Source organism: Bacillus taeanensis (assembly GCF_003318295.1).
Lineage (GTDB): Bacteria > Bacillota > Bacilli > Bacillales > UBA6769 > Maribacillus > Maribacillus taeanensis.
Genome location: NZ_QOCW01000008.1, coordinates 1 through 176,559, shown reverse-complemented (window position 1 = coordinate 176,559; position 176,559 = coordinate 1). Strand labels below are relative to the sequence as shown.

At 35.7% G+C, this 176,559-nt stretch carries 165 protein-coding genes and 5 pseudogenes; 123 read left to right on the top strand and 47 right to left on the bottom strand.

Annotated elements, in window-relative coordinates; genetic code table 11:
• Positions 1 to 104: 104 nt before the first annotated feature.
• The 5 genes from DS031_RS10035 to DS031_RS10015 form a co-directional block, all read right to left on the bottom strand.
• Positions 105 to 1,256, bottom strand: coding sequence for a M20 peptidase aminoacylase family protein (locus DS031_RS10035; RefSeq protein WP_113805937.1), 1,152 nt, complete (start codon positions 1,254 to 1,256; stop codon positions 105 to 107).
• A gap of 54 nt (positions 1,257 to 1,310) precedes the next feature.
• The gene (locus DS031_RS10030) at positions 1,311 to 1,868 is read right to left on the bottom strand and encodes a YpiB family protein (protein WP_113805936.1); all 558 of its coding nucleotides are present in this window, start codon (positions 1,866 to 1,868) and stop codon (positions 1,311 to 1,313) included.
• 110 nt (positions 1,869 to 1,978) lie between these two features.
• On the bottom strand, positions 1,979 to 2,929 hold the full coding sequence (gene rarD / locus DS031_RS10025) for an EamA family transporter RarD (protein ID WP_113805935.1): 951 nt from the start codon (positions 2,927 to 2,929) through the stop codon (positions 1,979 to 1,981).
• A 164-nt stretch (positions 2,930 to 3,093) separates the two neighbouring features.
• Positions 3,094 to 3,363 carry a hypothetical protein gene (locus DS031_RS10020; RefSeq protein WP_113805934.1) on the bottom strand — a complete coding sequence of 90 codons (270 nt, stop codon included), beginning with the start codon at positions 3,361 to 3,363 and terminating at the stop codon, positions 3,094 to 3,096.
• Between the two features lie 96 nt (positions 3,364 to 3,459).
• Positions 3,460 to 3,921 (bottom strand): DUF4362 domain-containing protein, encoded by a 462-nt coding sequence (locus DS031_RS10015; RefSeq protein WP_113805933.1) that lies wholly within the window; start codon positions 3,919 to 3,921, stop codon positions 3,460 to 3,462.
• Between the two features lie 216 nt (positions 3,922 to 4,137).
• On the opposite strand from DS031_RS10015, the gene DS031_RS10010 reads away from it, so the two are divergent.
• From DS031_RS10010 to DS031_RS09955, 13 genes are all read left to right on the top strand, one after another.
• The gene (locus DS031_RS10010; protein WP_113805932.1) at positions 4,138 to 5,298 is read left to right on the top strand and encodes a Gfo/Idh/MocA family protein; all 1,161 of its coding nucleotides are present in this window, start codon (positions 4,138 to 4,140) and stop codon (positions 5,296 to 5,298) included.
• Between the two features lie 21 nt (positions 5,299 to 5,319).
• Complete coding sequence (locus DS031_RS10005; protein ID WP_113805931.1) at positions 5,320 to 6,069, top strand: ThuA domain-containing protein; 750 nt, start codon at positions 5,320 to 5,322, stop codon at positions 6,067 to 6,069.
• Positions 6,070 to 6,098: 29 nt separating this feature from the next.
• Complete coding sequence (locus DS031_RS10000) at positions 6,099 to 7,202, top strand: Gfo/Idh/MocA family protein (RefSeq protein ID WP_113805930.1); 1,104 nt, start codon at positions 6,099 to 6,101, stop codon at positions 7,200 to 7,202.
• A 479-nt stretch (positions 7,203 to 7,681) separates the two neighbouring features.
• Entirely contained in the window at positions 7,682 to 8,977 is a 1,296-nt protein-coding gene (locus tag DS031_RS09995; RefSeq protein WP_245947317.1) for an extracellular solute-binding protein, read from the top strand.
• Positions 8,978 to 9,079: 102 nt separating this feature from the next.
• The gene (locus DS031_RS09990) at positions 9,080 to 10,045 is read left to right on the top strand and encodes a carbohydrate ABC transporter permease (protein ID WP_245947315.1); all 966 of its coding nucleotides are present in this window, start codon (positions 9,080 to 9,082) and stop codon (positions 10,043 to 10,045) included.
• Complete coding sequence (locus tag DS031_RS09985; RefSeq protein ID WP_113805929.1) at positions 10,042 to 10,863, top strand: carbohydrate ABC transporter permease; 822 nt, start codon at positions 10,042 to 10,044, stop codon at positions 10,861 to 10,863. Before DS031_RS09990 ends, DS031_RS09985 begins: the two co-directional genes overlap by 4 nt.
• 215 nt (positions 10,864 to 11,078) lie before the next feature.
• Positions 11,079 to 11,255, top strand: coding sequence for a hypothetical protein (locus DS031_RS23605; protein ID WP_181833093.1), 177 nt, complete (start codon positions 11,079 to 11,081; stop codon positions 11,253 to 11,255).
• 453 nt (positions 11,256 to 11,708) lie between these two features.
• The gene (gene iscB, locus DS031_RS09980; protein WP_113805928.1) at positions 11,709 to 12,956 is read left to right on the top strand and encodes an RNA-guided endonuclease IscB; all 1,248 of its coding nucleotides are present in this window, start codon (positions 11,709 to 11,711) and stop codon (positions 12,954 to 12,956) included.
• 110 nt (positions 12,957 to 13,066) lie between these two features.
• On the top strand, positions 13,067 to 13,612 hold the full coding sequence (locus tag DS031_RS09975; RefSeq protein ID WP_113805927.1) for a 1,2-dihydroxy-3-keto-5-methylthiopentene dioxygenase: 546 nt from the start codon (positions 13,067 to 13,069) through the stop codon (positions 13,610 to 13,612).
• Between the two features lie 91 nt (positions 13,613 to 13,703).
• Positions 13,704 to 14,303: a GDSL-type esterase/lipase family protein gene (locus tag DS031_RS09970; protein WP_113805926.1), complete on the top strand. Its 600-nt coding sequence runs from the start codon at positions 13,704 to 13,706 to the stop codon at positions 14,301 to 14,303.
• A gap of 18 nt (positions 14,304 to 14,321) precedes the next feature.
• A complete protein-coding gene (locus DS031_RS09965) occupies positions 14,322 to 15,611 on the top strand; it encodes a M26 family metallopeptidase (RefSeq protein WP_113805925.1) in 1,290 nt (429 codons plus the stop codon).
• Between the two features lie 2 nt (positions 15,612 to 15,613).
• Entirely contained in the window at positions 15,614 to 16,189 is a 576-nt protein-coding gene (locus tag DS031_RS09960; RefSeq protein WP_113805924.1) for an LPXTG cell wall anchor domain-containing protein, read from the top strand.
• 141 nt (positions 16,190 to 16,330) lie between these two features.
• A complete protein-coding gene (locus tag DS031_RS09955) occupies positions 16,331 to 16,810 on the top strand; it encodes a hypothetical protein (RefSeq protein WP_113805923.1) in 480 nt (159 codons plus the stop codon).
• Positions 16,811 to 16,894: 84 nt separating this feature from the next.
• Here DS031_RS09955 and DS031_RS09950 read toward each other — a convergent pair whose 3' ends face one another.
• The 4 genes and pseudogenes from DS031_RS09950 to DS031_RS09935 all read right to left on the bottom strand — a co-directional run bounded on the left by DS031_RS09950 (position 16,895) and on the right by DS031_RS09935 (position 19,096).
• Positions 16,895 to 17,572, bottom strand: a complete 678-nt coding sequence (locus DS031_RS09950) for a TerC family protein (RefSeq protein ID WP_113805922.1) — start codon at positions 17,570 to 17,572, stop codon at positions 16,895 to 16,897.
• Between the two features lie 365 nt (positions 17,573 to 17,937).
• Positions 17,938 to 18,264 (bottom strand): DUF3243 domain-containing protein, encoded by a 327-nt coding sequence (locus tag DS031_RS09945; RefSeq protein ID WP_113805921.1) that lies wholly within the window; start codon positions 18,262 to 18,264, stop codon positions 17,938 to 17,940.
• Between the two features lie 135 nt (positions 18,265 to 18,399).
• Positions 18,400 to 18,666 (bottom strand): annotated as a pseudogene (locus DS031_RS09940) (KGG domain-containing protein); the annotation flags it as partial.
• 190 nt (positions 18,667 to 18,856) lie between these two features.
• On the bottom strand, positions 18,857 to 19,096 hold the full coding sequence (locus DS031_RS09935) for a hypothetical protein (protein ID WP_113805919.1): 240 nt from the start codon (positions 19,094 to 19,096) through the stop codon (positions 18,857 to 18,859).
• A gap of 375 nt (positions 19,097 to 19,471) precedes the next feature.
• On the opposite strand from DS031_RS09935, the gene wrbA reads away from it, so the two are divergent.
• Together wrbA and DS031_RS09925 are read left to right on the top strand one after the other, a co-directional pair.
• On the top strand, positions 19,472 to 20,083 hold the full coding sequence (gene wrbA, locus DS031_RS09930; protein ID WP_113805918.1) for an NAD(P)H:quinone oxidoreductase: 612 nt from the start codon (positions 19,472 to 19,474) through the stop codon (positions 20,081 to 20,083).
• Between the two features lie 175 nt (positions 20,084 to 20,258).
• A complete protein-coding gene (locus DS031_RS09925; protein ID WP_113805917.1) occupies positions 20,259 to 21,098 on the top strand; it encodes a chemotaxis protein in 840 nt (279 codons plus the stop codon).
• Positions 21,099 to 21,130: 32 nt separating this feature from the next.
• Here the strand turns inward: DS031_RS09925 and DS031_RS09920 are convergent, their stop codons facing one another.
• Positions 21,131 to 22,258 (bottom strand): sensor domain-containing diguanylate cyclase, encoded by a 1,128-nt coding sequence (locus DS031_RS09920; protein ID WP_113805916.1) that lies wholly within the window; start codon positions 22,256 to 22,258, stop codon positions 21,131 to 21,133.
• Positions 22,259 to 22,865: 607 nt separating this feature from the next.
• On the opposite strand from DS031_RS09920, the gene DS031_RS09915 reads away from it, so the two are divergent.
• A complete protein-coding gene (locus DS031_RS09915; protein WP_113805915.1) occupies positions 22,866 to 24,446 on the top strand; it encodes a bifunctional metallophosphatase/5'-nucleotidase in 1,581 nt (526 codons plus the stop codon).
• Positions 24,447 to 24,628: 182 nt separating this feature from the next.
• Here the strand turns inward: DS031_RS09915 and DS031_RS09910 are convergent, their stop codons facing one another.
• On the bottom strand, positions 24,629 to 25,414 hold the full coding sequence (locus tag DS031_RS09910) for an SDR family oxidoreductase (RefSeq protein ID WP_113805914.1): 786 nt from the start codon (positions 25,412 to 25,414) through the stop codon (positions 24,629 to 24,631).
• 296 nt (positions 25,415 to 25,710) lie between these two features.
• Between DS031_RS09910 and DS031_RS09905 the strand changes: the two genes are divergently transcribed.
• The 10 genes from DS031_RS09905 (at position 25,711) to DS031_RS09860 (ending at position 39,295) form a co-directional block, all read left to right on the top strand.
• Positions 25,711 to 26,718, top strand: coding sequence for a LacI family DNA-binding transcriptional regulator (locus DS031_RS09905; RefSeq protein WP_113805913.1), 1,008 nt, complete (start codon positions 25,711 to 25,713; stop codon positions 26,716 to 26,718).
• A gap of 164 nt (positions 26,719 to 26,882) precedes the next feature.
• Entirely contained in the window at positions 26,883 to 28,562 is a 1,680-nt protein-coding gene (locus tag DS031_RS09900; protein WP_113805912.1) for a glycoside hydrolase family 13 protein, read from the top strand.
• 28 nt (positions 28,563 to 28,590) lie between these two features.
• Complete coding sequence (locus DS031_RS09895; RefSeq protein WP_113805911.1) at positions 28,591 to 29,829, top strand: ABC transporter substrate-binding protein; 1,239 nt, start codon at positions 28,591 to 28,593, stop codon at positions 29,827 to 29,829.
• A 92-nt stretch (positions 29,830 to 29,921) separates the two neighbouring features.
• Positions 29,922 to 30,755 (top strand): carbohydrate ABC transporter permease, encoded by an 834-nt coding sequence (locus tag DS031_RS09890; RefSeq protein WP_113805943.1) that lies wholly within the window; start codon positions 29,922 to 29,924, stop codon positions 30,753 to 30,755.
• Positions 30,755 to 31,576 carry a carbohydrate ABC transporter permease gene (locus DS031_RS09885; RefSeq protein WP_113805910.1) on the top strand — a complete coding sequence of 274 codons (822 nt, stop codon included), beginning with the start codon at positions 30,755 to 30,757 and terminating at the stop codon, positions 31,574 to 31,576. Before DS031_RS09890 ends, DS031_RS09885 begins: the two co-directional genes overlap by 1 nt.
• A gap of 155 nt (positions 31,577 to 31,731) precedes the next feature.
• A complete protein-coding gene (locus DS031_RS09880; protein WP_113805909.1) occupies positions 31,732 to 32,793 on the top strand; it encodes a LacI family DNA-binding transcriptional regulator in 1,062 nt (353 codons plus the stop codon).
• A gap of 811 nt (positions 32,794 to 33,604) precedes the next feature.
• Positions 33,605 to 34,903, top strand: a complete 1,299-nt coding sequence (locus DS031_RS09875) for a sugar ABC transporter substrate-binding protein (protein WP_113805908.1) — start codon at positions 33,605 to 33,607, stop codon at positions 34,901 to 34,903.
• Between the two features lie 174 nt (positions 34,904 to 35,077).
• Positions 35,078 to 36,415, top strand: coding sequence for a carbohydrate ABC transporter permease (locus DS031_RS09870; RefSeq protein WP_113805907.1), 1,338 nt, complete (start codon positions 35,078 to 35,080; stop codon positions 36,413 to 36,415).
• Positions 36,416 to 36,418: 3 nt separating this feature from the next.
• On the top strand, positions 36,419 to 37,264 hold the full coding sequence (locus DS031_RS09865) for a sugar ABC transporter permease (protein ID WP_113805906.1): 846 nt from the start codon (positions 36,419 to 36,421) through the stop codon (positions 37,262 to 37,264).
• Positions 37,265 to 37,627: 363 nt separating this feature from the next.
• Positions 37,628 to 39,295: a glycoside hydrolase family 13 protein gene (locus DS031_RS09860; RefSeq protein ID WP_113805905.1), complete on the top strand. Its 1,668-nt coding sequence runs from the start codon at positions 37,628 to 37,630 to the stop codon at positions 39,293 to 39,295.
• 105 nt (positions 39,296 to 39,400) lie between these two features.
• Here DS031_RS09860 and DS031_RS09855 read toward each other — a convergent pair whose 3' ends face one another.
• Positions 39,401 to 41,155, bottom strand: a complete 1,755-nt coding sequence (locus tag DS031_RS09855; protein WP_113805904.1) for an alpha-glycosidase — start codon at positions 41,153 to 41,155, stop codon at positions 39,401 to 39,403.
• Positions 41,156 to 41,490: 335 nt separating this feature from the next.
• Between DS031_RS09855 and DS031_RS09850 the strand changes: the two genes are divergently transcribed.
• Positions 41,491 to 42,486 carry a Gfo/Idh/MocA family protein gene (locus DS031_RS09850; protein WP_342767237.1) on the top strand — a complete coding sequence of 332 codons (996 nt, stop codon included), beginning with the start codon at positions 41,491 to 41,493 and terminating at the stop codon, positions 42,484 to 42,486.
• Positions 42,487 to 42,672: 186 nt separating this feature from the next.
• Here DS031_RS09850 and DS031_RS09845 read toward each other — a convergent pair whose 3' ends face one another.
• Together DS031_RS09845 and DS031_RS09840 are read right to left on the bottom strand one after the other, a co-directional pair.
• On the bottom strand, positions 42,673 to 44,379 hold the full coding sequence (locus DS031_RS09845) for a sensor histidine kinase (RefSeq protein WP_113805902.1): 1,707 nt from the start codon (positions 44,377 to 44,379) through the stop codon (positions 42,673 to 42,675).
• 16 nt (positions 44,380 to 44,395) lie between these two features.
• Positions 44,396 to 45,937: a response regulator transcription factor gene (locus DS031_RS09840; protein ID WP_113805901.1), complete on the bottom strand. Its 1,542-nt coding sequence runs from the start codon at positions 45,935 to 45,937 to the stop codon at positions 44,396 to 44,398.
• A 286-nt stretch (positions 45,938 to 46,223) separates the two neighbouring features.
• Here DS031_RS09840 and DS031_RS09835 point away from each other — a divergent pair, with 286 nt between their 5' ends.
• The 14 genes and pseudogenes from DS031_RS09835 to DS031_RS09765 form a co-directional block, all read left to right on the top strand.
• Positions 46,224 to 47,843: an extracellular solute-binding protein gene (locus DS031_RS09835; protein ID WP_245947312.1), complete on the top strand. Its 1,620-nt coding sequence runs from the start codon at positions 46,224 to 46,226 to the stop codon at positions 47,841 to 47,843.
• 144 nt (positions 47,844 to 47,987) lie between these two features.
• Positions 47,988 to 48,854 (top strand): ABC transporter permease, encoded by an 867-nt coding sequence (locus DS031_RS09830; RefSeq protein ID WP_245947326.1) that lies wholly within the window; start codon positions 47,988 to 47,990, stop codon positions 48,852 to 48,854.
• 15 nt (positions 48,855 to 48,869) lie between these two features.
• A complete protein-coding gene (locus tag DS031_RS09825; protein WP_113805898.1) occupies positions 48,870 to 49,763 on the top strand; it encodes a carbohydrate ABC transporter permease in 894 nt (297 codons plus the stop codon).
• A gap of 199 nt (positions 49,764 to 49,962) precedes the next feature.
• Positions 49,963 to 50,586 (top strand): YesL family protein, encoded by a 624-nt coding sequence (locus DS031_RS24650; protein ID WP_113805897.1) that lies wholly within the window; start codon positions 49,963 to 49,965, stop codon positions 50,584 to 50,586.
• A 239-nt stretch (positions 50,587 to 50,825) separates the two neighbouring features.
• Positions 50,826 to 51,890 carry a Gfo/Idh/MocA family protein gene (locus DS031_RS09815; RefSeq protein ID WP_113805896.1) on the top strand — a complete coding sequence of 355 codons (1,065 nt, stop codon included), beginning with the start codon at positions 50,826 to 50,828 and terminating at the stop codon, positions 51,888 to 51,890.
• Between the two features lie 25 nt (positions 51,891 to 51,915).
• Positions 51,916 to 53,061: a Gfo/Idh/MocA family protein gene (locus DS031_RS09810; RefSeq protein ID WP_113805895.1), complete on the top strand. Its 1,146-nt coding sequence runs from the start codon at positions 51,916 to 51,918 to the stop codon at positions 53,059 to 53,061.
• Positions 53,062 to 53,226: 165 nt separating this feature from the next.
• On the top strand, positions 53,227 to 54,318 hold the full coding sequence (locus DS031_RS09805) for an MATE family efflux transporter (protein ID WP_181833092.1): 1,092 nt from the start codon (positions 53,227 to 53,229) through the stop codon (positions 54,316 to 54,318).
• A gap of 123 nt (positions 54,319 to 54,441) precedes the next feature.
• Positions 54,442 to 55,635, top strand: coding sequence for an IS200/IS605 family element RNA-guided endonuclease TnpB (gene tnpB / locus DS031_RS09800; RefSeq protein WP_113805893.1), 1,194 nt, complete (start codon positions 54,442 to 54,444; stop codon positions 55,633 to 55,635).
• 93 nt (positions 55,636 to 55,728) lie between these two features.
• Positions 55,729 to 56,316, top strand: coding sequence for a glycoside hydrolase family 66 protein (locus tag DS031_RS09795; protein ID WP_113805892.1), 588 nt, complete (start codon positions 55,729 to 55,731; stop codon positions 56,314 to 56,316).
• A gap of 492 nt (positions 56,317 to 56,808) precedes the next feature.
• Positions 56,809 to 56,991: a hypothetical protein gene (locus DS031_RS09785; RefSeq protein WP_113805890.1), complete on the top strand. Its 183-nt coding sequence runs from the start codon at positions 56,809 to 56,811 to the stop codon at positions 56,989 to 56,991.
• Between the two features lie 288 nt (positions 56,992 to 57,279).
• Positions 57,280 to 58,008: an MOSC domain-containing protein gene (locus tag DS031_RS09780; protein ID WP_113805889.1), complete on the top strand. Its 729-nt coding sequence runs from the start codon at positions 57,280 to 57,282 to the stop codon at positions 58,006 to 58,008.
• Positions 58,009 to 58,406: 398 nt separating this feature from the next.
• Positions 58,407 to 59,159, top strand: a complete 753-nt coding sequence (locus DS031_RS09775) for an IclR family transcriptional regulator (protein ID WP_113805888.1) — start codon at positions 58,407 to 58,409, stop codon at positions 59,157 to 59,159.
• Positions 59,160 to 59,464: 305 nt separating this feature from the next.
• On the top strand, positions 59,465 to 61,654 hold the full coding sequence (locus DS031_RS09770; protein WP_113805887.1) for a malate synthase G: 2,190 nt from the start codon (positions 59,465 to 59,467) through the stop codon (positions 61,652 to 61,654).
• Between the two features lie 24 nt (positions 61,655 to 61,678).
• Positions 61,679 to 61,831: pseudogene (locus DS031_RS09765) on the top strand (BMP family ABC transporter substrate-binding protein); the annotation flags it as partial.
• Between the two features lie 59 nt (positions 61,832 to 61,890).
• On the opposite strand, the pseudogene DS031_RS09760 reads toward DS031_RS09765, so the two are convergent.
• Positions 61,891 to 62,583: pseudogene (locus DS031_RS09760) on the bottom strand (DUF421 domain-containing protein).
• Positions 62,584 to 62,786: 203 nt separating this feature from the next.
• On the opposite strand from DS031_RS09760, the gene DS031_RS09755 reads away from it, so the two are divergent.
• Complete coding sequence (locus tag DS031_RS09755; RefSeq protein ID WP_113805886.1) at positions 62,787 to 64,628, top strand: monovalent cation:proton antiporter family protein; 1,842 nt, start codon at positions 62,787 to 62,789, stop codon at positions 64,626 to 64,628.
• A gap of 73 nt (positions 64,629 to 64,701) precedes the next feature.
• On the opposite strand, the gene DS031_RS09750 is transcribed toward DS031_RS09755, so the two are convergent.
• From DS031_RS09750 to DS031_RS09725, 7 genes are all read right to left on the bottom strand, one after another.
• Positions 64,702 to 65,454, bottom strand: a complete 753-nt coding sequence (locus DS031_RS09750; RefSeq protein WP_342767236.1) for an STAS domain-containing protein — start codon at positions 65,452 to 65,454, stop codon at positions 64,702 to 64,704.
• Positions 65,447 to 65,794: a cobalamin B12-binding domain-containing protein gene (locus DS031_RS24110; protein WP_245947311.1), complete on the bottom strand. Its 348-nt coding sequence runs from the start codon at positions 65,792 to 65,794 to the stop codon at positions 65,447 to 65,449. Before DS031_RS24110 ends, DS031_RS09750 begins: the two co-directional genes overlap by 8 nt.
• Before the next feature lie 50 nt (positions 65,795 to 65,844).
• Positions 65,845 to 66,108, bottom strand: coding sequence for a cobalamin B12-binding domain-containing protein (locus DS031_RS24105; protein ID WP_245947309.1), 264 nt, complete (start codon positions 66,106 to 66,108; stop codon positions 65,845 to 65,847).
• 31 nt (positions 66,109 to 66,139) lie between these two features.
• Positions 66,140 to 66,502, bottom strand: coding sequence for a hypothetical protein (locus DS031_RS09740; protein WP_113805884.1), 363 nt, complete (start codon positions 66,500 to 66,502; stop codon positions 66,140 to 66,142).
• Positions 66,503 to 66,636: 134 nt separating this feature from the next.
• Positions 66,637 to 66,804 (bottom strand): antibiotic biosynthesis monooxygenase family protein, encoded by a 168-nt coding sequence (locus tag DS031_RS24645; protein WP_425451954.1) that lies wholly within the window; start codon positions 66,802 to 66,804, stop codon positions 66,637 to 66,639.
• Between the two features lie 259 nt (positions 66,805 to 67,063).
• Positions 67,064 to 67,378 (bottom strand): YbjQ family protein, encoded by a 315-nt coding sequence (locus tag DS031_RS09730; protein ID WP_113805883.1) that lies wholly within the window; start codon positions 67,376 to 67,378, stop codon positions 67,064 to 67,066.
• Between the two features lie 294 nt (positions 67,379 to 67,672).
• Positions 67,673 to 67,918: an HPr family phosphocarrier protein gene (locus DS031_RS09725; RefSeq protein ID WP_181833091.1), complete on the bottom strand. Its 246-nt coding sequence runs from the start codon at positions 67,916 to 67,918 to the stop codon at positions 67,673 to 67,675.
• A 258-nt stretch (positions 67,919 to 68,176) separates the two neighbouring features.
• Between DS031_RS09725 and DS031_RS23600 the strand changes: the two genes are divergently transcribed.
• The 4 genes from DS031_RS23600 (at position 68,177) to DS031_RS09710 (ending at position 71,113) form a co-directional block, all read left to right on the top strand.
• Positions 68,177 to 68,320 carry a hypothetical protein gene (locus DS031_RS23600; protein WP_181833090.1) on the top strand — a complete coding sequence of 48 codons (144 nt, stop codon included), beginning with the start codon at positions 68,177 to 68,179 and terminating at the stop codon, positions 68,318 to 68,320.
• A gap of 190 nt (positions 68,321 to 68,510) precedes the next feature.
• Positions 68,511 to 69,422, top strand: a complete 912-nt coding sequence (locus DS031_RS09720) for a VanW family protein (RefSeq protein ID WP_113805881.1) — start codon at positions 68,511 to 68,513, stop codon at positions 69,420 to 69,422.
• 257 nt (positions 69,423 to 69,679) lie between these two features.
• Positions 69,680 to 69,874, top strand: coding sequence for a hypothetical protein (locus DS031_RS09715; RefSeq protein WP_113805880.1), 195 nt, complete (start codon positions 69,680 to 69,682; stop codon positions 69,872 to 69,874).
• Between the two features lie 318 nt (positions 69,875 to 70,192).
• A complete protein-coding gene (locus tag DS031_RS09710; protein WP_181833089.1) occupies positions 70,193 to 71,113 on the top strand; it encodes an ATP-binding protein in 921 nt (306 codons plus the stop codon).
• A gap of 80 nt (positions 71,114 to 71,193) precedes the next feature.
• Here DS031_RS09710 and DS031_RS09705 read toward each other — a convergent pair.
• Positions 71,194 to 72,486 (bottom strand): annotated as a pseudogene (locus DS031_RS09705) (lipopolysaccharide biosynthesis protein).
• Between the two features lie 519 nt (positions 72,487 to 73,005).
• On the opposite strand from DS031_RS09705, the gene DS031_RS23595 reads away from it, so the two are divergent.
• From DS031_RS23595 to DS031_RS09685, 3 genes are all read left to right on the top strand, one after another.
• A complete protein-coding gene (locus tag DS031_RS23595) occupies positions 73,006 to 73,143 on the top strand; it encodes a hypothetical protein (RefSeq protein ID WP_181833087.1) in 138 nt (45 codons plus the stop codon).
• A 175-nt stretch (positions 73,144 to 73,318) separates the two neighbouring features.
• Positions 73,319 to 74,971, top strand: a complete 1,653-nt coding sequence (locus DS031_RS09690; RefSeq protein WP_113805875.1) for a PAS domain-containing sensor histidine kinase — start codon at positions 73,319 to 73,321, stop codon at positions 74,969 to 74,971.
• A gap of 572 nt (positions 74,972 to 75,543) precedes the next feature.
• Complete coding sequence (locus DS031_RS09685) at positions 75,544 to 76,254, top strand: SDR family NAD(P)-dependent oxidoreductase (RefSeq protein ID WP_113805874.1); 711 nt, start codon at positions 75,544 to 75,546, stop codon at positions 76,252 to 76,254.
• A gap of 347 nt (positions 76,255 to 76,601) precedes the next feature.
• On the opposite strand, the gene DS031_RS09680 is transcribed toward DS031_RS09685, so the two are convergent.
• Together DS031_RS09680 and DS031_RS09675 are read right to left on the bottom strand one after the other, a co-directional pair.
• Positions 76,602 to 77,129: a hypothetical protein gene (locus DS031_RS09680; RefSeq protein WP_113805873.1), complete on the bottom strand. Its 528-nt coding sequence runs from the start codon at positions 77,127 to 77,129 to the stop codon at positions 76,602 to 76,604.
• 184 nt (positions 77,130 to 77,313) lie between these two features.
• On the bottom strand, positions 77,314 to 77,670 hold the full coding sequence (locus DS031_RS09675; RefSeq protein ID WP_181833086.1) for a hypothetical protein: 357 nt from the start codon (positions 77,668 to 77,670) through the stop codon (positions 77,314 to 77,316).
• Between the two features lie 223 nt (positions 77,671 to 77,893).
• On the opposite strand from DS031_RS09675, the gene DS031_RS23590 reads away from it, so the two are divergent.
• The 3 genes from DS031_RS23590 to DS031_RS09665 all read left to right on the top strand — a co-directional run bounded on the left by DS031_RS23590 (position 77,894) and on the right by DS031_RS09665 (position 84,397).
• A complete protein-coding gene (locus DS031_RS23590; protein ID WP_181833085.1) occupies positions 77,894 to 78,061 on the top strand; it encodes a hypothetical protein in 168 nt (55 codons plus the stop codon).
• Between the two features lie 257 nt (positions 78,062 to 78,318).
• On the top strand, positions 78,319 to 82,899 hold the full coding sequence (gene gltB, locus DS031_RS09670) for a glutamate synthase large subunit (protein ID WP_113805872.1): 4,581 nt from the start codon (positions 78,319 to 78,321) through the stop codon (positions 82,897 to 82,899).
• Between the two features lie 13 nt (positions 82,900 to 82,912).
• On the top strand, positions 82,913 to 84,397 hold the full coding sequence (locus DS031_RS09665; RefSeq protein ID WP_113805871.1) for a glutamate synthase subunit beta: 1,485 nt from the start codon (positions 82,913 to 82,915) through the stop codon (positions 84,395 to 84,397).
• Between the two features lie 75 nt (positions 84,398 to 84,472).
• Here DS031_RS09665 and DS031_RS09660 read toward each other — a convergent pair whose 3' ends face one another.
• Together DS031_RS09660 and DS031_RS09655 are read right to left on the bottom strand one after the other, a co-directional pair.
• The gene (locus tag DS031_RS09660; protein ID WP_113805870.1) at positions 84,473 to 85,756 is read right to left on the bottom strand and encodes an ammonium transporter; all 1,284 of its coding nucleotides are present in this window, start codon (positions 85,754 to 85,756) and stop codon (positions 84,473 to 84,475) included.
• The gene (locus DS031_RS09655; protein WP_113805869.1) at positions 85,753 to 86,166 is read right to left on the bottom strand and encodes a hypothetical protein; all 414 of its coding nucleotides are present in this window, start codon (positions 86,164 to 86,166) and stop codon (positions 85,753 to 85,755) included. Before DS031_RS09655 ends, DS031_RS09660 begins: the two co-directional genes overlap by 4 nt.
• Positions 86,167 to 86,657: 491 nt before the next feature.
• On the opposite strand from DS031_RS09655, the gene DS031_RS09650 reads away from it, so the two are divergent.
• The 10 genes and pseudogenes from DS031_RS09650 to DS031_RS09605 all read left to right on the top strand — a co-directional run bounded on the left by DS031_RS09650 (position 86,658) and on the right by DS031_RS09605 (position 94,409).
• The gene (locus DS031_RS09650) at positions 86,658 to 86,999 is read left to right on the top strand and encodes a glycosyltransferase family protein (protein WP_113805868.1); all 342 of its coding nucleotides are present in this window, start codon (positions 86,658 to 86,660) and stop codon (positions 86,997 to 86,999) included.
• The gene (locus DS031_RS09645) at positions 86,972 to 87,877 is read left to right on the top strand and encodes an FAD binding domain-containing protein (protein ID WP_113805867.1); all 906 of its coding nucleotides are present in this window, start codon (positions 86,972 to 86,974) and stop codon (positions 87,875 to 87,877) included. The genes DS031_RS09650 and DS031_RS09645 overlap by 28 nt, the downstream gene beginning before the upstream one ends.
• A gap of 81 nt (positions 87,878 to 87,958) precedes the next feature.
• Positions 87,959 to 88,093, top strand: a pseudogene (locus DS031_RS24100) (molybdopterin cofactor-binding domain-containing protein); the annotation flags it as partial.
• Between the two features lie 197 nt (positions 88,094 to 88,290).
• On the top strand, positions 88,291 to 88,788 hold the full coding sequence (uraD, locus tag DS031_RS24560) for a 2-oxo-4-hydroxy-4-carboxy-5-ureidoimidazoline decarboxylase (RefSeq protein WP_113805865.1): 498 nt from the start codon (positions 88,291 to 88,293) through the stop codon (positions 88,786 to 88,788).
• A gap of 13 nt (positions 88,789 to 88,801) precedes the next feature.
• A complete protein-coding gene (gene pucL, locus DS031_RS09630; protein WP_113805864.1) occupies positions 88,802 to 89,755 on the top strand; it encodes a factor-independent urate hydroxylase in 954 nt (317 codons plus the stop codon).
• A complete protein-coding gene (gene uraH, locus DS031_RS09625; protein WP_113805863.1) occupies positions 89,752 to 90,111 on the top strand; it encodes a hydroxyisourate hydrolase in 360 nt (119 codons plus the stop codon). The genes pucL and uraH overlap by 4 nt, the downstream gene beginning before the upstream one ends.
• Before the next feature lie 11 nt (positions 90,112 to 90,122).
• Complete coding sequence (allB, locus tag DS031_RS09620; protein WP_113805862.1) at positions 90,123 to 91,487, top strand: allantoinase AllB; 1,365 nt, start codon at positions 90,123 to 90,125, stop codon at positions 91,485 to 91,487.
• Positions 91,488 to 91,502: 15 nt separating this feature from the next.
• Positions 91,503 to 92,729, top strand: a complete 1,227-nt coding sequence (locus DS031_RS09615; RefSeq protein ID WP_113805861.1) for a Zn-dependent hydrolase — start codon at positions 91,503 to 91,505, stop codon at positions 92,727 to 92,729.
• Between the two features lie 19 nt (positions 92,730 to 92,748).
• Positions 92,749 to 94,005: an ArgE/DapE family deacylase gene (locus tag DS031_RS09610; protein ID WP_113805860.1), complete on the top strand. Its 1,257-nt coding sequence runs from the start codon at positions 92,749 to 92,751 to the stop codon at positions 94,003 to 94,005.
• Positions 94,006 to 94,136: 131 nt separating this feature from the next.
• Positions 94,137 to 94,409 carry an HU family DNA-binding protein gene (locus DS031_RS09605; protein WP_113805859.1) on the top strand — a complete coding sequence of 91 codons (273 nt, stop codon included), beginning with the start codon at positions 94,137 to 94,139 and terminating at the stop codon, positions 94,407 to 94,409.
• Positions 94,410 to 94,425: 16 nt separating this feature from the next.
• On the opposite strand, the gene DS031_RS09600 is transcribed toward DS031_RS09605, so the two are convergent.
• Complete coding sequence (locus DS031_RS09600; RefSeq protein WP_113805858.1) at positions 94,426 to 94,602, bottom strand: aspartyl-phosphate phosphatase Spo0E family protein; 177 nt, start codon at positions 94,600 to 94,602, stop codon at positions 94,426 to 94,428.
• Positions 94,603 to 94,814: 212 nt separating this feature from the next.
• On the opposite strand from DS031_RS09600, the gene DS031_RS09595 reads away from it, so the two are divergent.
• Together DS031_RS09595 and DS031_RS09590 are read left to right on the top strand one after the other, a co-directional pair.
• A complete protein-coding gene (locus DS031_RS09595) occupies positions 94,815 to 95,024 on the top strand; it encodes a hypothetical protein (protein ID WP_113805857.1) in 210 nt (69 codons plus the stop codon).
• 194 nt (positions 95,025 to 95,218) lie between these two features.
• Positions 95,219 to 96,352: an NAD(P)/FAD-dependent oxidoreductase gene (locus tag DS031_RS09590; RefSeq protein WP_113805856.1), complete on the top strand. Its 1,134-nt coding sequence runs from the start codon at positions 95,219 to 95,221 to the stop codon at positions 96,350 to 96,352.
• Between the two features lie 56 nt (positions 96,353 to 96,408).
• On the opposite strand, the gene DS031_RS09585 is transcribed toward DS031_RS09590, so the two are convergent.
• The 4 genes from DS031_RS09585 to DS031_RS09575 form a co-directional block, all read right to left on the bottom strand.
• Positions 96,409 to 97,128 carry a YebC/PmpR family DNA-binding transcriptional regulator gene (locus tag DS031_RS09585; protein WP_113805855.1) on the bottom strand — a complete coding sequence of 240 codons (720 nt, stop codon included), beginning with the start codon at positions 97,126 to 97,128 and terminating at the stop codon, positions 96,409 to 96,411.
• Positions 97,129 to 97,265: 137 nt separating this feature from the next.
• Positions 97,266 to 97,403, bottom strand: a complete 138-nt coding sequence (locus DS031_RS23585) for a hypothetical protein (protein WP_181833084.1) — start codon at positions 97,401 to 97,403, stop codon at positions 97,266 to 97,268.
• Positions 97,387 to 97,626 carry a hypothetical protein gene (locus tag DS031_RS09580; protein WP_113805854.1) on the bottom strand — a complete coding sequence of 80 codons (240 nt, stop codon included), beginning with the start codon at positions 97,624 to 97,626 and terminating at the stop codon, positions 97,387 to 97,389. Before DS031_RS09580 ends, DS031_RS23585 begins: the two co-directional genes overlap by 17 nt.
• Positions 97,627 to 97,754: 128 nt before the next feature.
• The gene (locus DS031_RS09575) at positions 97,755 to 99,131 is read right to left on the bottom strand and encodes a hypothetical protein (protein WP_113805853.1); all 1,377 of its coding nucleotides are present in this window, start codon (positions 99,129 to 99,131) and stop codon (positions 97,755 to 97,757) included.
• A gap of 233 nt (positions 99,132 to 99,364) precedes the next feature.
• Here DS031_RS09575 and DS031_RS09570 point away from each other — a divergent pair, with 233 nt between their 5' ends.
• Entirely contained in the window at positions 99,365 to 99,625 is a 261-nt protein-coding gene (locus DS031_RS09570) for a hypothetical protein (protein ID WP_113805852.1), read from the top strand.
• A gap of 53 nt (positions 99,626 to 99,678) precedes the next feature.
• On the opposite strand, the gene DS031_RS09565 is transcribed toward DS031_RS09570, so the two are convergent.
• Together DS031_RS09565 and DS031_RS09560 are read right to left on the bottom strand one after the other, a co-directional pair.
• Positions 99,679 to 100,248 carry a TetR/AcrR family transcriptional regulator gene (locus DS031_RS09565; RefSeq protein WP_113805851.1) on the bottom strand — a complete coding sequence of 190 codons (570 nt, stop codon included), beginning with the start codon at positions 100,246 to 100,248 and terminating at the stop codon, positions 99,679 to 99,681.
• Positions 100,232 to 100,966, bottom strand: a complete 735-nt coding sequence (locus tag DS031_RS09560; RefSeq protein WP_113805850.1) for an MBL fold metallo-hydrolase — start codon at positions 100,964 to 100,966, stop codon at positions 100,232 to 100,234. Before DS031_RS09560 ends, DS031_RS09565 begins: the two co-directional genes overlap by 17 nt.
• A gap of 150 nt (positions 100,967 to 101,116) precedes the next feature.
• Between DS031_RS09560 and DS031_RS09555 the strand changes: the two genes are divergently transcribed.
• Together DS031_RS09555 and DS031_RS23580 are read left to right on the top strand one after the other, a co-directional pair.
• Positions 101,117 to 102,034 (top strand): superoxide dismutase, encoded by a 918-nt coding sequence (locus tag DS031_RS09555; protein WP_113805849.1) that lies wholly within the window; start codon positions 101,117 to 101,119, stop codon positions 102,032 to 102,034.
• A gap of 184 nt (positions 102,035 to 102,218) precedes the next feature.
• Entirely contained in the window at positions 102,219 to 102,362 is a 144-nt protein-coding gene (locus tag DS031_RS23580; protein ID WP_181833083.1) for a hypothetical protein, read from the top strand.
• A gap of 120 nt (positions 102,363 to 102,482) precedes the next feature.
• On the opposite strand, the gene DS031_RS09550 is transcribed toward DS031_RS23580, so the two are convergent.
• On the bottom strand, positions 102,483 to 102,698 hold the full coding sequence (locus DS031_RS09550; RefSeq protein ID WP_113805848.1) for a spore germination protein: 216 nt from the start codon (positions 102,696 to 102,698) through the stop codon (positions 102,483 to 102,485).
• Between the two features lie 196 nt (positions 102,699 to 102,894).
• On the opposite strand from DS031_RS09550, the gene DS031_RS09545 reads away from it, so the two are divergent.
• From DS031_RS09545 to DS031_RS09525, 5 genes are all read left to right on the top strand, one after another.
• On the top strand, positions 102,895 to 102,984 hold the full coding sequence (locus DS031_RS09545) for a YjcZ family sporulation protein (RefSeq protein ID WP_113805847.1): 90 nt from the start codon (positions 102,895 to 102,897) through the stop codon (positions 102,982 to 102,984).
• A gap of 125 nt (positions 102,985 to 103,109) precedes the next feature.
• A complete protein-coding gene (locus DS031_RS09540) occupies positions 103,110 to 103,499 on the top strand; it encodes a YmaF family protein (protein WP_181833082.1) in 390 nt (129 codons plus the stop codon).
• 175 nt (positions 103,500 to 103,674) lie between these two features.
• Entirely contained in the window at positions 103,675 to 104,577 is a 903-nt protein-coding gene (locus DS031_RS09535; protein ID WP_113805845.1) for a TetR/AcrR family transcriptional regulator, read from the top strand.
• Between the two features lie 23 nt (positions 104,578 to 104,600).
• Positions 104,601 to 106,214: an MDR family MFS transporter gene (locus DS031_RS09530; protein ID WP_113805844.1), complete on the top strand. Its 1,614-nt coding sequence runs from the start codon at positions 104,601 to 104,603 to the stop codon at positions 106,212 to 106,214.
• Positions 106,215 to 106,354: 140 nt separating this feature from the next.
• Positions 106,355 to 106,825 carry a hypothetical protein gene (locus DS031_RS09525; RefSeq protein ID WP_113805843.1) on the top strand — a complete coding sequence of 157 codons (471 nt, stop codon included), beginning with the start codon at positions 106,355 to 106,357 and terminating at the stop codon, positions 106,823 to 106,825.
• A 61-nt stretch (positions 106,826 to 106,886) separates the two neighbouring features.
• Here DS031_RS09525 and DS031_RS09520 read toward each other — a convergent pair whose 3' ends face one another.
• On the bottom strand, positions 106,887 to 107,075 hold the full coding sequence (locus tag DS031_RS09520) for a hypothetical protein (RefSeq protein WP_113805842.1): 189 nt from the start codon (positions 107,073 to 107,075) through the stop codon (positions 106,887 to 106,889).
• Positions 107,076 to 107,426: 351 nt separating this feature from the next.
• Between DS031_RS09520 and DS031_RS09515 the strand changes: the two genes are divergently transcribed.
• Positions 107,427 to 108,590, top strand: coding sequence for an iron-containing alcohol dehydrogenase (locus tag DS031_RS09515; RefSeq protein ID WP_113805841.1), 1,164 nt, complete (start codon positions 107,427 to 107,429; stop codon positions 108,588 to 108,590).
• Between the two features lie 172 nt (positions 108,591 to 108,762).
• Here the strand turns inward: DS031_RS09515 and DS031_RS24640 are convergent, their stop codons facing one another.
• The gene (locus DS031_RS24640; RefSeq protein WP_113805942.1) at positions 108,763 to 108,975 is read right to left on the bottom strand and encodes an ROK family protein; all 213 of its coding nucleotides are present in this window, start codon (positions 108,973 to 108,975) and stop codon (positions 108,763 to 108,765) included.
• 217 nt (positions 108,976 to 109,192) lie between these two features.
• On the opposite strand from DS031_RS24640, the gene xylA reads away from it, so the two are divergent.
• From xylA to xylE, 14 genes are all read left to right on the top strand, one after another.
• On the top strand, positions 109,193 to 110,524 hold the full coding sequence (gene xylA / locus DS031_RS09505; RefSeq protein ID WP_113805840.1) for a xylose isomerase: 1,332 nt from the start codon (positions 109,193 to 109,195) through the stop codon (positions 110,522 to 110,524).
• Positions 110,525 to 110,589: 65 nt separating this feature from the next.
• On the top strand, positions 110,590 to 112,089 hold the full coding sequence (xylB, locus tag DS031_RS09500; protein WP_113805839.1) for a xylulokinase: 1,500 nt from the start codon (positions 110,590 to 110,592) through the stop codon (positions 112,087 to 112,089).
• 323 nt (positions 112,090 to 112,412) lie between these two features.
• Complete coding sequence (locus tag DS031_RS09495) at positions 112,413 to 113,300, top strand: carbohydrate ABC transporter permease (protein WP_113805838.1); 888 nt, start codon at positions 112,413 to 112,415, stop codon at positions 113,298 to 113,300.
• A gap of 16 nt (positions 113,301 to 113,316) precedes the next feature.
• Positions 113,317 to 114,213, top strand: coding sequence for a carbohydrate ABC transporter permease (locus DS031_RS09490; RefSeq protein ID WP_113805837.1), 897 nt, complete (start codon positions 113,317 to 113,319; stop codon positions 114,211 to 114,213).
• Between the two features lie 40 nt (positions 114,214 to 114,253).
• Positions 114,254 to 115,513 (top strand): ABC transporter substrate-binding protein, encoded by a 1,260-nt coding sequence (locus tag DS031_RS09485; protein WP_181833081.1) that lies wholly within the window; start codon positions 114,254 to 114,256, stop codon positions 115,511 to 115,513.
• Positions 115,514 to 115,669: 156 nt separating this feature from the next.
• Positions 115,670 to 115,771 (top strand): sporulation histidine kinase inhibitor Sda, encoded by a 102-nt coding sequence (gene sda / locus DS031_RS24635; RefSeq protein WP_113805835.1) that lies wholly within the window; start codon positions 115,670 to 115,672, stop codon positions 115,769 to 115,771.
• 72 nt (positions 115,772 to 115,843) lie between these two features.
• Positions 115,844 to 117,175 carry a glycoside hydrolase family 30 protein gene (locus DS031_RS09475; protein ID WP_113805834.1) on the top strand — a complete coding sequence of 444 codons (1,332 nt, stop codon included), beginning with the start codon at positions 115,844 to 115,846 and terminating at the stop codon, positions 117,173 to 117,175.
• 247 nt (positions 117,176 to 117,422) lie between these two features.
• On the top strand, positions 117,423 to 119,147 hold the full coding sequence (locus DS031_RS09470) for a sensor histidine kinase (RefSeq protein ID WP_113805833.1): 1,725 nt from the start codon (positions 117,423 to 117,425) through the stop codon (positions 119,145 to 119,147).
• A 7-nt stretch (positions 119,148 to 119,154) separates the two neighbouring features.
• Entirely contained in the window at positions 119,155 to 119,964 is an 810-nt protein-coding gene (locus DS031_RS09465; RefSeq protein WP_113805832.1) for a response regulator transcription factor, read from the top strand.
• 460 nt (positions 119,965 to 120,424) lie between these two features.
• Entirely contained in the window at positions 120,425 to 121,408 is a 984-nt protein-coding gene (locus DS031_RS09460; RefSeq protein ID WP_113805831.1) for an aldo/keto reductase, read from the top strand.
• Between the two features lie 229 nt (positions 121,409 to 121,637).
• On the top strand, positions 121,638 to 121,841 hold the full coding sequence (locus DS031_RS09455) for a hypothetical protein (RefSeq protein WP_113805830.1): 204 nt from the start codon (positions 121,638 to 121,640) through the stop codon (positions 121,839 to 121,841).
• A gap of 68 nt (positions 121,842 to 121,909) precedes the next feature.
• Complete coding sequence (locus DS031_RS23360) at positions 121,910 to 122,047, top strand: hypothetical protein (RefSeq protein WP_181833080.1); 138 nt, start codon at positions 121,910 to 121,912, stop codon at positions 122,045 to 122,047.
• Between the two features lie 426 nt (positions 122,048 to 122,473).
• Positions 122,474 to 122,620 carry a sporulation histidine kinase inhibitor Sda gene (gene sda, locus DS031_RS24630; RefSeq protein WP_113805829.1) on the top strand — a complete coding sequence of 49 codons (147 nt, stop codon included), beginning with the start codon at positions 122,474 to 122,476 and terminating at the stop codon, positions 122,618 to 122,620.
• 317 nt (positions 122,621 to 122,937) lie between these two features.
• Positions 122,938 to 124,341, top strand: a complete 1,404-nt coding sequence (xylE, locus tag DS031_RS09445; protein ID WP_113805941.1) for a D-xylose transporter XylE — start codon at positions 122,938 to 122,940, stop codon at positions 124,339 to 124,341.
• A gap of 173 nt (positions 124,342 to 124,514) precedes the next feature.
• On the opposite strand, the gene DS031_RS09440 is transcribed toward xylE, so the two are convergent.
• Positions 124,515 to 124,751 carry a hypothetical protein gene (locus DS031_RS09440; RefSeq protein ID WP_181833079.1) on the bottom strand — a complete coding sequence of 79 codons (237 nt, stop codon included), beginning with the start codon at positions 124,749 to 124,751 and terminating at the stop codon, positions 124,515 to 124,517.
• Between the two features lie 326 nt (positions 124,752 to 125,077).
• On the opposite strand from DS031_RS09440, the gene DS031_RS24095 reads away from it, so the two are divergent.
• Positions 125,078 to 125,422: a hypothetical protein gene (locus DS031_RS24095; protein WP_245947308.1), complete on the top strand. Its 345-nt coding sequence runs from the start codon at positions 125,078 to 125,080 to the stop codon at positions 125,420 to 125,422.
• 132 nt (positions 125,423 to 125,554) lie between these two features.
• On the top strand, positions 125,555 to 126,529 hold the full coding sequence (locus DS031_RS09435; RefSeq protein ID WP_245947306.1) for a GMC oxidoreductase: 975 nt from the start codon (positions 125,555 to 125,557) through the stop codon (positions 126,527 to 126,529).
• Between the two features lie 394 nt (positions 126,530 to 126,923).
• On the opposite strand, the gene DS031_RS09430 is transcribed toward DS031_RS09435, so the two are convergent.
• Positions 126,924 to 128,132: an ROK family transcriptional regulator gene (locus DS031_RS09430; protein ID WP_113805827.1), complete on the bottom strand. Its 1,209-nt coding sequence runs from the start codon at positions 128,130 to 128,132 to the stop codon at positions 126,924 to 126,926.
• A gap of 151 nt (positions 128,133 to 128,283) precedes the next feature.
• On the opposite strand from DS031_RS09430, the gene DS031_RS09425 reads away from it, so the two are divergent.
• The 7 genes from DS031_RS09425 to DS031_RS09395 all read left to right on the top strand — a co-directional run bounded on the left by DS031_RS09425 (position 128,284) and on the right by DS031_RS09395 (position 137,611).
• Entirely contained in the window at positions 128,284 to 130,041 is a 1,758-nt protein-coding gene (locus DS031_RS09425) for a cache domain-containing sensor histidine kinase (protein WP_113805826.1), read from the top strand.
• Positions 130,013 to 130,792, top strand: coding sequence for a response regulator transcription factor (locus tag DS031_RS09420; protein WP_113805825.1), 780 nt, complete (start codon positions 130,013 to 130,015; stop codon positions 130,790 to 130,792). Before DS031_RS09425 ends, DS031_RS09420 begins: the two co-directional genes overlap by 29 nt.
• Before the next feature lie 123 nt (positions 130,793 to 130,915).
• Positions 130,916 to 132,229 carry an extracellular solute-binding protein gene (locus tag DS031_RS09415; RefSeq protein ID WP_113805824.1) on the top strand — a complete coding sequence of 438 codons (1,314 nt, stop codon included), beginning with the start codon at positions 130,916 to 130,918 and terminating at the stop codon, positions 132,227 to 132,229.
• Positions 132,230 to 132,336: 107 nt separating this feature from the next.
• Positions 132,337 to 133,215, top strand: a complete 879-nt coding sequence (locus DS031_RS09410) for a carbohydrate ABC transporter permease (protein ID WP_113805823.1) — start codon at positions 132,337 to 132,339, stop codon at positions 133,213 to 133,215.
• Positions 133,216 to 133,293: 78 nt separating this feature from the next.
• Positions 133,294 to 134,130: a carbohydrate ABC transporter permease gene (locus DS031_RS09405; protein ID WP_245947323.1), complete on the top strand. Its 837-nt coding sequence runs from the start codon at positions 133,294 to 133,296 to the stop codon at positions 134,128 to 134,130.
• Between the two features lie 173 nt (positions 134,131 to 134,303).
• Entirely contained in the window at positions 134,304 to 136,460 is a 2,157-nt protein-coding gene (locus tag DS031_RS09400; RefSeq protein WP_113805822.1) for a glycoside hydrolase family 52 protein, read from the top strand.
• A 176-nt stretch (positions 136,461 to 136,636) separates the two neighbouring features.
• The gene (locus tag DS031_RS09395; protein ID WP_113805821.1) at positions 136,637 to 137,611 is read left to right on the top strand and encodes an aldose 1-epimerase; all 975 of its coding nucleotides are present in this window, start codon (positions 136,637 to 136,639) and stop codon (positions 137,609 to 137,611) included.
• 157 nt (positions 137,612 to 137,768) lie between these two features.
• Here DS031_RS09395 and DS031_RS09390 read toward each other — a convergent pair whose 3' ends face one another.
• Positions 137,769 to 138,371, bottom strand: coding sequence for a YesL family protein (locus DS031_RS09390; RefSeq protein ID WP_113805820.1), 603 nt, complete (start codon positions 138,369 to 138,371; stop codon positions 137,769 to 137,771).
• Positions 138,372 to 139,142: 771 nt separating this feature from the next.
• Here DS031_RS09390 and DS031_RS09385 point away from each other — a divergent pair.
• A complete protein-coding gene (locus tag DS031_RS09385; protein WP_181833078.1) occupies positions 139,143 to 139,850 on the top strand; it encodes a spore germination protein in 708 nt (235 codons plus the stop codon).
• Positions 139,844 to 140,443, top strand: a complete 600-nt coding sequence (locus DS031_RS09380; RefSeq protein WP_113805818.1) for a LutC/YkgG family protein — start codon at positions 139,844 to 139,846, stop codon at positions 140,441 to 140,443. The genes DS031_RS09385 and DS031_RS09380 overlap by 7 nt, the downstream gene beginning before the upstream one ends.
• A 100-nt stretch (positions 140,444 to 140,543) precedes the next feature.
• Here DS031_RS09380 and DS031_RS09375 read toward each other — a convergent pair whose 3' ends face one another.
• Positions 140,544 to 141,335 carry an HAD family hydrolase gene (locus DS031_RS09375; RefSeq protein ID WP_113805817.1) on the bottom strand — a complete coding sequence of 264 codons (792 nt, stop codon included), beginning with the start codon at positions 141,333 to 141,335 and terminating at the stop codon, positions 140,544 to 140,546.
• A gap of 396 nt (positions 141,336 to 141,731) precedes the next feature.
• On the opposite strand from DS031_RS09375, the gene iolB reads away from it, so the two are divergent.
• Together iolB and DS031_RS09365 are read left to right on the top strand one after the other, a co-directional pair.
• The gene (gene iolB / locus DS031_RS09370) at positions 141,732 to 142,532 is read left to right on the top strand and encodes a 5-deoxy-glucuronate isomerase (RefSeq protein ID WP_113805816.1); all 801 of its coding nucleotides are present in this window, start codon (positions 141,732 to 141,734) and stop codon (positions 142,530 to 142,532) included.
• Between the two features lie 125 nt (positions 142,533 to 142,657).
• Positions 142,658 to 143,725, top strand: coding sequence for a M24 family metallopeptidase (locus tag DS031_RS09365; protein ID WP_113805815.1), 1,068 nt, complete (start codon positions 142,658 to 142,660; stop codon positions 143,723 to 143,725).
• A gap of 58 nt (positions 143,726 to 143,783) precedes the next feature.
• On the opposite strand, the gene DS031_RS09360 is transcribed toward DS031_RS09365, so the two are convergent.
• Positions 143,784 to 144,779 (bottom strand): LacI family DNA-binding transcriptional regulator, encoded by a 996-nt coding sequence (locus DS031_RS09360; RefSeq protein WP_113805814.1) that lies wholly within the window; start codon positions 144,777 to 144,779, stop codon positions 143,784 to 143,786.
• A gap of 409 nt (positions 144,780 to 145,188) precedes the next feature.
• Here DS031_RS09360 and DS031_RS09355 point away from each other — a divergent pair, with 409 nt between their 5' ends.
• The 15 genes from DS031_RS09355 (at position 145,189) to DS031_RS09285 (ending at position 163,811) form a co-directional block, all read left to right on the top strand.
• Positions 145,189 to 146,688, top strand: coding sequence for a UxaA family hydrolase (locus DS031_RS09355; protein WP_113805813.1), 1,500 nt, complete (start codon positions 145,189 to 145,191; stop codon positions 146,686 to 146,688).
• 27 nt (positions 146,689 to 146,715) lie between these two features.
• Positions 146,716 to 148,254, top strand: coding sequence for a tagaturonate reductase (locus DS031_RS09350; RefSeq protein WP_113805812.1), 1,539 nt, complete (start codon positions 146,716 to 146,718; stop codon positions 148,252 to 148,254).
• 166 nt (positions 148,255 to 148,420) lie between these two features.
• Positions 148,421 to 149,716: a Gfo/Idh/MocA family protein gene (locus DS031_RS09345; RefSeq protein ID WP_113805811.1), complete on the top strand. Its 1,296-nt coding sequence runs from the start codon at positions 148,421 to 148,423 to the stop codon at positions 149,714 to 149,716.
• Between the two features lie 214 nt (positions 149,717 to 149,930).
• Entirely contained in the window at positions 149,931 to 150,869 is a 939-nt protein-coding gene (locus DS031_RS09340; RefSeq protein WP_245947304.1) for a carbohydrate ABC transporter permease, read from the top strand.
• A 3-nt stretch (positions 150,870 to 150,872) separates the two neighbouring features.
• Complete coding sequence (locus DS031_RS09335) at positions 150,873 to 151,706, top strand: carbohydrate ABC transporter permease (protein ID WP_113805810.1); 834 nt, start codon at positions 150,873 to 150,875, stop codon at positions 151,704 to 151,706.
• Between the two features lie 122 nt (positions 151,707 to 151,828).
• Entirely contained in the window at positions 151,829 to 153,172 is a 1,344-nt protein-coding gene (locus DS031_RS09330; RefSeq protein ID WP_113805809.1) for an ABC transporter substrate-binding protein, read from the top strand.
• A 195-nt stretch (positions 153,173 to 153,367) separates the two neighbouring features.
• A complete protein-coding gene (locus tag DS031_RS09325) occupies positions 153,368 to 154,525 on the top strand; it encodes an oligogalacturonate lyase family protein (RefSeq protein ID WP_113805808.1) in 1,158 nt (385 codons plus the stop codon).
• 21 nt (positions 154,526 to 154,546) lie between these two features.
• Entirely contained in the window at positions 154,547 to 154,870 is a 324-nt protein-coding gene (locus tag DS031_RS09320) for a cupin domain-containing protein (RefSeq protein ID WP_245947302.1), read from the top strand.
• Positions 154,871 to 154,942: 72 nt separating this feature from the next.
• The gene (locus DS031_RS09315) at positions 154,943 to 156,040 is read left to right on the top strand and encodes a glycoside hydrolase family 88/105 protein (RefSeq protein WP_113805807.1); all 1,098 of its coding nucleotides are present in this window, start codon (positions 154,943 to 154,945) and stop codon (positions 156,038 to 156,040) included.
• 45 nt (positions 156,041 to 156,085) lie between these two features.
• Positions 156,086 to 157,399, top strand: coding sequence for a pectate lyase family protein (locus tag DS031_RS09310; RefSeq protein WP_113805806.1), 1,314 nt, complete (start codon positions 156,086 to 156,088; stop codon positions 157,397 to 157,399).
• Between the two features lie 185 nt (positions 157,400 to 157,584).
• Positions 157,585 to 159,378: a sensor histidine kinase gene (locus DS031_RS09305; RefSeq protein WP_220182081.1), complete on the top strand. Its 1,794-nt coding sequence runs from the start codon at positions 157,585 to 157,587 to the stop codon at positions 159,376 to 159,378.
• 9 nt (positions 159,379 to 159,387) lie between these two features.
• Positions 159,388 to 160,959, top strand: coding sequence for a response regulator (locus DS031_RS09300; protein WP_113805804.1), 1,572 nt, complete (start codon positions 159,388 to 159,390; stop codon positions 160,957 to 160,959).
• Between the two features lie 183 nt (positions 160,960 to 161,142).
• On the top strand, positions 161,143 to 161,976 hold the full coding sequence (gene kduI, locus DS031_RS09295) for a 5-dehydro-4-deoxy-D-glucuronate isomerase (RefSeq protein ID WP_113805803.1): 834 nt from the start codon (positions 161,143 to 161,145) through the stop codon (positions 161,974 to 161,976).
• A 134-nt stretch (positions 161,977 to 162,110) separates the two neighbouring features.
• The gene (gene kduD / locus DS031_RS09290; protein WP_113805802.1) at positions 162,111 to 162,866 is read left to right on the top strand and encodes a 2-dehydro-3-deoxy-D-gluconate 5-dehydrogenase KduD; all 756 of its coding nucleotides are present in this window, start codon (positions 162,111 to 162,113) and stop codon (positions 162,864 to 162,866) included.
• 105 nt (positions 162,867 to 162,971) lie between these two features.
• The gene (locus DS031_RS09285) at positions 162,972 to 163,811 is read left to right on the top strand and encodes a sugar phosphate isomerase/epimerase family protein (RefSeq protein WP_113805801.1); all 840 of its coding nucleotides are present in this window, start codon (positions 162,972 to 162,974) and stop codon (positions 163,809 to 163,811) included.
• Positions 163,812 to 163,905: 94 nt separating this feature from the next.
• On the opposite strand, the gene DS031_RS23575 is transcribed toward DS031_RS09285, so the two are convergent.
• Complete coding sequence (locus DS031_RS23575) at positions 163,906 to 164,076, bottom strand: hypothetical protein (protein WP_181833076.1); 171 nt, start codon at positions 164,074 to 164,076, stop codon at positions 163,906 to 163,908.
• 375 nt (positions 164,077 to 164,451) lie between these two features.
• Here DS031_RS23575 and cyoE point away from each other — a divergent pair, with 375 nt between their 5' ends.
• Both cyoE and DS031_RS09275 read left to right on the top strand, forming a co-directional pair.
• A complete protein-coding gene (gene cyoE / locus DS031_RS09280) occupies positions 164,452 to 165,366 on the top strand; it encodes a heme o synthase (RefSeq protein ID WP_113805800.1) in 915 nt (304 codons plus the stop codon).
• 204 nt (positions 165,367 to 165,570) lie between these two features.
• Positions 165,571 to 165,921 (top strand): YppG family protein, encoded by a 351-nt coding sequence (locus DS031_RS09275; RefSeq protein ID WP_113805799.1) that lies wholly within the window; start codon positions 165,571 to 165,573, stop codon positions 165,919 to 165,921.
• A 113-nt stretch (positions 165,922 to 166,034) separates the two neighbouring features.
• Here DS031_RS09275 and DS031_RS09270 read toward each other — a convergent pair whose 3' ends face one another.
• A complete protein-coding gene (locus DS031_RS09270; RefSeq protein ID WP_342767234.1) occupies positions 166,035 to 166,766 on the bottom strand; it encodes a hypothetical protein in 732 nt (243 codons plus the stop codon).
• A 191-nt stretch (positions 166,767 to 166,957) separates the two neighbouring features.
• On the opposite strand from DS031_RS09270, the gene DS031_RS09265 reads away from it, so the two are divergent.
• From DS031_RS09265 to DS031_RS09250, 4 genes are all read left to right on the top strand, one after another.
• On the top strand, positions 166,958 to 167,245 hold the full coding sequence (locus DS031_RS09265; RefSeq protein WP_113805797.1) for a hypothetical protein: 288 nt from the start codon (positions 166,958 to 166,960) through the stop codon (positions 167,243 to 167,245).
• Positions 167,246 to 167,450: 205 nt separating this feature from the next.
• Positions 167,451 to 169,352, top strand: coding sequence for a helicase-related protein (locus DS031_RS09260; RefSeq protein ID WP_181833075.1), 1,902 nt, complete (start codon positions 167,451 to 167,453; stop codon positions 169,350 to 169,352).
• Positions 169,353 to 169,543: 191 nt separating this feature from the next.
• Positions 169,544 to 170,173, top strand: coding sequence for a LysE family translocator (locus tag DS031_RS09255; RefSeq protein WP_113805795.1), 630 nt, complete (start codon positions 169,544 to 169,546; stop codon positions 170,171 to 170,173).
• Between the two features lie 157 nt (positions 170,174 to 170,330).
• Positions 170,331 to 171,119 (top strand): SDR family oxidoreductase, encoded by a 789-nt coding sequence (locus tag DS031_RS09250; RefSeq protein ID WP_113805794.1) that lies wholly within the window; start codon positions 170,331 to 170,333, stop codon positions 171,117 to 171,119.
• A 164-nt stretch (positions 171,120 to 171,283) separates the two neighbouring features.
• Here DS031_RS09250 and DS031_RS09245 read toward each other — a convergent pair whose 3' ends face one another.
• On the bottom strand, positions 171,284 to 171,775 hold the full coding sequence (locus tag DS031_RS09245) for a CarD family transcriptional regulator (RefSeq protein WP_342767235.1): 492 nt from the start codon (positions 171,773 to 171,775) through the stop codon (positions 171,284 to 171,286).
• Between the two features lie 381 nt (positions 171,776 to 172,156).
• On the opposite strand from DS031_RS09245, the gene cspD reads away from it, so the two are divergent.
• A complete protein-coding gene (gene cspD / locus DS031_RS09240; RefSeq protein WP_113805792.1) occupies positions 172,157 to 172,357 on the top strand; it encodes a cold-shock protein CspD in 201 nt (66 codons plus the stop codon).
• Positions 172,358 to 172,829: 472 nt separating this feature from the next.
• On the top strand, positions 172,830 to 173,867 hold the full coding sequence (locus DS031_RS09235; protein WP_181833074.1) for an HD domain-containing protein: 1,038 nt from the start codon (positions 172,830 to 172,832) through the stop codon (positions 173,865 to 173,867).
• Between the two features lie 58 nt (positions 173,868 to 173,925).
• On the opposite strand, the gene DS031_RS09230 is transcribed toward DS031_RS09235, so the two are convergent.
• Positions 173,926 to 174,834 (bottom strand): EamA family transporter, encoded by a 909-nt coding sequence (locus DS031_RS09230; RefSeq protein WP_113805790.1) that lies wholly within the window; start codon positions 174,832 to 174,834, stop codon positions 173,926 to 173,928.
• Between the two features lie 937 nt (positions 174,835 to 175,771).
• Positions 175,772 to 176,559: response regulator (locus tag DS031_RS09225; protein ID WP_113805789.1), on the bottom strand; the 788-nt coding region annotated here is incomplete at its 5' end.

Here is a 176,559-nt window from a genome sequence, read left to right as displayed (position 1 = left end):
GGTACTTAAATTTTATCAGAAGATGTCCTTTTTATTATGAAAAAAATAAAAGCATGTGAAATTTTACTGAGCGTAAAATTTCACATGCTTTTTAGGTTTTCAGACTAGGGTTTTGTCCCAGCCTCTTCTTTTTTATATTCATCAAATGTATGTATTATTGTTTTAGCTAAGATTTCAATCCCAATAAAAAGCGCTTCTCTATTAAAGGTCATGTTTGGATGATGAAGCCCTGGTTTTAAATCACAACCAAGCCCAAGCATAACTGCTTTTAAATGAGGACGTTTTAATGTGTAAAAATGAAAATCTTCTCCGCCTGATGTTACGACGGAAGGAGAAAGGTAATTGGGTCCGATCGTATCAACGATTGCTTTTTCCATAAAAGATTGTGCTGTCGGATCGATTATTGCTGCGGCTGTCCCATCTGCGCCTCTTAAAGTAATTTCAACATTGTATAGTTCAGAGAGCTTATTTACAATTTGATAAACTTGAGCTTGTAAATTTTTCATAGTTTCATTTCTTTGAGCACGAAGATCCAGCTTAAAAGAAGCACTTCCTGGAATAATATTACCGCTTTCACCTCCTGCATGAAAAGCAGTCATTTTAACAGAGTGGGGAATCATCGGATCTAAATGAATGGTACTGAGATGATGAACAAGAGCGGCACCAACTTCAATCGCATTTGTTCCTAAATGCGAACGAGCGGCATGAGCATCTTCTCCTTTAATCGTTCCGGAAAGAAATGCAGCTGCTCCGTGCTGAATCCCAGCACAAGCTTCGCCATCTCGTAACTCTTGAATTGGACGAAGATGAACACCGTATAAATAGTTCACATCATCGACAACACCTTTTTCAATAAGCTTTAAAGCACCCGTTCCTTTTTCTTCTGCAGGCTGAAAGATAACTTTTATTTTACCGTTTGGTTTAAACTTTAGCTCTTTTAAAAGAAGCATAGTTCCGATGATCATTGTCATATGAGCATCATGGCCGCATGAATGATTCGCTTGAAATTCTCCGTTTATTTCCTGCCACAGGGCATCAATATCTGTACGAAGTCCAACACAAAAATCTCCCTCACCAACTTCAACAGTAAACCCTGTACTGTCCTCAAAGGGCTTTGGTTCGAATTCATACTTTTTTAAAAAGTTCATGAGATAGCTCGTTGTATTAACTTCCTTCCAACTAACTTCAGGATGTGTGTGAAGATGCTGAAAAAGTGTTCCAAGTATAGGTTTTAATTTTTCTACAGCTGCTTTCATTGTGTTCAGCTCCATTATATTTATAAAATGATAAGAAAAATGCATAGTTGCTAACTATGCATTGGTTGCTTTTTCGTATTGTTTTAATTCTTCGACAAGCTTTTGAAACAGTTCTTTATCGCCTTTATCGAGCGCTTCATCGATTTGCTTTTTCAATAGATGTTTTCGCTGTTCTTTAAATGAGGCATCCAATACTTTTTTTGCTTCGTTTAAATCTTTATTGGATTGCTCATTACGTTTAATATTTTCAACAGCTGGATTTTCAATCAAGTTTAAATATTTATAGTTCATCATTTTCCCTTGAAAATGAATCGTAATATAAGTTTTTTCCGTTGGATTAAGCGTCATATCTTCCACAGCTTTTGAAGTTTGTTCTGTTCGTTTGTTATGTTTATAAAAAATAAACCCAGGCTGATCAGAGGTCGTGCTTGACACAATAATCATTCGTTCGCTTTTTCTGATTTTATCAGTAAAGTGAACATTCTCTAAAATGTGAGTATGGTTAATTAAATAATCAAGTACATATTTTGCTTCAATCGTTTTTAAGCGATGATTTTGTAAAAACCACTTTAAAAAACTGCGCTTTTCATTTGTCGATACCCATCTATTCATACTGCGCTCACACCTTAGTTTAGTTATTACTTCTATTCTATCATTTAAAAAATTCTTTGCACAAGGAAAATGGAAGTCTGTGCAAAAAAGTGTACCAGCCAAATCAGCTGCTACACTTTTTTTTCTGCTAATCTTCTTTTGTAAAATAGCTTTTGTTCAAGAAAAATAAATTGTTTTGTTCGTGATAGTGAAAAAATAACAAGTGAAATCCATATAAAGATAAACGAGACAAGGTGAACATCATTAAACGGTTCCTTATAGAAAACTGTCCCAATAATAAGCATAATTGTTGGGGCGATGTACTGTAAGAAACCAATCAATGAAAGTGGGATGCGATTGGCGCCGCTCGCAAAAAGAAGCAGCGGAATTGCAGTTGCACCACCGGCTCCGATTAATAAAAGGGCAGTGAGTGGTTCTTCAACTGTAAACGCACTTGTACCGCTTGTTTGAAGATTTCCTAAATAGAGCAGTGCAAATGGTGTAATAATGAGTGTTTCAATCGTTAACCCTGTCATCGCTCCTAAACTTGCAAGTTTTTTTAGTAAACCATAGACGGCAAAGCTAATCGCGAGTGAAAGAGCAACCCAAGGCATAGAACCGAAATGAACTGTCATATTTAACACACCAATTAACGCTAGAAAAAATGAAATCATCTGCCAAAAGGAAAGGCGTTCTTTTAAGAAAATCATCGCTAATAAAACGCTGACGAGAGGATTCATGTAATAACCAAGACTTGCTTCAACAACATGGTTATTATTAACAGCCCAAATGTATGCAAACCAATTAATGCTGATGACAAAAGAAGCAAGCGTAATCCCAAGTAACTTTTTCGGTGTCTTCATTAACCCTCGAAAATCAGCCCAAAATGAGGAAAGCTTTTTCGTTAGTAATAAAATAAAAATCATAAATACGAAAGACCATATAATGCGGTGCGCAAGAATTTCTTCTGGTACAGCACCGTGAATCAGCTTCCAGTAAATCGGTAAAAATCCCCACAGTACATAAGCACCAATTGTCGCAAGAATGCCAATCAGCTGTTCGTTAGATTGTTCTAGTTTCATAGGCTAAACCTCGGTTCTAATATTATTTCAATAAAATTAAGTGTAAGGGGATTAATGGAAAAAAGCAATAAAAAGGTTTTGAACAACTTGAGTTTAAAAATAATTGATGCTATATAACGATAAAGAAGAGGAGTAGGAGTTAAATCCAACTCCTTTTAGTAATGTTAGGTTAAACCAATAATAAGAGTAAGAAGTAACGATGTACCTCCAGCAATCAATATGCTGTAAAGCCAATACTGCTTTTTCTGCCTTCTTAATACGATTCCATTAAAGATTGCAAAAAGCAGTAAATCAAGGGGAATACTTAACCATGGGTGAATTGAAGCGCCTTCTCCAAACTGAACGGTAAGCCAAAAAAACATATACAAATAGAAAGAAAAAATTCCGATTACAATATTGCCAACAATAAATAGCGTTTTTCTTAATGGCTGCACGAGATCACTCCTCTGTTCATTATTTTCCCGTTTGATAGAGTGATAATCATATTCTTCTAATAAAGTTAAGAAACTTGGCAAACACCGAGTTTTTTTCTATTTTTCAACATCGTATGGTACATAAAGCAGTTCAAAATTATTCCATTCCCCGGTGCAATTTTTTAGTGTATAAATTAACTCTTTTTTTGTTTGCGTTCGAATAAGGTCCTTACATGTTTCTGTAGTAACTTCTTGAGGTCCATAGCCATCTTTTGTTGTGTCAAGTTGAAATTGAATTTTTTCCTTTTCATAAGTTAGCTCATGATAAATCGGATCACCTTCAATTGTATATTTTACAATTCGGATGCTTGATGGGTGATTATTGTTTACTTCTTCAATAAATTCATCAAGTGCTTCTAAATTTTCAACATTACCATGCATCGAAATAATATCGTTAGTTGATGGTTCTTTTTTGTTTGTAGTTTTTGTTCTGCTGTTTATCTCTTTTTCAGTCCCACAGCCAGCTGCAGAAAGTAAAATCAATAAACAAAATACAAAGAGTTGAACTTTGTTTAACATGAAAATTCTCCGTTCATCATTGGGTTTCTATATAAAAGACCAGCTAATAAAGCTAATAGTTTCATAAAAGCAGCGGTTATTTACCACCAACTTAATTTATACAATAGACAAACTAAGTTGGTGGTGATATAATATTTTGTAATTAAGTGTTATTATTCAGATTATTTAAATTATTTTCTTTGAACCAACGAAAAAATCGTAAAGGAGAATAGAAACATGGAAACAATTAATATCGGCATGGTTGGCTACAAATTTATGGGAAAAGCACACAGCCATGCATATCGAGATCTTCCAATGTTTTTTCCTAAAAGTCTTCGTCCAGAGATGAAAGTCATTTGCGGACGTAATCTTGAAGGGGTAGCTGAAGCGGCCGCTCAGTTTGGATGGCAGGAATATACAACGGACTGGAAAGAGCTGTTGAAACGAGATGACATTGATTTAATTGATATTAATGCCCCGAGTGATGTACATAAGGAAATTACGATCGCCGCTGCTGAAGCGGGTAAGCATGTTTTTTGCGAAAAACCGTTAGCGCTTACATTAAAGGATTCTAGGGAAATGCTTGATGTAGTAGAAAAAGCAGGGGTCAAACATATGGTTGGCTTTAATTATCGTTTTACACCTGCTGTTATGTTAGCGAAAAAACTAATTGAGGAAGGTCGATTAGGGGATATTTATCATTTTCGCGGGTGGTTTTTACAGGATTGGATTGTAGATCCAGAGTTTCCGCTCGTGTGGAGACTTCAAAAAGAAGTGGCAGGTTCCGGTTCGCACGGAGATTTAGGAGCACATCTCATCGATATGGCACATTATCTTATCGGTGACATAAAAGAAGTGATTGGAATGAATGAAACGTTTATTAAAGAGAGACCGCTTCCTGCAGAAATGAGCGGATTATCAGCGAAAGGAAGTAAAGAATCTGCAAAAGGACCAGTTACGGTTGATGATGCAACACTATTTTTAGCTCGTTTTGAAAATGGGGCGTTAGGAAGCTTCGAAGCGACTCGATTTGCTTCAGGACACCGCAGTACAAATTCATTTGAAATTAACGGAAGTAAAGGCAGTGTTATTTTTGATTTTGAACGAATGAATGAGCTCCAAGTTTATTTTGTTGACGACAAAGAGGACGTGCAGGGTTTCCGCCGCGTATTAGCAACTGATGCCCCACACGCTTATGCTGAAGTATGGTGGCCATCAGGACATACAATTGGCTATGAGCACACATTTATTCATTCAATTGTTGAGCTTATGGACGCATTCAATGAAGACCGTCAGCCTGTTCCGAATTTTCGCGATGGTGTGAAATGTCAGCAGGTTTTAGAGGCGGTCGATTTATCGATTGATAAGCGGCGGTGGGTTACAGTGTCTGAACTTTAATTTATAAGGAGTGTTTACAAGATGAAGAGAAAAGCATTAATCGTTTGGGGCGGCTGGGACGGTCATGAGCCAGAGCAAGTAGCCCATATTTATAAAGGGATTTTACAAGAAGAAAACTTTGAGGTGGAAGTTTCCGATACACTAGAGTCATATAGTGATCCTGAAAAACTGAAATCATTAGATTTAATCGTTCCGCATTGGACGATGGGGGAAATTAATAAAAAATATGTTCATAATATTTCCGCAGCTGTCATGAGTGGTGTAGGACTAGCTGGCTGTCATGGCGGAATGTGCGATTCATTTCGAAATAATGTTGACTGGCAGTTTATGACGGGTGGCAACTGGGTCGCCCATCCTGGAAATGACGGTGTTGAATATATGGTCAATATTAAACATTCCTCAAGTCCGTTATTAGAAGGAATGTCTGATTTTAAAGTTGTTAGTGAACAGTATTATCTGCATGTCGATCCTGCTGTAGAAGTGCTGGCAACGACGCGCTTTCCAGTTATTCAAGGACCGCACTCTTTAAATAAGGCAGTTGATATGCCTGTTGTTTGGACAAAACGCTGGGGACTTGGCCGTGTTTTTTATAGTTCATTAGGACATTTAGCGAATATTGTAGCGATGCCAGAGGTTTCAAAAATGATGAGGCGGGGCTTTTTATGGGCGGCAGAAGGAAAAGAATTATACGGTGATATGGAAGCTTCCTATTTTGGTACGTCAGGAAATGGAAAAGCTGGCATTTATACTGGGATGGGAGATAGTCAATAAAAACTATTAATCAATAGGGGGAAGTGCGTATGGATAAAGTAAAAGTAGGTATTATTGGATGCGGAAATATTAGTTCTATTTACCTCGAAAACTGCCCAAAGTTTGATCATCTTGAACTTGCCGCTTGTGCTGACTTGGATGTCGACCGGGCGAAAAGTCAAGCTGAAAAATACGGTGTTCCTAAAGCATGTACGGTAAAAGAGTTGCTTCAAGATCCTGAAATTGAACTGGTAATTAATTTAACGATCCCAAAAGCACATGCTGCAGTATGTATTGAAGCGCTTGAAGCAGGGAAACACGTTTATACGGAAAAACCATTAGCCGTAACACGGGAAGAAGGAAGAGGAATTCTAGAAACTGCTGAGAAAAAAGGACTCCTCGTCGGCAGCGCACCTGATACGTTTTTAGGAGCGGGTATTCAAACAGCCCTTCACCTTATCGAAAGGGGAGAGATTGGAACTCCAATTGGTGCTTCTGCTTTTATGATTGGACGAGGACATGAACATTGGCATCCTGATCCAGCTTTTTATTATGACGTCGGCGGTGGACCGATGTTTGATATGGGACCTTATTATTTAACTGCCTTAATCGCTTTAATGGGACCTATTAAACGAATTTCTGGTTCTGCTCGAATTAGCTACCCTGAACGAATGATAACGAGTGAACCAAAAGTAGGAACTAAGGTTCAAGTGGCAACACCAACACATATTTCTGGTGTAGTAGATTTTGCTTCTGGAGCGGTGGCCACAATCACAACGAGCTTTGATGCCTTTGGCGGAACAAGTTTGCCGCCAATTGAAATTTATGGAAGTGAAGGTACACTGCTCGTTCCAGATCCAAATACATTTGGTGGACCGGTTCGCTTACGAAAGCGGGATGAAAAAAATTTTATAGAAGTACCGCTTTCGCATGGATACGATCAAAACAGCCGTGGAATCGGTGTGGCAGACATGGCTCAGGCAATTCGGAGTGGGGAAAGTCACCGTGCAAACGGTGAAATGGCCTATCATGTATTAGAAGCAATGCATGGTTTTCATGATGCCTCTCATAGCGGCATGTATTATAATATGAAAAGCTCCTGCGCTAGACCTAAATCATTCCCACTGGCATACGAGTTCTCTAATGCAAATTAATATGATATATAAGATTTAAAGCTGTAAAGGAAAGGATATGAACACTTTTCTAGATAGAGAGATTAGTAAGGATTATAAACTAGATAAGTATTCATTTCTTTCTAATCATAAAGTTCATTTAATCAATAGACAAACTAAGTTAAGGGTGATAAAATATTTTTAAGAATAGTTTGAATATTTAAAATAAAGAACCTTGTTTTATCAACTTAATTCATATTTTATACAAACTAAGTTAAGTAATCCTTAATAACTTAGCTGAATATTAAAAGTTTAAATGAAAGCGCAGACAATTTGAGTGTATCCAGATTAAAATTATTTAATATTTATATTGCCGCCGTTATTAAAGAACTATGTTTTATAATATAGAACATTTTTAGGTTAAGGAGGTGATGTCCAAAAAAATTGATAAAATGAACAACCTTAAAATGAAAGCGATTCCATTTAATTTGAAGATTCTACATATGAAGGGGGAAAAGAAAGTGTTAAAAAAGTTATTAACATTCGTACTTCTTTTAGCTTTCGTATTATTAGCAGCTTGTGGAGGTAAGACAGCGACAGAGACTTCTTCAGAAAGTGGTGAAAGTTCCGGCGAGAAAAAGAAGTTAACATTTTGGCACATTGAAACAGGGTCAAATCAGGAAGTACTAAACGCCGCAGTCGAAAGGTTTGAGAAAAATCATCCTGATGTAGAAGTGGAAGTCATCCAGCAAGAAAATGATCCATATAAAACAAAGTTAAGTGTAGCGATGGGAGGAGGCACTCCGCCTGACGTCTTTACTTCTTGGGGTGGTGGATGGCTGAAAGAATTTGTAAAAGCAGGACAAGTAAAAGATTTAACAGAGGAACTTGACAAAGAAAACTTCGTACCTGTTGCACTTACTAATTCAACGTTTGATGAAAAATTATATGGTGCACCGTTAAGAATCGCATTTGTTCCAGTTTGGTACAATAAAGAAATTTTTGAAAAGCTTAATCTTTCAACTCCTGAAACATATGAAGAACTGCTTGGAGTCATTGAAACATTAAAAGACAATAATATTATTCCTTTTGCATTAGCGAACCAATCAAAGTGGCCAGGGGCATTTTATTTAATGTATTTTGCAGATCGTATTGGTGGTTCATCACTCTTTAATGAAGCATATGAGCGTACAGGAAGAGCATTTGATAATGAAGCATATATAAAAGCAGGAGAAAAAATCCAAGAGTTAGTAAAAGCTGAAGCATTTCCTAAAGGATTTAATGGATTAAACTATGATACAGGGCAATCAAGGCAGTTATTTTACTCAGGAAAAGCAGGAATGATTATTCAAGGAACATGGTTATTAAGCAATATTCGAAATGAACTACCAGAGTTTGAAGAGAAAATTGATATTTTCCCATTTCCAGCTGTTGAAGGTGGAAAAGGCAGTAAAAACAATGTGGTTGGCGGTGTAAACCCAACATTTTCAGTTTCAACAAAATCAGAGAACCCTGATCTAGCTGTAGAACTTGTAAAAGAATTAACAAGTCAAGAAACAGCTCAAGAGCTTACTGATAAGTCAGGAGCGATTCCTGCTGTAAATGGCGTAGAAATTACGGATGAATTTGCGAAACGCACGTATGAGCTTCTAGAAAAATCAGAAGTTTTACAACCGTACTATGACCAAACTCTTCCGCCGGAGTTGGCTGAACTTCATAAAGATACAACACAGGCAATCTTTGGTTTATCAATGACACCAGAAGAAGCAGCAAAGAAAATGGAAGAAAAAGCGCAGGAGATATTAACAGAGAAATAAAGAAAGACAATGATTCTAAAAATGGGATCAGACCCTTCTCAATTCGAGAGGGGAAGATCCTCTTGAGTTATTATAAAAATGAAAAGAGGAGGTAGAAAAATTGTGGCACAAAGTAAGACAGACCTCATGTTAGAAAAATATAAAGTAATGACTAATGTAAAAACAAATCAAGCATATAAGAATAAATTGAAGAAAGCTTTAGTTATTACATCGTTTATAGGGCCGGCGTTTATGATTTATGCTTTATATGTTTTATATTCGATTGGTGTTACGTTTTACTACAGTTTGTTTCAATGGACTGGGATTGATGCGAATAAAGTATTTATAGGATTAGGCAATTATTTTCAGTTAATCGCCGATCGTGTTTTTTGGTTATCTCTTGAAAACAATCTCATTTTGATACTTGCTTCTTTGCTCACGCAAATTCCATTTGGACTCATCATGGCTTTAATGCTTTTTGCTCCTATTCATGGAATTCGAATCTTCCGAACAGTATATTTTTTACCTTTATTAATGTCCACTGTTGCAATAGGAATTTTGTTCACATTTATTTTTGATGCAAATTTTGGCGTAGTCAATCAAGCTTTAGCTGCTGTTGGACTCGATTCTTGGCAAAGAGGCTGGCTTGGAGATGAACAAACGGCTATGTGGACAGTGACGGCGACAATTTGCTGGCAGTTTGCTCCTTTCTACATGATTTTATTCCGAGCAGCTATTGTTGGCATACCAGAGGAACTCTATGAAGCTGCTAAAATTGATGGCGCAAGTGCAGTACAAAGATTTAAATCGATTACACTACCGCTTCTTCTTCCGACAATTGTAACGTCCTCTATTTTAGCGATTATCGGTTCACTTAAATATTTTGATTTAATTTATGTGATGACGAACGGAGGACCTAACAATTCTACAGAACTAATGGCTACATATATGTATAAACAAGCATTTACGACATTTAATATGGGATATGGAAGCAGTATTTCATTTGGAATGTTTGTCATTGCATTGTTAATTACGACATTTGTGCTTGGGTTTGATCATTATAAGAAAAAGAAGGGAGATCTTGTATGATTAAGACAGCTGCAAAACTTCCATTATATGTACTAGCTCTTTTAATTCTAGTATTTACTGGTTTTCCATTTTTCTTTATGATAAACACGGCCCTTAAAGGGCAGTTTGAATTTATGACAAATCCATGGTCATTTCCACAGCAGCTTCAGTTGGAAAATTTTACTTCATTATTTGAAAGTGAATTTATGAGCTACTTTTTCAATAGTATGATCGTTTCTACTATTTCAGTTGTGTTAGTCATTATCCTTTCTGCCATGGCAAGTTATCCGCTGGCTCGGATGAAATTTAAATTAAATCGACCGATATTTTTCCTGTTTATTATGGGGATGATGATTCCAATTCATACCACATTAATTCCTATCTTTATTTTAACGAAAAATTTAGGTCTTTATGATACAATTTGGGCATTAATTGGCCCGTATATTGCGTTTGCTATTCCTATTTCAATTTTTATTTTCACACAATTTATGCAGGAAATTCCAAAAGAATTAGAAGAGGCGGCAAGTATTGATGGATGTGGACATTATCGAGTCTTTTGGAAGGTTTTGTTTCCAATGCTGACTCCAGCCATATCAACAGTAGCCATTTATAACTTTATTCATATTTGGAACGAATTTGTTTTTGCGCTTATTTTAACATCAAGTAAGGAAAATGCTACATTGCCGCTCGGTTTAAGAGAATTTTACGGGGAATTTTCAATCAATGTTCCGGCGATGATGGCGGCGCTTGCACTAGGAAGCTTACCGCTTATTTTTGTTTACTTAGTTGCACAAGAAAAAGTAGTAAAAGGCTTATCTGCTGGGTCTGTCAAAGGATAAAATTAAAACCATTATTAAGAAAAATTGAATACTAGCGACCGCATTTCTGCTGCTTTAGTAATAGATGGGGTCGTCTTTTTATTTTCTGTTTCTCTTAAACTATTTATCCTTTTTTGTCGAAATAATCTTCTGAAAATATTGACTTTTAATCGTAATCATGGATAATAGTTTGTAAGCCCTTTCCTTAAAAATTATGGGACAGAAAGGAGAACGTGATGGCAGTAACAAGTGAAATTTTAGATTTAGCTAATTTTGCACAAAATCGATACATAGAAATGATAAAAGAATTTGAAGATAAATTAGGAAGACAGTTAACAGATAAGGAAAGACATTTTATTGATTGGATGATCGAGCAAGAATTAAAAGATAAATTAGAGGCTTATGAGAGATAATTCTCATAAGTCTTTGCTTTTGATATTTAATGCTTGTTTTTTTCTGGAATTCAATAAAATCCCTTTTCAATTCGCATATTTTTGCTAAAATAAATAAGAGTAAAAATAATCAGAACTCCTTTGTCAGTTTACTATAGGAGCTCGGAACAGTTGGTTTTATTCCGTATAAAACCGTAAAAAATCATATAAAATCGAGAGGAATTGGTTTTCTATGAACTGTTTTGTGTTCTCAAACCTCAGTGAGTGTAGTCTTTTGAAAGAAAGACAGCATGATGAACTACGTTGTCAGGGAGCGGTCAAGACATACCCTTGGATGTTTCTCCAGTCCGAGGCTCTATGAGTGCTAAGTAAGACTGTTTCCTACCTCTTGGAAACGAAACAGCAAACGCACACATCCCGTCTGATGACTTTGGCAAGGAGAACAATCCCCTTTTCGAAGGAGGCTGACCAGAGATGGTCTCATACTGTTTTGTGTTAGATAGAAAAAGAAGGAAACTCTCTCCGACAAATGAAAATCGCGGTTGGGTTCTCATTCGAAAAAACAAAGCAGCACTCATCAACAAGTTTCCAATGGTCATTCAGCTTTTTAAGGAAGTGGCAGACGAAGAAATCGATCAAACACCGATTCATTTTAATATCGATGATGGCTCTAAATTTACAGGCATTGCCCTTGTGCAGGAATGCCAAACAAAAAACAAACCGGTCTTTAAAGGAACGATCGAACACCGCACTGATGTAAAGGAAAAAATGGACAAAAGAAGAGGGTATAGAAGATATAAACGCTCTCACAAAAAATATCGTCCAAAGCGGTTTCATAACCGTTCATCATCAACAAGAAAAGGTCGTATCCCACCAAGTATCAAACAAAAAAAAGAAGCAACATTACGCGTGTTAAACAACCTAATGAAATGGATTCGTGTGAACCACATTCATTTAGAAAATGTGATGATTGATATTCACAAGCTTGAAAAAGGTAGTCAACCTTACCGATGGGACTATCAAAAATCCAATCGATTAGATGAAAACTTACGAAAAGCAGCGTTAATGAGAGACCATTTTACGTGTCAAGATTGCGGAAAGAAACATTGCCGTTTAGAAGTTCATCATATTATTCCTAGACGTTTGCAAGGTTCGAATTCAATTCACAATCTCATCACGCTCTGTTCTTCCTGTCATGAAAACGTAACAGGAGAAGAGTCCAATCATGCGAAACGTTTTTTCGATAAGATTCAAGGAAAAAAGATCATTTTCCTTGATGCGATGCACGTGATGCAGGGGAAAACTTATCTTCAACAGGAAGTGAAAAAAATTGCACCTCTTACGCTCACAACAGGAGGAGATACTGCGAATCGACGGATCGACTGGGACATTGAAAAATCCCATTCAAACGATGCGATTGTTCTTTCCCAGTTACACGTTTCTTCTAAGCAGTGTGATATGAAAGACTGGATCATTAAACCGATGAGGCGGCGTTCTAAAAAGAAAGTAGAGGAAGTAAATGGCTTTCAACACCGAGATTTTGTCCGTTATACGAAACGAAATGGAGACGTCTATGAAGGATATATTACGGCTCTTTATCCTAAAAAGAAGCAGTGTAACCTCACTACAACAGAGGGAAAGGTTTTAAAAAGATATGGAGTAAACCGCCTTAAGCTTTTATGGCGGTTTAACCACATTTATTTTTTGAATAAACATGAATAAAAAAGGAGGTGAACTTGGTTAGATCTATTTTTTCTATAATAAACCATCATTTTAGTTATTTTATATGAATTTAGATGGTTTTATATAGTTAGACTTAACCAGGAAACAAAATGGCTGTTATTAAAGTTAGAAATACAGACGAGCGTATCGAAGGATTAGAAGCAGTTGGTGCTTTTTTAGAAAAACAAGGTGTGCTTTATGAGCATTGGGATACAACAAAACTACCTGCATCTTTACAAGAAAAATTTGATTTAACTGATGAAGATAAAAATGAAATTTTAAGTGTTTATGATGATGAAATTAAGTCACTTGCAGAGCGCAACGGCTATGTGAAATGGGATATTGTTGCATTATCTGAAGCAACTCCAAATTTAGACGAGCTTTTAAAGAAATTCGAGCAGGTTCATACTCATACAGAAGATGAAGTACGTGCAATTACGGCAGGAAGCGGAACGTTCATCATCAAAGGTGAAGGCGAAACAGGTTATTTTGATGTTGAGCTTGAAGCTGGTGATGTGATTTCTGTACCTGTTAATACACCTCATTTCTTTACACTAACAGAAGAGCGCAAAGTAGTAGCGGTTCGTCTTTTTATTGATCCATCAGGTTGGGTTGCAAATCCATTTAATGATCCAGAATTTGAAGAAGCAAAATAAATATGTAAGACAGGCCTCTTTTTATTATAGGAGAAGAGGCTTTTTATAATTGGAAAAATTAGGGGGAAATAGCTGTTAAGGAGAATGAGGAATGAAATCTAGAAAACTAGTAACTTTATTAACTTTATTGTTAATAATAAACACTTTTTTTTCCTCCTTTGCGTTTGCAAGCGAACACAATCATAAACTTTCACTTGTAGCGCTCGGTGATTCAATAACCTTTGGATATGGTCTTGAACAAAATATGACTAGCCCTTCATTAAAAGCTTTTCCTAATTTAATAAAAGGAAATGGGTCCATTGAGGTAACAAATCTAGGTGCCCCTGGCTGGACATCGACAGACTTATTAAACACATTGAATACTAACCCCAACTTTGATGAGGCATTACGAAGTGCAAATATTGTTACGTTAAACATTGGAAGTAATGATTTGCTAAAAGCTATTCAGTTTTATGACATGATAGACACAACTTCACCAATCAAACTTACCCCAGATCTTGAATTAAAAGTGAAACTAGCCGCACTTCGTTTAGGTGAACAATTAAAAACAATTGTCGGACACATTCGTGAGCAAACTTCAGCGCCAATTATTCTTTATACACTCTATAATCCGTTTGATGAAAGCAGTGACCCAATGATGTCTTCCCTACATAATCTTGGCGAACAAATTGTACCTGCTGTAAATGATTAATTTATTAAGCCTGTAGGAGTGCAGTTTGATCTTTTATTAGCGGATGCTTACTTAGCTTTTAACGGTAATCAAGCTGACTATATTCTTCCAAAAGAGATTCATCCAACTGAACAAGGACATCAGGCTCTTGCACTATTAGCAGACAATGCTTTAAAAACAATAAAACCTGACCCAACTGAATTTACAGGAGGAGAGGGGACGATGGATAATCCTTATCTTATTAAAACAGCCCAACAATTAGATAATGTAAGAAACTATTTAGATCAACATTTTAAATTGGCTGCCAATATTGATCTCTCGAGTTTTGCTGCTGAAGATAATAAAGGCTGGAGACCGATTGGTAATGAAGAACAAGCTTTTACAGGATCTTTTGATGGAAATAGACATCTTATCTCAGGATTAACGATTAAGCGTCCAGATGAGAACTTTATAGGATTGTTTGGTGCTGTAAGTAATGGAGTTATTGAAAATGTTTCATTAGAAAATGTACAAGTAAGCGGTCATTCCAAAGTTGGGGGGCTTGTTGGCTCCTTAAACGGTAAGGTCGGAAAATCCTATACAACTGGCAGCGTTACTGGTGTAGACATGATTGGAGGACTTGTTGGGAATTTGGCAGGTTCTGTTCATCAATCATACAGCACTTCAAATGTTAATGGAAATGGTTTGACTGGTGGATTAATAGGAAAAGCTGTTGGAGCAAGTGAAGTTGTTCATTCCTATGCAGCTGGGCGTGTAACTGGCACTAGTCTGACAGGTGGTTTAATCGGAAGTATAGAAGATGATAACGCTGTGACAAATTCATATTGGGATATAGAAGCAGCAGAACAAGCAAATTCTGCAGCTGGAATTGGAAAAACTACAGTGGAGATGAAAGAAAAGAATACGTTTATAGAGTGGGATTTTCAAACTGTATGGGGAATTAAAGAAGGGGAAAGTTATCCTTTTTTAATCACATATGAACCTTTAACAATTGGTTTAACGGCTGCCCCACATAAAGCAGGAGTAAGTGAAGTTACAATTGAAGTAGAGATGAACCGGCTTGAAAACAATCTCGTGACAAAAAAGTATGCATTAGGTAATGTTACACTAGAGGAATTTGCAAATGCTGAAAAGGGACAGGTATTTAATGGTTCATCCTTTCAAGTAATTGAAAATGGCATTTATACTGTTTATATAAAAGATGATGAAGGAAATGAAGCAATTGCTACTATTGAAATTAGTACAATTAATCCATATAAATTCACTATTATTTCTAATGGTTATACAGAAGAAAAAATGCTTCACTCTTTATTAAAAACAATGAGTTAGAGGTGACGATTCCTATTTCTAACTTTGAAACGTCTCCAACACAGTTTATTTTTAATAAGAAGGAAAGCAGTAAGGGAGTATTAAGTGCCGTTTATGAATTGAAGGTGAAGCAAAATAAGCAAGAAAAATCAAACTTTTCAAAGCCAATTACTTTATCACTTAAAGTAGATCCTAATTTTATAAATAACGAAAGTAAGGTGAAGCTGTACGCTTTAAACAAAGAAAGCATGCAATGGAAAGAAATTGGCGGTATTTATAAAGAAGGTATACTCACTGCTGAAGTAACGAATGCTGCAGTGTTTGCGGTTTTTGAAAAAGAAGAGGAGCCGCTAGATGACATTGTGAAGGAACCTGTAAAGGAAGAACCGGTAAAAGAGGATCCTCAAACGGACAAGCAACCTGAAAAAGAAGAAGATAAACAGCCAACTTCTCCTGCTGCAGATAATAAGCACAAAAAGCTGCCAAATACTGCAACATCGATGTATAATATGTTAACAGCCGGTTTAACATTCATTGTGATTGGATTAATGCTTGCATTTTTACAGCATCGTCGCTTCAAAAAAAGCTTTGAAGTGTAATTTATTAATCAGAAGCAAAAAGGTATTTGTATATTTAAAAAGGCCTCTTATAAAAAGAGGTCTTTTTTACTCCGTCATGTTTTGTTTTCAGTTAAAGTGGAACTAACTTATTAAGAATAGCTGTAATAATGGAGGGTTTAGATGTTTGGCTGGCATGATATGTGGACGTTTTTTTGGTCGTTGTTTATTGTTTTACCATTGGTCTCGTTTCTTCATCAAGCAGGACATGTTTTTTTCGCAAAGTTGTTTGGCGCAGAGATTAAGTTTGCGTTAGGAAGAGGCAAGGTTCTTTTTAAATTCGGTGCTTTTGAGATTAGAAGAATTTATTTTCTTGATTCTACTTGTCATTACGAAGGAGTAAGAGTGAACAGTTGTTGGGCGCACATTCTTATTTATGCGGGGGGCACTCTTTTTAATGCGCTTTCAGTTCTTATTGTAAATTCTTTAATTGTTTATGAGATATTACCATCTCATTTATTCTTTTATCAGTTTGCCTATTTTTCAATTTATTTTACATTTTTTGCGCTGTTGCCGGTGCAATATGGCGAAAATCATCCAAGTGATGCAAAAGCGATTTATGATGTGATTCGATATAATAAGCCGTGTGATCCAATTGATTAATAAAAGGCAGAAAAAAGCCAAAGAAAGTCAGTGTATTATTGAAGAGGGTATTCATTGTTCCTCAATAATAGCTGACTTTTCTTATTAATTAGCTTCTATGCTTTTTGGTTGCTTTCCTTTTTTTCTAAGGCCAAAGAATAAAACAGCTGCAACGATAATGAATTCAAATCCATATTTAATAACTGGATTTATGAAAAAGTCATGGATGAAAGGCTCTTTTACAATCATTTTTGATGCTGTCCAGGCTAAAATAGCAGCACCAATTGTAATAATAACGGGGAATCGCTCAATCCATTTTAATATAATTGTACTTCCCCATACAACAATTGGAATAGAGATAAGTAAGCCTAAGATCACTAATAGGAAACTTCCGTGAGCAGCGCCGGCAACTGCAAGTACGTTATCTAATCCCATTAACGCATCAGCGATAATAATGGTACGAATGGCTGCCCAAAAGTTTTCACCCGCTGATACGTCATGCCCTTTTTCTTCTACTAAAAGCTTATAAGCAACCCAAACTAATAACACTCCTCCGATAAGCAGTAAGCCTGGAATTTGCAGCAGCCATACAACCGCTAACGTTGCAACAGCGCGTATACCAATTGCACCGACAGTTCCCCAAATGATTACTTTTTTTTGCATTTCTTTCGGTAAATTTCTTGCTGCTAGTCCAATTACAATAGCGTTATCGCCAGCTAATACAAGATCAATAACGACAATGGCCAGGAGTGCAGATAAAAACTCCATAGAAAACAGATCCATTACAATTCCTCCTTAATTAACTGTTGTAAATTTAAAAATATAATTTGCTGTATCTGCCTACAATTCTTTTTATTAGTATGAACATAATGAAAAAGAGTATGTTCTTGTTAGCCGAAAGAGTATTTATGTAAACAAAAATGACCTTTACCTGTGTAGGTAAAGGTCATTAAACAGAGAAAAGTCCTTCACCTAACAGGCAAAGGTCTTGCTAACAACGACCCGCTGCTAATTAAGCCGGCGAAAGTATCACGTGATGACAACCTAACTGTGGAAATGCTTCCCTTTGACAATAACAATTATTGAATAATAGATTCTTAAAAAATAGAGAAGATTGACTGTCAACCTTCTCTACGTAAGTTTATTAGTTATTTCTCCTCATCAACAAGTTTAACAAGCATATGAGCAAGTTTATGTTGTTCTTCTTCTGTTCCAACTTTCCATAATTCACGTAATAAATTCTCTTCGCGGTTGCGTGGTTCCTCATGCTCTGCTAAATAATTTGCTGCTTTTTCTGCACCTTTTGCTAATGTTTCTTCACTTAATTTTAATTTTTTGCCCCATTCTACTTTATCTCCTAGATAACTTTTAAATTCTTCAAAGTTACTTAAAATTTCATCTTTCTTCTCATTACTCATTTGGTCAATTGTTTGATCAATATTTTTTGCTTCATTCTTTGGCTGTTCAATAGACATTAAACGATCTCCTTTCTTACATTAAAATAAATGATAACATAATAAGAATCTCAAATAGGGAAGAAAAGAACGAGCGGTGCTCGTTCTTTTAATAAATTAATTGTTGTTATTATTATTTTTACTGCTATTAGAAGAGTTATTGTTATTACGGCTTCGTTCTCCGCCTTTTTGCCCAATTTCTTGATAGAATTCTTTGTCGTGATTTTTGCTTGTTTGTTCTCCACCTTTTTCACCGATGTCTTCATAAAAAGATTGATTATGGTTTTGTTTTGTTGTTTCTCCGCCCTTTTGCCCAATTTCTTGGTAAAATTCCTTGTCATGATTTTTGCTTGTTTGTTCTCCGCCTTTTCTTCCAGCTTCCTCATAACTCATTTTGCTGTTAGTGTTATTATTGTTTGCCATGTGTAACTCCTCCTTAAAGTGAATTTTTATGTGTACGTTCATTGTCTTTCCACGGTTATTAAAGCTTGAAACATTTTAATAAACATTTAAGGAAATCTTCCTATCGCTGATTAGTTCATAAGTAATATATTTTATTAAAATAGTTTTTTGGGTTTAGAATTAGTTTCAATATGGCTATTAAACAAAGTTATTATGTTTTTTCGACGACATATACTCTTTTGTTACGAAACTGTTTTTCTCCATTCGTAGATGAATGCTCAAAGCAGCCATCTAATTCCATTGTTACTTTATATTCGCGATCTGGATCAGAGAAAAGTTCAGAAGTATTACTAGAAACGAGAATAACATCTGTTGTGGAAACAAAACTATCGAGCTCTTTTGCTGAATAGTTTTCACCTGGTTTTAATGTGTTTAGTTGATATTCTCTCATCATAATCCCTCCAATAAAATAGTTGCGCTATTATCCACATTTCCACCATTAAAAATTAATAAACAACGATTAGAAGGAAAGTGCTAGAATGTAAAATGTTAAATAAATTAATTTCAATATATAAATAATTTAAAGATTATTAAATTATTTATGATTGACAAAACAAATAGTTAAACTTTATAATTATCTTGAAATCGAGATAAATTACTTGTTAATAGTATGCATATTGCGATTTTTATTACTTATATATCTCGAATTAAAGATATAAGAATTAATAGTATAAGGCTTAACTAGTTTGAATTCAGGGTAAGGGGTATATGAACTCAAAATTTAAGGGAAAATAATTTTTGTGAAATGGAAAGGGGAAGATGAACGATGTCAAATGTAAACTTAGCGATTGTTTATTACAGTTCAACAGGAACAAACTATAAGATGGCAAAATGGGCGGAAGAAGGTGCAAAAGAAGCAGGAGCTGCAGTAAAAGTATTAAAGGTGCCAGAGCTTGCACCACAAGAGGCTATTGAATCAAACCCAGCATGGAAAGCCCATCTTGAAGAAACAAGCGATGTACCTGAAGTATCATTAGATGACCTGGAGTGGGCGGATGCAATTATCTTCAGTATGCCAACGCGATTTGGAAATGTACCGGCTCAAATGAAGCAGTTTCTTGATACAACAGGTGGACTTTGGTTTAATGGAAAGCTCGCAAACAAAGCCGTAAGTGCAATGACATCTGCGCAAAACCCTCATGGCGGTCAAGAACAAACAATTCTTGCTCTGTATATTACAATGTATCACTGGGGAGCAATTGTTGCTGCACCGGGCTATACGGATGGATCTATTTTTGCAGCAGGTGGTAATCCGTACGGCACAAGTGTAAGTGTTGATCAAGACGGTAATATGAAAGAAGATGTAGAAGCTGCGATTAAATATCAAGCAAAACGTACAATATCAGTTGCTGAGTGGATTAAAAATGGAAACCAATAAATATGAAAAGAAACACGCGAATCCAAGTAGTAGGATTGGCGTGTTTTCCTTTTATAATTCAAATTTGAGTTTTTTCCTATCTTATAGTAAGAACCTTTTAGATATGTAGGTGAATAAAATACAATATTATGATGTTACTTATCAGCTTGCATATAGTTTAAAAGGGGAGACAAATATGACACAAAAAGTTGCCGCAGCAATTATTCATGGAATGGGAAACCAAAAAGAAAATTTTGCTGAAAAGGTTATACAGCTTATTCAAGAAGAGGCAAAAAAACAGCTAAAGCTCTTTACGAATGATCCAGATTCACAAATTGTAATTGAATCAGTTTGTTGGGCGGACGTATTTGAAGAACAAGAAGAGGAGCTGTTTCAAAAACTTGTCGTAAACGAACAGCTTCGTTGGATGCAGCTAAGGCGCTTTGTAATCCATTTTCTTGCTGATACAATTGCCTATCAACCTGTTAAAGTAGGAAAGCAAAACTATGAACGTGTTCATGATAAAGTGAAAGAATCCCTTTATCAGCTCTCAAAAAAAGCTGGTGAAACTGCACCACTATGTATAATTTCTCACAGTTTAGGGTCAGTTATTGCAAGTGACTATTTTTATGATTTACAAGCTAAATTATCTGTTAGTGATTTATCTCCTTTAGAAGCGGGTGACACGTTAAATTTATTTTATACACTAGGAACTACTTTACCGTTATGGAGTCTTCGCTATCACGACTTCGATAGCCCCATCCATATTCCCTCGAAAAAACTTAATGACTATTATCCAGAGCTTAAAGGTGAATGGATTAATTTTTATGATAAAGATGATATTTTAGGATATCCTTTGAAAAATGTAAACGCGGAGTATTATAAAGCTGTTACGGAGGATAGAGCAGTAAATATAGGAAATGTGTTGGAAAGCTGGAATCCGCTTTCGCATCGTGCATACTTAACAGATAAGGATGTCATTCGACCGATCGCTCAAGGATTGATTCATACGTGGCGAACAATAAATGATAAATAAGTGTTGCTGAAAGTAAAAAAGAAAGCACTACATCATACAGTGCTTTCTTTTTTACTATTCTGATCAAAACTTTCATCATAAATAAAAAAGTTATTTTTTCCGTGCTGTTTTACGTAATACATTGCACTGTCTGCCTGCTTTATTAACGTTTGACATGTCTTATGCTTTGTTTTATTGGAATCACACCATGAAATTCCGATGCTCGGTGAAACTTGAACCGATTTCCCTTCAATTAAAACAGGATTTTCCAATGCTTTAATAATCCTTTGCGCAATTTGAAGCACAAACTTCTTGTCGGTATTAGGTAATAATATTGTAAATTCATCTCCTCCTAGACGAGAGACTGTATCACTTTTTCGCACACATTTTACAAGTCGTTTCGCCATGTCTTTTAACAATAAATCGCCGCTGTGATGACCCAACGTATCATTAACTTGTTTGAATCCATCGAGGTCAATAAAGAGTACAGCTAACATACTTTGTGTATATTTGGCATCTGTTAAAGTTTGTGTTAATGTTTCTTCAAAAAATCTACGATTGGGCAGGTTAGTTAGTGGATCATGATAAGCAATAAATTGAATAAGTTCTTCCTTCACTTTCTTATCCGTAATGTTTCTGATGACTATTTCTCTTGCAGTTTGCCCTTTATACTGCATAGGAATGGAAGTAAGTTCAACATCAATCACATTGTTAGTCAGTGTTTTAAACTTCATTTCTGAACGAATGACGCTGTCAAAACCCTCTTCATTAGTATATTTTTTGAAGAAATCACACAATGTTAAAAGTGAGGAAGGATGAACAAAATATAAAAGCGACTTTCCAATAAGCTCTCTATCATTTTCAGCCTCAAGCAAATCAACGGTTGTCGAATTGGCATAAAGAAGTTTATGTTTCTTCACAATAATAATAGCTTCTGGAGAAAAGTCAACGAGTGATTGCTGCTGTTCATTTCCTTGGGCATCTTTCTTTAGTTTATGTGTGCTGCGGCTTAAGAAAGTAAGTAAAAGTATTCCGGTAACCCAAATTCCTTCATCAAGAAAAGTTTTCAAACTATGATGTTGAGAAAGATTAAACAAATGAAGAACAGCTTCCTCATTGTAATCAAGTAGTAAAACAGAAAAAAGAACAATATAGACAGTTTTACTGTTTTTAAATAACATGAATATTTCTACTCCTACTCTATAGGTAACTATATAATAAAAAATTTATACAAAAACCACCTTTACAGCAACCAAGGGAAAAATTAGTTAAAGAAGTTGAAAGAAAGAGGATATCTAATATTAAATAAACGGTGATTAAAGAAATATTATAAATATATTAATACCTATATGATAGCGTTTTCTTTGAGGGTCTGCAATTTATTTTTAATAAAAAAATTATTTGCAAATAGAAAACTGTGGGAAACTCATATTTCAACTTTTTCTAAAAAGGGATCTTTTTTTGCTTTAGCTATTACTGTTTAATTGTATAAGTTTTTCTTGGGTATTTGTCTATATCCATCCTTAAAATAAATCGTTCACAATAGGTATCTAGTAGCGAATAGGTGTTTTATAAAGGATTGATTTTGTATGGAGGTAAATTCAAACCGGCGATTGCATCAACTATCATTTGATGCAATCGCTGATCAAGATATATTAGATTAGTTAAATCAAATTCCAAATTGAAGAAGATCAGAAGCAATCAGACAGGCAATACGCTGCTTATGAACAGAAGTAAAGTTATTAATAAGACGTTTCTTTGGATTATGAACGGAAAGAAGGGAAGAAAGTGCGGTTTAGTGAACAACTTTTAATAACAGTTTTAGTAACAAGTGATATTCACGGAAATATTTATCCTATTAACTATGGAGATAACAGTGAAGTGCAGCACGGTTTAGCAAAGCTTTCATCACTTATAAAAAAGGAAAGAAAAATAAATGAGCATATTTTATTATTAGATAATGGTGATTTGATTCAGGGAACACCTTTAACTTATTATTATGTAAAATATCAAAGAGAGAAAGGTAATCCAATGATAAACGTGCTGAATGTTCTGAATTATGATGCTGCTGTTATTGGAAATCATGAATTTAATTACGGAATCGATACTTTGAATCAAGCAGTAAAAGAATCGAGTTTTCCTTGGCTTTCGGCAAATATTATTGATAAACATAAGAAAAAGCCGATATTTGGAAATCCGTATATTATAAAAGAAATACAAGGTATTAAGGCGGCAGTATTAGGAGTTACAACACATTACATACCAAATTGGGAAAACCCTCATCATATTGAGGGACTTATTTTTAAAGATGCGTTTCAAACAGTAAAAGAATGGGTGTATTATATTCGTAAACATGAAAAGCCAGATGTTCTTATTGTTTCTTATCACGGCGGTTTTGAAAGAGAGTTAGCTACGGGAAAAGCAATAGAAAGCTTAACAACTGAAAATCAAGCATACGACATGTGCAAAGATATTGATGGCATTGACATTTTAGTAACAGGGCATCAACATCGTTCGATAGCATCTGAATTAAACGGAGTGACAATTATTCAGCCGAGCTTTAACGGTCAAGCGCTTGGAAAAGTGACTCTTATACTAGAAAAAGAGCAGGATCATTGGATTATAAAAAATAAATCAGCAGAATTAATAGAAGTAACAGAAGAAGTTGAAACAGATCGTGAAATTTCAGAGCTTGCTTGCGAGTGTGAGGAGCAAACGCAAACATGGTTAGATCAACCGATTGGTATAGTTAGTGGAGATATGACGGTAAAGGATATACTGGATATTCGCCTTAAGGACAATCCATTAATTGAATTTATTAATGCTGTGCAAATGGATGCCGCTGGGGTGAGTATATCCAATACAGCTCTTTTTCATAATCAGTCACCAGGTTTTAAAAATCACATTACAATGCGCGATATTGTTTCAAATTACGTTTATCCGAACACATTGAAGGTCATTCGGATTTCAGGTCAAGATATAAAAGATGCGTTAGAAAAATCGGCAACATATTTTATCATCAATGAAAAGAAAGAAATTGCTGTTAACCCGGAGTTTGTTGAGCCAAAGCCGCAGCATTATAACTATGATATGTGGGAAGGAATTGAGTACGAATTAAAAATATCAAATCCAATTGGAGAGCGTGTTGTTAAACTACATGTGAATGGGAGACCGATTGATTTAACGGCAGAATTTGATGTAGTGATGAATAACTATCGTGCTGGTGGCGGTGGCGATTATGAAATGTATAAAGACAAGAAAGTCATAAAAGAAATTACAATTGATATGTCGGAATTAATTGCGAACTATATTTTAGAACGAAAAGTGATTCATGCAAACTGTAATGAAAATTGGAAAGTTGTAATATGAAAAACTCCCTTATAAACTTTGGAGAAATTAGAAATAAATCTTATCAAGAAGAGGCTGTCTCAAAAGCACAGGGTCAGACCCTCCTCACGCAATATATCGGTTACTCTTTGTGAAGAACCGCTATATATTGTATAGATTTGAGGGGGTCAGACTCTATTGAGACAACCTCTTCTTTTTTGATGTTAGACAGATTTAATCATACCGCCGTCAATTAAAAGCGTTTGACCTGTCATATAAGTGTTTAGGTCAGAAAGAAGGAAGAGTGAGTAGTTTGCAAATTCTTCTGGCTGTCCGTAACGCTCAAGCGGGATTACGGCTTTCATTTTTGCTTCGATTTCCTCTACTGAAACTCCTTGTTTCTCGGCATTTGTTTTATCCAACTGAGCGAGGCGATCGGTGGCAATTCGACCGGGAGCAACTGTGTTAATTAATATTTCGTACGGCGCAAGTTCACTGGCTAATGTTTTAGTAAGACCAACGATCCCTAAACGAAACGTATTTGATAAAATAAGTCCTGGAATCGGCTCTTTTACAGAAGAGGAAGCAACATTAATAATTTTGCCGCCTTTTTCTTTCATATGAGGAAGTACTTCGCGGATAATACGAATATAGCTTAATAGATTTAACTCAAAGGCATTTTGCCAGTCTTCATCTGACATTTGTTCAAATGATCCAGTCGGAGGTCCGCCAGCATTGTTAATAAGAATATCAATTGAACCAAACTCTTCAGCAGTTTCATTTACTAATGCTTTAATGTCTTCAATTGAGGTAATGTCAGCTTTTTTGAAAAGAATCTTTCCACTGCCTAAATATTGTAGTTCGTCTTTAACTGTTTGCAGCTTCTTCTCGCTGCGGCTTGTAAGCATAACGTTTGCCCCTGCTTCGGCAAGTTTTGTGGCAATGGCTTTTCCAATTCCTTGGCTTGATGCAATGACTAAGGCATTTTTATTTTTAAGTCCAAGCTTCATCAGCTTTTCATCGTCCTTTCATTAGTAGATTCATCGTTTATTAATCATTTTTCTCTTATTCAATTATAAATTAATACCACGATAACTGAAAGAAATTGCAATTGAGTAAAGGCAGAAACAGTGAACTTGTAAATAAATCTTCTCTATTAGCAAATACTAAGGATAAGGGAACAACTTCATATAAGAAAAAAATCAGAAAAATTATTAATGAAAACGCTTGACATTTTACAACAAACTTATTAATATAAACGTATAAGTTACGTAAACGTTTACTAAAAATTAATTTAGGTGAAAACATGAATCCGACAATTAAAGATGTAGCAAAAAAAGCAAATGTATCAATCGCAACGGTATCCCGCATCTTAAATAAACAACCGGGATATTCCGTAAAAACGAAGGAGCGCGTGCTTGAAGCAATTAAGGAGCTTGGCTATCAGCCAAATGCTGTTGCAAGAGGATTAATTAATAAGCGAACACAAACAATAGGGGTATTGTTTCCCGATGTTTCAAGCATGTTTTCATCCGATCTTCTCAAAGGAATTGAAGATATTGCTCATGAACGCGGACACAGTGTAATCGTTTGTCATACTACATTAAGCGGTCAACGAACGATGAAGTATTTACAGCTGTTAAATGAAAAGCGTGTGGATGGTATTATTTTTACAAGTGAAGCGATGACAGAAGAATATTATAACGTATTAAAGGAAATGAATATTCCTGTTGTTCTCTTAGCGACACAATCTTATCGCTATCCGCTTCCATACGTAAAAGTTGATGATAAACATGCGGCATATAGTGCAGTAAGCTATTTAATCCAAAAAGGACATCATAATATTGGAATGATTAGCGGCGATATAAATGATCAGCTTGCAGGTCTTCCGAGAATAGAAGGATATAAGCAGGCACTTTTAGATCGAGGAATCCCCTTTGATGAAAAGAAAGTTGTTGTTTCACGAGGCTTTAGATATGAAGATGGTATTGCACAACTGCCAAAGCTTTTAAAGCAGGCAAAAGATCTTACAGCAGTGTTTGCAGCAAGTGATGAAATAGCTGTTGGTGCGCTGTCAGCTGCGTATGAGTTAGGAATTCGTGTACCAGAAGACCTATCAATTATCGGTTATGATAATCTGAAAATTGCGGAAATGGCGATCCCGCCACTTACAACATTAGCACAGCCCCTGTATGAAATGGGGAAAGCAGGAACAGAAATGCTTTTAGATATGCTTGAAACAGGACAAGCTGTTGAAAGTCGGGTAATGCCGCACAGCATTGTTGAACGGAGAACTGTTAAACCGCTCAGCTAATGCCTTTCTTTTTAACAATTAACGTAAACGTTTTCGTTAAAAAAGAAAAATTTTTAGTTGATAAGAAAAAAAATTACAATAAGTTCTCTATAAATTAACCATTTTTTTATATCATTTTACGTAAACGTTTAATCTATTTTGGAAAGTTGAAAGGTGTGGAAGTAATGGAAAAAGCATGGTGGAAAGAAAGTGTTGTATATCAAATTTATCCAAGAAGCTTTATGGATTCAAATGGAGATGGAATTGGTGATTTACGAGGAATCATCTCAAAGCTTGATTATTTAAAGGAACTTGGTATTGATGTGATTTGGCTTTCGCCGGTATATAAATCGCCAAATGATGATAACGGTTACGATATTAGTGATTATCAAAATATTATGGATGAATTCGGTACGATGGAAGATTTCGATGAACTTCTGCAGGGTGCACATGATCGCGGACTTAAAATTGTTATGGATCTTGTTGTGAACCATTCATCTGATGAGCATGCTTGGTTTGCAGAATCAAGAAAATCAAAAGATAACCCATATCGTGACTATTATATTTGGAAGCCTGGAAAAGACGGTGAACTGCCAACAAACTGGGGATCTGTATTTGGAGGATCAGCATGGCAGTACGATGAGGCGACTGATGAGTATTATTTACACCTTTTTAGTAAAAAGCAGCCGGATTTAAATTGGGAAAACAAAAAAGTGCGTCAAGAAGTATACGAGATGATGACATGGTGGCTTGACAAGGGAATCGACGGCTTCCGCATGGACGTTATTAACTTTATTTCAAAAGATAACAGTTATCCTGACGGTGAGGTTCATGGCGATAATAAATATGGTGACGGTTCTAAGTATTTTATGAACGGTCCGCGTATTCATGAGTTTTTACAAGAAATGAATAAAGAAGTGCTGTCAAAATATGATGTGATGACTGTTGGTGAAATGCCTGGTGTAAATGCAGAACAAGGAAAGCTTTATACAGGAACAGAGCGTAACGAATTAAACATGGTGTTTCAATTCGAACACGTTGATGTCGGCAATGGGCCTGGCGGAAAGTGGACACCACAGCCATGGAATCTGACAGAGCTGAAAGGAATTTTGGCAAAATGGCAGTATGGTTTAGCTGAAGATGGCTGGAACAGTTTGTATTGGAATAATCATGATCAGCCGCGTGCTGTCTCGCGTTTTGGAAATGACAAAGAATATTACGAGAAGTCAGCAAAAATGCTTGCGACATGTCTTCATATGATGAAGGGTACACCATATATTTATCAGGGCGAAGAGATCGGCATGACAAACGTAGCCTTCGAATCAATTGATGATTATCGTGATCTTGAAATATTAAATATGTACAATGAAGCTGTTAATGAATTAGGAAAAGATCCAAATGAAGTGATGCAGGCCATTTATAAACGCGGGCGTGATAATGCGAGAACACCAGTACAGTGGGATGATACAGAAAATGCCGGCTTTACGACAGGAACACCATGGATTAATGTAAACCCGAACTATAAAGAAATTAATGCGGAAAAAGTACTGCAGGATTCAAATTCCATTTTCCATTATTATAAAAAACTTATTCAACTACGTAAAGAAAACGAAATTGTTGTATATGGAAAGTTTGATTTAATTTATGAAGATTCTGAACAAGTTTTTGCTTATACAAGAACACTTGGAGATGAAAAGTGGTTAGTTGTTTGTAGTTTCGCAGATGAATCAGTAAATTTTGAACTTCCAGATCATCTTTCATATAAGGAAGCAGAGTGTGTAATTGGCAACTATGAAGACGCACCGCAAAAAATTGATTCATTTGAATTAAAACCTTATCAAGCACTCGTTTATAAACTTAACTAAGTTTCAAAGATATGAGGAGGAAAAAAGGATGAAAAGAGCAACAAAGAAAATCGTATCAGGCTTATTAACACTTTCACTTGGAGCTTCATTGCTCACAGGTTGTGCTGGAGGAGAAGAAGACGGCAAAGTAACGCTTGAACTCTTCTCAAACAAATCAGAGAATGTTGAAACATACAAATCATTAATTGAAAAGTTTGAAGAACAAAACCCAGATATTGATGTGGAAGTAAATGCGCCTCCTGAAGCCGAAACTGTTTTAAAAACACGTTTAACAAAAAATGATCTGCCTGACATCATGGCAATTGGCGGTAATGCAACATATGGTGATTTGGCAGAAGCTGGTGTACTAAAAAATTTTTCAGGTAAAGAAGTGGTTGAGAACATTCAACCTGCTTACTTAGAAATGATTGCAAAGTTAGTTGGTGGAGAAAAAGAAGGCACATATGGTCTCCCTTATGCAACAAACGCGAATACAGTTATTTACAATAAAGCAAAATTTGAAGAGTTAGGTCTTGAAGTTCCAAAAACATGGGATGAGTTTATTGAAGCGTTAGAAAAAGTGAAAGCTGCTGGTGAGACACCAATTTACTTTACACTTAAAGACGCATGGACAGGCTTGATTCCATGGAACTCAATTGCTTCTAACTTACAAGGTGAAAACTTTGCTGCGAAGAAAAACGCAGGCGAAGCTTCATTCCAAGAGAATTACGATGAAGTGGCAGATAAAATGTTGAAGCTTCTTGAATATGGTCATAAAGACAACTTTGGTATAGGCTACAATGATGGGAACACAGCGTTTGCAAATGGTAAAAGTGTCTTTTATCTGCAGGGAAATTGGTCAATTCCAGAAATTCAAAAAGCAAACCCAGATATTGAGCTTGGTGTGTTTCCTTTGCCTGTGACAAATAATCCTGAAGAAAATAAACTTGTTTCTGGTGTTGACGTATTATTTGCAGTAACGGAAAGTACAGAACATCCGGAAGAAGCAATGAAATTTGTAAAATTTATGCTCGATCCTGAACAATCAAAAACATACATTGATGAGCAAAAAGCGTTCTCAGCTGTTGAAGGGGTAATTCAAGAAGATCCTGTTATGGAAGGCATTGTTGCGAACTTTGAAGAAGGACGCTTAACAAGTTTTGCTGATCACTATTATCCAGCTGGTATGGGTCCTGATGCTTTGATTCAAGATTTCTTAATTAAAAAAGAGAAAGATCAATTCTTAAATAGGATGGATGCAGAATGGGAAAAAGTACAGAATCGTTAACCAAAAATCATAGAGGGGCTTCTAATTCAAGCTCCTCTCTTCTTAAAAAAGTCGGCGAAAAAACAGGAAAACGGGATACAGCTTTTTTATTAATGACGATTCCAGCAGTGCTTCTTTTCTTTGTATTTCATACGTATCCGGCACTGCAGGGACTGTTTTACAGTTTTACTGATTGGAAAGGTTACGGTGATTGGAGCTTTGTTGGTTTAAAAAACTATTTAAATGTTTTTCAAGATAGTCGAGCACTTCACGCTTATGGCTTTACATTTAAATTTGCGATTGTATCAACAATTCTTGTAAATATATTTAGCTTACTTGTTGCCATTGGACTTAACTCAAAAATTAAGTTTCAAAAAACATTGCGTGCGGTTTACTTTATGCCAAACATTTTAGGTATTTTAATTGTCGGGTTTATTTTTAACTTTATCTTTACACATTTTATTCCAGATCTTGCTGAGAATCTTGGAATTAATGCTCTTGCAACAAATATTTTAGGAAATCCAGATCTTGCGTGGGTTGGGATCGTAATTATGGCAGTATGGCAGGCAGTTGCCTTTAATACGATTTTATATTTAGCAGGACTTGTTACCATTTCAAATGATTTATATGAAGCAGCAAGCATTGATGGTGCAGGTGTATGGCGTAAGTTTTGGAGCATCACGTTCCCGATGATTGCACCGTTTTTTACGATTAATATGGTGCTTGCCATGAAAAACTTTTTAATGGTGTTTGATCACATTATCGCACTTACTGGCGGTGGACCTGGTCAATCAACAGAAGCCATTTCAATTTTAATTTACCGCGGCGGCTTCCAAGGCGGGGAATTTGCTTATCAATCTGCCAATGCGATTATTTACTTTATCATTATTGTGGCGATTTCCGTGTTCCAAATCCGCGTACTTCAGAAGAGGGAGGTTGAAATGTAATGAATCAAAACAAAATAAATTGGCCTGTTACACTTCTCCTAGTGCTCGGTACGATTTTGATTCTATTTCCTCTTTATTTAACGGTCACAATTGCTTTAAAAACACCGCAAGAAATGGCGGATTCTCTTTTAGCTCTGCCAAAATCGTTTAATTTAGATAATTTTGCAAAAGCGATTGAAATGACAAATTTTTTTAACGCCTTAACGAATAGTACGCTTATTACCGTATCTGTTGTTGTATTAACGTTGTTAACAAACTCGATGGTGGCATATGCGATTGCAAGAAATTTCCATAAAAAGTTTTATAAAATTTTATTTTACTATTTTGTTAGTGCGATGTTTGTGCCATTTCCAATCATTATGCTGCCGATTGTGAAACAAACGAGTGCATGGGGACTGGATAACCTTGGCGGCCTTATTGTCCTGTATGTTGTATATGGTTTAGCATTTAATGTCTTCCTTTATGTTGGCTATATTAAATCAATTCCTAAAGAACTAGAAGAAGCAGCGATTATGGACGGAGCGAGCACATGGGGTGTTTTTTGGAGAGTGATTTTCCCGCTGCTTGCCCCGATGAATGCGACAGTTGCGATCTTTACAACACTTTGGGCATGGAATGACTTTATGCTTCCGCTCGTGATTATAAGTGACCGCGATTTAGCAACACTGCCGCTTGTACAGTACATTTTCCAAGGGCAGTTCAGTACAAATTATAACTTGGCATTTGCTTCTTATTTAATGGCACTATTACCAATGATTGTTGTGTACATTTTTGCACAAAAATGGATCATTAGCGGAGTAACAAAAGGAGCAATTAAATAAAAAGAAAATTAGAGATCGAAAGGAGTGACAGCTCTTTTCGATCTCTTCTAATATTAGCAAAGCGTTGATATTACAAAATAAATGTGTTTCAATATGATTAAAGCTTTAATCAGTTGAATTTTAAAATTTACTTTATACATTGTTGGGTGAAGAATATGAAACAAAGAACTAGTATTACAAATGTCGCAGAAAAAGCGAATGTTTCCATTGCAACAGTTTCTAATGTCATCAATGGAAAAGGAAGAGTTTCTAAAAAAACGGTGGATCGTGTTAATAAAGTCATTAAAGAGCTTGGCTTTTCACCGAGCATGGCGGCGCGTAATTTAAAGGCAATAAGTTCGCACATGATTGGAGTAGTTGTTCCTACGTTAGGGCATAAGGGCAGACTGCATGCGAATCCTTTCTACTGGGATTTAGTTTCTGGTATAGAGGAAGGGGCGCGAGACAGAGAGTTTCATGTTATGTTAACAAGTGTTGTAGAGGGAGAAGAAACCTTTTCATTTGTGAAGGAACGTCATTTAGACGGTCTTATCGTAGTCGGAGGATATGAGGGAATGAAATCAGTGGAACATCTGTTAAGTTTAGATGTACCGTGTGTGTTTGTAGACAGCTACTTATCTAATCCTGATTTATATCAAGTTTTTCTCGATGATAAAGCTGGCGGATACATGGCAGCAGAGCATTTAACGAAACTAGGGCATAAAAGAATTGCTGTTATTACGGAAGACCGGGGACATCGTGGTAGTGAAGGTGTCAATTATAACCGGTACTTAGGTTATAAGAAAGCGTTAGAAGAAGAAGGTATTCCTGTTGAGGAAGAATTAATCTTTGAAAAAGATGTTACTACAAGTGCGGGTTCAGGATACAAAGTAGGCCGCGAAGTTCTTGCAAAATTGGATGATGTGACAGCGGTTATTACTTTTTCAGATATTATGGCTATGGGCTTAATGAAATATTTAAACGAACACCATATTAATATTCCGCATGATATATCTGTTGTAGGATTTGATGGTCTCTTTTTTACAGAATATATGTCACCATCTTTAACAACGATCTATCAAGATACCGTAAGAAAAGGACAAGAGGCTATGCAGCTTTTATTAGATCAAATTGATGGTAAAAATTCAGTTGTAAAAAGAAAGATTGTATTATCTCCTGAATTAAGAGTAGGGGGTAGTACTGCGCCATTAACTAAAAAAAATTTGCCTAACCTTTAATTTTTTCAGTTGAGTGAAATCGCTTAATTTTATATGAATGAATAACTAGTCCTGTTTAGATAGGGTACGTATAATAAAAGATTCATTGGTTATACAAATTGATCGATGAGTCTTTTAGTGTACGTTATGAGGCTTAAGTTGTTTTATTAATAAAGACAATCGATTGCACTAAAAGAGTGTAATTTTAAAGAAAAAGGTAGACTAATTATGTAGACTAATTATGTAGACTGACTTCTTTATTTGGCATTTATTCTATTTTTTTACTTTTAAAAGGTGTAGAAATTTATCGAAAACATGTTGACAAGCTAATATGAACAAAGTACAATGTGAATATATCAAAAGAAAGCGATTGCTTAACCTTTGATTAAACGTTTAATCTTTTTAAACGAAATTTTATAGCAGCTATTTTTAAAAACTTTCTTTTAAACTCATTCATGCAAACGATTTCTTTAGTATGAAAACAAGCAAGTAGGTTTGGATGAAGAACTGAATGTAGAGGTTAGATGCATCCATGTCTTTCTTTTAAACTAGTAATGACGATGATGACAACTCTACAAGAAATGTTTTAAAGAGTTGGTGCCTTCTAAGGTTAGGTAGAGAAGGTATCACAATTCACTTATTATGCTGTTTGATTAAACGTTTAATCAGTTGAGGGCAGGATGCTTACTTAATAGTTGAGTTGATGTGTCAATGGGAGGTTTATCGGATTTTTTAAGTGATTCATGCAAACGATTTCTCATAATTGGAAGCATGAATTAACAGCAGTTGTTTTTATGAAACATTTAAAAATATAAAGGGGGATTATCTTATCATGTTTAAAAAGTCATCATTTTTAGCATTCATTCTATTGTTAACGTTCTCAATGCTGTTAGCAGCATGCGGTGGAGGAGATAAAGAAGCAGCTGAAGGTAATGGTTCAGAAGGAGAAGGAACAGATCCATTAGCTGAAGACTATGAAGTTGTGCCTGAAGAAGGAGCAGAATTATTACTTTGGAGTGATGGCGATCAACAGCTTAAATGGGCTGAGAAAATGGCTGAAAAGTTTGAAGCTGAGTATGGTGTTCCTGTACAAGTAGAGGAAGTTAGTCAGGAAGAAGCGCCTGAGCGTTTAGCAACTGATGGTCCGACTGGACTAGCAGGGGACGTGTTTGCTTCTACTCATGACCGTATTGGCCGCGCGATTTCTGCCGGATTAGTTATCGAAAACTTCTGGCCAGAAGAGTATAAAGAAGAATTTATGGATGGTGCCATTGAGGCTACTTCTTTTGACGGAACGCTTTACGGCTATCCAACTGGAATTGAAACATATGCTTTATACTATAATAAAGACTTAGTAGAAAAAGCACCTGAGACGATGGATGAGCTGCTTAAAGTAGCGGGAGAATTAACGGAAGGCGATCGCTACGGCTTTATGATGGAGCCACCTAATCTTTACTTCCACTATGGATTCTTTGGAGGATACGGTGGTTATGTATTCGGAGATAACAACACAGATGTAAGTGATATTGGTTTAAACAATGAAGGTTCTGTAAAGGCTGTTGAACTATTAACTCGCATTCGTGATGAATTAACTCCTGGAATGAAAGCTGAAGATATTACTTATGATGTTCGAACAGCACTATTTAGTGAAGGAAAACTAGCTTTTGATATTAACGGTCCATGGGCTGTTCCGGCGTATAAAGAAGCGGGAGTAAACTTTGGAGTGGCACCGCTCCCGATGCTTGATAACGGCAAAAATCAACCAAGCTTTTCTGGTACACGTGCTTTCTATGTAAACGCATATACAGAATATCCTGATGCAGCTTCACTGCTTGCTCAATTCCTTTCTAACGAAGAAAACTTATTAGAAAGCTATGAAATGACTGGTGCATTACCTCCGCGTTTATCATTAGTAGAAGCTGATGCTATTAAAAGCAATCCGATTTCAGCTGCTTTCTTAGAACAAGCTTCACATGCTGTTCCGATGCCAAACGTTGCTGAAATGCCGCTTGTTTGGGATCCAATAGGTGCGGCACTAACAGATGTTTGGAACAATAAGGCCGACATTCAAAAATCGTTAGATGGAGCAGTAAATACAATTGAAACAGCGATTAAAGAACAGCAGCAGTAAGCGTGACAATTAGAAGCGTTTAATGTGCTCTTGAAGAAATAAAAACGAAAAAGCTTCAAAATTAGTGAGGATCGTCTATAGGAGAAATTCCTTAACCATCCTCACTAATCTTTATACGTAACGATGTATATACAAGGTTGCGGTTGCTTATTTTAGCTGAAGGAGGCGTTTTACATGTCATCAGAAGTACAATCTCAAACATTAAATGGCCCGAATAAGAATTATAGTAAAACATCTGCACTGTTGTCTTTTCTTTTTATGGGACTCGGACAAATTTATAATAAACAATATGTAAAGGGAATTCTTTGGGCACTTGTTGAACTTTATGTGTTAATATTCCTTTTAAATCCTATTATTAACGGGTTATACGGATTATTTACGTTAGGTGACACACCACAGGTAAGACAAAGAGGACGAATTGTTGAACAAGGTGATCACTCGATTTTGTTAATGGCAGAAGGACTTTTAATGCTAATTGTTCTTATAGCAGTTTTCGGTATTTATTATTTAAGCGTTCGCGATGCTTATCTGATCGGGAAAATGCGTGAACAAGGGCAAAAAGCAATGAGCTTTAAGGAAACACTTAAAAATGTTGGTGAGAAAGGTTTTGCCTACATTCTAATTACGCCAACAGCTTTATGCATGACGTTCTTAACGGTTTTTCCGCTTATTTTTACTGCTCTCATTGCATTTACAAATTTCTCTTCACCAAATTATTTACCGCCAAAGTCTTTAGTTGACTGGGTTGGTTTTGAACAATTTGCTCGATTATTTACAATGGAATCATGGAGAGGAACATTTATCGGTGTTTTCTCTTGGACTTTCGCTTGGGCTATTCTTTCTACATTACTTGTTGTAGCTGCTGGTCTTTTTGTTGCTGTGGTTTTATCACAAAAAGTAGTTAAATACAGAAAGTTTTGGAGAAATGTATTTATTATTCCTTGGGCTGTTCCTGGATTTGTAAGTATTTTGATCTTTAGAAATATGTACAATGGCCAGTTTGGAGTGATTAATCAAATGCTGGAGTCGGTTGGATTGAAGGGAATTGATTGGCTTTCAGATCCGATGTGGGCAAAAGCAGCAGTATTATTAACGAATCTTTGGTTAGGTTTTCCATTCTGGATGGCATTATTTACTGCGATACTAACAACAATTAGTAAAGAGCTATATGAAGCTGCTGAAGTAGACGGCGCAACAATTGTACAGCAGTTTCGCAATATTACCTTACCGATTGTTATGGTAGCTGCTATTCCTTTAATGGTGTTCACTTTTGCGTTTAACTTTAACCAGTTAACATTTATTTACTTAATGACAGAAGGTGGACCAGTGAACGCCGATTATAACTATGCAGGGCATACGGATATTTTATTATCATGGATTTTCAAAATGACATTAGATAACGGTCAATATGCGATTGCTTCTGCTGTTGCCTTACTGGTATTCCTAATTATTGCAGGGTTTGCGTATTTCAATTTACGAAATACAAAATCAATGAAAGGAGAGGCGAGATAAAACATGTATAATCCTAAATTACAACGATTCGTTAACCAGTTTATTGTATATAGTATTTTAGTCGCGCTCGTGCTTATTTGTTTGTTTCCTGTTTATTTTGTATTCATTGGTTCAGTAAACCCTGGTCAATCGCTTCATTCATCTAAAATTTTTCCAAGTATTGCTGATTGGAATTGGGGTCATTACCGCGCCTTATTTGAAGAGCATGATTATGTTACTTGGTACAAAAATACAATAATTATTGCAGTTTCTAACATGGTGATTTCTACTGTGTTTGGCGTTTTGTCTGGCTATGCCTTTTCTAGACTAAACTTTAAAGGGAAAAGACAAGGATTGATGGCGATTATTATTCTACAGATGTTTCCAACGATTATGGGGATGACTGCCATCTATACTCTATTAGGGGCATTAAACCTTTTAGATACTCATCTCGGTTATATTTTAGTATTATCTGCTGGAAGTGTTGCTTTTAACACATGGATTGTAAAAGGATTCTTTGATGGTATTCCAGGAAGTTTAGAAGAAGCGGCCCGTATTGACGGCGCATCAAATGCGAAAATTTTCCTTAAAATCATGCTTCCGCTGGCGACGCCTATCATTGCATTTGTATCTTTTAATAGTTTTATCGGTGCAAGTATGGATTTCATTATGGCGGAAGTTATCCTTCGTTCAAGCAGTAACTGGACACTTGCTCAAGGGTTGTTTACGTTAGTATCAGGACAAGCAAATAACAATTTCACCGTGTTTGCTGCTGGAGCTGTTCTTATTTCCATACCGCTGATGGTATTGTTCTTTGTATTCCAACGCTATATTGTTGAAGGCATGACTGCCGGAGCTGAGAAAGGATAAAATTAGCAAAGTAGGTGGTTTCCTTGTTTAAGAGTTTTAAAGTATTATCAATTATATTGTGTGTCCTTGCTGTTGGTATGTTTCTATACTCTTCGTTATTATTATTGATGGCAACAACTTCATAGAAATAAAAGAAACCATCAGTACCCGAAAGAAGTTGACTCATTAGGGTCTGAACCCCTCAAATTTATACAATATATAACATATTTTTATAAATAGTAACTTATATATTGGTTGAGGAGTGTCTGACCCTATGCTTTTGAGTTAGTTTCTTTCAAATTTTAAAGAAACTAAAGCAAACGATTGCACAAAAAATAAAAATTATAGATAATTAATAGGTGATAGAGAAGATGGAGGATCATGATGAAAAGAAAATGGTGGAAAGAAGCGGTAGCATACCAAATTTACCCGCGTAGTTTTATGGATTCAAATGGTGATGGAATTGGCGATATTCAAGGAGTGATTTCAAAGCTTGATTACTTACAAGATTTAGGGATAGATGTTATTTGGATTTGTCCGATTTATAGTTCGCCAAATGATGATAACGGTTATGATATTAGTGATTATAAAGGTATTATGGAAGAATTCGGGACGATGGCTGATTTTGATCAGCTTTTAGAAGAAGTTCATAATCGCGGCATGAAATTAATTATGGATCTTGTCATTAATCATACATCTGACGAACATCCTTGGTTTATCGAGTCACGTGCTTCAAAAGATAACCCATATAGAGATTATTATATTTGGCATCCAGGTAAAGACGGTAAAGAACCGAATAACTGGGAATCAATCTTCAGTGGATCTGCTTGGGAATATGATGAAAATACAGGGGAATACTTCATGCATGTATTCTCACGCAAACAGCCTGACTTAAATTGGGAAAATCCAAAGGTTCGCAAAGAGCTATATGAAATGGTTAATTGGTGGCTTGATAAAGGTATTGATGGTTTCCGTGTTGATGCGATTTCCCATATTAAAAAGGTTCCTGGATTTCCTGACTTACCTAACCCAGACAAAAAGAAATATGTGCCTTCGTTAGACGGACATATGAACCGCGATGGCATTCAAGTTTTTCTTGAAGAGCTGAAGAAAGAGACGTTTGATAACTATGATATTATGACAGTCGGTGAAGCTAATGGCGTTAAAGTAGATGGAGCAGATGAATGGGTAGGTGAGGAAAATGGAAAGTTTAATATGATTTTCCAATTTGAACATTTAGATTTATGGGGGAAAAGTGTAACAGGCGGTCTCGATATCCATACTTTGAAGCAAACACTTACGAAATGGCAAAAGGGACTTCATAGCAGGGGATGGAACGCCTTATTCCTTGAAAATCATGATCAGCCTCGTTCCGTTTCGACTTGGGCAAACAGTGAAGAATATTGGGATGAATCGGCTAAGTGTCTTGCAACAATGTATTTCTTAATGCAGGGAACACCATTTATTTATCAAGGACAAGAAATTGGCATGACAAATGTAAAATTTGATTTGATTGATGATTATAATGATGTTGCGATTAAAAACTTGTATCGTACAGAACTAGAAGATGGAAAATCACACCAAGAAATAATGGAAGTTATTTGGAAAAATGGCCGTGATAATTCTAGAACACCGATGCAGTGGAATAATGAAGAAAATGCAGGTTTTACTAAAGGGAAGCCTTGGCTAAAACTAAATCCAAATTATACAGAAATTAATGTTGAACAAGCAATGAAGGATGAGCAGTCTATTTATCATTATTATAAGAAACTTATTCAACTTCGCAAAGAAAATGAAGTATTGATTTACGGAGATTATGATCTTATTTTAGAAGACCATGAAAAAATCTATGCTTATACGAGAAATTTAGATAATGAAGTTGTATTAGTGATGACAAATCTCTTTGCAGATGAGGCTGAATTTACTTTACCGAAGAGTTTGAAAGAGAAGTCAAAAGAGTTAGTTTTAAGCAACTATGAAGTAAATCGAGAAGAGAACATTAACGAGGTTACATTAAAGCCATATGAAGCAAGGGTTTATAAATTGAAGTAAGCTGTTTATTAAAGCTTTCTTTACTACTGAATGTCAATAATGATAACAGGGCTAGTTCGTATCTAGATACGAACTAGCCCTGAAAGCTTTTGTGCAGCTGTAAAATTATTTTTCTAATTGAATAATTGAAAAGCCATACGGCGATAGTTCAATTTTTGATGTTTCTTTAAGAGGTTCAGTGTTCCATAAATCAACAGGGTTTTTGTCTGTAAAATCATATGGAATTGTAACATTTATTTTATCACTTGAGTTATTGATCGCAATAATAATTGTTTCATTAGCTGTCTTCTTGGAATAAACAACATGGTTTGTTTCATTATTTGTTTCTAAAAACTTAAATTCCCCTTCATTTCCAAAGGCAGCATGTTCTTTTCGAAGCGTGATGAGCTTTTTCACCATGTTAAAAAGTTCACGGTCTTGCTCATTTTCATTCCAAACCATGCATTTGCGGCAGCCCGGGTCATTTTCTCCTGTTAGACCAATTTCATCTCCATAATAAATACACGGTGTACCGATAAAAGAAAGCTGGAATAAGAATAATAGTTTTAATTTGTTTTTATCTTCATTACAAATCGTTAAAATTCTTGCTGTATCATGACTGCCTAATAAATTAAAGGCGGCTTTGTTTACATTTTTCGGATAAGATACTAAAACGTTTGTTAGCTGTTGTGAAAACTGTTCTGCATTAATAGTACCTTTTGCGATATAATCTAAGGCTGCACTTGTAAATGGATAGTTCATCACAGCATCAAATTGATCGCCGCGAAGCCAAGGCATTGAATCATGCCAAATTTCGCCGAGGATGTATGCCTCTGGTTTAACAGCTTTTACTGTTTTTCGAAACTCACGCCAAAACTCATGATCGACTTCGTTTGCAACATCAAGACGCCAGCCGTCAATATCAAATTCTTCAATCCAATATTTTGCAACATGAAGAAGATATTCTTTTACTTCAGGGTGTTCTGTATTTAGTTTTGGCATCATATGTGTAAATGCAAATGTATCATAATTTGGTTCAGGGAAAGCTTGAACAGGAAATTCTCTTAAATGGAACCAACCTTTATAGGAAGACTTTTCTTGTTTTTCAAGCACATCTTGAAACGCATCAAAATAAAAGCCGCTGTGATTGAAAACAGCATCAAGCATTACGCGAATACCCTTTTCATGACACGTTTCAACGAGCTTTTTAAACGTTTTTTTATCGCCAAACTGGGGGTCAATTTCCATATAATCAATTGTGTCATATTTATGATTTGTATTTGCTTTAAAAATGGGTGTGAAATAGATGCCTGTAATGCCAAGTTCTACTAAATGATCTATGTTTTCAATAATGCCCTCAAAGTCACCGCCGAAATAAGTACCTGGTTTAGGATCAACACTTCCCCAAGGCAGGGTACCTTCAGGGTTTAATTGAGGATTCCCATTAGCAAACCGTTCAGGAAAGATTTGATACCATACCGTATCTTTTACCCAATCAGGTGCTTCGAACACATCGACTGCATTTAAAAATGGAAAACAAAAATAAAAACCAATATCTTCTGACTTACTTTTAGCAAAGCCCCTCTCACCGTATACAGCTGATTCCGTATTTGAATAGATCTCAAATCCATAGCGTAAACGCCGGAATTCTGGTTTTACTTCAGCAAACCAATAATTAAATAATTCATCTGAGCCTTCTAGTGTCATTGGTTTAGAAGCATTAGTCCAACCATTTTCTGTCCATTGATAAGGATCACCATAAATTAAAAAGGCTTTTGTTAAGTCACCTTTCTTAGCCCGCAGGCGAATATGCAATGTTTCGTTATCATACGCATAGGAAAAATTGTCTTTTGGTCTGTGATAAATCGCTTCTTTAAGCAAAGTCATTCCCCTTTCAGTCTTTTATTCAAAATAAAGCAAGCGTTTGCACTCATTATGAATTCTACTGTTAATATACAAAAGAATAAAGAGACAGATGCGACTAAAGTTGTAAAATTTCGACCTTTCACTTAAAAACGGAAATAATGGTTTTTGAAAGAGAAGTAAAAGTATTGTGAAAATATTGACAGTTTAATTTTATCAAAATAAAATAAAAATGTGTTAATGAAATCGATTTCAAATAGTAACAAAATGATTGAAGAAGAATTTTAGTTAATCTCTAAACAGATGATTAATAAAAATCAATTAATAGAAGAAGGTGTTTTCTCTTGATTAATGTGGCTTTATTAAGCAGATGGCATGTGCATGCTGAAGATTATGCACAGCAAGCGGAAGAAAATGAACAGATTTCAATTCAATTAGTATGGGATGAAAATAGTGAACGAGGAAAGAAATGGGCTGAAGAGCTTGGCGTCCCGTTTGAAGCAGATTTAACAGCCGTACTCTCAAATCCATCCATTGATGCTGTCATTGTTTCTGGACCTACAAAAATGCACAAAGAAATTATTATGGCTGCTGCAAGCTATCAAAAACATATTTTCACGGAAAAAGTGTTGGCATTTACCGTTCAAGATTGTGATGACATTTTTTCTGCAGTTGAGAAAGCAAATGTACAATTAATGATTTCGCTGCCGAGATTAATAGAAGATTATTATTTGTATGCTCAAAAAGTTGTAGATAAAGGTTGGCTCGGTAAGTTATCAATGGTTCGCTGCCGTGTTGCTCATAATGGTGCAGTTTCTACTGAAGAACATCCAGATGGTTGGCTTCCAAAAAGTTTCTTTAATCGAGAAAATTGCGGTGGCGGTGCCTTCATTGATCTTGGTGCTCACCCTATTTATCTTGCCAATCGTTTAGCAGGAACTTCAAAAGCAGTAACAGCTCGCTTGCAATCTATGTTAAATCATGATGTCGATGATCATGCAGCTGCTCTTGTGGAATATGAATCTGGTACGCTTGCAGTAATTGAAACGAGTTTTTTATCAAGTGGAAGTCCATTTCAATTAGAGGTATATGGAACAGAAGGGACATTATTAATTGAAGAAAATCATATTCGTTTAAAGAGCTCTAAATTTGATATAAATGAATGGATTGTTCCAGAACAATTACCGGACCCACTGCCTATGCCAATGGAGCAGTGGATTAGTGCAATTACGGAAGGGACCACACCGACCATTACAAAAGAAGATGCAAGAAATTTAACTCTTATCAATCAAGCAGCAGCGTTGTCTCATAAAGAAGAACGAAGAGTTGATCTTAACGAATTAATTTGAGGAAGATGAATCCATTATGTGCTTTGATTTTTGAAGAAAAACTATCGCCAAATTAGGATTATAAAGGCAAGACTGTCAGCAGCAGCTGACAGTCTTGCCTTTAACTATGCTTGTAATGAAAGGTGTTGAACTACTCATTTTTTAATTTGTATTATTTGGAATTAATATGAAATTAGCATCGTTATATTAACTTTTTGGAATGATGAGGGTTACAGTTGTTCCTTCCATTAAAGTACTTTCATAAGCTAAGCCATATTCAGAATCATAATAGAGTTGTACACGATGGTGAACATTTTGTACCCCATAGCCCTTCGTTTTAGTTGTTAGAATTGTTTTTAAAGTTTCTGGATCTATTCCACAACCATTATCAGAAACCGTGAAGATCAGATTATCATCTGTTTGTTTACCCGATATAGTTAATACACCTTTTCCAGGACTTTCTTTGTGGTCAATCCCATGATTGATTGCATTTTCTACTAATGGCTGTAAAAGAAGATTTAGCATAGAGTAACACAAGATTTCCTCCTCAATCTCGTAATGAACATCAAATGAATCTGAATGCATCATACGTTGAATTTGAATATAGGAAGTAGTGTTTTGTAATTCATCTCTTACAGAAATCGTATTTTTCCCTTTATTCAAAGTAGTACGGTAAAATGTAGAAAGAAGTTGAGCCATCTGACTGATATCTTCTTGATCTGCAATAATTGCCTTGCTGTTAATAAGAGAAAGGCTGTTATAGAAAAAGTGAGGGTTGATTTGAGCTTGTAATGCTTTCATTTCATATTCTTGCTGAGCAATTTTACTTTTATATACTTCATTAATCATATCTTTAAGTTTATGAACCATATTGCCAAATTGTCGAATTAAGTTACCGATTTCATCTGTGGCTGAATTTGTTACAGTTACAGATAAATCCCCTTTTTCAATCTGCTCCATATTTTTTGCTAACTTTTCTAACGGACGAACTATCACTCGAGAAAGAAAATAGATTGATAGAAATAAGATCAATATACATGAAAAAATCACGACGAAAACTGTAACTGTTATCTGATAAGTAGAAGCATAAATGGCGTCCATTGGACGATATAAATATGCTGTCCAATTATAGGAAGATAAAGAGGCCTTCTTATATACATAATCTTGTTTTAGGGATCCGTCGTTTAATTTTTCTAGGAATTCATCTGTTGATAACGCATAAGAACGGTTTTTTTCTAAAAAATTTTGGAAAGAATAAACAGGATTATTATTTTCATCAAGAATGATAAGGCCATAATTGTTTTCAAATAAACTAGACATGGGGTCAAAAACATGTTCATAATTTATGTCTATATAAGCAATATTCGTAATACTATGGTTTCGGTCAAATATTTGACTGATAACTTCGAATTTCCTGTCAGCATCGGATACGACTAATTTTGGGGTTGACGTTCTTAAAATACTTTCAAACCAACTTTTTTGTTCAATATCCGTTAAAGGACGAAGGATACTTGCATGAGAATGCATTTTATTGTCGCTGTATATAGTTATTGTATTTATTTCATTGTATAAAAAGTGTGTATTCATGGATAGAGGGTCTAGTATATCTCTGTAAAACAAATACATTTCATAAGAATTTTCATAATCAGAAGTGATTCCTCTTTTAACATCTTCATTCCAAACAATTTGATTGATAACATTAAAATAAGTATTTACTTTATAATCTAGACTTGAAATTGCTTGATTTAGGGATTCATCTAAAACTTCACTTTCACGAGTGATTAATAAATGTTGAATCTGGATATAGCAAAAACTACCTAATGCGATAACTGGCAGGAGACTTGACAGTAGGCAGATAAATAAAACCTTATTTCTGAACTTTAAATTTTTAAACCAAGAATTCATTTTGTGCATACGAAGCCTTCTCTTTCTATTTTCTTTGCATTTGACGGTATTTTTCAGGGCTTGAGCCGAAGTGTTCTCGAAAACTTCGACAGAAGTATGAAGGGTTATGATAGCCTACATTTTTACAAATATCATTAACTTTCATATTTGTATCATGAAGCAGAACTTGCGCTCTTTCCATCCTTAGATTTTTAATATATTTATTGATACCGCTACCAGTTTCTTGACTAAATAGCTCACTTAAATAGCCTGGAGACAAGTATACTTTTTCAGCAAGCAAATCTAAGCTTAAGTCTTCTCCGTAGTGTTCATTTATATATTGCTGAACGATATGGATAACATGTTTTGGAGATTGTTCTTCTTCCTTTAATTTTTTTATGACTTCATCCTGAATATAGATCAAAATATCTTTAATCTCGGAAAAATGTTGGCAAGAATAGATAGCCTCAATTCTATTATTAATAGATGTCTTATTATATCCCGGAAGGTTTTCACAAAGCATCTGCAGCAGCTTTGAAAATAAAAAGCGAACATAAACATGAGAAATCTCCTGCTTCTTATGGTACTTTTGAAATAGAATATTCATGTTATATCTGAAGGTAAAAGTATCTACATACTGAATAGCTGTTTGTATAGCTTGTAGAAGGTGTTCATCCTGTTCCAGATATTCTTTACTTTCACTTTCTGAAGTATTTATTGGATAAATATAGGTATCAGAATAGAAAAAGCGGTCCTCTAGATACTGTTCCAATTTATCATATAATTCTGGTATCTCACTTGGAGTTGAGAGTTCGCTGCTTACAGACATATAGCAGTTTATTCCGTATTCTGAATAGACCTGTTTTTGTATTTTTGTTGCTATCTGTATATAGGATTCCAATGTCCTTCCAGCCGTTTTGAATAACAACAGGATCTGAAATTGATTCAGGTTAATAAAGCTGCAGGGATCATTCGGAATAATTTCCTTTAGCTGTTCGTAAAAGAAAAGAGTATCCTCTTCCTGAGGTAGTCTATCAAAAAACGGTTCTTCAAACTGCATTAAAATCAAGCGAGAATACCCACTCAAAAAAGAAAAGTTTATGGAAGGGTATTCATTTCTCAAGATATCTATAGGTGTCTTGTTTATCAGACGGTATAGAATATGGGTTCTAAGGAATGCAGTATTTGCTTCTTTTTGTTCTTTTTCTTTCTCACAATTTATTATGTTTTGTAAGACGGAGGAAATGGTACTCTGAAATTCGACAGGTTTTACTGGTTTTAAGATATAATTGACAGCTCTTAATGAAAGAGCTTTTTTGACAAAATCAAAATCATCATGACCACTGAAAAAAATAATTTGGATATCGGGATAAAGATCTCTAGCTTTCGCTGCCAGTTCCATTCCATCAATAAAAGGCATTTTGACATCTGTGAATAAAATATCTGCAGACTGCATCTCTAAAAGAGACATAGCTTCTTTTCCATTGGTTGCTTCTATTATATCAAGCTCAAAATGATATTTATTTAGGAGAAACCGAATAACGTTTCTTTCGTCTTTTTCGTCATCTACTATTAAAATACGATACATTGCTTCACCTCCTTGAAATAATCATGATGATTATATCATTGAGATTTCTTTATTACAATGTGGATAGAATGTTCCGGAAAAAAGTACATGAAAACGGTTTATTTTATATTTTTCAGAAAAAATCAATCAATTATACTAATATTAAGCTAAATCAAATGGCCGTTATTTAAGTGAATAATTTAGCGATTATTGGAAATTGAAAATATTTGGAGGGGTAATTATGAAGCACAGATTATTATTAAAACGTATTACTATGCTATTTATAGCATCCTTGCTGACAGTTTCTTTGGCAGCATGTGTAGATTCTTCTTCATCACAAGATGATGAAGAATCTACAACAGAAGATGGAAAAACAGTAATTACAATGGGACGTGTTACGTCTGCGAATCCAAAACTACCTGAAGGTGATACTTATGAGGACAATGCGTATACACGTCTTGTAGAAGAAAAATTGAATGCGAAAATTGTAGATCAATTTGAAGCTGAAGGAGAAGACTACAGCAGACAGGTAGCTCTTGCGATTGCATCTGGGGAATTACCGGATATGATGCGTGTCGATTCAAAAGAAGAATTGAAAGAGCTAGTTGAAAATGATTTAATTGCAGATTTGACAGATGTTTACGATGAATATGCAAGCGATTACATTAAAGAGATTTATGATTCCTATGATGGTAGAAGTTTAGCTGATGCTACATTCGATGGGCGTTTAATGGCGATTCCAGCAACAGTTGGAGATGCAGCGCCTAATATCGTCTGGATTAGAAAAGATTGGTTAGAGGAACTAGGATTAGAGCTTGATAGTGACGGGGATAGCCTTATCACATTAGATGATCTAGAAAAAACTGCAAATGCTTTCATAGAAAATGATCCTGGAGAATCAGGCAATCCTGTAGGAATACCTTTTGCTCATTGGTTAAATGCTGGAGATTACGGAGGATCTGCTTTTACTATGTCATCTATTGCAGCTGTTTTTGATGCTTATCCTCGGTTTTGGTTAGAAGATGAAAATGGGGATATCATGAATGGTTCCACATCTGAAGGTACGAAACAGGCACTTGGAGTATTGGCAGATTGGTTCGATAAAGGGATTATTGATCCACAATTTGGAACTAGAACTTGGGATGACATCATGTCACTTGTTACAAACGGACAAACAGGTATTGTTACCGGACCATGGCATATCCCTGACTGGGGACTATCTGCAGTAAGAGAAATGGATAAAAATGCAGAGTTTGTAGCCTATACATTGGAAGGTGAAAATAGAAAAGCAAACGTTGTTCATAATAACCCAACCGGACAATTTATGGTTGTAAGAAAAGATTATCAACATCCTGAATTAGCTATTAAAATCTTGAATCTATTCTATGATGAATTAGGAAATTCAAAAGATCTCAAAGCGGAATATCCGGAAATTGCAAAGTATAATGAGCTTGGTGTAGATGGTTCCACTAGACCGTTTAACATTGAAGTTTATAAATCTACTAGTTTATTAGATGATTATTCTGATATTCTGTCGGCAAAAAATGGGAGAATTCCTATCGATGACATTCAATCAGCAGGAGTTAGAATAGATACTAAAAGTATTATCGACTATACGAAAGATCCAAAAAATGTTGAAACTTCAGCCTGGTCAAAATACCACTCTCGTATGAATGGTATAGGTTTGATTGATAAACTGACGAAAGAAGATACATTCAATTGGACTACTCCTGCATACTTCGGAACTACGGAGACAATGGAGAAAAAAGGTGCTAACCTACTGAAGTTAGAAGAAGAAGATTTCATTAAAATTGTAACCGGTACCGAGCCTCTGGATTATTTTGATACCTTTGTTTCAAAATGGAAAAGCCAAGGTGGCGATGAAATTATTGCAGAAATTGAAGCAGAACTGGCTGAAGGGCAGTAATGAATAATATAATAAGGGCTGCTGTGCAGCCCTTATTATACGAGGAGGTTTATTATGAAGTTTCAAGATGCGAAAATTGGAAAATGGACAAATGCAGAGGTCTATCAGAAGAAAAAAACTGGAAAATGGACAAATGCAGAAACTATGTATCATATGATGATGATACCTGGGATGATCTTTCTTTTGATTTTTAGTTATATCCCAATGTTTGGGATTATTATGGCGTTTCAGGATTATGTTCCAGCAAAAGGTATATTAGGTTCAGATTTTGTAGGACTGGAACATTTTATTTATATGTTCTCATTACCAGATATTGCGCAAGTATTTAGAAATACAATGGTAATTGCGGTTGGTAAAATAATTTTAGGAACTTTAACAGCAATTGTATTCTCCATCTTATTAAATGAAATCCGTCTCAAACTTTTAAAAAAATCAATTCAAACAGTTGTGTATCTCCCCCATTTTCTATCGTGGGTTGTATTAGCAACTGTAGTCGTGAATATGTTTAATTTGGACGGGACTGTGAATCAGATTTTATCCTTCTTTGGATTGGAAAAACTGAACTTTCTCGGAAGTAACAAGCTTTTCCAACCATTAATTATTGGTACAGATGTATGGAAGGAGTTTGGATTTAATTCAATTGTCTATCTAGCAGCAATAACAGCTGTTGACCCAGGACTTCATGAAGCAGCTAGCATTGACGGGGCCAATTGGTGGAAGAGAGTTTGGCACATTACACTTCCAAGTATGCTTCCAATTATCCTTCTTTTGGCCATACTTAGTCTACCGAATATTTTAAATGCAGGTTTTGATCAAATTTATAACCTGTATTCACCGATGGTTTATGAGACAGGAGATATACTGGACACTTATGTGTACCGAATCGGGTTACTAGGCCGTGAGTATAGTTTTGGGACAGCGGTTGGTATATTTAAATCACTGATCGGTATGATCTTAATAATATCAGCGAACGAAATGGCTAAGAAATATACAGATCGAAAATTATTCTAAGGAGGGAAGAGAATTATGGTGGAAGATAAAAGTATTTCTGGGCGAATAGGACGAGTTGTTATATATGCTATCGTGATTTCTTTGGGATTAACCAGTCTGCTTCCTTTGTGGAATATTGTTGCAATTTCCTTTAGTAGTAGTGGGGCAGTTACAGCAAATGCAGTAGGTTTAATGCCAGTTAACTTTACGATCGAAACATACAAAATGATTATGGAGGATTCGCAATTTTGGCGCTCGTTTGGAATTTCAGTACAGCGAGTAATCCTTTCGCTAATTATTAATATGATTTTAATTGTCTTAATGGCATATCCTCTTTCTAAATCTAAAAGAAATTTTAGAGGTAGAAATATATATATGAACCTTTTAATTTTTGCGATGTTATTTAATGGAGGGATGATTCCTACCTATTTAGTAGTGAAAAATTTAAATCTCTTAAATACAATATGGTCCTTGGTTTTGCCAGGTGCAGTACAGATTTTCAGTATTATTTTGATTATGAATTTCTTTATTAGTATACCAAAATCTCTAGAGGAAGCAGCAATTATGGATGGGGCCAACCCGTTACAAGTATTAATAAAGGTTTATATTCCCATCTCGTTACCAGCACTAGCAACAGTTGCCTTATTCAGTATTGTAGGGAACTGGAATGACTTTTTTTCAGGGTTAATTTATATGACGAAGGTCACTAATTATCCATTAATGACCTATATTCAATCGTTATCTGTTAGTCTTGAAGATATGTTAAAATCAGGGTCTAATGTCAGTTCATTGGAAAATATGATGGAAGTATCGAATAGAAATCTGAACGCTGCAAAGATTGTGGTCTCTATTATTCCTTTATTGATCATTTATCCATTATTACAAAAATATTTTATTACTGGTATTGTAGTGGGATCAGTTAAAGAATAGTAGAATGCTGACTTAAGATACAGCACTGCATAAATCATTAGATCATGTGTGTAGTGCTGTATTTATAAACCAAATGATGGAAATGAACATTCTAGACTAATAACAAAAAATTTAGATTAATTTAAAATAAAAATCAAAGAATATTTTAGTAATTTGTATAGATTTTCTTCAACTGGAATATTACTTACAGAGGTGTCATATGAAACATATTTTAGAGATGGAAGGACCTGTTTATCGCTTCTTATCAAGATTGGTTGAATTGATATTATTGAATAGCATGTTTCTAATATTTTGCATTCCTATCATTACTATCGGTGCCTCTAGTACTGCGCTTTACTCGGTAACTTTAAAAATGGTTAGAAATGAAGATAGTGGTGTATGTAGGGGATTCGTGCAAGCATTCAAGAAGAATTCTAAACAAAGTACGATGACTTGGATCTTTTTAGTGATCGTTGGGTTTATCCTATTAATGGATTATTTGTATTTTCAATCATATAATGGGGAATTTTCTCTGATAGTTATATTGAGCCTGTTTTTTTTCACATTCGTGTATATATTACTTATAGCTCTTGTTTTTCCGTATATTGCTAGATTTGAAAATACAGTAAAAATATCGGTGGTAAACGTATTGAAAATAGCGGTTGCAAATCCATTCCAAACTATTCTTGTTCTGACTATTTCTATCGGTCCAGTAATTCTAATGTTTCTATCACCTTATTTATTTGTCTTTCAGCTTTATATAAGTGTATTTTTCGGCTTTTCTCTAGTTGCTTATTTGAATTCTTTTCTTTTTCGAAATATATATGCAAAATATGAAAAGTGAAAAAGAATGAGTGATAAAAGCTAGCTATAGAACTGAAGTGTATAAAAAGAATTTACTGTAAAAAGGTATATAGGATTCTTATATAGTAGGATTGTGAAGAAATCTAAACTTATATATAAAGAAATCAATGCTAAAAATGTATTAGAAGATCCAAACTTTATTTGAAGGCGTTTAGAAATTTTAGTAGAAAGCTATAAAATAACGATTACGGTTTACTTAGTTGTGGAAGGGAGATTCATATGATTAAAAATGATGTTATAACAATTGGATTAATTGGTCTTGGTGGGATGGCGAATGCGCATCGTAAAATGGTCTCTGAATTAGAACAGCTTCATCTAGGAGCACTTTGTGATGTGAATCAAGAACTATTAAAACAAATTGGTGATGAAGAAGGAATTAGTCAAGAGAAACGCTTTCATGATATGGAAGCTTTAATTGCAGATCCTGATGTGAACGCGGTTATTTCGATTGTGCCAAACAACCTTCACGCAGAAGTGCTGCGTTTATGTATTCAGTATCAAAAACCAGTCATGGCGGAGAAACCGTTTACATTAAATTTTGCTGAAGCAGAAGAATTAGCCTTACTGTATGAAAAACAGCCAATTCTATGTATGGTTGGGTTTTCCTATCGATATGTCCCATCATTTCGATATGCAAAAAAAATAGTAGAAGAAAATAAGCTTGGAACGATTCGTCATATTGCGGTTCGCTATTTACAGTCCTTCGGAGCACCGCTTTTTGAAGTACCATATGCTTGGCGCTTTAATAAAGAGGTGACAGGTACAGGTGCTTTAGGTGATTTAGGTGCTCATATGATTGATAGTGCTAGATTTTTTGTTGGCGAGTTTTCTTCTGTATCGGCCTTAATGAAAACCTTTGTTAACGAGAGAAAAGATGAGAAAAGCGGTGAAATGAAAAACGTTGATGTTGATGATTATACTAGTTTTCAAGCTGTTCTTGAAAACGATGTAATCGGTAATTTTGTAACAACAAGAAATGCGGTGGGGTCGGGTAATCAGCATGAAGTAACAATCTATGGTGATTATGGCACGATTCATGTTAATTGTGAGCGTCCTGATGAAATTGACGTTTGTATGAAAGATGAACCAGGTGAAAAGCTTGTTTTTAAAACAGAAAAAGTGTCTGAAATCTATCAGAAAAACCAATTACAAGATTTTGCTGATTTAGTAAAAAATAATCAGCAGAAAGGAACACCTACTTTTTATGATGGCTATCAAAATCAAAAAGTGATTGAGCGAATCATTCAGTCTGCTGAAACCGGTAAAACTGTAACAATTGATTAAAATCTAAATCTACAGGAGTGATTTTATGAGTGTTAGTAAAGTGAACATCGGGCTAGTAGGAGCAGGTTCATTTGCTGATTTATGGTATCTCCCTATATTAGAAAAACATCCAGCCGTTCAGTTACAGGCCATTTGCAGCCCAAGTGGGACAAGTGCAGAAAACTTAGCTCAAAAATACAATATTCTTTCAAGCTATCGTTCCTATAAGGAGATGTTTGAGAAGGAAAAACTGGATGGAGTTTGTATTGTCACACCAAATGAAGCACACCATGATATTGCAGTAGAAGCAAGTATGCGAGGGATTCATGTGATATGTGAAAAACCGCTAGCAATGAATGGCGATGAGGCACTTTCAATGGTTAAAGCAGCTGAAGAAAATAACATTATTCACGGGGTGAATTTTACATATCGTGAAAATCCAGGAGTGAAAAAACTGAAGCAGCTTCTAGCTGAAGGATTGATCGGGGAAATCTATGAAGGAAAGTTTCAGTATACTGGAGCATATGGATTAGCTGGACCTCCTGGATGGAGAGGAACGAAATCAAAGGGTGGAGTTGGTGGAGTTCTGGCAGATTTAGGATCACATCTTATTGACCTTGTTCAATTTGTATTAGGTGAAAATGTTAGTACGGTCCAGTCATCGCTCTCCTTTTTGCATGAAGGAAAATTAAAGAGCATTCATGAAATGGAACGTTGTGATCAATCAGCTGATTCAGTTCATTTCACCAGTTCTTTTCCATCCGGTGTTCATGGTTCATTTTATACAAGCTGGATTTCCAATCAGGGGAACAAAAATCAAACAATTGAGTTATCATTTTTTGGAAGTGAAGGTGTGATCCAGCTATTCTCTAGCGAGTTAGGCATACAATTGAAATATGCCCGGGGAAAAAAACAGTCGCAGGAGGTTCGCTTAGAGAATGCTCTTAAATGGAATAACAATGCGGAGCCAAGTGAAGAACGGTTTAGACCGTGGCGTTTAACTGAGCGAAATGAAATATGGAAATGGATTGATTTAATCGCTGCAAAACGAAACGACACAAGTCAAACACTGCCACTTATTCCTGATTTTCATGATGGTTATGTTGTGCAAAAAGTAATCGATGCGGTTATTCGATCAGCTGAACTTGAAAGGAAAGTTTCAGCTTCAGAAGTAATAAAGTCAAAAAGTTAAAGTAAATCTAAGAAGAGATTGCCTGTTTTTTGGTGAAAAAAGAAGTTGAAAGTATGTTTTTGACTCTATTTTTAAGATAGTGTTTAAAATAAATCGAATGATGGCAGAAGTACCACAGTGCTTCTGCCTTTTATTATGGCTGACCACAAAGTAAGGAGTTCTTTAATGAAAGTAAATCACCAGCTTCCTGTACGGGAATTAGGGTTATTTTCAATTACATGGCCTATTTTTATTGAAACTTTATTAAATATTTTCATTCGATTTGTAGATATTTTTATGTTAAGTTTCGTTTCGGATGAAGCGGTTAGCGCTGTTGGAGTTTCGAATGAATTGATGACGTTTACATTTATATTATTTAACTTTGTGGCAATGGGGACAAGTGTTGTCATTTTGCAATTTCTAGGCGCAGGGAAGATTCGTGATGTGAGCCGGTTGTCAGCAAATGCGATTAGTATTAATCTTGGATTTGATTTATTAATCAGCGGCATTGTATTTGCATTAAGAGAACCTTTGATGCGAATGTATAATCTTTCTCCCGTCTTAATGGAGTATGCCGATGTCTATATTATGATTGTTGGTAGAACGCTTTTTACACAGGCCATGATTTTAAGTGTGTCTGCTATCATTCGCTCATACGGGTATACAAAAGAAATAATGTATGCAACCCTTGGAATGAATGTATTAAATATTATTGGAAACTATCTTTTAATTTCTGGTTCATTTGGGTTGCCGGAACTTGGTGTAACAGGTGCTGCGATTGCAACAGCAGTAAGCAGAACATTTGCAATGATAGCATTATTTGTAATGATGTACTGGAGACTAGAAATGAAAATTCGTTTGCGTGATTATCTTCGTATTCGTAGTGATTATGTAAAACGAATATTGCAAATCGGTGTTCCTGCTGCTAGAGAGCATATGTCTTATTACTCCAGCCAAATGATGATTACATTTTTTATTACGTTTCTCAGGGAAAGTGCTCTAGAAGCAAGAGTATATATCTTACAAATTGTAAACTTTATTTTTCTTTTTGCGATTTCGGTTGCAAAAGGGATGCAAATTTTGGTCGGTCATATGGTCAGTGCAGGTGAAAACGAAAGAGCTTTTCGACAGTTATTTTCTAGTTTAAAAATAAGTATACATGTTGTTTTAGGTGCAGCTTTTATTGTGTCATTTTTCCGAGAAGAGCTACTTCGTCTTTTTACAAATGACTCTGAAATTATTACAGAATCTTCGAACGAGAAAGCCCATCTCCTTTAGGCATGGGATGAAAGTGAGTCGAACAGGGCGTGTCTTTTGACACGTTAACTGTTCGATTTTTTATATTCCTACTAGAAACATTTGTTCCTATTTGGTAAAATCTTGTTAAAGGAGGTGAAAAAAATGAATATTTATAAAGCATACAAGTTTAGACTATATCCAACAGCTGAACAAGCGACGATGATCAATAAAACAATTGGCTGCTGCCGTTATGTGTTTAACCAAGCATTAGGAAACCAAAAGAAAAAAGATACCTACTGGTACATTGTTCAAGAAATGGTTCAAAACGGTCAGCTTTTAAAGAATGAATGGAAATCCGATTTCTTTCATGCTGATCAAGCACAAAAAGAATTAACCGAAATGAAAAAGCGGATTGATTGGTTAAGAGAGGTAGATGCGACTGCCCTGCAGCGTATCCTGCAGGATTTAGGAAAAGCCTATCAGGACTACTACAAAAAAGCAAAAGGGAAACCTCGTTTTAAAAGCAAGAAAAATGACGTGCAGTCGTATACAACAAAATGTAACTACAGCAAGAAAACAGGCGTTGGAACGATCCGAATTGAAAACGATTGTTTCGTTCGTCTCCCAAAAGTGGGGCTCGTTCGTTTTGCGAAATCTCGTGAAATAGCGGACAAACTTCTTTCAGCTACCGTAAGAAGAACGCCATCAGGAAAATACTTCATCTCCATTGTAACCGAACAAGCTGTTCACTCTTTCCAATCCTCTCTTTTTGAAGTCGGAATCGATGTTGGTCTCAAAGATTTTGCCACCTTTTCTGATGGAACGAAGCTTAAAAATCCAAAATGGTTTTGTAAACTAGAAGAAAAGCTGGCGAAAGAGCAGCGTATTCTTTCAAGACGTCAAGTTGGCAGTGCAAATTGGAATAAACAGCGCATCAAAGTTGCCCGTATTTATGAAAAAATAGTAAATGTTCGAACCGATTTTTTGCATAAAGTCTCTTCTTCGCTGGTCAACGAAAACCAAGTGATCTGTATTGAAGATCTTCGTGTGAAAAACATGGTGAAAAACGGACAGTTAGCGAAAGTCATTTTAGAAGTATCATGGTCAGAGTTTCGACGCATGTTAACGTACAAATGCAAATGGTATGGAAAAGAGCTGATCGTGGTAGGATCAAACTTTGCGAGTTCGCAGCTATGCTCAAGCTGTGGATATAAAAATAAAGAAGTAAAAAACCTTCATTTAAGAGAATGGGAATGCCAATGTGGGGCAAAGCATGATCGTGATCATAATGCCGCCAAAAACATTCTTCAAGAAGGGAGAAGACTTCGAACCGCGGGACACGCGGGGCTAGCCTAATGGGTACTGTACAGCGTTCTAAGGTACATCCTTTTTGAGCCGAAGGTTCAAACGACCTAGGAAAACTCATCGCTCAAGAAATCTTGTCGTGAGATAAGAGGACTTAACGCATGTGGGAAAAGAATCCCACTGCTTAAGCGGTGGGAGTGTCAAGAAAACATTCTTTTTGATAGTAAGGAAACAGATGTAAAGATTAATGGGGCACATAAAGGGCAATCGCTTAAGGTTAGTAGAGATGAAGAGAAAAATACGATCTGGTCAATTGTTCGGGAAAATAAGAACAATAAAGGCTTTGAAGATTATGATGTTGTCCATCTAATTAATTTGTTAAACAATGATACAAACTGGAGAAATGCAGCGGCTAAGCCAAACAAATATGAAGGTCTAACAATTACGTATCCAATTGGAAAAACAGAAAAAGATCTTCCTAAACTAAAGGTTTACACAGCAAGCCCTGATCATGACATGGGACAAATGAAAGAAATTCCATATAAATGGGATAATACTAATTTAATTATCACACTTCCTAGCTTAGAATATTGGGAAATGATTGTCATTAATCATGACGGTTTGCAGAAAGAAAAGCAAGAGCAGATTTTTAATAATAGTGGCGATAAATCTAAAGGTAACGCGAAAGAGAAAAAAATGAAGGTAAGAATAATGACAGCGAGTAAAATATGAAGATCTCACTATGTCGATCAAAGAAGGCTTTAAACGGGCGGTAACAAACCTTCATTCTGTATTAATTAAAGAATTACCATCAGAAATGTGGTGGGTATAATAAAAAAGAAACAGATATCTGAATTCAGATATCTGTTTCTTTTTTAGCATTAACTGCAATGGAACAATACACTCTTACATACATAACAATAATTAAATAATACCTATCTGTGGGTAATGCGGCATTACAGTTTCTTAATAAAAAATTGTAGTAAGTAATAAAACAGAATTATGTAAAACTATGAACTTTTTTGTCACAAAATTGATATATTAATTAGTTTGGACGAAGGGTATAGAGTGAAGAAGGCGTCAATACTGCATTTTTAATTTCATTGATATGGAAAATGTGTAAGCATTTTCACAAAAATGTAACAGATTTTATTCTTGATTATAACAGTTTATCTGCTATAATAAGTTCAAAGAGATTATAAAAACTTAGAAAGGGGTTACATCATGAAAGAATTCGTGTTTTCGTTTATGACAAAATCTGAAAAAAAACTAGTGCGTGAGGTGCGTATTAAAGCAACAGGAATGTTTGAAGCATTAAAACAGGCTAAAGATTTGAAGAAACAGCTTGAAGAACAAACCAATGCATTTGTTGAAGTTACATTAAAAGGTGTCGCTTATTCTATGTAATGTTAAAAAGTGTCAAAATGTCGAAATAAGGGATATTATATTTACTGAAATGAGAATTTACAATGGAGGGATAAAAAATGTAAGAGGTATAAACAAATAGGTTGCCCTTTGGAAATGCTGTTATAAAAAGTAAGCTCGTGATCCTGTTTTGTAACGTATAGCATGATTTCATTCACCTTTTTATTTTAGTGTTTATGTAAGCGTTTTCATTTAATTTTCTCCCCAATTTCATTTCTTTATTGCAATTTGATAAACTAATTGTAAACATGAAAGAATAAGGAGAAGGTTATGGAAAAGTTAGTTGGAACGCTTAACGAAATTACTCGTTATCCTGTAAAGTCATTTAGAGGAGAAAGTGTACAAACGACAACAATTGAATCATATGGACTGTATGGAGATCGCAGTCATGCATTTTTAGATGAAACGAGAGCTGGTAAATTTTTAACAGCTACACAGCTTCCAGAAATGATTGGGTATGCTGCTGAATTTAATGGGGAAGAAAATTTAGAAAAGTTTCCTTCCATTAAAATTACATCTCCAGAAGGAAAAGTGTACAAATGGGGAGATGAAACATTAACGCGAGAACTTGAAGAGTTATCAGGAAGAATGCTTTCACCTATTCAATATGAGCCAGCATATATACCATTTGGGGCAATTGAAGAAGAGCATATTCTCCTTACAACAGATGCATCACTAAAAGAGTTAGAAAAGATTTGGGAAAACAAAGTAGATAACCGACGCTTTCGTCCTAACTTTTTAATTACTTTAAATGAAGAAAAATCGTTTATTGAAGAAACATGGTTTGGGAAAAGCCTGCTCATTGGAGAGGCAGAGATTGAAATCATTCGCTATTGTGATCGCTGTATGATTGTTACAATTGATCCTGATACATGTGATCGTCAGTCATCACTTTTAAGAAAGATTGTTAAAGAACGCAGCAATCATTTTGGTGTCTATGCTTCTGTTAAAAAAACAGGAAAAGTTTCTGTTGGAGATCTGATTTATTTAAAAGACTAAAAATTAACTAGAAGGGAAGGGTTTCGTGAGGATTGAAATTATTAAACTGAATGAACCGTCTCTATTATAAATGTGCAGGTGTTTGCAAATACAAACAATTCTGCACATTTTTATTTTAGAATTTTCTTAGTGATTATCTTGAAATAATTAAATTTTTAAATATTAGATTTGATGATAAGATTTTATATGTATTTTGCACATAATGATTATTGTCGAATATAATATTTTAAACCGCACATCAACTTGCCTAATAAAGCCTGAACAGTGTTCAGGCTTTTTTTATTTTTAGATTAGAAAGGCGAGAAAGCTTCATACTATATCAACAAATTAGTAAGATATGATACAATATTAAAAATCATTAGCTTATTAAATAGATGGTGTGAGAAGGGGGGATTTCGATGATTAAATCAGTAGACCGAGCACTGCAAATTATTACGATTGTAAGCTCCAGAAAAGATGGTTTTGGAGTTACTGAACTGGCAGAACAGCTGGAATTAAATAAGAGTTCGATTTTTCGGCTGTTATCTACGTTAGCTGCTCATAATTTTATTGAACAAGATCTTGAAACAAAGAAGTATCGGTTAGGATATAAATATTTAGAATTAAGTTCCAAATTGTTAGATTCCATAGATATTCGATCAGAAGCAAAACCATTTTTAAAAGAGCTTGAAAGCATTACAAAGGAAGTTATTCACTTAGTTGTTTATGATCAAGGAGAAGTGATTTATATCGAAAAGCTTGAGGGCAGCGAAACATTGCGTACCCATTCTCAAGTGGGAAAAAGAGCGCCTATGCACTGTACAAGCGTTGGTAAAGTAATTTTGGCACATTTGCCGGAGAATGAAGTATTGAGCATTTTAGAACGAAAAGGACTTCCAAAGCATACAGAAAATACGATTGTTACGAAGGAAGATTTATTTGCCGAACTCGTTAAAATAAAAGAACAAGGATATGGCACAGAAATAGAAGAAAATGAGCCAGGAATTACTTGTATTGCGGCACCTATTTTTAATAATCGAGGTGAAATTGCTGCAGCGGTAAGTGTCTCAGGTCCTACTATAAGAATGAGCAGTACAATAATGAATGAAATGAAAGATAAAATTATAGAAGTCACTCAAAGCATCTCGAGGCGGCTTGGTTATCTTGGTTGATTGGAATCCATTGTTTAAAATAAAAGAAAATTTATATAAAACTGAAAATTCAAAATTGACAAAACGAAACAGAGATGTTTAAATAAACTTAACAAATTTATACAGTATAATGAAAGCGCTTTTTGTTAATAAGTTAATAAGCTATTTTTATACCGTATAAATGAAACAGTGTTGCCTATTAAGAAACGAAAGAGGTTATTATAGGGATATGGTGCAAATGATAAGGTAGGGTCGCTGAACTGCTGGTGCTGGACTTTTGTTGCTTAATTCATAGCGTGACATTAAGTTAAAGGGGGAATTTTATTATGGAAAACTACGTGAAAGTTGGTAATCTCCAAGTTGCTGAAGTTCTTCATGAATTTATTAATGAAGAAGCTCTTCCTAAAAGCGGTGTTAATCGTGAACAATTTTGGACTAATTTTGAAAAGTTAATTGACGATTTTACACCGAAAAATAAGGCATTATTAGCTCGTCGAGATGAACTGCAAAAGGAAATCAATGCATGGCATCGGGAGAATAGTGAAGACTTTAATTTTGAGGCATATAAAGCATTTTTAAAAGAGATCGGTTACCTAGAAGGAAAAGTAGAAGACTTTCAGATTACAACTCAAAATGTAGATAATGAAATTGCTGCTCAAGCTGGCCCACAGTTAGTTGTGCCGGTAAATAATGCGCGTTATGCGATTAACGCCGCAAATGCTCGCTGGGGAAGTTTGTATGATGCTCTTTATGGTACAGATGCAATTAGTGAAGAAGGCGGAGCAGAGCGGAAACAGGAGTATAATCCAGTTCGTGGCGAAAAAGTCATTGCATTTGCGAAAGCGTTTCTTGATGAAGCAGCACCATTGGATGGATGTTCTCACAAGGAAGTTGTCAAATACACGGTTGTGGATGGTGAGTTGACTGCATCATTGCTCAATGGGAAAACTGCCGGTCTTAAAGATTCTTCAAAATTTGCAGGGTATCAAGGCAGAGAAGAAGAACCCTCCGCTGTATTGTTAAAAAATAATGGTCTGCATTTTGAAATCCAAATTGATCGCAGCCATCCGATCGGTAAAGGAGATTCTGCTGGAGTAAAGGATATTCTTATGGAAGCTGCTATAACAACGATAATGGACTGCGAAGATTCAGTAGCAGCTGTTGATGCTGAGGATAAAGTCCTTGTGTATCGCAATTGGTTAGGACTTATGAAAGGAGATTTATCTGCTGATTTAATAAAAGGCGGTAAATCTATAACAAGAACGTTAAATACGGATCGTGTTTATAAATCTCTAAGTGGCGAGGAAGTTAAATTACCTGGTCGTTCCTTAATGTTTGTTCGTAATGTTGGTCATTTGATGACGAACAGTGCTGTATTAGATCAAAATGGAGAAGAAGTTCATGAAGGAATTTTAGATGGTGTCATTACAAGTCTCATTGCTAAGCACACGCTTTTAGGAAATGGTCACTATCAAAATACTTCCAAAGGTTCTGTTTATATTGTTAAGCCGAAAATGCATGGGGCGGACGAAGTGGCATTTGCAAATGATCTTTTTGATCGAGTGGAAGACATACTTGGACTTGAGCGCAATACTTTAAAAATTGGTGTTATGGATGAAGAACGCCGTACAACATTAAATTTAAAAGCGTGCATTCGTGAAGTAAAGGATCGCGTTGTTTTTATTAATACCGGATTTTTAGATCGTACTGGTGATGAAATGCACACTTCAATGGAAGCAGGTCCAATGATTAGAAAAAATGATATGAAGTCGTCAACATGGCTCCAAAGCTATGAAAAATCTAATGTGAATGCTGGGCTTTTAACTGGATTTCAAGGCCGTGCTCAAATTGGTAAGGGCATGTGGGCAATGCCTGATATGATGGCGGATATGTTAAAACAAAAGGTTGGTCATTTAAAAGCTGGTGCAAACACAGCGTGGGTTCCTTCTCCAACTGCAGCAGCACTGCATGCACTTCATTATCACCAAATTGATGTAACAAAAGTACAAAATGAACTGATGAAAGATGTACAAGAATTAACAGATGAGATTTTACAATTTCCAGTCGCCCAAAATCCCGAGTGGAGTGCTGATGACATTCAGCAAGAGCTCGATAATAATGCACAAGGCATTTTAGGATATGTTGTTCGCTGGGTAGAGCAGGGAGTAGGATGCTCAAAGGTGCCAGATATTAATAATATAGGCTTAATGGAAGACCGCGCAACTTTAAGAATTTCTAGTCAGCATATGGCGAACTGGCTTCACCATGGAATTTGCACAAAAGGTCAGGTGCTTGAGACATTAAAACGTATGGCTAAAGTAGTAGATGAACAAAATGCTGGAGATCCTGCATATCGTCCGATGGCTGATAATTTTGATGACTCGATAGCATTTCAAGCGGCTTGCGAATTAATTTTTGAAGGATATGAGCAGCCAAACGGTTATACAGAGCCAATTTTACATCGCCGCCGCATAGAAGCAAAGGCAAAGTTTGCTGCTAAAAATTCAATAAATTAACAATAACGGGGGTGCCTTCTTCATGATGTAGATCGTACAGTAATGGATCCGGAACATATTGTGTTATCCCAGCTAAAAGGCACAGACACAGCTGTATACGAAACGGTTAAAGCATTTGCAGAAGGCACATTTAAGCCTGGTGTTGTTGATTATGGATTAAAAGAAGGTGGGGTTGGTTTTTCAGTTAATTTAAATAAAATGTAAAGAAGCGGTTGACTAATGATGGTTAACCGCTTTTATGTATTTGCTGTTTTTAATGATTTACGATTCTTTTCGCGTTTATTAATGATCAGGTTGCTGCTTTTTTCACTTACATATGCATAAATAACTTCCTTTATTGTAACGTTATTTTCCTGAAGCTGTTCATTTAGCCATTCTTTCGTTTTATTTAAAAGTGTTAAATTTTTATGCTGAATTTTCCCATCAATAATAACTGCGATTGGCAGTCCTTCATCATCGAGTCAAATATTAAGGTGTTCAACTGTTACGGGAGTGTTTTCTATTTTTGGAATAATACTGATTTCACCTATTGGCTCTAACACCGCATAATCGACATCACTTACTTTTGGATAGCCTTTATTTCGTAGAATAGAGAGCAGTTGGGCAACTGAAAGACGAGCTTTTTCAAGATTGTCTTCTAAAATGACTCCCTTCTTTATTAAAAGTGTTGGTTCTCCAAGAAAGAAGCGATTTCCAATTTGATTCAGCGTTAAATAAGAAAAAAGGAGATGTAAAACAACAAGAATACCTAGTGCAAGCAGTGTCGGTTTCACTTCTGTACTGATAAGCGGTTCCGCTGCAACGGTTCCGACAATAATAATCGCTACTAAATCGTATGGTGTCATTTGAACAATCGTACTTTTGCCCATTAAGCGCATAATAGCAATTGTGATAAGGTAAATGAATAATATTTTAAAGAAGATTTCCATTTGAAGCCTCCAATTTTCAGTACTTTTTCGTTTAGATGAAAAATTTTGGATACCTTATAGCGTGCCTTATGGGAGAGAAAGTTATGCGGGAGAAGAGGTGAATAAAATGTTTAGGAAAATTAATATATTCTTCAACCATTATTTATGGCATAATGTCTTGAACACTACATTAAATTATATTTTTTAGGAGAGGCAGGGAGAGAATGGAATTGCATGCATCGTTTTCTTCTTTGATTATCGTATTGGCTGCAGCGTTTGTGACACCAATTTTTTTAAAGAAATTTCGCTTAACTATTTTTCCTGTGGTAGTAGCTGAAATTATGATAGGCTTTATTATTGGTAAGAGTGGTTTTAATATTGTTCACCAAGATCCGTGGCTTGATACGTTATCAACACTTGGGCTTATTTTCTTAATGTTTTTAAGCGGTGTTGAAATTGATTTTTCTATTTTTGCAGGAAATAAAAAGAAGAAAGAAATTTTGCCAAATGGAAAAGAAGCACCAAATGGGTTTATTGTTTCTTCTATTATCTTTTTATTTATTTTCATTGTTTCCTATGCGATTTCCACAGTTCTTGTTTTTCTTGGTTTTGTTGAAAATGCCTTTTTTATGACACTAGTGATTTCAACAATTTCATTAGGTGTCGTAGTACCAACATTAAAAGAAGTGGAAATTATGAAGCTGGGCATCGGTCAAATTATTTTGTTAATTACAGTGATTGCAGATCTTGTGACGATGATCTTATTAGCTGTTTTCGTCTCTTTCTACGAAGGAGGAACGAATATGTGGCTGCTTCTTATTTTGTTTGGAGCAGGACTTATTTTCTACTTGGTTGGAAAATATTTTAGACACCGAACTTTCTTTGAAACGATGACAACAGGGACTGTTCAAATTGGAACAAGAGCAGTTTTTACATTAATTATGATTTTTGTTGGTTTATCGGAAACCGTTGGTGCGGAAAATATTTTAGGTGCTTTTTTGGCAGGTGTATTAGTTTCGTTATTATCACCGAATAAAGAAATGGTAAAGCAGTTAGATTCCTTTGGATACGGATTTTTAATTCCGATTTTCTTTGTAATGGTAGGGGTAGAGCTTGATCTTTGGAGTTTATTTAAAGATCCATCCATTTTAATACTGATTCCACTATTGTTTATTGGATTACTGCTTTCGAAAATCATTCCCGTTCTTGTACTAAAGCGTTGGTATAATATGCGAACTGTTATAGGGGCGGGATTTTTAATTACTGCGACTTTATCGCTTGTCATTGCCGCTGCAAAAATAGGTGAAAGAATTGGTGTTATTGATGCAAGGATGGCTTCCTCATTAATTTTACTTGCGATTATTTCTTGTATTATTACACCGCTTTTATTTAAAAAATTTTTTCCACTGCATCATATAAAAGAAGGAAAGAAACGAATCAAAATTATCGGAGCCAATCAGATGACACTTCCATTATCTGTTGAACTTGATAAAGAGCAGTATGATGTTATGCTCTTTCATATTAATCAAAATGTCCAAACAGAAAATCCGCATTCACATTTTAATATAAGTTATATAAATGACTTCTCAATTGAAACATTAGAAGCCCATGATCTTTTTAATACCGATTTACTTGTTATTTCAACGAGTAATGATGAGAAAAACTATAAGCTTGCATCTTACGCATCAAACAAAGAAATTGGGAATATTGTTACAAGAGTAGAATCACCAAAATTAAGTAAAGAATTAAAAGAAAAAGGCGTAAACGTATTTTCGGCTATACTTTCTTCAAAAACGATGATGAAAGCATTAGTAGAGTCCCCGCATATTGCTGATATTTTTACAACCGAAGATGAACGCTTATATGAAATTTTTGTTCATAATCAAGATGTGCATGGTATGCAGCTTAGAAATATTCCATTCCTTGGTGATGCGATTATTGTAAGAATTTATCGCGATCATGAATCCATTATTCCGCATGGCGATACAGAAATTCGGGTAGGAGATGGATTAATTGTAACGGGTAGTTATGAAAATATTCAAGAGTTAAGAGAAAACTTAAGTTAAGATGAGGAGGAGAATGAAAAAAGAGGATAGTACAATAGGGGCTCCTATCGCGCTATCCTCTTCATTTATCCAACTAGTTCTTTTCATTTATATAAAAACGAATCACATTATGAAGATGACGAAGGTAGATTATTTCAATTTCAGTATTATAATTTTTAAGGTAAAAAGCATGATTGGGTTTGACGCCAATAACATAGGAGTCTACACCCATGACATGCAGTCCTTTTATAAGTGTGACAAACTTTTCAACACCTTGTTCTGTAAGCTTATCAATCCCACTAAAATCAAATAACACTTTTTCGTAAGTCTCTTCATAGCATGCTTTTTGAATAGATTGTTCATTTTGTTTAATTAACTCTTCGTCTAAATTTCCGAAAAACGGTACAAATCCAATCCCATTTAATAATTTAATAAAGGGGGCAGACAGCTGTTTTATTTGTTTGAGAGAAGTTTCAAGCTGTTCTTTTTTCTCCAACAATTCAAAGTCAGTTTTGGCGAGCCGCTGCTGATGCTGCTGTACAAGAATACTTAGTTCGTTAAGTCGGCTATCTTGTTCCACACAAATTAAATAGCCAGCATCATCATGCCACTTAATGGAACAGTCAAATAAAGAGAGTGGAGAGGCGTTTGTGTTTAGAAAAAGTTCAATATCTTGTAGAAGGTAATCTTGCAATAAAATTTTTTTTGCTTTCATAATACTTTCTGAGTCGACAAGATCTAAAAAGTTTAAAGCAGGTTTAAACGCATACTTCGCTTCATCAGACTGATCGAGAATATCAAAGTTTCTATTAATTTTAAAACAAGGTTGGGGGAAGTATTTAATCATTGACACTAGGCGTCACTCCAACTTTATAACTGTTTAACCAATTGCTGATTTCACATAAATCGGTTGCTAATTTCGTTTTTTCGTTACAATAGGCAGAAAAGTCATACATTGATACTAATCTTCCTCCAACTAAAACAGTGGATGTCATTTCTGATAACGTTTCAATATATTGGGGAAGTCTTTGTGTAAAATATGGGATTGTAACAGAAAGACCAATCACATCAGGCTGCCATTGTTCTGCGATATCTTTTGCATACTCAAGCGGTAAATTTGCTCCTAAGAGGCGCGTATCCCAACCATATTCTTCAAAAAGTAATGCTGTCATTTTTAAACCCAGCATATGCTGCTCTTCTTCCACACATAAAAACATTGCTTTAGGACGTTTTCTTATTAGTGTTTGATTTCTATTTTTTGCCAGTAATGATAACGTGAAATTGTAAAATCACAAGTAGTTGTTGCTAAATGTTCATCTGCAACACTAATTTTGTTTTCTTGCCATAATTCACCGATTTTTCTCATAGAAGGTGTAATAATATGATGATAGATTGTTAAACTGTCTTGTCCATTATTTATTTCTTCTAAAAGAACTTCCCAGGCGGAGTCTTGATTACCCGCAAGCAAACAATTAACAAAACGATTAATCGAATCAATCATAAATTTCACCCCCTATATACGATTAATATGCTTATATCAATTCGATGTTGTAAAGTTCTTCAATCGCTTCTGAAAGCATGCTTTGATAACTTTCTTTATTACAAAAATCTGTTTCTGCTAATAAAACCTGATCGATCCGTTTAAAATTATCAATTAAATGTTCTGTTTTCATGCCTCTAGAAGTTAAAACATTGTTTAGCCAAAGTGCGTAATCTATAAAAAATTGATTATTATTCATATTAAGGGCTGTTTCAAGGTGGCGAAAGTGATGTTCATTATCTTCAAAACACTTTTGTTTTCCTCTTTCGCCAAAGCGTTCCAGTATTTCTGGATAATCTTTGTATATTCCTTCTACAACTTTTTCAATAATCTTGTTTAATTGTTCAGACTTCATGTTGCCACCACTGAAAAGCGCTCCACAATCGGTTTAATAGCTGCTAAGTTTTGATCTGGATAATTTTTTTCTAACTGATGAACTCGCTTATAAGCATCACTCGTTACCCAATTTAAATAATTCTCTTTCTTTTCCTAACACATTTGCACTGTCAGTTCCTTTGGTTTTGTCTCATTTTGGAGCAGTTGGAAGGATATAAAACCTTCATATTGGTCAACAAGCCGCGAGCGGTTTTGATAGATTGCGATTACTTCATCTATTTTATCTTCTGGAACATGTACCGTAGAGTTAACACTATACATTTTTATCCCTCCAATTTAAATAATGGAATAAACCGAGAGTAGCTTTTAAGCGCTAATATGTTAAAACAATTATCTCATAGATTTTTTTCAAAAACTAACAAAGTGATTTACAATAGTTGATTTTATATGATTAAACTGAATTTGTTTACTCTAACAAACCTTTACAAAAAAGTAAAATTAAATACTTGATAAGTAATGATGATAAAGTCGTAAAAAAAGATCAGACCGTTTCAGTCTGACCCTTTTTTATGAATTCACTTTATTCTACATAAACGGCAGTGCCATAAGCAATAATTTCAGAGGCATTGGCCATGACACTTGATGTTTCAAACCGCATTGAAATAACGGCATTTGCCCCTTTACTTTGGGCTTTTTCTATCATTCTGTCCATTGCTTTTTGACGAGCCTCTTCCATCATTTCTGTATAGCCGCGAATTTCACCGCCGACAATTGTCTTTAAGTTGGCCATAATGTCTCTGCCGATATGTTTAGATTGAACGGTACTTCCCTGTACTAATCCATATACTTCTTTAATTTCTTTCCCTGGTACTGTATCTGCTGTTAATAGGATCATTTGAAAATTCCCCCTTATTAGGTATATCGTCAAATTAAAGCGATGAATGATTGTTTACTCGTTCAATGAGTAATACGATTTTCCTGCAAAGAGGTTTCAAATATTTTATTAGATGGTTTAAAAGCGTCTAAACAGAAGGGAAAGTTTACATGAATACGATTGCAATTTGGATATTAAAGAGCGGATAATGTATTTTATTGAGTGGAAGTGAATACTATTTTAAACATAAAGATTATCTTTAGAATAGGTTGAAATTTCAAGAGGATATTTTGCAATCTAATGATATCCCAAATGTTATAGAGTTATGATTTCTTCTAATACAGCATCAGCATTTGGTCCTTCGGCAGTAATTGAAATAAGATCTCCTTTTTTTACAATTAGAAAAAGAGACATCATTCTTACCATGTCTTTCCCATTTGCTTTCATATTATCTTTATAAAACGTAATCGTTGAAGTTACAGATTTTGAAAGTGTAATGAAATCAAATACTCTATTCGTATAAAATCCCTCTGATATTACAAAATGCTTTTCTAGCTTCATTTTAATTTCCTCCTTAAATTTTGGATAAACCATAATGTTTTAACAACTATCAAATCATCACAAACAAAGAGGTAACAAAAGACTGATTTTGAGAGAAAATAGGAGTATTTTGATTACTTTTACTATACTATAACTTGTTTACTAATTTGGATTTTTTGTAAAAAAACTTCCCACGATTATTTTTGAGAACATTTTATAAGATCTGCCAACATAAACTAAAGGTTTTTAAAATATATTTTTTCAAAGGAGGTTGAAGAAATGAATTATGAAGAAAGATGTGATAGCTGCGGAAGAGATGTTTCATACTGGGAAGCAAACCGTTTAAATGAAAAATATAGTCTTGTTTGTGGTGAATGTTATCAAGAGTTAGTCGTTAGAATTTTACCAAGTGAAAAAGAATAAAGTGTTAGTAACATAGGGATATTGAGGGGAAATGTCGTTAGGTAAAGATTACAAGGCATTTTTGGAAAAAACAATCCAACTTTATTCCTGAGTTATAAACCATTAAAGGAATTGATCATCCTTTCCTCATTTTTTCCTTACATGAAATGGTAATCATCTGCTCATACTAAAGCAAGGAGGTTACCATTTCATGAGGATTACATATATAGCGCTGCTGTTTTTATTATTTCAACAAGTTCATTTTCCAGACAGTTTAACTATAAAACAGCAGGGAAAGACTATTGATACGGTTAATCGAACTGATTTTACTATATCGCTTCCGGGTACAGAATTAATTAATGTAAACAAGTTGGACGAATTTATTGATAAGTTGGATCAAAAAATTTACCGTTTGCCTATTAATGCAAAAATTGATGACCAAGGGCAAATTATTGCGGGACAAGTAGGTTATAAGCTTGACCGTCAAGCATTTAAAGAGAAGTTTTATGAATACTTTTTCAGTAAGGGACCTTCCCTCATAGTAGTAACAGAATTACCGGTTTATCCGAAGGTAGACAGCGAACTGTTAGCTCATATTAAGGAAGAACGAATTGGTCAATATGTTACTTACTTTAATACGCGTAATAAAAATCGATCCCATAACATTTCTCTTGCTGCAAAGGCCATTGACAATTACGTTGTGTTTCCAGGAGAGGTTTTCTCTTTTAATGAAGTGGTTGGTAAGAGAACAAAAGAAAATGGTTATCTACGAGCACCTGTTATTGTGAAGGGAGAATTATCACAAGGAATTGGCGGCGGTATTTGTCAGGTGTCATCAACGCTTTTTAATGCTGTTGATAGCGCCGGAGCGGAAATTGTGGAGCGTTATTCGCACAGCAGAAGTGTTCCATATGTACCGCCTGGACGAGATGCTACAGTAAGTTGGTATGGTCCGGATTTTCGGTTTCAAAATAAATACAACCAACCGATCTTAATACGAGCAAAAGCCTTTGAAGGGAAAGTATTTATTAATATTTATTCCTCTGATGTGCTTAATTATGAGTCAAGGAAAGTTCCAAGTGCGTTAAAAAAACTGCCAAATAACAGGACATTGCAAAGGTAAAATGACGACTACACTTGAACAAAAGGAAATAAAATAGAAGAAAGAGGTGAAAAACATTCTAATGGTTTATTGCCTCTTTCTTTATTTACCTTTAATGATAATTTTTCATGTTAGAAAAGCTGTGCCCTTGGGTAATTATTATATAGATTTACTATCAAGATTAAATATATAACAGTGGAAATGCAGAGCTTTATAAAAAATGATCGCAATTCGGTTAAATAAGGATAAACGTAAAACTCAAGTGGAGGTTGATGAGAATGTTTAAAAATGAATGCATTCATCATTTTAATCATAAAGCGGAAAATCGAATAAAGAGAAAAGAGTATGCTTCAGGGTGTCAATTAGGAAAAAGAAGCAGAAAGGCAGGAATGATTCTAAAAGATCTGGGAGTGGAAATGAAAACCATAGAAAGTGAAGTAATGGGCGGAGGGGTTAAATTATTTGATAGTTAAAAAATCCCCAGCATATATCCCGCTGGGGCAAATCGCAAAAGATAACAAGATCAACACTTTATATTATGTACGAATCATGAAAAAAAGACTAAAAAACAAAAAAATGTTTAAATTGTAAAAGACATATAAAAATAAAATGAAACATATAAAATGAATGGAAGTGTATTGCTTTATTACTTATAAAAACTTATGTGAAATGTTCGTAAACCTCATTAAAAAACGAAAGAAGAGGTGGGGTTTGTGCTTTCTCAAAGAATCATTAACAAATTGCATTGACAAGGATCTGCTGCTGTTATTCTTGCCGGAAGCTTCGGTGCTTTGGCTCTTATCCGTGAGTTGGGGAAACAATCTATTCCATGTATTGTGATTGGGAAGAAGTACATTCAAACATCAAGATATGCTTCAGTTAGCCTTAAAACGAAATCAAATGATGATCTTCTACGAATTTTACTTCTGCTGCCCCAGTTAATTAAAATTCCCCTTGTTTTACTTACAGATGATGATCGTTATCTTCAACTGCTTGAGAGCAATTGGGAGCAATTAATTCTTCATTATAAAATTCCAGCTTCTTTGGAAAATAAACAGTTAACTGACAAAACAACCCTTGCAAAAATTAAAAATCAAACTCGCGTGATACTTCCGAAAACGTTTAAAAATTATAAAGAAATACCTGAAAATGGATACCCTATTATTATTAAACCGCTTATACAACAAAGTCTTGCTTCCCACTTAAACATTCAACCTAAAAAAGCTTATATTTGTTGCTCGAAAGAAGAGGTACTAAAAACAATAAAAATTTTAAATAAACTAAAATTCCCCTTTTTAATTCAGGAACTCATTCAAGGAAGTGCAGCTAAAATTTACAACGTTCTTTTATATCGTAATTCTAATGGCAGAATAATTGTTGGATTTGTATCAAAAAAGCTAAGAAGTTTTCCAATAGGATTTGGAACCGGGGCGGCACAAATTACAGAGAAAAACGATATGCTAATTGAGGAAAGCATAAAATTAATGGAGCAGACCTCTTATGTGGGGGCAGCTGAATTTGAATATAAATTTTGTAATCAAAAAAAGATATTTTATTTAATTGAAGTAAATGGTCGATTCCCTCTACAGTGCAGCCTTCTTCATAAAACCAATCCTTCTTTTATCTCTATCATCTTTCAAGATTTAATCAAGCCATCCAAAGCTTATAATCAGACATTATTTACTGAGAATATTGTTTGGATCTATTTTTAAAATGATGTGAGGGCAAATCAAGCAGAAAAGCGAAATATATTGTCTGTATACTGTAAGCTTTTATTATGGACTGTATCTTATTAACCGCATTTATAGAAAAAAGCCACCCTCTTTTTAAATGTTAAAAAGGATGGCTTTTTCTTTTGAAATTTTTTTTGTTTTTCGAATTGCATTAGGCCGAGCCATGAAAGATATCCATATAGAATAAACCCTATAGAGCCTGCAGCACTCATAATGGCAATAGCATGAAGGGAAGATACTTGTTGAAACATGATATAGGTAAAGGCAATAGCAATAAACAGAATACGGAGCACCTCTCTTAAAAACTGTAAATCTTGTCTTTCTAAAAAGTAAACAATGGAGGAGAAAGGGGTAACAAGAAATTGAAAGAAATACATACTCGCTAATAAAGGGACATACCGACCGGATTCCGTCCATTCAGAGCCAAATAGCATTGGAAATAGCCATGGCGAAAAAATTGAAAGACCGATCATAATTGGAAGTATAATAAAAAAATGTTTTAATGTTTTTAAAAACAGCTCTTTAATTTTATTAGGTGCAGTATGAAGAAGAAGGGAAACTTCTGAGAAAAAAACATTTTCAACAGACATGCCGATTAAAAATAAAGGAAGCGTTAAAATGCGCTGAGCAATAATAAAACTTCCGACTACACTTGGTCCATAAATAAACATAAGTAATATGGCTGGAATCTCTAATGAAACTTGCCTAATTAAGGCGGAAAAACTTGAATACAAGGGGAATTTTTTATATCTTAAAGCCATTTTCTTTATGTTTAAGCGATTGACTTTTTTAAAGACTACAGCATCTTCTTTTAAGATTGAAAAAACAAAGCGGCTGCTTCCGCTCATTCTTCCGAGTGCGTCCCCTAATAATAATGGAAAAGGTCCTGTTAAAAGATATCCTCCTAAAATTTGAAAGACTATCATACTCATGCTTTGAGTAATTTTTGTATGAGAAATCATTTTATAGTTTTGTTTTCGGATGGCTCAACCATTTAAAATTTGAAAGCCGCCAATTCCAAGTAAGCTGATTGGAAGCAAATATAAATAGTTTCCAAGGTCTTTAGTGGAAAAAAGTATGGAAAGTTCATTTTTAAACAATAATAATCCAATTCCAAAGATGGAAGAGGAGAAAAATAAGATAAGAAAAGAAAGAACAACTAAATTGGCGCTGTCTTCATTTTCATGTGGAAGGGTAATAGTCATTTCATATTGCAATGAACAAACCGTTAAAAGAATTGAAAGGATGGATAAGTAGATAGCTAATATTCCAAACTCTGCGGGAGTGTAAAGTCGAGTTAATAACGGGGAAGAAATTAGAAGAATGATTTGTGCTAATGAAGAACCGCTCATTAACACCATTACATTTTTAGCGAATGATTTCTTCTCTAAATATTGTCTTATTTTTAAAGCTAAGTCACCCATCGGCTGCTTCATCCTATCTTAAAAAACAGTCCTTTTAAATATTTTTATCATATGTACCGGCTTATTAATTTATTACGCTTGTTTCTTATGTCGGAGTCAACAGCATGGTTTATCTGCGTCTCGTTAAAAAGATTATAAAAATTTTAGGTGAAGGCTTTTTGTGGAATGAAATCTTACGTAGTTATTGAATGGAATAATAGAAAGGCTTATAATTTATTAAAAATAAAGGGAGTTTTTTAAAAAAGGTTTAATTAGTTGAATTTTTTATGGTTATGGTGCATAAATAGAATCAGGGCACGGTTTAAAGTTTCTTTGTTATAAATTTGAATTTTCAAATAATTTAATGTAAAATTTATTTAAATCAAACCATATTAATTGAAAGGGGATCATTTGAAATTGCCACCACATCCCAAAAGTGAGCAGAACATTTCAAAATTATATAGGAGAATGATAACTTCAAATGATGTAAAGGCATTTATGATCTTTGAAAAGTTGAACAGCAATATGAAAGTGATGCTTCGAAAAAAGCTCGGTCAAAATGGTTCAGAGCGTGCATCACATTTATTGAAAATGCTTCAAGATTGAATACTAAATAATAAGAGCTGCTAACAATAGATGTTGGCAGCCTTTTTTTGTTGATGTCAAGAATAGGAAGGTGAATAAAGGTTGAAGAAAAACTCATAAACTCTTACAATTATTGTTATAGTGTATTAGTTTTGAAAACAAAATCAAAATTTACTAACTTAGATTGGGAGACATCATGAAGAGGAAAATTCGTTCAAGTAAAACTGTTTCATTGAAAATTGCTTTAATATATATTGTAATAAGTCTTATTTGGATTTTTTTAACAGATGGACTGTTAGATAAGTTCGGCTTAATGAATAACGTTTGGATTAATATTGGAAAAGGCAGCCTTTTTGTAATTGCAAATGCCTTTCTATTATATAGATTGATTTTAAAGAATTTTAAAGGGATTGAAGATAGTGAACATCAGCTTCATACATTAATTGATGCAATGCCTGACTTTGTGAATTTCAAAGATAAACATGGCAGATGGATTAAAGCAAATAAGTTTGCACTAGAGTTGTTTGATATTAAAGGAGTTCCTTTTAAAGGGAAAAAGGACTCTGAATTAGCGAATTATACAGATTTTTATCGAGAGGCATTATTGTATTGTGAAGAATCCGATAAAGAAGTGTGGATAGAAAATAAAATGATCCGCTGTGAAGAAATTATTCCTCAGCCAGATGGAGAGGAAAAGATTTTTGATACGATAAAAGTTCCGCTTTTTCATTCCAATGGAGAACGAAAAGGTCTTGTTGTCATTGGACGAGATATTACAGATCGAAAGAAAGTAGAGAAACGTCTAGCAGAAAATGAACAGCTCTATCGTTCATTGTTTGAAAACAATGCTGATGCTGTATGTACGCTTGATTTGTATGGTTATGTGCAATCTATGAATGAAGCAGCTGAAAGACTGATAGGGTTTGATAAAGACGAGGTTATTGGTAAAGCATTTCGAGATTTTGTTGTGAAAGAAGATTTAAATAAAGTGTTGAGTCATTTTAAGCAGGCGATTCAAGCTGAGTCATTAACGACAGAATTGAGAATCATTCATAAAGAGGGACATTACGTTACATTAAGTGTGAAAGATGTCCCTATTATTATTAATAATAAACTCGAAGGAATTTTTGTGATTGCTAGAGATATTACCGATTTAAAGAAAAATGAAGAGGTTATAAGAAAATCTGATAAGCTTTCGGTTGTCGGTGAATTAGCTTCCGCTGTGGCGCATGAAATTCGAAATCCACTTACATCGTTAAAAGGGTTTCTGCAGTTATTTCAAGCTGAAAGCAGTGAAAACAAGCGATATTTTGAGATTATGTTATCAGAGATCGATCGTATTAATTTTATTGTTAGTGAATTTATGGTGTTATCAAAGCCTCAGGCAGTTTCCTACCAAGAAAAAAATATAAACTTGCTTTTAATGGATGTTATTACATTGTTAAAAACAATTGCAATTGTAAAAAGCATCGACATTTCAACAGAATTTGAAACTGATCTTCCGCATATTAAGTGTGAAGAAAATCAAATAAAACAAGTATTTATTAATTTATTGAAAAATGCTATTGAAGCTGTACCGCATGGCGGTAAAATTGATGTAAAGGTTAAATTGTTAGAGGATCAAATATTAGTTAGTTTTTGTGATAACGGCTGTGGCATTCCTAAAAAGCTTATCAAAAAACTTGGAGAGCCGTTTTATACAACAAAAGAAAAAGGGACAGGATTAGGCTTGATGGTTAGTTATAAAATTGTTGAAGAACATCAAGGGAATATTGAGATTATGAGTGAAGAGAACAAAGGAACAGTTGTTGAAGTAACCCTTCCTGTTGGGGGAGAATTTAATTTATAACGAACGGTGTAAAAAGGGAATCTTTCAAGTTTAGGAAGATTTCTTTTTTTATAAAATAGAGACCCTATCATAGTCAATAATTAACAAGAAGTAAACAACCCTGTCCTCTTATAAAGAAGAGAATGGGGTTGTTTACTAACTGTCACACTATTAAAAGAATCAGCTGTTCATAAAATACGCCGCCGCCGCACTAATTACTACCATCACAATCCCAAAAATCACTTTAAGCAGTCGTTCTTTTTGCTTTGGTGTTTCCCAGTGATTGCTCATAACGCATGCCCCCTAAATTTTACTTGCATAAAATCGAATGGAGAATGAAGTTGGCAGCTTATTATGTATGTACTTATGAAGCAATTAAAACATTGCGGCGCCATATTTTCAATGGTGTAGGCTTTTGTTCCGATTTATGCTGTTAATTCTATTATCCTCTAATCACTTCAATTTGTTAAGGTAATTTTCTGAAAATTTACAAAAAAACATTTAATTAGAATATTTTATTGACAAATGGGCGGCTGGACAATATCATAGTAAACATATAGGAATTATTAAAATTGTGAAAGGAGTTTTGACCAGTGGTTGATCTTCAAAATAAAGTGGTAATTGTAACTGGTGCTGGAAGCGGACTTGGTAAGGAAACGGCGATTGTACTTGCAAAAGCAGGAGCAAAAGTAGCGATCTGCGGACGCCGTACACATAAGCTTGCAGCTGTTGAAGAAATCATTTCAGCTTCAGGTCAAGGAGAAGTGCTTGCGGTTACGGCAGATGTCTCTGTTGAATCAGAGGTAAAAATGTTTATTCAAGCTGTATTAGAGAAGTTTGGTCGGATTGATGTGTTAATTAACAATGCGGCTGTTTTTCAACAATATGATGCTGTCGATATGTCGCTCGATACATGGAACTTTCACATTGATAATAATGTAACAAGCGTCTTTCTAATGATGAGAGAATCGCTTTCGATTATGAGGGAACAAAAGTCAGGTAAAATTATCAATATTACGTCTGGTTTAGCAAGAGAAGGGGCGGCCGGTTTTGGTGCCTACAGTGCAAGTAAGGCGGCTGTTGAATCATTAACTTATTCGGTAGATGATGAAGAATATAAAAACAGCATTGCTGCTCATGTGTTTAATCCAGGGGTAATGAAAACAGAGCTTCAGTCATTTGGTGATGATCCGACCTATGCTGCTGGCAAGCTTGCAGCATTTATTAAATCTAACATGCCGTCAAAGAAAAGACCGGTATACTTAGAAGAGATAGAGGATGAAGAAAAGGCTGTAGTAAAGTAATTTAGATAAAACATGAGAGAAGATATCAGTTTAAAAGGTATATTTAATTGTATATGACTTAAAAGAAACAGTCCAGCACCAAGTTGGGCTGTTTTTTTGAGACGGTTTTTTAAAAAAACTTTTTCAGCGCGAGCCGATTAATGAGTATACTAACATTATTTTTAGTAAAAAATGTATAGCGTAAAATTGTGGGGAAGCCCTTTATGGAAAGGGGGATTCATATTGTTTTTTATGATTCGATTTGAGGTTAGTTTTTATTAATGAAGCTTGTGTAAAACTGCTTGGCGGTAAAGTTAAGCGGTTGAAGTAGTCTTGTTGTTTCAACCGCGGCAATATTGAGTTGAGGATTAAGTGTTTGTTTCAGTTACCTTTTTAAAAAGAAGTGGTGATGTATGATGAATGCTTTTTTCAGCGACAATGCGGAGGTTTTTCCAATATTCTATAACTTCACTAGGTTGGTTATTTTCAATTGTTTGCTGAAGCCATTTTAGTTCTTCTAATAAACGAGGTGAAGAACCGATCCAAACCTTTTTATTGTCCAACTCAATATAAAAAGGTTCATCGAATGGAAATGGTAAATACACTCCTTCATCATTCGGATGACAAATAACATGCTGAAACATCGTCGCTTTTGTCCACTTTGCGTAGAACAATAAAACCCGATCACTTCTAGCGGCAGCTTTTTTTAAACGTCTTAATGCTGATTCATCGCCTAATGAAATATCGTCAATTTTTTTATCATGATTTAAATTTTCGCGAAAACTTGTTAAAAAGCCTAAACGCTGCATATAGATTTTTAATAAGTGATGAAGCCGCTCGGTATCTGCTGATTCTGTATGAGAGGGTAACGCTTCAATGTGTCCGGAAATAATCAATAAAATCACTCCTTAACTTATTGCTTCCTTATACAATTCGTTTGATTAAGAGAACTATGTCTGTAAAACGAATGATGAAATCGTAATGTAATTGGAATGTAATTAAATCGTTAAAAAGAAGGGAATATTAACTAAAAAAAGAAGCTATCACCTATGTGTGATTGCCTCTTCATTATTTATTCACTTAGAAACATTGGAATGATTTTATTCTCTTTAAATCTACTCCATAATAAACCCACATGAAGCCGGTCCAACGATATCCTGAAACAGATCTTCGCCCAACATATGTTGGATAAAACCAAAACGATTCCCATCCCTGCATCCATACATACGTATAGCGGTGGAGACAGCCAGAAATGGCGCCGGGATCAACGGCCATCAAACCAGCAGACGATTGTTGTGGTGTAAAGTTAGGTGGAGGAGATGTAGGGGCACCACTTTGATGTGAACTTGAACCGCTGTTATAAGGTGGAGAAGAAGGATGGCCATGTCCTCCATGGGAAGGTGGAAACGGTGGAAAAAAAGGTCGATAAAAATACACACTTTTCACTCCTTATTTATAAGTCTATTTATTATATGTCGGCCTTTTAAAAGGAGTTCTTATGAGGAACCTTTATGGATAAGCACATATCATTTCGAACGCTCATATAAATATTTGTATTGGTAATTTAAGACCAATTTATTCGACAAAAAGAAGGGACACATCTTTTTATGTCGAATAATATTTAGTTAGGATGTTAATTTGATTAAATGGAGGTTGTTATATGGAAAACATAACAAATACTTGGTACTGTCATGACTGTTTTCAAGATTTTGAGCAGCATGAAAGCGTAATCAGCATTGCTGAAATGAATTCAGTATTTTGTAAAAAGTGTGGAAATGACTATCCGCGCGAATGGAGGAAAACGCTAATATATCAAAGCCCAGAATAAGGAGCCGATTATGAGCAAAGCAGATGCCTTGTTAAAAAAATCCCCTATAATCCCGAGAAGGTTTGAGAGAGAGTAATAACTATTTCTTATAAAACCTTCCCGGGATTATTTTTTTATTTCCATTGTCTGTATAGGGGCGATGTTTTAATGAAAAGTTTTTAGGGTATTGTTAAAAGTTAAACAAGTTGAATAGATTTTGGCAATTATCAGCATCTTAAAAGTATTGATTACATTATTTTCTAGGAGAGGGTTATGTTATGAGTTATCATCATTTTCCTTCAAAGCAAGGGCTGTATGATCCACAGTATGAGCATGATGCATGCGGAATTGGCTTTATAGCGAATATAAAGGGAAAAAGATCCCATGAAATGGTGCAGTTGGCTGTTAAGATTCTTTGTAACCTTGAACATCGTGGTGCCCAGGGAGCAGATATGCATACTGGAGATGGGGCTGGTATTATGACCCAGATTCCACACTCCTTTTTTAAGCGCGAGTGCGAAAAAGAGAATATTAACCTTCCTAACGAGGGGAATTATGGTGTTGGTATGCTGTTTCTTTCACCAGATCGAGAAGTAAGAAAAAAGAGTCAAAAAAAGTTAACTGAAATTATTGAAGAGGAAGGACAAACATTGCTCGGCTGGCGCACAGTTCCGACAAATGATTCGTTTGTTGGAGAAGAGGCAAGAAAGAGTAAACCTTTTGTCCGTCAAGTTTTTATTGCCCCTAATGCAGCTATAACCGACCAAATGGACTTTGAACGAAAATTATATGTGATTAGAAAAAGAGCTGAAAAAGAGATACGAGATGCTGAGAAAAGTGACTATTTTTATTTTGCCAGTCTTTCAACACGAACAATTGTCTATAAAGGAATGCTCATCCCAGAGCAGCTGGATACATTTTATATCGAACTAAATAATCCTGATTTTAAAACATCATTTGCGCTTGTGCATTCCCGCTTTAGCACGAATACATTTCCAAGTTGGGAGCGGGCTCATCCAAATCGTTATGTTATTCATAACGGGGAGTTTAATACATTAAAAGGAAATGTAAATTGGATGCGGGCTCGAGAAGTCTTATGTGAATCAGATGCTTTTAAAGGTGATCATCATAAAGTGCTTCCTGTTATTGATGAGGAAGGAAGCGACTCTTCTATGTTTGACAACTGTTTTGAATTTCTTAGACTCTCAGGCCGTTCGCTGGCGCATACTGCAATGATGATGATCCCTGAGCCATGGGCCCATGATGAAAGCATGAGCGAAAAAAAGCGTGCTTTTTATGAATATCACAGCTGTTTAATGGAACCGTGGGATGGTCCGGCTGCAGTTGTTTTTACAGATGGGAAACAAGTTGGTGCTTGCCTAGATCGCAATGGACTTCGACCTGCACGCTATTATGTAACAAAAGATGACAATATTGTACTCGCTTCAGAAGTAGGGGTGCTTGATATTCCGCCTGAAGAAGTCTTGTATAAAGAACGTCTTCATCCTGGAAAAATGCTGCTCGTTGACTTTGATGAAGGAAGAATTATCCCAGATGAAGAAATTAAACGTCGTATTACGAGAGAACACCCTTATAAAGAGTGGCTTTCTGAAAATCTAATAACACTGGATGATTTAGCGGGAAAAGAAGCAGCTTCTTCCTCTGAACTAGAGCCGTGTAATAAACAGCAGCTTGCGTTTGGATATACAAATGAAATACTTAATAAAATATTAAAGCCTATGGTAACAGATGGCGTTGATCCTGTTGGTTCGATGGGGAATGATACGCCGCTTGCTGTTTTATCAAAAAAACCACAGCTTCTATACAATTATTTCAAGCAATTATTTGCACAAGTTACAAATCCGCCTATTGATGCAATTCGTGAAGAGATTATTATTGATATCGGTACGACAATTGGAGCGGAGGGGAATCTAGTTCACCCTACACCGGAAAGCTGTCGGAAAATCCGTTTAAAAACACCACTATTAAATGATAAACAATTTATGCAGCTTGCTCATCATTCAATGGACGATTTTAAAGTGAAAACGCTATCCCTTCTTTTTGATGCGAAAAATCGAGAATTAAACTATGAAAAACTTCTGAATAATTTATTTAAACAAGCAGATGAAGCGATGGATGAAGGTGTCTCCTTGCTTGTTTTATCAGATCGTGGAGTAAATGAAAATGAAGCTGCCATTCCTGCATTTCTTGCTGTATCTGGACTTCATCATTATTTGATTCGAAAAGGCACGCGCACGAAAGTTAGTTTAATTGTTGAGTCAGGAGAACCTCGTGAAGTTCATCATTTCGCATGTTTACTCGGTTATGGCGCAGAAGCGATCTATCCGTATCTTGCATTGCAAACATTTAAAGGAATGATTGAAAATGGAGATCTCCGTAATGTGGAATATGAGGAAGCGGTAGGGCGATATATTAAGGCAAGCACAAAAGGGATTGTGAAAGTTCTTTCTAAAATGGGGATATCAACGATTCAAAGCTACCGCGGCGCACAAATTTTTGAAGCAATTGGTATTCAACAATCAGTAGTTGATCAATACTTTTCTAGAACGGCATCCCGTTTAGGTGGAATTGATCTTAATATGATTTTTGAAGAAGTAAAAATTCGTCATAAACGTGCTTTTTCTACTGAGGATGCAGCATTAGATGCAGGTGATGAATTTCAATGGAGAAGAGATGGAGAAGATCATCAATATAATCCTCACACAATTCATCTTCTTCAAAATGCATGCCGAACGGGTGACTATAAACTGTATAAAATGTATTCGGAAATGTTAAATGACCATAATCGAAATTTGCAAACACTTCGAGGGCTGCTTTCTTTTAAAAAAGACCGCAAGCCTGTTCCAATTGAAGAAGTTGAGCCGGTGGAAGCTATTTTTAAGCGCTTTAAAACAGGAGCGATGTCTTACGGTTCAATTAGTGAAGAAGCACATGAAAGCTTAGCAATCGCGATGAACCGCATTGGCGGAAAAAGTAATTCCGGTGAAGGTGGGGAAAAACATGAACGCTTTACCCCTGATCCAAATGGAGATATACGCAGAAGTGCCATTAAGCAAGTAGCATCTGGAAGGTTTGGTGTTTCAAGTCATTACTTAGTAAATGCAGAAGAAATTCAAATAAAAATTGCTCAAGGGGCAAAACCAGGTGAGGGTGGTCATTTACCGGGTAAGAAGGTTTATCCTTGGGTTGCTGAAGTAAGAGGATCGACCCCTGGTGTTGGTTTAATTTCACCACCACCACACCATGATATATATTCAATTGAAGATTTAGCTGAATTAATCTTTAATTTAAAAAATGCCAATCCGGAAGCGCGAGTAAGTGTAAAGCTTGTTTCAGAAGTAGGAGTCGGTACGGTTGCAACTGGTGTAGCAAAAGGCCGGGCAGATCTTGTGCTTATAAGTGGCTATGACGGCGGGACAGGAGCGGCTCCTCGGACAAGTATTAAACATACAGGATTACCGTGGGAGATTGGACTTGCTGAAACTCATCAAACGCTGTTATTAAATCAGCTACGTGATCGCATTGTCGTAGAAGCAGATGGGAAAATGATGACGGGAAGAGATGTTATTGTGGCAGCCCTTCTTGGAGCGGAGGAATATGGGTTTTCAACAGCACCTCTTGTTGTATTAGGTTGTATTTACATGCGTGTTTGTCACCTTGATACATGTCCGGTCGGTGTAGCGACACAAAATCCGGAGCTTCGTAAAAAATTTACAGGAAAACCTGAACATGTTGTCAATTTTATGAGGTTTATTGCTGAAGAAGTACGAGAAATGATGGCCGAACTCGGATTTCGTACATTTAATGAAATGATTGGTTGTACAGAAGTTCTTGAGGCGAATAAGGCAGTAAACCATTGGAAAGCGAAAGGAGTCGATTTATCACCGCTCCTTTATAAACCAAATGTTCCAGACCGTGTAGGTCGTTACAAAACACAAGATCAATATCATGGTATTGAAAAAACGCTTGATATGCAGGAGCTTATTCCGCTATGTGAACAAGCATTAGAAAATCAAGAGCGTGTTGAAGCTGCTCTGCCGATTTTAAATATTAACCGAGCAACGGGAACAATTCTTGGCAGTGAAATTTCAAAACGATACGGTCTTCAAGGACTTCCTGAAGATACAATTCGTCTCAAGTTTTCTGGATCTGCAGGTCAAAGCTTTGGTGCGTTTATTCCAAATGGAATGACGATGATGCTTGAAGGAGACGGTAATGATTACGTTGGGAAAGGGCTGTCAGGCGGGAAAGTTATTGTTTATCCGCCGCGTCAATCCACATTTGTCCCAGAGGAAAATATTATTATCGGTAATGTTGCTTTTTATGGAGCGACTTCAGGTGAAGGGTATATTCGCGGTATGGCTGGAGAACGTTTTTGTGTTCGAAATAGCGGCGCGAAAGTTGTTGTAGAAGGTGTGGGTGATCATGGCTGTGAATATATGACAGGTGGTCGTGTTGTTGTCCTTGGTCCAACAGGGAGAAACTTTGGTGCTGGGATGTCCGGCGGTATTGCGTATGTGTTATGTGAGCAAAATGAAGATTTTCAAGCAAATATTAATCAAGAAATGGTAATTCTTGAGCCGCTCTCTGATGAAGAAGAAATAAGTGAAGTAAAAGAAATGATTGAAAAGCATGTGCTTTATACAAAAAGTACGCATGCAAAACGGATTTTAGCGAATTGGGAGATTATGCTTTCAAAGTTTATTCGTATTATTCCAAAAGATTTCTTAGAAATGAAACGATCGATCGAACGGCTGCAAGCGCGCGGGATGAATCGAAAAGAAGCGGCAATGATGGCTTTTGAAGAAAGTAAAAAAGCGGTTATGGCGAAAAAATAGAGGAGGGGATCTAGTGGGAAAGCCAACCGGTTTTATGGAGCACGGTCGTGAAACAAGTCCAGAGCGTGATCCAAAAGAGAGAATTCATGATTGGAAAGATTATACTCTTCCGTTAGCTGAAGAAAAGCTGAAGGAGCAGGGGGCCCGCTGTATGGACTGCGGCATTCCAACCTGTCATACAGGTTCGATTATTAATGGAATGACATCAGGGTGTCCTGTTTATCACCTTATACCAGAATGGAATGACCTTGTTTATCAAGATCAATGGAAAGAAGCGCTGCAGCGAGAACTGAAAATGAATAACTTCCCGGAGTTTACAGGATATGCTTGCCCTGCTCCTTGTGAAGGAGCTTGTGTCCTTGGGATTAATGAACCACCTGTTGCGATTCGTACCATTGAACGCTCCATTATTGAAAAGGGCTTTGAAGAAGGCTGGGTTCTCCCAAAGCCGCCAAAAGTAAGAACAGGGAAATCGGTAGCTGTGGTAGGTTCAGGGCCTGCAGGGCTTGCTTGTGCAGATCAGCTTAATAAGGTTGGCCATAAGGTAACGGTCTTTGAACGCCATGATAGAATTGGCGGACTGTTAACATATGGCATTCCAGAAATGAAGCTTCCTTATGAAATTGTCAAAAGACGTGTTGATGTATTAGAAAAAGAAGGAATCTCGTTTGTAACAAATACAGAAATTGGTAGGGATTATCCGTTTAAAAAGCTTCAGGAAGAATTTGATGCTGTTGTTCTTTGTGGTGGAGCTGCAAAACCCCGAGAGATGCCGATTGAAGGAAGAGAGCTAAAAGGTATTCATTTTGCAATGGAGTTTTTACATGCTAATACAAAAAGTTTGCTCGATTCAAATCTTGAAGATGGAAACTATATTTCTGCAGAAGGAAAAGATGTTATTGTGATTGGGGGAGGGGATACAGGAACAGATTGTGTCGCGACGTCAGTACGACATGGCTGCAAAAGCTTAGTACAATTTGATATTTATGAAAAAAAATCAGAAACACGTGAAGAAGATAACCCATGGCCGCAGTGGCCGGTCGTCTACCGTTTAGAATATGGTCATAAAGAAGCAAAAGCTGTTTTCGGTGAAGATCCAAGGGCATTTGCTGTGATGACAACAAAGTTTGTTGGTGATGAAAACGGACATGTCAAAGAAGTTCATACGATTGATGTGGAGTTAATTGTTGATGAAGATGGGAAACGGTTTCGTCGGGAGATTCCTGGAACTGAAAAGGTATGGCCTGTACAACTCGTTCTGATCGCCATCGGGTTTGTCGGTCCTGAACAGCGTTTAATTGAAGAGGGAAGCATTGAAACGGATGGACGTTCGAATGTGAAAGCAGCGTATAATAACTTTCAAACAAATATAGAAGGAGTATTTGCAGCAGGTGATATGCGCCGCGGTCAAAGTTTAATTGTTTGGGCAATTAATGAAGGTAGAGGAGCGGCAAGAGAATGTGATCGCTACTTAATGGGCGAAACTAGTTTGCCATAACGTATAAAGATAAAAGAGGTTCACTGGTATGATGCCGTCTACCAGTGAACCTCTTTTGTTTTGCATGACGTTAATTTATTTTTTGTGATTTTCTTGATCGATATTTGGATATTCGTGTTCGTAATTAATAAATTCATGTTCTTGATAGGCTGCCATAATACCGTGGTAGCTTATATCTAGTCCAATTTCTTCTTCTTCTTCTTTTGCTCGAACAGGGATGATCAGCTGGATAAGTTTAAGACCTACCCATGTTAATGCGAAGCCCCATACGCAAAATACAACTAATCCTAGAGCTTGTACACTTAACAGCTGCCAGCCGCCGCCGTGGAACAGTCCTCCATCGGTTGCAAATAATCCTACTGCAAGTGTTCCCCATATACCAGAAGCAGCATGAACAGGGAAAGCACCAACCGGATCATCAATGCGTTTTGCTTCTAACCAGTTTGTTGCCGCAATCATTAATAAACCAGAAACAGCTCCAATGAGAATGGCGGCTTGGTCGCTTACAAAAGCACAGCCTGCTGTAATACCAACTAAGCCGGCTAGTGAACCGTTAATAACAGAAGGGGCGTCTGAACGGTTATAGCGAAATAAGGTATAAAGTAATGCTGCTGCTCCGCCTGAAGCTGCTGATAACATTGTTACAATCGCTATATGGCCAATTCGAACATCTGTTGCACTTAAGGTACTTCCCGCATTAAAACCAAACCAACCGAACCATAGTAAGAAGGCACCAACTGAAGCAAGAGGAAGGTTACTTGGTAAAGCAATCGTACTTGTTCCTGTCGCTGTAAATTTTCCTTTTCTTGGACCAATAAACATAGCGGCAGCAAGAGCTGAAAAACCTCCTAATGCATGAATAACGGCAGAACCAGCAAAATCAAGCATACCAAGCTTCGCTAACCAACCGCCTCCCCATATCCAATGACCGGCAATTGGATAAATCAATGCTGTCATTAAAATAATATAAAGCAGATAAGCGCGGAAGTTAATACGTTCTGCAACAGCTCCAGACACAATGGAGATAACCGCGATAACAAATGCGGCTTGAAACAGCCAAAATGTTTCTAAGGAAATAGAAAAATCTAAGTGAGAAAGGTCTCCTTTAATCGTAAAACCTGTTGTTCCGATTAATCCGAGCATGTCAGCGCCATACATCAAACCAAAACCTATCACATAAAAGCAAAGTGTTCCAAGTGTAATATCTGCGAAAACTTTCATAATAATATTCACATTGTTTTTATGTCGAACGAATCCTGCCTCTAATAAGGCAAAACCGCCTTCCATGAGAAGGATCATCGCAGCAGTTAACACTACCCAAATGGTATCTAATCCTGTATTTAGTAATTCAATGGTCATTCTTGCAGTTCCTCCATTTCTCTAAGCTGTTTCAGTTCATCGATGACAGCGTTTGATAAAACAATTTCGTTTTCTGATAAATTGGTACGCAGTGTCGTTAAAATGTGATCGAGTTCAGTAATACGCTGTTTTATTTTTTCAATTAGTTTTAGACGTTCTTTAACATGGACAATGTATTCAACTGCTTGATGATGACTTGCAGGACGACCGGTGAAAAACTTCCGTAAAGGGGACATTGATTGATATAGAGCTTCTTCAGCACTCTTTTTTTGTTGGTATTTATTAATTTTTTGTTTAATGTGTTCGATTTCCTGCTCTTTTTGCTGTTTAATCCTTTCGAGCATTTCAATTAATGTTTCGGAAGGGATTTGTAAAAAAAGGTTATGATAAAGTTCATCAACGATTTTCATGTTATATCTCCTAACATAGAAAGTGACTTTTGTTCTGATTATATGTATAATTTTATTTTTCGTCAATAGTATTAAAAGAATTCATTTAATTATTTTAGTATTAAAATCTGGCAATTCGAAAAAATGTGTAAGTTCATCTAACGTATATATGGAAGCGATGGCATTTTTTAGATAAACTAATAAAAACCATTCTACATAAAGATTTTTGAAGGATAAAATTGTAATCTCATTTTTTATGTGAGAACAAATCTTATTAAAGCAGTATTTCACATAAAACTTTTCAATAAAAAGTGTATATTTATTTTTGTTAAGGAATATTCTTCTTCATAAAAACCCTTCTTAGTTTATTTACACACCTTTTTAAATTGTAAAAATTATTCATATCTTTTCTAGTAAACCTTTTCGATTTCCTTAATGTGTTTCTCGATTAATTTTTTAAAATGATTAATTTGTTTTTGTAGAGAAGGTCTCCTTAGAGTGGTCTTCGTTTTGTGTCCGAACTATCGGCATATGTTTATAGTCATTGTTTTAAGCAAAAGCCGCGTTTATTTATATTTGGAGCGGGTCGGGATGCAGTAACGCTCGCTAAATTTTCCTCGCAAATAGGGTTTGCTGCTTCATTTTTTCAAGGAGGTATGAGACCACCTATTTTGTTTTCCTCTCTGTTTTTTCCATTGATTATGAAGCTTGAAAGAGATAGAGGAGCTAGAGAGCTTCTGAAACAAAACGTTCAAACAGATGGGCTGACAATTGAATTTAACAGGGGGAGAGATTGTTATGAGATTGACACAAAGGAAGAGTATGAATGGATAAAGGAAGTAGAGAAAATATAGCAGGTGAAAAGAAGCTTCAGCTGTCAACGCGTGTTTGGACGCCTTCTACTCTTGAAGAAGCATGGGAAAGAAAACAGCAGTTTGGCAGCAATTCTTGTTTTGTTTCTGGTGGTACACTTTTACAAGTTCAGCAAGAACAAGGCGGTGAGTATCCTCCCCATTTAATTAGTTTAGAGAGAGTTCAAGAGTTAAAAGGGATTTATAAAAAACTTGATGGAAGTCGACCAGTCCTATCTATTGGAGCACTTACGACAATAGCGGTATGTCGAAATGATCCTTTTATTATGGAGAAATGGATGGTGTTAGCGGAGGCAGCAAGGACAATCGCGGCCTCTGCTGTTCGTAACCGGGCGACGATTGGGGGAAATGTTTCAAACGGATTTGGTGATATGATCCCAGTCCTGTTGGCAGTCGATGCAGATGGATGCTGGTTTGATGGAAAGAACTTTAAAATAGAAAAGATATCAAAATGGCTGAAAAGGAATACAGCAAAAACAGAGGAGCTGCTTTTAACAGAACTTCTTTTACCTGATCCTCCAATCATGAATCAGTCAATTAGTTTTTATAAAAAGGTTGGGTGCAGAGAAGTTTTTACTTCTTCACTCGTTACGATTTCCGGTTATTGTGGTAAAAATAAAGCGGGAGAAGTTGAGATCGTTCGATTAGCTGTTGGCGGAGATGAAACTGTGCCTCAGCGATTAACCAGCTGTGAGAAGCTGCTAAAGGGGCGCATGCTTACTGAAGAACATTTAAAAAAGGTGTACTTAAAAATAGTAGAGGAAGTCCAGCTTACTGAAAATATTTTTGCTTCAGAAGATTATCGGAAATGGACAGCAGCGAACGCTATTTTTTCAGAACTTACTAAATTGATAGAATAGCAAATATGTACATTCACTTTAATTATTTGACATTGAAACAAAATGTCTACCAATTATGTTGAAGTTATAGTGAAAAGTAAGATGGAAACAGGAACAAATCAAGATGGAAAGATATTAGCTCACAAAGTAGATATGATTGCGGATACGGGGGCATATGCTACATTAGGTCCTGCTGTATTAGATTTTGCGGTCGAGCATGCACATGGGCCGTTTCAGAATAAGATTCTTGAAAAAGCTGCGCAATTAACTGGGATTCCACAGAATAACCTATTCCCTAGTCATCAAGGTATATGGGAAGGTGGGGGTGCAAAAGCTGCACAGTTGAAGTGGAAGTAGATTTAGTAACTGGAATGGTAAAAGTAACATTCGAGCTGTTCAGCGAATGACTGGGACTAAAAAGGAGAGAAGGTCAGATGAGGCTTTCAATTAATGAGCTTAATAGGATGACCGCTGGTTCTTTTGTTGAAAAGCTTGGCTCTGTTTTTGAAAATTCCCCTTGGGTTGCCGAAAGAACATATCAAAAAAAACCGTTTCAATCACAAACACACCTCTATGAAACAATGGTAGAGATTGTTCAAAATGCTGGAGAAGCACTGCAGTTAAGACTTCTTCGTTCTCATCCTGATTTAGGCACAAAATTAAAAATATCTGCTGTTTCAACAAGAGAGCAATCAGGGGCGGGTCTTGATCAACTTTCTGAAGAGGAGTATAACCAGTTTGCCCATTTAAATACATTGTACCTTAATAAATTTCACTTTCCTTTCATAATGGCAGTGAAAGGTCAAAGTAAACAAGCAATCTTAACTGCAATGAAAAAGCGAATAAATAAACCATATAAAGTTGAGTATGACACAGCGTTATGGGAAGTGTATAAGATTGCCTGTTTTCGTTTAGACGACATTTTCTTATAGGGAGTGGTGGGAAATGGAGAGAACAATGTATTACGGAAAGGGTGATGTATGGGTGTACCGTACTTATGCAGCACCTCTTCAAGGAGTGAGGAAAATTCCTGAATCCGCTTTTACAGGTCGCAGTAATATTATCTTTGGAATGAACATTAAGGTTGCAGTGGAAGGGGAAGAATTTTTACCGTCTTATACAGAAGGAGACAATACAAAGCTTATAGCAACAGATTCTATGAAAAACTTTATTCTCCGTCATGCCGGGCAATATGATGGCTCAACATTGGAAGGATTTCTTGAATTTGTGAGCTGCCGTTTTCTTAAAACCTATTCACAAATGAAAGGAATTCGTATTTCAGGTCAACAAATTCCGTTTGATGAGCTGCCGGTTTTAAATGAAAAAGATCCTGTTCCGAGTTCTCTTGTTTTTCGTTATTCATTAAATGAACAGGCGTGTGCTGCTATGGAAGTGAAACGGTTAAAAAATGAACTTGCGATTATTGATCACTCCAGCAGTATTAAAGGGTTAAAGCTTATTAAGGTAAGGGGCAGTTCATTTGTTGGCTATGTGAAAGATGATTATACAACCCTTCCTGAAGCATATGATCGTCCGCTTTATATTTTTTTAGATATTTCTTGGGTTTATGAAAAGGTGGATGATGCATCAGGTGAAAAGCCAGAACAGTATGTTGCGGCAGAACAAATTCGAGATATTGCGTATACCGTGTTTCATGAACAAAATTCTCCTTCCATTCAAAATTTAATTTATCATATTGGTCTTCGCATTCTAGAAAGGTTTCCTCAATTAAAAGAAGTATATTTTGAATCAAATAACCGCACATGGGAAACCGTGCTTGATGATATACCGGTTTCAACGAAAGGAAAGGTGTTTACAGAACCGCGGCCGCCTTATGGATTTCAAGGTTTTTCAATGACGAAAAAAGATCTTGAAAATAAAGGAGAAATAGAGAAATGACCGATTGTTTAACGACACATGTTCTTGACTTAAGCTGTGGAAAACCTGCACATGGAGTAGAGATTGAACTTTGGAAGATTAATGCAAGCGGTTCGTTTCAATTTATTGAAAAAGCGATTACAAATGAAGATGGACGAGTCGATCAGCCGCTTTTGTGCGGGATTGATATGAAAGCTGGCTGTTATGAACTGCGATTTTTTATTGGTAACTATTATCGTAAGCAAGGTCATAAAATGGAGGAGCCTGTTTTTTTAGATTGTGTTCCGGTTCGATTTGGTATCTCTCATTCGATTTCTCACTATCATGTTCCATTGTTAATCTCGCCTGGCGGGTACAGTACATACCGAGGCAGTTAAAGGAGTGTTGTATGAAGATTGATCAATGGGTTAGAAACGGTCGTGTTTTTACTGAGCAGGGATTTCAAGAAGCGGATATTGGAATATATGAGGGGAAAATAGCTGCCTTAAGTTTACGAAACAAAAACAGCACGTTTCAAGAAAAAGACGTTACAACAATCGATGCTGACGGATGTCTTGTTGTTCCTGGTTTTATTGATTCACATGTTCACTTTAATGATCCAGGTCGAACAGAATGGGAAGGATTTGAGACAGGAAGTCGTGCTGCGGCAATGGGAGGGACAACGACTGTTCTGGATATGCCGCTTAACTGTAAGCCTGCTGTTACAAATTACAAAAGTTTAAAAAATAAAAAACAGCATATTGCTTCACAATCTTTTATTGATTATGCGCTTTGGGGTGGGTTAACAGGCGATCATCTTTATAACAATGAAGCGCATGAAGAGATGAAACAAGAAATTATTGGTTGGAAAGCGTTTATGAGTGAGAGTGGGATCGGTGATTTTCAAAAAGTTTCTCCTCGTCAATTAGCTCATGCAATGAAAGTAGCTAAAAACCAAAACAAAGTACTTGCTCTTCATGCGGAATGGGACGAACAAATTAACCGTTTAACAGCTTTCCATAAACAAGCAGCACTTAATGACCGAGCCGCTTTTTTAGCAAGCCGTCCGATAGAAGCGGAAGAAAAAGCGGTGAGATATGCTCTAGATCTTGCTGCGAAATACGGAACAAAACTTCATATCGTTCATGTTAGTTCGAAAAAAGTCATTACACTAATTCAAGAAGCAAAACAAAGCGGAGTGAATGTTACTGCTGAAATATGTCCGCATTATCTTACGTTTTCTAAAGGAGATTTTTTAAAACAAGGCGCAATTTTAAAATGTGCTCCTCCACTTCGTTCAAAAGAAGATGTAGAGGGGCTGTGGGAGTGTATCTATAATGGTTGGATTGATACAGTTGGTTCTGATCATTCACCATGTTTATGGTCGATGAAAGATGTTTCTTCAATTTGGGATGCATGGGGAGGAATTCAAGGTGTACAGTATACATGGCTTGCCCTTATTGATGGAGCAATTAAACGAAAAATAGATCTTCAAAAAATTATCCCGCTCGGCACCTCTCGACCAGCTCAGCGTTTTGATCTTGCTGCAGTGAAGGGACAAATTAGCCTAGGAATGGATGCTGATCTTGTCCTTCTAAATACAAATGAATCTACATATGTCAATAAAGAAACAATCGCTTTTCGCAATCGTTATTCACCGTATGAGGGATTTACATTTCAACTTAAAATAAAAAAGACCATTTTGCGCGGACAAATCATTTACGATGAACAAAAAGGGATGGCGACAGATAAATATGGCTGCTGCGTCAAATGATCGGGGGGGATCTGTATGGAGAGAAAGATAGATACTATTCAAGAAGCAATTGACTGGTTAAGTCAGTACGGGGAACAGTTTGATGGAGGAGTGACAAGGCTTCTTTATTCAAATGCTTGGCAAAAAGCACAAGAAGCTTTGAGGAGTTGGATGGATTCTCTTGATATTAAAACCTATTATGATAAAATTGGAAATTTATTTGGAAAACTTTCTTCTGAGGATGAAAATGCTGGAGTTATTTTAGTAGGTTCTCATATTGATACAGTGAAACAGGGCGGGAAATATGATGGTGCTTATGGAATTGTGGCAGGTATTTTAGCATTGAATGTTTTAAAACAAAAGTATGGCTCCCCTAAGCGGCATATTGAGGTTGTTTCATTATGTGAGGAAGAGGGCAGCCGCTTTCCAATTGCCTGCTGGGGGTCGGGGATGTTGACGGGGGTGCTCACGTACAAGGATATCAGGGGTTTAAAAGATTCAGAGGGAGTTATGTTTGAAGAGGCAATGAACGATGCTGGATTTTCACTTACTGATAGATCTTATAACATCCGAAGCGATATTGAAGGTTTTATTGAACTTCATATTGAACAAGGACAGGTACTTGAAAAACTTCAAAAGCCAATCGGCATAGTGCAAGCAATTGTTGGGCAGCGGCGATTTCAAATTACGGTTTGTGGAGAATCCAACCATGCAGGTACAACACCAATGAATTGGAGAAAAGATCCCGTGCACGGTGCTGTAGAGATGATTCATAAACTACTTGCATCTGTTGACCATTATGACGAAAACCTTGTGACAACGGTTGGGCAAATTGAAGTAAAACCGAATGTTTCTAATGTGATTGCTGATTCTGTTGTATTTACAGTAGATGTCCGACATCCAAACGAAAAGGTGTTGAATATTTTTTGTGAAAGCTTTCTTCAGAATTTTAAACAAATTGCTTATGAGTTAAATGTAGAGATGACTTCTCACTTATGGCATGAAGTATGTTCTGCTGAAATGGATGATCATTTTACGAAAGTGTTAAAAAATGTTTGTAAAAAAAGGCAAATTTCTTATCATGTCATGAACAGCGGCGCTGGTCATGATGCACAGCTGTTTGCCTCGTTTTGTCCTACCGCTCTTTTATTCGTTCCAAGTCAGGGCGGGATCAGTCATTCTTCTTTAGAATATACAGCACCTGCTCATTTAGAAACAGGACTTCATGTACTTATTGATACGTTATATGAATTAGCTTACTAAGTGAGGGAGGGGAAGGACGATGAATCGAGATAAAGAAAAACTTATAAATTGGATTGAAACACATCAAGAAGAGATGATTCAGTTTTTACAAGAGATTGTGCAAATTCCTTCTGATAATCCGGACGGTGATTGTGTTCCGATTGCTCACTTTATTTATGAAAAACTTCGTCAATTTGGATTTGAGCAGGTTTCGTTTTTAGAAGTGGACCAAGAACAGGTAAAAGCAGCAGGAATGAAAAGCCTTGTAAATCTAGTAAGTTCTTCTGTGTTTGGAGATGGTACAGGAAAGACAATTGTATTAAATGCGCATGGTGATGTTGTACCACCGGGGCTTGGCTGGACGTTTAATCCATATGGGGGAGAACTTAGCGCTGGAAAAATGTACGGGCGGGGTGCAGCTGTTTCAAAATCTGATATTGCAGCTTATACGTTTGCGCTGCTCGCTTTAAAAAAGTTGAAAATGAAAGAAGAGCTAAACGGTCAGGTTGATTTAGCATTTACATTTGATGAAGAAACAGGAGGAGAGCTCGGTCCAAAATGGCTTCTTGACAAAAACTATATTTCTCCTGACTTAGCGATTGCGGCAGGATTTACTCATTCAATTGTTAATGCACATAACGGCTGTTTACATCTTGAAATAAAGATTACCGGTAAATCAGCTCATGCTGCTCTTCCTAATACGGGAGCTGATGCGATTGCGGCAGGCGCTAACATACTTCAAGCACTGTACAAATATCGGAAAACGCTCGAGTTTAAAAAGTCCGAAACCCTAGGAATAGATTATCCTACTCTTGTTGTTGGGCTGATTTCAGGGGGGATTAACACAAATGTTGTGCCTGATTCCTGTACAATCCGACTTGATCGCCGTTTAATACCTGAAGAAGCTGTACATGAAGTGGAGGAGGAAATAAAAAAGATCGTTCATCATGCTGCTCATTCAATAGATGGAATAAAAGCAGAGGTCAACAGGATTTTATATGCTGAAAGCTTTGGGCCTGTTCCGACAGATTCACAGTTAATAAACGTTCTTTCTGCTAATTGGAGGTCTGTACTGAAAAGGAAGGAAGAGCCGCGTGTGAATGGTGTGCCTCTTTATGCAGATGCCCGTCACTTCTATGCAAAAGGAATTCCAACCGTTATGTTTGGAGCAGGTCCCCGCACACTTGAAGAAGCAAATGGACATCGTGCCGATGAAAATATTCGAATTACGGATTTAATTTCAGCCGCGAAAATTACCGCCTGCACGCTGTATGACTTTCTCACTCTAAAAAAATAAATTAATAAAAATATACACCGAGTCAAAAAAAGGATTTTCCTGCTAGGATATCGAATCTTTCCAAATGACAAGCGTATAAAGAAATGGTACGCTGTCATAGCTACATAAATTAAAAAGATGAGGTGTTTAATATGAATAAGACAGAATTAGTAAATGCAGTAGCTGAAAGAGCGGAATTAAGCAAAAAGGATGCGGCTACAGCGGTTGATGCATTGCTTGAAACCATTTCTAAAACGTTAGCTGCAGAAGAGAAGATTCAGCTTATTGGCTTTGGAACATTTGAAGTGCGTGAACGCGCAGCTCGTACAGGTCGTAATCCGCAAACAGGTGAAGAAATGCAGATTGCAGCTTCAAAAGTACCAGCTTTTAAACCTGGCAAGGAATTAAAAGAAGCAGTTAAATAAAGGATTTAAAAAATCTCTAGGAATTTTTCCTAGAGATTTTTTGTGACACCTGTTTTTCTTGCTGCATTTTCACGATCAGTTCATCTAATTGCTGACTAAGGCTGATCACTTCTTCATCAATAAAGCTTCCTATTTCTCCAGCCCGATTTATCATCTGTGTACGTAAGTTTTCAATTTGCTGTAGTAACTTCATGTTTACTCCTTATGTTGTCTTCTCATGCACGTAATTATCATTATAGCGTAGATAAGGGGGGTAAATTTGTCGAAAAGTGCGTGGGTTATTTTGTAAACTATTTGTTTAGTGGTTTTATGTTAAAGAGATAAGATAGGAATTATTTTTTATAAAAGTAAGTAGGGACTTTTTACTTTTTGACGAATTATTTTGTAAAAGGAGGGGGAGTTACTTTGAAGCTTGTATTAACATTTAAAGACGGATTAACAAGTACGCAATATTTAGATAAATATTTTCGAGATGCAAGCTATCTTTTAGGAGAAATACAAGTTGGAAAAGAAAATAATACCTCCATTACTCTTGAAGATTATTATGGAAACAAGCTTGTAAGAACATGGAGTGAGGTTCGTTCAGTTGAAATTATTTATGATGAAGATAAATAAGTAAAGCAAGTATTGAAATAGAATATCACACGTATGAAAACCGCTGGATGGAAATATGCTGGCGGTTTTTAAAGCTGACTCGTACTTCTTACCTTTCTTATAAAAGCCTAAAAGATCATGTGCCATTGCTTCAAGCTTCTTAATCTTGTAAAATTGCTAGATGAATGAAAGACAGAATTGGAAAGGTGTTAAATATGAAAACATATATCGTCATTGGAGCAGGGATTCTTGGCGCTTCTACCGCCTATCATTTGACTAAGCGCGGCGCTGAAGTAACCTTAATTGACCGAAAAGATCTTGGTCAAGCAACAGAAGCAGGCGCTGGTATTGTCTGTCCTTGGCTTACACAGCGCCGCAATAAACCGTGGTATCGTTTAGTAAAAGCGGGAACAAATTATTATCCGACTCTTATTCAACAATTAGAGGAAGAGGGAGAAACAGAAACAGGGTATGCTAGAGTGGGAGCGATTAACATTTTTTCAAATGAAGAAAAAGTGGATAAAAAAATAGAACTTGCTCTGAAGCGAAGAGAAGATGCGCCGGAAATGGGGGCCATTACAAAATTATCTCCTATGGAAACAAAAGCATTATTTCCGCCTTTATCAGACGAATATTGGTCGGTTCATATAAGCGGTGCGGCACGTGTTAATGGAGCGGCATTACGAAACGCCCTGATTTCCGGTGCGAAAAAGAATGGAGCCGCTGTTATTGATGGAAATGCAGCGCTTATATTTGAAGGATCAAAAGTTACAGGTGTGTCTGTAAATGAAAAGCCCTTTGATGCTGATCGAGTAATCGTAACGGGCGGAGCGTGGGCTAAGGAACTATTAGAACCGCTTGGGATGAACTTTCTAGTCAGTTCGCAAAAAGCGCAAATTATTCATCTGCAAATGCCTGATACAGATACGAGTTCCTGGCCGGTTGTCATGCCTCCTTATAATCAATATATGCTTACCTTTGAAGGGGGAAAAGTGGTTTTAGGAGCGACTCACGAGGATGATGTAGGCTTTGATTATCGGGCAACAATGGGCGGCATTCACGAAATCATGGATAAAGCATTAAAAGTAGCTCCAGGTTTAGCTAACGGTACTTACGTTGAAACAAAAGTAGGATTCCGACCCTTTACTCCAGGATTTTTACCGATGATGGGTCCAGTTCCGCATGTTGATGGTTTGTTTGCAGCAAATGGTCTTGGCGCTTCTGGTTTAACAAGCGGTCCTTATTTAGGATTAGAGCTTGCAAAATTAGTGCTTGGAGAATCGACAGAACTTGATATAAGTGATTATGATATTGCAGGTGCTTTTGCTGACGATCTTCTTAATAGTTAGGAATTCATGGATAAATAAAGAAGAGGATGGCTCAATTGAGTCACCCTCTTTTTACGTTATTCGCCTAAATCAACATTATGGTACACTTGCTGTACATCTTCTAAGTCTTCTAATGCATCAATTAATTTTTCAAATTGTTCTTGTGCGTCTTCTGGAAGTGTTACATCATTTTGGGCAAGCATTGTTAGTTCTGCTACTGTAAAGTCGGTGATGCCAGCATCTTTGAATGCTTGCTGTACAGCATGAAACTGATCGGGTTCCGCATAAACGATAACCGCTTCCTCTTCTTCTAAAATGTCACGCACTTCTACATCTGCTTCCATTAATAGTTCAAGCACTTCATCTGCTGTTTTTCCTTCAATACCAATAACAGCTGTTGCATCAAACATATATGCGACAGAACCGCTTACTCCCATATTTCCGCCGTTTTTACCAAAAGCAGCACGTACTTCTGATGCGGTGCGGTTTACATTATTTGTAAGGGCGTCTACGATAATCATTGCGCCATTAGGTCCGAAGCCTTCATAACGAAGTTCATCGTAGTTTTCTTCTGAACCGCCTTTTGCTTTTTCAATTGCACGTTCAATAATATTTTTTGGTACATTGTATGTTTTGGCGCGTTCAAGTACGACTTTTAAAGCCTGATTTGCTTCTGGATCTGGCTCTCCTTGTTTTGCGACTACGTAAATCTCACGGCCGAACTTTGCATAAATACGACTTGTATTTTTATCTTTAGCCGCTTTCTTTTCTTTAATGTTGTTCCATTTACGACCCATAATAAACACTCGCTTTCAACTTTAAATCTAAGTTATTATTCCAATACTATTTATTATAACGTAACTATGTCATTTTAACGAGTGTAATCATGAGTCAACAGTTGAAAGCGCATATGTGAAGAGCGGATACCTGTTCCTTAAAGTTCTTCAATTTTTATTTCAAGTTTATACTTTTTCCCTTCTTCTAACACTTCTTCAAGCTTTAAGGTTTGTTCATCAAAGAGGTCAATAATATCGTCCTTCGTTTGATTGGAAAGATCAATTCGTTTCTCCATGGATTTTCTCCTTTCTCAATAAACTTTTTAATTCTGTTTGGCTTTCTCTAATATAATGTTCAAGTTCTGTTTTTCTTAACAATACTGCGATACGTACAGCTTCTGGATAAGGCCATATATCTACTTTGTCCAATTCAACGTATTCTCTTTCATATTCCTTTACCACTTTTGTTAACGTTTCAACCTTCTCATCTACTAATTCAATCATTTCATATTTAAACATTTTTTAACTCTCCTAAACTATTTTTTTAACCATTGTTACCTTTTTAATAGTTTTTATTCCATTTTTTAAAAATAAGTTAGGGGAATATTGTAAAAATAAAAAAGAGGGAGTCTAATCTCCTCTCTTTTTTACATGCTCGAATACATTTGTTGATAGGCTTTGGATTCTTCTATCATGCCCATTTCCCGATAAATTTTTGTTAACCATTGGACAGGTTTCGGATCAGTTGGGTTTAATTCCATTTCCCAGCTAAAGCAATCGATCGCCTTTTCTAATTGCTTAAACTCATAATAATGTTCTCCTAAAAAGAGCTGTTGATCAGGATCTTCTTTTATTTCAATCATCGTATGCACTTGCTGTAAAATTGGCAGAGGCAAATTGGCGCTATAAAAAGGGTGAAGCCACTCGTTTACAAAGGAAAGATCGTGCTTTGCTAGTAAGCGCGGCACGCAAACACGGAGAATTTTTTCGAGCATTGTTGGATTAATTCGTTTAACTGGCAGAGCGTTAATTTTTTCAACATTAAGCTGATCAATGGTTATAGAGCCATCATTCAATAAGTTAATTAACTGATGAAGGTGAACTTCAGAAGGTTTTATACCGTTATTAATGACTAAATGAATCGCTTCTTCATACATGTGCTGCTGCATGAAAGTGTGAAATAAGTCATTTTGTAGTGGTTGGAAATTTGGAATTTCTTTATATAAATCGTGTAAAAGAGAGGTGGATTCTTCCTCTGAAAAGTGAAGGGGAAGGAAAGCAAGAAGGCTTTGATACGCTTCTAATGAAGGCTTTTGTCGAGAAGAAATGTGGTCAACATAAAGAGCAATCTGATCGATCCATCTTTTTTCTGTGCCAAGTTTTGTTTGCAGGATAGAGAAATTTTCTTCTTTTTCTCTGTATGAAAAACAGAATTGTTCTGCATAAAGAGGATCTTTTTTTGGCAGAATTTTTGCATTTTCTTCATATGTTTTCATGTATTTATGAAATTGCAGGGAATTTGCGATTTCATGTGCCCACTTATATTTTGGTACAAAGCTCTTTAAAATGTGAATAATTTGATAAGCTAAAAACAGCTGTCCGTTTCTGCGATAGTTATAAAAGTAGTTTTTCATAATTTTAACAATTTTTTCTTTTTTAATAAACGCATCAAAAAAGGTAAAAATAAGTGCTGTTTCTTGAGGGGTGTAGTGTTGTTCGAGTTTTGGCCATAATGAGGTAAAACTTTGCAGGATGAATGAAGGACTTCTTTTAGTTAGCGCATTAATAAGCGGATGAGGAGCTTGGAAAAGAATCCCTCTTTTGAAGACTTTCTCTATATGAGAATGTCTTTTTAATTTGGACGCTTTTTTTCCTGTAAGAAAATGGTCTTTATAAAAAAATAAGTAAAAGCATTCACTTTTCTCGTTTACTGCTTCGATTACTTTACATACATCGTGAACTGCCAGTCTTGTTACTTTTAATTCACTTTTTTCTTTATTATCAATCACAGTAATGTTCGTCATTTTGCTTTCCCTCCGTTTGTAAAAGATTTCATCATGGAACGGTTGGAGCACTTGTCTTTATTATCATACGTATCGTCTCCTTAAGTTTACCATTATTTTTTGGTATAAGGAAAGTTTGTCTGTTTTAAAAGAGAATTTTATATTTCTGTACTGATAGATAAGGTGGCTGCATAGTTATATATGAGCGGACAAGCTTTATGAACGGTTAAAAATAATTCCATGGGGGGAGCTTCGTGGCGAGAACTTATTATACTGAGGGCGGATATACGAACTATGGGAGCATTATAAAGATTTTTATGAAAAATCTTGAGGAAACAACGGGTGACAAAAGCATTCGCTTTTGTCGTAAGAAGGTAAACTCCTTAGTAAAGCAGGGAAGAATTCGGGCAAAGCGCTATAAAAAAAGAATGTGGCAGTATGATGAGCAGGACGCTTATAATGAAGCAGCAAGAGAAAAGCGCAGAAGAGAACAGCAGCTTACGATGTTTCCTTAAAAAGAAGAGGATGAAGTTTCTGTTAACTCATCCTCTACAAACAGTTTTAAATATTAGGACTGATCATAGGTTGTTTTTAGACCTGCTAAATAGGTGTGTAACAAACAATTTAATGATTCATCATTATTTAATTCTAAATTAAAACCTTTTCTTAATTCAAGCGAGGCAAAGCCGTGCACCAGGCTTCGAAGTCCTCTCACAATATGAAGGGCGGCTTCTTGATCAAGCTTGTAACTTTCTAAAATACGCAGTAATAGTATTACGATTTCATTTCCTGCTTCTTGAAGCTGTGGATCGAGAGGATCAAACGAAGCATTGGCGGCTTCATAAAGACCAGGGTGCTTTCTTACAAAAGAAACATAAGATATGCCAATTGAATATAACGCTTCTTCCCCAGATCTGCCAATTGCTGCTTCTGCCATATTATTTTTAAGCTTATGAAGCGCATAAAGGGCAAGGTCTTTTTTTAGCCCGGAAAAACCTTCGATATGATTATATAAAGAAGGTGTTCGAATGTTTAACTTCTTAGCAACGGCAGCTAGTGTTACCTTTTCAAAACCTTCCTGATCCGCTAATTCAGCCGCTGCTTGAAGTACAATATTTTTATTAAGTCCTTGTCTCATTATACTTTCCTCTTTCTAACGCTTTTTCTGCATCATTAATCGCTTTGTCTATCTTTTTGATAGGATCAATAATCATTTCTCCATGTCCGACAGCTAGTATGGAAGGTTTTAAATCTCTTAATCTCTTAGCACTTTCTAGGGCCTTTTCTTTATGCCAAGTTGCAAAAGCGGGAAATGGAAAAAAAGGCTTTAGTTTACCAGACACCGCGATACCACCTCTTGTTTGAAAAGCGTCTCCTGCTATTAATGCATTATTTCTATTATCAATAAATGCGATGGAACCCGGAGTATGACCAGGTGAAAAAGCTGCTTGAAGAGAGCCGATTTTGTCCCCATCTGTAAGAAAAAAATCAGGCTTTGTTTGAATTCGTTTAGGAACACCGCCGCGAATTGGTGTCTTGGTTTCACTTTCTTCTAATGTAAGGTCGCCTTTTAAAAGTTTTGCGTCTCTTTCTGAAATCATCACTTCTGCATGAGGAAGATCTATTTTTAAAGCATCAAGTGCACCGACATGATCTTCATGAGCATGTGTTAAAAGAATACGAGTAATTGGTTTTCCAATTTTTTTAGCGGTCTGTAAAATGGCTTTATGACTGTAAGGAAGGGCTGTATCAATAAGTGTTAATTCGGTTTCCTCCTCCACCAGATAGCAGTTTACAGGAAACAAAGACGGTAAAAAAACTAATTGATAAAGAAAGTCGTACTGATGAACGCGCATCATAATCCCTCCATAAAAACTAATGATAGTAGTATTATAACTTATATTATTAGTTTTTTTGTGTAAATATTTCCATTTTATTAATAAAAATTAATAGTTAAATCTGAAACCTCTTCATATAGTTAAACGATGGAAAAAGGAGGGCTTAAAATGGATGAAAAACGAATTAAACAATATGTCGATGAACTAAAAACATGGGCAAACCTTTTACACGATAAATGGTTACATTTTGAGGGAATGAATCGTGATGATTTAAATGAAGAAAATGAGCAGTTTGGAGAAAAAATTCAGCAGTTTATTAATAGCCTCTATACAAATACTTATGATGTTTTGTCTGTTGGTGAACTCCAGGAAAATGCCGACTCTCTTTATAAGGAGTGGCGAACCTTAAAAAATTCACATGCGTTTACAAGTTCTCGTTATAATGGTCCATCGAATGAGCCTGTTCCGATTGGGGGGCATAAGCTGCCGCCGCTTCCTTATGCTTATAATGCCCTCGAGCCGTATATTGATGAACGAATTATGAGGCTTCATCATGATAAACATCATCAAAGCTATGTAGATGGGTTAAATAAAGCTGAAAAAGAAATGGAAAAAGCGCGTCGAAACAATGACTTTGATCTTATTAAACATTGGGAAAGAGAAGCAGCATTTAACGGGGGGGGTCATTATTTGCATACAATTTTTTGGAATGTAATGACTCCTAAAGGAGGCGGTGAGCCTAAAGGAGAGCTGCTTCAGGAAATAAAGCGAACATTTGGGAGTTTTCAGCAGTTTAAAAAACATTTTTCGGAAGCGGCTAAAAAAGTAGAAGCGGTCGGCTGGGCCATTCTTGTTTGGGCACCGCGGTCGCACCGCCTCGAAATTTTGCAGGCAGAAAAGCATCAAAATTTAAGTCAATGGGATGTTATTCCACTTCTTGTTCTTGACGTGTGGGAGCATGCTTACTACTTGCAGTATGAAAATAAAAGAGCGGAGTATGTTGATAATTGGTGGAATGTTGTGAACTGGCCGGAAGTGTCTGAACGGTTTAAAAAAGCGAAAGAATTGATGTGGAAAGCTTATTAAGAGAGTTATTGTTACTTTAAAGAATGGATAAAAATAATAAAAACCAGCTGAGAGCCCCTTATTCAGCTGGTTTTTAAGTTGTTTTAAAAGCAGAGAAACTAAAACACATTAGGCAAATGTCACATTTTAAGTTTGTATGAATATATTAACTTCGGAATTGAAAAGATGAAAGGATGAATAAGAAATGAATGTCAAAGAAGCAAAAGAAATAAAAGAAACTACTGCAGAAGAGGCTAATTATGTAGGTGGTTATAAATTAATTGAAATTACAGTCTCTGATTCTGCAGAAAATTTATATGCTGTTGTTACACCAGTGAAGAATAAATGATCGGTAGAAAAAACACGTATCTTTTAAGAAAGAGGTGTTATGACAGATTAGGCTGATAAGGTGGATTATCCTACAATAAAAGCCATCCTTTTTATTAGTATAAAAAGGATGGCTTTTACATTATACATTTGCTGCTGTATTAGAATCGGCAATGTCTGGATCAATTCCATTTGAAATACTAATGCCGTTGTTGATTATTACCAAATTACCTGTTCCGCCGCCTGACCCAGCAATGGATTTTGACGTGCTTTTTGGTGAAATTTGCAGTGTGTCTCCAAAGTTTACAGTACCGTCGTTTGTAACAAATTGAAAAGGACCTACAACAATAGATGGCATACAACCCCTCCTTAAACGTGTCAATTATGAATTATAATAGTATATGCGATAACGTGAAAAATGGAATACACAAGTGTACAATCCTATTTTCTAATAGGTATGTACACAATTTTATTCTTGTCCGCCATTATCCCTTACGTTTTTTGGAAAGTTTACATAAATTATAGTAACTTCCTTAGGGAAAGGAGGGAGTATAATGGGTTACGGTTATGCTGGTGGCTTTGCGTTAATCGTTGTTCTGTTCATCCTATTAATCATCGTTGGAGCTGTAAGTTTTAAATACTAATTTTTAAATAAAACAAAAAAAGTACAAGTAGCAGAAAGGTCTGTCTAAAGGCAGACCTTTCTGCTGTTTTTAACCTTTTATAAGGAGAAGCATATAGTAATAAGTAAAAAGTGGAGATGTGGTTTGTGTTAAATCGAAATGTTAATTGGTTAGAAAAGATTGCACATACTCATTATTTTAAAACGGTTTCCTCAAAAAACGTCTATCATCAGCATGTTGTAGATGGATTTACGTATCCCATAAACGGCAGCAGCTATGATGGACATCGTCATTTTTATAGAAGTCGAACATCTTTTAACAGCAATCATTTTCATCGGGTAAGAGGGTATACAGGACCTGCAGTTCCGCTTCCTGATGGCACACATTATCATGTTATTGAAGGAAATGTCATTGAACAATATCTTAATCCTGAAGTAAGTGAATATGGCGGATTAACGTATATGCCTGGACAAAAAACACATCGTCACCCATTTAAAGCAATCACTTCAAAACCGCTTGGATATTATCCGGATTAAATAAGTATTCTATAAAAAAGCTGATTCAAAACGATATCGTTTTGAATCAGCTTTTTTTGTTCTTCTTTATTGTAAGGGACTAGACGATCGTGTTATATTATATTCATTCAATACTTATTGGTCAAAAATGACTAATTGGTCATTTTAAGCTGTTTATTAGAAAGAGTGAGAGATAATGAACGAAAAAAAGCAGCAAATATTAAAATCAGCGATGAAGCTGTTTGCTGAAAACGGTTTTCATTCTACATCGATGCAGGGAATTGCCGATCAAATTGGAATCGCAAAAGGAACGCTGTATATTCACTTTAAATCAAAAGAGCAGCTGCTGTTATCTATATTAAAGCAGTATCAACATGATCTTTTTGAGAAGATAGAATTTGTGGAAAAAGACAGTATGCTTAACTCCAGAGAGATACTTGTTAAACAAGTATATGTGAAGCTTGTGGAATTTCAAAAAAATAGTGATTTTATAAAAATGCAGTTTAAAGAACAGCTTCATCATGAAAATGAAGCGGTCAAAGAATTTGCAGAACAGCGGAAAGCAAAAATATTAAATTGGATTAAAAAAGGCATATTAGGTTTATACGGTGAAAAAATCACCCCGCATTTATGGGATCTTGTTATTTTATTTAACGGCATGATAAGAGAATATATGCTGCTTCTCGTTTTTGAAAGAAAACCAATTGATATTGCAAAGGCCGCAGAATTTATTGTAAACCGCTTAGACGATATGGCAAAAGCTTTAATCAGTACAAAATCTGAAGCTATTATTACTGCAGACATGATGATTGCTATTGAAAAGGCTGATACACAAAAGACGCTTGATACACAAGAAGAAATCCTTTCAAATGAATTCAACAAAATTATTGCAGTCATTAAAGCTTCACCTGTAAAAGGTGAAAAAGAGGAAGAACTTTTTGCTGCAGCTCACGCACTAAAGGCGGAAATTAGTCAGGAGTCTCCTAGGAAATTTATGATAAAAGCATTAACAGCACTTCTTAAAAATACGGATGAGTGCAGAACAGAAGCAAATCATTTAAAAGAGCTTCTTTATTTAAAGTTTGATTTGCACGATTAATTTGATTGCGGAGAGTGAAAAAAATGGAACATTTAGAACCACGCCAAAAAGTAATGATTATGATTGCTGTTATGGGGGCAATGTTTTTTGCTGCAATTAACATGACAATTGTTGGAACATCGCTTCCGAAAATTATTGCCCAAATCGGCGGAATGGAATATTTTGATTGGGTATTTACAATCTACATGGTAACGTCAACGATTACGGCGATGTTAGTTGGGAAATTATCTGATATTTATGGACGAAAAATCTTTATTTTAATTGGAATAGGTATTTTTATGATTGGCGCTTTTTTAAGTGGTACATCAGACACTATTTACCAATTGATTTTTTACCGCGGTATTCAAGGCTTTGGAAGCGGGATGATTATGTCTTGTGCGTTTACAACAATTGGTGATTTATTTACACCGAGAGAGCGCGGCCGCTGGCAGGGATTATTAGGAGCAACATTTGGTCTTTCGAGTTTATTCGGTCCAACACTTGGTGGCTATATTGTTGATAATTTTGATTGGCATTGGGTTTTTTGGGTATTCTTACCGGTTGGTTTTATTGCATTTGCGCTTATTTGGAAGCTGTATCCGTCCCATACGAGAACGGAAAAAGAATCGGTTGACTATCTTGGTTCAATTGCCTTAACATCATTTATTGTTACATTACTATTAGGGTTTTCTTGGGGCGGCAATAAGTTCGCGTGGGTCTCGTTTGAAATTATCGGCTTATTTTCACTTTCAGTTCTTTCAATCATTTTCTTTATAATGATTGAAAGAAAAGCAAAAAGCCCTGTTCTGCCGCTGCATTTATTTAAAAATAGCGTGTTTACACTCTCAAATATTTCAGGACTTTTAATGGGAATGGGTATGTTTGGTGTCATTATGTATACACCGTTTTTCGTGCAGGGTGTACTTGGCTATTCAGCGACAACATCAGGTATTGTAGAAATGATTATGACAATTTCAATGGTTACGTCAAGTGCGATTTCTGGTCAACTTATAACGAGAACAGGTAAGTATAAAGCAATTGCACTTGTTGGATTAGCGGTTATGTCGAGTGGGTTATTTTTAAACTCTCTTCTCGATACGGACTCATCATTAACGCGTGTTATTATTCAATTAGTGATTATCGGAATGGGTCTTGGAACAACGATGCCTGTTTTCCAAGTAACAGTGCAAAATGCGGTACAGCATAAATATCTTGGTGTTGCCACATCAGCTATGCAGGTATTTCGTCAAATTGGCGGAACAGTTGGGGTTGCAATTATGGGTACGATTTTAGGAAACTTAATGAAAACAAAAATGGAAGAACTAACACCTGAAACAGCAGCAGGTGCAATGCCTGACATGGGAGAACAAACAGCACAGCTGCAAAATCCACAAGTATTAATGGATCCGAATCAGCTGGAAGCTATTAAAGCGAGTTTACCTGAACAAATGACCGCTCTTTTTGATCAGTTTATAACGATTTTACGTGAAGCATTAAGCTATTCATTAACAGGGGTGTTCTTATTTGCTTCAGCTGTTGTTGCAATCGGAGTACTTGTCACATTCTTCTTAAAAGAAATTCCGCTTCGAACATCAAATAAAGATGAAGAAGAGGAAGAAAGTCCGGTAGTGAGTAAAAAAGCAGGCTACCAGCATTAAGTGTCACGTAAATTTAACAAATCCTTCTAGAGATAATACCTTTCTAGAGGGATTTTTTATAAAGCATTTGTGTATGATTCATGTTATACTGAGCGAATGCTATAAAAAGGAACTTAAATTTACTTATATACGGAGGCACTATGTTAACTTTTGAACAAAAACTGGAGATCATTGAATCTTTTCCTGAACTTACTCGTAAAAACGTCTCGCTTGGCCGCGTAAATTTTCATTATGAAGAAAGTGCACTTGATAAAATGAATGTTGTTTATCATCTTCATCCAAACGGGAATGGGTTTGTATTTGCGGAATATCTTAGCGGTTATGAAATCGATCATAAGGGCATGGTCAATATTCGTGATTTTTCAGAAGAGGAACTGCGATCTATTATTCAGCAGTCGATTCTTTCTCTTTCTGCGAAGTCAACCGTCGAAGAAGCAATCATTGATGAGGGAACAGAAGAGCATTGGATAAATGATGAAAACCACACATTAATCGTTATTCATGAAGAAGAATTGTGGAATGTATATGCAGGTTTAAATCTTGATGGTACGTTTCTTTCCTATAACGAGGCAAAGGAATATTTAGAAGAAGAAGGATTTAGAAAGAGATAAGTAAAAGTAAAGCGAGGCTGACGATTAAAGTCGGCCTCGCTTTACTATTTTTATGGCTCAGCTATAGGTTTTTTCCGATTAAAACAACGAACGCTTTTATAATGAGAATGATCGAAAAGAACACGATCGAAAAAATCGCAACAATGTCTAATACAGGTCCTAAGCTTGCGAGGAATGTCCCGCCAATTGGCGCTCGGAGCAATGCAAAGCCTGCTAATACAGCGAAGAAATAAGCAGATAATTGAGTCAAAGTTTTTCCTTCTTTCTCAAAGAATTTTCTTTTTATAGAATAATATACGAAGGCGAAGGAAGAGAGGTTCGTTGTTAAGACGTGTTTTTCATTTATATTCGAAATGGATCAAAAAATGAAAAATTCAATTAGTTGAATATTGAGTTAGAAAAAGTTATGTTAAAGGGAAAGCGCTTTTCCTTTTCGCATAACTTCTTTTATTTATTGGAAAATTTTATAGAATGTGAGTTTAATAAAAACATCGTCAGTTAGGGAGTCAAAACCTAACAGTAAGCTTCGATACTTGAGTCATTTGAGAATGATGGTTAGAGATTCAATGATCAATGAGTATTAAGGAAGGGGAGAATACATATGCAAAACTTTACATTTCAAAATCCAACGAAATTAATTTTTGGGAAAGGACAATTAGAAGCTCTTAAAGAGGAAGTTCCCCAATATGGAACGAAGGTTCTGCTCGTATATGGAGGAGGAAGTATTAAGAAAAGCGGTTTGTATGATCGTGTTCTTTCTATTTTAAAAGAATTAGAAATAGAAGTATGTGAATTAAGCGGTGTGGAACCAAATCCTCGTTTAGCAACTGTGAAAAAAGGGATTCAATTAGCACTGGAAAATGGAGTAGATCTTGTGTTAGCTGTAGGGGGAGGCAGTGTGATTGACTGTGCGAAAGCCATTGCAGCTGGTGTGAAATATGATGGAGACGTTTGGGATATTGCAACAGGAGAAGTTTCTGCGGTTAAAGCTTTGCCTATAGGAACGGTTTTAACAATTGCTGCGACAGGTTCTGAAATGAATAATTATGCGGTGATTACAAACTGGGAAACGAATGAGAAACTTGGCTGGGGCAGTCCCGCTGTATACCCGAGGTTCTCTATTTTAGATCCTGTCTATACGTTTACCGTGCCTCGTGAGCAAACAATCTATGGGATGGTTGATATTATGTCACACGTCTTTGAGCAATATTTTCATCATGGGACAAATACCCCATTACAAGACCGATTTTGTGAGTCGCTGTTAAAAAACGTTATGGAAACAGCTCCAAAGCTAATTAATGATTTGGAAAACTATGAGTACCGGGAAACAATTTTATACACAGGTACAATTGCCTTAAACAACTCGTTAGGAATGGGAATTCAAGGTGAGTGGTCTGCACATAACATTGAACATGCGGTTTCAGCAGTTTATGATATTCCGCACGGTGGGGGACTCGCGATTTTATTTCCAAACTGGATGAAGCATGTATTGGATGAAAATGTTGGACGCTTTAAGCAATTTGCTGTAAGGGTCTTCGATATTGATCCAGAAGGGAAATCTGATCGTGATGTTGCTTTAGAAGGAATTGATGCATTACGTCAATTCTGGAATTCTATTGGTGCGCCTGCTAGATTGGGAGACTATGGAATTGGTGAAGAGAAGCTCGAACTTATGGATGATAAAGCAATGGTAAAAGGTGAATTTGGTCATTTAAAAAAATTAAATAAAGAAGATGTATTAGCGATTTATCGTGCATCGTTATAAAAAAATTTGTTGTTAAACAAGCATGTTGATTTTAATGACTCGGACATGTGAAATTAGCTTTTCGTATGCTTTCAGATAAAAGATGAAAGACAGGTAATAGGAGGAAGTAAAGCGAGAAAATGAATTTTTTCTAAATCGTTTCGCCCTATCACCTGTTCGGAGTCGACTTCTTTTATTTATATTCATTATTTTTGAGCAGATCTCTTAACCACTTTTCAACTTTTGCTAGTCTGTTTCTGGTGACAATACGCTCTGGGTTAGACGTGTTAATAATATTGTTAATACCAATCCCGAGATATGTTCCAATTTGCTGAAGCAGTTCAATGACTTCTTTATTATTTTGTTCGGAGAGAGAAGAGCTTCTAAATTGATTTCTTTTATAAATTTATTTAGGCAGTTCTAATAAAAATTATTATAAACTTAGTTTATTATACAGACAAACAAAGTTTATGGTGATATACTTCAATCATAAGAAAGAGATACAGCTATTTTTTAGTTACTTAGTTTATCTAGTATACTAAGTGACGGCCAGTTGATTTTAGACTTTAAAAAGAAATTAGAAATGGTAGAAAAACATAATTAATTTATTAGGAGGAATTAACATGGCATACTTTGAAAACGTAAACAATATTCAATTTGAAGGAAAAGAGTCCAAAAATTCACTTGCATTTAAATATTACAATCCTAAAGAAGTAGTAGGCGGTAAAACAATGGAAGAGCACCTTCGCTTTGGTGTTTCGTACTGGCATACGTTTACTGGAGATGGTGGAGACCCGTTTGGTAAGGGTACAATGATTCGTCCGTGGGATCGCTACTCTGACATGGATTTAGCGAAAGCAAGAGTAGAAGCTTCATTTGAATTTTATGAAAAGCTTAATGTTCCATTTTTTTGTTTCCATGATACGGATGTGGCCCCAGAAGGAAGTAATTTAAAAGAAACATATGAAAACTTAGATACAATTACAGCCATGATGAAAGATTATATGAAAACGAGCAAAACAAAGCTTCTCTGGAATACAGCAAATGCGTTTACACATCCGCGCTTTGTTCACGGTGCCGCAACTTCTTGTAATGCCGATGTATTTGCTTATGCAGCTGCGAAAGTAAAAAAAGGATTAGAAATCGCGAAAGATTTAGGTGCTGATAACTATGTATTCTGGGGCGGTCGTGAAGGTTATGAAACATTATTAAATACAGATTTACAGCTTGAGCTTGATAACTTAGCACGTTTCTATCATATGGCGGTTGATTATGCGAAAGAGATCGGCTATACAGGACAATTTTTAATTGAGCCAAAACCGAAGGAGCCAACAACACATCAATATGACTTTGACGTAGCAACAGCATACGCATTTTTACAAAAATATAATTTACAAGATCATTTCAAGTTTAATATTGAAGCAAATCACGCAACACTTGCAGGTCATACGTTTGAACATGAATTACGCATGGCGCGTATTAACGGAATGCTTGGTTCTGTTGATGCGAACCAAGGTGATACATTATTAGGCTGGGATACAGACGAATTCCCTACAGATTTATATTCTACAACACTTGCAATGTATGAAATCCTTAAAAACGGTGGACTAGGAAAAGGCGGTTTAAACTTTGACGCAAAAGTAAGACGTGGTTCATTTGAGCCTGAAGATTTATTTTATGCTCATGTTGCCGGAATGGACAGCTTTGCAATCGGCTTAAAAGTTGCGCACCAGTTAATTCAAGACCGCGTATTAGACAGCTTTGTTGAAGAGCGTTATCAAAGTTTTACAGAAGGAATTGGTCGTGATATTGTCGAAGGTAAAGCAAGCTTCCATACGCTTGAAGCATATGCACTGCAAAATGATCGTATTAAAAATCGTTCTGGACGTACAGAGCTATTAAAAGCGAAAATTAATCAATATTTATTAGAATCTTTTGCAAAAGTTACGGTTTAATATTAATAAAAAGAGGCTGACTCATCGGGTCAACCTCTTTTTACAGAAGAAGGGTGATTGTTGAAATGAAATATGTAATTGGGGTGGACTTAGGAACGAGCGCCGTCAAAGTATTATTAGTGAATCAACATGGTGAAGTGTGTGATGAAGTGTCACAAGCTTATCCGCTTCTTCATGAAAAATCAGGATATAGCGAACAGGAGCCTAATGAATGGGTTGAAAAAACAACGCTTGCTCTTAAAGAGCTTATTGATCGTTTTGACGGCGATGTAACAAGCATTGAAGGAATTAGTTTCTCAGGTCAAATGCATGGACTTGTGCTTCTTAATGAAGAAAAAGAAGTGTTAAGAAATGCAATTCTTTGGAATGATACGAGAACAACAGCACAATGTGAGAAAATTTATGAAGTAGTTGGAAATGAACGATTGTTAGAAATTACGAAAAACCCGGCACTTGAAGGCTTTACACTTCCAAAACTTTTATGGGTACAGGAAAATGAGCCGGAAATCTTTGAGAGAGCGGCTGTCTTTTTGCTGCCGAAAGATTATTTGCGCTACCATATGACGGGACAAATTCATGCGGAATATTCGGATGCTGCTGGTACACTGCTTTTAGATATTCAGAAAAAAGCATGGAGCGAGGAAATGTGTAAGCTTTTTGGTGTTGATCTTACTATTTGTCCTCCGCTCGTTGAATCACATCACTTGGTAGGGACGATTACAGCACAGTTTGCGTTTGAAACAGGTCTTTCTGAAGCAACAAAAGTGTTTGCGGGCGGTGCTGATAATGCGTGCGGCGCAATTGGTGCGGGAATTTTATCAGAAGGCAAAACATTGTGCAGCATTGGGACCTCGGGTGTTATTTTATCGCATGAACAGCGCGGTGACCGTGAATTTGAAGGGAAAGTTCATTACTTTAATCACGGGAAAAAAGATGCTTATTATACAATGGGTGTTACGTTATCAGCAGGTCACAGTTTGAGCTGGTTTAAAGATACATTTGCACAAAATGAGGATTTTGAAACATTGCTTCAAGGATTAGAAGATGTTCCGGCCGGAGCAAATGGGCTGCTTTATACACCTTATTTGTCAGGAGAGCGTACCCCGCATGCAGATGCAGATATTCGTGGAAGCTTTATTGGAATGAGCGCTTCTCATAAACGAATTGACTTTGCCCGTGCCGTCATTGAAGGTATTACATTTTCTCTTTGTGAAAGCATTGATATTTTCCGGGAAAGCGGTAAAAAAATTGAAACTATTGTATCGATTGGCGGTGGAGCAAAAAATGAGACATGGCTGCAAATTCAAGCTGATATTTTTGATGCAGTGATTGTGAAGTTAGAAAATGAGCAAGGACCGGCAATGGGAGCGGCAATGCTTGCGGCTTATGGAGCTGGTTGGTTTCCTTCGCTTGATGAATGTGCCGATACGTTCATTCGTACTGTAAAAGAATTTCATCCAAATGAAGATAATGTAAAAGCATATAAAGCATTATTTGAAATTTACAAAATGATCTATGAAAATACAAAAACTCTTAATAAAGCGTTAAAACCATTTAGAGGATAATTGTAATAATATAAAAAGCTGCGGAGTGTTTCCGCAGCTTTTTATTTGTTTAAAGGAGTAGAGAGAGGAAAAAAGAAAAGTTCATTGGGAATTTTGAGCATAGCAAAAATTGCTTAAGCTACTTAAACCAAGTGAAGTAGAACCTAATCATTGTACTATTTTATCTAAACGATGTTTCATCACATGATGAGTAGTTGTTGATAAAATAATAATTGTAAACGCATACAGAGAGGCGGTGTAATGGTTAGGATAAATAATGTAAGGCGTTTTCATTTTAGAAAAGGAAGGTTGTTCATTTTATTAAATGAAAGGAGTGCTTATCAATGAAAGAAACGGCATTAGAACGTTGGTCAAGTAGATTTTTCTTTATGGGACCAGCACTCGCGATTTTTTTAATAACAATTATTGTACCAATAACGATGAGTATTTATTATAGTTTTTTTGAGTGGGATGGCATATCAGAAAAGATATTTAATGGTTTTGCAAATTATCAAAGACTTATTGAAGATCCGATCGTTTGGATTTCTTTAAAAAATACGTTATATCTCACTTTAGGTGCACTATTTGTTCAAATTCCTGTTGGTTTACTTTTAGCTGTGCTGCTAAGTTACAAGTTAAAAGGATCTAATTTTTTGAAAACGATTTATTTTACACCTGTTATGCTTTCAACAGCAGTACTTGGAATTTTATGGGCGCAAATTTTTGATCCGAATTATGGATTGTTAAACAATTTGCTTATCAATTTGGGCCTTGAAAATTGGACTCATGCTTGGCTTGGAGAAGAGAAAACGGCCCTTGCTTCTGTCGTTGCTGTAGTAGCTTGGCAGTACATCGGGTTTTATGTAGTTGTTTATTTTGCAGCTTTACAAACGATCCCTGAGGAAGTGCTTGAGTCAGCGAGAGTTGAAGGGGCAAGTGAATGGCAAATTTTATTCCAAATTCGCATTCCTCTTATCTGGCATGTTCTTACATTTACTATTTTAAATTGCGTGATTAACTCACTAAAATACTTTGATCTTATCTATATAATGACAGGTGGGGGACCAAATAATTCAAGTGAGGTTATTGCAAGTTATATGATGAAAAATGCTTTTACATTAATGGATTACGGTTATGGAAGTACGATTTCAAGCTTTTTATTATTCTTCGGATTAGCTCTAGCATTAGTGTTATCAAAAACCTTAGGAAAAGGTGCTTCTAAGTTTCAATAAAGAAAGGAGAATTTACATGAGGGACTCACTCGTTGAAACGAAGTCAAAAGATTCTCGAATTGTTACTAGAATAAAAACAAAAAACATTTCAAGTAAAAAGATGCTTATTCGTTTTAGTATCTATCTTATTCTCTTAGTTCATTTAGTCTTTACAGGTTATCCATTTGTTTGGATGTTCTTATCTTCATTTAAATTTGATAGTGAATATTTTAGTAATCCATGGGGATTGCCATCAGAGTGGCATATTGAAAACTTTATAACAGCTTGGAATGAGGGGATAAGCAGTTACTTGTTTAATAGTATTTACATTACATTATTTTCAGTAATTGGCTTGCTAATTGTCTCAACATGTATTGCTTATTATCTAGCAATTCGTCCATTTAAAGGATCAAAAGTGCTGCTTGGTATGTTCTTTTTAGCGATGTTAATTCCTATACACAGTACACTTATTCCACTTTTTAATATGGCGAACAAAATAGGAGTATATGATACATTTTGGGCATTGTTCTTTCCTTACATCGGGTTCAATCTTCCGGTCGCAGTTTTCTTAGCTTATGGTTTCTTTAAACAAATTCCAAAAGAACTTGAAGAAGCAGCAGTGATGGATGGTTGTAATATTTATCAGATCTTTTTTAAGATCTATTTACCTTTATCTAAGCCGATTTTAGCAACTGTTACAATTTTATCTTTTTTCAGCATTATGAATGATTTTATTTTTCCACTCGTAATGATTTCAGATGATTCATTGAAAACGTTACCTATTGGACTTATGATGTTCAAAGGCAGCTTTAGCGCTAGTTATTCACTCATAAGTGCGGCACTGGTTATTACAACAGCACCGATTATTATTCTATATATGTTTTTACAAAAGTATATTCAAAGCGGTGTTGTTGCTGGTTCAGTTAAAGGATAATGCTTATAAAAATGAGATATACATCTAAGGAGGAGAAATGATGAAAAAGTTTGTTAGTCTATTATTGATGCTTACATTACTTATTGCAGGTTGTGGTAAAAATGAGTCTGCAGATTCTAATAGTGAGGATGCAAAGACGTTAACACTATGGAGTGTTGAAACAGAAGATAAAGAAGTTGTTGAAAAAGCGGTGGAAGAATTTAATAATACACATGCAGATTTGAAAATTAACGCAGAGTTCTTTGATGATGAGTCTTTGAAAACAAAAATGAAGGTTGCTATTGCAGGAAATAAATTACCCGATTTATTCACTTATTGGAGTGGAGATACCTTTCAAACGTTAGTGGAAACAGGTTTGGTTGGTGATATTACTGAACAGATAAATGAAGATGAAGAGTTGAAAAGTAATGTGCTGCCTGGAGGATTTGAGTCTTTTTCTTTTAATGAAAAGACATATGGCATACCGTTAGGAATAAGTGCAGTTTCGTTATGGTATAACAAAGAAATTTTTGAGGAAAATGGTCTAACACCACCAAGCACGTACACTGAGTTATTAGAAGTTGTTGATCAGTTAAATGAAAACAACATTACCCCGATTACAGTAGCAGGTAAAGACCGTTGGCCGATACTGCATTGGTATTCTTATTTGGCACAACGTATTGGAGGGACAGAGCCATTTGAGAAAGCTAAAAATGGAGAGATTGATTTTACAGAAGAGAGTTTTGTAGAAGCGGGCGAAAAGCTAAAAGAATTAGCGGTTAATAAAAAAGGATTTGTAAATGGATTTCTTGGTTTAGACTATGCAGCAGCTGAAGCGCTGTTTTTAAATGGACGAGCAGCGATGTATTTACAAGGTGAGTGGGCTCTTCAAGCATTTGTTAAGAATAAGGAATTTGCAGAAAAAGTAGGATTTGTTTCATTCCCTACAGTAGAGGGTGGGAAAGGAAATAAGGATATCTATCATGGTGGTTTTGGTATCGGCATGGCAATATCAGCTAATGCTGACCAAGAAGCTGCATTTGAAGCACTTAAATTTTTAACGAGTGCTGAGCAGAGAATGGGAATATATGAAACAGGTGACATTAGTCCAATGAAAAATGTGGAGTTAGATCAATCAAAGATGAATCCGTTAGTTTACGAATATTCCAATTATATTAATAATAATGTAGAAGGATTTTTTGGATATTATGACCAAAATCTTGATTCAAAACGTGCAGATCAATTTTTAAATACATCCTCAGCAATTGTAGCAAAACCAGACATTGATGTGAAGAAAGAGTTAAGTAAAATTGTTAAATAATTATTTATTAAAAAGTAAGAAAGTAAAAAGTCTTTAAGGTTTGTAGAAAAGCAGTAGGTAGAATGATTGATAGGAGAATTCTTTTCGATCATCCTACCGCCCGCTCACATAACATAAGAGGTCTAACAATGCTTCACTCATTAAGTAACAAACTGCTTGTTGATAGTTATATCAAAGCAATTAAATCTTGCTGCAGTATTTATTGATTTGTTAGAAAAAGAAATAAACAGAAGAAATCTAATAATAAAAGATTTATAGAAAGCTTATTTAATTATCTGTATGAATAGATCAGATCACAGCTAATATCTAATATTGGAAGGAATGATTGAATTGAATAATAAAAATATACAATGGATTTCTACATCGCGCGGGGAATATTGGAATGAAAAACAATCAATTATTAACAATGATAGTGTTTCTAATCTTACAATGGTTGATAACAAACAACAGATAATAGAAGGATTCGGTGGTTGCTTCAATGAATTAGGTTTTGAAGCGTTAGGCCATTTGAATGAAGAAGATAGAGCACATGTTTTCTATAATTTATTTCACTCAGATGGAGATTGTAAATTTACGATTTGTCGTCTTCCAATTGGAGCAAGCGATTATGCGTTGGAGTGGTACAGCTTAAATGAAACGGATGGCGACTACTCTATGGCGAATTTTTCTATCGAAAGAGATCGCCAATATTTAATACCGTATATAAAAGAAGCTTTGAAGTATAATCCGAACTTAAAATTTTTTGCATCACCTTGGAGTCCACCAACTTGGATGAAATCCCCAAAAGCTTATAATTATGGGACGCTTCGTTGGGAAAAGGAAGTACTAGAGGCTTATGCCTTATATTTTGTGAAGTTTGTAGAGGCATACGAAAAGGAAGGAATTAAAATTGATCAAATTCATGTGCAGAATGAAGTAGTTGCTGATCAAAAGTTTCCATCGTGTGTTTGGACAGGAGAGCAGCTTCAAGAATTTATCCGTGATTATTTAGGTCCAACTTTTGAAAAGCATGGAATTGAGGCAGAAATTTGGCTGGGAACAATTAATGGAGTGGTAGATGAATTATTTGAAAAATCATCTTCTGATTATGATTCACTTGCTAATAAAGTACTAAGTGATCCTGAAGCTTATAAATATATTAAAGGTGTCGGTTATCAATGGGCAGGAAAGTATGCATTACAACAAAATGTTCAAAGTTATCCAGAGCTGCGCTACATGCAGACAGAGAATGAATGTGGAGATGGAAAAAATACGTGGGAGTATGCTCACTATGTTCATAATTTATACCGACATTATTTTGTAAATGGCGTAAATAGTTATATTTATTGGAACATGGTGTTGGAACCAAAGGGGATTAGTACTTGGGGATGGGAACAAAATTCTATGATTACGGTTGATCCTAAAACAAAAGAAGTGAATGTGCAGCCAGAGTACTATGTGATGAAACACTTTTCACATTTTGTAGTACCGGGAGCGGTGCGAATTGATTTAAAAGGTCCATGGACAGGTAATGCCGTTGCGTTTGAAAATCCAAATGGAGAAAAGGTTGTTGTCATTGCAAATCCATTTTCTGAAGTTCGAAAGCTTCATCTTTCTGATGGGACTTCTACCAATGTATTTGATCTAGAACCAGAATCTTTTAATACAATTATCTGGTCATAAATGAAATCATATAAAAACGTACTTCTCAAATTGGAGTGCGTTTTTATAATATAATTGATTAGGCATGCTTTGAATTTAAACTAATCATGTAATATAATTCGATCATAAAAAATGATGTAATTCTTGAAAAAGCATTGAATTGCTATGGGTGAGGTACACTATTTATAGGGTATTTTACTTGCAGTGATAGCGATGGTGCTTACATTTAAAGAATACTTAAAAGAGTGAAGACAAGGATGATTTACAGTTGAAGTTATTAAAAAAAATAGGAATTGATCGAACGAGAGGACAAATATTCTTTGGCTTTATTATAGTAATGATGGTTGTATTAATGTTAACCATTGGTATTTCATATTTAATACTATCAAAAGTACAAAAAGAAAATGCTGTACAATATATAGATGAAATTGGAGTGCAAATAAGTGGGCGTTTAGAAGCCCTTTTAAATGAAGTCAATGTACTGACGCTTCAACTTGCGACAGATGATCGTATTCAAGAAATTCTGGAAAATGAATTGAATGGCCCAACCGCTTCTTTTGATGAACGAATGGCAATGAGAAAAATTTTAATAAATACTAGCGCTTATTCAGAAACAATTAACGAAATTGAATTATTTTCTGTTTCGCAAAGCATTTATCCTGTGGTAGATAAGTCGATTGAAGAAAGGGTTGGAGAGCTGCATGTTGCAGAAGCAAATACTATACAAAATGTTGGTGATCTTGTTTGGATTGGACGTGATCCAGAAAATCCAAACTATTTAATAGCTGTTCGGCAAATTCGATTAGAAAAAATGCGATATCAAAAAGGTGGTTATTTAGTAGTTCAAGTAAAACCCTCCTTAATCGAATTTATCAGAAAAGATATTGCAGAAATGAACGGGAGTGTCATATATTTGCTGGATGGAGAAAATAACATTATTTCTACCGGAAAAAGAAATACCCCTCTTTTATCAAACAGCGATATTTCACCACAAAAAAATGAGTATGTTACGATCAAAAAAACAATAGAAGCACCAAATTGGACGCTGGAAATTTTAATGCCTAAAAAAGAAGTAACAAAAGGAGTTGAATTTTTACAATTTGTTCTAATTTTATCGAGTATTCTAAGTGTAATTTTATTTTCGATATTATCATACTATCTTTCTTTATTTATTACATCCCCAATTAAGAGGTTAACACAGGTAATGCAAAGCGGAAAAAATGGTGTGTTAACAGAAAATCCAGACTATTATTTTAATCGTGAAATGAATCAATTAAATAGGATGTACAATAAAATGGTAAGACAAATTAATTATTTATTTAAGTCTGTGTATGAAAAAGAGATTATGAAAAACAAAAGTGAAATTAAAGCGCTTCATTCTCAAATTAATCCACATTTTTTATTTAATACATTAGATTCATTATATTGGTCTCTTATCGGTAAAGGAGAAAAAGAACTTTCTAAGTTTGTAATAACGCTTGCAAATTTATTTCGATATACTATTCAATCAAATGGACAAGAAGGTTTTGTCTCTATTGAAGAAGAAATTGAGCAGGTAAAGCGTTATACAGACATTATGAAAATGCGCTTTCATGATCGGCTTCATGTTGAAATAGATGCCAATCAAAATACAAAACAATATAAAATTCCAAAATTAACAATTCAGCCACTAATAGAAAATGCGATTATTCATGGTATTGAGCCAAAGGGTAACAGTGGTGTAGTTAAATTGATAGTAAAAGAAGAAAAAGGAGTTATCTTATTTATTATTAACGATGATGGTATCGGTATGAAAGAGGAACGTGTAAAAGAGATCCAGATGAGATTACGAAACGAAGAAAACCATAAGTTTATCTCAAAAGGAACTGGAATTGGATTATTTAACATTCATAAGCTTATTCAATTACATTATGGGGAAGAATTTGGTTTAGAAATTAATAGTCATTTGAATAAAGGAACAACAGTGGGGCTGCGAATACCCGCAAGGAGCTGATAGAAAAATGTATTCTCCTACAATATTAGTTGTAGATGACGAACATAACACAAGAATGGGTGTCTCTTTAACCCTTCAACAATGGGGAAAAGGGCAATGGGATGTAGATAGAGCTGAGAATGGCTTATCTGCACTTGAATATCTTCGTAAACGTGCTTATGATTTGTTAATCACAGATATACGTATGCCTCTTATGAATGGAATTGAACTTCTTGAAACATTAAGGGAAGAAAATAATGATGTGATTAGTATCTTGCTTACAGGATTTGCGGAATTTGAATACGCACAGAAAGGTTTACAGCTTGGAGCAATCGATTATTTATTAAAGCCAATTCAGCAAGAGCAACTAATAGAGGCTGTTGAAAAAGCATTAAAAGCATCGGAAAAGAAAAAAAAATCAATATTAGGAACGTTTCTTCTTGAAGAACATGGGATGCAGAAAGGAGATTCGAATTATAATAAAATAAATAATCCTAGTATTGAAAGTGCTATTAAATACATTGATAATAATTTAGATAAACCACTAACCATTAAAGACACAGCACAGTATGTTCATCTTAATTCAAGTTACTTTAGTGTTTTATTTAAAGAAGAGACAGGCAGCACGTATAGTGAATTTGTCACAACTCAAAGAATAAAAAAAGCTAAAGAATTACTTATTGTTTCAGATATAGGTCTTGATGAAATTTCAGAACAAGTAGGCTACCAAACAACAAGTTATTTTATTAAAATTTTTAAAAGATATGAGGATATGACGCCAAAACAGTATCGAGATCGCTTTTTAGAAAAAAGAAAATCGCTTAATAAAGACACTTAAGTATTGATTACCGGCTTTGAGACCGAGCTTCTATTGGTATAAAGAGGTTATTGCGGCTAATGGGATAAAATAGACTAAGCTGAAATAAAGGGAGTTTCCACTAGCTGTTGGACTCTCTTTTTGTTATTGGTGCCGATTAAACATATTCATTATAGTGTTAATACGAATACTAGGATATGTTGTTATTTTAGTTTATTCTAACAAATACTCTAAAAATGACCACAAACTTAGTTTGATTAATATGCAAACTAAGTTTGTGTTGTTATAATCAATTTAAAGTTATTTATTTTTTAGAGAGGGGGGATTACCAAGAGTTTATCGATCAGATACTGCAGATGGGGAAGCTATTGTTATTATTCAAACAGAAGGATCTGAAACAAATAGAGAGAAAATTGTTGTGATCAGTATGTTATTGAAGTTGAGTGTTTTTCAGAATGAATAATAAATGGAGGGTTAAAAAATGAATTATCATCAATTAGGAAGTACGGACTTAAAGGTAAGTGAATTAAGTTTCGGCACATGGGCAATTGGTGGAGCTTGGGGAAAAACAAATGATGAAGAAGCATTAAAAGGGCTTCATAAAGCAATGGAAGCTGGTGTTAACTTTTTTGATACAGCTGACGTATATGGAGATGGACATAGTGAGGAACTTCTCGCTAAAGCAACAAAAGGCAAAGAAGATGAGATCTATATTGCAACAAAGTTTTGCCGTGCTGGGGATATTTATGATCCGGCAACTTATTCAGAAAAATCGGTTCGCGCTTATTGTGAAGCAAGCTTAAAGCGTTTAAATCGTGAGCGGATCGATTTATACCAAATTCATTGTCCTCCGCTTGAAATTTTAAAACAGGGTAAAGTATTTGAAGTGCTTGATCAATTACAGCAGGAAGGAAAGATTCGTCATTACGGAGTAAGTGTGGAAACAGTAGAAGAAGGACTTTTCTGTATGGAAAACCCAAATGTTCGCACGCTTCAAGTAATCTTTAACCTTTTCCGTCAAAAGCTTGTTGATAAACTATTTCCACAAGCTAAAGAGAACGGTGTTGGCATTTTAGCGCGCGTTCCGCTTGCAAGTGGACTGTTAACAGGAAAATTTAGTAAAGATGCAAACTTTGAACAAGATGATCATCGTCATTTTAACCGCAATGGTGAAATGTTTAATGTCGGTGAAACGTTTGCCGGTCTCCAATTTGAAAAAGGAGTTGAACTGAGCGAGAAGCTAAAATGGATTAGTGAAGGACGAGGTAGTATGACAAGAGCGGCGCTTCGCTGGATTTTAGAGCATGAAGCTGTTTCGACTGTTATTCCAGGCTTTAAAACAGTGAAACAAGTTGAAGATAATTTACAAGCGTTGGATGTGCCTTCATTTAATGCTGAAGAAATGAAGCAGCTTAAAGCTTTCTATCAATTTGATGTTCATAAAAATATTCGCGGTCCATATTAAGGATAATAGGGAAGAAGGGGCTGTCTTAATAGGGTCTGATTCTATGCTTTTGAGATAGCTCCTTCTTTTTTATCATAAATAAGTAATTACTTGAAATGCTTATACAACTAAATTGAATACAAAAATGCTAGATAGATTAATAGCTTAATCAAAAAGCTTGTGGATTAGAAATTGTAAGCGTATCATTTATTGTATAAGCTTTTAAATATTCAGGGAGAAGGAAAAAAAAGTGTCTGTTATTTTGCATATTTTGTACAACCATATTATTCTATTAGTTCTGATGATATCAATTGGTATTATGCTGCAGAAGAAATACAGCTTTAATGTGAAGATATTTGCTAAATTGATGTTTGTTCTTTTTATTCCCGTGCTTATTTTTAAAGAAATAGTTGAAGTTGAAATCGACGTACAAATTGTCGGGAAAATCTTTTAATTTCATTCGTCTCATTGTTGGACAAGCTGCTGCATACAGCTTGGTTTTATTATATAGGAATATCAGGTGTGATGGCACAAGTTTTAGTTGTTTCAAGTGCTGTTCCTTCTGCATTAATTGTCGTGCTTCTTGCGATTGAATATAATAGTGACCCAGAATTTGCTTCACAGGTTGTGTTATCGTCAATGTTTATGAGTTTTCAATAACAGGATAATCTTTTTTATGAATATTTATTTCTTTTATAACACAGTAAAGAGTAGGAAAAATAACTTAGTTTATATACTGGACAAACTAAGTTATTGGTGATAAAATCTAGTTGAAAGCTGAATGAGTTAGGGGAGGACATTATGTTTTAGACAGAGGTTCCATATTTTATTGGGTTTAGGATTATGAAATTGGAAACGATAACATCAGCTGTGTTATGTAGTAGTCAAATGCCAATTTAATGGGCAAAGTTATTAATTTTAAAAAAAATTATGGAGGAGTGAAAATGAGTTATTTTAAAAATGTTAATCATGTAAAATTCGAAGATCCTAATTCTACTAATCGATTTGTGTGTAACTATATAAGTTCAATTTGAACTACCAACATGTCTTAAAAAAGGTATTGGTTCAAGAGTGGGGTATTAAATAATGATTTCGAGTTTAAGTAACCAATTTTTAATTAGCGTTTGTATTCAAGCAACAAGATTAAAGCTCGATCCCAATTTTATTTCTTTATTAGAAGAAATATACAAAAGAAATTTGCCATTAATGTGGCATAAAACAGGTAAAGGATGAGATATCATTTGATTTATTTCACATGTTGAAGAAATAAATCGAGTTTATATATTACAGTCAAAACTAGCTTTAAATTTACATTTGTGTAATTGAAGAAACAAAGTTAAATGAATAATTATTGTAAATGTTAAAGAAATTAAAAAGAGAGGAGGATAAAGGCAGATTTTCAATATTTAATGATGAAAAGTAAGCTTTTGAAAGTGATCCGTTAATCTTATCGATGTTTGCGGTTAAATTTGAAAACGCTTCAGGACTAATGATAAGGATAGCATAGATCACTTTCGATTTTGTTATTAAAATCTGCCTTTAAAAGAACTATGAAACGACAAAATTCATTTTATGTTACGGCAATTACTCTGGTAGCTGCTATTGGAGGCTTGCTTTTCGGGTATGATACTGCAGTGGTATCAGGGGCTGAAAAATCATTAGAAGCTTATTTTATTGATAGTTTGAATTTAGGACCGTTAGTGCACGGAGCTACAATTTCAAGTGCATTAATAGGCTGTATTATCGGAGGGTTAATGTCAGGTTATTTTGCATCTAAATTTGGCCGCAGGAATTCACTTATTATAGCAGCTGTCCTTTTCTTAATATCAGCCTTAGGTTCTGCTTATCCTGAATTTTTATTTTTTACAAAAGGTGAACCCACTCTTTCATTACTATTTACCTTTAATATGTATCGAATTATCGGTGGAATTGGTGTTGGTTTAGCTTCCGCGATTTGTCCAATGTATATCGGCGAAATTGCGCCTGCTAATATTCGTGGTCGATTGGTATCTTTTAATCAATTTACAATCATTTTTGGTATGTTAGTTGTTTACTTTGTAAACTGGAATATTGCCAATGGACAAACATTAGAATGGATTAATGATATCGGTTGGAGATATATGTTTGCTTCAGAAGCTATTCCAGCTCTATTGTTTTCTATACTTTTACTTTTTGTTCCAGAAACACCACGTTACTTAGCTTTAAATAATCAGGATGATCGAGCTTTAGATATTTTAACAAAGATAAATGGTTCTTCAGCAGCGAAATCTATTCTTCATGAAATTAAACAAACAGTGAGCATTTCTGTTGAAAAATCATTTTCTTCTAAAAAGTTATTTTCTTACGGGAAATTAGTTATCATTATCGGCATTATGCTTTCTGTATTCCAACAGTTTGTTGGAATTAACGTCGCATTGTATTATGCTCCACGTATTTTTGAAAGCATGGGGGCAGCAAAAGATGCTTCCATGTTACAAACGATTGTTATGGGTCTCATTAATACGGTCTTTACGATTGTTGCCATCTTAACTGTCGATAGATGGGGACGTAAGCCTTTATTAATAGTAGGTTCCATTGGAATGGCTATTGGAATGTTTGGTGTTTCAGGTATGGCTTTTTCAAATATTATTGGAATTAGTACTTTAATATTTATTATTGTATACACGGCATCATTCATGATGTCATGGGGACCAATTTGTTGGGTATTAATTTCTGAGATTTTCCCTAACAAAATCCGTGGTCAGGCAGTTGCGATTGCTGTAGCGGCTCAATGGAGTGCAAACTATTTAATTTCATCTACTTATCCAATGATGATGGAATTTAGTGGTGGCATGACTTATGGCTTCTATGGTCTAATGAGTGTCCTTTCAGCTCTATTTATTTGGAAATTTGTTCCTGAAACTAAAGGTAAAACCCTTGAGCAGGTTGAAAAAATATGGAATAAATCAGCATAAATATATAATAAGGGGAGCTGTTTTTGAGATACCTCTGACCGTTGACTTTTATTTTAGACAGAGTTCACTTGTTGTTGAACCTGTCTTTTTTCATCATAAAAAATATTTTGTGAAGAGTGAAAAAATTTATACCCTAAAAAACCTTCCGCAATTATTGCTGGAAGGTTTCTTCTTTAAAATAAGTTTATTACTTCACTTTTATTTCCAGATATACTTAAGAAATTCTCAACTGTAAAAGCAGAAACACCTAATGCAGCAGCATAGAATGAGAGATTTGAAAACTCAATTGTAAAATCCATTTGATTGAAGTGCAGTGCTTTTTCTTCAACAATAGTTCTTATCGGTTTTTTTAACCACTTTTTCGCTTTTGCTAGTCTATTGCCAATTACGATACGCTCTGGGTATCTCAATACCATCCATTAACGATATTAGGTCGATGCGCCACCCAGTCTCCTACGGTGACAGATGGAATCTTTAGTTTTGTCAGTATGTATTCACAATTTTCTTCAGTATTATAGACATTTTTTTTGCAGAAACGGCTCTACTCTAAGCATTCGTCAGTGTTAGCTTGATGGCGATGTGGCCCCTATATTAATAACAAGAAACCATATCAATCAAATCATGACATAGTACGCTGTCACCGTGTTCCACGGGTGCTAATCACCAGATTGCAAAAAACAGTCATGCTTAAGCCTTTCCTTTTAATAAGATAAGTTATATATGTAATGGAAGGGATGTGAAGAAAGTGTGGGATTATCCGAATAATTGGATACCGACAAAGTCATTGGAACAAATGGAAAATAATATATATGACGTTCTAATTGTCGGAAGTGGTGCAGGTGGAGGGGCTACACTTTATCGGTTATGCGAGCAGTGGAAAAATCGGAGTGCGAAGAAAATAGGGATTCTTGAAAAGGGAAACAAGCTATTTCATTCTCATGCTTTAAATATTCCTACAATGAATAATGATCGGATGTGGGGTCAATTATTACCTGATAATTCAACACCAGTTGGTGAACGACTCCCTCAATTTTCTGGTGCTAGGCAGGTGTTTGCTCTGGGTGGAAGAACATTATTTTGAAATGCGGGCTGTCCTCGTCCCCCATTATTTGAATTGAAAAAATGGCCTGTCCATCCAATAGAAATGGATGTATATTTCAGGCTCGCTGAAAAGGTTATGAATATTACAACTGCTTACGCTAAGGGTTCCTCCATGCAAGATGTTCTTTGGAAGCGACTTGTTTTTAATGGAATTTCAGAAGTAAAGGATTATCCGCTTGCTATTGATATGAGTAGATCCCGATTTGGTGAGATTCACTCTAATGCGTGGTTTAGTTCCATTTATTTTCTTGCTTATGCATTAAATAATCGCCCGTTTGATTTAGCATTAAACGCATACACTACTAAAGTGTTTGTTGAGAAAGGAAAAGTAGCAGGTGTTAATGTGATTTCACCAGAAAAGAAAAACTATACGATTCGTGCTAAAAATATCGTAATTTCAGCTAGTGCATTAGAGACTCCACGACTATTGTTGAATTCTAGTATAAAAGGTCGATCGATAGGACGTTATTTAACGAACCATTCGTTCATCCGAGCACATGGAAAAATAAGCCGTAATCAGTTTCCTGAAACTATCGGAAATTTGGCACTGTATAAGTATGAAACGAAGCATACACCGTATCTGATTCAAATATTAGGACCTGATCGTTATTTTGTGTACCAACAATTTGAAGAAAAAGTACTTCCTGAAGAGCTTGGAGTAACTTATGTAACGTTCGGCAGGGTTGAATCACGCCCTGAAAATAGAGTTTTTATAGACCCGGATGTACGGGATGAATATGGAGTCCCAATGAATCAAATTACCTTTGCATATAGTGAAAATGATAGGGTAGTAATCTATCAGATGTATGAAGGGATTTTCCAAACCGCTATCGCAATGGGAGTAAGACTTGATGGCGAGCCAACCATGTTACCACCAGGAGCCGATTTTCATGAGTCATGTACATGCCGAATGGGTATTGATCCAGAAACTTCAGCTACAAATCGTTTCGGCCAAATTCATGGCGTTAAGGGTCTATATGTTGCCGATAATAGTGTACTACCAACACTAGCTGCCGCGAATCCAACACTTTCCACCGTTGCTTTAGCAATAAGATTGGCTGATCATATTGTGAAACAAAGTCAGTAATGAGAAGCATTTTGTTTCATATTTCACAGGTGCCTGGTGTATTAGATATTAAATGTCGAATATGGTCTTTAAATAAAAAATGACCCCAGTGTGCTCCATTTTGTAAGATGAAAGTACCTGACAGGAAACCTCATTCTATCAACCAACTTGGAGGATTCTATAAAAGAGATATTGCAGCAACAGGTATATCCCAAGGTTCTCTACCTAGGTCAGTTAATCGAAGAGAGCTTGAAGAAATAAAAAAATAAAGGGCATTCAGCTTGTAGAGAAACCTAGTGTTTTTCTCTACAAGCTTTTTTTTAATGGTTTAGAAAACCCCCGGCATAGCCAGGGGTTTTCTAAACCATTAAAAAAGGGGTGCCTAAAAGCTATGCTTTTGGGCACCCCCTCTTAATTATTTACTTGCAAGCCCTTCATTATTTTCGGGTGGATTTAGAAAATTTTCCGCTATAAAAGCTGCAGCTCCGAGTGATGCTGCGTACGTCATAAGCTTGGAGAATTCTACCTTAAGGTCACTTTTAGAAAATGTTAACGTTCGTTCACTAATCTCTTGTTGAACAGATGGCATCAACCATTTAGCAGCCGCTGATAAGCGATTTCCAATAATAATTTTTTGTGGATTAAAGGTATTAATAATATTATTAATACCTATTCCTAAAAAGGTACCTACTTCTTCAAAAAGTTGAATCGCGTTCTCATTATTTTGTTCCGCTAAATCAATGAGCATTTTTAGCTTGATTTTTGATTGATCTTGGAGGTTTAATTGATCGTGAAGTGTGCTGTTGTTTGCTTTTTCAAGAACTGCATGTTCAGAAGCGTATAATTCCCAACAGCCTTTACTTCCACAGCGGCACTGTTTGCCGTTAGTTTCTATGACCATATGACCCATTTCCCCTGCAAAGCCGTTAAATCCACTGTAAAGCTCTCCTTTAAAAATTAATCCTACACCAATCCCAATTCCGGCACTAATATAAATAAGTTCTTCCACATCTTGATCAGCTCCAAAACGCATTTCGCCATATGCTCCAGCGTTTGCCTCATTTTCAATAATAATTGGAAGTTGATACATTGCTTCTAATTGAGCTTTTATGTCTTTATTTTTCCATTCTAAGTTTGGAGCAAGTAAAATTTCACCTTTATGATTCACGCTTCCAGGAACACCGAGACCAATTCCGACTACTCCATACGGACTTTCAGGAGCTGAGAACCGTAGAAAATCAATGACTTCAGTTAACTGTTTAAAAGTAGAATTATAATCATTGCTTAATAAAGGAATTTCTTTCTCTTTTACAATTTTTCCTTGAAGATCAGTTAAAATTCCTAGAATATAATTAACACCAAGATCAATTCCGATTGAATAGCCTGCCTTTTCATTAAACAGCAGCATCACTGGACGTCTGCCGCCGCTTGATTTACCAGGACCTTGTTCATAAATTAGATTTTCATCAATTAATTCACTAACTAATGAAGAAACTGTTCCTTTGTTAAGGCCTGCTTTTTGTGAAATATCAGCCCGAGAAATCGGAGAAAAATCTTTAATCATCTGAAGAACAATTGATTTGTTCATTTTTTTTACTAATTGAATATTTCCGGTTACGTTCATATTTTCACCACCAATAAATGATATACACTATATGTAATGTTTCTATTACCATTATAAAGTTTATTTAATTGATAAACAAACTAATTTAAAAGTGATATAATGTTTTTAAAAAATATTGAAACGAAATGGATGGACAAAAGGATGAAACATCATGAAATTATTAGGTAAGTACAATACGCTAAGAAATCAAATTTTAATTGTTTTTTTGTTTGTCATGGTCATTGTTTTATTGTTTGTTGGGGTTGCGACGTTTAACTCAGTGTCAAGTTTACTAAAACAGAATGCGGAAAAGCAGATTCAGGAAACAGCTGTTCAAGCGAATGGACGAATTGAGTCATTGTATCAACAAATTGATCTATTATCACAGCAAGTGGCAACCAATTCATTTCTGCAGCAGCTTTTTACAAATGAAGTGAATGGACAACCTATGACATATCGCGAAAGGCAGGAACTTATGCAGCTAACACTTAACCTTGGAGCTTATTCGAATGTCATTAGTTCGTTTGAGGTTTACACGAATAGTGGTAATCGAGTCATTCCTTTGGATGAAGGCCAGTTAACGAATGTTGTTGATTCAAAATGGATTGAACAGGCCGATAAAGCAAAAGGAAAGCTTGTTTGGGTTGGCAAAGACCCGAAAGATCCAACTTCGTTTCTAGCGTTAAGACGAATTAGTTTAATTGAGCGCTGGTTTTCAAACGGAGGATATTTACTCATGCACATAAAATCAGATTATTTTCAGCTTACTGAAAATCAAAAAAATCAGTATATGGTTCTTTTCGATCAAACATATGAACCCATTGCATCTAATTACGAAGGCGATCCGGAGCCGCTTGTTATAGAAATGCGGCAAACAATTGAATTGAATGAAAGCGAATACATGTTGGTGAAGGAAAAATCAAATCTAACGGGTTGGACGCTTATCATTTTAACACCTGTATCACTCTTAATGAATGGAATTTCAGTCTTAAAGGCAGCGGTTATTTTTTCCGGTGCGATGGGCTTTCTTATTTTTCTGTTCTTTTCTTATTTGCTTTCGACGATGATTACACGTCCTATTTTCAAGCTGACGAAAGCAATGAGGAAAACCGATGATGGAAAGTTAACGCTTAACTCGGAAATTTCTTCAACAGTTGAAATCAATCAATTAAATGAAACATACAACGAGCTGGTAGAACATACGAATCACTTAATTCAAGTAGTCTATGAGAAAGAATTAATTCGCAGTCGGACAGAATTAAAAGCACTGCAGGCGCAAATTGATCCTCACTTTTTGTTTAACACGTTAGATTCCTTGTATTGGTCGCTTGAGGATAAAGAAGAGGAAGAATTAGCGGAATTGGTGATTGCGATGTCTGAGCTGTTTCGTTATACAATTAGTGCGCAAAATAATGATGAATGGGTGACGGTTAAACAAGAGCTCGATCATATTGAGCGTTATATGCAAATTATGAATATGCGATTTGGTGACCGCTTTAAAGGAAACATCTCAGTTCCAAGTGAATATGAGAATATTCCAATTCCGAAGCTGTTAATACAACCTTTAGTGGAAAATGCGATTTTACACGGAGTTAGCAATAAAATGGACCAAGGCTCTGTATCCGTTATCGTTGAGCCATTAAAGAAATCAAACAATCTCGTAATTCAAGTAAAAGATAATGGAATCGGTATGACAAAAGAAACCATTAAAAGGATCGTCGAGTCCTTGGAATCTGGAAAGGTTTCAACAGCAAAACGAAATGGGATGGCGATTGCTAATGTTCATAAACGATTGCAGCTTTATTACGAAGATCAAAACATAAGAGGAATATCCATAAGCAGCGAGCTTAATAAAGGCGCATGCATAACATTTGAAATACCGATGGAGAGGGGTATTGGAAATGAAAAAAACATTATTAATCGTGGATGATGAGCCGAGAACAAGGCAAGGACTTAAAAAAACACTAGAAGTATGGGCTGAAGGAAAATATGAAATTTTAAGTGCGGAAAGCGCTCAGCAAGCGATGAAGATTCTTGGCCAGCAAAAAATTTCTTTATTAATAACAGATATTAGTATGCCTGAAATGACAGGATTACAAATGGTAAAAACGTTAAAAGAAAACAATCAGTCTCCCGTTGTGATTGTGATATCTGCTTATCCAGAATTTAGTTATGCACAGGAAGCGATTCAATTAGGTGTTTTAAGCTATCTTTTAAAACCGATTATGAAACGAAAGCTCATTGAAGAAGTGGAAAAAGCGTTAGAAGTGGGGGAAAACCTTGAGAAAGCAGGTATTCTAAAAAAAGTAGTCGATGAAAAGTTGGCCCATTTAAAAATAGAAGATCAAAAAGAAGGTTCCCTTATTAAAAAAGCAATGGAATATGTAGATGCTCATGTTGACTCCCAAATTACATTAACAGAAGCTGCAGCTCACGTTAATTTAAGTACTAGCTATTTTAGCGTCTTGTTTAAAGAAAAAGCAAACATGAATTTTAGTGAATATGTAACACGGACTCGATTACAAAAAGCAAAAAATTTATTGATATCCTCTGATTTACCGGTTGCTCAAATAGCAGAGGACGTTGGCTATACGACTTCAAAATATTTTATTAAACTATTTAAGGAATATGAAGGGGTTACTCCGAGCCAATATCGAAAGTCGGCAACAATAAGGAATTAAAAATTCTAAAAATAGTGGAATTTTCCCCAATCCCTGTTACCTTATGTTGATTAAGAGGAGATGCTACAATAAAGTTAGTTCAAGCAAACAAACAATAAAGAGAAAGGTAAGGGGGATTTTTACATGAAGAAGAAAGCGATTGCAATATTTATGGCGTTCATGGTAATGGCTGCACTCGTGTTAACGGGATGTACAAGCTCTGAAGAAGGCAGCGGAAATAACACAGGATTTTCTGATAAGAAAGTCGTTAAATTTATGCACTTATGGCCAGCAGGAAGTGCAAAGCAGCACAATCAAATTGTAAATGATATCGCTGCTCAGTTTGAAAAAGAAAATCCAGATGTGAAAGTACAGTTAGAAATTTTAAGTAATGAGCAGTATAAAGAAAAATTAAAAGTACTATCTGCTTCAAACGAACTTCCTGATGTAGGGATGACTTGGGCGGCAGGATTTCTTGAGCCATATGTAAAAGGATCAATGTTTGCACCGCTTGATGATATGTTAGGAGAAGGTTTAGGTGATCAATTTATTGCTGGTACAACAGAAGCTTACGCGATTGACGGAAACACGTATGGTCTACCTCTTGAACTAAATATTGCACCTGTTTTCTACAATAAGAAAATTTTTGAAAAATATAATCTTGAAGCACCAAAAACATATGATGAATTTAAAACAGTTGTGAAAACGCTCACTGATAACGGTGTTACACCAATTGCATTAGGAAATAAAGACCGCTGGACAGGATCAATGTGGTATATGTATTTAGCAGGTCGAATCGGCGGACCGGAAACATTAACAAACGCGATTAATCGCACAGGTTCATTTGAAGATCCTGCTTTAGTACAAGCAGCAGAAGAAATTCAAAATTTAGTTGGTATGAATGCTTTTGTAAAGGGTTTCAACGGCTTATCTAATGACGAAGCAAAAGGGCCGTTTATGAATGAACAAGCGGCGATGTATTTAATGGGATCATGGGAACTGCCTAACTATACAACAAATGAAGACGTACCTCAAGAATTTAGAGATTCAGTCGGTTTCTTTAAATTCCCAACTGTTGAAGGCGGAAAAGGAGATATTAACAGTTTTGTAGGTGGACCTGGAGTAGGTTTATTCGTAGCAGAAGATTCTGATGTAAAAGAAGAAGCGAAAAAATTTGCTGCATTCTTTGTTGAGAAATGGGGAGCGCGCGCTGTAACAGAAGCTGGTGTTATTCCTGCAACGAAAGTCGATACAGCAAGCATCAATTTACCGCAAATGTATATTGATGTGTTAGATGAATTAAGCGCTGCAAGCAATATTACGTTATATGCCGACGTTCAAATGAGTGCAGGTGTTGCGCAGGAGCATTTAAATATGATTCAGTCGCTGTTCGGCGGTCAAACTTCACCAGAAGAATTTGCGAAGGCTCATGAGGAAGCGCTTGCGAAAGAAGAGTAAATGAAACCTTTTTAACAAAGCGAAAAGAACATGTCTATCGGTTACGGTATGTTCTTTTCTTTATAAGTAGATAACGAGATCGTATTTATGAAAAAGGAGGATCTTTGATGAACAGAGTTATGTCGAACAAATTTGTCATCACGCTATATGTTCTTCCTGCACTTCTTTTAATCGCTACCCTTATTTACGTACCAATTGTGTTAACAGGGTATTACGGATTAATGAAGTGGGATGGAATTGGAGAGATGTCATTTATCGGTTTAGAAAATTATATTAATCTTTTAACTGATAAGCTTTTTTGGGAAAGTGCCTATCATTCGTTTTTATTAGCCGCTTTTTCAACGATTAGTTTAATAGGGTATCTTATTATTTCACTTATCCTTTCAGGGAAGATTAAAGGAGCTAATTTACTAAGGAAAATTTATTTAATTCCAATGTTGTTATCTTCTGTTGCGATTGCACAGCTTTGGCTGAAAATTTATCATCCTGGAAATGGGTTAGTAAACAGCTTTCTAATGGGAATTGGAATCGATAATCCTCCAGCATGGCTGGCTGAGCCTAAACTTGTCTTACCGGCGCTATTTGTACCAATTATTTGGCAGTATGCAGGATTTTATATTTTAATTTATTATGCCGCTCTAAAAGGAATACCGAATTCATTAATTGAAGCTGCTAAAATTGATGGAGCCAATCCGCTTCAAATTGCCTGGAAAATAAAAGTTCCGTTAATTTCAAGTGTTATAAAAGTAACAATTGTCTTAGCAATTGTTGGGTCATTAAAATATTTTGATTTAATTTATGTAATGACGGGCGGCGGACCAAATGGCTCAAGTGAGGTTATGGCTTCTTATATGTACCAAAAAGCATTCAATACGTATGATTTTGGATATGGAAGTGCCGTCGGTTTCTTTTTATTAATCATCTGTTTAGCTGTTACATGGTTGATTCGTAAGCTTACGGTAACGGGTGACGAGAATCAGTATTAAAGGGAGGGTTTAAACATGAAAGTTATGTCGCAGCATCGAACAAAGACAAATGGATCTTATGCGGATGAAACAAAGATAATGGGACAAGGAGTACGCCGACTTGGGTACGGGATTTTGTACACGGTTTTAGGAATTATTGCTGTATTACAACTGTATCCGCTTCTATGGCTGTTTTTCTTCTCATTAAAAGATAATAGTGAAATTTTTAGTATGTCGCCATTTGCTCTTCCAACAAATCCAAAATGGGAAAATTATTTAAATGTATGGTCACAGGGCAACATTAGCTTATACTTCTTTAACAGCGTATGGATTACGGTTGTTGCGGTTGTTATTACTGTATTGTCGGCAAGTATGGTTACATTTGCAATTACTCGTATGAAATGGAAGTTAAGTAAGCCCGTACTTGGACTGTTCATGATAGGCTTAATGATTCCAGTTCACTCGACACTTATTCCGTTATTTAACTTTTTCTTAAAATTAAATTTAATTGATCATCCACTTGCCGTTATTTTAACGTATATTGCGTTTAATTTGCCGCTTACAATTATGATTTTGCTCGGATTTTATTATGCACTGCCAAGAGAAGTGGAGGAAGCGGCAATTATCGACGGGTGTTCGGTACACCGCATTTTCTTTCAAATTACGCTGCCAATGACAACACCTGTTATCTCAACGACAGTGATTATTAATATGATTTATAACTGGAATGAATTTATATTTATTAATACATTTATTAGTTCTGATCAATATAAAACATTAACAGTAGGAATTCAAAACTTTATTGGTCAGTATGCAACAGATTGGGGAGCAATTGGCGCAACGCTGATGATTAGTATTTTACCGATTTTAATCGCGTTTTTATTTTTAAGCAATCGAATTGTTGAAGGAATTGCCGCAGGGTCTGTAAAAGGGTAAGAATTCGGACGATGTACAGAAACTTCTAGCCATTCATCATAAGTGACCTCCTATCATCTAAATATTTTTTAGTAATTGCACACAATAGTTTGTTTGTTATAAGGATAAACTAAGTTATTATTTTTTTACAAATAATACGGATTTCTTATATTTGAAAGGAGCTTTTAAATACTATGCCTAAAAATATGTTTTTTAACGCACATCACTCACCAGTTGGCGCATTTTCAAGTTTTACATTAGGTTTTCCAGGAAGCAATGGGGGCTTAGATGTAGAACTAGGCCGTTCACCAAGACAAAGCATTTTTGTTGGTACTGAATCGCTTACAGAAAAAGGGGTTTATCAAGCCCTGCCATTTTTTTCAGACAGTGAAGATGAGAGCAAACGTTATGATATTGAAAATCCAGATCCGAATCAAAATAAACCAAAAATTATTTTTCCATTTCACCAGGATGAAGTGAAGCGCGATTTTCATGTTTCAACAGATACATGGCAGGCAGGAGATTTAACATTTACAATTTATTCACCTGTTCAGTCTGTGCCCGAGCCTGGAGCAGCGGTAGATGAAGAACTTAAGTTTGCATTGCTTCCTGCTGTTATTGCTGAATTAACAGTTGATAATACAAAGAGTACACAATCAAGACGTTCATTTTTTGGTTTTGAAGGTGTTGACCAATATACGTCATTAAGAAGGATGGATGATACTGCTGCACCGCTGACAGGAGTTGGCCAAGGCCGTTTTGCTTCTATCGTTTCAGACGACCAAGATGTAAAATCGGCGCTTCATTTTAGTTTAGAAGATATCTTAACAAATCCATTAGAAGAAAATTGGACATTCGGGTTAGGAAAAGTCGGCGCATTAATTATGGATACGCCGGCGGGAGAGAAGAAAACGTATCGCTTTGCAGTATGTTTTTACCGCTCTAGTTACGTAACAGCAGGGATGGATACCACATATTATTATACGAAATTTTATAAAAATATCGAGGAAGTCGGCTCCTATGCATTAGCAAATTTTGCGAAGTTAAAAGAGCTTTCTTTCGAGTCGAATAAAGAAATTGAAACTGCTAATCTATCAGATGATCAAAAGTTTATGATGGCTCATTCAATTCGCAGCTACTATGGCTGTACCCAGATGTTAGAGTTAGACGATAAGCCGCTTTGGGTTGTTAATGAAGGTGAATACCGAATGATGAATACGTTTGACCTTACCGTTGATCAGCTGTTCTTTGAGTTAAAAATGAATCCTTGGACGGTGAAAAATGTCCTCGATCTATTTGTTGACCGTTACAGTTATCAAGATCGCGTTCGTTTTCCTGGGGATGAAACAGAATATCCAGGCGGTATCAGCTTTACTCACGATATGGGTGTGGCAAATACGTTTTCGAGAGCGCAATATTCTTCATACGAACTTTACGGCATTGACGGCTGTTTTTCACACATGACGCAAGAACAGCTTGTAAACTGGATTTTATGTGCAGCTGTTTATGTAGAACAAACAAAAGATAAAGCATGGCTTGAGGAAAAAATGCCGACTCTTGAACAATGTTTAGAAAGTATGGTCAATCGTGATCATCCTAACCCAGAAGAGCGCAACGGCATTATGGGATTAGACAGCACGCGCGTTATGGGTGGTGCTGAAATTACAACTTACGACAGCTTGGACGTTTCTCTTGGACAAGCGCGTAATAACATTTATTTAGCAGGAAAATCATGGGCTTCCTACGTGGCGCTTGAAAAGATCTTCCGTGAAAATGGAAAACCTGAACTTGCAGCATTAGCAGGCGAACAAGCTGATAAATGTGCAAAAACGATGACAAGTCATGTAACAGAAAAAGGCTATATTCCTGCTGTTATTGGTGAAGGAAACGATTCGAAAATTATTCCGGCAATTGAAGGACTTGTTTTTCCTTACTTTACGAACAGCCATGAGGCGTTAGATGAAAATGGACGTTTTGGCGATTACATTCAAACGCTGAAAAAGCATTTTGAACATGTATTAAAAGAAGGGATTTGTTTATTCTCGGACGGCGGATGGAAAATTTCATCAACAAGCAATAATTCATGGTTAAGTAAAATTTATCTTTCTCAATTTATTGCCCGTCAAATACTAGGATGGAGTTGGGATGAGGATGGTGCCAAAGCAGACGCAGCACACGTTGAATGGTTAACACACCCAACATTATCTGTATGGAGCTGGAGTGATCAAATTATTTCTGGTGAAATTAGCGGCAGTAAATATTATCCGCGCGGCGTAACAAGTATTCTTTGGCTTCAGGAAGAAAACAATGCTGATATAAAGGGCAAAAAATACGAATCGGCAGCGCTTTAAATACTTCTCTTAAATCTATTTGTCTGCCAGCTGAAATCAAGCCAGCAAGAGAAAATTTAGAAATAGGCCATTCAATGAAACGAATGAATGTATGAAGTGTAAAATCGTTTCAGTTTGTTTGGCCTATCCTTTTATTTATAAATACTAGTGAACGGTTCATAAAGGAGTGATAGAGAATGAAAGGTTATGTAGAAAATACTATGTTTTTTGAAGAGCCCGCTTTAAAAGCTGGAAATGAACAGTTTGAAATCACGATCGTACCCGGCTGGGGATCAAACTTAATTTCTTTCATTGAAAAGAAGTCAAATCAAGAGCTTCTTAGAGTTCCCCAATCAGCGGATGAATATAAAGAAAAACCTGTTTTATATGGTACACCACTCTTATTTCCTCCGAATCGAATTAGCGGTGGAACATTTATATTTAATAATCACTCGTATCAATTTGATGTAAATGAACGAGACAAAAACAATCATATTCACGGCTTTGTAATGACGAGAAAATGGGAGGTAATAAAAGCGGAAGCATCTGATAATAAAGCTGTAATCGAAACGGAATTTAATTCGTTAAAGCATGAAGATGTTTTGAGGCAGTTTCCGCATCCTTTTATTATTCGGATGACATATGTGCTTGATGAAAATCGCTTGCAAAAAAGCGCAACTATTATTAATAACAGCAATGATCCTTTCCCATGGGGCTTTGGCTTTCATACGTCATTCTTATTTCCGGAAGAGGTATGTTCATTTTCATTAACAGCACAAAAACGCTGGACGCTTAACGATCGTTTCTTACCAACTGGAGATTTAACAGAAATTCCATACATTGAACAATTAACAAGCGGAATGAGCTTACAAGATATGCTTCTTGACGATGTTTTTCTTTCTTCAGCAAAAGAAGGGGGAAGAAATGAAGCGGTATTATTAAATGAAGAAACTGGTATTGAGATTGCATATTCCGCAGATGGAAACTTTAAAAATTGGGTTGTTTATAATGATAATGGAAAGCAGGGGTTTGTTTGCCCTGAGCCTTATACATGGGTAACAAATGCACCGAATTTAAATCTGCCTAGGGAAATAACTGGACTTCAAGTGTTGGAGCCTGGAGAGAAGAAAGTTCTAAAAACAGAAATCTCTTTTTCTTATAAAACAAAATAAAAGCCATTATAAGACGAGAAGTGTTAGCGTGATGAGAGGAGAGAGTGCTGAAACAATAAATTAATATGCAAAATATGAAAAAGTACACTCTTTATTCATCAAGAGTGTACTTTTTGCTTGAAACTTGTAAACAGTAATAGTATTTCAAAATATTAGATTAAGATGCTTTCAATTCTTCAACTTTATGAAATGCTCTGCTGCATAAAGAGTAAATAACATATGAACCGATACTGAAAATGAACAATAAGGATGGACGAAATACGATAAGTAAAGCCCCTATTGCAGCGATAGTGATGAGGATAACGAATGTAAGCAATAAGTTACTAACTGAAAATAAAAATGAGTTTTTAATAATATTAAATGAGCTTGTCTTATACTGCACCATTACCGGGAAAAGATAAATCGTTGTAGACAGTAAAAGTAATGCCATTACAAAGAAGACTGGGAGTAGAATATTTCTCAAACCTGAATCAAGCTGATTCGTAAATGTAAAATTAACAACCATCAGTCCTGCTAATAAGAACCAGCCAATTCCAACAAATAAACCTTGCTTGAAATTTTCTTTAAAATAGTGAAAAAAGCTCGAAAAAACACTAACATCATTTTTCAATACCCACTGTCTCACTACCCCGAACATTGCAGCTGTTGCTGGAAAGATTGTTATAATAGGAAGGCACATAAGCAGCCAAATCATATTTAATAGAAAGAAGTTAGAAATAACCTCAAGTACACGATAATACTTTCCATTTATAAATCCCATAAAATCACCTGATCTGTTTTTAAACTTTTATGAAAATTTTATATACTTTAAAGATATCATGTTTCGACAAAAAGTGAAAGCGTTAACTATAAGTTTCTATCAATGCTTAACTTCATAAAAACCTGTCAATACTGTTTCTATTTTTTTATACACTCTTCGGTTTTTTAAAAGTTCTTCCTTTCATTCTTCTTTTATATATTGTAGGATTCTTTTTTCATAAGTAGGATCATGAGGAAATGAGTCATTTTGGCATCTAGTTGAAATACTAATTATATTCACCTTGAGAATTGGACATCAATACAGTGTCCACAAACTAATATGTAAGGGTGTAGAAGGTGAAGATCCACTTTGCGAAACTATTTTGTTGCTACATGAAAAGGTTGAAAATTATGGTACATCATTAAAATCGACTATTCAGCGCCAATAAGGATAATCTTGAAACAATTTAACAAGTTGTTTTAAGGAATCACTGGTTAAATGGGTTTTGATCACAAAACATTCCAACATAAGTTTTCATGAAATATGTGGTCTACCTGTTACATAAGGTGTCTCCGGAAAACGAAGTTGATCAAAAATGTTTACTCATCCTTAATAAGAACGCAAGCAACAATTGTTTCAGAATGAACATCTAATCCCCCACAACGTTTATACAAAGTTTCCAAATCAATTCCCCCCTATAAATATTTTTCTAATCTCTTGTTTTCTTTTTATACATCAAAATGATTAAAACGGTACAAACTTATAATAACCATGATGAAAGAGGAGATGGGGATGCCGTTATTTTCAAAATATAAACGTTCTAAATCTAAGAAATTAAATAAACAAAATGAGCTATTGCAAGAGCAGATAAATAATGAGCAGCAAATAAATCTATACAGTGATATTAGCAAGAATTATCAAAGGTTAAAATTAATTTACGAAACATGTAATGATGTTATTTTCCGAAACTTGTTTATTGAAGGTAAAGAAGCCTTTCTCGTCTATATAGAAGGACTATCAAATATTGAAGAATTAGATGACAACGTTCTTAGGGTGATTATGAAACAATCAATTTCAGGGATTTCAAACAGCACAAACATACTAAAAGAAAATTTACCCTTATCTAACGTGCAGAGGGTTAGAACATTTTCTGAGTGTATTGAACAAGTCTCTTTAGGCAATCCGGTGATTATATTAGATAATCAAAATTTTGGACTGTCTTTCGGTCTTTCAAAATGGGAAAAGCGCTCTATTGAAGAATCTGTAGCAGAGCCAGTTGTTCGTGGACCCCGCGAAGGCTTTATTGAAGTATTACAAGTTAATACTTCTTTGTTACGGAGAAAAATTAGAAGTCCGAATCTTAAAATGTACTCAATGGAATTAGGACGTTATACAAAAACGAAGGTTATGATTGCTTTTATAGAAGGAATTGTTGACAATACATTAATTGAAGAAATAAAAAGCCGACTTGGCAGCGCAGTCCGCAGTGGGAAGTGTTAAAAGATGCGAATCAAGATGAACTTGTGACCGTCTTAAAGAAGCAGTGTGAGGTCATTCATACCCAGTTGATTGAGACGACTTCCTCTGAGCTGAGCGGCCAAATTCGCTCTGTGATGAAGCAGTTCGGTGCAAAGTCTGTTGTAACATGGAAAGATGAGCGCTTTTCTCAATTTGGATTAGAAGAACAGTTAAACAATAGATGGCCGGAAGAAGGGTTTGATGTTCACATATGGGATCCATCTAAAAAGAGAGAAAACATTGAGGCTGCAGAAAAAGCGGATGTTGGTATTACGTTTAGTGACATGACGCTTGCCGAATCAGGAACAGTCGTCCTGTTTAGTGATGCGAGAAAAGGAAGGTCAGTAAGCTTACTTCCTAAAACGTATATCGCGATTATTCCAAAAAGATCGATTGTTCCAAGAATGACGCAGGCGACATCATACATCCATGAAAAGATTAAAAAGGGAAAGAATATTGCTTCATGCGTTAATTTTATTACAGGACCGAGCAATAGTGCCGATATCGAATTAAATCTTGTTGTAGGTGTGCATGGACCGGTAAAAGCGACTTATATTATTGTAAATGATAAATAGTAGTTTTGTGTTGTTGGGTTATAAAATTCGTTCTGATAAAATAAGCAACCAACTGTTCCTTTAAGACAGATGGTTGCTTTTTGTGCTTTATGAAATATTCTTAGTTAACAAGTCCAAGGGATTTCAATCCATTATAAATACCTGAATCGGTCACCTTAGTCGTTTTATGTTTTGCATATTGAAACAAATCAGGATGGGCATTTCCCATCGCAAATCCTTCACCGACAGTACTTAGCATTTCTTTGTCGTTCATGCCGTCACCAAAGGCAATCGCTGCTTCTTTCGGAATGTCAAGCATGTTAAGGATATGCTCAATGCCAAAGCCTTTATTAACTGTATCACGAATAACATCATAACAGTGGCGAAGTCCGTCAACATTAACTTGTGATAAATGGATGCTGGTATCTTCTTTTTCATAAAGAGCAGGTTCGTTTTCGGCTAAATTCATAAGCGTAATCCCTAAGATTTGATGAAGAACATCCTCTGAAAAACGATCATTTTTTCGCATGTGAAATGCTTTAATAAACTTTTCAACAATGTCGCTTTCTATATTAGAAAAGATATTTTTCTCATGAGTGTAAAGAACAAATTCATGATTATTCTGATTGGCGGTTTCAACAAATTTTCCGACCGTACTTGCGTTCATCGGAGTTTTAAAAATATCTTCTCCTTTATGAATCGCATAAGCACCGTTATAGCCGATAAAAGATTCAATACTTAACTCTTCAGCAATCTCGGCTATTTCGTGAAGGGGTCTGCCGGTAGCAAGAAATACTTCTACTCCTTTTTGTTTTACTTCGGCAACAGCTTTTTTAGTAGATTCTTCAATTGTATCGTCAGGTGTTAAAGTTGTGCCGTCAATGTCTAAAAATAAAATTTTGTAGTTTGTCATAATCATTCTCCATATTTGATTGATTTTTACGTTATTAAAACGCTTTGTTGTACTAAGTTGTTTTAAGGGGATTTTACTACAAAAAGGGTGATGATGCAAAAACTACCTTTTATATGTAAAGGCTGCAGTATGGCATCTTGAAATGATAGATTAGCTAGCGTTTTTTAAAAAGAAAAAATGCAATAAAGAAAAAATAATATTAAGTTGTTGAAATATAATCGAAACTCTATTAAACTTAAATTAACAACGTTGTTAATTTAAGTTTAATATTCTATGTACCTTGTTACCTTGTAGCTTAACTAAAAGGCAATGCATAGAGAGTGAATATGTTTTAGTAATTATATTTTTTTAATCACTATTAACAACGTTGTTAATAGTATTGAGAGGATGATAAAAATGACGCGTTTTAAAAAAGCGGTAGAAGCAAAAGGATATCAAGATATTTTTGGTGAGGATAATGAGTACTTAAATTTTCTTGCTTTTGGAAAGATTGATCTTCATGAAGGAGAAAGTTTTCATAATGAAACAGGCGGCTATGAACATGCGTTAGTTCTTTTAACAGGAACAGCTTCGGTTAAATCTGGAGAGCGGCAATGGGATAATCTTGGCGGCAGAAAAACAGTATTTGACGGTAAAGGAACAGCTGTCTATATTCCTTGTCAGTCTGACTATGAAATTACGGCACAATCAGACGTGCAAATTGCGGTTTGTAAAGTAAAGGCAGAAGAAAAGTTTGAGCCGTTCGTTGTAACGCCTGAGGAAGTTGTAGAACATCAGCGAGGTCAACAGCAGTGGCAGCGTTCAGTTTATGACATGATTGCAGATAATGGAGAAGGAAAAGTTCATCGCATTGTCATGGGAGAAACGATTAACAAACCAGGTCAAATGTCTGGTTATCCACCTCATAAACATGATGGTGAGCATTATCCAGAAGAGCCGAATTTAGAAGAAGTTTATTATTATCAAGTGAATCCGGAACAAGGCTTTGGTGTGCAGTATCATTATACAAAAGATGGCAGCGTTGATGAGGCGCATATTATTCGTCAAGGTGACAGCTTTGCAATTGATAAAGGCTACCATCCAGTCGGTGCAGCTGGCGGCTATGAAGTATATTATTTATGGTTTATGGCTGGTGAAACAGGAAGAAAGTTAAATCCTTACGAAGATCCAGATCATAAGTGGTTGAATCAAGCTTAAGTGTTTTTGTATGCCCTTTCAATAAATAGAAAAGGTTAGGGGATAGTTTTACTTTGATAGAGGAGTGGAGTTTTGCTTTTGGGTTGTTATACATTTTTCAATAAAGGGAGAAAGGAGGGAATGTGATGCAAAATTTTGAGAATAAACTGGAGCGTGTACATACACTGATACGAGAAGAAAACATTGATGGCATTTTGTTTACACAGCAAAAAAATGTTTCCTGGCTTACTGGTGGAAGAAGCTTTGTAAATACTGCATCGGAAAAGGCAGTTGCTTTTATTTTAGTTACACCTGCTTCTAATTGTTTAATTGTCAGCAATATTGAAGCGGAGCGATTGATTGATGAAGAAGTAAAGTGTCATTTTGATTGTATCGAAGTTTACCCATGGTATGAACCACAGCGAATTGATGAATTTTTAGCAAAAGAAGGTACAGTTCAAAGCGATATTACGTTAGAACATAAACTGGTGTCATTGAGAACGGTGCTGACGAGTGAAGATGAAATACAGCTGAGAGTGTTAGGAAAAGATACAGCCGCTGCGATTGAAAGAACGACCTTTGAACTTAAGCAAGGTGAAACAGAATACGAAATTGCAGCGCGGCTTGCAAAAAATTGTATTGAACGGGAAATTGAACCAATTGTAAATCTTGTTGCAGTTGATGAGCGGGTATACAGCAGAAGACATCCGCTTCCAACTTCACTGGCATTAAAAAATTATGCGATGCTTGTTGTGTGCGGAAGGAGAAACGGTCAGGTGGTTTCTGCAACACGTTTAGTTCATTTTGGGACGATGCCAAGAGGGTTAGTAAAACGGCACCGCGCTGTTGTTCATATCGATGCTGCTATGATTGCAAATACGACACCAAATGCTTCTTTTTCAGATGTATTCGAAGTAATGAAGCATGCTTATCAAGAAGAAGGATTTGGTGAGGAATGGAAATTTCATCACCAAGGCGGGTTGAGCGGCTATAATACCCGGGAACAGCTGTTGCTTCCTAATGATTCTAATAACCGTGTCGCGCAAGGGCAAGTATATGCATGGAATCCGAGTATTGCTGGAGTGAAATCAGAAGATACGATTTTCATTGGCGAAAATGGAACGGAAATTATTAGTTATTCAGGCGAATTTCCGATGATTGAAGTGAATGCGTCAGGAAAAAAGCTTCTTCGCCCGGACATTTTAATTCGGTAAGTTTTCTTTTTAATAAAAACAGGACCGAGTCAGCTTCGATCCTGTTTTTATTATTTTGTTAACTTTTATGACTTGTTCCTGCGCAGGAAGCTCTTTCTTTAAGCTCAGGCTGTAGTGTTTGCAGAAGTGGCAGAGAGTTTGGTTCGGCCATTTGTTTAAGAAGGGAATGAACGATGCTTTTTGCTAACTCATCAACTGGTACGCCGACACTTGTAAGTGGTGTTTCTAAATTAGCCATTTGCGGGATATTATCATAGCCGATAATGGAAATATCTTTTGGGATAATAAGATTTTCTTCTCGAACTGCGCGGATGATACCGCTGCTTATATCATAACTTCCTCCAACGATGGCTGACGGAATAAAACCTGAATTTAAAAGGCGTTTTGTTGCCATATAACCGTCATACCAATCTAATCCGCCTGAATTAATCAGTGAGCGTTCATTTACATCAAGATTGAACTGCTCCATCGCTTCTAAAAACCCTTTGTATTTTTCGATTTGCCGCTGATCGATCGGTGAAAAATCGCCGACGTAAGAAATGTTCGTATGTCCTAATTCATATAAATAGTGAACCGCTTGATACATTGCCTTTTTGTAGTTTACATCAATCACAGGCACAGTTTGATTGTGCGCGGCTCCATATGAAATAACAGGTAAATCAGGAGAAAAATCAACTTTTAAGCGGTTGTTGTTTTCTTCAAAGACGATAATCCCGTCAACTTGGAAACGTCTAAACATTTCCACTGCTGATGCTGCGGGGTTGATTGATAAAATCATTGAATAGCCATGTTTTTCAATTTCCTCATTGATTTTCGTTACAAGTGTTGATAATGCCGCTCTTTCAACAGTAGGCCAGACCAAGCCGATCGTTTTCGATTGTTTCGAAACAAGTCTTTGTGCGGCGAAATTTGGTTCATAGCCTAATTCTTTTGCTGTTTTTAGTATTTTTGATTTTGTTTCCGGTTTTACAAGCGGACTGTCATTCAAGGCTTTTGAAACCGTTGAAAAACTAACCCCTGCAGCATTGGCAATATCTTTAATGGTTATTCCCATAGTAGTGTCCTCCAAAATAATAACGTTGTAATCATTATAAGAAAAATTAGCTTAAATCTCAATAAGAGCGAGAGTTAATTTATAGAAAATCAAATTTATTTTTTAAAAAAGCAAATAAAGAGCGTTCAACTACCTTTTAAAGGAAAATAAAAGGATTTAAAAAATAGTATTGTGATTTAGCTAATGATAGTGTACCATATAAATAACAACGTTGTTATTTATATGGTACGTAATATGTAGAGAAGTTAGTCTCGAGAGAGTTAAAAGTTCTTTTTAGTTATGTTTATGTAAATTTTAAATTGTTTTATTTGAAAGCGTTATCTAAAAAATTGGTAATGAGAAAGAAATAACGTACATCTCATTTTTGTGAATTTTTATAAGTCGATTTGAATCATTGGAGGGGAATTTCGTGACTCAGGATTATATTGTTGTTCATCAAGATGATAATGTTTTTGTAGCACTAAAACCTTATAAAAAAGGCGAAAGGATTACTGTAAACGATAAGGAGATTGAATTAACCGAAGACATTCCATTTGGACATAAAGCCGCATTAAAAACAATTCCTGAAAATGAAGACGTTATCAAATATGGTTTTCCAATTGGGAAAGCTTCTAAAAAGATTGACGAGGGGAATCATGTTCATACCCATAATGTCGTCACAAAACTTGAAGGAACGCTTGATTACAGCTATGAGCCAACAAATCATAAAGTAACAAAAGATGAGTCGTTAAACGAACGTACCTTTAAAGGATATGTGCGCAGTAACGGAGAAGTCGGCATTCGCAATGAAATTTGGATTATTAATACAGTTGGCTGCATTAATAAAGTTGCCGAACATCTTGCAAAACTAGCAAATCAAACATTTAAAAATGACAACATAGATGGTGTGTATCATTATCCTCACCCATTTGGCTGTTCGCAGCTTGGTGACGATTTAACGAATACACAAAAAATACTGCGCAACCTTGTCAACCATCCGAATGCAGCTGGTGTTCTTGTACTTGGATTAGGCTGTGAAAACAATAATATTGCTGAATTTAAAAAAGTACTCGGTGAATATGATGAAAGTCGTGTGAAGTTTTTAGGAACACAAGGTGTTGATGATGAGCTTGAAGCGGGCTTAGAGAAAATTCAAGAGCTTGTCCTTTATGCTAAAAGTTTTCAGCGTGAAGATGTACCAGTTTCAAAATTACGAGTAGGGCTAAAGTGCGGCGGTTCCGATGGTCTTTCAGGTATTACCGCAAATCCACTAGTTGGAGCTTTTTCTGATAAGTTAATTCGCCGCGGTGGAACGACTGTATTAACAGAAGTACCGGAAATGTTTGGTGCGGAAACGATTTTAATGGAACGAGCGCAAAATGAAGAAGTGTTTTCAAAAACAGTGAATTTAATTAATGATTTTAAAACTTATTTTATAAAGCATGATCAAGTTGTTTATGAAAATCCATCACCAGGCAATAAAGACGGCGGTATTACCACATTGGAAGAAAAATCATTAGGATGTGTCCAAAAAGGTGGATTTGCGGAAATTGTCGATGTTCATTCGTACGGCGGTTATGTGACAAAGCCGGGATTAAATCTTCTGCAGGGACCGGGAAATGATCTTGTTTCTGTCACATCGCTTGCTGCTTCAGGTGCTCATATTGTCTTGTTTACAACAGGGAGAGGAACGCCATTTGGCGGACCGGTGCCAACAGTAAAAATATCAACGAACAGCGCTTTGTATAATAAAAAGAAAAATTGGATTGATTTTAATGCGGGGCAGCTTATCGAGGATAAAACGATGGATGAACTATCAAATGAGCTTTTTGATTACATTATAAAACTAGCATCGGGGGAGATGGAAGCGAAAAACGAACAATTTGGTTTTAAAGAAATTGCAATTTTTAAAGACGGTGTGATTTTATAAACGGATTAGAAGAAAGGATGAATTTTTGTGAAGCGTCTAAATAAAGCGCTAATTAACAATGATGCACAGTTACCTGAATTTCTTGAAGTGAAAAATTACGATCATTTACCGGAACGAATCGTTCAATTTGGAGAAGGAAACTTTTTACGCGGATTTGTGGATTGGATGGTTCATCAGTTAAATAAACAAGGACTATTTAATGGAAGAATTGCGGCAATCCAGCCAACCCCGCACGGAAAAGTTGTCCCGAAATTAACGGCACAGGACGGTTTGTACACATTTGTGCTGCAGGGAATAGAAGATGGGCGTGAGGTTGAAAAGTATGAAATCATTTCTTCTATATCTAGAGGAATCAATCCTTATAGTAATTGGGAGGACGTATTAGCTCTTGCAGAATCGCCTTCGATTGAATTTGTCTTTTCAAATACAACAGAGGCAGGGTTAACATATAGTAAGGAAGCATATAATCCAACTGAAGCACCGCTTTCGTTTCCAGGGAAATTAACAGCTTTTCTTTATCACCGTTATAGCGTAAACAATGGCGATTCTCATGCAGGTTTAACGATTATTCCGTGTGAACTAGTTGAAGAGAATGGCATGAAGCTAAAAGAAATTGTTTTTAAAATTGCTGAGGATTGGAATCTTTCCAGTAGTTTTATAGATTGGGTAAAAGACAGTAATCAATTTTGTAATACATTAGTTGACCGGATTGTTCCTGGCTTTCCTAAAGATAATATTGAACAATTTGAAAAGCTGCTCGGTTATGAAGATCTGTTAATCGGTGTAGGCGAGCCATATCATCTTTTTGCGATTGATGGAGATGAAAATGTAAAAGCGGCTCTGCCGTTTCATCAAGCAGGACTAAATGTAAAATGGGGAGATGTGACACCGTATCGAAATTTAAAAGTAAGTATTTTAAATGCGCCTCATACGATGATGTTTTCTGTCGGTTATTTATCAGGCTTTCAGACGGTTTATGAGGCGACCGAAAATGAAACATTGCATCGCTTTGTGCAGCGGGCAATCGATGAAGAAATTCTCCCGACAGTTTCATTTGATGAAAAAACGAAAAGAGAATTTGCCGAGTCTGTTATTGAGCGTTTCCGCAATCCGTTTGTAAAACATTACCTTGTTGATCTTGGTTTAAATGCTGTTTCGAAATTTAGAGCAAGAGTGCTTCCACTGTTCCTTCATTGGACAGAGGAGAAGAAGCAAATCCCAATGATGATGTCCTTTTCATTGGCGGCACTCATTACGTATTACCGCTCTAAAGAATTAGTTGGTGAAGAGCATATGATTGGAAGATGTGGTGGAGAGGAATATAAAATTCGTGATTCAAAAGAAGCAATTAAACGTCTCCATGAAGCTTGGAAGTACTATGATCAAACACGGCAAGGAATTGAAAAGGTTGTATGGAATGTATTAGAAGATGAAAAGTTATGGGGTACCAATTTAGTTGCTGTTGATAAACTGCATTCAGTTATCTCAGATCATGTTAAAAATATTCTTGAATATGGAATGAAGCAAAGTGCCGCTCAGCTTGTTGAAAATGTCCAAGTTCATTAATGATCAAGAAACAGTTTGAACAAGACAATTGAAAAAGTAAATTTGTCTTAATAAACATTCTAGAGTTTTTGAGAGGATAGATAGTTTAATGGGACCGGTTTTGATCCATACAGCCGGTCTATTCTTGTGTTAACCAATCATAAAAACTTGAAATGGAGTGGGAAACGTGAAAAGATTTGCGGTATGTGGTGTGAGTAAGCGGGCGATGGAAATGTTTATTAAACCAATGGTTGAAACATTTTCAGCATCAAGTGAATTAGCTGCTTTGTTAGATAACGATCCGAAACGGTTTTCGGTATGCAAAGAACAGTTTCCAACGATTCAAAATGTTATGGAATATAATGAATCCGAATTTCAGAAGATGGTATTTGAAACAAAGCCAGATGTGATTATTGTGACGGGAAGAGATGATACACATGTTGATTATATTGTAAAAGCTTTAGAACATAATCTTGATGTGATCACTGAAAAGCCAATGGCCACCACTGCCGCTGATTGTAAGAGAATTATTGAGGCGGAGGCTAAAAGCAAAGGAACGGTAACGGTCACATTTAACTATCGCTACAGCCCTTATCATACAAAAATAAAAGAACTTCTGCTAGAAGGAAAAATTGGTCGGGTTACTTCGATTGATCTGAATTGGTATATTGATACGTTTCATGGTTCTAGTTATTTTATGAGATGGAATCGGATGAGGGAATTATCCGGAGGACTGTCAATTCATAAAAGCTCCCATCATTTTGATCTTGTTAACTGGTGGCTTGACCAAAAGCCGGTTGAAGTATTTGCGTACGGTTCCCTCAATTACTATGGACAAGAAAGTGAGCATAATCCGCAAAAAGAGGACGGGCGTTATTGTGTTTCCTGTAACGTAAAATCTAATTGTGCCTATTATATGAGATGGAATTCAAGAAGCGGTGCTCTAAACGTAAAAGACGATCATATTGACTCTAACAGTAAAAGTAAAGAAGCTTATTCAAGTTACCGCCCTGATCGATGTATTTTTGATTCAGAGATTGAGATTGAAGATACGTATACGGCGTCGGTTAAATACAATAAGGGAGCGTTGTTAAGCTATTCGATTAACTTTTCTCTTCCGTATGAAGGCTATCGTTTGGCGATCAATGGGACAAAGGGGCGTATTGAGACAACGGAATATCACGCACCTTCACGCGTCCCATTTCCGGTTCCTGAACAGACGATTGACTATTATCCGCTGTTTGGTGCAAAAGAAACGATTTCGGTTGTAAAAAGAGAGGGAGGTCATGGAGGTGGAGATCCTGTTCTTCAAGAAGATCTTTTCTTAGGAGAAGATCCTAGTCGTTCTTACCGGATCTTGTCTGGGAGTGAAGATGGCGCTTACGCGGTTGCTGCAGGGGAAGCGGTTTGGCGATCAGTAAAGGAAAACCGTCCAATCTCTGTTGAAACCCTGCTTCACAGTCAGTCTGTAAAGAACTCATAAAAAAACAGCTTCTTTCAGTGCGCACTGAAAGAAGCTGTTTTTTTATTTCTTGTGCTGTTCCAAAATGAGGTTCTGACAATAAAGTTAAAAATCTTACGCTTGAATTGTTAGAATATAAAGAATTTAAACGTTTACATAAAGATATTTACTTCTGATGAAGATGCTTGTCCTTTACAATTAACTTAAAGAAACAGCAGTGAGGAGAGTGAAACATGTGGAAAAGAGTATGCGCTTACAAAAAGATGAAACGGCTTACAATTCGAAAGTGAAAAGATTTAACATGGAAAAATGGATTCCTTATTTGTTTATTACCCCGACTATTTTGTTAATTGTAGGATTTTTATTTTATCCATTAGGAACAGTGTTCTATTACAGTCTTCAAAATTATGATTTAACGGCACCTTATTATAACGGCTTTATTGGATTAGAAAATTTCAAAAACATTTTCACGGAAGATAAGTTGTTTTTATCTACCTTAGGAGTAACGTTTAAATGGGTTGTTTCACAAGTGGGATTGCAGCTTACGTTTGGGATGGTCGCGGCTTTACTGTTAAATCAGGCATTCAAATACCGTGGACTTGTTCGAGCATTTGCTTTTACACCATGGGCGATTTCAGGGGTATTAGCTTCGGTAATGTGGTCGCTAATGTTTAATGAACACATGGGTGTTATTAACGATATTTTGATGAAATTAGGCGTTATTTCTGAAAGTAAAGCATGGCTTGCCGATACAACTACAGTGTTTGGATCAGTTATCATTGCAGAGTTATGGCGCGGTATTCCATTTTTTGCGATTACACTTTTAGCTTCACTGCAAAGCATTCCGAATGAACTGTATGAAGCAGCGAGAGTAGATGGAGCTGGCAGATTAAAATCCTTTATTTTTATCACGCTTCCGCAGCTGAAGAACACAATCGTTTTAACGGTCTTACTTCGTACTGTTTGGGAGTTTAATAACATTGATCTTATTTATAACTTAACAGGCGGCGGTCCTGCTCACCAAACAACAACATTAACAATGTACATTGCCGAACAGGCAATTCACGGAAGTAATTTTGGTTACGGTTCAGCGTTAACGGTTATCTCGTTTGTTATCCTGCTTGTATTTGCAGTTGTTTTTCTTAAAATTACTCGTTATGAAAGGGAGGTATAAGGCATGTTTGGATCACAAAAACTAGATCGTCTTCTTACCTTTAAATTACCGCTTACGTTAATGATTTTATTTACAATGTTTCCGTTTTACTGGACGATTAATACAGCCTTTAAGAGTGAGGGAGATATTCTTAACCGGCCATTAGAATATGTACCGAGCAACCCGACGATTGAAAACTTTGTTGTTGCCTGGAACAATGTTGGTTTTGCGACTTATTTTAAAAACAGCTTTTTCATTGCCGCATGTACAGTAGTCGTTGTCCTTCTTCTATCAACATTAGCTGGTTATGCATTAAGCCGCTATAAGTTTAAAGGAAAGCGTTCCTTTTTACTTATGCTGCTTGCGACACAGTTTATTCCAAGAGCAATGCTGATCATTCCGTTATTTATCGTCTTTAAAAACCTCGGATTAATTAGTAATCCTTTATCATTAATTATTACGTATACAACGGTTGAGCTTCCATTTACAGCAATTTTGATGAGTGGATTTATTGCAAATGTTCCGAGAGAACTAGAAGAAGCAGCAATGATCGATGGGTGTAATCGCCTGCAGTCTATTCGTCATGTTGTGTTTCCACTGCTGCTTCCGGGTGTTGTTGCAGTATCGGTCTTTACCTTTATTTACGTATGGAATGAGTTCCTGCTTGCGTTAATGCTTACAAATCAGCAGAGCAACTTTACACTGCCAGTTGGGTTAAGTTATATGATGGGTGAGTTTAACATTAACTACGGCGCACTTGCTGCAGGAAGTGTTATTGCCTTAATTCCAGCAATTCTATTGTTTGCATACGCACAAAAACATTTAGTCAATGGTTTAGGCGGTGCTGTAAAAGGATAATGGTTCAGCTTCTTTACTCAAACTACAATTATTAGGAAAACGAAGAACTTCGCTAAAAGATTTTTATATAAAGCCAAGTTTTTCTCAAAATACAATTTAGAATCTAACAGGGGGTAAGTTTTATGAAGAAAAAAGTTTCGCGTACTATTTTAACGTTAGGTATGGCTGCTTCCATGGCTCTTGCTGGCTGTTCTGAAAGTAAGGAAACAACAGTTCAAAGCTCTGGAGAGGAGGGCGCATCATCAGATGAACAAGTTGTTTTAACGTTTTGGGATGAAAATGCAGGCCCACAGCGTACACCAATTTACGAAGAACTATTTAAAAAGTTTGAAGAAGAACACCCAAATATTGATGTCGAATATGTTGGACTTCCTAAAAAATCAGCGAAGCAGAAATTTGATGCGGCAATTGCAGCCGATGATATGCCGGATGTTGCCGGTGTTCAAACGAGCTGGCTCCCTGAATTCCAAGTTCGTGAAGCGCTGCTTCCGTTAGACAGCTATTTCGAAGGATGGAATGACAAAGATAACATTAATAAAGCAGCTGTTAACTTTAACAAACAAATTGTTTTAGATAATAAACTTTACGGCATTCCGTACACGCAAAACTTGGATATTCTTTGGTATCGTGCTGATTGGTTCAAAGAAGCAGGTGTTGAGCCGCCAGAAACGTGGGATGAATTTTTCAGCGCAGTTGAAAAAATGACGGATAATGCGAACAATCGCTACGGATTCTCAATTCGCGGTGGAGACGGGGGTTCCTTCCAATTACAGAGAATGATGTATGCTTACTCAGGAATTGATCATTACTTTGATGAAAATGGTGAAAGCACACTTGACGATCCGAAACATGTTGAATTTTCAGAAAAATATTTAGGGCTTTATAACAAATTTACGCCGCAAAGTGATATTACAAATGGTTATAAAGAAATGGTTGCAGCCTTTGATACTGGCGTAGCGGCAATGATTCAGCACAATATCGGTTCTTACGGCGAGCACAGTAAAGCGATGCAGCCTGAGCAATATGCCGCACTGCCGCTTCCAAAAACAGATGACGGCAAATATATTGCAGAGGGTGGAAATACAATTGGCTTTAGTATTTTTAAAACAACAGAACACCCTGAAGAAGCATGGGAATTAGTGAGCTTCCTCTCTTCTCAAGAAAGTCAAAGCTTCTGGAATCAAAGTACAGGTCAAATCCCAACACATGCTGGTGTATTAGAAGAACAGTGGGTAAAAGATGCGCAGCATATTCAAACAGCATTTGAGGTTCTTGAAGATGCTAATATGTCCTTCTATGATCCTGCGTTTTATTTACCAGATTACAGATCAATTCTAGATAATATCGTAGATCCTGGTACACAAGAAGTATTAAGCGGAAAAACGACAGTAAAAGAATTCCTTACAAAATGGGCAGATGCAATGGAAGAATCAAAACAGAAATATGATAAACAGTTTGGTAAATAAGTTATTGAAAGAAAGTGGTTGAAGGTTAAGGGGGCTGTCTCAATAGGGTCTGACCCCACAACCTCATACAAGGTGTAGATACTTTTTATAAATTACATGCTGCATATGAGGCGGAGAGAGTCTGACTCTATGCTTTTGAGACAGCCCAAATTTTAAAGTATCTACCTTATTTTCAATCATATTGAGGTGACCGTATTGATCGGGAAAACGTATTCTTCTGAAAAAAGACTGTACCGAGATGAGAAAACAGGTAAGAAAATTTGGCAGCTAACTGCGGATGGTTCCAACAACTACCATTTTTATTTTACCGATAATTCTTTTACATTAGGTGATCAAGAAATTTACTTTCTATCAGATCGCGCATCAAAGAAACCAGAGATTTATAATCTTTTCAAAATGGATTTAACGAGCGGTCTTATTCAGCAGCTAACGAATGAAAAGGAAGGAATTGCACCAAGTTATCATACGAAAACTCCTGAAAGTGATCTTGTTGTCTATGTATCTGGTAATAAAGTTAAAAAACTCGATACGAAAACATTAGAAGCGACAGTGATTTATGAAGAAAGAGCAAATATTGATCTTGGTCATCCGTTTATTGCTCCGAATAAAAAGTATATTGGACTAGCAAGAAACGAGAAAATTTCAATTGCGCGCGGAGCTAACTATAAAGGATTTAAAGAAACGATGTATGCCGTAAAAAAAGGGTGGATTACATTAATTTATCTTGATGGCACAAAGGTGATTGATGTGTATGAAGATACACATTGGCTTGGCCATTTTCAATTTTCTCCAGATGATAGTACAATCGGAATGTTTTGTCATGAAGGACCTTGGAATCTTGTTGATCAAAGAATGTGGTTGTTGGATCTTGTTGATCGTACTGTACAACCTTGTTTTAGACAAGTGGAAGACGATTGTGTGGGTCATGAATTTTGGGCAACTGACGGCAAAATATTTTTTGATAACCGCAGAAAAGGTCATGATGGCACGATTACGTCAAATAAAACACAAGCAACAATTCAGTCTGCATATGGCGATCAGATTCCATATATCGGTTTAGCTGATAAAAATGGTGAGGTACTGAAAAAAATTGATATGCCTTATTACTGCAACCATTACCATGCGAATCGCAATAACACGCTGCTGGTCGGTGATGAAGTAGAAGATTTAGTACTAATCGATATAAGCGGAGACGAAGCAAAAATTGAGACATTATGTCAGCATCAGACTTCTTGGTATACGCAGCAAACGCATTGTCATCCAACATTTAGCTGGAGTAATGAAAAGATTTTATATACTTCAGACCGTGATGGCAGGAACAATCTTTATCTTATAGAGCTTAACGAAAATTAACGTGTAAGGAGTGTGAATCTTTTGTTTGTAAGCGGACAAACAGTACCACCAGTAAAAGCAGATGAAGGGGTAGAGAGAAAACTTCTGACAAGAGGCGGCGGTTTAATGATGACAGAAGTAACCTTTGAGAAAAACGCTGTCGGGGCCGTTCATTCCCATCCACATGAACAAATTAGCTATATTGTTGAAGGAGTTTTTCAATTTAATCTTAATGGACAAATTCATATTGTCAAAAAAGGAGATAGTGTCTATGTCCCTTCTAACACTTCTCATGGTGTAAAGGCACTTGAACATCATTCGATTATTTTAGATGTGTTTACACCGCAGCGAGAAGATTTTATTTAGCAATTAGTGATGGAATGAGAGATTTCATAGATCTATTTTACAAATGTTGAAAAAAGAAAGTGAGGGCTTTTAATGACTGAAAAAGTAAATACAGCAAATCCTTTATTACAAGCTAATCGAGCGTGTGAAGCGCTGATGGCAGCTTATTCAACAGTTGAGCTTCCTCCTGCTAATAAATGGCATTATCATCAAGGAGTCTTTTTAGATGGGATGCTTAAAGTGTGGGAAAAGACAGGTAATCAAGCTTATTTTGATTATGTGAAGAGCTATATTGATAATTTACTAGATGCAGAAGGGAATTTCTTATTTGATCGAGATGAACTTGATTCGATTCAAGTCGGAATTCTATTATTCCCGCTTTATGAACAAACGAAAGATAAGCGATATAAGATTGCTGCTGAAAAGCTGAGAAATCTTTATCGCACTTTAAATAAAACAAGTAAAGGCGGCTTTTGGCACAAAGATAAATATCCTTATCAAATGTGGCTTGATGGGTTGTACATGGCAGGACCATTTGCCTTATTATACAACAAATGGTTTAATGAGCCCAAATTAGCTGATATGGTCGTTTATCAGGAACAATTAATGAGAAGTCATATGAAAGACGAAAAAACTGGTTTGTTTTATCATGCGTGGGATGAGAAGAAAATTCAGCCGTGGGCAAATCCAATTACAGGGTGCTCAACTGAGTTTTGGGGAAGATCATGCGGCTGGTATGGAACCGCTTTAATCGATATTTTAGAGCTTCTTCCGGAAGACCATGACGGAAGAGAAGCGCTTGTTAAATCGTTACAAGAATATGTCCAAGCACTGCTTAACTATCAAGACAGCAAAACAGGCTTATGGTACCAAATCGTTGATAAAGGCGATTGGAAAGATAATTGGTTAGAATCTTCGTGCACGAGCTTATTTATTTATACGATCGCAAAAGCTGTCCAAAAAGGCTATGTTGATCAAGAATATTTAAATGCGGCGAAAAAAGCGTACGAAGGATTAGTGGATCATATGATTGAGGCTGATGAAAAGAACTGGTCGCTAAAGGGAATTTGTATCGGTACTTCTGCAGGAGTTTATGACTATTATGTCGGACGTCCTACTTCTGAAAATGATTTACATGGTGTTGGTGCGTTTATTTTAGCAAGCATGGCGCTTGATGAAATAGAAAAATAGAAAGGAAAGCTTTTTTGTAAAAAAATAAATAATTGAGGTGAAAGCGTGAAAAAAATTATTCGTTTAATCGTTGTGATGGTAACGTTATTTGCGCTAACTGTTTCTTCAGTATCAGCGGAAAACTTAACTAAATTAGGTCGTGAAGTACTAAGCTCTAAAGATGGCTGGGCTGCATATGGTGAAGGAACAACGGGCGGATCGGCAGCTGATGAAGAGCACGTATTTACTGTTACGAAAAAAAGTGAATTAATAAAGGCGCTGGATGATGCAAGTGACATACCGAAAATTATTTATGTAAAAGGTACGATCGATATTAATGTAGATGAAAATAATAATCCGATGAAGGCAGAAGATTACGCTGATCCTGCCTATGATTTTGATGACTATCTTGAGGTATATAGTCCAGACGTATGGGGCTATGAAAAAGAAGTGGATGGGCTATTAGAGGAAGCGCGCGCCCGTTCGCAGAAAAACCAAGAAAATAATATTGTCCTTCACGTTGGATCAAACACAACAATTTTCGGATTAGGCGATGATGCAACAATTGTTGGTGGCGCTCTTGTATTAGATGGTGTAGAAAATGTAATCATTCGAAACATTGAGTTTGAAGCACCGCTTGACTTTTTCCCGCAGTGGGATCCGACTGATGGAGAGTATGGCGAATGGAATTCAGACTATGACAATGTAACAATTACGGATAACTCTCATCATATTTGGATTGATCATAACACATTTAGTGATGGAGAAAACGTAGATAGTGACTTTGGAACATATTTTGATCGTCTTTATCAGCGCCATGATGGATTATTGGATATTAAAAACGGTTCAAACTATGTAACGGTTTCTTATAATGTGTTTAAAGATCATGATAAAGTAACAATTGTCGGCTCAAGTGACAGTAAAACTTCAGATCGAGGTAAATTAAAAGTAACGTTTCATCATAACTACTATAAAAATTTAAATCAGCGCCTGCCGCGCGTTCGCTTTGGAGAAGTGCATGTTTATAATAACTACTATGAATTTAGTAAAGATGCAAACTATGAATTTGGTTATGTATGGGGTGTAGGAAAAGAATCGAAAATTTATGTTGAAAACAATTATTTTAATTTTGATTGGGATGTTGAGTTATCAAAAATTATTAAGGACTGGAAAGGGACAACTATTTTTGAAACAGGTTCGATGGTAAACGGTTCCAGCAAGCATCATAAAGTGGATCTCATTGCAGAGTTTAATAAAAAGAACACTGTTCAATTAAATGAAAATGTTGATTGGACACCGAAACTTTATGAGCGCATTGATCCAACACAGAGTGTTCCTGCGAAAGTAAAAGCGCACGCAGGAGCTGGAAACCTTCATTAATTCTTATTGAAAACATATAGTTAATTTCTAATCGATCTAGGTAGTTGGAATTTCCTATCTAGGTCGTTTAGAATTTTTCTCTTCAAATCTACATTTATTGAGTAAATCCTATCAGACGATCTATTCAAAAAATTTCAAAAGCATTATAATTGAGAGGGAAAAGTTCTTTTAGTGGGGTTATGTTAATGAGGTATGTGTGGAAAGAAACGATCAGAAAATACTTCTTATTCTCTTTCAAATCAACGATTCTAAGTTTATTTTTGCCTGTTATTATCATTTTTATTGGACTTACAGGACTAGTCTCTTATATGCTTGCCTCCAGTCAAATTGAAGATAACGCATATACGAACACCCAAGATACGGTGTTTCAGACGAAAAGTATTTTAGAAAACAAGTTATCAGATGCTTTTGAGCAGTTAGTGGCGCTTGCGAATGATCCGGCTATGTTATCTGTTATTGTGAAGGAACCGTCAGAAATTAAACCGGAAGATTATATTGAAGTAGATAAGCAGCTTAATCGTATTTACTCGAATTCCAATTCAATTATTGATTCGATTTTAGTAGATATCCACCAAGGAGAATTTGTGCTCGCCAAAAGTGAGTATCAAGTTGGAAATATTACGGTTGACTATGAAAAGTATTATAACTATAACAATTATAAGGGAAGCAAAGAAGGATATTATTGGCGCAACCTTCATCAAAATAATATATCGAGCCAAAATAATAGTGAAGTGATCAGCGTTTTTAAACGGATTGGAAAAGAGGATGCAAAAGTACAAGGTCTTATTTTATTTAATCTTAATAAAGATTTTTTTGAAAACGCTCTCAACAAGTCGTTGATTGGTGAGAACGGTTATCTTGCTTTAGTGAATAAACGTGATTATTTAACATTTAAATCAGTTGATCGTGAATACCAGCTTGATGATACAGTTTTACAATATATGAGCAGTTTGGAAGAAGAAAACGGCCGTCTTGAATTTCAGAAACCAGGCGGGGAAAAGATGCTTGTTATCTATGATACGATTGGCGTTAATAAATGGAAGGTTGCCGCCGTCTTCCCTGAAAAAGAAATTTTAAAGAAAATTAATTACATTAAATATGTCACATTTATGATCGTTATGACGCTCATTATTATTGCTGGTCTATTAGCGAGTTTTTTAGCAAAATATATTTCAAATCCATTGACTTCACTCGTGAAAGAAATGAATAAAATAAATGAAGATAATTTTGAAGTTAAGCTTAAGTCTAAGGGACCAAAAGAAATTAAAGTGCTTCATGGCGGCTTCAGTGATTTAATGAACCGAGCGAATGAATTATTAAAGAAAATAAGACAGGAACAGGAAGAGAAAAGACAGCTTGAACTTGCTGTCATGAATACGCAAATTAACCCGCACTTTTTGTATAATACACTTTATTCTATAAAAGGATTAAGTGATATGGGCTTAAATAAAGAGGCAAGCTCAATGATTACCGCTCTTTCTAACTTTTTTAGAATTAGTATTAGTAAAGGGCAGGAGATTATCAGCATTAAAGATGAAATTGAACATATTAGTAATTATTTATTTATTCAAGAAATGCGGTATGGCGATGATTTTTCCTATGAAATAAATGTTGATCCTGAGATTGAATCTTATAAGATTATTAAATTAACACTGCAGCCGTTAGTTGAAAATGCGATTTATCATGGGGTAAAACAAACTCGCGGCGAAGGCATTATTCAAGTAAACGGACGTATTGAAGGAGAGCATATTTGTTTTGAGGTAACAGATAATGGAGCAGGGATAAGTGAAGAGAAGCTGAAAGAAATTCACCATTCTCTTGAAAACAAACATAGTAACAATCAAAAAATTGGCTTTGGCTTAAGAAGTGTTCATGAACGAATTCGCATTCATTATGGAAACTCATATGGATTACGTTTTATGAGTGAGGCAGAAAAAGGGACAACTGCTAAGGTAATCATTCCTAAAGTAAAAGGATAGGTGAATGGGATGTATAAAATTGCAATCATTGATGATGACCGAATCATACGCCGAGGGTTATCTAATATTTTTTCACAGGAGAATTACGGCTTCCAGCTCGTTGGAACAGCGAGTGATGGGGAAAGAGGGTTAGAATTAATTGAAGAACAGCGCCCTCAAATTGTGATTTCTGATATTAATATGCCTTTTATGAATGGACTTGAAATGGCTCGCATCGTTAAAGAGAAGTATCCGGAAATAAAAGTGATTTTACTAACAGGATATGAAGATTTCAAGTATGCTCAGGAAGCGATTAAAGTGAGAGCGTTTGATTATATTTTAAAGCCGATTGATAGTGATGCGCTTGTTGCAAAAGTAAAGTTGGCTGCTGATGAGTGGGAAAAGGAGCAAAAAAAGGACAAGCAAATCCAGGAAGGAATGCCTCTTTTGCATGCCCAATTTTTTAAAAAGCTTATTTATAACGGAATTGAACCAAACCGAGTCAAAAAAGAGATGACTGATTTAGGCATTAAATTAAATGGCAGTAAATTTGCTGTTTTATTAATTAAAGTGGACGATCTTCAGCAGCTGAACGGAAAAAATTATAAAGAGGCTGTTCAGAGAATTTGTTCAAATGTGTTTAAAAATAAAATAGAAGGAATTGTCTTTGAATGGGATGGAGATGAATTAGCTGCTGTTCTTCCTTTCTCTCAACAGTTAATAGAGAATAATGAGGGGATTCATGATATTGCTGAACAAATTCGCTTTCATGTAAAAAATCATTTAAACACAACCGTTACCATTGCAGTAGGAAATGTGTATCAATCACTGACAGGCATCGTGCTTTCTTATCAAAGCGCACGAACAGCAATGGATCTTCGCCATATGATTGGCAAAGATACAGTGTTTTCCATAAAAAATTTTACATTTCCGATGCAGGTTAACAGCATGAATTTAAATGAATTAGAGGAAGAACTTGTTGAAAAAGTAACATTAGGTCTATCACATGAGGTATTAACAGTACTGGAAGAGATGAATAATCAGCTTATTGACCAAAAGTTTATTCGCCTTCATGAGATTCGATTAATGGCCATTCGTATTGTTGTTCTTCTTTTTCATGAAACTGAAAAATGGACAAAACAATTTGAAGAATCCAATTTAGATCTCACAAGTTCCTATAATAAAATGATGCAAATGCAAACAGTGGAAGAGATTTTTAATGAAATAAGTGATATCGCCGTTCGCTTGGCCAGCTATGCGAATACACAGAGAAAAAGCAAAGAGCCTACCTTAGTGGAAAAAGCCATGAAATATATCGAAGAAAATTATGATCAGGAAGGCCTCTCCCTTCAGCAGGTCGCTCGTGAAGTGCATGTAAGTGCAGCCTATTTAAGCAATATTTTTAAAGTGGAAAAAGGGATAAACTTTGGCGATTTTTTATTAAAAACCCGAATGAAAAAGGCGATGGAACTATTGCGTGACAAAAATATGAAAGCATATGAAGTGGCAGAAATGGTAGGCTACAGCAACCCGCAATACTTTAGTGTCTGCTTTAAAAAATATACAAATTATTCACCTGTCGACTTTAAAAAATTAGGATAATCGGTAATGTAGAAGTGAGGATGATTCTAATGAGTCAACCTCACTTTTTATATTTTTCTTAATTTAGTGTAAATTCATAAAAATATCAAACAGTTTAATAAAGATATTACATTCAGCCTTTCCTTTACTCTCTTTATAATTAGAGGTAAGAAAATTTGGTTTCAATTTTTAGGAGGGTTAATCATGGAAATTCGTTATGCAACAAATCCAGAACAAACAAAAACATATGATACTGAAAAGCTGCGCGATGAATATTTAATCGAACGTTTATTTGTCCCAGGAGAGCTGAAAATGGTGTACAGCCATGTGGATCGTTATATTATTGGCGGTGTCATTCCTAAAGGTAACACACTGCAGTTGGAAGCGGGCAAAAAGGAGATTGGCGCCGATTACTTTTTAGAACGTCGTGAGATTGGTATTATTAATGTAGGATCAGCAGGAGTTGTCACTGTTGATGGACAAGAATATGTACTCGAAACTAAAGATTGTCTTTATGTAGGGCTTGGCAATGAAGAAGTGACATTTACAAGTGAAGATGCAAACAGTCCGGCGCGTTTTTATTTTATTTCAGTACCTGCTCATAAACAATATGAAACTGTTAAACTTTCAATTAGTGAAGCGACGCCAACTCATTTAGGCGATATTAGCGGTTCGAATGAGCGGACTATTTATAAGTATATTCATCCAGATGGCATTCAAAGCAGTCAGTTAGTAATGGGGATGACGCTTTTAAAACCGAATAATATGTGGAATACAATGCCGTGTCATACGCATGAACGACGCTCAGAAGTTTATTTTTATTTTGATATGCCGGAAGATGGCACTGTTTTTCACTTTATGGGACAGCCAAATGAAACCCGTCACCTTGTCGTCAGAAATGAACAAGCTGTTATTTCTCCAAGCTGGTCTATTCACAGCGGTGTTGGTACGAATAATTATACGTTTATTTGGGCAATGGCCGGTGAAAACCAAAGCTTTAATGATATGGATATGATTGAAATGAAAGAGTTAAAATAACTGTTCAACAAAATATTAGCGATTACAACTTAACGTTTTTATAGGGCTGTCTCAAAAGCATAGAGTTAGACTCTAATGAGACACCCCCAATTCCCTTTATTATCGTAATTTAAACGATCGAGAGGTAGATAATGATGAGTCAATTTGATCTTACTGGGAAAACAGCGCTTGTAACCGGAGGAGCAAGTGGATTAGGAAGAGGGATGGCGCTTGGTCTTGCGAAAGCTGGTGCAGATATTGCTTTAGTGGCTTTTAATAACAAAAATATGGAAACAAAGGAAGAGATTGAAGCTCTTGGCAGAAAGGTGCTGCAAATTCAGGCTGATTTAAGTGAAGAAAACAGCTGCGAAGAAGTAGTTAAGCAGGTAAGCGAGGCTTTTGGGAAAATTGATATTCTTGTTAATAATGCTGGCATTATTCGCCGTACCCCGGCTGCAGAGCATTCGAGAGAAGATTGGAATGCTGTGATTAATCTTAATCTAAACTCTGTTTATCTATTAAGTCAATTAGTGGGGCGGGAAATGATTAAACAGGGATCAGGAAAAATTATTAATATTGCCTCCATGCTTTCTTATCAAGGCGGCATTAACGTACCTGGTTATACGGCAAGTAAGCATGGTATAGCAGGATTAACAAAAGCGCTTGCGAATGAATGGGCTGAGAAAGGTATTCAAGTTAATGCAATCGCTCCAGGATATATGGCCACTGCTAATACGAAACAGCTTCGTGAAGATTCGAAACGTTCTGAGCAAATTTTAGAACGTATTCCAGCAGGCAGATGGGGAGCGCCGGAAGATTTAGCAGGACCTGTCGTGTTTCTTGCATCAAGAGCAGGTGACTATGTAAACGGTCATATTCTTAATGTGGACGGCGGTTGGATGTCGCGTTAATGAGTTCGAAAAGGTTTTTGGAAGATTGGGAGATAGGTTAAAAGGTTTATTTAAAATGAAGGAACTTTCTGTATAGGGAAGTTCCTTTTGTTAGGAGGATTGATGATGTCAGTTGGTGTGTTAGCTCATTTGTTTGGAAAGCTGCCGTATAAAGAACTTGCTTATAAGATAGGGTCATATGGCTTTAATCATGTCCAGCTCGCTTTATGGAAAGCTTTAAATAATTATGATTTTAGTAAAGCAGGCTTATTAAGTCCGGGTTTAGCAGAGGATATTGCTGAAGAATTTGATAAGCATGATGTTTCAATTTCGGTGCTCGCTTGTTATCTTCACTTATTTGAACGCGATGAGGAAAGAAGACGTGAAAACATTGAACGCTTTAAAGAATTACTTCGATATGCTCGTTGTTTTGGTTCTCATATTATTGCGGCGGAAGTTGGGAAACTTCCAAACAATGATTTCAATGAACATGACTGGATCACATTGAAAGCGACAATCGAGGAACTTGTTGAAGAAGCGGAAAAGTGGGGTGTGTACATTGGCTTAGAACCTGCTAATGAACACCTTATTGGAACTGCGGCATCATTAAATCAAATGCTTAGTGAAGTACCTTCTTCTCACCTAGGAGTTGTTTTAGATCCAGGCAATTTACTAACAACAGAAAATTTTTATGAACAAGATCGTGTCATTGAAGAAGCATTTGGCCTATTAGGGAATCGAATTGTTGCTTGTCATGCTAAGGATCGCATTCTTGGGGGGAATGGACAAATTCAAACCGTTCCTCCAGGACAAGGACAGATGAATTATCCTTTATATTTAAAGCTTTTAGAGCAGTATAAGCCGCAAGCTCGAATTATTATGGAAGCAGCAAAAGAGCATCAAATGGTAGATTGTAAGCATTACATTGAAAAAATATGTAATAGCGTTGTAAACAGTAGTATTTAAACATATACTGTTAGCTTTTCTTTTTTAGCATGGATTTTAAACTAACAAACCCCACTCCAAAGATGAGTGGGGTTTGTTAGTTTATATTCAGTTTTCATGAAACGGTTTCCCCCACTCCTTCATTAGATTCAAAAATTATATCTATTATTTGTTGAATCATACTAATTTTATCCGTAAACAGTAAGACAGGTAAAAATATTGTCATCATAACCACTAAAAGTATTGGCAGTACAGTATAATTGAACGCTTTTTTCACGATTGTCATAGTATTCACTCCTTTGTTTTATTACATTCACTATATCATGTTCAGAAAATTCACAAAGTTTTCTTGTGAGTTAATCTTACTCATTTTTTAAGTGAGAATATTATTTATGTAAGATAATCTTGCGTCCTTGAAGATATAGACTTTGAAAAATAATTATTAAATTTGTCACATAAATGGAGTCGCATAACAAGTCTCCTCATGTACAATAAGTTGTGCAGACTTTTTTATGTTTATATGAAGAAAATAGACTTTAAAGGTAAAGTTGGTTATAATTACATTTTGGTTTTATGGATAAAATCATCAGAAAGCATCAACTTTTTGATAAAATAAAAAGCAGACAAAATCTGTAATAAATTAGATGAGGTGGTGGGTCTTTTGAAAACTACAGTAACTTCTGCTGCACCAGTCTCGCATGTGAAACAATATTTTTCATGGAATGTGCTTAGTAAAATTATTAAAACAGGGATTATTAAATCTAATTTAATTGGGACACTTGCGGGATTGTGTTTAGCATTGTATATAAATGGCTTCAGTTTTATGGAAGGACTTCCGTTTGCGGCTTTAAGTTTAATAGGGACAGCTCTTGTGATCGGTGGTTCGTGTTCAATTAATAATTTTTACGATCAAGATATTGATATTATTATGGAGCGTACGAAAGAACGTCCAACGGTAAATGGGGACATTAATCCGAAGTTTGCATTATGGTTTGGGGTTTTTCAAGTACTTGCCGGTGTAATTGTCTTAGCGAATGCTTCTTTATTAGCGGCCTTAATGGGCTTTTTAGGCTTTGTTTTTTATGTGTTTTTCTACACAATGTATACGAAAAGACGAACAGTTTATAATACAGAGGTTGGAAGTATTTCGGGAGCGATGCCGCCGCTAATCGGATGGTGTGCGGTATCTTCAGACTTGTTTCATCCATTTGCGATTGGGTTATTTCTACTTATGTTTTTATGGCAGCCGCCGCACTTTTACGGACTTGCGGTAAGAAGAGTAGAAGAGTACCGCAGTGCGGGAGTACCGATGCTTCCTGTGACAAAAGGAATGCTGCGTACGAAGATTCAAACACTTGTTTATTTAGTATTGCTATTACCCGTACCGCTGTTCTTTCAAACGCTTGGAAATCTTTTTGTATGGACAATGACTCTATTAACAGTAGGGTGGATTGTCATTGGATTATTAGGATTTAATAAAATGGAAGACCAAAAGTGGGCGAAAGTAATGTTTGTTTACTCGCTCAATTACATTATGATTGTATTAGGGTTGATGGCGGTATTAACAGTATTTTAAACGCTATAAAAGAGATCATAACCAAGGAGCAAACATGTTCCTTGGTTTTTTGTTTACAACTATTTGTTATGCTTGTTCAGATGAACTAAATATAGAACCTATTTTTATTATATGAATTTCCTTGGTAGTTTGACCTAGAATGCGCCCTTTCTTTTTAAGGATTATGACATATAGTAATAGAAAAGGTGTAATAAAGGAAAAGAGGTGTTTAAGATTTTTTACTATGATGATCGTAATCGATGGAGGCAGCCGCATCCATTTGATGGTATGATGTTTGGGCAAAGCGGGTTTCCGCCACAAGGATCACCGCCATTTCACCCACCGCCGCAAGGATTTCCGCCGCATTATCAGCAGCCATCATTTTTTCATCAAGGCCCGCCAATGCCGCCTCCATTTTATCAACCGCCGCCGTTTTTACAAGGACAGCTTGGTGCCTTTTTTAAAGATAAAGACGGAAAATTTGATTTTAACAAGGTAAAATCGACTGCTGGCTATGTAATGAATGGGTACAATATGATTAAGCAGGTGTCCCCAATTTTGTCGTTGTTTAAATAGGAGAGATAATTGGGATGCTTTCTTTGCAAGAGAAACTACATGTTTGTAGGCATAATAAGCACGAGTATAAAAAACGAGAGAAGACGAAGCTTGCTCTCGTTTTTTTACTGTTTTTAAATGAGGAGTAGAAGTGATGTATATAGGATGACACCTGCAGAAAAAGCCCAAAAGTTGCTGTCGCGTTCTTCAGGAAGTTCTTCTTTTAAAACATTTAACACGACACCACCAGCAAGGAAAGAGAAAAGTATTGCAATTGCCGCTTCACTTACTTCTTCAATCATGCCAAAGCCCCAGCCGAGGAAGATGGAAAAAGACAAGAGCCAGCGTCCGTATTGATCATAGCTTTGTTTATGTGTTTCGCGGAGACTGTGATCGTTTGAAATAAAGTGAAGAGCAAGCGCAAAAAAATAAAGACCCATCTCTGTAAATTCTTTGCTTTCGCCCCGAACGAGAAGATAGCCGATTAAGGCATTGTACACACAAAATGCTAGAATATGAATCCAAAAAGCCCCTGCTCCTGCATGGTGTTTATCACGCTTTCTTTCATTTCGCTTTTTTGAAACCATTACCATTCTTTCTAATCCGTAGAAGATAACTAGACCAATCATTGCAAATAAGTACACATGATGTTCAGAGAGAAAGAAGTTTTTAAATGTTTCTCCCTCGTGAAGGATGTCTTGATGTTCCTTAAGTTCAGGTAGAATATGAACAAAAATATAAGCAACTGAAATGCCGCCTGTTACAGAAAGAAGTCTGCTTCTTGGTACAACAGTTAAAAACTTCATATATTTTGATGTTAAATGAACAGCGATAAAGCCAAGCGCAAACAATAAGCTAATAATCACTAGAATAACTCCAATCTTTTTTCTGTTTTTATTCCCGTTAAGGTTTATAAAAAACATTCGTGTTATTGATTTACTTTAAAGATTGTACATATGTTGTCGTTATATACATAATTAATAAAGATAGAGAGGCCTTGTAATGATCTAATAAATGAATTGTCATGACTTTATAGTTAAGTGATTGGAGGGATAAAATGAAAAAATGGTACAGTTATTCTCTTATGGCTATATTATTAATGATAGGTTCCATTTATTTTCTGACAGCGGGAATTAGTAAAAACAGTGCGATTGAGATTGTAAAAGGTAATTATGGAGAAAATATTGAAATTCATGATATTCAAAATAAGCAAGGGTTTTATAGAGTTTCGGTTAGTGATATGAGTCAGTGCCAACATCTCGTTGTACAAATTAACGGGAAAAATGGATTAATTATGTTTGCTGATAAAACAGGAAACCCTTGTGAAGAAAGCTTGGAATATTAGTTTCTGAGCTTTTTTGTTTACATAAATTCAGTGAATAAAGCAGAAATCCTTTAATCTTTGCTGTTTTTTTGGGACAATATAAATAAAGAGTTGTTTACTTTTATTATTAAAATAGTTAATAATAGACTATTTTAAGCACTAATTTTTATCTTTTATCTTTTAAGTTATGCAGCGTGGTCAGAATAACAGGACAGGAGTGGTTGGGATGAACCTAAAACTAAAACAGCTCAAGAAAATTGAGCGCATCAAACAGCGATTTGAATTATTTGATGTCGTGGAAACAGGGAAATTTTACACCGCATTTGATCAAGAACAAACCCTTCGCACTCTCCTGCAGCAGTTAAAAGGAACGATGACAAAAATTGACCGCCTTCTCGGACAAGGCACTGAGTATGAAGAGGCGGCAGTGCTTGCTGAAAAAATAAAGAAACGAATTGAAGAAGCTTCTCGTGCGCTTTTAGAAGAATTTAATGTGCATTATCAAACAAACTTTACATTAGAAGAAGTAATGGAAAGTCATGAAAACTTTTATTATTCGGAAGGGTTAATGCCAACGATCCGGCGAAAAAAGATGCTCCAGCACGTATTTAATCGAGAGTTAAGTTCAATTCTGCCGCCGCACCCAAAAGATGAATTTCCTGAAACGAGAAGACTAAAAAGAACGATTGTTATTCATACAGGGCCGACGAATTCTGGGAAAACATATCATGCTCTTGAACGATTAAAAAAAGCAAAAAATGGGTTGTATCTCGCACCTCTAAGACTTCTGGCGCTTGAAGTATATGAACGGCTGAATACAGAAGGAGTACGCTGTAATTTACTAACAGGTGAAGAAGAGATCGGTCACCCGAACATCCAGCACACTTCATCAACAATTGAGAAAGCGGATTTTTCAAAAATTCACGATGTAGTTGTAATTGATGAAGCGCAAATGGTTGGTGATTCGCAGCGGGGAAATGCTTGGACGAAAGCCATTTTAGGAATTCAGGCAAGTGAAATTCATATTTGCTGTTCACCTATTGGGCTGGGTATTATCAAAAGGCTGTTACATGATTGTGGCGATGAATATGAAATAAAGACGTATAAACGTCAAACGCCGTTGGTTTTTGAGGATAAGCCTTTTCATTTTCCTAAAGATGTTCAAAAAGGTGATGCCTTAATTGTATTTTCAAGAAAAATGGTTCTTCAAGTTGCCGCCGCACTTGCTGATCAAAAAGTAAAAGCGAGCGTCATTTATGGAAATTTACCGCCGGATACAAGAAGAAAGCAAGTTGAGCTTTTTTTAAGCGGGGAAACGCATGTTGTAGTAGCTACCGATGCAATTGGGATGGGGATGAATTTACCGATTAAACGGGTTGTTTTTTTGGAAACCGAAAAGTTTGATGGGGAAGAGCAGAGAGAGCTTACTGTACAGGAAATTAAACAAATCGCCGGTCGGGCTGGACGAAAAGGGATGTATGAAAAAGGGTTTGTTAATACACTTACAAGAAAACTGTTTGTGAAATCAGCGCTTACAAAAGAAGATCTACCGCTAGAATGTGCCTATTTAGCGCCAATGGAAAAAACTATTTTAAAGCTTCCGTTTGGTACACTAGAAGAACGATTAAAAGCATGGGCCGATTATGAAATAGAGGTGCCGTATTTTAAACGAATTGATATTAGCACACAGCTAAACTTGCTTCAATATGCGAAAAATTATGAAGCGGTGTTAACGTATGAACAACTTTACCGAGCAATCTATGTTCCGTTTGCTGAACGAAATGACACGCTGGTTAGTCGATGGCTTGCCTATTTAGAAGAGCTTTCTGAACATGAGCCTTTACTGCCAAAACCAAGGCAGAATACACGAAATTTGGAAGAGCTTGAAACGTACTTTAAAGAGCTTGATTTATATTATGCATTTTCAAAAACCTTTCATTTTGATCTTGATGAAAGCTGGGTAAAAACAAAGCGGGAGCAAATATCAAAGGAAATTCATCAGCAGTTAACTACGAAAATTAGACAATATAAAAGAAAATGTTCTTCATGCGGAAAAGATCTTCCGTGGAATGCAATTCATGGTCTTTGCAATAAGTGTTATGTGAATCGTTGGGAGAATTATATATAGATAATAGGACGTGTTTGCGATAAAAGCGGCACGTCTTTTTTTGCGGTACATTTTTCGAATAAATATAGCTGCTAAATTTTTTTGAAAACAGCATTTATTAGCAGGAGCTGTTTGCCTGTTTATCATGCTTCTAAATCTCGTTACATGCTCATTTAATTAAATAGAGACAAGCATGTAAGGAGTGTCTATATATGACTCAATTAATTGGTTTTATCGTTCTCGGTTTATCAATCGCAGCGCCTATTGGTCCAATTAATGTTGAAATTATGAAAAGAGGAATCTATAACGGATTTTGGTCATCTTTTTTAGTGGGCTGCGGCGGGATGTCTTCTGATTTAATACTGATGTTTTGTATGTATTTTGGTTTAGCTGCTTTTTTACAAGCGCCAATGATTGAAATGATCTTATTGCTGCTTGGATCGGTTGTGCTGACATCAATGGGTGTACAAAGTATGAATTTGAAAAGGGAGGCGCCTAAGTTAGAAGATCGCAATGAGCAAAGAGGAAGCTATTTAAATTCGTATTTGACTGGTGCGATAATCGCTGCCTTTAATCCAATGAATTTATTATTTTGGATGGGGATTTACGGCTCTGTATTAAGTACATCACTAGCGAGTTCTGATAAAGTACAAGCTTTTGTAAACAGTACAGCCGTATTTATTGGAATTGGGATGTGGAATTTAAATCTTGCGATGACTGTACACTTTGGCAGGCTTCTTGTAAAACCGAATTTGTTAAAATGGATTAGTTTCTTTGCAGGTGCAGTGTTAGTATTATATGGTATTCGCTTTGGATATGAAGCATTTCTAAAACTTTTTTAAATTATATAAAAGCAAATCTCGAAAACGTGTAAAAAAATAATGGTTTAATAAGTGGAAAAATGAGGGAATATCAACCTTGAAACATTATTGTGGCATTACATAAGGTCTTCTCTTAAGGATAAATTAATAGCAAAATCTTTTATTTGGAGGTTTTTAGATGAAGGAAAAATCGCTAATAAATAAAGTGGCAGTTGTCACAGGTGCGGGGTCTGGAATAGGCAAAGCTACGTCTGTACGGTTAGCAAAAGCTGGTGCGAAAGTAGCGTTAATTGATTTAAAAGAAGAACATGCTGTGAAAGTAAAAGAAGAAATTGAAGCAGTTGGTGGTGAAGCGCTGATTACCGATACCGATGTTAGTAATCCACAGCGGGTAGAAGAAAGTATGGATAAGATTGTTAGCCAGTGGGGTAGACTTGATGTTGTTTTTGCGAATGCTGGTATTAATGGAACATTAGCTCCAATTGAAGATTTGTTACCGGAAGATTGGGATCAAACGATTACAACAAATTTAAAAAGTACATTTCTAACAGTAAAATACGCTGTACCACATATGAAGGAAAATGGTGGGAGTATCATTATTACGAGCTCGATTAATGGAAACCGTAAATTTTCTGGGTTTGGTATGGCAGCCTATAGTTCTTCAAAAGCGGGGCAAATGGCGTTTGGAAAAATGGCCGCATTAGAGCTCGCACGTTATAAAATTCGGGTTAACATTATTTGTCCGGGGGCCATCGAAACGAACATCGGGGAAAATACTCATCCAGATGAAGAACATTTAAAAAAGATTAAAATTCCGGTAAACTATCCACAAGGAAGTCAACCGCTTGAACATAAACCAGGTACACCTGAGCAAGTTAGCGACCTTGTTCATTTTCTTGCTTCTGATGCTTCAAGTCATATTACAGGAACAGAGCTGTTTATTGATGGAGCAGAATCCTTATTATAATCAATAGGGTTAGGCGTGGAAAAACATCGTTTCGCACGTTAAGGTCAAAATCAACAAGCGTTATATAGTGAATAATATAAATAAGCCTAAGGAAGCACCGGGGATATTCCGTAATGTTTCCTTAGGCTTACTATAAGAATCGAGATTGTATAGAAACGGTTAGTTTAGCGATAATCCGTTGCTTCGTTCAATAAGTGAGTTGCTTGTTCTTCGACCATGCCTTTTACCATCATTAGTTCACTAATTAAAATTTCACGGGCATGATCAAGCATTTTTTTGTCGCTTGTGCCGAGTTTTTTATTTTTATTTAAATGCATTAAATCGTTAATTACTTCTGCTGCTTGATGAATATCGCCGCTTTTCATTTTAGTCATATTAATGCGATGTCTATGAAGAGGATTAACCGATGTATCGGCTTCTGTTTCATTAAAATTCTCTAATAAGTTTTCTAAAATATCAGCTTCAACAACCTGTCGAACCCCTAAATTTTCTGTATTATCAACAGGGATCATAATTTGCGTGTTTCCAAATGTTGTTTTTATTACATAGTAAAGGCGTTTTTCTCCGAGAATTTCCTTTTCCTCAATTGCTTCAATAACACTTGCGCCATGCATTGGATAAACAATTTTATCACCAATTTGAAACAATAAATACACCTCCAATTAAAGTCAACTTCTTAATTGTAACACATTATTTCAAAAAACACAAAATTTTAAAATAACATATTTATTTATTTTGTGTCAATACATTTTTAATAATTAAATAAATCTTTCTTTATACCACGGATTTATTATTTATCATGCCCAAAAAATAGATAAAATTGTAAACGTTTTCTTTACTTTTAAGTTATTTCATGATATAGTGAATTTAAATCATTTTGTATTTCATTATATAAAGATTTAAATGAGCTGTAACTTCAAGGGGGATGGCACGATTAAATCTTCTTAAAGTTAGCAGTTTTTTTATGTTTTGATTATTTGCAAAATGATTGAAAAATGAATATGTACATATAGGTACATTTTAGGAGGATTTTTTTAATGCAAAACGGTAAAGTAAAATGGTTTAACGCTGAAAAAGGTTTTGGATTTATCGAAGTTGAAGGTGGAGACGATGTATTCGTACACTTCTCAGCAATTCAATCTGAAGGTTTCAAATCTTTAGACGAAGGTCAAGAAGTTGAATTCGAAATTGTTGAAGGCAACCGCGGACCTCAAGCAGCTAACGTAACTAAAAAGTAATCAACTTATGGAGAAGGGGAAACCCTTCTCCTTTTTAAATTATTTAAAGTGTCGTCTTTCTTTTATGAAATCTTTATCTTGCTTTTGAAAGACGTCTAGTATACACGCACCGATAATCTCCTCTTTCGTTCCTTTTAAAAGCTCTGCTCCTGATTAATATATAATATTTTATGATCGTCATGAATAACGGTCGTTTCAAATGTTGAATCCTCAAGCTAAATTTATACAGTACTAATGTTACTCTTATTCTAGTAATATTCCAACCGTTCAGAAAATCTTTATTCCATTTTTGTGGGTGATTATGAAAGGTTTAAAAAGCTCGTAAACTTTCTTTTCTTTCTGCAACAAAAGAGAGGATAGTTATGGTATATTATGATGCATAATACTGTAAAATAAACAGTATTTTTGTCGAAATGACATTTAATAGATTAAGAAAATACTTGATTTGTTTCATTTTCGAAAGGAGAAAATGATGATTGAAGAACTCATATCTCAAGAGAATTTCTTAAATTATATTTTAAATTCCATTGATGAAGCCCTTATCGTAGTCGATCATGAGTTGAACGTAAAATATGTGAATCCAACGGCTGAAATGTTTTTAAAGCTAGAAGGCCTTACATATAAAGATAAAAACTTTTATAGTGATTTAAATTTACTAGAAAAAAATACTTCAAATAAAAAAACTGTCCTAGAAGAAGTGATGGAAACAGGGCGAGCGAAAAAAGGAATTATTAGAAAGACGAAAAATAATAAACAATTATCAATTAATGTTTATCCATTAATAGAAGAGGGAGTAAAAAAAGGAGTACTTATCACCGCGCAGGATGTAACAGACCTTCTAGCAATGCAGGATGAACTGGACCGCGCTTTCGCTTTAACACTGCCAAATAGTAAAGTCGAAAATAAGCTGAAAAATACAGTAGAATACAAAGATCGTTATGACGCTGAAACAGGGATGATTACAATAACAGAAATCATTTCTGATGGAGGGTATCGTCATGTTGTCAATTGTCTGAGACTATTATCTAATTTATATCAGCAGGGCATTACGAAAATCATTGGAATCGAAAAAGATCAATTGGTACAAGCTTTTATCTTTCATGATTTAGGGAAATCGCAGCCTATACTTGCTGTTGGCGATGTGGTCGATCCAAAAGAAGTGTTTGAAGACGGCAAACTTCATGCTTACCGGGGGGCGGAAATTGCGAAGAGTTTTTATCATCTGGATGATGATATTGTGCAAATTATTCATTTTCATCATCACGGTGAACGGGAGCTTCCTGAAACATTTCCATGGCGTTTGCGGCCTATGTTTCGGTTATTTCAATTAATTGACGGCTTATCCGCTGCGATGACAAGAGGAGAAGTAGAAGTTCATTTTACAGTCCAGGATTGTGTCATTACAGTAACAGAAATCAATCAACGGCCGCAGTATAATGGAACATGGAAAGTTGATTTGTTTACAGGACAGCGAATAAAAATATCTGATAAGCATATGACATTTGTGTAGAAATGTCATCCATAATAAATCAGCTCGCTTCATTTTAATGAAGCGAGCTGATTTATTTTTATATTCTTTGTTTGCTTTGAACTTTAAAAATCACTGGAACTTTCATTTTTTTTGTATTACCAATGATAATTCCTCCTAAAATAAGAGCAACGCCAGTCCACTGTAACAGGCTTACATCTTCTGATAATACAAATGCTGACATGGTCACTGCAACAGGAAGTTCTGAAGCTGCGAGTATTGTTCCAAGTCCTGGTCCGACATGCGGCATTCCGATTGAAAAGAATAACGGCGGTAAAACGACACCAAATATACCAAGAATTAAGCCATGTGGAGTTATACCTGTTAAGGTTGATAAATCAAAGAGAAATACTGGCGGAAATAATAGAAAAGTAACCGTCATAGCTCCAGTTGAAAGAAGCGCACTTTTTTGAATAGATGGCACATTTTTGCCGATACTCCCGCTTAAAAATATAAATAATGAAAAAGTAAAAGCAGATAGTATGCCGAAAAATGCTCCCTGCCAAGAGACAGCTTTTATACTTTCTACAAAAAGTCCTGCTGCTAAAATCGATCCTGAAAGAAGAATCACAATCGAAACAACCTTGCTTGATGATGGTCTCTTTTTATAAAAAACCCATTCAATTAATATGCCGATCCAAATAAATTGAAACAAAAAAATAATCGCCAGTGACGCATCGAGCGTTTGTAAAGATTGATAATAAAGGAGCCCTGTTAATCCCATCGGTGTTCCGGCTAAAATAATTTTAAAGGTTTCAAGAAAACTAGTTTTTTTCTTCTTTGAAAAAATAGTCACCATCCAAATAATCAATGTACCAAACAAAACTTGACTCCCGGTTACCTCAACCATGGAATAACCAGCAGCGTAAGCAAGCTTGACAAACGTAGATAATATCCCAAGACAGCATCCACCGATAAATACCACTAATGCATAATGCCAAGTTTTCATTATAAATTACCCTCTTTCCTTGAAATAAAAAACACAAAAAGCCACACGACTGTTATAAGACAGTCGTGTGGCGAAAAGTAGAGTTACCTCTAGAAAAGTCCACAATTCCATAAAGATTTTAATATTTAATTTCCAAAGTGAATTATAACTGAAAGATTGGTTAATTACAATGTTTAATTTATTTTTTGAAAGAAAAATTAGTTAAGAATAGCTTGACGGTAGGCTCTATTATTTTTAAGTAAACGGGTGATAGCTGGTGAACAGTTGATTCTAGATTAGTCTTTAGGAAATAATCACAAATAAATAAAAATTAAAAATTCCAATTTGACGGAAAATAATCGTCTATTAATGTCGAATACTGTTATAGATAGTGTTTCGTGGTTATATCAAGTAATAACAGCGTAGATGAGGCTGACTCAAAAGGTCATTCAAAATGACTTTTTAGAGACAGCTTTTTTGATTTAATTTTTGGGTTTTGGTGTGAAACTAGCTTAAAAACTTAGGCTGTATCGTAAGTACCACATGTAAAATAATCTCCGGTTCATAATAGTTGTATAAAAAAGTGCAAAATGCATAGTTACCATGACAAACGGTATAGAGGGGAGCGTTTTTAGCACACCGCTGTGTCAACTCCACTAATGTTAAGCTTGATGAAATTTAACAATCCATTTAGAAACATTAGAACCCCCACTTCAACCGTAGATAACAGGGGGTCATATATCAAGGAATGAACTAAATAAAGCTGCTGAACGAGAAGACATAAAAAGTGTTGATTTGATATGTATTCTTTCTTTGATCAGGATGAAAGTGAAGCAAAAGAACGAGTATATAATTGGTAAGGCTGAAAACTGCTTGGAAAGATTAAAAATATATGATCGTGAAAAGAATTTTTAAGAGACGGCAATTGCTATCGTTACAAACAACTTCCAAAATCAATTTACATGATTCGTTTGGCTTCAAAATAGAGAACTTGAATAAATTTTTTCATGTTAATCCGAGTAGGTGAAGGAGGTACTGTTGATTCGTTAGTTAATTCATTCATTTTTTTGCGTACTGTTGTAAAATCAAAAAAAAGGGAAGCGTAATTTTCAAATTTTGGATTTGAAAAATCAGTAAGTCCAAGAGATGCTAAATGCTCTAATGACTGGTAAATAGCTCTTCGAACACGTTGTTTAGAAGCTTTTCTCTCTTTTATTAATTCCATCTCTGTCGCTTTTTTTCCATATTTCTTTTCTGCCAAATTATCAAAAGTTTCTTTAAGGGAAGGGAAACCATTGTCAAAGCTGTGTTCTTTCTCATAATTAAATAAAATATGTAATATATCTAACAAGTCTTTACTACCTTTTTCACCAGCGATACCTAATTCAGATAAAAGGAACCGTCCAGAAGTTACGATATTGTTATCCTTAAATGAATTTTCCCTTTGAACACTTTGGGAATCAAAGTGAAGTACATTATTTAATGATTTGTGAATGTCTTGTAGCGATTTTTCTAAGCGAGTATGTTCGATAACCTTCCGTATAACAGCTAATACTTCGACTTTATTAATTGGTTTCGTAATATAATGATCGATTCCGAGCAAATAGGCTTCACCAATCAATTCTTTTGACTCCACTTGAGAAATCATAATAATTTTCCCTTTAAATGTTGGTTTTATATAACGAATGGTCTCAATTCCGTCTCGAATTGGCATTAATAGATCAATCAATAAAATATCTACTTGTT

Excerpts from the sequence above, each read along its gene's own strand:
- DS031_RS10035 (WP_113805937.1), bottom strand. The coding sequence starts at position 1,256 with ATGAAAGCAGCTGTAGAAAAATTAAAACCTATACTTGGAACACTTTTT.
- DS031_RS10030 (WP_113805936.1), bottom strand. The coding sequence starts at position 1,868 with ATGAATAGATGGGTATCGACAAATGAAAAGCGCAGTTTTTTAAAGTGG.
- rarD (WP_113805935.1), bottom strand. The coding sequence starts at position 2,929 with ATGAAACTAGAACAATCTAACGAACAGCTGATTGGCATTCTTGCGACA.
- DS031_RS10015 (WP_113805933.1), bottom strand. The coding sequence starts at position 3,921 with ATGTTAAACAAAGTTCAACTCTTTGTATTTTGTTTATTGATTTTACTT.
- DS031_RS10010 (WP_113805932.1), top strand. The coding sequence starts at position 4,138 with ATGGAAACAATTAATATCGGCATGGTTGGCTACAAATTTATGGGAAAA.
- DS031_RS10005 (WP_113805931.1), top strand. The coding sequence starts at position 5,320 with ATGAAGAGAAAAGCATTAATCGTTTGGGGCGGCTGGGACGGTCATGAG.
- DS031_RS10000 (WP_113805930.1), top strand. The coding sequence starts at position 6,099 with ATGGATAAAGTAAAAGTAGGTATTATTGGATGCGGAAATATTAGTTCT.
- DS031_RS09985 (WP_113805929.1), top strand. The coding sequence starts at position 10,042 with ATGATTAAGACAGCTGCAAAACTTCCATTATATGTACTAGCTCTTTTA.
- DS031_RS23605 (WP_181833093.1), top strand. The coding sequence starts at position 11,079 with ATGGCAGTAACAAGTGAAATTTTAGATTTAGCTAATTTTGCACAAAAT.
- iscB (WP_113805928.1), top strand. The coding sequence starts at position 11,709 with ATGGTCTCATACTGTTTTGTGTTAGATAGAAAAAGAAGGAAACTCTCT.
- DS031_RS09975 (WP_113805927.1), top strand. The coding sequence starts at position 13,067 with ATGGCTGTTATTAAAGTTAGAAATACAGACGAGCGTATCGAAGGATTA.
- DS031_RS09970 (WP_113805926.1), top strand. The coding sequence starts at position 13,704 with ATGAAATCTAGAAAACTAGTAACTTTATTAACTTTATTGTTAATAATA.
- DS031_RS09955 (WP_113805923.1), top strand. The coding sequence starts at position 16,331 with ATGTTTGGCTGGCATGATATGTGGACGTTTTTTTGGTCGTTGTTTATT.
- DS031_RS09950 (WP_113805922.1), bottom strand. The coding sequence starts at position 17,572 with ATGGATCTGTTTTCTATGGAGTTTTTATCTGCACTCCTGGCCATTGTC.
- DS031_RS09945 (WP_113805921.1), bottom strand. The coding sequence starts at position 18,264 with ATGTCTATTGAACAGCCAAAGAATGAAGCAAAAAATATTGATCAAACA.
- DS031_RS09935 (WP_113805919.1), bottom strand. The coding sequence starts at position 19,096 with ATGAGAGAATATCAACTAAACACATTAAAACCAGGTGAAAACTATTCA.
- wrbA (WP_113805918.1), top strand. The coding sequence starts at position 19,472 with ATGTCAAATGTAAACTTAGCGATTGTTTATTACAGTTCAACAGGAACA.
- DS031_RS09925 (WP_113805917.1), top strand. The coding sequence starts at position 20,259 with ATGACACAAAAAGTTGCCGCAGCAATTATTCATGGAATGGGAAACCAA.
- DS031_RS09920 (WP_113805916.1), bottom strand. The coding sequence starts at position 22,258 with ATGTTATTTAAAAACAGTAAAACTGTCTATATTGTTCTTTTTTCTGTT.
- DS031_RS09910 (WP_113805914.1), bottom strand. The coding sequence starts at position 25,414 with ATGAAGCTTGGACTTAAAAATAAAAATGCCTTAGTCATTGCATCAAGC.
- DS031_RS09905 (WP_113805913.1), top strand. The coding sequence starts at position 25,711 with ATGAATCCGACAATTAAAGATGTAGCAAAAAAAGCAAATGTATCAATC.
- DS031_RS09900 (WP_113805912.1), top strand. The coding sequence starts at position 26,883 with ATGGAAAAAGCATGGTGGAAAGAAAGTGTTGTATATCAAATTTATCCA.
- DS031_RS09895 (WP_113805911.1), top strand. The coding sequence starts at position 28,591 with ATGAAAAGAGCAACAAAGAAAATCGTATCAGGCTTATTAACACTTTCA.
- DS031_RS09890 (WP_113805943.1), top strand. The coding sequence starts at position 29,922 with ATGACGATTCCAGCAGTGCTTCTTTTCTTTGTATTTCATACGTATCCG.
- DS031_RS09885 (WP_113805910.1), top strand. The coding sequence starts at position 30,755 with ATGAATCAAAACAAAATAAATTGGCCTGTTACACTTCTCCTAGTGCTC.
- DS031_RS09880 (WP_113805909.1), top strand. The coding sequence starts at position 31,732 with ATGAAACAAAGAACTAGTATTACAAATGTCGCAGAAAAAGCGAATGTT.
- DS031_RS09875 (WP_113805908.1), top strand. The coding sequence starts at position 33,605 with ATGTTTAAAAAGTCATCATTTTTAGCATTCATTCTATTGTTAACGTTC.
- DS031_RS09870 (WP_113805907.1), top strand. The coding sequence starts at position 35,078 with ATGTCATCAGAAGTACAATCTCAAACATTAAATGGCCCGAATAAGAAT.
- DS031_RS09865 (WP_113805906.1), top strand. The coding sequence starts at position 36,419 with ATGTATAATCCTAAATTACAACGATTCGTTAACCAGTTTATTGTATAT.
- DS031_RS09860 (WP_113805905.1), top strand. The coding sequence starts at position 37,628 with ATGAAAAGAAAATGGTGGAAAGAAGCGGTAGCATACCAAATTTACCCG.
- DS031_RS09845 (WP_113805902.1), bottom strand. The coding sequence starts at position 44,379 with ATGCACAAAATGAATTCTTGGTTTAAAAATTTAAAGTTCAGAAATAAG.
- DS031_RS09840 (WP_113805901.1), bottom strand. The coding sequence starts at position 45,937 with ATGTATCGTATTTTAATAGTAGATGACGAAAAAGACGAAAGAAACGTT.
- DS031_RS09830 (WP_245947326.1), top strand. The coding sequence starts at position 47,988 with ATGTATCATATGATGATGATACCTGGGATGATCTTTCTTTTGATTTTT.
- DS031_RS09825 (WP_113805898.1), top strand. The coding sequence starts at position 48,870 with ATGGTGGAAGATAAAAGTATTTCTGGGCGAATAGGACGAGTTGTTATA.
- DS031_RS24650 (WP_113805897.1), top strand. The coding sequence starts at position 49,963 with ATGAAACATATTTTAGAGATGGAAGGACCTGTTTATCGCTTCTTATCA.
- DS031_RS09815 (WP_113805896.1), top strand. The coding sequence starts at position 50,826 with ATGATTAAAAATGATGTTATAACAATTGGATTAATTGGTCTTGGTGGG.
- DS031_RS09810 (WP_113805895.1), top strand. The coding sequence starts at position 51,916 with ATGAGTGTTAGTAAAGTGAACATCGGGCTAGTAGGAGCAGGTTCATTT.
- DS031_RS09805 (WP_181833092.1), top strand. The coding sequence starts at position 53,227 with ATGAAAGTAAATCACCAGCTTCCTGTACGGGAATTAGGGTTATTTTCA.
- tnpB (WP_113805893.1), top strand. The coding sequence starts at position 54,442 with ATGAATATTTATAAAGCATACAAGTTTAGACTATATCCAACAGCTGAA.
- DS031_RS09785 (WP_113805890.1), top strand. The coding sequence starts at position 56,809 with ATGAAAGAATTCGTGTTTTCGTTTATGACAAAATCTGAAAAAAAACTA.
- DS031_RS09780 (WP_113805889.1), top strand. The coding sequence starts at position 57,280 with ATGGAAAAGTTAGTTGGAACGCTTAACGAAATTACTCGTTATCCTGTA.
- DS031_RS09775 (WP_113805888.1), top strand. The coding sequence starts at position 58,407 with ATGATTAAATCAGTAGACCGAGCACTGCAAATTATTACGATTGTAAGC.
- DS031_RS09770 (WP_113805887.1), top strand. The coding sequence starts at position 59,465 with ATGGAAAACTACGTGAAAGTTGGTAATCTCCAAGTTGCTGAAGTTCTT.
- DS031_RS09755 (WP_113805886.1), top strand. The coding sequence starts at position 62,787 with ATGGAATTGCATGCATCGTTTTCTTCTTTGATTATCGTATTGGCTGCA.
- DS031_RS09750 (WP_342767236.1), bottom strand. The coding sequence starts at position 65,454 with ATGATTAAATACTTCCCCCAACCTTGTTTTAAAATTAATAGAAACTTT.
- DS031_RS24110 (WP_245947311.1), bottom strand. The coding sequence starts at position 65,794 with ATGCTGGGTTTAAAAATGACAGCATTACTTTTTGAAGAATATGGTTGG.
- DS031_RS24105 (WP_245947309.1), bottom strand. The coding sequence starts at position 66,108 with ATGATTGATTCGATTAATCGTTTTGTTAATTGTTTGCTTGCGGGTAAT.
- DS031_RS09740 (WP_113805884.1), bottom strand. The coding sequence starts at position 66,502 with ATGAAGTCTGAACAATTAAACAAGATTATTGAAAAAGTTGTAGAAGGA.
- DS031_RS24645 (WP_425451954.1), bottom strand. The coding sequence starts at position 66,804 with ATGTATAGTGTTAACTCTACGGTACATGTTCCAGAAGATAAAATAGAT.
- DS031_RS09730 (WP_113805883.1), bottom strand. The coding sequence starts at position 67,378 with ATGATCCTATTAACAGCAGATACAGTACCAGGGAAAGAAATTAAAGAA.
- DS031_RS09725 (WP_181833091.1), bottom strand. The coding sequence starts at position 67,918 with ATGAAGCTAGAAAAGCATTTTGTAATATCAGAGGGATTTTATACGAAT.
- DS031_RS23600 (WP_181833090.1), top strand. The coding sequence starts at position 68,177 with ATGAATTATGAAGAAAGATGTGATAGCTGCGGAAGAGATGTTTCATAC.
- DS031_RS09720 (WP_113805881.1), top strand. The coding sequence starts at position 68,511 with ATGAGGATTACATATATAGCGCTGCTGTTTTTATTATTTCAACAAGTT.
- DS031_RS09715 (WP_113805880.1), top strand. The coding sequence starts at position 69,680 with ATGTTTAAAAATGAATGCATTCATCATTTTAATCATAAAGCGGAAAAT.
- DS031_RS23595 (WP_181833087.1), top strand. The coding sequence starts at position 73,006 with ATGATAACTTCAAATGATGTAAAGGCATTTATGATCTTTGAAAAGTTG.
- DS031_RS09690 (WP_113805875.1), top strand. The coding sequence starts at position 73,319 with ATGAAGAGGAAAATTCGTTCAAGTAAAACTGTTTCATTGAAAATTGCT.
- DS031_RS23590 (WP_181833085.1), top strand. The coding sequence starts at position 77,894 with ATGGAAAACATAACAAATACTTGGTACTGTCATGACTGTTTTCAAGAT.
- gltB (WP_113805872.1), top strand. The coding sequence starts at position 78,319 with ATGAGTTATCATCATTTTCCTTCAAAGCAAGGGCTGTATGATCCACAG.
- DS031_RS09660 (WP_113805870.1), bottom strand. The coding sequence starts at position 85,756 with ATGACCATTGAATTACTAAATACAGGATTAGATACCATTTGGGTAGTG.
- DS031_RS09655 (WP_113805869.1), bottom strand. The coding sequence starts at position 86,166 with ATGAAAATCGTTGATGAACTTTATCATAACCTTTTTTTACAAATCCCT.
- DS031_RS09645 (WP_113805867.1), top strand. The coding sequence starts at position 86,972 with ATGGATAAAGGAAGTAGAGAAAATATAGCAGGTGAAAAGAAGCTTCAG.
- uraD (WP_113805865.1), top strand. The coding sequence starts at position 88,291 with ATGAGGCTTTCAATTAATGAGCTTAATAGGATGACCGCTGGTTCTTTT.
- pucL (WP_113805864.1), top strand. The coding sequence starts at position 88,802 with ATGGAGAGAACAATGTATTACGGAAAGGGTGATGTATGGGTGTACCGT.
- uraH (WP_113805863.1), top strand. The coding sequence starts at position 89,752 with ATGACCGATTGTTTAACGACACATGTTCTTGACTTAAGCTGTGGAAAA.
- allB (WP_113805862.1), top strand. The coding sequence starts at position 90,123 with ATGAAGATTGATCAATGGGTTAGAAACGGTCGTGTTTTTACTGAGCAG.
- DS031_RS09615 (WP_113805861.1), top strand. The coding sequence starts at position 91,503 with ATGGAGAGAAAGATAGATACTATTCAAGAAGCAATTGACTGGTTAAGT.
- DS031_RS09610 (WP_113805860.1), top strand. The coding sequence starts at position 92,749 with ATGAATCGAGATAAAGAAAAACTTATAAATTGGATTGAAACACATCAA.
- DS031_RS09605 (WP_113805859.1), top strand. The coding sequence starts at position 94,137 with ATGAATAAGACAGAATTAGTAAATGCAGTAGCTGAAAGAGCGGAATTA.
- DS031_RS09600 (WP_113805858.1), bottom strand. The coding sequence starts at position 94,602 with ATGAAGTTACTACAGCAAATTGAAAACTTACGTACACAGATGATAAAT.
- DS031_RS09590 (WP_113805856.1), top strand. The coding sequence starts at position 95,219 with ATGAAAACATATATCGTCATTGGAGCAGGGATTCTTGGCGCTTCTACC.
- DS031_RS09585 (WP_113805855.1), bottom strand. The coding sequence starts at position 97,128 with ATGGGTCGTAAATGGAACAACATTAAAGAAAAGAAAGCGGCTAAAGAT.
- DS031_RS23585 (WP_181833084.1), bottom strand. The coding sequence starts at position 97,403 with ATGGAGAAACGAATTGATCTTTCCAATCAAACGAAGGACGATATTATT.
- DS031_RS09580 (WP_113805854.1), bottom strand. The coding sequence starts at position 97,626 with ATGTTTAAATATGAAATGATTGAATTAGTAGATGAGAAGGTTGAAACG.
- DS031_RS09575 (WP_113805853.1), bottom strand. The coding sequence starts at position 99,131 with ATGACGAACATTACTGTGATTGATAATAAAGAAAAAAGTGAATTAAAA.
- DS031_RS09565 (WP_113805851.1), bottom strand. The coding sequence starts at position 100,248 with ATGAGACAAGGACTTAATAAAAATATTGTACTTCAAGCAGCGGCTGAA.
- DS031_RS09560 (WP_113805850.1), bottom strand. The coding sequence starts at position 100,966 with ATGCGCGTTCATCAGTACGACTTTCTTTATCAATTAGTTTTTTTACCG.
- DS031_RS09555 (WP_113805849.1), top strand. The coding sequence starts at position 101,117 with ATGGATGAAAAACGAATTAAACAATATGTCGATGAACTAAAAACATGG.
- DS031_RS23580 (WP_181833083.1), top strand. The coding sequence starts at position 102,219 with ATGAATGTCAAAGAAGCAAAAGAAATAAAAGAAACTACTGCAGAAGAG.
- DS031_RS09550 (WP_113805848.1), bottom strand. The coding sequence starts at position 102,698 with ATGCCATCTATTGTTGTAGGTCCTTTTCAATTTGTTACAAACGACGGT.
- DS031_RS09545 (WP_113805847.1), top strand. The coding sequence starts at position 102,895 with ATGGGTTACGGTTATGCTGGTGGCTTTGCGTTAATCGTTGTTCTGTTC.
- DS031_RS09535 (WP_113805845.1), top strand. The coding sequence starts at position 103,675 with ATGAACGAAAAAAAGCAGCAAATATTAAAATCAGCGATGAAGCTGTTT.
- DS031_RS09530 (WP_113805844.1), top strand. The coding sequence starts at position 104,601 with ATGGAACATTTAGAACCACGCCAAAAAGTAATGATTATGATTGCTGTT.
- DS031_RS09525 (WP_113805843.1), top strand. The coding sequence starts at position 106,355 with ATGTTAACTTTTGAACAAAAACTGGAGATCATTGAATCTTTTCCTGAA.
- DS031_RS09515 (WP_113805841.1), top strand. The coding sequence starts at position 107,427 with ATGCAAAACTTTACATTTCAAAATCCAACGAAATTAATTTTTGGGAAA.
- xylA (WP_113805840.1), top strand. The coding sequence starts at position 109,193 with ATGGCATACTTTGAAAACGTAAACAATATTCAATTTGAAGGAAAAGAG.
- xylB (WP_113805839.1), top strand. The coding sequence starts at position 110,590 with ATGAAATATGTAATTGGGGTGGACTTAGGAACGAGCGCCGTCAAAGTA.
- DS031_RS09495 (WP_113805838.1), top strand. The coding sequence starts at position 112,413 with ATGAAAGAAACGGCATTAGAACGTTGGTCAAGTAGATTTTTCTTTATG.
- DS031_RS09490 (WP_113805837.1), top strand. The coding sequence starts at position 113,317 with ATGAGGGACTCACTCGTTGAAACGAAGTCAAAAGATTCTCGAATTGTT.
- DS031_RS09485 (WP_181833081.1), top strand. The coding sequence starts at position 114,254 with ATGAAAAAGTTTGTTAGTCTATTATTGATGCTTACATTACTTATTGCA.
- DS031_RS09465 (WP_113805832.1), top strand. The coding sequence starts at position 119,155 with ATGTATTCTCCTACAATATTAGTTGTAGATGACGAACATAACACAAGA.
- DS031_RS09460 (WP_113805831.1), top strand. The coding sequence starts at position 120,425 with ATGAATTATCATCAATTAGGAAGTACGGACTTAAAGGTAAGTGAATTA.
- sda (WP_113805829.1), top strand. The coding sequence starts at position 122,474 with ATGATTTCGAGTTTAAGTAACCAATTTTTAATTAGCGTTTGTATTCAA.
- xylE (WP_113805941.1), top strand. The coding sequence starts at position 122,938 with ATGAAACGACAAAATTCATTTTATGTTACGGCAATTACTCTGGTAGCT.
- DS031_RS09435 (WP_245947306.1), top strand. The coding sequence starts at position 125,555 with ATGCAAGATGTTCTTTGGAAGCGACTTGTTTTTAATGGAATTTCAGAA.
- DS031_RS09430 (WP_113805827.1), bottom strand. The coding sequence starts at position 128,132 with ATGAACGTAACCGGAAATATTCAATTAGTAAAAAAAATGAACAAATCA.
- DS031_RS09425 (WP_113805826.1), top strand. The coding sequence starts at position 128,284 with ATGAAATTATTAGGTAAGTACAATACGCTAAGAAATCAAATTTTAATT.
- DS031_RS09420 (WP_113805825.1), top strand. The coding sequence starts at position 130,013 with ATGAAAAAAACATTATTAATCGTGGATGATGAGCCGAGAACAAGGCAA.
- DS031_RS09415 (WP_113805824.1), top strand. The coding sequence starts at position 130,916 with ATGAAGAAGAAAGCGATTGCAATATTTATGGCGTTCATGGTAATGGCT.
- DS031_RS09410 (WP_113805823.1), top strand. The coding sequence starts at position 132,337 with ATGAACAGAGTTATGTCGAACAAATTTGTCATCACGCTATATGTTCTT.
- DS031_RS09405 (WP_245947323.1), top strand. The coding sequence starts at position 133,294 with ATGGGACAAGGAGTACGCCGACTTGGGTACGGGATTTTGTACACGGTT.
- DS031_RS09400 (WP_113805822.1), top strand. The coding sequence starts at position 134,304 with ATGCCTAAAAATATGTTTTTTAACGCACATCACTCACCAGTTGGCGCA.
- DS031_RS09395 (WP_113805821.1), top strand. The coding sequence starts at position 136,637 with ATGAAAGGTTATGTAGAAAATACTATGTTTTTTGAAGAGCCCGCTTTA.
- DS031_RS09390 (WP_113805820.1), bottom strand. The coding sequence starts at position 138,371 with ATGGGATTTATAAATGGAAAGTATTATCGTGTACTTGAGGTTATTTCT.
- DS031_RS09385 (WP_181833078.1), top strand. The coding sequence starts at position 139,143 with ATGCCGTTATTTTCAAAATATAAACGTTCTAAATCTAAGAAATTAAAT.
- DS031_RS09375 (WP_113805817.1), bottom strand. The coding sequence starts at position 141,335 with ATGACAAACTACAAAATTTTATTTTTAGACATTGACGGCACAACTTTA.
- iolB (WP_113805816.1), top strand. The coding sequence starts at position 141,732 with ATGACGCGTTTTAAAAAAGCGGTAGAAGCAAAAGGATATCAAGATATT.
- DS031_RS09365 (WP_113805815.1), top strand. The coding sequence starts at position 142,658 with ATGCAAAATTTTGAGAATAAACTGGAGCGTGTACATACACTGATACGA.
- DS031_RS09360 (WP_113805814.1), bottom strand. The coding sequence starts at position 144,779 with ATGGGAATAACCATTAAAGATATTGCCAATGCTGCAGGGGTTAGTTTT.
- DS031_RS09335 (WP_113805810.1), top strand. The coding sequence starts at position 150,873 with ATGTTTGGATCACAAAAACTAGATCGTCTTCTTACCTTTAAATTACCG.
- DS031_RS09330 (WP_113805809.1), top strand. The coding sequence starts at position 151,829 with ATGAAGAAAAAAGTTTCGCGTACTATTTTAACGTTAGGTATGGCTGCT.
- DS031_RS09315 (WP_113805807.1), top strand. The coding sequence starts at position 154,943 with ATGACTGAAAAAGTAAATACAGCAAATCCTTTATTACAAGCTAATCGA.
- DS031_RS09305 (WP_220182081.1), top strand. The coding sequence starts at position 157,585 with ATGAGGTATGTGTGGAAAGAAACGATCAGAAAATACTTCTTATTCTCT.
- DS031_RS09300 (WP_113805804.1), top strand. The coding sequence starts at position 159,388 with ATGTATAAAATTGCAATCATTGATGATGACCGAATCATACGCCGAGGG.
- kduI (WP_113805803.1), top strand. The coding sequence starts at position 161,143 with ATGGAAATTCGTTATGCAACAAATCCAGAACAAACAAAAACATATGAT.
- kduD (WP_113805802.1), top strand. The coding sequence starts at position 162,111 with ATGAGTCAATTTGATCTTACTGGGAAAACAGCGCTTGTAACCGGAGGA.
- DS031_RS09285 (WP_113805801.1), top strand. The coding sequence starts at position 162,972 with ATGTCAGTTGGTGTGTTAGCTCATTTGTTTGGAAAGCTGCCGTATAAA.
- DS031_RS23575 (WP_181833076.1), bottom strand. The coding sequence starts at position 164,076 with ATGACAATCGTGAAAAAAGCGTTCAATTATACTGTACTGCCAATACTT.
- DS031_RS09265 (WP_113805797.1), top strand. The coding sequence starts at position 166,958 with ATGAAAAAATGGTACAGTTATTCTCTTATGGCTATATTATTAATGATA.
- DS031_RS09260 (WP_181833075.1), top strand. The coding sequence starts at position 167,451 with ATGAACCTAAAACTAAAACAGCTCAAGAAAATTGAGCGCATCAAACAG.
- DS031_RS09255 (WP_113805795.1), top strand. The coding sequence starts at position 169,544 with ATGACTCAATTAATTGGTTTTATCGTTCTCGGTTTATCAATCGCAGCG.
- DS031_RS09250 (WP_113805794.1), top strand. The coding sequence starts at position 170,331 with ATGAAGGAAAAATCGCTAATAAATAAAGTGGCAGTTGTCACAGGTGCG.
- cspD (WP_113805792.1), top strand. The coding sequence starts at position 172,157 with ATGCAAAACGGTAAAGTAAAATGGTTTAACGCTGAAAAAGGTTTTGGA.
- DS031_RS09235 (WP_181833074.1), top strand. The coding sequence starts at position 172,830 with ATGATTGAAGAACTCATATCTCAAGAGAATTTCTTAAATTATATTTTA.
- DS031_RS09230 (WP_113805790.1), bottom strand. The coding sequence starts at position 174,834 with ATGAAAACTTGGCATTATGCATTAGTGGTATTTATCGGTGGATGCTGT.